This window comes from uncultured Desulfovibrio sp. (assembly GCF_949282365.1).
Taxonomy (GTDB): Bacteria; Desulfobacterota; Desulfovibrionia; order Desulfovibrionales; family Desulfovibrionaceae; genus Desulfovibrio.
Window position 1 is genome coordinate 1 of sequence record NZ_CASDOY010000001.1, and the last position, 230,686, is coordinate 230,686.

Below are 230,686 nucleotides of genomic sequence, written 5' to 3' on the forward strand. Positions count from 1 at the left end.
CAGCGTACTTGATCCTTTCATGGGCGGCGGCAGTGTGGGCGAGGCATGCATCAAAACAGGCCGCAGCTATGTGGGGATGGAGTTGTCACGGGAATATTATGCAATCAGCCGTGACCGGTTGACAGCACGCCTTGCAGAAAAAGCATAGAACGACGAGAGCCGCGTCCAATATGAGGAAGGCGTGGGGGCCGTGTAAAAGCGGTACTCCCACGCCCCTTTGGTTAAGCAATTACCGTGCCAGGTACGAAAAAACGCCGAGCACCGTTCTCAAGTTGCGTGACGGAAATTCTCAAGTTGCGTGACAGCTCACACCCGCGACGCAGAACGCGCGCAGGATGGTCGCAAAATGGTCGCAAAGCCCAAAAAAATGGGACACCGTTTTTGCCGGTATCCCATTGATTTTATTTGGTGCGCCCGGCAGGAATCGAACCTGCGGCCTACTGCTTAGGAGGCAATCGCTCTATCCGACTGAGCTACGAGCGCGCGTCGTATCTTGTACGGTAGTCCGGCAGGCGCTGTCAAGCCGCCTCGGCATGGATGGGAGCTGCGGTATCCGATAGCCGCCGTTGTCTTGTCGGTTGCCGAGGGTGTTCGCTGCAGGCCGGGACGGCACGCCTCCGATGGGCAGGCATCAGGGGCGCAGGCGTCTAGGGGCAGGGCGCATCATCGATGCTATATTTCTGTGGCATATTCTAAGTAATATACTGAAATAAAAAATATTTTCAGAAACAAGGACTCTCGCCCTTATTTATCCATAAAAATTGGGCATGTTTGGGGAAAGATGGGGGGAGTTTGAGGGAGAAGAAACAAAACGAAAGGAATCCTGAGCCTAGGATCCTCCGTGATGGCGCTCTTTCCGTCCGTGCGGCAGGTGGAGCATGGGACCGAGGGCAATGCCCATGGCGCCCATGACAACGATGAAGGCCCCGCAGATGCTCAGCAGCCCCAATCGTTCCATAGGGAAGATCTGCGGCAGCAGCAGGTGTCCCGCCCATTCCAGGCCCAAGGTGAAGAGGGGCGTCGTCGTGACCACGGCGCTGACCTTTGCGGCATGCCAGTTGCTCATGGCCCGGGAAAAGGCCCCATAGGCCACGATGGTATTGATGCAGGTGAACAGCAGGCAGCCCGTTTGCAGGGCGTCGAGCTGCAGGAAGGAGGCCGGAGAGGACAGGGGCGTGAGGATGATGGCGCAGCAAAGATAAATGGCCCGCATGATGCGCCCGGGTGAGACCGTGCGCAGCAGGATCTTCTGGGCAAGACCGTAACAGGCCCAGACCACGGCTGCCATGCCCCCCAGGCTCATGCCGATGAGTAGGTCACCACTGACCAGTCCCAGCAGACGGGTATTGAAAAACAGCAGCAGGCCCACCAGCAGGATGATGACGCTGCCGCCCTGGATGGGCAGGAAGGGTTCACGCAGGAGGAAAACACTGCCCAGCAGCAACAGCACAGGACCAGCCTGGGCCAGGATCTGGCAGGCAGAGGCGCTGAGATAGGCGACCGACGAATTGAAGAACACGAAATTGCAGCCCAGCCCGGCAATGGCCAGAAGGAGCAGCCATTTTTCGCGCCGCCCCAGGGGCGTGCTGTTGCCGGGATGGCGGCAGGACAGGCCCCAGGTCCAGGCGGCGGCGATCCAGAAGCGCAGGCAGACGATGGAAATGGCGTCCACGGTCGAGAGCAGGTGCTTGAGCGCCAGGGGCAGAGCCCCCCAGAACAGGGCTGTCAGCAGGGCCAGCAGCAGCCCGGCAGTATTGGAACCCGGCATCATGATCCTCCGTTCATCGTTACGGGAGGCACCGTACAGCTTTGGCAAGCATCTGTCATGTGGAAAGAAGGGACATGGCGTGGCGAAGGAGCAGAAGCGGTGGGCCGCAAACGGCCGCAGGCAATCATGGGCGGCTGGAGTGCCTCTGCGGCCTTGTGCAGCCTCCCATCCTGTCTGTCGAAGTGCGTCCGACAAGTGCGGGCGGCGGTTTTTCGCTCCGTCCGTGCCGGCGCCGCGTCGGCGGGCCGGGAGGAGGGCGCAGGCATGAGGGCAAGAAAGAGGTCAGACAGGCAAGGCGGCTTGGGGAGATCCTTTTGCAGCCTGTGCGGACAGGGCAATGGAGTGGAATGCCGGTACATGGGGCCCGTGCTCTTATTGGTGGTGTTTCGGTCAAGAATATGGAGTTTGCTGGATGCCTGACAGGCGCAAACCAGTGGGCCCCGTCAGCGTTGCCAGATATTGCCGCTGGGCCTCTCTGTACGGATCGCAGCATCCGGCAGCGTGCCGGCTCCCCCAGAGGCGCAGCTGCTGACGGCAGATCCGTGGCGCGGACGGCCGAAGGCAGGGCCGTCATGGCATATCGGGGCAGATTTCATGCGGAAAACAGGTCGGACGTTTCCAGCAGATCCTTGAAAAGCCGCATGGCAGGCGTGCATTCCCGGTTTTTGTGGCAGACGCAGATGGCCTGCACCGTGCAGTCCGGCATGGCAGCCGGCAGTTCCACCAGCATGCCCGCGGCCAGTTCCTGTTCCACGGCGAAGGTCGGCAAGAAGGAGATCCCCAGGTTGGCCGCAACGGTCTTTTTGATGGATTCTATGCTCCAGAGCTCGATGGTATTGCGCAGCAGGATGTCACGGGCGCGCAGATAGGTCTCTATGCGCTCCCGGTAGATGCTGCGGGGCTCATTGATGACGAGGCTGACGGCCTTTTCCTGATGGGGCGTATCGAAGTCCCGCAGATCGGGCGACAGCGCGGGCGAGGCGACGATGATCCCCCTGGCCCTACCCAGCGGCGTCACATCCAGCGTATGTGGATGGCCGCCGACATCATAGTAGACGCCCAGGTCATATTGCCCGGAAAGGATACCCTGCCTGATGTCATGACAGTTCAGACTGTGCAGTTCGATGCGCACGTCAGGGGCCTGCGCCACAAATTTCCCCAGGAGCGCATGGATCTTGTAGGAGAGGAGGGATTCCGCGACAGCGACCCTCAGTTCGCCGCTAAGGCCCGGGCGGCCGTTGCATGCCGTGATGGACTGCATGGACTGCAGGATGGCATCCATGTGCGGCAGGATCTTTTTCCCGGCCCGGGTAAAGACCATGCGTCGTCCGACACGCTCAAAAAGGCGTACGGAAAGCTCATTTTCCAGCTGGCGGACCTGGAAGGTCACGGTGGACTGGGAGCAGTTGAGACGCTGTGCGGCTTTCTGGAAACTGCCTTCGGCAAGGATGGTCTTGATGACGACGATGCTGCGTGTGTCCATGCCTTCTTTCCTGATATATCGAAATAATAAAATTTATGGTTTTAATATATTTGCTTTTTCGGATTTATTCTTGGGCTTACCCTCTGTTCGTGTCAAGAGGACAGGAGCAGCGCACCCGTAATGCAGGCTGCTGCCAGACAGGACGGCAAGGAGGGAAGAGATGCCAGTCTCGGTTTTTTCGGCTTTTTTCGTGTTCACGTTCATCACCGCCATCACACCCGGCCCCAACAATATCCTGTCCCTGAGCACGGGCAGCCGCAAAGGCTTTCGCGGCAGCCTGCCGGTGCTTGCGGGAATCTGCGCCGGTTTTTTCTGTGTCATGTTCATCTGCGGTCTTCTTTCCTTCTCCTTTTCCGCGCTCTCGCCCCTGTTCATCCGGGTGATGCGCTACGCGGGCTGTCTCTATATCCTCTGGCTGGCCTGGAAGATCGCGACGGCCAAGCCGGATGCCGATGACGCCGCGGAAGCCGGAGCGGGATTCATGACTGGGTTCGTACTCCAGTTCGTCAACGTCAAGATCATGATCTACGGCATGACAGCATATTCGGCGTTCATCCTGCCGTACTATGATTCCTTTGCGGCGCTGCTGGTCGGGATGTGCTTCCTGGCCCTGATGGGCAGTGCAGGCACCGTGGTCTGGGCCGTTGCCGGGGCCGTGCTGCAGCGTCTTTTCCGGCAGCACGCCAGGCTGATGAACATACTGATGGCGCTGATGCTGCTTGCCTGTGCCTGGTCCCTGCTGGACTCCTGAGATGCCGGGCGGCAGGCTGCGGCGAGGGCAGGGACGGTGACCGGCCATGCATATATCCTGTGCTACCCATTTGATATGGGTATTTTACATGATATGGCTCCCTTGATACGGTCGGCAACCAAGGGAACAGCCTACCGTCATCCCCGCGCATGCGTCCTGCGCTTGGGGGATACGGGTGGACGCGGTCCCATGCTCTTTGCCAGGAGGATGCGCCATGATGTCACTGGATGAATTGTTACGTTATCTCGAAGCCGGACAGCCCCTGATCGCCGGTACGGAAGCTTTCGCCTGCATGCATGCCTACGCCTACGAGGCCATGCGTCTCACTGCGGAATTGAACAGCGGTTTCCACGCCCCGGAGGAGATGCGGGCGATCATGGGCCGCATAACCGGGCGGGAGATCGATGAGAGCTTTCGCCTGTTCCCGCCGTTCTATACGGATTTCGGCAAGAACATCCGCATCGGACGCCATGTGTTCATCAATGCCTGCTGCTGCTTTCAGGACCAGGGCGGGATCAGTATCGGGGACGGCACCCTCATCGGGCACCGGGTGACACTGGCCACCATCAATCACGGTCTGCAGCCGGAGCAGCGCCATATCCATCACATCGCTCCCATCGTTATCGGCAAGGACGTCTGGATCGGTTCCGGTGCCATCATCCTGCCGGGAGTGCATGTGGGCGACGGCGCCGTCGTGGCGGCAGGGGCAGTGGTCCGCGAGGATGTGCCTTCCCGTACTGTCGTGGCGGGAGTGCCGGCCCGGATCGTCAGAACGCTGGAGCATGAAGAAGGGCAGGGCGCGTCCGCGTCCCTGTCCCCGGAGAGCGGGCGCAGCTGAGGCTCCTGCCGCGCATCACGTCGCTGATGCGAGGATCGCGCCATACAGGCGGCCGCTGCGGGCAGAGCCGCATGACCGCGACCGGCCGGCCCGACAGCTTCCCTTCCGTCGCTGTGCGGATAGCAGCGCAGGCTGCCGGCTGCGCTCCAGGGCCGGGAGCTGCGCCGGACAGTCCGGCAGGGGCCGCTCGCGCAGATGCGCGCAGTGACAGCGATCAGGGCGGGCAGAAAGGGGCGGCCATGTTCGGCCGGTCGGGGAAAAAGGGTTTGACAGGGGCCGGGGGGCGTGGAATGGAATCAGAGCCATGAACGCCGTCGTGCTATCGTTGTTCCTGGGCGGTCTGGCCTTGTGCATCACCTGCGGACGTTCCCTGCTGTGGGCGCTGGCTTTCGGCCTGCTGTGTTTCATGGGCCAGGCCCTCTGGCGGGGCGTCCCCGTCCACCGGATCATGGTCCTGTGTGTCCAGGGCCTGCGCCGGCTCGGCAATATCCTGACCATATTCGTCCTGATCGGCATGCTGACGGCGGTCTGGCGCGCGGCGGGCACCATCCCGTATATCATCCATCATTGTCTGCCGCTGGTGGATCCGGCCCATTTCCCGCTTGGGGTCTTCCTGTTGTGCAGTCTGCTGAGCCTGTTGCTCGGGACGTCCTTCGGAACGGCCAGCACGCTGGGGGTCGTGTTCATGCTGCTGGCCCGTACGGCCGGTCTGGATCCGCTGGTGACGGCGGGGGCCGTCATGAGCGGTATCTATGTGGGGGACCGCTGTTCACCCATGTCGTCCAGTGCCGCGCTGGTCTGCGCACTGACGGGGACATCCATCCACGACAATGTGCGCCTTATGTGGCGCGCGTCTTTCCTGCCTTTTCTGCTGGCCTGTCTGGCCTACGCGTTGCTGCCGGCCGCCCCGGCAGGCGGTGGGCTCCCGGCGGTGGGCCTGTTCTTCGCTGACGGCCTGGTACCGGATGCCTGGTCGCTGCTGCCGGCCGCCTTCATGCTCGTCCCGCTGTTTTTCAGGCTGGAGGTCAAAAAGATCATGCTGGGCAGCATCCTGGCGGGTTGCGCCGTGTCGCTGGCTGTCCAGCAGATGCCGTTCCCGGCCTTGCTGCATTGTTTGGTCTGCGGCTATGAGCCTCCGGCAGGGCTGGAGATCCTGTCGGGCGGAGGTCTGCTTTCCATGGTACCGGTTGCCGGTATCGTGGTGCTGACGTCGGCCTATGCCGGCCTGATGGAAGCGACCGGCCTGATGGCCGGCGTGACGGCCATCGGCAGGAAGCTGGCCCGCCGTCTGGGCGCCTTTCGTACGACGGTGCTGGCAGCCATACCGGTGGCCGCCGTCAGCTGCAACCAGACCCTGGGCATCATCCTGACACGGCAGCTGTGCGGGCCGCTCTGGACGGATCCGCGGCGGATGATGCTGCCGCTGGAAGACGGTATCGTCCTGCTGGCAGCCCTGATCCCGTGGAGCATTGCCGGGAGCGTTCCCTGCGCCATCTTGGGCGTGGGGGCGTCATGCCTGCCCTATGCTTTTTACCTGTATTTCGTCCCCTTGGCAGATCTGCTGCTGCGCCGGGACTAGGATGTGCTAAACAAATTTTACAATTTATTTTAAATAAATAGAGATATCGATTACGCGTGCTCGGTGTAAGGATGCTTGCCGCATGCTCCCGCGCTCGTCTGAAAGAGCGCGCTGGGGAAAGGAAGGGGGACTTGTGGGAAGGGAAAGTCCTCTCCCGCGGGCAGCGACCTGATGACGGCCGCAGGCCGTGCCCGTTGCGACAAAAGAAGCCACAGGCATCGACAGCAGAGATGAGGGCCTTCCCTTCCCCCCAAACAGACTGCGGACGGTGTCGACACGCCCCAAGGCGGTACATTTGCGAAGGTCCGTCGCAATACGGCGGAGCTCAGGCCAGATAGAGTTCCGTCCCGGCCTCGCGCAGGACAGCCTGCCAGTGTTCTTCCAGCGGCGCGTTGGAAAAGACGGCCTCGATGTCGCAGACATTGGCCACCCTGACCATGGCCGAACGGCCGAATTTGGAGTTGTCCGTCACCAGGAAGACCCTGCGGGAACATTCGATGATGGTGCGGGCCACAGAGACTTCCCTGTAGTCGAAATCCAGCATGTTGCCTTCCTGGTCGATGCCGGAAATGCCGATGATGCCGAAATCCACCCGAAATTCCCGGATGAAATTTTCCGCGCTGGGCCCGATGATGCCATGATCATGGTGCCGCACGGTGCCGCCGGCAATCACCACATCGAAGTTGTGGTTGCGGGCCATGATGGCCGCCACATTGAGGTTGTTGGTCAGCACGCGCAGATTGTTGTGCCCCAGCAGGGCGTGGGCCACCTCCTCCGTGGTGGTGCCCAGGTTGATGCAGATGGAGGCGCCGTCGGGGATGTGGCCGGCGACCATCTGGGCAATGGCCTTTTTTTCGGGCAGGAACAACTTTTTACGCTGCTCGTAGAGGATGTTTTCCGTACTCAGAGGCATGCCGACCCCGCCGTGGAAGCGCTGGACTTTGCCCTGCTTCGCCAGCGTATTGATATCCTTGCGGATGGTCTGGGGCGTGACGGAAAAGCACTTGGTGAGCTCGTCAATGGTCGCATAGCCGCGTGCATTGAGCATGTGCAAAAGGGCCTGATGACGTTCCGCTGTTTTGGTCATGGGGATTCCTGATGGCTGTGGAAATGGCGTCTAACATACTGGAATGGCAGGGGGGGCGCAAGCGCGGCAACGATTCCGGCCAGGATGCTTTCGTTTTCGAACTTCTATTATCAAAAAACGAAAATAGATTGACGCGGAGCCTGCATAGGGCTTATGACAAAAACAAGTATATACGCCTGGTTTCCCGGCATCCGTCCAGATCTGCCGCCGGATTTTCCCATCCCGTCCAGGAAGATGGTTTGTTTTGTGAAACAGGTGGCCTGACAGGCCGGTGGCCGTCAGGGCGAGGAAACGGTCCTTTGTCTCAATCCCAAATCTGCAGAGGTGGATGATGAAACGTATCGTTGCACTGCTTTTGGCCTGCGCTTTTGTGCTGGGCGCGCTTGCTGCGCCTGCTATGGCCGCCAAGACCGTGGTCATCAAGATCGCCGGCATGAAGCCCGAAGGCGAACCGGAAACCATCGGTATGCACAAATTCGGCCAGTACCTGAAGGAACTTTCCGGCGGCAAATACGAAGTGCAGGTCTTCCCCAACAGTACGCTGGGCAAGGAAGATGCCTACATTGCCAGCACTCGCAAGGGCATCATCCAGATGTGCGCCACGGGCACCCAGACCTCGGCCCTGCATCCCGCCATGGCCATGCTGGAAACCCCCATGCTGTACGACAGCTACGCGCATGCCCGCCGTGCCATGGAAGGCAAGACCTTCGACCTGATCAATGAAGGCTTCACCGAAAAGTCCGGCCTGCGTACTCTCAACGCCTTCCCTCTGGGCTTCCGCCATTTCTACACCAAGAAGCCCCTGAACAGCGTGGACGATGTCAAGGGCCTGCGCATGCGCGTGCCCAACATCCCCCTGTACACCAACTTTGCCAAGGAATGCGGCATCAGCGGCCAGCCCATGCCCTTCGCCGAAGTGCCCAGCGCTCTTGACCAGGGCGTCATCGACGGCGGCGACAGCCCCCTGTCCGATATCGTGGCCCTGAAGATGTACGAGATCACCCCCCAGATCACCCTGACCGGGCATATCTTGGTGATCCATTCCCTGTACATCAACGAAAAGTTCTACCAGAAGCTGCCCGAACAGGACAAGGCATGGTTCAACGAAGCCGCCAAGCGCGCTGCTGACGACATCTGGCAGATGGTGGAAGAAGGCGACGCCAAGGCCATTGAGACCATCAAGGCCGCCAAGGGTTCCGTGAACACGCCTTCCAAGGAATTCCACGATTACATGGTGGACGCGGGCAAGCGCAGCTGGAAGCTGTTCTATGACACCGTTCCCAATGCCAAGGAGATCCTGGAAAGCGCCGCCAGCTACCGCGACGCGAAGTAATGTCCGATACTGGGGGGATGCCGCACGGGCGGCGCCCCCCTTTTTTTGTGACCTTGAACCACGCATCAGACACCGCGAGCTACCGCGGCCTGTTTCGACATGCAGGGGGATATGATGAGCAGCGAAACCAAAACGACGCCCGCGACGGCTTCCGGGCAGCCGGCTGCCGAGACCAGGCACGGTTTGTCTGGCGAACTGCTTTTTGAGATTTTTTGCGCGGTCATCTTTCTGGGGATGATCGGCCTGGTCTTTTATAATGCCTTTTTGCGCTATGTGTTCGGCGGAAGTTATCCCCCCAGCGAGGAATGGGCGCGCTTTCTTTTCATTTACATCACCTTCTTCGGCGCCATCGAGGCTTTTTACTGGAAGAAACATATCGCGGTGGACATGTTTGTGGACATGTTCTCGGGCATGCCGCGCAAATGCATCGAGATCCTGGCCATCCTGCTGACCATGGGCGCTCTGGGCCTGCTGCTTGACGGCGGCATCACCTATGTGCTGCAGACCATCGACACCAACTCGGTGGCCACCAACGTCAATATGGCCTTCATCAACAGCACGCTGCCCATCATGGCTTTCACGGCCATCCTCATCTGTCTGCGGGACTTGATCAAGCTCATCCGCCGTCCCGCCAGCAGTTTCGTCAAGGCGACGGAAGAGGAAAAGATCGAGCAGGAAATCAGCAAGGAGTTGTAGGATATGGAGCTTTTTCTCTTCCTTGGCAGCCTCTTTGCCTTCCTGTTCATAGGCATCCCCATTTCCATGGTCCTTGTGCTGTGTTCCATCGTGCTCATGTGGCATTCCGGCATGTGGGACAGCATGATCATCCCCTCCACCATGCTGGACGGGGCCAACAACTATCCCCTCATGGCCATCCCCTTCTTCGTCTTCGCCGGCGAGATCATGGCCGAGGGCGGCCTTTCCAAACGTGTGGTGCAGCTGGCCCAGCTCATGATCGGTCGCGTACGCGGCGGTCTGGGCTATGCCGCCATCATCTCCAGCGTGATTTTTGCCGGTCTGATGGGCAGCTCCGTGGGTGAAGCTGCGGCCCTGGGGGGCCTGCTGCTGCCCATGATGGCCCAGGTGGGCTACAAGCCCGGCCGCGCCGGCGGTGTCATCGCCTCGGGCGCCATCCTGGGGCCCATCATCCCGCCCAGCACCAACTTCATCCTGCTGGGCGCCACCATCAGCGGCCTTTCCATCACCAAGCTGTTCATGATCGGTCTGTTCCCCGGTATCTTCATCGGTCTGGCGCTGATGGTGGTCTGGTATTTCATCGTGCGCATCGACGGCTACAATGAGACCATCACCTTCACCCGCGAGGAGAAGTGGAAGATCATCCGTGACGCCACGCCGGCCTTCATGATGCCCGTGCTGCTCCTGGGCGGTATCCGTTTTGGTGTCTTCACCCCCACGGAAGGCGGCGCGTTCGCGGCCATCTACGCCATCGTGGTCTGTGTGGGCTATTACAGAGAACTGAGTTTCCGCGGGCTGCTGCACGTCAGCGCCCGTGCGGCGCGCACCACCGCCGTGGTCATGCTCATCGTGGCCACGGCTACGGCTGTTGGCTGGTTCATCACCATCGCCCAGATCCCCAACCAGGTGACGGATCTTTTCCGGCCGCTTATCGACAGCCCGGTGCTCCTGCTGCTGGCCATCAACGTCTTCCTCTTCCTGGTGGGCATGGTCATGGACCTGACCCCCAATATCCTGATTTTCGCTCCTGTGTTCTATCCCCTGATCACCCAGGCCGGTATCGACCCCTATTTCTTCGGTCTGCTGTTCATCCTGAACCTCGGTATCGGCGTCATCACACCACCTGTGGGCACGGTGCTCTATGTGGTCTGCGGTGTGGGCAATATCAAGATCACCAAGCTGGTGCAGGGAATGCTTCCCTTCCTGGTGACGGAGATCATCATGCTCTTCCTGCTCCTGCTCTTCCCCTCGCTCTCGCTGACGCCTCTCAAGTGGCTGATGGGGGGCTAAGGCAATCCCTTTCCGGCCTTTGCCGTGTCTTGCGGGCCCCTTCGGGGGCCCTTCTTCATGGCCTGCTGTACGGGAAGGGCTGCGGACGGTCCACCGCAGGGGGAGGTAGAGGCCGCCAGCCTGTACCATGCCGGCTCCAGAGGGCGAAGGCCGGCGGCGAAGGGAAGTCGGTCTGTGTCGTGTCCAGTTCGGCATCACCGGCTGGGCATCCCGGACCGGCAAAGAGCTGGCGGAGGGCGTGGCGGATATCCGGGAACAGGCCTGGCTGTATGCTGCCGGACGGACAGGGATGCCCAGCTCCTGCTTCATAGCGGGCGTTCAGACCGTGAGGCCGTGTCCCAGGCTCCAGGACCGGAGCAGCGCGGCAGCCGATGGGCAGATCGCATCGGCCTGTGGACCAGCATCCCAGATTGAACAGGGGGCAAGGCAGACGGAGCGGAAAGGGGACAGGGGGTCGGCCGGGCGTTGGTTCTGTCTTCCCGGCTGCTCAGGACTTCGGGCCCGGCTGCGGACGGGGCTTGTCCAGCAGATTGCCCAGCAGGAAGGCCAGCAGGGCCGCGAGGGCCGTGGGCACGATGGCGTGGATGCCGTGCATGGCAGGCTTCAACAGGCTCAGGGCAAAAAAACAGCCCAGACCGGTGATGATGGAGAACAGGGCCCCGGCGGCATTGGCACGGCGCCAGTAAAGGCCCAGCAGAAGGGGCCAGAGGAAGGTGGCTTCCAGACCGCCGAAGGCGAAGAGGTTGATCCAGACCAGCAGGTCCGGCGGTTCCAGGGCGGCGACGAAGACGATGGCGCCGATGGCGGCCGTACAGCCCAGACTGAAGCGTTTGATATGTTGCAGGGGCAGTTGGCTGCTGTCGCCTTTCAGCACATACTGGACATAAAGATCCTTGATGATGGCCGCGGATGCCAGCAGCAGCATGGAATCCACGGTGGACATGATGGCCGCCAGAGGTCCGGCGATGAAGACGCCGGCCCAGAAAGGAGGCAGCAGGTGCAGGATCAGGCTGGGCATGGCCAGGTCGCCCACGGCCAGGTCCGGGATGACGGCCCGGCCCAGCGCTCCGGCCAGATGGATGCTCAGGAGCAGGAAACCGATGATGACCGTGCCCATGATCATGGCCCCGTGCATGGCTCGGGAATCCTTGTAGCCCATGCAGCGCTGGCTTGTCTGGGGCAGGCCCAGCACACCCAGGCCCACCAGCACCCAGAAGGAAAGGATCATGGGCTGGGGGACGGCATCCCGGGGGCCTGTGGGCGTGATCAGGCCGGGATCGATGGCCTGAAGACGCGCCATGCAGGCTTCCATGCCGCCGCCGGCCTGGACCACAGCCAGCAGCACGACGACGGAGGCCACAGTCATGACGATGCCCTGCATGGCATCGGTCAGGACAACGGCGCGAAAGCCCCCCAGAGCCGTATAGGCGATGACTGTGAGGCCGAAGAGGGCCAGCCCCGCTTCATAGGGATAGCCGGTAATGGCCTGGAACAGGCGCGCTCCGCCGATGAACTGGGCCACCATGGCCGCCACGAAAAAGACCAGCAGGGCCAGGGAACAGAGGATGGCCACGGCATCACTGCCGTAGCGCGCACGCAGATAGTCCGTGATGGTCACGGCATGCATGGCCCGGGCTTCCATGGCAAAGCGTTTGCCCAGCACACCGATGGTCAGGAAAACAGTGGGCATCTGGATCATGGCCAGCAGGACCCAGCTGAGCCCTACGGTATAGGCGACGCCCGGACCACCGATGAAACTGCTGGCGCTGGTATAACTGGCCACGACCGTCATGGCCAGGACGAAGCCGCCCATGGAGCGGCTACCGAGGAAATATTCTTCCAGGAAGCCCGAGGCATCCCCCTGCTTGCGGGAACGCTTCCCGGCCCACAGGGCCACGGCAAAAGACAGGACCAGATAGAGGAGGATAGGCAGCAAGGTGGCAGGGGAGGCCGTCACGGGCGGTTCTCCTCAGCCTGCCCTCCGGTCACGCGTCCAACTCCTTCCTCCGTCTGCGCATCACCGGCGTCCAGCGGCATGTCCTTGAAGCAGAGGCGCACCAGTCCCCAGACCAGCAGACAGGCCACGGGATAGCCCAGTACGCAACTGTAGAAAAACCAGTCCGGCATACCCAGGGTATAGCCATAGCCGGAGGGATCCCCATCGCCTAGGCCGTAGGCTGTCAGATACCACCAGAGAAAATACAGTGCATAGGCGGCCAGGGCCCACAGGGCTTCCCTGTCTGCCTGGACAAAACGGTGGTCGTTCTTGCGGGCCATGAGCGCTCCGGGGCTGAAATCTGCGGGGAGGATCTGCCGTATCCCAGTATGACAAAGAGAGCCTCCTTAGTCGAGCGGGTACCGGTGGTAAGGAGAGTGGTAGGAGGAGACTGTTTTTTTGACGGTCTCAGGTCACGGGCGTATGCTGGAGTGACTGTTGCCCGGGAGAAGAATGATGAACGTATTTGCCGCCATAGATCTGGGAGGGACCCATTGCCGGTTTGCCCGCTTCCGTGAGACGCCGCAAGGACTGGAACTGGAGGCCGTTGAGCAATGCGCCACGGCTGAGCTGCAGGACGGCGATGCCGTGCTGGAGGGCTGGGAGCAGGCCATGCAGATACCGCTGGCAGCCGTGTCTGCCCTGGTCATGGGCGTTGCCGGTCCTGTGCAGGATCCGCAGCAGGCCCGCCTGAGCAACGCGCCCCTGCGCATCGACCTGCGTGGAGCGGCGGACCGTTTCGGCCTGCGATGCTGCCGCGTGGTCAATGACTTCGTTTGCGAGGCCTGCGCCTGTCTGACGGCCGTGGGGACGCACTCGCGGCATCTGCTGGGGCCGGGGACCGCTCCGCCCGCGAGCCATCAGCAAGCTGTGCCCGCGCCCGTGGCGGTCCTGGGGGCAGGTACGGGACTGGGGACAGGCTGGCTGGTGCCGTATCCGGAAGCCGGGGGCTTCCGCTGGCAGGCCCTGCCCGCGGAAGCCGGGCATACGGCTTTTGCCTTTGTGGGCCGCGAGGAGGAAGAATTTGCCTCCTTTGCCTGCGCCCGGCTGGGCGTGCCCCTGTTGCGCGGCGATGACGTCGTGACGGGCAGAGGGCTGGCTGTGCTGCACCATTTTTTGACAGGGCGTGCCCTGTCTCCGGCGGCCGCCGCAGCTGAAGGTCTGGGCGAGGACTGCGCCACGCTGCGCTGGTATGCCCGTTTCCTGGGCAGGGCCTGCGCGCACTGGAGCCTGTCCACGTTGTGTTACAGTGGCCTGTTCCTGACTGGTGGCATGGTCTTGCGCAATCCTGCGGTCACAAGTCATCCGGCTTTTGCCGAGGGCTTCTATATGGCGCCAGGGCTGGGGGTGCTGGAGCATATCCCCGTCCGCCGCTATACGGAAGCCAGCAGCGGCTTGTGGGGAGCTGCCTGGCTGGCGGCACAGCGGCATGACCGGTCGGAGCAGACAACGGCATAGGGGACATGCGGGCTGCGGCATGCGCACTGCGGACAGGGGCTGCCTGTGGCATGGCAAAAAGGTTCCGTTCCCGGATGCCGTGTCCGGCCGGGCGGCCCCAGAAAAGGAAATCCGGCAGGGAGCCCTGCCGGATCAAGGAGAGGAGACGCCAGGAGCTTGCGGGGATCTCCTGTCGTATAGAGGAGGGGATCTGAAGGTTGTGGAAGGGGCGCCTCCAGATCTCTGGTAGGATGAGTATTTTTTACTTAACAAATGTTCGGTTGTCAATATATAAAAAAGAAATGCAAAATAGTAGCTCATTATAATCAATTGGAAATATTTTTTGTAAAATTAATCAATCAATTGATTAATTTTTGCAACAGCCCATTTGAATCCTGACAGGAGGCAAGGTGGCATGGAACATCTGCCGATAGACAAACGGCGCAGCAGGGGGGAGCTCACGCGCATGGCCCTGCTGGAAGCGGCCTTGTTCTTTTTTGGAGAACGCGGCTACGAAGGCGCCGGTACTCGCGACATCGCGGCGAAGGCCGGGTGCAATCAGGGGCTCATCGCTTTCCACTTCGGCGGGAAAGAGGGTCTCTACAATGCGGCGTTGAGCATTGCTTTTGAGAATCTCGGCACCATCATCCAGCCCATGACCAGGCGTCTGCGCGAAGCACTTGCCGCAGGGGGAGGGACCGCATCCTTGCGCGCTGTCCTTGAAAAAGAGATCACGGCCACACTTCTGGCCCTGATGCGGAAAAAAACGCATCAGTCCTGGTTCCTCCTGCTGCGCCGTTCGTTGCAGAGCGGGGACGAAAAAACAAAAGCGCTGTACAATGATCTCTTTGCGCCCCTACATGGGGTCGTCTGCGGCATCATGAAAAAAAATGCTGACACATGTCAGGAAGATAGCTCGTTGCGGGCGTTTCTGCTCGTGGATATGATGTTCAGCTTTTTGCGCGACTATCCTGTCTTCCTCTCCATGACGGCCCCGCGTGATATGGAGGCCGACGCGCGGACCATGACCGTCCTTCTGTGCCGGAGCCTCCTGGCCGCCAGCTGAAAGGATGACGGTAGTCGCCGCAGCACGTTGCGGCGTCCTTCAACAATGCGATGGCAGAGCGGACGGATACCGGGAAGGGAAGGGCGTCATCACGCTGGGGCCGGCCCGTCTGGGGAGACGGCACCGCCTGTGACCGTTGCCGCGGCACTGGCGCGGGGAAAATGGACCGCCGTACCGGCGCAGGGCAGAATGCGGGCCGTTCTCAACTGTATATGGAGGTTGCCGGGCGCACATGCGGCCGGTAACGGCGCGCGCCTGCTTTCAGGATGTCAGCCGCTGGCGGACAACGCTGAATATTTGTCCAGTGATGGATTCGATGTTCAGCGGGCGTTTTTGATGGTCCTCGAAAAAACGCGAGATCCTGTAAAGCTGCAGATATCCCAGAAGGGAACTTTCGATGCATTCCGCGATATCGTTGGCATCCTGTATGCCGTATGAGGACAGGATCTCCCGCGTCTTGCCGCGCAATGCGGCGAAGACATTGTCGGCAAGGAAGCGGAGGCGTTCTTCCTGCCCTTCATTGAGTTCCCTGAGCAGGAGGCGGGAAAAAATGGGGTTCGTGAAGCAATAGATGACGATATTCCTGATCAGGGATTCTATCTTCTGGACTTCCGTTTCGCCGGCAATATGCTGGAATGCCGTTTTTCCACCCATGAAGACCATGAGGAGCGTCTGCCGGTACAGGTTTTCCTTGTCGGAAAAATAATAATAGAGGGATGCTGGCGTCATGTCCATCACGGACGCGATATCGCGCACTGTGACGGCATCATAGCCTCTGGCTGCGAAGAGCTTGGCTGCAGCCTGCATGATGGCGATCTTTTTGGCTGAAGGGTGCATGAGGTATCCTTGAAGACTGTTGTACACGTCGAACCGCCGACTCACGGACAGGCCGCGCTGCGGGGGGGCTCCTGCCGTGTAGGTCGTCCCTTCCATGCAGGCGACGGGGAGGACCGTCTGCCTGCCGCCGCAAGGCGGCCAGGCCGGACCGTCAGCCCAGCCTGATCAGCATGGCCCCGCCCACGACGATGAGGATGGCGAGAATGCGCAGGCGCGAAAGTCGCTCGTGCAGGAAGATGACCGCCAGCAGCATGCCGAAGATCACGGACGTCTCGCGCAGGGCCGCCACCAAGGCGATGGGGGCCAGGGTCATGGCCCAGAGGGCGATGCCGTAGGACCCCAGGCCGCACAGGCCGCCGGAGAGGCCCGTCACTGCCCGTCCGCGCAGATAGGAGAGGTAGTCGCGGCCGTGTCGCCACATCACATAGGCATGGAGGGGGAAGATATTGAGGAAAAAGATCCAGCAGGTATAGCTGACGCCGTTCCCGCTGGCTCTGGCTCCATAGCCGTCGGCCAGGGTATAGCCGGCGATGATCAGCGAGGTGCGCAGGCAGATGAGGATATCGCCGGCCCGGGCCCCCTTGTGGACGTGCTCCAGCGTCAGCGTCAAGATGCCCAGGCACAGCAGCAGGACGCCGCCCCAGCCTGTGAGGCTGATGTGATTGCCCAGCAGCAACAGGGCCAGGGCCGTGATCATGGGCGCACAGCCGCGCATGATGGTGTAGCCCATGGACAGATCGACGATGTCATAGGCCCGGGCGATGCAGATATAGTAGGCCAGATGGAAGCAGCAGGAGAGTGCCAGCAGCCCCCATGACCCAGGCGCGGGCGTCGGCAGGAAAGGCAGGAGGACAAGCGCTCCCAGGCCGCCCCCCAGAGCGTTCATGGAAGACTCGAAAAGCTTGTTGGCACCGCCTTTGACGATGCTGTTCCAGGTAGCGTGCAGCAAGGCCGCAGCCAGCACAAGCAGCAGGACATGCCCATCCATTGTTACGACCTCATATCCGTGATGCAGCGATCACCTTACATGAAGCCGCAGAGAAGGCAAGCGTGGGCGTACATGTTTTTTTTGTTGCCCGGAGGGAAGGATCTGCCATCCTTTATCTGGAAACAAAAATCGTTACCATCCGTGGCAGCGCCCAAGGCGGCGGCTGACCTGTCCTGCCTGGAGGACCTCGTAGCTGTCGAAGCAGGAGGCTGTGGCGCAGGCGTGGACGGGCAGGATGCGCAGGTGGCTGCCCACGGGCAGGGCGGGACAGACGGGCCCGCTGACGATACCGTGCTCCTGGTTCGTTTCGCTCACGCGCAGCCCGGGGAGCAGGTTGCCGTCCTCGTCGCAGACAAGGCCGTAACCGAAGTCGTCCCGCCGCCAGGGCAGCCCTGCATCCCGCGAGAGGGCCGTCCAGCCGGCGTCGATGATCAGCGCCCTGCCGTCAGACTGGCGTCCGATAACGGTCGTCAGGACAGACAGCGCGATATCTTCAGGGCGGCAGACACCCAGACCGGCCATGACGAGATCCTGGAATACATAGACGCCCGCCCGCACTTCCGTGATGCCGGAAAAATCCTCGCCAAAGAAGGCCGTGGGCGTAGACCCCACACTGACCACAGGGCAGGGGAAGCCGGCTTCACGCAGCAGCCCCGCCGCGGCAGTGGCGGCGGCACATTCCTGCGCGGCCAGGGCGGTGATGGCCTCCGTGGCCGGGAGGTCGTAGGCGGAGCCCGCATGGGTCAAGACACCACGGACTTCCTGGCCGCCCTCTTGCAACAGCCCGGCAATGGCCGTCAGGCGGGGATCATCGGGGCGCAGGCCGGCCCGGTGTCCGTCGCAATCTATCTCCAGCAGCACCGCCATGCGGCAGCCGCGGCACCGGGCGAAATCGACCACCAGCCGGGCGCTCTCCTCATTGTCCAGCACGATGCTCAGATCGATGCCGCGCTGGCGCAGGCTTGCCACGCGCTCCAGCTTGTTGGGGGCGATGCCCACGGCGTAGCAGATGTCGCGCACGCCGCCTGCGGCAAAATATTCCGCCTCGGCCAGAGTGGAGACCGTGGCCGGGCCGTGGGGGCTTTCCATGCAGCGGCGGGCGATCTCAAGGTTCTTGCAGGTCTTGAGATGGGGCCGCAGGGAGACGCCGCGCTCATGCAGGCGCCGGGCAAGGCGGTCCGTATTGGTCTGCAGTTTTTCTTCTTCCAGCAGCAGGCAGGGCGTGGGCAGCGCAGCAAGGGACGTCATGCGTTCTTCCTCCTCGAAGGGCGTTACAGTGAGGGGACGGCGAAAGTCTCCGGTGACAGGCCCTGTTCCCATTCATGGAGCAGCCGGGCCGCCAGGGCCGGATCATCCGTGGTGCAGACCAGCTCCTTGAGCACAGGTCCCTGGCGCTGCCCTATCTGGTGCGCATAACAACGGTCATAGTAATGCAGCACGGCGCGGACGGCATCGGCATAGCTGCCTGCATCTATCCATTGGCGGCAGCGCTGCGTCAGTTCACTGCCCAGACGGCGCTGCAGGCGTTCCAGTGCCGCCAGAAGCCCGTCCCGCATCTCCGGCGCCGCGTAATCGCGGACAAGATGGGCAACGCGTTCCTCCTCCGGCAGGGTGACGCGGACCAGAGGGCTGCGCCCCAGCTGGGCGAAGAATTCGTCGCACATGGTCACATGTCCGATGTGGCGGCTTTCGTCCTCCAGCCAGACGGGCCGGTGCGGATCACAGCGCCGCCACTGCTCGTGGAGCTGGTTTTCAAACCACTCATTGCCGGGCTGGGCTTCGGCCTGTCCCAGCGCGCCGAAAGCGGACCCCTTGTGCCGGGCCAGTCCTTCCAGATCAATGACCTGGGAGCCCAGGCGTTGCAATTCGTTCAGGATATCTGTCTTGCCGCAGCCGGTATAACCGCCCAGCACGAGGATGGGGCGGGGACGGGCCAGGCTGGCGCGGACGAAGGCGCGGTAGCTCTTGTAGCCTCCCTCCAGCCTGTGGACGGTGAAACCACCGGTCTCCAGCAGCCAGCGCATGCTGTCGCTGCGCATGCCGCCCCGCCAGCAGTGGAGCAGGATTTCGCGCGTGCCGCCGCACAGGTGCCTGGCGCGTGCCAGCATGGCGGCCAAATGCCCTCCCACGAGCTCCAGGGCCAGATGGACAGCCCCTTCGCGTCCGCTACGGGCATGGGCGGTCCCGACTTTGGCACGCTCCTCATCGCTGAACAGGGGCAGGTTGAGGGCACCGGGGATATGGGCGAGCGCGAACTCGCCGGGGGAGCGGACATCCAGCAGCGGCAAGCCGCGATCCCGCATGGCCAGAAATGCGGCAACATCCTGAACTTGGGGCATGACGATCCTCGAAAAAAGCATGAAAAAAGTCTGCTATGGGTACGCCAAAGCCGGGACGCTGTAAACAGCATCCTCCTTCCTGTCATGGCGCCGGAGCCTTGACAGTGTACAGGAGGGCAGCATAGCGTGAATCGTTCCAAAAATTTTCATTCACAGCAAGGAGTTGGCCATGGCAGTCCATGTAGTGGATCATCCTCTGGTGCGTCACAAACTCGGCATTTTGCGCAAGGACAGCACGTCCACCAGCGAATTCCGCAGTGTTTCCAATGAAATCGCCCGCCTGCTCATCTATGAAGCCACCAAGGGCTTTGCGACCGAAAAATACACGGTGCAGGGCTGGGCCGGACCGGTGGAAGTGGAAGCCATCTCCGGCAAGATGGCGACCATCGTCCCCATCCTGCGCGCGGGCCTGGGCCTCATGGACGGCGTGCTGGACATGATCCCCGGCGCCAAGATCAGCGTCGTGGGCCTGTACCGCAATGAGGAGACCCTGGAGCCGGTGGAATATTACGCCAAGCTGGCACGCAACATCGAGAACCGCCTGGCCATCATCCTCGATCCCATGCTGGCCACGGGCGGATCGCTCATCGCCACCATCGACATCCTCAAAAAACGCGGCTGCCGGCATATCTGCAGCCTCAACCTGGTCTGCGCTCCCGAAGGTATCGCCAAGGTCCTGGAAAAGCACCCTGACGTGGAGATCTATACCGCGGCCATCGATTCGCATCTGAACGAAAACGGCTACATCATCCCCGGTCTGGGCGACGCCGGCGACCGTATCTTCGGCACCAAGTAGGAGGCTGCATGGCGGAACAGCTCATCTCCGGGGGCGGGGATTTTGACCCCTGCCGGTACCGCCTGCGTTTGCGCGATTGCCTGCTGGGCGCGCAGATGCTCTTCGTGGCCTTCGGCGCGCTGGTACTCGTTCCCCTGCTGACAGGACTCAACAGCAATGTGGCCCTGTTCACCGCCGGTGTGGGCACCTTGCTGTTCCAGCTCATCACCCGGGGCAAGGTCCCCATTTTTCTGGCATCCTCTTTTGCCTTCATCGCGCCCATCATCTACGGTGTGGAGACCTGGGGCCTGCCCCGTACCATGGGCGCCCTGGTCTTTTCCGGCCTGCTCTATGTCCTCATCAGTCTGCTCATCCGCTGGCGGGGCATGGGGCTCATCCTGCGCCTGCTGCCGCCCATCGTGACCGGGCCGGTCATCATGGTCATCGGCCTGGTGCTGGCCCCCACCGCCGTCAAGATGGCTCTGGGCCAAAGCGGTCCGGCCATGCCCCAGGCCACGGCCATGACCATCTCCATGGTCTCGCTGGCCGTGACGGTGGCCGTCTCCCTGCTGGGGCGCGGCATGCTGCGTCTGATCCCCATCCTGTGCGGCATCGCCGCCGGGCTGGTGATCTCGGAGATATTGGGTGTGACCAGCTGGGACGCCGTACACAACAGCCCCTGGCTGGCCCTGCCGGCCTTCAGCCTGCCGGAGTTTTCCTGGGAGCCCCTGCTGTTCATCATCCCGGTGACGCTGGCGCCGGCCATCGAGCATTTCGGCGACATCATCGCCATCAGCTCCGTGACGGGCAGGGACTACCTGCGCGATCCCGGCGTGAAGAACACCCTGCTGGGAGACGGCGTCGCCACCATGGCGGCCTGCCTGCTGGGCGGCCCGCCCAATACCACCTATTCCGAAGTGACCGGCGCCGTGACCCTGACCCGTGCCTTCAATCCCGCGGTCATGACCTGGGCGGCCCTGTGTGCCATCCTGCTTTCCATGGTCGCCAAGGTCGGGGCCTTCCTTAGTTGTATCCCCGCGCCTGTCATGGGCGGGATCATGATACTGCTGTTCGGGGCCATCATGGTGGTGGGGCTCAACACCCTGGTGCGGGCAGGGCAGGATTTGCTGCGTCCACGCAATATGGTGATCGTGGCCCTGATCATCATTTTCGGTGTGGGCGGGATGCAGGTCAGCATCGGTGGTTTCAAGCTGGCGGGCATCGGACTGGCGGCCATCACCGGGGTCATCCTCAATCTGCTCCTGCCCCAGGACGAGCCACAGGGCTAGGGTCTGTTCCTTTTCCTAGTGTGATTTATATCCCCAGAGCGCGCAGGACGGCGGCAAGACCGTCCTGCGCACTTTGGGCTATGGCGTTAGCTAGTCGAGCGCCCGACAGGCGCGAAACAAAGGAACTCACCGGCTTTGCCAGTGGGTTCCTTTGTTCCATTTAGCGGAATAATCATCTGATAGGAGAGATGCCCAAGAGCAAGAAGACCTAACTTCACCGATCCAGGAGGGCATCGTGACTCAGCAACAGAAGCTTGTCGATATTCTGGCACTGTGCGCCGTCAACCTTGCCGTTATTGCAGCTCAGGGACAGAAAGGTGGTCCGCTGACGCTGCGGGAATACATTCAGGTCAGACTGGAGGCGTTGCAGGCTGTTGCGGCCGCTGGCAGCTGCGGGGCGCTGAGGGCGGCTGGCGACGCATCGTGTCGAAATCAGGGGAAAACTGCCGGGGATCCCGCACGGCCCGTGACGGCCAGATACAGGAAGCAGCATTCCCGCAGATAGCGCCGCAACCCGTCGCCCGCTATACCGTCGGCCATGGCGCAGACCAAAAACGGACGGGATTTGCGCGATTCCCGCATGGCTGCAGGCTGACGAAGCGAAAGAAAAAAGCTATGCTCGCTTAACAGGTACGGAAAAATGCGACCGCCACCGCTGCTCTGTCCCGATGGAAAGCGTTTTCGGAGCGTTCCTTTCCGTGCCTCGCATAAAACTTTTGAGCAAGGTTGGAAAGTATGTTTGAATCCGCAGCCCTTGGCAGAGCCTGCAGTGATAAAGAATTTGAGGAAAAAGCCCCCCAGCTGCGCATGCGCCTTTTCAATGCACAGCTGCAATGCATCCAGCGCAAGATCCCCGTCCTGATCACGGTAGCCGGTCTGGTCGGTTCTGGACGCGGGGCCGTCGTGAATCTGCTGTCGGAATGGATGGACAGCAAGCATGTGCAAAACCATGTCTTCTGGCTGGTCACCGATGAAGAACGGGCACGTCCCTGGCCCTGGCGCTTCTGGCGGCAGCTCCCGGCGGCCGGGCAGACTGCCGTCTTTTATGACGGCTGGTATGGGGAAGCCATACGCCGGCGTTGCTGCAAGGATGTGAGCGAAGACGAGTTCACCGCCAGCATGCATCACTGGCAGGCGCTGGAGTCCGGTCTGGCCAACTCCGGCATGGCCATCATCAAGCTCTGGCTCCATCTCAACAGAAAAGGACATGCCCGTGCCATCAAGGAGCGCCAGGAAAATCGCGCCCTGGTCCATTTCTCCCCGTCGGACAAAAAGACGAGCGGGGATTATGACGGCATGGTAAGCGCCGCCTCAAAAGCCATCACCCTTACGGATCGGGACAACGCCCCCTGGAGCATCATCGACGCCGCAGACCCCAACTTTCGTGCCCTGGCTGTGGTCAAGGCCATCATTGCCGGCATCGAGCGCACCATCGCGGCCCATGATGCCCGCGCCGCACGACTCAGCGTTCTGGAGGCACAACCGGAAGTCAGCGAGGATACGCGCGAGGCGCTGATCTCTACCCTGGATGCCATCGATCTGGCCTCGTCCTCTGCGCCGGACCACTACCAGAAGGAGCTGAAGCGGCTGCAAAAGGAGATCTATCAGCTCTCGTACAGAGCGTACAAAAAGGGCATCTCCTCCACCCTCATATTTGAAGGCTGGGACGCCGCCGGCAAGGGGGGAGCCATTCGCCGGCTCACCGCAGGGATCGACGCCCGTATCACGCGCGTCATCCCCATCAGCGCACCTACGGATGAAGAGCTGGCGCATCATTATTTGTGGCGCTTCTGGCGTCATATTCCCCGTGCGGGCTTCATCACCATTTATGACCGCTCCTGGTACGGCCGCGTGCTGGTGGAGCGCGTAGAGAAACTGACTCCCAAGGAAGACTGGTCCCGTGCGTACGCTGAAATCAACTATTTTGAACATCAGCTGACCAACAACGGCAATATCCTGCTCAAATTCTGGATGCATATCTCATCGGACGAGCAGCTGCGGCGCTTCCGCGAGCGTGAGGCCATCCCGTGGAAAAAATACAAGATCACGGACGAAGACTGGCGCAATCGCGATAAAGGCGAAGAATACGCCCGCGCCGCTGATGAGATGTTCCTGCGCACCAGCACGGAGAATGCCCCGTGGCATATCGTTCCGGCAGAAAACAAAAAGTATGCCCGCCTGATGGTGTTGCGTACTTACAGGAACGCTTTGAAGAGGGCGCTGCATTAAGCCTTTTCCAGTCGTAACTTTGCTGTAGATACAAAACGAGCCGGGGATCCCCTCCCGGCTCTTTTTGTATCTGCGCTCTTCACCAGTCAGGTCCGCCTAGCCTCCTGCGCCACATGGTGTCCTCCGACATGAAGGCAGGCCCTGTCCAGGATAAGTCGTGGGTGGCTGACGGCAGGGCAGCCAATAGCATCAAATCGTCACCAGGAACTCACGGCATCGACGAAAGAGCAGGGCAGTATGGAATCGAGCAGGAGGGGCGGGCCCCTGGCAAACAGGCACCCATCTTTTGTCCAGGCGCGATCGCGTCCTGCTGACAGGATATGCGTGAGCTCCGTGTCACATATCCGCACATGCACCTGGAGGCTTTCCGGCTGCCCTGCGGCGAGCGCACCGTATGTTTGTTGTATCCCGGTATCCAGGCGTTCCGCAACACCTGAAAGGTCCAAGTGGCGCCGTGTACCTCACCCTGTGGGAGACTGTTATGCAGTACCAGGAATTTACCCGTGTCTCTGTGGAAAAGCTGATGACCGGAACCAGCGACATCCCCCCGCTATGCAAAGCCCGCCCGGATTATGAACGCCAGTGCAGCATTTGCGGTCATGGTCCCGTGGTGGATCTTTACACGATGGATGGGCAGTTCGTGGACAGTTCCGACATGTGTGGCGTCTGCGCCTTCGGGCGGCAGGATTGTCGTGAGCCCAGTCACTGGCCGGCCTGACCTACCCTTTTGCCTGCACCTCTCCCGAAGACTCCAGGGATACGGAGATATGCTTTTCTCCATTGGAGCGGTCGGCGGGAGGAGCGCCAAACAGGGCAACGGCTATCGCAGCAAACTCCCGCCCATACGGCTATTTGCCATGCAAATCATTATTAAAGTATTACTTTAAATTAAACTCAGAACATCTTCAACTGATAGGCATGTCCTTCCAAGCTGGCGGCCAAGGCCTCCCCCTGCTGGCCGCCGCCTGCCATACGGACCAGCTCTGCATGGCGCTGTCTGGCACTGAGGGGCATACAGGTCGTGAACGTGACATTGTCCCGGATGGTCTTGCTGATCTGAAAATGCCTCTGGGCCCGGGCCGCCAGCTGAGGCCAGTGCGTAATGAGCAGCATCTGTCGCTGCGTTGCAAGAAATTCAAGCTTTTCCGAAAGTTTGTTCAATGTCAGGCCCCCGACGCCCGCATCGACTTCATCAAATATGTAGGTCGCACTTTCCGCCTTGGGCCGCACGCACATGAGCGCCAGCAAAAAGCGTGACAGCTCGCCGCCCGAAGCGATCCTGTCCAGAGGCTGGGCCGCCTGTCCGGGGTTGGGTGCCCAGAGGATGCGTACTTTCTCATCCTGCAGGCCGGGCCAGATCTCCTGAGTCACGAAATCGGGAATGACCCGAACCTTTTCGGAAAAGCCCAGTTGACGCAGTTCGTCTTCCAGCTGCGCGGCAAAGTCCGCCGCAGCTTCCCGCCTCTGGGGGATCAGGGCGGAGAGGACCTGCCGCAGCTGTTCCGCCAGCTGCTTTTCCTCTTTGTCCAGCAGGGTGATGTCCAGGGCACAGGCATCCAGAAAGGAGATATTTTCCCTGATCTCCTCGCGCAGTTCCAGGATCTCGTCGAGGCTACGGTGCAGTTTGCGCTTCAGCTGGGCCAGTGCGTACAGTCGTTCTTCCAGCTGTTCCACATCGGGCATGTCGTCAGGCAGGGGAGGGCGACGCAGACGGCCGCTCAGATGGGAAAGCTGCTGACGCAACGCCGTGACGGCATCGGCATCGGCGCTGACGCTCTCGTCTGTGCGGGCCATCTGGTGCAGACAGCGTTCCAGCCGTCCCAACATATCCAGCAGACCGGGCTCTTCCTCGCCGTGCAGCAGGGCCAGCGCCAGTTCATAGTGTTCACGGGTCTGCTCGGCCGAGCGGACAAGAGCCCTCTGTTCTTCCAGGCGTTCCTCCTCGCCGGCTTCGGGGGCTACTTTGTCGATCTCCTGCTGCTGCATCTCAAGGATATCGCGCCGCTCCAGCAGGTGCGCTTCTTTGGCACGCAGTTCCTCCCGGCGTGCAGCCAGGGCCCGCAATTTTTCCAGAAGCTCGTCCCGCTGTCGCAGTAGGCCGGGATCACGCAAGGTGCTTTCCATAAGGCGAGCCTGAAAGGCGGGCTGCAGCAGTTGCTGCTGCCCGTGCTGGCTGGCGTGGACCAGCAGCTGTTCCCGCAAGGAACGTACGCATTCCTGCGAGCGCAGGGCATCGTCCACATACAACCGGCTGCGACCGCTTTCCGCCAGCAGGCTGCGCCGGATGACGATCTCCTGTCCGTCCAGCTGGAATTGTGCTTCGACCTGGGCTTTCTCCGCCCCTTGCCGGACCATGTCGGCACCCAGCCTGTCACCCAGCAGGAAGCCCAGGGCCTTGAGGATAAAGCTTTTGCCTGCGCCGGTCTCCCCGGTGAGGACGTTCATGCCCGGTGCAAACTCCAGTTCTGCATCCTCGATGAGGGCAAGGTTGCGGATACGCAAATATTCCAGCATGGATAGACCCTATTTTTTGAGGCGGGGGTCAAGGATGTCGCGCAGGCTTTCCCCCAGCAGATTATAGCCCAGCACCGTGATCAGGATGGCGACCCCGGGATAAAAAGACAGCCAGGGAGCGTCTTCCAGCACGGTCTTGCCTTCCATGAGCATATTGCCCCAACTGGGCACAGGCGGCTGGACGCCGAGCCCGAGGAAGCTGAGTCCAGACTCCACCAGGATGGCGCCGGCGACCCCCAGCGTGGCCGAGATGAGCACAGGGGCCAGGGTATTGGGCAGGATGTGTCGCAGCAGGATCCGGCTGGTGGAACAGCCGGACAGACGCGCCGCGGAGATGAAGTCCCGCTGCCGCAAGCTCAGGGTCTCGGCCCGTACCAGTCTGGCAACGCCCATCCATGAGGTCAGGCCGATGACGATCATGATATTGGTAAGACTTGGTTCCAGAAAAGCAATGACGGAAAGTATCAGGAAAAAAGACGGAAAACAGAGCATAATGTCCACACCGCGCATGATGCCTTCATCGACCAGGCCGCCGAAATAGCCGCTGGCCAGCCCCAGTCCCGTACCGATACTGACGGAAATGCCCACAGCCACGAAACCGACCCAAAGCGAGATCTGGCCACCGTAAAGCAGGCGGGAAAAGACATCGCGCCCCAAGCGGTCCGTCCCCAGCCAGAAGGACGGGGAGGGCGGCTCCAGGATATGATCCAGATGCAGGGCCGTCGGATCATAGGGGGCGAGCAGGGGAGCGCAGAGGGCTGCCAGCGACATGGTCAGGACGATGCCCAGCCCCAGGCAGAGCATGAGATTCCGTCCCAGGAAACGACGCAGCAGGGAACCGCACATATCAATGTGCCTCCCGGCTGCTGCGGATACGCGGGTCGGCCAGACCGTAACAGACATCGGCCAGCAGGTTGCCCAGCAGGGTCAATACGGCTCCCAGCACCAGATTGCCCATGATCATGGTATAGTCGCGGGCCATGACCGCTGCATAAAACAACTGTCCCAGTCCTGGCAGGGCAAAGATGGATTCGATGATGACACTGCCCCCGATAAGTCCCGGCACGGAAAGCCCCAGAAGGGTGATGACCGGCAGCAGGGCATTACGCAAGGCATGCCGCCAGATGACGGTGCGAGGGGGCAGGCCCTTGGCCTGGGCCGTCAGCATATAATCCTGGCGCAGTACCTCAAGCATGCAGGCCCGCATATAGCGCGACATGCCTGCCAGGCTGCCGATGGTGTACACAAGGATGGGAAGCGCCAGGTGGCACGCCAGATCCAGCACTTTGTCCACAGGGCCGAGGCTGTCGAAATTCATGGATGTCAGCCCTGAGATAGGCAACCATTGCAGGTGGATACCGAAAAAAAGCATCAAGAGTAGGGCCAGCCAGAACGAAGGCATGGCAAAGCCGAGGTAGACAAAGACCGTCACCCCGCGATCCAGCAGGGAATTCTGGCGGCATGCCGAAAGGATACCGATGGGGATGGCGATGATGAGCGTCAGCAACAGGGAGATGACGTTCATGCCCACGGTCAGGGGCAGGCGCTCCATGATCTTGTCCAGCACGGGCCTGCCATCGGCGGACATGGACAGGCCGAAGTCCAGCCGGACAAGCCGGGAAAGCCAGTCGAGATACTGGAGATGCAGGGGCTTGTCCAGGCCGTACAGCGCTTCCAGCCGCTGGCGGGCGGCCTCCCCGGCCAGAGGATTGAGGGTCGTCTCCATGTCGGTAGGGGAGCCGGGGGCCAGATGGATGACCCAGAAACTGATGAGGGTTATCCCCCACAGCACCAGCAGCATCCACAGCAGCTTGCGCAGGACGCGCACGGCCAGCTGCAGCAGGGCTGCATTGCGGGATGAAGATGCCTCTACCTGCACGAATATCCTCCGTTATTATTCCGTCCGGGTCATCCACTGCCGCATGTCGTTCACTTCCTGCTGCCACTGCGGGGAAAGCCGCAGGCCGAGAAAACGGGCGTACAGACTGTCCAGCAAGCCCAGACAGACTTCCATCAGGTAAATCTTCTCCAGCAGCATGGCGTCAGGATCGTCGTCATCTTCCGTCTTTTCCACCTTGGGGGTTTTCAGGCTGCCCAGGGTGAAATCCTCGGCCTTGAGGGTGAACTGGAAGGCCAGCTCTTCTTTTTCAAGCCGGATCAAAGCGCGTGTGACCTTTTTCCCGGTCCCCAAACCAAAACGGGCTTCCCGAAGAGGGGAGAGCGTCCCCATGACGGATGCCGTTTCTTTGGCATCGCCTTCGCCACCCTGGACGACGATGCGCTGCTCCATGGAGACGGAGAAGGGCTGCCCCTCCTTGTCCACAAAGGCGCCGGGAGCTACGTCGCTTTGGAACCACAGCCAGGTGAGGAATTCCTGGCCGAGGATGTTGTCGGTAGAATCAAGACAGGGCGTTTCACTCATGGGGACCTCGCAAAGTAAATCAGGACAGAGTGGCGAACTGCGTCGCCTCGATGCGGTCGAGACGGCTCATGGCCGCTTCGTCGAGCATGGTTTCGGCCAGACTATAAGGGGTTATCTGCTCCAGATGCAGCTCGAACGAATTGAGGAAGGCCTCCATGAAGAGGTCGATCATCTTCCCCTGGGTCGACGCAAACCAGACCTCGTTGCGATCTGTCGCCCAGATGACATTGAACTCCGCAGGGACAGGCAGAAAGCGCTGACGCAGATGGAGCAGGACCTGCTCCTTGAGTTCTTTTTTGCGCTCCCGGGAAATGAATTTTTTTCCTTGCTCCTGCATTTTTCCCTTTTCCGCTTTCAGAGCCAGCGTCAGATGCTTTTTGATGACGGCCGCGGGGATACGCCGGGTATCCAGCCGCAAGGAAAAGAGCAGGTAGGCCCCTTTATGAGGCGGCGCCGTCTTCCATTCCGAATCCAGCATGTCTTCAAAACATACCCAGCCGTGGGCCTGCATCTCGGGCAGCTCGTCAATATCCCTGAAGGCAAACTGACGAAGCCGGTCAGGGATCTGCGTCCAGAGTTCCGAGGGGATGGGATCGATGATCCGAAAGCGGGTAAAGCTGCACGAGGCACTACAAAAACCCATACTGGCTCCTTTGCGTGGTATGCGCCCTCAGAGGCGTGTCACTCTTGTACGCAGTGCGGCAGAATCTTGCAAGTCCGAAGCCGGAATTTCCTGCCCGGCACCTCCATGTAACATTATATAATATACGCGCTGCCGGTACCCTTGGCAGCGCGGTCAAGGAAAGAGCGAAACAGGGCTGCGGAGCCGGCGTGTGCTGTCATCGGGAATGCGCGCCGTGAAAGGCTGCCGGCAGTGCTGGCAGACGCAGACTGTTGATAATTCCTTAAAGAATAACTTTAGCTTTATTCCCAGACAGACGCTGGCTTGACTGGATCGGTGATGCTTCAAGAAGAACTTTAGCGATTGCCGGACAGAATCAATCGGCAACGCACCATAGGCGATAACACGGCCGACAGTCCACAAGCCCCAAATGTGGTGGGATGCTGCCAGGCGGCATTCCCGCAGAGACCTGCCAAGGGGCGGTCCTTTTGGTATGGCTGGCGGCAATTAGCTGTTTCTCATTGGGAATATTGATTATTTTACTTGTCCCATAATGTCCAGTTATGTCACCTAAAAAAATTCAAATGGCACAAAAAAAGCCCCTCCGAAGAGGGGCAAGGGGTTACTTGACACCTTGGAATCTACGCAATTTGTCAGGCAACCAAGAAGGACGGTTGCGAAGAATGTCACCTACCTTGACAGGATACCATTCACCAAGGACACCATCCCAAAACCAAAAATAATTGCCGCGACCACCGTCAGGCAAGAAGGCTCTAGGTGGCGCATTGTCCTGATTATTTGCCATATTAGCAAGGCCGTTACGCATATCATAACGAAAACTTCCAACAATGTCATCCTCCAAAGCATTCTGGGCAGCTTCCGAACGGACAGGTTGATAACCACCAGTAGAGGTGCGTAACCAACGCTTATCAGGATGTGAGCCAGCCTCAGCAGTACGGGTTTGAGGGTCATTGACAACAATCTCAGCGGGCTTTGTTTCGATGCCCGCAGGGGATGTAGCGTCACCCTGTCCAGCTATTACACTACCATCACGTCTAAGGGAAGGCATAGCCGGCACCTGTTGCTGTGTCCTGACAGCCTGCTCAGAGGCCTTAGCCTGTCTCAGCGCCATATCCTGCTGGATGGATGCTGTCTGGGCGCGGATCAAATCATTCTCGGCCTTTTGATTTTCGGCCTTAAGCCGAAAAGCAGCATCCTGCTTCGCCTGCTGCTCTACACGCTCCTGTTGAGTACGCTTAGCGTCAACGGCTCTACCAATGTTCTGTCCCATATCAGAAAGGAAAGACCAGTCAGGACTATCTCCAAGGGCCGTAGCAGGGGTATACTGAGCCGTAGAGGCTCCGAGAGCAGCCAAGGGGTGGAGACCAGCAGCCTTAGCGTCCGCGACCTTCCAGCGTATGCCATTCTGGGCGAATTCCTTTTGATGCTCATAGTTCAACTGGTTCAGACGCTCAGCGCTAGCAGCGCTCTGACCACCAGAAATAATACCAGCCACACCACCGGCAATACCACCGATAGCACCACCAATAGCAGAACCCCATCCCATACCGTCTTCCTCACTCACCGGACGCCTCTACATTGGATAAAAGACTTAGCTGTCCATCTTGCGCGTCTCGGTTTCTTCGCCCCTCTTCCTCGGCCAAGCGCCTGCAGGGCGAAGAGAACGCGCCTACGAGCTTGGCGGCGAACGCAAACGACAGTTTTCTTGGGTACATGAAATGAAAGTCGCAAGCGTGCTGGCAGTTCCGGCATTCGAGGCCGTACAGGTACATATCCGTATCCGGCATGCGTTCCATCGTCACGCTTATATCCTTGCGGTTGAACTTTCCGTGTTCGGGCAGGTGCATATCTCAAATCCTCGACTTCCCGCAGGATGGGCCTGCGGATCATATTATCTAATACAGAATCCAGAACGCCGCGCCTCCTCGGCGCGAGCGACCGCAGCAAATGGCGGTCGCGCATCTGGGGCTGAAAAGCTTCAGTCTCACGTCGAGGAGCAGGGGAAGTTTGAGACGCTGATCTCTTGTGTGCCTGACGACTTTTCTTTGCCATGTCATTTTCTCCGAAAATAATTAACCACCTGATTTCTCAGGTGGTGTCACTCCGCACAGTCCATAACAAGTAGGAGGACTGTGCGGAGGCCCTCGGCTACGCCTCGGGAGCCGCCTGCGGCGGTTCCGAACCATCACCCGCAGACGTGGTCTGCTGGTTCGGTTCGGCGTATTTCTTCTTCAACGCTTCGTAATGCTCGCGCTCTTTCTGTTCAGCTTCCTGCCGAGCCTGCTCCAGAGCTTCTTCCATGGGCACCTTACCGGTAAGCTCATCTTCTTCATAAAGGGAACGACTATCATCATAATAAGAATCAGGTTCGCCTTCAATCCGAAAATCATTGAAGTCCTCAACGGTTTCATGCTCACCGTCACGCTCGGCAGCGACCATAGCGTCTATAATCTGACGCCGCAGCCGAAGATGGATGGGCTCAGGGCGTTCAAACTTAAAGGGGACAGAGACAGGGGTCTGGTCAAGAACTTCTCGACCGTATTCGTCAAGAGTTGCCATATATCGAACCTCCTTAAATGGGGTTGCCAAACTTGGACATAAGACGACGGGCCTGCAAGCTATGATTAATCATGCAGTACAATTGGTCGTTTTCCTGAGCAGCAAAGATGCGCTCAGACGGGGTAGCAGAAATGAAGTCAGCATTAAGGACAGGCTCATTGCTGAAAGAGCGGGCCAAATGCCAATAGTCCAGAATGTCGCGAAACTCACCGCAAACATAGGATTCATGGCCTCGATATTCGTCATAGCGATTCTGGTAGCCGAAAACTTTCAAATCGCCATCTTCACCATCAGAGGCGGCGCCATAGAGTTCCTTAGTATAGACCTCCTGCTGACCGATATGTTGGAGTTCAGTCTGAAAGAAATCCTCACGAACGCGGCGCAGCCACGAGCGGGGAATGCCCTGCATGTAGATTGCCTTAGGGCGCACCAACATGATGCTCAGGACAAATCCATGCTCTTCAAAAAACCGCCGATAACGATTCGAGCGCATGGCGGCGATACCATGACCTCGTAACGTACCAACGGGGTCCGTCCCTTCAGCAGTCTGCAGTACTTCAGAGAACTGAATAGTTTGCTTTCCGCCTCCGAGATATTCCGGCCGTTGTAAACGTGCATCGGAAGCCTTGATTCCGAGATAACGTAGATACTCAACATATCGACTTCCGTACATTGCGCGATGCTCCGCAAAGCGCTGCAGAGCAAAGGCTTCACGTAAGCTATTGATGTTGACACTGCCTAACTCCGGATTGCCAGACTGAAAGTTGATATTAGCTTGCAGCTTAGGATCATCCCAACTCAAGTTAATGAGCGAAGAAGAAGAAGAACCAGGAGAACCTATAACAGTTGTCTGCACGCTACCACCGATACTACCAATACTGGTACCACTAGTAAAATAAGGAACTTTCAGAGGAGAGCTGATAGACTGACCACCCGAAGAGGCCTTAAACGTAGGCGCACCATTGGGAGTAATAGTAGCGGTAACCGACGGTTCACCGGCAGCCGTCAGATTAACCGGCACAGACACGTCCGGACCCTTCTGTGGCCACGGGCGGGCCGTAGTGAAGTAGTCGCGCTCCCAATCGCACCGGAGAAGATCAGTAGCGGTAGTAGTGTCGGGGCCAGATTCCAAAGACAGAGCTTTTTCCGTCTCAAGATCTTGGTCTCGGTACCATTCGTTATAGACCAGGTTGTAGGCACGGAAGGGGAGAGCGCTTACCTCAATTCCATCAATGCCTGGAGGCAGCCCAAGATGGTCAGCGAGAGAGCCAACAGTAAAGCCACCAGACGGAGCCGTAATTGTCGGAAACTCCGAGACATCCGTATTAGTAGGACCACCAGTGATAAAATCCTCGAAATCATCCCAAAGCAACCTCGTCGGGATAAACCAGTGATGAATGCGCACCGTCACAGGATGCATAACAGGGGCGAGCATCGGGGCCAAACGCATGAAGACCGAAGTAGCATGGCGGAAACTGTCACCAGGAAGAACTTCCACAAGTCCAACCGGAAGGACGTAACCCATCTTGCACGTCTTTAAAACGTAGTGCGAGAGCGAGAACTTAGATCTTTTTCTCATATCTTGTTTCTCTGTGAAAAGATTTTAAAACGCTTTCGAATCTGTTCATTCTTGACTTTAGATTCATCCAAGAGACCTTGAACAAGACCTTTGCCAGAATGTTCAAACTCAACAGTTTTTTGATAGAGTTCGTCAAGATACCTGTTGAAAGTAACGTCAGAACTCAAATCCAAACCATCACGCAGTTTCTCGGTTAAGAAACGACCGAAGGGGAGCAGCCGTTGACCATGACGAAGACCGACGGGAAGCTCTCCAGAGAGTTCAATCTGTTTTGCTAGGGCAGGGTTATTGCACAGAAGATCCAGCAGCTCAGGAACCACAAGAGCACCAAGACCAGGCTTACGAGACATAAGAGCAAATTCTTTCTGTCTTCCATCTTCTTTCGAGGGCCTCACTATTTTTTTGGTCACATAGCCCGCGACGTACTGCATTGTTTCTGTAGTAGCGGGATATATTTCTGTTTTTCCCATTCCCCATTCTTCATCTATGATGTCTTCCCATGCGGCAGAAACACCAAAAAGAATGCCGTGATAATGTGGCCGACCAGTTGTAGGGCCATATTCTCCACATATGTAATAACGAAACTTACCCAAATCAGAACCAAGCTCCTTAGCCAAACGTTTACGCAACCTCTTAACAAAGAGTTGTACGTCTCTTTTGGACAGCTCAAGGGAACCGCAATTAGGTAAATTTTCGTCCGTATATGTGAGAGTAATAAAGCAAGAAGCGTCGTGCTTGTAACTCTCCAGCAGCATGCGGTGGGTCCAAACACGACGCTTATTGATTTGACAGGCCAAACATTGACCACAGGGGAAAGGAATACCTTTGAGAGCAAGGGCTTTGCGCTCCTCGCCGAACGCAACCTTGGCAAGCTTGAGAATCTTACCAGAAGGGTCACGGATAAACGGGTTAGTACATAACACGCATCCTATCTACCTCACATGCGAATGCCAGCCCGGCGAACAAAGACAGAACGGACACGACGACGACGACCACGACGACGACGATTACGACCACGACGACGATAAGCCATAGGAAAACCTCCTTAAAAATTGAAAGCTTTTTTCCGAAAAATCTCTATGAAATTGTCAAAGAGCTCGTAAAAAACACTTAGCACCAAATGTCCCATAATGATAATTATGTAAACTTTTATATCCGTGACGCCTCTGCTCCACACCCAGGCGATATAAGGCATCGCCATCAGGAGCTCTGCTTTCCTGCAGTCAATGCCACAGATGGGAATGCCTAGGCGGTCATGACCCTGCGCATGCTTGACATGCCTGTCGTTTTGCCACACCTCTAAGGCATGCATGACCGCAGCACCAAACATCCCGGTTCCAGTCGTCAAAAACCATCCTCGCGGAGATTCCGGCACACGGCGTCCGCAGCCCCTGTCATGAAAAAAAATCTCTCCTGCTCTGCCCGCACGTCCATGCCCTACGACGTTCCATCAGGCGAAGGTGCCGAAGGTTCCCGACTGAACAAATTTATCGCCGCATCCGGCTATTGTTCCCGAAGAAAAGCAGATGAACTCATTTTTGCGGGAGAGGTCACGGTCAACGGACAGACGGAACTGTCTCCTGGACGGCGTATCCTGCCCACGGACGAGATCATGGTGGGCGGGCAATGCTTGGCAGCCCTGCCGATGTCCTTTTCCTATATCATGCTGCACAAGCCGGTCCAGGTCATGTGTACCCTGCATGATCCGCAGGGACGACCTACCGTGCTGGACTGCCTGACGCGCAGCATGCGTCAAACTCGTATCTATCCTGTTGGCAGACTTGATTATTTTTCAGAAGGGCTCCTGTTGCTGACTAACGATGGGGCCCTGGCCCAGCGATTGATGCATCCGCGCCACCACCAGCCCAAGACCTATGATGTCCTGATACGCGGCCAGGTCCCCCCGACGGCTCTGGAGGAAATGCGGCGCGGCATGACCCTGGCCGAAGGAGAAAAGCTGCGCCCCGTGGAGATTGAAAGCAGGATGCAGGCCAACGGACATACCCGTCTGCGCATGATTCTGCATCAAGGGGTCAACCGTCAGATCCGGCGCATGTGCCGGGATCTGGGCTTGACGATACTGCGGCTGAAGCGCATCCGTCTGGGACCGCTGGAGCTTGGCGATCTGCCGGTCGGGGAAAGCCGTTTTTTGTCCAGGCAGGAGATCGCCGCCCTGCTTCGCGCCGTGGATATCAGACGCCAGGAAGACTGAGCATGGTCATGCTCTCGAAACGCGCTGTTTTCTCTCGCAGCACCTGAATAGATTTCAACCGAACGAACGCATAAAAAAGGACGCCAAGTGGCGTCCTTTTTTCATATCATACTGCTGAACCGGATCAGGCCAGCAGACGTTGCAACAGGGCTTGGGCTTCGGCATGCAGCGCCTGCAGATGCTGCTCACCCTGGAAGCTTTCCGCATAGACCTTGCAAATAGCTTCGGTTCCAGAAGGACGGATGGCAAACCAGCCGGCCTCACTGCAGATCTTGACCCCGCCGATGGATGCGCCATTGCCGGGGGCCGTCGTCAGTATGCCGGTCACAGGCGACCCGGCCAGGCTTTGCAGCTGGATATCTTCCGGCTTCAAGGCTTTGAGGCAGGTGCGCACCTTATCATCGGCAGGGGCGTCCTGACGCTGATACAGCGGCGCACCGAACTGCTCTGTCAGGCTCCGATAGATCTCATCAGGCGCCCTCTCTTCCCGGGCCGTCATTTCCGCCGCCAGCAGACAGAGCAAGGGACCGTCCTTGTCCGTGCTCCAGGGGCTGCCGTCGAAGCACAGGAACGACGCCCCCGCGCTTTCCTCACAGCCCATGCCGCAGCTGCCGTCGGACAGATAAGGGACAAACCATTTGAAGCCCACAGGGACTTCAATGACCTTGCGTCCCAACTCCTGGCCTACCCTGTCCAGCATGGCGCTCGTCACCAGAGTCTTGCCGATCGCGGCATCAGCACGCCACTGGAAGCGGCTGCGGAACAGATGCCAGGCAGCTGCCGCCAAATAATGGTTGGGATTCATCAGGCCGCTTTTTGCCACGATACCGTGCCGGTCGGAATCCGGGTCGCAGGCAAAGGAAAGATCGAAGGAATCCCGCATATTGAGCAGACCGCTCATGACATAGGGAGACGAACAGTCCATGCGGATCTTGCCGTCCTTGTCGCAGGGCACAAAGCGGAAGGTAGGATCGATGGCCGTGTTGACGACGGTCAGATCCAGTTTGTAACGCTCGGCGATGGGATCCCAGAGGGAGAGGCTGGCTCCGCCCAGAGGATCGACTCCCAATTTGACGCCCGAAGCGGCAATGGCGTCCATATCCAGGATCCGGGGCAAATCTTCCACATAGCGGGCCGTGAAATCGTAACCCTGCACCAGTGAGGAACGACGGGCCCGGTTGTAAGGCAGGCGCAATACATCGCAGTTGAGATGATCCAGATAGTGATTGGCCCTTCCCTCGATCCAGGACGTGACCGTGGTCTCCGCCGGTCCGCCATGCGGCGGATTGTATTTGAAGCCGCCATCGCACGGGGGATTGTGGGAAGGCGTGATGATGATGCCGTCTGCCCTGGCCTGGCCGGCATGTTCGGCATTCCAGCAGAGGATGGCATGGGAGACGGCGGGCGTGGCCGTGCAGGAGCCGTCATGGGAGATGCGTACCTGCACATCATTGGCGGCCAGCACTTCAAGGGCGCTGCGGAAGGCCGGTTCCGACAGGGCATGGCTGTCGGCGCCCATGAACAAGGGGCCGGCAATACCGTGCTGTTTCCGGTAATCGCAGACAGCCTGGGTTATGGCGTGGATGTGCCGCTCGGTAAAAGTCTGGGACAACGAGGATCCCCGGTGCCCGGATGTACCAAAAGCAACACGTTGCGAGGCCTGTTGCGGATCGGGAGATTCCGTATAGTAGGCGCTGACGAGAGCGGGAATATTTTCCAGCGTCTCAGGCGCGGGGAGTCGGCCAGCTTGGGGATGTATCGCCATGGGTGTATCCTCCTGTCCATTTCTACCTTTTCCCCTGCCTGCCCGCAAGTCCCGCACAAAAAGAAAGGGGGGCCGAAGCCCCCCTGAGACGGATAACACGCCGTCTTATTATTTGCTCTTACCCACAGGGACCGCGCGGAAAATATTTTCTCCACGGCGGTTGATCTGCAGCATGACGGCACCGCGCTTGCTGCCTTCCCCTGTGACGATCTTGGACAGTTCCTCAGGCGAAGACACGGGCTGACGATTGGCCTTGACGATCACATCTCCGGGGCGCACGCCGGCTTCGGCAGCAGGCTTGCCGGGATCCACATCCAGGATCAGCAGACCGCCCTTGCCTTCCAGCTTCAGGTCACGGCGTTCTTCTTCCTTGATCGGGCGAACGGTCAGGCCGAGCTGCCCCTGATCCTGCTGCTTCTGGCCGGCTCCGGCGGACGTGCCGCTGTTCACGCCGGTCTGGCGGTCGCCCAGCGTCACATCCATATCGACGACCTTGCCATTGCGCCATACGCCCAGGGTCACCGAGGTGCCCGGCTTGAGGGCAGCGATGGCTCGCAGCAGGGCGGAAGCGTCATCCACATTCTTGCCCTTGACCCTGACGATGACGTCCCCGGCCTCGATACCGGCCTTGGCCGCCGGTTCGCCCGCCAGAACGCTGGCGACCAGCGCTCCAGAGGGATGCTCCATGCCCAGGGCCTTGGCCGTGTTTTCATCCACATCCTGGATGGTCACACCGATCCAGCCGCGGCTGACCTTTTTGCCGCTCTTGATCTGCTCCACGATACTGGCCGCCATATTGCTGGGGATGGCGAAGCCGATCCCCTGGCCGCTGGCAATGATGGCCGTATTGATGCCGATGACCTCGCCCTTCATGTTCAGCAGCGGACCGCCGCTGTTGCCGGGGTTGATGGAGGCATCCGTCTGCAGGAAGTTGTCAAACGGACCGGCGTGGATGTTGCGGTTCTTGGCGGACAGGATGCCCGCCGTGACCGTGTGATCCAGGGCAAAGGGATTGCCGATGGTCAGCAGCCACTCCCCTACCATCAGGGCATCGGAATCACCAAACTTGAGGTAAGGCAGTTCCTTCTTGGCATCCACCTTGAGCAGGGCTAGATCGGTATCTTCATCCGTCCCCACGACAGTGGCCGTCAGCGGGGCGGACTTACCGTTGCTTTCGTCCAGCGTCACCTGGATGCTGTCGCCATCGGCCACCACATGATAGTTGGTCACGATATAACCGTCAGGCGAAATAATGAAACCGGAACCACGCGACATCTGTTTTTGCGGAGGACGCTTCCCGCGCACATTGGGACCGCCAAAGAATTCGAAGAAGCGGTCCGCTCCCGGCGGCATGCTGCGGAACATCTCGCCGAAGAATTCCTCGGGACCGGCCACCGCCGGTGAGGTCCGCTCCGCGCTGATATTGACCACAGCCGGGCCGCACTTGGCAGCCAGCTCGCTGAACTCGGGGAAGCTGGCAGCCTGGGCGAATTGTGCTGCCGTGAACAGCATCAGTGTCAGCACGGCAGGGAGAAAGTGTTTAATCCTCATACAGGGCACACTCCTTAGCGTTTGTTTTGCAGAGCCTTTTGCAAAGCCTGTGCCATGATGCTCATTCCGGCATCCTTGGGCGCGGAGCTGGTGTGCTGTTTCCAGGATCTGTCTTCAGCCGCGGAGACGTCCTCCATCCCTTCGGGGGCCAGGCTGATGCGGCGGGCGGTCGTATCCACAGACTGTACCACCAGGGTCACAGTATCGCCCTTGTCCAGCTTGGAGAATTCACCGCTGTTCTTGGCATTCTTGATGACGCCGGCGGGCAGCAGGCCAGTGATACCGGGGGCCAGGCTCACGAACAGGCCGAACGGGCTGCGGCTTTCCACCGTGCCGCTCACCACACTGCCGGCGGCAAAACGCTGGGCGGCATCCTGCCAGGGATCACCTTCGGCATCACGCAGGCTCAGGGAGATGCGGCGGCTTTCCACGTTGATCTCCTTGATCTTGACGGAGATCACATCCCCCACGTTGAGCACGTCTTCGGCCTTGCTGACACGCTTGGTCCAGGACATTTCAGAAAGATGCACCAAGCCTTCCACGCCGGGCAGCAGTTCCACAAAGGCGCCGAAGGGGGCAAGACGCACGACCTTGCCTTCCACCACGGTACCGGCGGCCAGGCGGTCGGTGGCCTGCAGCCAGGGATCACCTTCAGCCTTCTTGCGGGACAGGGAGATACGGGTACGACCCTTGTCGTCCTTGCTGACGGACAGGACCTTGGCGCGCACCATGTCGCCCACGGCCACAGCTTCATCGGCGCTGCTCACGCGGGACCAGGACAGCTCGGAAAGATGGATCATGCCTTCCACGGCAGGGGCCAGTTCCATGAAGGCACCAAAGGAGGCCAGACGGGTGATGCGGCCTTCCACGGTATCGCCCACGTTGAGGGCAGCCAGGACTTTTTCCAGATTTTCCTGACGTTCACGATCCAGAAGGGCACGACGGGAAACCACGATATTGCGGCCGCGGTTTTCCACACGGATGATGAGGAACTGCATGGTACGGCCCACCAGCGCTTCGGCGTCCGCCACGCTGGCGCTGTCCATCTGGCTGCCGGGACAGAAGGCATTTTTGCCCATGACGCTGACGGTGTAGCCGCCCTTGCAGGTGCCGGTCACACGGCCATCCACGGGAATGCCGGCATCACGGGCGTCTTCCAGGGCAGCCATGCCGGCGCCGCTCATGGATCGGGACAGGCGGATCTCGCCGGCGGAAATACCCACAACATAGACTTCGATGCTGTCGCCGGGGGCGACGCTTTCATTGCCTTCGGCGTCAAGGATGTCCTTGCGATCCATGATACCGTCCAGCTTGATGCCCACATCCACAAAGACGGCGTCGCCAGTGATGGCAATGATGGTGCCCGTCACTTTCTGGCCAGGCTGCAAGCGGCCGGTCCCGGCTTCCTGGGCCGCAAACATGGCGGCAAAATCTTCACTGCCTTCTTCAATGGTGGACAGATTTTTTTCGTCGGTCATGGTATATTTGCTCCTTAAACAAATAATTTCCTGTGAAGTTCCCTTCTATAGCGCATTCATCGCCAGAAAACAACAAAGATACTGCCGTCCTCCCCGGTGGCGGCTCTGGCTAAAATTTGGACAGGTGGCAAAATTTTGGACGTCCGGCCTTGTTTGCCCGCCGGCACGGCAGGATAAAATTAAAGTATTACATGAAATATTTTTTACTGCTGTGCGGGTTCGGAAGGAGTAGGGTCTCCTCTATCCTGTGCTGTTACAATATATAAAAATAACCGTTCTTGAATTACATGCTTCATATTTCGATTTTGAGCCTCGAAAAAATTTTTTCTGACCCACAGATCGAAAAAAAGCAAAAATGGCTTACAGAGGATCCTGGGCCATTTTTGCTTTTTTCGTTCCTCGTCCGCTGAGAGGAAACAGGGGCATCATGCCTGCAAGGAAGAAGTCTCCACCTTTTGGCATCCCGGACCGGAGATACGGCTTTTGCCCCCGCCTAGGGGGACAACTTCGATTTGGGTCGGCACGCGCTCCTTCAGGCTTGGGACGTGGGAAATGATCCCGATCAGCTTGCCGCGCTGCTGCAGGCTGGCTAAGGTCCCCAGCGCGGTATCCAGGGCGTCCTCATCCAGCGTGCCGAAACCTTCGTCGAGGAAAAGTGAGTCCACCCGGGTCGTGCGACTGGCCATTTGCGACAGCCCCAGCGCCAGCGCAAGGCTGACAAGAAAACTTTCTCCTCCGGAAAGATTTTTGGTACTGCGCCGTTCCCCTGCCTGATAGTTGTCGCGGATAAGCAGCTCAAGTGGCCCGGTGCCGACCTCCAGCAGATAGCGGTCGCTCATCCTGACCAGCTGCCGGTTGGCGTGGGCCACCATCAATTCCAGATTCATCTGCTGGACCATATTGCGGAATTTCTTGCCGTCAGCGGAGCCGATCAGCTCCTGCAGGACGGACCATTGGTCAAACACCGCTTGCTGCTGTTCGATCCGTGCCACAAGGACCTGCTGTTCCCCGCGCAAGCGATCATTGTCGGCCAGCCGCTGCATGCAGGAACCCAGCTGCTGCTGACGCCCGGCCTGTGTTTTTTCCACATCCTGCAGGTCAGCGGTCAGCGCCTCCCGGCTTCGGGTCGTGAGGGCCTTGACAGTTTCCTCCTGCAGTTGCTGCCGGGCGGCACCGCCCTGCCCCGCAAGGGACGAACGGGCTTCCTGCAGTTCCCTGGCCTGCTGTTCCAGCTGCTCCCGCTGTTCCGCTGGCAAACAGGCCTGCAAAAAGGCGCGCTCATCAGAAAAGCCTTCCTGGACCAAGCCTTGACTGAATTCCTGCCCAGCACGCTCCATCTGGAGCGCCGTCTCAGCCAGCAAACTGTCCTTCTCCCGGATGGCGGCTTCCGTCATGGTAACGAGGCCGGACATCCTGCTGAGCACAGCATTTTGCTCGTTCAGACGCTGTTCGCTCTGCTGCACAGCCTGGGCAAGATTGTCTTCCGTCTCCTGCACATCATTTTCCGCAAACAGGGCCACGCGCTGTTCATGCAGGCCGCGCCACTGATCCTCGCGCTCCCTGACATCCCGCCGCAGGGCCTCCAGCTGCTTCTGTTGCAGGGACAGTTCCTGTTCGTGCTCCCGGACCGCCTGTTCCAGCTCCTGCCGGGATGCGAACATGCTGTCGAGCTTTGCTGTCTGCTTTTCCCATCCTGCGCGGCGTTGCTGCAAAAGTTGTAACGATACCGAAAGGTTCCCTTCCTGGTAGGCAAGATCGTACGCGGCGAGGATCGCATTGAGCGCCGCGCTGCCCTGGTGCCATTCCTGGATAAGCTGCTCCAGCTCGGTCTGCAGGCGTTGCCGCTCGGTCTCGCAGGTCTCCAGCAGATGCTTGCAGCGCTCCACCGTCTGATCCAGAGCGATCTTCTGCTCCTGCAGACGGGGCAAATTCTCCTCCAGCAGCAAGCGCGCATCTTCCAGTTTGCCGACGGAGGCAAGTCGCTGGAGCAGTTCCTCACGCGTGGCAGCCAGCCGGACACGGCGATTCCGCACCATATAGAGCGCCTGTTCGGGATCATCCTGCAGCCGGGGAGGCAAGTCCGTTTCCGCTGCAAGTTGTACCAGGTCCCGCTGCAATTCTTCAAGTTTTACTTTAAGCGATTCTATGCTCTCCGCGTGGATGTCCAGCCCCCGGACCAAACCGGCCAGGCGCTCCCGCAAGGCGGCACAGCGCTGCTCCACGAGCGCGGACTGCCGCCGCACATCGTCCACCTGCTGCCAATTGCGGGACGAGGGCAGCCCCTGCAAGAGGAAGGGATGCTCCAGAGAACCGCACAGAGGGCAGGCATGCCCTTCTTCCAGCTGGGCGCGGTGCTGCTCCAGGCTGGCGATACGCAAGGCAAGCATGCGCTCGCGCTCCAGGCTTTCCCGGGAGATCTCCAGTGCATCGCGCAGGGTCTGCTGCTGTTCCAGTTCTTTCCGTCCTTCCTGCAGCTGCGCCTCCCAAAGCTGTGCCTCCTGCTGCAGGCTGTGCAGCTCGGTGGAGGCACGGAACATCTCGCTCAACAGTGTGTCGGCGTGCTGCAAGAGCAGGAGTTTTTTCTGGACGTCACTATAGGCCTCCTGCCACTGGAGCGGGCTTTTCCCCTCCAGCAGGCGCTGCTGCTCCTGCAGCAGCTGTTGCCTTTTTGCCTGCAGGCGGGCCAGTTCGGTCGCGGTATTTTCCTGCTGGCGGCGTCGCTCGCCCAAGGCTGCCGCTGTTTTTTCCAGCTGGCGTTGCCCGGCTTCCAGCTCGGCACGGCGTTGTTTTTTCTTTTGTTCCAGCGCGTGGATCCGGCGCATATCGGCTTCGATACCGCTCAACTGCCCCAGCAGACCGGCATCAACAGCATGGGCATCACGCCAGCTTTCCAGGGCCTGCTGCTCCCGCAGCACAACTTCCAGGGCCTGCTGCCGGTTACTGAGCCTCTCCTGCACGCCGGACAGGGCCTGTTCCTTGCTCCGAACTTCCAGCAGCGCCCGCTGTACTTCTTTTTCCGAGCCTTCCAGCTGCACGTCCAGCGCCCGTACCTGGTGCAGCAAAGGTGTCTGCCGGGCCTGCTCCGCCCTGGACTGTTCCAGTTCACGACCGTACACGCCCAGCTTTTCCTGGGCGGCACGCAGCTTTTCCTGCAGCCGCGGCAATTCGGCGGCATGGTTTTCACGCTGTTCACGCCATTGGCCTTGCTGATGACGCAACTGCAGCAGCGCGGCATAGCGTGTTTCAAGCCGGGCAGCACGCTGTGCCTGTTCGAGCTGTGCGGCCCGGGGCAAAAATGCCTGCTCCCGTGCAGCCAGTTTTTGTTCCTCGGCTTCAAGACGGGCCAGCCGGGCGCGCAGACCGTCGAGATCCTGCAGCCATTGCAGTGCCTGCCGCAGCTGTAGTGCCTGTTCTCTGGCCTGATGGTCCTGCTCCTTCAGCCGGACCATTTGCTGGCGCAGGGCTTCTTCCTCTTCCTGCGGCAGCAGCGGCTTGCCGGCCAGTTCTTTTTGCAGCTCTTCCAGGAGCAGTTTTTCTCGCCGATGCCGTTCATGCACCAGTATGGAGATACGGCTGTATTTTTCCGTGCCGGTGATGCTTTCGAGGATGGGAGCGCGGCTGTCCGCCGAAGCATCGAGAAAGGCGGAAAAACCTCCCTGCGCCAGCATCATGGACCGGGTGAAGCGCTCGAAATCGAGACCGGTTATCTCGGCCACCACGCGGGCCATGTCCCGCTTCTGGGAACAAATGATCTGCTGGCTGTCGGCGTCTGCGATCTCGTGCCGTGCCGGCTGCAATTTGCCGTCCGGAGACTTGCGGGCCCGGCGCTGGCTCCAGTGGCAGCGGTAACGCCGGCCCGATGCCACCTGAAAAACGACTTCGGCCAGGCATTCCCCGGTCTGGCGGGACATGATCTCGTTTTCGCTGTCGCTCAAGGTCTTGAGACGCGGCGTGCGTCCGTACAGGGCCAGGCAGATGGCGTCCAGGAGAGTGGTCTTGCCTGCACCGGTGGGTCCGGTGATGGCGAAAATGCCGGCGGAAACAAAATCAGGCCTGGTCAGGTCTATCTCCCACAGGCCGTTCAGGGAGTTGAGATTCTGAAAACGTATTTTCTGGATGCGCATGTGGGGCCCCTAGTCGGCATTGCTGTCCGTTTCGTGCATGGTCGTCAGGATCTCCCCGTACAGACGCATGAGCCGCTCAGCCTGCTCCCCTTCGATCTGCCGGGCGGCAAGACAGCGTGCAAAGACTTCCGTCTCGCTCAGCTCTTCAAGATTTTTGCCGGTATCGTCCAGACTGGGCTGGCAGTCCTGGAGCCGGGCGTTGCGTATTTTCAACACCCTGATGTCGCTGCCGGCAACGGCATCCTCCACTTTCTGGCGCAGACTGCCTTCCAGATCGTCCCCCGTATAGATGACCTCCAGCCAGGCGGAGCCGCCATTGTCGCGCAAGTCGGCCAGGCGCTGCCCTATCTCCCGCATGGAGCCGCTCACCCGCTCCAGATGCTGGAATTCCGGCACAGGCAACAGTTCCACCCGGGGCCGCCTTCCCTCGAAATCGACCAGGCAGACGCTCTTGGGCTGACCGGCTTCACCAAAGCCCATGGGCAGGGGCGAACCGCTGTAGCGCATGTGCTCCCTGGAATCCACCCGTTGCGGCACATGCAGATGCCCCAGGGCAAGATAGTCGATGGCCGGAGGAAAGATGGTCACAGGCACATGGGCCAGCGAGCCCACATAGAGCTCGCGCACGCCATCTCCTTCCACCGTACGGCCTCCGGCGGTGAAGAGGTGGCCCATGCACAGCAGCGGGATATCATTGCCGGCCTCCATGCGGATCTGATCCGCCTGGGCCACGAGCTGGCCGTAGTGCCTGCGGATGGCCTCCTGCATCTTGGCTTCCTTGTCGGCTACGCTCTCCCCTTCTTCCACGAGGCGCATATCGGCGTCACGCAGAAAGGGGACAGCGCAGACCACAAGGCAGACCCTGTTCTGGGCGTCGCGCAGGACCTTGATCTCGTCGGCCGGATCGTCGGGCAGACTGCCCACCACATGGACATCCAGGACCTGCAGGATATGGCGTGAAGCACCCAGCATGGACGGTGAATCATGATTGCCGGCGGTGATGACCACATGGCGGCAGGGGGAAAGATAGACCTGGCGCAAAAAATCATAGTACAGACGCTGCGCCCTGTTGCTGGGCGTCCCCGTATCGAAGACATCACCGGAAACGACAAGGACATCCACCTGTTTTTCCTGCAGGGTACGGGCAAGCCAGCCCAAAAAGGCCGCGAATTCCTCATAGCGTTTCTGGCCGAAAAGCGACCGTCCGAGGTGCCAGTCCGAGGTATGGAGTACGCGCATGATACAAAAGCCGTGTTGTGCCGGAGCCCGGCGATGAGGGGACTGAAAGCCGCTACCGGAGCGACCATTCCAGTTATAAGACCGAAAAAAAGGCCTGTGAAGGCCCGGGCTGCAGGAAAAGTCCTGACGAAAAAGCCCTGCTTGCGCAGGGCATTCCGTCAATAGGCGTTAATATATTCGTCCAGACTGCCGGCGGAACAGTTGCGGCTGACCCAGAACGCGGATGCCCAGACCATGAGCGCCGTGGCCTGCGTATCGTCCAGGCTTTTGAGCTTGCTCTCCAGACTGGAGCGGCTGGCGCCGTGCCTGAGATGCAGGTTGTTGAGATCGCACGCATCATTGACCCGCAACAACAGATAGGACAGGCGCGTATGGTCAGGCAGCAGGCGCGTATCCTTGTGGGCTTCCACGATGGTCTTCAGCTCGGCCGCGGTGAACATCTGCTTGATGGCTGTCATGGCCCGGAAAAACGTATCCACAGCCCAGGGTAGGATGAACTCTGCCCCGGCGCTCTTGGTACGGAAATAATCCTTGAGCCAGCGTTCCTGCTCGTCATTGATGCGTGCTGCTACCTGTGGCATGGGTCCCCCGTAGACGTCTGCAGGACATCAGCGTCCCGCGAACATTGGCAGCAGCCTAGCGCAGGGGCCGCCGGAACTCAAGATATTTTCTAGAAAATATCTTGCATTCCGTACAGGCGGCCGGGCTGCTGACCGGCAAGCCAGCGGGCGGCACGCAGGGCGCCCTGGGCAAAGGTTTCGCGCGAATGGGCCTGATGCGTCACTTCGATACGCTCGCCCGGCCCCATGAAATAGACCGTGTGCACCCCCACCACATCACCGCCGCGGATGGCCTGGATGCCGATCTGCACCTTGGGACGTTCGCCGATGATACCGTCACGGGCGGAGCAGCGCACCTCGTCCAGCTCCCAGCCGCGGGCTTCGGCCAGGCATTCGCCCAGACGCAGGGCCGTACCGCTGGGCGAATCCTTCTTGCGATTGTGGTGCAGCTCCACCATCTCGATATCATACTTGTCGCCGAGGGCGCGGGTCAGTTCAGGCAGGACCTTGAGCAGCACATTGACGCCAATGCTCATATTGGGGGCCCAGAAGATGCGGCAGGTCCCGGCCAGCTGCGCCAGCTCCTGCTTTTGCTCATTGCTGAGACCCGTCGTACCGATGACGTGGGCCGCACCGAATTTCGCCACGCTGCGGGCCGTGGCCAGGCTGACCTCGGGTGCCGAAAAGTCGATGACGACCGCCTTGCTGCCCACGCTCTGCAACAGGTCTTCCACATCCTGGGTCACCGGACACGGCAGGGAGGCCAGAGCCGCGGCAAACTCGCTGCGTTCCACCACGCCCGCCAGCGTGTAGGCGGGATCTTCCTGCACCAGAGTGCAGATGGTACGTCCCATGCGCCCGTTGGCGCCCATGACGATGATCGGCATGCTCATGTTTCACCTATCCTGTTAGATTGAGGGTTAGACGGCCGTCCTGTCCGCCAGCAGCTCCAGAAAAGCTGCCTCATCCAGAACGTCGATGCCCAGACTGCGGGCCTTTTCCAGCTTGCTGCCGGGATTTTCACCCACGATGAGGATATCCAGTTTTTTGCTGACGCTGCCCAGTACCGTCGCACCGGCCTCTTCAGCCAGCTGTTTGGCCTTGCTGCGGGGCATGGAGAGCGTCCCGGTAAAGAGGACCTTCTTTCCCCGCAGGGGGCCGTCGTCCGTGGGCGACTGCGCTTCCCTGACGGCCGCGGGCCACAGGCCCGCTTCACGCAGGCCTGACAGCATATGCTGGTTGGACGGGCTCGCGAAAAAGCTGCGGATGGAGCTGGCGACTTCCGGCCCTACGTCCGGCAGCTCCAGCAGACGCTGCGTACCGGCGGCCGCCAGAGCGTCCATATCAGCAAAGTTTTCTGCCAGCAGGCGGGCGGTCTGCTCGCCCACATGGCGGATGCCAAGGGCGCTGACGAGGCGGGCCAGCGTGGCATTGTGGCGGGCATCATCAAAGGCATCCACGATTTTTTGGGCCAGCACCTCGCCCATGCGTTCAAAGGGGAGCAGGTCCTGCACGGTGAGCCGGAACAACTGTTCCGGGCTGCTGACGCGGCCGCTGCTGACCAGCTGCTCTATCCACTTCTGCCCCACCCCCTGCACATCCAGCCCGGCCTTGGAAACAAAATGACAGATGGAGCGCAGCCGCACGGCCGGACAGGAGATATTGCCGCAACGCCAGGCCGCCTCACCGGGCTCGCGGTGGGCCGCCTCCCCGCAGACCGGGCAAACATGCGGAAAGGCAAAGGGCCGCGCTCCTGCGGGGCGTTCCTCCAGCACCGGGCCCACCACTTCGGGGATGACGTCGCCCGCCCGCTGGACGATGACCGTATCACCGACGCGCACATCCTTGGCCTGGATCTCGTCTTCATTATGCAGTGTCGCGCGGGTGACCATGACCCCGCCCACGGCCACCGGCTCCAGCAGGGCCACCGGCGTCAGCACGCCCGTACGCCCCACCTGGATCTCGATACCGGTCAGGCGGGTATGCACCTGCATGGCCGGGAACTTGAAGGCAATGGCAAAGCGCGGCGCCCGTGCGGTGAAGCCGAGGGCCTCCTGGGCTTCCAGATCGTCCTGCTTGGCCACAGCGCCGTCGATCTCCATGGGGAAATCCGCCCTGCCCTGCCGGACCTGTTCCACATAGGTTTCCACTGCGCCCGGGTCGGCACAGAGCCTGCCGTCAGGGGGCGTAAGGAAACCATAGTCCTGCAGACGGGCCGCCAGCTCATGCTGATAGCGGCAAGGCAGCGCCCGCCCCCAGCGGACTTCGCCCAGACTGTAGGCCAGGAAACGCAGCGGCATGGTCTGGGTATGGGAGACATCCAGCTGCCGCAAGGCACCGGCCGCCGCATTGCGCGGATTGGCCAGCAGCTTCTGGCCCAGGGACTCCCGGCGTTCATTGATGGCGGCAAAGTCTTTTTTGTAGATGACCACCTCGCCGCGCACTTCCAGACGCTCGGGGAACGGTCCCGTACCCCGCAAGCGCAGCGGGACCGTGCGGATGGTGCGCACGGCCTCGGTGACGACTTCGCCCTCCTCGCCGTCGCCGCGCGTCAGGGCTTCCTGCAGCACACCGTTTTCGTAAATGATCTCCAGGGCGAGACCGTCCAGCTTGGGATCGCACCAGAAGCTCAGGGGCGCTTCGGGCAGTGTCCTGCCCATCCGGGCCACGAATTCCTGCCATTCCTCAGCGGAAAAAACGTTGTCCAGCCCATACATGCGCTGCCGGTGGCGCTGCTTGGGCAGCCCTCCCAGCAAACCTCCCCCCACGCGCAGGGTGGGAGAATGCGGGCTGCGCCACTGGGGATAGCCATCTTCCAGAGCCTGCAGTTCCCGGAACAAGGCGTCGTATTGGTCGTCGCTGATGACCGGCTTGTCCAGGGTATGGTACAGATAATTATGATGCTCCAGTATGGTGACAAGCCATTCCATCCGCTCCCGGGGTTTGTCTGCAGGCGGTTCGGGCAGGCTCAAAGGATCCGCCGCTGGCGCGGCGGGCTGCGTCTGTGCGAGGGACGTCCCGGGATGCGCGCCAGTTCCAGGCTTTGCGGACGGATCGAAAAGAAAAAGCTGTTTGGGGCTCATGGCTACTCCGGCAAGGCGATAAGGCGTTCCCGCAACGCCCTGATGCGGTCACGCAAGGCGGCGGCGCGTTCAAACTCCAGCTCCCGGGCCGCGGCGCGCATCTCTTTTTCCAGCCGCTGGACCAGGACCGCGGTATCCTCGGCAGTCAGAGGCATGGGATCCTCCTGACGGCGTGCAGTCCGCCCCTTGCCTCTGCCCCGGGGAGCAGGATTATCCACATACAGAGCATCCAGCGGAGATTCAAGGGATTTTTGCGTGCTGCGCGGCGTAATGCCATGTTCCTGATTGTAGGCGGTCTGTTTGCCGCGGCGCCGTTCGGTCTCGTCCATGGCTGCCCGCATGGAAGCTGTCACGGTATCGGCATAGAGGATGACATGGCCATGTACATTGCGCGCGGCGCGACCAAAGGTCTGGATGAGCGAACCGGTGGAACGCAGGAAACCCTCCTTGTCGGCATCCAGGATGCAGACGAGCGAGACTTCGGGGATATCCAGGCCTTCGCGCAGCAGGTTGATGCCCACCAGGACGTCGAACTCTCCCTGCCGCAGGGCGCGGATGATCTGCAGGCGCTCCAGGGTATCGATATCCGAGTGCAGGTAGCGGGCCTTGACGCCCATATTGCAGCAATATTCGGTCAGATCCTCGGCCATGCGCTTGGTCAGGGTCGTCACCAGGACCCGTTCGCCACGCCGGACCCGCTGCCGGCATTCGCCCAGCAAATCCTCCATCTGCCCTCTGGTGGGGCGCACCTCGACTTCGGGATCCACCAGCCCCGTCGGCCGGATGATCTGCTCGGAGATGATGCCCTGGGACTGATCCCGCTCGTATTTGCCCGGCGTGGCCGATACATAGACCACCTGATGCAGCAGGGAGCGGAATTCATCGAATTGCAGAGGCCGGTTATCCAGCGCCGACGGCAGGCGGAAGCCGTAATCCACCAGGGTCTGCTTGCGCGACCTGTCCCCTTTGAACATCCCGCCCACCTGCGGCACCGTGATGTGGGATTCATCCACGAACAGGATGAAATCCTCGGGGAAATAGTTGAGCAGGCAGGAAGGCGGCTCCCCGGCCTTGCGTCCGTCCAGATGGCGGGAATAATTTTCGATGCCGTTGCAGTAGCCCAGTTCCTCGATCATTTCCAGATCGAGCTGGGTGCGCTGCTCAAGACGCTGCGCTTCCACAAGACGGCCTTTTTCCTTGAATTCCGTCAGCCGCTCCAGCAGTTCCTGCCGGATGTCGGCCGTGGTCCGTTTGAGGTTGTCCTGCGCGGACACGAAGTGGCTGGCCGGGTAGATCACGGTCTTGCCCACATCCGCCAGCACCTCGCCGGTCAGGGGATCCACCTCGCGCATGGAGTCGATATCGTCCCCGAAGAATTCGATGCGCAGTGCCCGTTCGTGATGATAGGCCGGGATGATCTCCAGCACGTCGCCGCGCACCCGAAAGGTGCCGCGGTGGAAGTCGTAGTCGTTACGCTCGTACTGGACTTCCACCAGCCGGGTGATGAGAGCATCCATGGAGAGCCGCTGCCCAACCTCCACCGGGATGATCATCCGGGCATAGAATTCGGGCGAGCCCAGGCCATAGATGCAGGATACGGAAGCGACGATGACCACATCCCGTCTGGTCAGCAGGGCATGGGTCGCCGCATGGCGCAGCTTGTCGATATTGTCATTGATGGACGAATCTTTCTCGATGTAGGTATCCGAGGCAGGAACGTAGGCTTCCGGCTGGTAGTAGTCGTAATAACTGACGAAATACTCCACCGCATTGTGCGGGAAAAATTCGCGGAATTCATTGTAGAGCTGGGCGGCCAGGGTTTTGTTGGGGGCCAGCACCAGCGCAGGACGGCCGCAGCGGGCGATGACATTGGCCATGGTGAAGGTCTTGCCGGAGCCGGTCACGCCCAGCAGGATCTGCTCCGGGACACCGGCCTCCAGATTGCTCACCAGCGAGTCGATGGCCGTCGGCTGGTCGCCCGTCGGAGCATAGGGACTGTACAGCTGAAAAGGAGAATCGTTCATACAGACTCACTGGGGATCCAGCCCCGGGCTGGATCATGACGGAACGGAGTACGCCACGGCTGCCAGGGCAGACCGGGCAGGCGGTCGCCTTTGTCTCCGGGTTCGTCACCGGAGAGCGGCACAGTCTGCCGCAGCCGGGCCAAAAATTCTTCGCGGGGGATATCCCGGGCCCCCATGGCCAGCATGTGCGGGGTCGCCTGCTGGCAGTCCAGCAAGCGGAAGCCACGGCAGCGCAGAAAGGCCACCAGACCGGCCAGGGCCGCCCGCGAGGCCTCGGGACGACAATGGAACATGGATTCCCCGAAAAAAGCACGGCCCAGCGCCACGCCGTACAGTCCGCCGACCAGCACCCCGTCCTGCCAGGCTTCCACGGAATGCGCATAGCCCAAAGCATGCAGGCGCTCGTAGGCAACGATCATCTCCGGGACGATCCATGTCCCGTCCTGGCCCCGGCGCGGGGCGGCACAGGCCCGGATGACACGCGCGAATGCCGTATCCATGGTCAGGTGGAACGGATGCTTGCGCAAGGTCCGTTCACTGCGCCGCGGCAGGGAGAATGCTTCCAGCGGCAGGATGCAGCGGGGATCGGGACACCACCACAGCAGGGGCATGTCCTCGCCGTACCAGGGAAAGATCCCCCGGCTGTAGGCTGCCAGCAGACGGGCCGGGTGCAGATCGCCGCCGGCGCACAGTATGCCTTCTCCAGTGCAGCGGCGCAGGGGAGGGAACTGCGCCGCATACAGGGCTATCAGCCTACGCATCCTTCCGTCCGTCATCCCCCTCCTCCGCCTCGTGCGCCGAAGCCGCATCGGGGTACTGGAGGACGAGCTCGTTCTCCCTGACTCCCAGACGGACAGGCCCGCCGTGGCGCAATCGGCCGAACAGTAGTTCTCCGGCCAGGGCATCCTCCACCCGGCTGCGCAGCAGCCGTCGCAACGGACGCGCGCCCATGGCGGGATCATAGCCCTTTTCCGCCAGCCAGGCACGGGCGCGGGGCGTGGTGCTCAAGCTGACCTGCCGCTCCGCCAGGCTGGCTTCGATCTCACGCAGGAATTTGTCCACGATGCGTTGCATCATGGCGGGCGTGAGGGCCCGGAACGGGATCATAGCATCGAGGCGGTTGCGGAATTCCGGGGTGAACAGGCGTTCCACAGCGCCCAGCGCCTTGCGGGCCGCATCTTCGGGCGCGGCCTTGCCAAAACCGATGCTGGCCCTGGACATCTCGAAGGTCCCGGCATTGGACGTCATGATGAGGACGGTATGGGAAAAATCCGTCTTGCGGCCGGAATTGTCCGTCAGCGTCCCGTAGTCCATGACTTGCAGCAGGATATTGAAGATATCCGGATGCGCCTTTTCGATCTCATCCAGCAGGACCACGGAATACGGCGACTTGCGCACGGCCTCGGTCAGCAGCCCGCCCTGGTCGAAACCCACATAGCCTGGAGGCGCCCCGATGAGCCGGGAAACCGTATGCGGTTCCATGTATTCGCTCATGTCGTAGCGCAGGAACTCCACCCCCATGGTCTGCGCCAGCCCACGGGCCAGCTCCGTCTTGCCCACGCCGGTGGGACCGTAGAACAGGAAGGCACCGGTCGGCCGCTGGCGCTGCCCCAGCCCCGCCCGCGAGCGCAGGATGGCGCGCACGGTCTGCTCCACGGCCTCATCCTGACCAAAGACGATATGCTTGAGGTTCTTTTCCAGACCGGCCAGCCGGGCGCGTTCCTGTCCCGAGACCGTCCTGATGGGCACTCCGGCCATGCGGGCCACGATGCGCTCCACATCGGCCACCGTGACGGCGGGCGTCCGGCGTTCGTCCTTGCGTCGCAGATCGACGGCAGCCCCCACCTCGTCCATCACGTCGATGGCTTTGTCCGGCTGCAGGCGGTCCCGTACATAGCGGCTGGAAAGATCGACGATGCTGCGCAGCACGGTCTCGCTGTAGCGTACGCGATGATGCCCCGCGTAATGGCTCTGCAAGCCGTTCAGGATGGCGAGGCAGTCCTCGGCATCGGGTTCGCCCACATCGATGCGCTGGAAACGGCGGGCCAGGGCCCGGTCCTTTTCCAGATGGTTGCGGAACTCCTCATGGGTCGTCGAACCGATACAGCGCAGCTCGCCGCTGGCCAGTACGGGCTTGAGCAGGTTGGAGGCATCCATGGAGCCGCCGGAAGTGGCTCCGGCGCCTACGATGGTGTGGATCTCGTCGATGAAGACCACTGCATCGGGGACATGTCTCAATTCTTCAACTATAGCTTTAAGCCTACTCTCGAATTCTCCCCGATAGCGGGTCCCGGCCAGGATCAGGCCCATATCGAGGGCGTAGATTTTGACATCCTTGAACTTCGCGGGCACCTTGCCCTGGGCGATGCGCAGGGCAAGCCCTTCGGCCAGAGCCGTCTTGCCCACGCCGGGATCGCCCACGAACAGGGGATTGTTCTTGCGCCGCCGGCACAGGACCTCGATGGCCCGGTCAAGCTCCTCCTGACGGCCCACGAGGGGATCGATCTTGCCTTCCCGCGCTCGGGCTGTCAGTTCGGTAGCGTATTTTTCCAGAGCATTCTCCCCGGCTTCGCCATCTTCCCTAGCCGCTTCAGGAGACACGCCGCGGGACCCGCCCCCTTCCGGCATGCCGTGGGAAATGAAGGTCAGCGCGTCCAGCCGGTCCACACCCTGCCGGGTCAGAAAATAATGGGCGTAACTGTCTTCCTCGTCCAGGATGGCCACGAAAAGGTCCCCCAGCTCCACCTGGCTCCTGCCGGAAGCGTGGATATGGCCCAGAGCGCGTTCCAGCACCCGCTGCACGCCGGCCGTCTGGTGGATCTCGTGTTCGCCTTCACCGGGCAGTACCTGCATCTCGTTACGAAAAAAACCTTCCAGCTGTTCGCGCAACACGGCCACGCTGGCCCCGCTGCCTTCCAGCAGCAAGCGCCCCGGAGCAACCGTCGTCAATGAGAACAGGAGGTGTTCCACCGTCAGCAGTTCATGTCGGCGACGCTGCACTTCCTGTGCGGCAACTTTCAAAACTTCCTGAACAGCAGCACTGAGCATAAGATCCTCAACGGTATTTTTCCATGGTGCAACGCAGGGGAAAGCCCGCCGCGCGAGCCCGCCGCCTGACGAGCGCCACCTTGGTTTCCGCTATTTCATGAGTGTACACGCCGCACTGGCCAATGCCTTTCTGATGCACCGCCAGCATGATGGCCGTGGCCTCTTCCGGTGTCTTGCGGAAGATGTCGCACAGGATACCGACCACAAAATCCATACTGGTATAGTCGTCATTATGGAGCAGCACCACATAGCGGTCGGGCTCCTTGATCTTCTTCTTGACGACGGTCGCGGTATCCGTTCCCTGTTCGTTCCAGGTTTCATCGGCCATGGGACGTATCCTCCACTGTAGGCAGGCCCAGACTCCGCCGCCAGCGGGCCAGCTCACCGGGCGGGAAGACGAAGGACAGGTCGGGCGGCAGATGGTTGCGCTGCCGCCATTCCTGGTGCAGATAATGATAACTTTGTGTACTGACGGGCTGTCCGTCAAGTCCCAGCAGGCGTTCCAGACGCAGGATCGCGTCTTCCGGCCCCTCCAGCTCGACCACCTGTGCAAAGGGGACGGTATCCATATCGATGCTGGTCTGTTCCAGCGTCCACGTCTCCCGGATCTTTTCGTAGCAGGCACGGACCTCGTAGCCCAGCCCTGTCAGGATGGCGTGCATCTGCCCGGCATCCGGCACGAGGCTCTCCTTTTCTTCGCGCACCTTGAAGGCCGCGTCCGGCGCCGAAAGGGGCGGTAATTTGAGCGTCAGCACGTTCTGTGTATGGTCGCGCCATTCCTGTGTCCGCAGGCGCAGCAGACGATGGCCGGCACGCAGGGAGCCGTCCGGCAGGTCATAGAGGCGGTTCCGCTCCAGATGGGCCTGTCCGCCGTGCGCGCCGCACTGGCGCAGGCGCTGCCGCAGGACGTCGAAATCCACATCGAGATATTTGCGTTCCACTTCAAGAGGCATGGTCTGCTCACTATTTGCGATGAAAAAGTTTCTGCTGCAGGGCCGCGATGGTGGCGATCCCGCCCTTGCCGGGATGGACAAGAGGCTCGAAGCCCAGACGGCGCGCCTGCGCCAGGCGGAGGTCATGGCCAGCCACAGGGCGCACTTGACCGTTGAGGTCCACTTCGCCCCAGAGGACGCATTTTTCCGGCAAGGGCACATCGTAGTAGGACGACAGCACCGCCGCCACCAGGGCCAGATCCAGCCCCGGTTCCTGCAGCTTCATGCCGCCGCCGACCTTGGCATAGATATCCACCTGACCGAAATTGAGCTTGAGGCGCTTTTCCAGCACAGCCAGCAGCAGGTGCAGCCTGTTGGCATCAAAGCCCAGGGCCGCGCGGCGAGGGATGCTGAGGAAGGTCCGGGCCACCAGGGCCTGGACCTCGACGGCCAGCGGGCGCTGCCCGTCCACGGCCATGACCACGGCCGTGCCGGACAGGGAGGCATCGCGATCCCCCAGAAAAAACGTGGAAGGATCGTCCACCACTTCCATGCCCTTGCCGCCCATGCGGAACACCAGCAGCTCTTCATTGGGGCCAAAACGGTTCTTGAACACGCGCAGCAGGCGGAACATCTGGCGACGGTCGCCTTCCAGGGAGATGACCGTATCCACCATGTGTTCCAGCAGACGGGGCCCGGCCAGGACGCCGTCCTTGGTCACATGTCCCACCAGGACCAGCGTGACGCCCAGACGGCGGCAGGTTTCCAGCAGGGCCATGCTCACGGCGCGCACCTGGGTGACGTTGCCGGGCAGGCCTTCGGCATCGACACTACTCAGGGTCTGCACCGAATCCACCACCAGCAGCCGGGGCGGCGCGAGCTCCAGCGCCGCGAGGACCTCCTCCACCGAGGAAGTGGACAGGGCCAGCAGCCTGTCATGCAGGACGCCCAGGCGCTGGCCGCGGGCTTTGATCTGCGGCAGGGATTCCTCGCCGCTGGCATAGATGACCCTGCCTCCCTGGGCAGCCACCTGCCCGGCCACCTGCAGCAGGAGCGTGGATTTGCCGATGCCCGGCTCTCCGCCGATGAGGATGGCGGCCCCGGGGACCAGCCCTTTGCCCAGCACCCTGTCCAGCGAGGCTATGCCGCTGGGATAGGGATGATGGCCGCTCTCCGCCACCTCCTGCAAAGGGACGGGCCGGTTGCCCTGCGACAGAGGCGCGCGGTGGCCGACGCGCGCAAGCGCTTTGGGCTGCGCCGCGGCCTGCAGGGTATTCCACTCATGGCAACCGGGGCATTGACCGCGCCATTGCAATGTTTGCGCACCACAGGCAGAGCAGATGAAAACTTCTCTCGTTTTAGCCATGGCACAAACGTAAAAAAAAAGTGCAAGCCATGCAAGCGAATTACGATGACAGTTTTTGCGATCTGCGACGTTGCAGTCTTGCGTCCTGCATGATGCGCTTTTGCGTCGCCACGATGCTGATTGTGCATTCTGTCACACAGCGGCATCCCTCGCGAAATGGCTCTCCTCCCCTGCGCAGCCCAGGAAAAGCTCGTGAACCACGGCACGGCAGGCAGCAGCACGGCTCGCGTCCGGAGTGGCAGCCGGGACGGAAAGCCGAAAAAAAGCCCCTTCGAAAAGGGGCCGTAAAACAGGGGGAAGGGATTGGGAGGACTGCTAGCGGGGCAGCGGGACCCCCTTTTGGGCATCCACTATGGCAACATAGAATTCGCTGACCTCACTAGGCGGCTCCGTGAACACCACCATGAAGGGCGCGCTGGCTCCAGGCAGCAGAGTCACATTGGCGCCCTGCTCCTTCTCAGGATCCGCCAGACGATCCGTCATGGCTTCCTTGTCCAGGACGGTCAGCTGCAGGGGCGTGAGCTGGCTCCCCGCGATCTGCCGGCGCGAGGCCAGCACGTTCTGGCTCTGGCCGTACAGGATAGCCTCCACAGTGATCATACTCACCGGCTGGGGGAATTCATTGACCACCCTGCCGTCGATGATGAGGATCTTGCCCATTTTTTCGTTATTCACATAGTACTGGCGCACATCCTTCATGGTCAGCAGGGAGATGTTCTCCGACGTGGCGGCGCTGCCCTGCACCGGCGTCAGGGGATGTTCGCGCCAGCAGTACCAGTAGACAGCGGCCCCGACGCTGACCAGCAGCAAGAGGAGCATCAGCCAGAACAGACGACGGCCTTTGGGGCGGGGCCGTTCCACCGCATCGGGGAGCAGATCCGGGATGGGATCGGCTGCGGGTTCGGGCAGCTGCAGGGCAAAAACCGTCTTGCAGACGGAACAACGCAATTTCGCGCCGGGACGGGCAAGGTCTTCCGGCAGATTGAAGCGGCTGGCACAATGAGGGCACTGAATTTCCATCTCTGGCTCCACAAGAACGGCAGGTCTAGTCCCCGGAAGGCTCGAAAACAAGCTCTTCCACATCGGGAAGTGCCCGATATTTTTCTGCATAATCAAGGCCATAGCCGACAAGGAAACCCTGCTTCAGCTCAAAGCCGGCAAAATCCACACGCACGTCGACTTCACGGCGCTCCTTCTTGTCCACCAGAGCCGCCAGACGCAGGCTGCGCGCACCGCGGGCTTGGAACTGGTGCAGCAGGAACTGCATGGACAGGCCGCTGTCCACGATATCCTCGACGATCAGCACATGTTTGTCGGCGATATTGCAGTCCACGTCCTTGCTGAACACCACATGGCGGGAGCTGCTAGTACCCTTGCCGTAGCTGGCCAGCCTGACGAAATCCAGTTCCAGATTCTCCGAACGCATGGCCCGGACAAGATCGGTGAAAAAGAACGCCGCACCCTTCAGGACACATACGGCCACCAGGGGCTCGTCGCCGTAACAGGCGTCGATCTCGGCCGCCATGGCGCGCACCCGCTCTGCGATCTGTTCAGCGGTATAGACCGTCTTGCGCTGCACGATCTGGTTCATGCTATTCAAACTCCAGGAACATGGCCGTTTCATCACAGTCCGGATACTTGGCGCAATGCACGCAGTCCGCCCAGATCTTCTGGGGCAGGACCCCCTTGTCCACTTCATGGAAGCCGATATGTTCAAAGAAAGCCGCCTGGTAGGTCAGGGAAAAAACTTTTTTGATGTGCAGGATGCGGCAGTCTTCCACACAGGCCATGACGATCTTGCGGCCCAGCCCCTGCTTGCGCAGATCCTCGCGCACGGCCAGGGAACAGATCTCGGCCAGATCTTCCCAGACGGGCGCCAGCGCGCAGCAGGCCGACAGGCCTCCCCGGGGATCGTCGATGACCAGGAAATTGCGGATATGCCCGTACAGGTAGATCAGGGCACGGGGCAGCAACAGGCCCTTGCGCGCATTTTCCATCAAAAGGGCATGGATGTCCTTCACATCGTCCATGGTCGCCCGGCGTACCGTGTAGGTGTCACTCATTATTTCTGCTCTCCGAGAGAATCAAATATTTCTGCAAGTTCTTTTTTGGAGACCATGCCCGATCCCATCAGGGCCAGCCGGCCATCCTTGCCGTAAAAAACATTGTGCGGAATGGTGCGCACATTGAAGGCACGGACCACGTCATCACTGGCCCGGTACACGGCATAATCAACTTTCAGCCGCTTGAGGAAGCCCGGCAGCGGTGTCACGTCCTCATCCACCGAAAGCCCCACGATGACGACCTTTCCGTCATATTGGGACGCCAGGCTGACGAGGGCCGGGATCTCCTCCCGGCAGGGGGGGCACCAGGTGGCAAAAAAATTGAGCATGACGACCTTGCCCTTGTTCTGGGCCACGATGGCCGTCAGGTCTTTGAGCCCCACGGTCTTGAACTCCTGGGCCTGAGCCACGCAGGGCAGCAGCAGGGCCAGAAGCAGCAGCGGCAGCACGAGTCTCTTCATGAAAAATCCTGTATGAACTGTTTGGCGGCCCGCACTGCGCTGACCGCGTCCTGACAATAGGCATCCGCCCCGATGGCGTCGGCAAAGGCCTGGGTCACGGCAGCGCCGCCCACCAGGACCTTGATGGGGAGCCCGCGCTCCCGTACCAGACGGATGGTATCTTCCATGCGTACCATGGTCGTGGTCATCAGGGCCGACAGGCCGATGATACGCGCCTTATGTTCCAAAGCGCAAGCGACAATCTGCTCCGCTGGGACATCCTTGCCGGCGTCGATGACGTCGAAGCCGTGGTTCCCCAGCAGCAGGCAGACGATATTTTTGCCGATATCGTGGATATCGCCTTCCACAGTGGCCATGACGACCACAGGACGGTCCTCGGGCCCGCGGCTTTTTTCCAGCAGGGGCCTGAGATGGGCAAAGGCTTTCTGCATGGTCTCCGCCGCGCGGATCAGCTGGGGCAGGAAGTATTCCCGGCGCTCATAGCGTGCGCCCACTTCGGTGATGGCGGGAATCAGGACATCCTGCACCAGGGCGAAGGGCTCGGTGCCGGCCGCCAGCTCCTTTTCCAGCAGGGGCAGCACATTTTCCAGATCGCCCAGCAGGACGGCATCTCCCAGGGTCTCGGCGGCTGTCCCGGCGCGAGCGCCAGTCTTGATCACAGCGCCGCTCGCCTTCCAGTCCGCATAGGAAGCGATGAACGCCCCGGCATCGGTATCGCTGGCCTGCAGGACGGCCACGGCGTCACAGGCTTCATGCAGGCGGGGCGCCGAGGGATTGGCGATGCACGACGAGAGTCCCGCCCCCACGCACATGGCCATGAAGGTGGCGTTCAGCAGGTCGCGGGCAGGCAGGCCGAAAGATACGTTGGAAAGCCCCAGGGTCATGGCCAGGCCCTGGCTCTGGCACCAGCGGGCCATGTCGAGGCAATGCCGGGCGGCCTCCGGTTTGGAGGAGACCGACAGGGCCAGGATGTCAACCATCACCAGACGACGGGGGATGCCCAGGGCCGCGGCCTGTTCCAGCAGCTTTTCCACGATGGCGATACGCGCCGAGGCCGTGACGGGGAGCTTCGTCCCCTGCAGGGGCAGCAGGATGAAGGGCGCGCCGAAATCGCGGCAGACGGGCCCCAGCAGCTCCATGCGTCCCGCCTCGCCGCTGATGGAGTTGACGAGGAAGGAACCAGGGCAATACGGCAGGGCACGGGCAATGGCCTGGGCGTTGGAGGAATCCAGCGACAGGGGCACATCCACGCGGGCCACCAGGCGCTGCACCAGATCGGACAGCAGGACGGTCTCGTCCACCAGCGAAGCACCGACGTTCACGTCAAGGATACGCGCTCCGGCCTGCAGCTGTTCGTCAGCCAGGCGGAAGGCCTCGTCAAACTGCCCGGCCTGCAGCTGGCGGGTCAGCTCTTTCTTGCCCGTGGGATTGATGCGCTCGCCGATGACGGCAAAGGGCTGGCCTGCCCCCAGGCGCAGCAGGCGGGAGCGGCTGGTCAGGCAGATGCCCGTCGTGTCTGGCGCAGGCCGTTCTTCATAGCTGACGCTCTCCAGGGCCTGGCGCAGGGCTGCCAGATGCTGCGGCGTGGTGCCGCAGCATCCCCCCAGCACCTTGGCCCCCCGGTCGGCAAAAAGGGCGGTCTTCTGGGCGAAACCTTCCGGGCCCAGGGGGAAAACGGTCTCCGAACCGCGCAGCTCCGGCAAGCCGGCATTGGGTTCTGCGACGACGGGACAGGAACAGACCGAAAGCAGTTCCTCCACCACGGGCAGCATCTGGTCCGGTCCCAGGCTGCAGTTGGTGCCCAGGGCCGCCACGCCCATGTTCTGCATGGTCTCGGCAAAAATGGTGGGGGAGGAACCGGTCAGGCTGACCCCCTGCTCAAAGGTCATGGAAACCATAATCGGCAGATCGCAGACCTGGCGGGCGGCCGTCACGGCAGCCCGGGCTTCGGCCAGGTCGAACTGTGTCTCGATGAAGATCAGATCCGCGCCGCCGGCCACGAGGCCCCGGATCTGGGCCGCGAAGGCCCCGATGAGTTCGTCGGGTTCCATATCGCCCAGCGGACGGGCGAAATGGCCGCTGGGGCCCACATTGCCCGCCACGAACACAGGCCGTCCGGCCCGGGCGGCTGCGGCGCGGGCCGTCTCTACCATCCGTTTGTTGAAGGCGAAGACATCCAGAGAGGCCGGGAGCTTGCAGGGATTGCCCCCAAAGGTGCACGAGGTGATGATATCCACCCCGGCGTCGAGGTAGGCCTTGTGGATACCCTGAAGGATATCCGGACGTTCCATGCAGAATTCTTCAGGACTGACCCCGGCCGGCAGGCCGGAAGCCTGCAACATGGTCCCCATGGCGCCATCGAGCAATAAGGGGCGCCTTTCCGCAAGGCGTTGAACAAATTTCATTCCTGTACCCAGCCTTTGTAAAAAATATGGCAGCTGTCCCCAGCCGGTCCGGCCTTGATGCGGCCGCAAGGCTTTTACTACTGAAAATCATTGAAAAGGACAAATCAAAACTATAGCATGAGGCTGCACTGACATCAGGGATGTCATCACCCCCCTGAGGAAAATAATGAAAAAAAACAACAAGAACGTCCCCGATCACCCGTCTTCCGCACCCGTGGCGGATGTGGAAGTCCTGGATGCCGCCGACGAAGACAGTTCCCTGGACACGCTGGAAGACCTCGATGAGGACAGCCTCGACCAGGGCGAGATCCTGGATGTGGGCGATGACGGCCCCATGCTGCTCACCGAGGGCAGCCATGACGAATCCAGTCTGCCCGCACCTTCCATGCCCCGCCTGCCCTCCACTGGGGGGCGGGACAGCTTGCAGCTCTATTTGCGTGAAGTGAGTCGTTTCCCCATGCTCAAGCCCGAAGAAGAGCACGAGCTGGCCGTACGCGTACGCGACCATAACGATCCCGACGCGGCCTTCCGCCTGGTCTCCTCACATCTGCGCCTTGTGGTGCGCATCGCCATGGACTTCCAGCGCCGCTGGATGCAGAACGTCCTGGACCTTGTGCAGGAAGGCAACGTGGGGCTCATGCGGGCTGTCAACAAATTCGACCCCGACAAGGGCATCAAGTTTTCCTATTACGCTTCTTTCTGGATCAAGGCCTACATCCTCAAGTTCATCATGGACAACTGGCGCATGGTCAAGATCGGTACCACCCAGGTACAGCGCAAGCTGTTCTACAACCTCAATCGCGAACGGCAAAAACTGGTGGCCCAGGGCTTTGACCCGGATGCCGCCATGCTGTCCGAACGACTGGGCGTCAGCGAGGAGCAGATCACCGAGATGGACCAGCGCCTGGCCGCCAATGATCTTTCACTCAACGCCCAGGTGGGGGAAGATTCCGGCGGTGCTACCCGCATGGATTTCCTCCCGGCCCTGGGGCCGGCCATCGAGGACAGCCTGGGCGATTCGGAAGTGGCCGAGCTGCTGCGCGAAAAGATCAAGACCATCCTGCCCAAGCTGAACGAGAAGGAGCTCTATATCCTGCAACACCGCCTGCTGACGGACGATCCCGTTACCTTGCGCGAGATCGGCGAACGATATAACGTGACCCGCGAGCGTGTCCGCCAGCTGGAAGCCCGCCTGCTGGAGAAGATCCGCCAGCATCTGGCGCTGGACATCAAGGATTTTTCCGACGCCTGGATTCAGTAGTCTATGAAAAACAAGACCATCCTTCTGCTCTGCTCTGTCCTGCTGAGCGGCTCGCTGTCCCTTTCCCTTCTGGGCTGCGGCGGCTGTGCCTCCACCCAGCTCACGGGCGGCGCATCCGCGCATCCTTTCCAGGGAATCGAAGTCCTGCCCGAGGAAAAGGATCTCTCCCCCGCTGCCCGGGATACCTATGCCTATCTCCTCTATATGCAGGCCCTCTCCGACGGCAATGAGGAACTCCTCTTGCAGGCGGCACGGCAGATGACAGGGGGCACCCTGCCGGCCAAGGCCTGGCTGGAAGGGGCCCTATGGCTGGACAGCCGCCATTCGGACAAGGTGCTGCCCCTGCTGGAGCTGGGTTTGCAGGTCTGGCCCGATGATCTGGCCCTCAATCTTTTCAATGCCGAGACCCTGGCTGCCCACGATCAGGCCGGGCAGGCCCTGGAGCGGATACAGGCCTATGTGACACGGCATCCCGACTCCCTCGATGCCCGTCTGGAGCTCATCCTGCTTCTGGTCAAGACCAAGAAGTTCGCCGAAGCGGAAAAGCATGTCGGCCGCATCACCTCCGGCCAGCGCACGCCCATGGTGGATTATTACCATGCCCGGGCCCTGATCGGGATGCAGCGCCGTGCGGAAGCCATCCCCCTGCTCCAGAAAGCCGTCCAGGCCATGCCCGACTTTGTGGAGGCCCTGGTGGAACTGGCCTATGCCTATGAGCAGCAAAAGCAATGGCACGAGGCGCGCGCTGTCTACGAAAAGCTGCTCAAGCTCCACGTTTCCGAGCAGGACATCAACCTGCGGCTGGTCTATCTTTCCCTGCGCCTCAACCAGCCGGAAAAAGCCCTGAAGTATCTGCGCAACGGCCCGGATTCGGCCGCCTTCAAGCTCACGGCCGTCAGCATGTTCATGGAGAGCCGCCATTACCTGCAGGCGGAACGGATCCTGAAAGCCATGCTGGACGAACCCGGCATCCCGCCCGATGTCTATCTCATGCTCGCCAGTATCGCCCAGGACCAGCGCCGGGACACGGACATGGCCCTGGAGTGGTTGTCCCGCGTTCCCGCCCCCAGTCAGGCGGCCGTGCGGGCGGAGGGGCTGAAAGCCCAGATACTGGCCGATGCGGGCAAGGAGCAGGAAGCCCTGGCTTCCGTACGCAGCCTGCAGCAGCGTCATGCCAACAACGAGACCCTGCTCCTGCTGGAGATCCGCCTGCTGGCCCGCCTGCACAAGCAGGACGAAGCCCTTGCCAGGGCCCGTCAGGCCGTGGAGGCCGTGCCGGCCAGCACGGAGCTGGCCTTCACGCTCGGCAGTCTCCTGGACAGTCTGGGCAGGCGTGATGAAGCCATGAAGGTCATGCGAAAGCTGATCGACGAGCATCCCGACCACTATCAGGCCCTGAATTATGTGGGCTATACGCTGGCGGTCCAGGGCAAGGATCTGGATCACGCCCTGGAGCTGTTGCAACGGGCAGACCGTCTGGCGCCCGACCAGTTCTTCATCGTGGATTCCCTGGCCTGGGCCCTATTCCGCCTGGGTCGTACGGACGAGGCCCTGCAGACCATCCGGCGCGCCGTGGCCCTTGCCGCGACGCCGGAGGCCGAGATCCTGGAACACTACGGGGACATCGCGGCCGCCGCGGGCCAGAAGGACGAAGCCCGCAAGGCCTACGAACAGGCCCTGAAACTCAAACCCGCCAACGCAGATTCCCTGCGGCAGCGTCTGGGTGACTTATGAAAAAACTCCTTTGTCTCATCATCCTGCTGTTCATGGCTTCGGCCTGTGCCCGCCAGCCCTCGACCGTGGCTCCGCCCGCCGACAGCGCCGCCCGCTGGCAGGCTTTCCTGGCCCGCAGCGAAGCCGTGAAGGAGGCCCCGTACCTGCTGAACGCCAGTCTGCGCTTCGGCACGGAAGGCGATACCCGGCGCGTCACGGCCCTGCTCTGGGGCAATGGCAGCCAGAGCCTGCGCATGGATGTCATGGCCGGGATCGGCGCCGTCATCGCCAAGATCTGGGAATCCGGCGATGAATTCCTCGTCTACAGCCCCACGGAAAATCGCGCGTTCTTCCATCAGGGCAGCAACAAGCCCCTGTTGCGCGTCGGTGTGCCGGTGCCTTTTGCACTCGACGAATTGGCCGCCCTGCTCAATGGCCGCCTGACCGCGGTCTTCGGTCGCCAGTATGCTGGCAGCCAGGCCCTTGCCAGCGGCAATGTCGGTTTTACTCTTACTTCTGCTGCAGGAGGTCTTCTGGAAATCGACGCACAGGGACAGGCTGTCGCCTGGCAGGAGAACGGCAGCCGGGGCTGGAACATGACCATAGCCTATGACGAGGCCGGCCTGCCCCGCCGGGTGAGCCTGCGCCATCCCGATGGACAGACGGCCGTGCTGCTGGTCAAGGATCGCCAGTCGCCGGCTCCCTTCAGTCAAGAACAGCTGAGTCTGCTTCTGCCGGACAGCACGCCCGTGCTGCCCCTGGAACGCTATACGGCTCCCCAGCAATAACCCAAGGAGAGATCATGAAATCCATCCACATGGCCTGTGACCACGCCGGTATCGAACTCAAGGAGACCCTGCGCGCCCATCTGGAAAAGATGGGCTATACGGTCACCGACCACGGCACCTGCAGCAAGGAAAGCTGCGATTACCCCGTGTTCGCCCATGCCCTGTGCAATGCTGTCGAAGCCGAAGCTGTGCCCGGCATCCTGATCTGCGGTACGGGCATCGGCATGTCCATGGCGGCCAACCGGCACCAGGGCATCCGCGCGGCCCTGTGCACCACGGAGCTGCACGCCCGTCTGACCCGGCAGCACAACAACGCCAATGTGCTCTGCCTGGGCGCCCGCATCACGGGGGTGGAGCTTGCTCTTGCCATCGTCGATGCGTTCCTGTCCACCGAATTCGAGGGCGGCCGCCATCAGCGCCGCATCGACCTCCTCAACGTCTAGTCTGTGGGACCCGTCATGCAGCTGTACAATACCCTGACCCGTAAAAAAGAAGAATTCATCCCTGTCCGTCCCGGCAAGGTCAACATGTATGTCTGCGGCATCACTGCTTATGACTACTGCCATATCGGCCATGCCCGCTCCGCCCTGGTCTTTGACGTGCTGGTGCGCCATCTGCGCGCCCTGGGGCTAGATGTGACCTTCGTGCGCAACTTCACGGACGTGGACGACAAGATCATCCGTCGCGCCAATGAAGAAAAACGCGACTGGCGCGAAGTGGGCCAGACCTATATGGAAGCCTTCCATGAAGACATGGACCGCCTGAACGTGGTGCGCGCCGATCATGAGCCCCGCGCCACCGAGTACATCCGGCAGATGCAGGATCTCTGCTCCGAACTCATCGCCCAGGGCAAAGCCTATGCCGTGCCTTCCGGCGACGTCTATTTTCGGGTGCGCGCCTATCCTCCGTACGGCAAGCTTTCCGGCCGCAGTCTGGACGAACTGCAGGCCGGGGCGCGCGTGGCTCCCGGCGAGGAAAAGGAAGACCCCCTGGACTTCGCCCTCTGGAAGGCCGCCAAGCCCGGCGAGCCTTTCTGGGAAAGCCCCTGGGGCAAGGGGCGTCCCGGCTGGCACATCGAATGTTCGGCCATGAGCAGGGACTATCTGCCCCTGGATATCCACGGCGGCGGTCAGGACCTCATCTTCCCCCACCACGAAAACGAGATCGCCCAGACCGAGGCCGCCTGCAGCTGCCAGCTGGCGCGCTTCTGGGTGCATAACGGCTTTGTGCAGGTCAACGCCGAAAAGATGTCCAAGTCGCTGGGCAACTTCAAGACCATCCGCGATATCCTGGACAGCTATTTGCCCGAGACCCTGCGCTTCTTCCTGCTGGGCAAGCACTACCGCAGCCCCATCGACTTCACGGCCGACATCATGGACGAATCCGAGAAGGCCCTGCAGCGCATCTATGAATGTCAGCTGGAAGCAGGCAAGGCTCTGGAGCGCGCCAAATGGAAAAAAGTGGATCTGCCTGCCGACATCCTCAAGGAATGGGATGAACACGGACAGGGTTTCGGAGCGGCCCTGGATGACGATGTGAACACGGCCCAGGCGCTGGGGCATATCTTCTCCCAAGTGCGCCTGGTCAACCGTGTGCTGGAAGACAAGGGCCTGCGTGCCGGAGAGGGCGCCCGCCGCCTGCTGGAGGAATTCTTCGAGCGCCGCAACGACTGGTCGGCCCAGCTGGGTCTGTTCGGCCAGGACCCGGCCACCTTCCTGCTGGCCCTGCGCGACCAGCGGGCCGCGCGCCTGAACATCGACGTGCCGCGTGTTCAGGCCCTGCTGGACGAGCGGACCCAGGCCCGCGCCGCCAAGGACTTCGCACGTTCCGACGAACTGCGCGCCGCTCTGGCCGATCTGGGCGTGGCCGTGCGCGATACGGTGGAAGGCCAAGTCTGGGATATAGCCTAACGAGGTGACGATGCTGCATTTCTTCGGGAAAATCCTCCGCCCTGCGGCGCTGCCGCTCCTCTGTCTCTTTCTGGCCGCCCAGCTGCTGTCGCCGCTGATGGCCCAGGCCTTCTTCTTTGGCGGGGTCTCCCTCAAGGACGAAAAGGAGATGGGCCGCAAATTCAACGTGGCCATCCGCTCCAGCCTGCCCATGGTCGAGGATCCCGAAGTCAGCAATTATGTGGATGGCCTTGTCCGCCGTCTGGTCAAGGCCATCCCTCCCCAGCCCTTCACGTTCACTTCCGGCGTCATCCTGCACAATGCCATGAACGCCTTTGCCGTCCCCGGCGGCTATGTCTATGTGTTCACCGGACTGATGATGAATTTTGAGGACGAGAGCCAGCTGGCCGGCGTCCTTGCGCACGAGCTGGCCCATGTGACCCAGCGCCATGTGGCCTCGCGCCTGGAGCGGGCGCAATACCTGTCCGTGGGCAGCCTGCTGCTGGCCATCGCCGGGGTGGCTGTCGGCGGTCCCGCTGGCGGCGCCGTGGCGGTCAGCGCCCTGGGGGCCGGCCAGTCCGCCATGCTCAATTACAGCCGCCTGGACGAGAACGAGGCGGACCAGATCGGCCTGCAGTATCTGACCAAAGCCGGTTATCCGCCGTCAGGTCTGGTGGGCGGCTTCAAGATCATGCGCCAGAAAAGCTGGATGGCCGGGGCCAGCGTCCCTGCCTATCTCTCCACCCACCCCGACATCGGCGACCGCATCAACGGCATCCAGGCCAGGCTGACCTCCTTCCCGGCCGCCATCCGCAACCGGAGCTTTGACAACCGCCGCTTCAAGCGGGTGCAGACCATCCTCTGGGGACGCTATGGCGACGCCCAGGCGGCCCTGCAACGTTTCTCCGGCCGGGACGCCCTCTCCTGTATGGGGCGGGGCATGGTGCTGGCCCGGCAAAACAATATCCGTGAGGCTTCGGCGGCCTTTGACGCGGCGCTGCAACGGGCGCCGCTGGACGCCCTGGTGCTGCGCGAGGCCGGTACCTTCCATTATCGCAAGGGCGATATGGGCCGGGCCGAAGGCCTGCTGCAGCGTGCCATGCAACTGGACAAAACGGATTTCATGGCCAGATTCTTTTTTGCGCGCATGCTGGATGAAACAGGACGCAGCCGGCAGGCCCAGCCCTACTATATGGATGTGCTGCGCTCTGTGCCGGAAGCCGCCGACGTCCATGAAGCGTATGCCCGCTCACTGGGCTCCATAGGCAAGACTGGCCTTGCCTATATCCACATGGCGTACAGTGCCATTTACTCCAACAACCGCAAACAGGCGGAGCGCTACTTCAAGCAGGCCAAGGCAAAGACGGAAAAGTCAGCCGACCAGGCGGCGTTCCGCAAGCTGGATGCGGTATATAAAGAACGCAAGGAAATCTGGGAAGACCGATGATAGAGACCCATGCGACCACGATCCTCGCAGTCAAGAAGGATGGACAGGTAGCCATGGCCGGGGACGGCCAGGTCACCCTGGGCCAGTCCATGATCATGAAGCATACGGCCCGCAAGGTGCGCCGCCTGTATGACGGCAAGATCGTCGCCGGCTTTGCCGGCGCCACGGCCGACGCCTTCACGCTTTTCGAACTCTTTGAAGCAAAACTCAAGGAATTTCGCGGCAACCTGCAGCGTTCCGCCGTGGAGCTGACCAAGGAATGGCGCAAGGACAAATATCTTCGTCGCCTGGAGGCCATGCTCCTGGTCTCGGACGGGGAACACATCCTGCTGCTTTCCGGCAACGGGGATGTCTTCGAACCCGACGACGATGTGGCGGCCATCGGCAGTGGTGGTCCTTATGCCCTTTCCGCGGCCCGGGCCCTGCTGCGTCACAGCGACCTGCCGGCCCGGGAACTGGCACTGGAATCCATGAAGATCGCTTCGGAGATCTGCGTCTACACCAATGACCACTTTGTGGTCGAGACCCTGTAGCAGGTATCCGCCGTGGAGATCCGTACCGGCTGCAAGATCAACCTGGGGCTTAAGATAACCGGCGTCCTGCCCAACGGCTACCATACTCTCGACTCCGTCTTCTATCCTCTGGCAGCGCCCTTTGACGTCCTGATCCCGGAACGGGAAGAAGGCACGGGGATATGTGTCCGCTGCGATGCGCCGGGCATCGATCCGGAACACAATACCCTGACCAAGGCCTATGCGGCCTTCGCCGCCCTGCTGCCGGAGCCTGCCGCCTGTCCGGCCGTGCGGCTCACCCTGCGCAAGGGCATCCCCCATGGCGCAGGACTGGGAGGGGGCAGCAGCGACGCTGCGGCCCTGCTGCTTTGGCTCAACAGCTGCCTGGAGCAGCCCTTGCCGCAGGCGGAGCTGGAGCAGGCGGCCCTCAGGGTGGGGGCGGACGTGCCCTTTTTTCTCCACAACCGGCCCCGTCGCGTGACGGGTATCGGCGAGGTGCTCTCCCCTGTGGAAGTCGATCTGCCCGGCTGGTGGCTGGTGCTGGTCTGCCCCCCTGTCACGGTCGCCACGCCGTGGGCCTACCGGGCCTATGACGATTTCATGGCGGCGGCTGAAAAAGCCGGGGACAAAGGCTTGACAAATCCGAAAAGCAAGGATAATGAAACGCTTCTCGTGATGGGTGAGCATATCGGGACGGGAACAGCGTTCCGCATCACCACAGACAGTGTGCTCCATATCCGCAATGATCTGGAGCCCGTCGTTGTGCGTGAATACCCGCAGCTGGAGACAATCCGACAACATCTGCTTCTTTCAGGAGCCGCATGTGCCCGCATGAGCGGCAGCGGTTCGAGTATGTTCGGCCTGTTCTCTGCCCGTCATGCAGCTGAGGCGGCGGTGCAAAATCTGGCATCCCTGTATGGGAAAGTCTTTGTACTGCCCATGAATGCTGGGATGTAGCCAAGCGGTAAGGCAACGGGTTTTGGCTCCGTCATTCGAAGGTTCGAGCCCTTCCATCCCAGCCAAAACGAACCCTAACTGCTGCCGCTATCGGCAAGGTGAACGGACCATGTTCAGCGATCTCAAGATTGTCACGGGTTCTTCCAATCCCGAGCTGGCCAAAGCCATTTGCGACCATCTCGGCTGTCAGCTTACTCCTACTCTGACAACCACCTTCAGCGATGGCGAGCTGCGTATTGAAATCGGCGACAACGTACGCGGTGACGACGTTTTTGTGGTGCAGCCCACCTGTCCCCCGCTGGTCAACCGCAGCCTGATCCAGCTCTGCCTCATGCTTGACGCCCTCAAGCGTGCCAGTGCCGGCCGCATCACTGCGGTGATCCCCTATTACGGCTATGCCCGTCAGGACCGCAAGGTGAGCCCCCGCGCTCCCATCAGCGCCAAGATGGTGGCGGACTTCATCAGTGTGGCCGGTGCTGGTCGTGTGGTGACCATCGACCTGCATGCCGGTCAGATCCAGGGCTTTTTCAACTGCCCCGTGGACAATCTGTACGCTGCTCCCGTCATGCTGGAGCCCCTGCGCCAGATCGAAGGCGACATCGTCATCGTCTCTCCCGATGCCGGCGGCGTGGAACGCGCCCGCTCCTATGCCAAGCGCCTGGATGCGCCCCTGGCCATTGTGGACAAACGCCGTGACAAGCCCAACCAGGCCCAGGCCATGCACGTCATCGGTGACGTGGAAGGCAAGACGGCCATCATCGTTGACGACATCATCGACACCGCCGGCACCCTGTGCGCCGGTGCGGACGTGCTGCTCAAGTACGGTGCCAAAAAGATCGTCGCCTGCGCGGCCCACGGGGTGCTGTCCGGTCCCGCCATCGACCGCATCAACGCCACCGAGGCGCTGGATCAGGTCATCGTGACCGATACCATCCCCATGGGCGACAAGCTGGCGCAGTGTCCCAAGCTGCATGTGGTGTCTGTGGCTGCCCTGCTCGGCAAGACCATCCACAATATCCACACCGGTTCTTCCGTCAGCGTTCTCTTTGTATAATGCCGGGTTCTCCCGACTCCATAACAAGAAAACTTCCCGCACTTTCATGCGGCACTAGGTAAGGAGTTAAACATGACCATTGAAAAGACGTTGAGCGTGCAAAAGCGTGAAGGTAGCGGCAAAGGTCCTGCGGGCCGTGCGCGCACGCAGGAAATGATTCCCGGCGTGTTCTACACCGCCAAGGGCGACAATATCGCCGTGCAGGCTCCTGCCCTGCCCCTGGAAAAGATGTACAGCGAAATGGGCCGTACCGCCGTGTTCAATCTGGAAATTGACGACAACGGCACCAAGACCGTGCATCCCGTCATGTTCTGGGACGTGCAGAAGCATCCCTACAAGAAAGCCTTCACCCATGTGGATTTCTACGGCGTGGATCTGGACAAGGAAGTCAAGGTCGACGTGCCGCTGGAATTCGTGGGCGTTTCCCGTGGCGTCAAGCTGGGCGGCGTGATGGAAACCTATCGCGAAAGCGTGCGTCTGTGCTGCAAGCCCCTGGATATGCCCAAGAAGGTCACCATCGATGTGACCGATATGGGTATCAATGACACCGTGACCGTGGAGACCCTGACCCTCCCCGAGAACGTCAAGGCCGTGTTCGACAAGAACTTCGCCATCGTGAGCGTGTTCTCCAAGAGCAAGGACGCTGCCGAAGCCGCCGAATAAGGCGTCTGTTCCGCAGTTTTTTCAGGCCGGTCTCCTCTGGGGCCGGCCTGATTTTTATACTATGTCCAGCTGCCCTGCCCTGCAGTATCATACGCTGCGCTCTGCCGGCCGTCAGGTCTGCATCGAACTCTGGCCCAGACCAGGCGCGGCCTGCCTGCTTTTCTATCCGGGGACCATGTTCTGTCCGGTACAGTACCGGCCCTTCCTGCACAGTCTCTGGAAAAGCGGCCTTGCCGTCGCGGCCCTGCACCTCACAGGTCATGGCCGCAATCCGCACCATTGCCTGTTTTCCTTTGCCGATCTTTTGCAGGATGGTCTTGATGCGGAAGAGTGGCTGCTGCAAAAAGGGCTGGGGCCCGTGCTGCTCTGCGGGCACAGTCAGGGCGGGATACTGGCTCTGGCGCATGCCTCCCGCAGCCATCGGGCGCGGGCCTGTTTTGCGTTCAGCGCCATTTTTCCGCAACATCGGCATGCCATAGAGCTGACGCGCTTCGCCGCCCTGGCAGGACAGCGAGAGCGTCTGCTTGCCGGGACAGCATGGCTTGCCCGCTGGCTGCCCTGGCTCCCCTTGCCCGTGTTCAGTTACCTTTCGGTGAAAAAGATCCTAGCCGGCCGCCTGCGGCTGCCTCTGGATCGACGCCAGACCAGGACGAGCTATCCCCTGCGCTATCTGCATTCCCTGTTCAGTGCCGATATAGCCACCACGCTGCATTGTCCGTTCCACCTCTTCAACGCCCGTGATGATGCCCTGTTCACGCAAGCGCTCATCGAAGATACCCTTGCCGCGGTAAGGGCTCCTGAAAAGCATGTTGTCTGGCTGCCGCATGGCGGCCATCTGGCCATCCTTTCCCCTGCCGTGGCCTCCCCCGCAGCCGCCCGTGTGGCTGCGCTCGCCAGCGGACACGGCTTGCCCCTTTTTCTCCAACCATAAGGAATGCATCATGGATTTTGGCGGTGTTGTCATCGGCCTGGGCAATCCCGGCAGCCAGTATGCCGGAACGCGGCACAACTGCGGCTTTGCCTTTGTGGAACACCTGCTGGAGCATGCCCGTCAGGAAGGCGGGCAAGTACAAAGCCAGAACGGCGGCAAGTTCTCCTGTGAACTGTGGCGACTGCGCTGCCCCGGCCTGCCTGGGGACTGGCTTGCCGCCATGCCGCAGACCTTTATGAACCTGAGCGGACAGTGCGTCCAGCCCCTGCTGGCCTGGCACAAGATCCGCCCGGACCAGCTGGTCGTCGTCCACGATGAACTGGATATCCCCGCCGGGGAACTGCGCTTCAAGAAAGGTGGCGGCAATGCGGGCCATAACGGCCTTAAATCCATCACCCAGCTTCTGGGGACGCCGGACTTCCATCGTCTGCGCATCGGTATCGGCCGCCCTCCCCAGAAAGGCGACGTCATCAACTGGGTACTGGGGCGCCCCTGCGCCGAAGATGCTGACCGTATTCGGGAGGCGACGCAAAAGGCCCTGGAAGTCTTGCAGATCTTTGCCGCCAGGGGACTGGAAGCCGCTGTGCGGGCCACACGTTCCTGATCTGGTGCTGCCGGGCCACATGTGCTTCCCGGAGCGTCCTACTGGATAAAAAAATTTTTTTGCTGGACTACTGGCAGGTTGTGAGCTATCTTCTTTTATCAGTAGAAAAAATTACCTGACGCTTTTTCACATTCGATATGTTTTCGCGTTTGGCGCGGGCACTTCAACCCTTGGACGGAAATGTTTACATCCGAACAGCTTGTAGTGTACCCAGCTCAAGGTGTGGGCCAGATAGAGCGCATTGACAGCCAGAATATTGGCGGTTCGGCGTGCGACTTTTATATTGTGCGCATCCGGGCCAACAGTATCACCCTCATGGTTCCGGTCAAGAATGCCTCCAATGTCGGCTTGCGCACCCTGGTCAGCGCCAAGGAAGCGGAACATATCTGGAATGCCCTGCGCAACAATCCCCAGCAGACGATCCACACAGGCCAGAACTGGAACCGGCGGTTCCGCGAATATTCCGAACGGCTCAAGAGCCCGGACCTGTCCATCGTCGCCAATGTGCTGCGCGAGCTCCTGCTGATCGGTCGCACCAAAGATCTCTCTTTTGGTGAGCGGCGTCTTCTGGAGCAGGCCATGAGTCTGGTCACCGGAGAGCTTGGGGAAGTCCTCCATGCGGAACAGCGTGACCTGCAGTCCGAGCTGATTTCCCTCTATTCCCCGCCTGCCAAGCAACCCGCAACCACAGCGCACTAACCATTTTTCGCTTGCTTCCGGCCCCAAGATAGGCTACACGCTTTTCTTACACGTCTTTTTTATTCCAATCCATAACACTTTTTTTGCATCGCATTACCTGTGCCGGTGATGTCGTGCGTCCTACTCCCATGGAAAAAGCACCCCGTAAATACGTCCGCAAAAAAAAGGCTGTCCCTGCTTTGCTGTCAGACAGCGGCCTGAGTCTGACAGAACTGAAAACCCGCAGTATGCAGGCTCTGATGGAGCTGGCCGAACAATACGAGATCGAAAATGCCAGTTCCATGCGCAAGCAGGAGTTGATTTTCGCCTTGCTGCAGGCCTGTGCCTCCCAGAACGGGGCCATCTACGGGGACGGCGTTCTGGAGATACTCCCCGATGGTTTTGGCTTCCTGCGTTCTCCCTTGTGCAGCTATATGCCGGGGCCGGATGACATCTATGTTTCCCCCTCCCAGATCCGTCGTTTTGCCCTGCGCAAGGGAGATATCGTTTCCGGGCAGATCCGGCCTCCAAAAGAAGGGGAACGCTACTTTGCCCTGCTCAAAGTGACCGAGATCGGCTTTGAACCGCCGGAAAATGCCAAGAACCTCGTCCTGTTCGACAACCTGACGCCCATCTATCCCGATCACCAGCTGATCATGGAAAATGGCGAGAAAAACCTCTCCAACCGCGTCATCGACATCATGGCGCCCATCGGCTGCGGACAGCGCGGCCTCATCGTCGCCCCTCCCCGCACCGGCAAGACGGTCCTGCTCCAGTCCCTGGCCAATGCCATCAATGCCAACAATCCCGACGTCTATCTAATCGTCCTGCTCATCGACGAACGCCCTGAAGAAGTCACCGATATGGAACGCACGGTGAAAAAGGCGGAAGTCATCAGCTCCACGTTCGACGAGCCGCCGCAGCGCCATGTGCAGGTCTGCGAGATGGTGCTGGAAAAAGCCAAGCGTTTGGTAGAGCGCAAGCGGGACGTGGTCATCCTCATGGACTCCATCACCCGTCTGGGCCGCGCCTACAACGCGGTGACCCCCTCCTCGGGCCGCGTCCTTTCCGGTGGTCTGGATGCCAATGCCCTGCAGCGCCCCAAGCGTATTTTTGGTGCGGCGCGCAATATCGAAGAAGGCGGCAGCCTGACCATCATCGCCACAGCGCTCATCGACACCGGTTCCCGCATGGATGAAGTCATCTTTGAAGAATTCAAGGGCACCGGCAATATGGAAATCTATCTGGACCGCCATCTGGCGGAAAAGCGCATCTTCCCCGCCATCGACATCAACCGCACCGGCACCCGCAAGGAAGACCTGCTGCTGTCCGATGATATCCTCAACCGCGTCTGGATACTGCGCAAGATCCTGGCGCCCATGTCCCCCATCGACAGCATGGAATTCCTGCTGGACAAGATGCGCGGCACCAAATCCAACAAGGATTTCATGGACGCCATGGGCAAGTAGCCCTTTCGTTCCATCCGCGCAAGTTTTTGCCCAAGGGCGCCCTTCTCCGGGCGCCTTTTTTCTTGTCCTGCGCCGTGTTCGCCGCATCATGCACGGTACGGTATGGCAGCCTTACTGCCGGACACAGGCCATAAAAAAGGGCCCCAACAAGGGAGCCCGGAAGCATCTGAGCAGGAAGTCGGAACTAGGCCAGCTTTTTCACCGCGTCCAGTACCGCGTCATAATCGGGTTCATGGGTCACTTCGGGCACCAGCTGGCTGTAGGCCAGGGTCCCGTCGGGAGCCACCACGAAAATGGCACGGGCCAGCAGGCGCAGTTCCTGGATCAGCACGCCGTAATTCTTGCCAAAGTCCACATCCTTGTAGTCGGACAGGCTTTCCACGGCCTGCACACCGGCAGCGCCGCACCAGCGGGCTTGGGCAAATGGCAGGTCGCAGCTCAGAGCCAGAATCTGTACTTTGTCGGAGAGGGCGGCGGCTTCCTTGTTGAAGCGGCGTACTTCCATGTCGCACACAGGGGTATCCAGAGACGGCACGCTCACCAAGACCACGATCTTGCCTGCGTAATCTTTCAGGCTGCGGGGTTCGAGACCGTTGTTGCAAACAGTGAATTCTGGGGCTTTCTGCCCCACAACGGGCATGCTGCCTTCGAGATGGAGGGGATTGCCCATGAAGGTGACGGTATTCATAAAAAGCTCCTTGCAGCTTTTGCGTTCAAGATGTCTTTCCCTAGCAGGTGAGCTGCCAGCTGTCAAGAATATTTCCTAATTAACAGTATCCCATACCAGCGCGGCCCACTCGCCGTCCACGATACAAAGAGGCTTGGGCAATCCCTGGGCCATGTAGGCGGCGGTCACGCCTTCGGCCTGGATCTCCAGCAGACCGGACAGGACCAGGCAGCCGCCGGGGCGGCAGGCACGCACGATATCAGCTGCCATTTCCGTCAACGGCCGGGCCAGAATATTGGCCAGCACCAAATCGAAGGTCTTGCCGGCCACGGCGCCGATGCTGCCTTCCGCCACGCTGAAAGCCTCAGGAGCGATCCCGTTGAGCGCGCGGTTTTCCAGGGCATTGTCAACGGCCAGAGGGTCGATATCCAGCCCTTCGCCAGTAAGGCCGAACTTGCAGCAGCCGATGCCCAGCACCCCCGAGCCGGTACCGAGATCCAGAAAGTGCTGCCCTTTTTGCAGGCGGCCGGCTTCCAGCAGATCGCTGACCACGCGCAGGCAAAGGGCCGTCGTGGCATGGTGGCCGGTACCGAAAGCGCTCTTGGGTTCGATGAGGATGGCCGTCCTGCCTGGGAAATCGGGCGTATCCGCCAGCCAGGGCGGCAGGACCACAAAACGGTCGCCGCAGCATACAGGCGTGAAGAACTGCCGCCAGGCCGCCAGCCAGTCGGTTTTTTCCAGCTCGGAAAGTTCCGTTGCCGTCGCCTGGACCGACTGTTTCAGGATCTGCTGCAGCCGTTCCAGAAAATCTTTTTGCTCGCAGTGGATCCGGAAACGTGTCTCGCCGGTAGGCAGGCTCTGCTCTTCCCAGCCAAAGGGCACTTCCAGTGCCAGCAGACCGGTGATGCAATCATACTCGCTTTCCGCAGCAATACATTCAAGGCGATGGATGGTTTTCATGCCTTCTGCCTAGCCCGCGCACAGGCCCCTGTCAAGGCGGCATATTGCCTTGCGGCGCAAATGCCTGTATGACTTTCCGGCACCGGCCGGGCATCCGGCCTTTTTCACGAGCGCGTCCCGAAAGGGCGCCTCCTTTTTTCAGTTTTTCGGCTTTTCTTGGCGTTGCCCGGCAAAGAGATTGCCGGCCTTACAGGCCCTGCCCGGAGGACGCGCGGGAAGCCGGACGGGAGACGACGATGCTGGACAAGATCCTTGCGGACATCCGCAAGACCTTTGATGTGGATTTTGTGCCCCTGCAGCTGGATGGCGCCGAACTGCAAGTGCTGAACATCACGAACATGCAAAGCCATTTGGACAACCTGCTGGCCCGGCATGCCATCCACGATCCGCTGAAGGACCTGCCCCTGTGGGCCAAGGTCTGGCCCGGCTCCTTTGTCCTGGGACGCTTTTTGCGCAAGCTGGAGCCCGAAGGCAAGACCATGCTGGAACTGGGCGGCGGCTGTGGCATCCTCAGCCTGGTGGCCTCCCGTTACGGCTTCCGGCGCATCGTGACCAGCGACATCGTCAATGACGCCCTGCAGTTCACCCGTGCCAACGTGCTGCGCAACGGCCTGCAGGACCTGATCGACGTCTGTTATCTCGATGTCTCCCGCCCCGGCAAGGACGAGCGTTTTCCCGAGGGCTTCGACCTGATCGTGGCCTCGGAGCTCCTCTATCTTGATGATCTGCACCGGCCGCTGCTGAAATTCGTGGACCGTCATCTGGCTCCAGGCGGCAAGGCCGTGTTCTGCACGGACATGGCCCGGGCCAAGCCGCATTTTGCCAAACTGGCCGCCAAGACCTTTCAGGTGCAGGAGGGGCATATCGGTGTCAAGAGCCAGGATGCCGACGGACAGGAACAACGCCGCATCTACGCCCTGCATATCCTGGAGCGCAAGCAGTAACCATGAGCACCCTTCCCGTCATCCATCTGCGATCCTGCCCCAAGGGCTATACCCTGGATCTGGACAAGGCCATCTCTCCTGAAGAAACCTACGCCCGGGTACAGGCCCGCATGAAGGCCGCCGGTCTGGATATCCTCTCCGAAGTACGCCGCGTGGACGTGGGCCGTCTGGGCATCCCGGTCTATCTCAGCGTTTGCGGCAAGGACGCCCGCGGCATCATGCCCACCCGCAAGCAGATGGGCAAGGGATCTTCGCCGGAGCAGGCCCGGGCCTCCGCCCTGATGGAGCTGATGGAGCGCTTTGCCTTTTTCAGCTTCTGGCAGCGCCTGCCGCACATGGTCTGCGCCACCTGGGCCGAAGCCGAGGCGCGCTTCGGCACGGATCTGCTGCCCATCGAGGAGATCTGCCGCTCTGTGGACGACAGCCTGTCCCCGCAGCAGGCCCGCGAAGTCATGAGCACCTTGCGCTGGCACTTTTTCCCGGCCACCCATCTGGTCGACGGACGCACGGTCTGGCTGCCGCTGGACTGGTTCAAGCTGCTGGGGGAATTCAACGGCACCTCCGCAGGCAACAGCCCGGAGGAATCCCTGCTGCAGGGCCTTTCCGAACTGGTGGAGCGCCACGTGTGCTGCCATATCGACCGGGAACGCCTGACCACGCCCACCATCGATCCGCGCGACGTGGACGATCCCACTCTGCGCGACCTGCTGACGGCCTTTGAGCGGGAAGGCATCCGCATCGTGCTCAAGGACTTTTCGCTGGGCATGCCCCTGCCCACGGTGGGCGCGGTGGCCTGGGACCCTGCCTCGTTCCCGGCCCATTCCGAGATCGTCTTCACGGCGGGCACGGCGGCCTCTCCCGCCAAGGCGGCCATACGCGCCGTCACGGAAGTGGCCCAGCTGGGCGGCGATTTCTGCACGCAGGCTTGCTATGAGGCCTCCGGCCTGTCCAAATTCGAGCAACTGGATGATATCCGATGGCTGCTGGAGGGCTCCCTGTGCCGTCTGGACGCATTGCCCAGCGTGGAGGCGCCCGACATCCGCGACGAATTGCTCTGCGCCCTGCGCCGTCTGGAGCCGGTGCAGGTCTACGCCGTGGAGACCACCCACCCCGCCCTGCAGGTGCCTGCCCATTACTGCATCGCGCCGGGCCTTTCCTTCCGGGAGCGCGACCGCAACCAGAGCATCGGCCTGTTCGTGGGCCGCAAGCTGTCCGAAGAAGCCGATGAAGAGACCGCCCTGAACGGTTTTGCCGTGCTGGAGCGCTGCTATCCCGGTGCCCACTTCCTGCCGTTCTTCCGGGCCATGCTGGCCCTGCGTGCCGACCGTCTGGACGAAGCGCGCGCTCTTTTTGCCCAGGCCCGTCCCCTGCAGCCGGGAAATGATGCCCGGGGGCTGGCAGCCTTCTATGAGGGCTATGCGGCCACACTGACCCATGATTGGGAAGCGGCCCTGCCCCCCCTGCGCGACGCCGTGGCTCTGTGCCCGGAAATGAAGGAATACGGCAACCTGCTGGGCGTCTGCCTGTTCCGGCTTAAGCGCTATGAGGACGCGGCGGCAGCCTTCCGGGCCGTGCTCAAGGTGGACAAGGGATCGGTGATGGATCTGGCCAATCTGGGCCTGTGCGAGAAGTTCCTGGGCCAGAAAGATGCCGCCATGGAGCATCTGGCCGCCGCGCTGGAAGTGGATCCTACGCTGGACTTTGCCCGTACCCACCTGGAAGAACTTAAAGTATCTCTTTAATACTATCCCTGCAGCAAGGGAGCGGATCGCGCGTCTGCTCCCTTGTATTTTGTCCGGCGCAGCCCAGGATGCTTTCCCCTCCCCGGCGCAGCGGCCCGCTGCGTATCAGCGAGAAGCGCCTTTACAAGCCCGGCGACGGCGCGTACACCTGCTGTTCCGATATGATCTTTACCGAGGTAGCCATGACCCGATTCCTTTTGCTGCTCTGCGCGGCGTTCCTTCTGGCCGGTTGCGGTGCCAAAGGCGTGACCGTGGTGGACGAGGCCGGCTTTGTGACCATGAGCCAGCGTATGACCAAGGAAATGCAGGCGCGCGGTCTGCTCACGGACAATGCCAGCTATATTTCCCTGCCCGGCGGCGGGGGCGAGCAATACGGCGAGATCCTGTTCCGCCAGCTCGCCCCGGACTTCCTCTTCAACGACAAGGGGCATGTCTACCTGGGCAGCACCTTTGCCGCCACGCGCACACCATCCAGCCATGCCACGGTGCGCAAGACCGGCTTCACCATCGTCCACCCCACCCAGACCGTGAACCTGTCCATGCTGGGCATCGTGGACTGGAACGGCGACGACAAGGACGAATGGGTGATCGCCTGCGAAGTACGCCCGCATCTGGGCTCCGAAAGCCGCACCTACTATGTGCTGGTACCGCCGCCGCTGCGCAAGGGCGAGCCCCTGCAGGGCACCATCGCCGCGGTCTACGAATGCTACGGCCTGGCCTGCAGTCTTTCGGTACGGGACAGCCGCGTCATTCCCCGCGTGGGCGAAGACGCTCTGCCGCCCACCGATGTGCACGACGCCCTGCCCGGTACGGAGACCGTGACCGAACCGCCCAAAGCGGGCAACGCCTCCGGCTCCGGCCTGCAGGAACGCTCGCTGTAGCCAAGCCTCAGTATAAGCCAGTAAGAGACGCGGAAAGGGAGGCTTTTGAGCCTCCCTTTCCGTGTCAAGTGTGTGCCGCCTTGCAATGGCCGTCCGACAGCCGTATCAAGGCTTATCCCGCGCGTTCTTCCGCAATCAGCCTATACCATTCTCAACGGATGCAGCAGTGATTTCGGTGCGTTCACTGCCTTACCGCAAAAACAGAATATTCCTTTTTTCGCTTGCTGGCGGCATGTCGGGCAGGACGAGCCGTGTGCCATCCCATGCGCAATCTTGAGGAAATCCCACCCCGGCATTTCCTTCACTCAATATCCGGGCCAGCGGCCTGAATGATCCGCCTTTCAGCAGGAACGGATGACCATGCTCCGGCGCTGCTGCCATTCGGGTAGCTTCCACGGCCTCACGTCTTTCGGACACAAAACAGTTGTGCCACGCCGAAGGCTGGTCTACCATGCGGCAAATCTTTTCAGGAGGGCCAGATGAGCCATCAGCACAGCCATCCGCAAAGCATGGCGGGAAAGAATTTTGCCAATGCCCAGCTTGCCGGCAAGGACTTTCGGGGCGTCGATCTGCGGGGCGCCAATTTTGCCGGGGCCGACCTGCGGAACGCCAACCTGGAGCTGGCCGACCTGGCCGGAGCCAATCTCGTCAATGCCGAACTGGCAAAGGCGAACCTGGCCTGGGCCACGCTGGCGGGGGCCAGCCTCAATGATGCTGACCTGAGCGGTGCCTGCCTGCGCGAAGCCAGACTGAACGGGGCCATACTGGAAAACGCCATTCTGGATGATGCCGACCTGGGCAGTGCCAGCCTGCGGGGCGCGGATCTGAGCGGCGCAAGCTTGAAGGATGCCTGTCTGGATGGAGCATGGCTGGAAGGCGTGACGGGCCTGAACAGCTGACAGATGGCCATCCCTTGGCACATGCAAGCGGGCTGCGCTGTCTTGCCGCTACAGCCCGCTCCAGTGCGCGTTGATACAACCTCTATAGTTTATGTCAAATAAATAGAGAGGATCGGCTATGCATACCCAGTGAAGAATGCTTGCCGATGCTCCCACGCTCATGTGAAAAAGCGCGCGGGGAAAAGGATGGGGCCTTGGGGGAGGGGAACCGCTCTCGTGCGCGAGGCGTTCCCCTTCCCCCAAGCAAGCTGGGGAACCGCTCTCGTGCGCGAGGCGTTCCCCTTCCCCCAAGCAAGCTGCGGATAGTGGCAACACATCCTGAGAGGATGCAGGGACTCCTTTCTTCTGCCGGAAAGGGGGCGCACATGGAGGCCGCTCATTTATAGCGGTCCCTTCCGCTGACCTGCAGGAAAGGGGCCGGAACTGCCACGGCTGTATTCAGATGTTCCTGCCCAGTTCGCGGGCAGCGTCCAGAGCCGCAGGCGTCCGCCGCACATCTCCGGCTTCCGTGACGCCCAGCGCCCGCACGCTGCCGCGCAGCCGCACCTTCTCAAAACAGGAGACCCAGCCTTCCAGCGCCGTTATGGAGCCGTCCACAGCGCTTTCGGCCGTATCAGCGGCACTGGCCAGCAGGTAGATGTCGCGCATGGCATATTCGCTTGCGAACAGGGGATTGGTGCGGTCCAGCAGTGTTTTCAACTGGCCGCACAGTGAATAAAAATACACTGGCCCGGCAAAGGCGATCACCTCCGTCCGCTGCATGCGCGGCAGGATTGCATCCATATCATCCCGAAGGACGCACTGCTGCGTTTTCTGGCAGCCCAGACAACCTTTGCAAAAACCTATCTTCTTCTCGCGCAGACTGATCTTGGCCACATCGTGCCCGGCCTCCTGCGCGCCCTGCATGAAGGCGTCCGCCAGCAGATCGGAATTGCCGCCCCTGCGGGGGCTGGCGGAAATGACAAGGACATTCTTCGAGTTCATAAACCATTCTCCTTTGGCCCCTCTTCCCTTTTGTGGAAGGCTGACAGCCGTAATGCGTGTTACGGCCGCGTACAGACAAATCGTCCGCCTGATCTGGACAGACATCAATGCTTTTTCCGTCCGGCAGCAGCAATGCCAGCAGGCGGAAAGCGGAACACTGCGCCGGGACTCGCCAGAACCCGCAGCCTTTGATGAGAAAAAAGCCCCGTTGCAGGGGCTTGTGTTTTTTCGGGGGCAGACCAGCAAGGATGACGGCCCCTTATGCCTTGTCCAGCTTGTTGCGTACCTGACGGCACAGGCCCATGAGGGCATCATATTCATGACGACGCACCTGCGCCCGGGCCAGCAGACGACGCCACGGCATCAGGAAGTAGTCGGGATTGTCGCCGTGCAAACAGTCCAGCCGCAACAGCATGTCCTTGAGATTGTCCAGCAGGCGCTCGTATTCGGCGGAGGAGATGACGCGGCCGGAACCGCCCTCCCCTGCCATCGTTTCTTCCTTGCGCGGCGCATGCTGCCGGGCCCGCACGGCCTTAGCGCACTCATAGAGCAGGAGCAGGACAGACTGCGCCAGATTGAGCGAACTGGCCTCGGGACTGGTGGGGATGGTCACCAGCCGCTGGCAGTGCTGGATGGCGTCATTGTCCAGACCGCGATCTTCGGGGCCGAACACGATGGCCACCCTCTCTCCCCGCTCCAGAGTCCGGGCCACCTCGGACGCCGCCTGCTCAGGAGACAGCAGGGAACGCCGCCAGCCGCCGGTCCGGGCCGTCGTCCCGATCACCAGGGAGCAGTCGGCCACGGCGGACGGGATGTCCGGCATGACCTGCACGGCATCCAGCACGCCCTGCCCCTTGGGCGTCGCCAGCGGGCGGGCCTTTTCCCTGTCCCAGCGCTCCGGTTCCACCAGGCGAATGCTGCGGCTGCCCATGTTGACGCAGGCACGGGCCGCCATACCGATATTTTCGGGAAAGCGCGTCTGGACCAGAATCACCTGTAACAAATCCAATGTCATGCTCACCTCAGCACAGCCAGTTGCCTAGCAGGAGCACCATCTGGCCCGGTTCCGCCGGCACGGTGTGCGGCGGAGGGACCGGGGGCAGCGACGGCGGCATGGGCAGGGTATCCGGCCAGATGCGGCGGGCAGTCAGCACCACCATGGCGCTGCCCGTCCCCAGCTTGCACACGGTGCCCAGGAATCGCCCCATCATGGTGCCGAACGCCGCATCGAAGGCTTCTTTGCTCGGACGGCCGCGCAGCAGTTCCATGACCAGACAGCCCAGCCAGGCGCCGACCAGGGCGCCGATCAGGGCCCCCAGACCGAAGAACAGCGGCGCCAGGAAAATGGCTCCGGCAATGGCTCCCACCATACCGGCCACCGTACCGGAGGTGCTGGAGCCATGACGTTTGGCGTTCAGGATCTGCACGCCCATTTCCAGCACCTCACCCAAGACGGCCAGGCCCAGGAACATGATCCAGAACCAGACATCCAGAGCACCGGCGGCCGGATGCAGGAAGGCCCACAGGGCGACCAGCACCACCACCAGCCAGTTGGCCGGCAGCCCCAGGATATTGAGCAGCAGGATCAGCCCCAGCAGGACGATGAAGACATAAGCCAAGCTGAATGATGCCAGCGCGATCAGACCTTCCATGGATCACTTCTTGACGCGATTGTCGTACACACGCACGGCCTTGCCTTCGCTGCTGGGCAGGCTGTTGCTCTGCACCAGCTCCACGCGCGGCGTCACCAGGATCTCGTCACGCAGCCGCTGGGCAATGGTCTTCTGCAGGCCCTGCAGGCAGCGCATGTCTTCCACAAAGTATTCGTCGCGGATCTCCACCTGGACGCGCATGACGTCGCCGACGCCGTCGTTCTCCAGCAGGATGCAGTAGTTCTGCCCCACTTCGGGGAAGGTCATGATGACCTGCTCGATCTGCATGGGATAGACGTTGACGCCCTTGATGATGAACATGTCGTCCGCGCGTCCCAGGATGCGGTCGATGCGGCGGTGCCGGCGACCGCACGAGCATTCGCCGGGGATGAAACGGGTCAGGTCGCGGGTGCGGTAACGCAGGATGGGCATGCCCTGGCGGCAAAGACAGGTCATGACCAGTTCGCCTATCTCGCCATCCGGCACAGGCTCGCCGGTCTTGGGATCGACGATCTCCGGCAGGTAGGCGTCTTCCCAGACATGCAGACCGCTCTGGGCCTGACATTCAAAAGCTACGCCCGGGCCGTTCATTTCAGAAAGGCCGTAGGAGTTGTAGGCCTTCATATCGAACAGCTCCTCGATACGGCGGCGGAATTCCACCGTGTACGGTTCAGCGCCCACCACGGCGATCCGCAGGGGGAACTGGCGCGGATCCTCGCCCATATTGCGCAGATGCTCCCCAAGGATGAGCGCATAGGACGGCAGGATATGGGCGACCGTGGTCCCGAAGTCCCTGGCCAGCTTGATTTGGCGCCGGGAATTGCCCGGACCGGCGGGGATGGTCATGCAGCCCAGGCGTTCGGCGCCAAAATGGATGCCCAGACCGCCGGTGAACAGGCCGTAACCGGACATGTTCTGAAAGACGTCCTCACGCCGCACACCCACCATGTACAAGCAGCGGGCCATCAGGTCAGCCCAGCAGTTGATATCGTTCTGCGTGTGGCAGATGGCCACAGGGCTGCCCGTGGTGCCGCTGGAACAATGCATGCGCACGATCTCGCTGCGCGGTACGCACAGCAGGCCCGTAGGATACTGATCCCGCAGATCCTGTTTGGTCGTAAAGGGGATGCGCCGGATGTCGTCCAGCGAGGTAATGCTCTCGGGGCCGACTCCGGCCTCGTCCAGACGGCGACGGTAAAACGCATTCTTGCGCACATGGGCCACCGTCGCCTTGAGGCGCGTCAGCTGGGTATGTTCGATCTGGTCCCTGCTCCACAATTCCGCTGCATCGAAAACTTCCATGTTACAACCTTGTTTCTGCTTGTATGTCTTACAAACGCCCGTCGGCTTCGTCCCTGTGCGCCCATCCCCAAAGCAGGCCAAAACAGCCCGCCAGCATCATATCGCCATACGGTGCCAGGAACTGGCCCTGCCCCTGCAGGAATTCCCGCTTGGGCCCGAGGATATAGGTAGGCATGTATCCGCCCGCTTCTTCGCAGTACGGACCGAACGCCGTTCCGTGGCCTCCGTGGGCCAGCACTTCCTCGCACGGCAGCCAGGAACGCCGGAACTGCTCCAGATCCTCCAGGTATTCCTGCAGGGTGCGCATCCCTGTATGGTGCTCATAAATGCCCCTCACCCTGCCCTGATAGACCAGGGCGGCGACGGTATGGCTGTTCCCCACATTGATGATGGTGATCCCTTCACGCCAGCTGCGCCGCATCACTTCCGGGACGCACAGGGCCCCCAGCAGGGCGCAGGTGCCGGTATCCGCCACCGGCCCGCCCGTTCTCCGCTGCAAGGCAGCCAGACGGGTACACGCCGCCGGAGGTTGTGCGTATATCCAGCGCGCCGGCAAGGAAGAAGACTGCAACAGGGCCGTCCAGGCCTGCATGCGTCCCAGACGGTTGCCGTGGACGTGAAAGCCGTGATCCTGGCAGCCGGCCAGGACAAGATGCGGTAACGGCAGCCCCGCCTGGCGCAACAAGCCAGCAAAAAATTCGGGCGCATAATCCGACAGGGGCACAGGTACGGCCCCGGCAGGACACTGTTCCGCGGTCTGCACGCCCATGCTGCGGACGACGTCGGGATTGTCATGCAAGGCTGCGGCAGCACTGGCCGTACTGTACACAGCCAGACCGGCCTTGATGTGGTCGCGCACGGCAAGGCCGAAACCGCCGCCGATATTCTCGCCGTACAGCCAGACCGCCTGCTTGAGCAGGGTCAGCTCGCGTATGCGCTGCGCGACCAGCCGGGCCGGCGAAGGCAGGACGAAACGCGGCCAGTTGTGGACTTCGAGCCCGGGGCGGGCCAGCAGCACATCCTGCGTACCACTGCCGATATCGACACAAAGAACAGGGCCTGTTTTTTGCAAAAAAGAACGAACATCGTCATCCATGGGGATTCTCCGGACAAAGCGATGGCAGTGCTTGCCGTTTCTTGGTGTACCGGTTAGCTCTGCCCAACGCAAGCCCCATCGACTAAGCAGCAGGATGCAAAAATTTTCCTGAATTGTAAAAAAGTTCTTGCCAAGCCAGGCGCTTTTCTGTATCACTCCCCTTGTGCCGAGGTGGTGGAATTGGTAGACACGCTATCTTGAGGTGGTAGTGGCAACCGCCGTGCGGGTTCGATTCCCGCCCTCGGCACCAGCAAGACATCAAGGGTTGTGGCAAGTAGCCGCAACCCTTTCTTTTTTTTGTTGTTTCGAGCAGCGCAGCAAGCCCAGCCTGTTCCCTGTTTTTCCTGCTTTCACGAATTTGGGTCAAACAGGTGGTACAAAGGTGCCTCAAATGCCATCCGCTGCCACGTCTTCTCCTCCCCCGCACAGCGCTTGCCACTCCCGCCCAACAACTCGCCGTTCCGGCCAGCATCTTCTTTGCGTGTCGTGTTTCCTGTTCCATGGATTTGGTTCCAGGGAGCATGCCGTAAAATATAAAGTGGTACTTTAAAAATCATCATTATGTGTTCACCAACCATGCCCGAGCAAAGGTGATCCCCACCCGCAACCTTGACAGGTTCTTGCCCCCCTGCTCATTATACAAATTCGATGGGAGGTATGCGTATGAAAAGATGCCGTTGCTCCGACCGGTACTGTTTTCTCACTGTTGTCCTGCCCGTATCGCTCCTCCTCTTTTTCTCTTTTCCCGATATGTCACACGCCGACGATTCCCCCACACCCACCCAGGGCTTTATCATGGACTTGGTGCCGCTCCTTGGCAACAACGGGCGAATCAAGGCCATTGCGCCGGGATGCCGGGCTGTTACCGGTTTTCTGGATGGTGGCCCCTTTGTCTGGAGCCGTGACTTCGGCCTGATCCGCCTCGCCCCCCCGAAAGAACATTTCGGCATGGGGGATTTCCTCAGCGATGACGGACGCGCCATGCTGGGGTTCGTGTCCATCAATGATGCCATCCATCCTGCTCCGTACAGCCAGACCTGGGCACGCCCCGGGTTCATCTGGCGCTATGGTGAGCCCCTGCAGTACATGTCCAGGCATGGCATCATAGATGTCGAATGGTACGGCATGTCGGCGGACGGCAAGGTCGCCCTGGGCTACGGAAGACCCCGCTCTACCCCACAGGGCACAAAAGGCAAGGATGCTGAAAACCTGGAATTGACGCCTCACTACAACCACTGGTTCTCCATCAGGAATAAAAAACAGTTCCGCATGCTGGACAAAATCGTCAGACCTATCGCCAGCCCGTACTACAGGCTTCTGAGCCGCGACGGCAAAAAGCTGCTGCAAAAGCGGCACGACAACAGCGTCCAGATCGTAGATCTGATGACCGGAGTACAGCGCCCGCTGACATTTGGCGGTGTGCTGCCCCACGCCTACGCGGATCGGACCAAGGAGGGAAAAAACATACTGCGGGCGGGCGATCCGCAAAATCCCCTGTTCCGTTGGGGAAGATGGCCTGGCTTCAGTCGCAGCCGCCTCCTCACGGATGCCGAACTGAAAGATGTTGCACGGAACAGCCCCATGTTTGCGGACTGGATTCTTGATGATTTCTTTTGTTCCATCCCCAGCTTTGACGGGCGCTTCATCCTGTGTGCGCTCTATCTGAAGCAAGTGCCCAAGAATCCCGCCCGTCTCTTCCTCCTGGAGTCCAAGACCCTGACCGTTCTTGCCCGGCTGGATGCCCAGGGGAACGATATCCCCATCGACGATGGCCCTGCGCTGATGGGGATGGATATCAGCGATGACGGCAAGACCATCCTCTATGAAAGGGAGGCTGAGATCTGGATCTGGAATGAGGATTTCGTCCTGCCCCATGACACGCTTCCCCGCTCCATGCCGCTCGCGCGCTATCTGGAACACTTCGGCCTGTACCTGCCCCCGGAACGCACCATCAAGGCGGCGGTCATGAGCCCGGACGGGCAATGTTTTTTCGGCGAGCTCGCCCTGTTTGGCGACGAGCAATTCCCCTACAGGCAGTTCCTTGCCTGCACCAACGGGAACGCCTCCCGGCCCCACTGGAAGCGGAACAAAAAGGAAAGGACAAATCATGGAGACCCGTCTGCGCGATAGGATGAAGGACTCCCTGCACAAAGGTGACCATTTCCATCTTGTTTCCGAAGCGGATGCTTCCCTGTAGAGGCATCCCCCAAAATCATGCAGACAGTATTCTTTGAAAATATTTTGCCCGAGGCAGACCCGTCTCAACAGCGAGGACATTGACATGTACCGACGGCCCGTGCAGCAGGTTGCAACTTCGTCTTCGTCATTCGGCTTGCTGCCAAATCCGGTGACTGATTTTTGAAAGCCCGTTGCTGCGTTGACCGTTGAGCATCCTTGCAATGGCTGCTCCAGATGGCCGTAACAGGATACCGTCAAAGCGTGTCAGCATGTTCGTATGGAATCCGACAACAGTTCCTCAGCAAGCTGATTTTCCCGAGTTATTTGCTCCACTATACAACAGGCTGTCTCCCGGATGGCTTCCTCATGCCCTGTCAGGGCAGCAAAAGGAGCGAACTGGGCAGCCCTGTTGGCTCTGGGCATGCGAGGATACCTGGATTCAGGACGTGGCAGATCGATGATATCATCGTATTTGTTACTCATGCCTTGTGCCCTCCTATCTGCTGGTTGCGCTCCCTGGTCGTCGCACCTTCTTCCAGATCCATACCCTTCAGCAGGGCATTCTTCCCATAGCGTTCACGGATCTTCAGGATGGCCTCCTGCCTCTGACGCTCTTTCTGGAGCTGCCCTTCTTCCTGCTCTGACAGCGTCTGCTTTGCCGCATAATCGGTGAACAAATCGAGTTGCCTGGGCTTTTTGTCTTTGTCTGTCTGGCTCTCGTGCAAGACATGGGCAGCTACCAGATTGATGCGCCTGACCAGCAACTTTTGATCCACGATGCGATCAAAAAGCCCCAGTACAGCATGTGTCATCCGCCTGCCGGAAGATGTGAATTGGCCCAGATTGACCGTACCATGCGCATGCCGGGGACGCTGCCGCCCATAACTGTCCGTGACCACCTGGCCGGTATAACCACGCGCAGGGGCCAGGCTCTCGACATCATAGCCCACCGTCAGTACCAGCTGATCCGTCACCAGATGTTTACCCACCAAGTCCAGGGCGAGCGAATCCACCATCTCCTTGACCACCAGACGCGCCGTGTCCACCTCATACGGCGAATGCAGCACCTGCCCTGACCCCAGGCTCCTGGAGGATGGCCGGTAGGCCTTGATATCCGCCATCGTACACGGCTCACAGCCCCAGGCATGGTCGATCAGCAGCTCCGCATTCACCCCAAACAGGCGAAAGAGCAGATCCTCGCTGTGGATGGAATAGCGGGCGATATCTCCCATTGTTTTGATGCCGTACTTTTCCAGCTTCTGGACATATCCCCTGCCTACTCTCCAGAAATCCCTCAAGGGAGTGTGGTGCCACAGCTGTCGGCGATACGACATTTCATCCAGATGAGCTATGCGTACACCATCTTCATCCGCTGCCACTTTCTTTGCCATGATGTCCATAGCGACTTTTGCCAGATAGAGGTTGGTGCCGATACCTGCTGTGGCTGTGATACCAGTGCTGCGCAGCACATCCAGGATGACGGTCTTGGTGAGCTCATGTACGGATGTCCGGTAATTTTTCAGATAGGAAGTGGCATCGATGAAGACCTCATCGATGGAATAGACGTGGATATCGTCGGGGGAGAAATACTTCAGGTACACGCTGTAGACCCTGGTGCTATACTCGATATAGAGCGCCATACGAGGTACAGCTGTCAGATAACTTATGGCCAGGGAAGGATCAGCAGCCAGCTTAAGCGCATCCGCGGATTCTCCCGTGAATCTCCTCCGTGGAGCTTTCTGTCTGCGCAAGGCATTGGCTGCATGTACCTTCTGGATGACCTCAAAATAGCGTGCTCTCCCCGGGATGCCATGAGCTTTCAATGAAGGAGAAACTGCCAGGCAGATGGTCTTCTCTGTCCTGCTGGGATCAGCGACTACCAGGTGGGTAGTCAACGGATCAAGACCACGCTCCCTGCATTCCACAGAGGCGTAAAAAGACTTGAGATCGATGGCAATGTAACTGCGTGCTGGCATGGCAAAAGCGGGCAATCTCCTTTTTCAGCCGGGGACTGGAGCATTATGATGACGACTCTTCGCAGGATACAAAGGATGAGATCCCTGCGGCATGTTATAAAATTAGCGTGAATCTTTCAGGAATGGCAAGTAGTTCTCCTCAGGAAATGCTCCGCTCTATCATGATGGCGTACCGTCACTGAAAAATGGCAACAGGATAAACATGGTATGCAAGATACGCCTACGGCGCCATGCAAAACTGCCATCTCTGTCATTCGCAAAAGAATAGGCGTCAGGACAGGAACACGTCTACCCGGCGCCTGTTTTCCGCTTTCATGACAACAGTCGGGATGCACAACGCGGCATGTTGCGCTCTCCGTCTTTCATGAGGAACTACGGTATGTTGCTACAGGCGCTTGCCCAGCTGATAGGCCTGTTCAGGGAAGGACGTGTTTTTGATGGCGCCGGCAGGCCACACGCCAGACGCGACGACCCGCCCCGCATCCTGCCAGCCGAGGTAGTCAAGCAGGACTTCATAATGCGTGAGCATCGGGCTCGCATCTCGCGGAGAAGTGTTGGCGTATGTCATCAGCAGGACGGCTTTCTTGCTCACATGGATCTTGCTGTTGATGGCATAAAAACGGTCGATAACGGCCTTGAGCTGCGATGACATGCCGAAATAATACATGGGCGTCGCAAACACTACCATATCAGCCGGGATGATATGTTCGCGGACGGTCTCGAAATCATCCGCAAAGACGCAGGGGCCGTCCATGCCGCATGAATTGCAGGCGACACAGGCGTGGACATTGCCGGCCGCGGCATCAAAACGGACTACCTCGTGCCCAGCCTCCCGGGCTCCTTTGATGAAAGCCCCGGCAAGCGTACCGGAGTTGCTGTTTTTTCTGGGACTGCCGGTCAATACAAGAATCTTCATCTTTTTCCTTTCTCCTTCGCTACGCGCCTGCGCCGATGTCACGGGCAGCGGCAAGCCGTCTGCAAGGATGCTCCCTGCTACAGCGGCTGTCGCCGCCAGTGATGCGCTGATGAACGTGCGCCGATCCATGATCTTTACTTCCTGAACGGCTCCGCATCAGTGGATCTGCTGCCACCATGCGGCCGTGTGTTTTTCTCCTTCACCAGTATCCTGCGCCATTTCCAGCACAAGGACTTCGCCGATCATGGGGGTGACCAGACGCCATGTCCGACCCCGGCTCGCGGCGGTGATCCTTTTGTACGGTTCATCCCAGGCATGACAGGCAATGGAAAATTTGCCGGAATGCGCCGGAAGGAGCCTCCGGGCACGGAGATCGTCGGCGGCCCTGGCCGTTTCTTCGGGCATCATGTGAATAAGATCCCAGCGCCTGTCGTACTGGCCGCACTCCAGAAGCACAAGATCCAATGGCCCAAAGCGCTCCCCAAGTTCCGCAAAATGAGGACCATAACCGCTGTCGCCGCTGTAAAAAATACGTCGTTGCGGCGTTTCCAGCATAAAACCGACCCACAATGTTTTATCGCGCACGAGCGAGCGGCCGGAAAAATGCCGCGATGATGTGATGTGGACGGTCAGATCCTCCAAAGTTATCCGGTCTCCCCAGTCCCCTTCATGGATGATGCTTCTGGAAAAGCCCCAGCGTTGCAGATGCGCTCCCACGCCAAGCCCACAGCAAATCTGCCTGATTTTGGGGCGCAAAGCCACCAGTGTGGGGTGATCCAGATGATCCCAGTGATCATGCGAGATGAGCAGGAGGTCGATCTCCGGGATATCATCCGTCGTGTATGGGCTGCTTCCCGGAAAGGCACGGGTACTGAAGGGAACAGGGGACGCATAGTCGCTCAGCACGGGGTCGATCAGGATGCGCTGTCCGCCAAGCTGCACGAAAAAGGAGGAATGTCCGAGCCAGATGACCATATCCAGATTCCGGTCCAATGACTCCAGCGGTGTTTTGACTGTCGGCACAGGTCCATCAGGAAATGGATGCTCTTTTTTCATGAAGAAAGACTGCACCAACGTACTCATGAAGCCTCGGCCATCCCTCAACACTTCTGTGGGCAGGTCGTTATGGAACACCCCGCCGGCATAGTGGGGAGAACGCTGGATCCGTGCCAGATGCTCATTTTCGGGCAATGCACCAAAGCGGGCCGATCTCAGGAAAATGAAAATACTGCTGGCCACACAGCCCAGAATCAGCAATACGACGAGCACCTTCCCTCTCCATCCTGTTCGCATTATCGTCGCCTTTGTCAGGAGTTCTGTCAGAAACGGTCTATGGGCACATGATAGCCGCCAGCATGTCCTGCTTCCAGACACGATCGCTTCTTTTTCTTGCCTGATCCGCTCATAACACATCGAACACGGCGACCAAGGCATCTGCCATCCAGGACAAAAAACGTAGACTGGCAGTCTCTGGCAAGCTCCGGTCATTCCACTATCGCCTGGCTTCCCTGCCGTCTGATGCGCGGGCATGTCAAAAGGAGCGCTGCCCAAAGCATCATGGGGGAGACCGCACGCTTGCGCTGCTCCAGCGGTCATTCCACGCCTGCCCTGCTTAGAGTGGCACCTGCATTCAGAGTGCACGGGGGCGCAGGCTACGGGGACGCAGGAGCCAAGTCTGGATGGGCCTTTCCTGTTCCGCCCAGTGGACTTTATAAGCCATGGCTTCCCCGGAGGCCGAGCCCATATCGTAGCGCGTGGCGCCCTCTTCGCACAGCCAGCGGATCTGCTCCACCTGCAGCAGATTGCCGATGGAAAAAGCTCTCCACCCGGCATCATAACTGAATTGCTGGCCCCGATAGATGGCGCCGAACATCCCGCCGAAAATAAAGCCGATATCTTGCTCTTCATGCCGGGCGAACATCAGCCGGGCCGTTCCCCGTACGGCAAGACGCCGCAGCATATCGCCGTAAAACTCACGCGCCGGGGATTCCGCCATGCCGCAATGCCCCAGCCCCTTCCAGCTGCGCTGCTCCACAGCCAGCATCCGGGCGTAAAGAGCATCGGCCTCCGCCCCGTCCACCGGACAACACCGCTCAAAGCTGACGCCCTGCCCTGCGGCCTTGCGGAACGCCTTGCGCATCTTGCTGCGCAGATTGGCGGAACGCCGCCCCAGAAAGCCGTCCAGCCCGCCTTCCAGCGAGGCCGCCCCAACAACGGATTCTCCCGCCAGGTAGATGTCGAACGCAGACTCGAAACGGACCAGCACCTCGCGGGCCGTCCTGCTCTGCGGCAGCATCCCGCCCAGCAGCAAAGCCGGCAGACGGCCGCCGCATCTCCCGGCAAGGATGGGCATGGCATCGGCCAGCAGCTCCACAGCATCCGGCCCCAGCACGGGGCAGCCGAAAAACCAGTGCGCTTCCAGCGGCGTCAAGAGCTGCTGCCCTGAAGGCAACTGCGCTGCTGCCAGCACCAGGACGCTTTGCCCATCATGCCTTGCCAGAACACACCGCCCAGGGGAAAAGGCCGCATGGGCCGACAGCTGCCAGACAGAAGAACAGCAAAAAGGATCCGCCTGATCTTCCAGCGCGACGCTCCGGTCCCAGGCCCGGCAAAAGTCGGGCCTCTCATGGAGCGCATTGCCACTGATGCGTTCCAGCTCCATCCTTTCTCCCTTCCGTTGTTCTCGGTGAGTATTGCGCCGCAGCGCACAGCATACCGTGTTCGATCAGAAACAGGCAGGGGAAAGCCCCGCCCAGACCAGTGGAAAACGGCCGATCCCGACAGGACCGGCCGTTTTCCACCAACAGCAAGGACAAGAAAGGATTCAACGGCGGCAGGCTGCCTCAAAAAGCGAGGTCAGCCGCGCCTCCGTGGCTTCTTCGTCCAGGACTTCCCGAATACGCTTCCAGGCTTCGCCTCCCAGCTGGCGGCGACGTTCGGGACTGCCGGCAAGGTCCAGCAGGGCCTGGGCCAGCGCCGCCACATCATTTTGCGGTACCACGATGCCGCTGCGCCCGTGCTGCACGACCTCCAGCTGACCGGGAAGATCGCTCACCACCACAGACACACCAAAGGCCATGGCTTCCGTCAGGGCTGAGGGCAGGCCGTCCATATCGCCTCCCCGTGTCAGGTGTCCGGGGGCCACAAAGATGTCCGCCCGGCGGTAAAGATCCGTCATGGCCTCATGGGGCAGCTGCCCGGGGAAGGCGACCTTCTTGCGCAGGCCGAGACGCCATGAACGCAGGCGCAGACGCAGACGCCAGGGACCGTTCCCCACCATGGTCAGACGGAAATCCACACCGGCTTTCTGGAGCTCGGCGCAGGCGCTCAGCAACACGTCATAGCCCTTGCGGCTGGTCATGGAGCCTACGGCCAGCATCTGCAGCGGTTCCGGCACATTGGAAGGCGGCATGGAAATGTCTTCATCAGGCGGCGTCAGGGTCAGGGCATCCCGCAGCAGCACGATGCGCCCGGGATCGACGCTCGGCAGGAGCTCGCAGACCGCCTTGCGCGTGGCCGCCGTATCACAGCGCACGAAGGCCGCTTGTTCCGCCTTGACCAGCCAGTCCTTGGCCGGAGAGGCCAAATCCGCCGTCCGTACGGCAAAAGCAAAGGGGATCTGGAGCATGCGGGCAGCCACCCAGGCGGCGGAAGCCGGAGCGTGTGCGCCGGAGGCGTACAGGAATTCGATCTTTTCTTCCAGGCACCAGCGGGCCAGCAAAGCGCCGCAGCCCATGGTCCACAAGTTATGGAAGATCCCCCCCTTCCCCGAAGGGATGGTTTTCCACAATTCCCAGGCCGTGGCGGAGGTCCCGCGCAGGTGGGCGAACAACATGCGCAGCACGGAAGCTATATGCCAGGCGCCGATATGACGCACCGGCAGTGGCAGCGCATAGCCCTGGGAATCGCTGTTCAGAAAGCTGGAACCTTCGATGGCGTAAATGCGCGACAGCAATCCGGCAGCATGCATGCGGTGCGCCTCTTCCATCAGGCAGCGCCCCGAGGCTTCAGGGAATTTTTCCGCCACCAGAGCGCCCCTGAGGATGGGCGTTGGCGCTGCCAGCAGGTTCTGCTGCTGGTCCGGGCTGACCGGCACCGGCTCATGCTTCTTGCAGACCAGGATACCGTCTTCCAGCGTGTAGACGCTGTCGCAGAATTCGGCCATCTTGGGGTCATGGGTCACCATGATCATGGCGACCCCGCCCTTGTGGCAGAGCGTGCGGAAGTTGTCCATGACCACCCGACTGGTACGGGCGTCCAGAGCGCCGGTAGGCTCGTCTGCCAGCAGGATGCGGGGATTGTTCACCATGGCGCGGGCAATGGCCACACGCTGCTGTTCCCCGCCGGAAAGGCGGTTGCTGCGGTAATGCACACGTGCGGACAGGCGAACCAGCTCCAGCGCCCGTATGACGCGCTCCCAGCGTTCCGCAGGAGGAACATTCTCGTAGATGAGCGGGAATTCGACGTTCTCAAAGACCGTGGAATGGTCGAACAGGTTGCTCGACTGCATCACGAAGCCCATATTGCCCCGGCGGAAGGCGGCTGTCTGTTCCCGGTTGAACTCCAGCACATTGGTCCCCAGGATCTCCAGGGTACCGGAGTCCGGCGCGTGCAGCATGCCCAGCACATGCAGCATGGTGGACTTGCCGCAGCCGGACGGCCCCATGATGGCGACGAGTTCCCCCGCCTCCACCTCGATATTGACGCCACGCAGCACGGGCGAAAAGCCCGCGTAGCACTTGTACAGATCTTTGGCAATGATAACCGGCGCCATAGTTCACCTACTCGAAGCGCAAGGCGGAAACGACATCCATGCGGCTGGCCTGAATGGCGGGATACAGGCCGCCGGCCACCCCAATGATGGCAGAGAAGACAATGCTGCCGGCACTGCTGGCCACAAGCAGCGGATAGGAAATGGCCGTCCCCAGCGCCCAGGCGCCCAACTCCACACTGAGGGTGCCGACCAGGATGCCCAGCAGGCCGCCAGCCACGGACTTGCACAGGGCTTCGGCCAGGAACTGGGCCAGGATATCCTTATCCGAACCGCCCATGGCCTTTTTCAGGCCCACTTCGCGGGTACGGGCACGGACCGCGGCGAACGTACCATACCAGATACCAAAACCGCCCAGCATGAGCGAGGCCACGATACCCAGCCAGAGCAGGGCCTCCACCCACATGAAGGTCGTCTTGATACGGTCGAGCTGGTCATCCTGGGTGGCGATGACCAGGTACGGCGCCTCCTGATTCGCCCGGACCACTGCCGGGATCTGCCGGACCACCGGAGCCACGTCTTCCCAGCCGATGGCGCGGACGAAGAGACGGGTGATCCTGCCGGAACCCCAATTCCTGTCTTCCATGACAGTCGTGGGCAAAAAACCGCCCTGGTTCCAATCCCCCAGCATGACGCCGGTCACCACGCCTACGACCTCGATCACATCCTTGCCCAAGAACAGCAGCTTGCCGACAGCCAGGGAAGGATCGCCGTACAGATTCGCGGCCGCCTCGCGCCCCAGCATGCAGACACGCCGGTGTCCTTGCACATCATCGGCCGTCAGCACCCGCCCGGCCACCAATTCCAGGGAATAGGCCTCCGTGAAAAACTGGTCCACGCCGATAAAATGGACCCCCAGCGTGCGTTCTCCACTAGCCCGCAGCTGGAATGAAATACCGTTGCGGATATTCTCGCTGATCATGCCCACACCGGGGATCTTGCGCAGGGCCTCCACGGTGCGGGGGGAAAATTCGCGCTGCGGCTGGCCGGGATACTGGGCATCATCCATATAGACGCGGATGATGTTGACCCCGCCCATGAGCACCATATCCTGGCCTACCTTATAGCGTATCTCCTGGCCCAGAACGGACAGGGCGATAAAGGCCATGATGCCCAGAGCAATGGACAGGATCACGCCAAAACCGCGCTGGCGGACGACCTGTCGCAAGCTCACGCGAAAAAGGTCCGACATTGCTATCATGCTGACACCATACGGACATTACATCCTGATTGTAAGATCGCTGACGCCATCAATCCCTGCTACCGCTTCTGACGGCGCATCCTGATGACACGGCCATTGCGGCCCACCTCATACCAGATGCCCTGCCACAGCACGCCTTCGGCGAGGATGGAACGCAAATAGACGCAGACAAACATGCAGGCGCTGGCCGCAAAGGCGAGCACCCAGCGCCAGACAGGATAGACGGCTTCCTGGAAGCGGGCCCAGCCACGCAGGACAAGCGCCAGGACGGCAGCATAGGCCAGCGCACCCACAAGCCAGCCGAAGGAGAGCTTGCCCAGCAGGGCGCCCAGTACGGCGCACGCGGCCCACAGGAAGGGCAGGAACATCAGACAGGCCAGCACTCCCAGCAGGACCCACTGATAGGGGATACAGAACTTGAGGAAGAGGATCTGCCTGTCCATCCAGTGCCGCCAGACGTCCAGCTCATGCGCCTGGGCCTCGGTCGTGAGCACGGCATCCCCGCTCAGACGGATACGCGCGCCGCGGCGGATCAGACGCTCGGCAAGGGAGCAGTCATCCACCACGTTGGTCTGCCAGAAGTCGCGCACGCCATAACGCCGGAAGGCCGACAAACGAAAGCACATGGCCCCGCCCCACAACTGGGTGAAGGAGGAAATGCCCTGCAGATAGCGCATCAGCTGGACGCACAGGGCATAGGCCATGGTGACGATACCCGCATCACGGGCCACGACCTTGTGATACCCGGTGCTGAAATCCTCGCCGTCCACCACAGGGGCCACCAGACGGCGGATAAAATCATGGGGGGCGATGTGCGTGCTGTCGCAAAAGGCCAGCAGTTCCACATCATCCTCCACAGCGGCCACGCCCTTGAGGCTGTTGTGGTTCTTCTGGCCGCAGCCCTTGGCCGGACCGGCCACCACATGCCGCAACTGCGGATAGCGGCCCTGCAGTTCCCGGGCGATGTCGGCTGCCGGTTCGTCAGCGGTAGCCGTGACGATCACGGGATAAAGGTTGGGATAATCCTGCCGGAGCAGGCTCTCCAGCGCCTCGCGCATACGCGGGTGGGTGCCCCCGGCGGGCACGATCAGGCCTGTACGCGGCCAGTGAGCACGCTGGGGGGCCTGTTTGCGTTCCTCCCTATCAAGTCTGCTGCCCACCCGGTACAGAAACAACAGCAAGGCACACTGCAGCGCAGCCAGGACAAAAAATATGGTCCCCATAGCAACCTCAATTTTTGTGATTTGTTGACGTTTCAGGCAAGGGCGCGCAATCGTCCGTCAAAGGAACATCCTGGGAGCGTCGGGCAACGGTCGTAAAGCGCATGCCGTTGCCCAGACGGATCTTGACCTCGACGCTGTCCCTGGACAGGAAACGCCCGCTGATCTTGTGCCCGGATCCGTGCGTGGCCGAAAAGGCATTGTTCTGCACGGAACCATAAACATGATACACATCTATCTGCCCGTTCGCCGACCGGAGCAGGACCACGCCGCGCAGCTTGCCGCTGGCAGAAAAGCACATGCCCATACGGAAACTGGCGCTGAGGACATCCCCTGTCCAGAGTTCCGTCACCTCGGCGGTACCGCCGGTGTTCTCTCCTCCGGCAGCCGGACACTGTGCCGGAATGAGCCACAGGCAGCACGCCAGACAAAGACAAGACAGCCCACGACACGTCATAGCCGCTCCCGTGCCGCTGCCAGGCGCGAAAAAATGGCTTCATGCGCCGCCACCATGGCAGCAAAAGAAAAACTGCGTTCCACCCGACGCCGTCCGTCCTGGCCAAAGCGGTCCCCACGCGCAGGGTCATCCAGCAGCGCGGCACAGTTGGCGGCAAAGGCGGCGCTGTCCCCCACAGGCGAAAGCAGACCGCTCTCTCCGTGCGCCACCAGCCGGGGGATGCCTCCGGCGTCCGTGGCACAGACAGGGACCCCGGCCGCCATGGCCTCCAGGATCACATTGGGCTGGCCTTCCCGCACAGACGTCAGGGCAAAGATGCGTGCCGCCGCATAGTGGGCGCGAACATCCGGCGAACCGGGGCAAAATTCCACGCCCCCTTCCGGCAGATGTTCCCCCACCCAGGCTTTGAGTTCCTTTTCACGCGGCCCGTCACCCACGAGACGCAAACGCAGATCAGGGTGACGCTGACGCAGCGGGGCAAATGCGCGCAACAGGGTCAGATGATCCTTGTCCTCAGCCAGGCGAGCCACACAGACGATGAGCGGGGAACGCTCCGAAGGAACAGGACGCGCGGGGGCAAAGCGCTCCGTATCCACGCCGTTGGGCACATAGGTCAGGTGCCCGGCAGGCACCCCCAGCCCGGCAAGCACCTCGGCGAGCGCTTCCGAATTGCAGACCATATGGTCCGTCAGACGCCACAGGAACCTTTCGTGCTGCCTGCGGGGCGCACCGCCGCCGCGCACGGTCCCCACCACCGGGATGCCCAGCGTGCGCCCCCAGATGCGGGCCCAGATGTTGGGCAGGGCCGTGCAGGGGACGAGGATGTCAGGCGCCAGCCTCTTGAGAGCACGCGACATGCGCAAAAAAAAGAACGGATGCACCGCACGACTGTGTCCCAGATATGTCACGGGGATGCCGGCGTGCTCCACTTGTCCGTCAAGGTCCGTCCTGCCGGTAAGGACCAGCATGGAAACGCGAAAACGCTCTCTGTCCAGACGACTGGCCAACTCGACCATCTGCCGCTGGGTCCCGCCGAAACAGAGATCTTCCATGACAAAGAGGATATGCATTTTCTCGGACATGGATGCATCCTCATGTATTCCGGGCAAATTTGCAAGCCTGCAGGCGCATTGCCTTGCGGGGGGCTTGGGCGTATTGTCCGCTCATGAAGAACCAGCACTCCCCTGCAGCTGACACTCCCCTGCGGGTCGTCGTCAGCCTTGATGTCGAAGAAGAGGGCCTGTTTTCCGGCCAGTATGCCGCCAGCAACTGCGGTGTGAGCAATGTTTCCCTCCTGCCCCGGCTCGCACCGCTGAGCAGGGATCTGGGCTTTCCGTTGACACTTTTCTGCGCCCATACCGTCTTTGCCGACCGCGATGCCTGCGCTGTGCTGGAGCGTATGCGTGACCAGTATGGCGCAGAGATCGGGGCGCATCTCCATCACTGGAGCACGCCACCAGCCTCGCCGCTGGATCCGCCCCATGCCGGACAGCCCACCCGCACGGACAAGCTGCCCCGTGAGCTGCTGCGCCGGCGCCTGGCCACCCTGCTGGATGCCGGCCGGAATTTCCAGGGGGCGCCCCTGACCAGCTTCCGCATGGGTCGCTGGGATCTCAAATCCTGCGTGCGCCCGCTGCTTGCCGAAGCCGGTATCCGCGTCGACAGCTCCGTCTGCCCCTTGCGCCACTTCACGGGAGGCCCGGACCATTTCCTGGCACCTGCCGATCCGTACTGGGTGGAAGGCTGGCAGGGAACTCCCCTGCTGGAAGCCCCCATCACCCAGATCCCGTTGCACCCTGCCCTGCCCCGCCTCTGGTACCGGGCCTGCCCCGCAGCCTCGCGGGACAAATTCCATTTCTGGGGCGTCCTCAGCCCCAACCCCTTCTGGCATGCGCCCCGGATCATGCGCTGGGCCGCACGCCTGCACCGGCAACGGGGCGGCCAGGTCCTGAGTCTGTTCTGGCATTCTTCCGAGATGCTGCCCGGCGGCTCGCCCCATGTGCCTGACCAGCAGGCTGCCGATGCCGTACTGAAACGCATCCAGACCTTCCTTGCCTGGCTCAGGGACAGCTTCCCCGTCCAGGGCTGCACGGCCAGCCAGCTTTACGACCTGCCCGCAGGCACCTTCACTGCACGGCCTGACGGCCCTGGTGACTGGTAGCCCGCCTCCGCAACGGGCCTGACGTGTCCCGGCCCGTTTTCCGTTGACGCCGTCGCCCGTTGCCTTAGTCCTTCTTCTACGTCGCATAAGGAAAACCATGGCCGCCCCGCTCTCCCTTCCTGATCCCCGCTCCGCCCGCCACGGTCTGGCCTTGATCCTGCTGACGGTCTTTGCCTGGTCCGTCATCGGCCTGATCTCCAAAAACTGCCTTGCCGCAGGCGTCAGCCCGCTGGAAACAGCCTTCTGGCGCGCCGCCATCGGCGCGGCCTGTTTCATCAGCCATGCTGGGCTGAAAGGGCAGCTCCGCATCCCGCTACGCCATGGCCTTTTGTTCACGGTGTTTGGATTCTGGGCGGTAGGGGTGTTCTATGCGGCCACATTGTATGCCATCAAGCTCAGCGGCGCGGCCATGGCCGTGGTCCTGCTCTACACGGCGCCGGTCTGGGTAGCCATGTTCTCCCGCTTCCTGTTCAGGGAAGCCATCACGCCCCGCCAGTGCGGGATCATCGCTCTGGCACTGCTCGGGACAGGCATGGTCTGCTTTTCGGGCGGCAGCCTGCCCGGACAGACATCCTGGACAGGCATCGCCTGCGGCCTGCTGATCAGCTTCTGCTACGCCTCCCACTACCCGTTCTGCCGCTGGTGGCAGGATCGCTATCCACCGGCCACCCTGTATGCCTTCATGCAGCTGGGGGGGGCTGCCGTCATCTTCTGCCTGACTCCCGTCCACTTGCACCACAGCCTTGCCACCTGGGGCTGGCTGCTCACCCTCGGGGCTTTCACAGGCTACTTTGCCTTCTTCTGCTATGCCCAGGCCCTCAAGCGGCTGGGGCTGGTACGCACCGCTGTCCTCTGCTATCTCGAACCCATCCTCAGCACCATCTGGGTCTGGCTGTTCTGGGATGAATTCTTCAGTCCGCTGGGCTGGACCGGCAGCGCCCTTGTCCTGGCCGCCGTTTTCTGGCTGAACATGGACAAAAGCCGGAACGCCTGAGGCCGCATACGGCAGCCCGTCATCGACTGATGCAGGGCTGATGCCGGCCCCGCGCTTGCTTGACAGCCGGCTGTGCACGGGCGGCTGTCAACGTCAATTCCTGCAACATCACACCCAGCCTCTGTCCGCCCCACCCTGTGCGGACATGAACGACTCGCATCGGAAGGTCCTTGCTTCAGCTGTAGCGTGCTGCCTCCGGGCAAAAGTGTTTTGTTCCACGCCGCTCGGACGCTCAACAGGCTGCAGGACATGGCAGAACCAGATTCTCTGACAGGCCAGCCATCACCTTGACGCCGGAGGCCCGGCCTCCGCGCGGCTACCGCCCTGGAGATGCCCGGACAGCGGCGGGCCTTTCCCCACCTGCGGCCCGCATGCATTCCCCCATGTACTGCCGCGCCACGGCGGCCAAAGGCGGCCTGCGCTGTCTGGCATTTTCCTGTCCATCCTGCTCCGTTCCTGCTTGGTAGTTCCCGAAGGCCGCCGTATGTCCTGCCGCCGCCTGTACCATCATGGCAGGGACCAGGATCGGCAGGCATGGCCTGCGGAACGATGCCCTACATCTCCCGGCAGCAGTGTTCATCCGTGCATCGGGCACGGGCATCTGCCGTTCCCCTCCTTAACGGATCTGCCGGCGGTAGCGGAGATACACGTTTTTCCGCATGGCCGCAGCGAAAGCCACCCGTCTGGCAGCACGTTTTTCGACCCAAAAAAAGGCCGGGGATTCCGGCCTTTTTTTCACTGCAAGGGATGGAGCGCCTTATTCGGCTGCCTTGGGAGCAGGTCCCGAGGCCAGAATCTTCTGGCTGACATAGATCACGACCAGCAGACCAAAACCGATGGCGTCCGTGATCAGGCCGGGGGTGATGAGGGTGATGGCGCCCGCCAGCAGGATCAGGCGTTCCCACCAGTACAAATCGCGCAGCCAGTAACCCACACTAGCAAAGGAGAGGCTGGCGATGCCCAGCGCCGCCGTGGAGGCATAGAACAGCACTTCCCAGCCGGTGGCACCGATCATCAACAGACCGGGATTGTAACAGAAAATGTACGGGATCAAAAAGCCTGCCAAGGCCAGCTTGACCGCCATGAAGCCCGTCGCGTTCGGTTCTGATCGCGCGATACCTGCCGCCGCGTAGGCCGCCAGGGCCACGGGCGGCGTCAGGTCGGCCAGGATGCCGAAGTAAAGGATGAAAAGATGCGCCGCCATGGCGGGCACGCCGAAGTGCATGATGGCCGGAGCCGCGATGGTGGCCAGCACGATGTACTTGGCCGTGGTGGGCAGCCCCATGCCCAGCACGATGGAGGCCATCATGGTCAGCAGCAGGGTCAGAGCGAAACTGTCGGCAGAGATGGTCAGGATGGCATTGGCCAGCTTGAGGCCGAGACCGGTCAACGTCACCACGCCGATGACGAAGCCGGTGCAGGCACAGGCCGCGGCCACGCCCAGAGCCAGGCGGCCGCCGTTTTCCATGGCCTGCAGCACGCCCTTGAGCGACAGAGCGTTCGTCTGCACCAGGGCGGAGACCACGTTTTCATTGCTGTAGCGGGCGCCGTGCCAGGTCTTCCAGTTCTCCGCCACCAGGGAAATGACCACGGTGGTCACGATGCAGTAGTAGGCGGCCTTGAGCGGGGTATAGCCCTGCATGAGCATGTAGATCAGGACAAAGATGGGGATCAGCAGATAACCGCCCTGCCGCAGCACGACCCAGGTGCGGGGCAGACGTTCCTTGGGGATGCCCCGCAGGCCCAGACGCTTGGCTTCCATATGCACCATGAAGCCCACGGCCAGGTAGTACAGCAGGGCGGGGATCAGGGCCGCCTTGGCGATCTCCACATAGCCCACCCCCAGGAACTGGGCCATGATGAAGGCCGCAGCCCCCATGATGGGCGGCATGATCTGGCCACCGGTGGAGGAGGCGGCTTCCACAGCACCGGCAAAGGAACCGCGATAGCCCACGCTCTTCATCAGCGGGATGGTGAAGGTACCCGTGGACACGGTATTGGCCACGGAAGAGCCGGAGATGGTCCCGAAAAAGCCGCTGGCCAACACGGCCACCTTGGCGGGGCCACCCACATAGCGGCCGGCAGCCGCCAGGGCCAAGTCGATGAAGAACTTGCCCAGACCGGTGCTGTGCAGGAAAGCACCGAACAAGATGAACAGGAAGACGAAGGAAGCGGACACGCCCAGCGGCATGCCGAACAGGCCTTCCGTGGTCAGATACATATGGGAAACGATGCGTTGCACCGAGAAACCGGGATGGCCCAGCATGCCGGGGATCAGATTGCCGAACTTGGCATACAGCAAAAAGACCACCGCCACCAGGGTGATGGGGATGCCCACGATACGGCGGGTGGCTTCCAGCACCAGCAGGATGGAGGCGCAGCCCATGATGAAGTCCAGCTCGGTGGCCGGACCGGCATCCAGCACGATGATATCGTATTGCCAGACGATGTAACCGCAGACGACAGCCCCGGCAACGGCCAGAATGGCATCATACCAGGCCAGTTTGTGCATGTTGCCCGTGGCGCGGGCGGGATACAGCAGGTAGATCAGCGTCAGCACAAAACCCAGATGCACGGCGCGCTGGATCTGGGGAGCGAAGGGCGTGGTGGCTGCCGTGTACAGGTGGAATGCGGAAAAGGCGATACACAGGATCTTGATGAAGGTATCGAGCCACCCTTTGAAAGAGCGATAGACAGATTCCTTGTCGTACTTGGCCACGATCTCGGAGACGTCCACGGTCTCCTGGATCTTCTCCACAGCGTCGGCGTCAAGCTTGTGTCCTTCTTCCAGGGCAAATCCCCCTGCCCCTTGCTCGTCAATCACATGCATTCTTTTTTCGTGGCTCATCCTCTCATATCCTGTAGGTATGCTCGGCGCGAAGCGGTCGCGCCATGTCAATGGCAAAAATTATCAGGGTAAAGCAATGGTGAGGGTAATCGCTTGCCCCGGTTCCAGCAGCGTATTCAGGGGTATCTCCTCGGGCATCCCTTCCCCTTCGGGCAGCAGCAGGGTGTGGTTGGCCACACGTCCCACGCGCACATCGAAGGAAGGCAGGGCCATATGGTACCCGCTGATGACGACCTTGCCGTTTTCCGTATACATCCGCTGTCCGGGCCCCGGCTGATGCGGCAGGCCGGCCCCAAAATCCTGATAAACCGTCTTTTCCAGATAAATGCAGCCCCCGCTGACACTGAACCAGTCCTCCACCGGACTCAAGGCCACGGAATGCCTGTAGCGAATGGCAAACCGGCTGCCGTCCGGTGCGGGACGACTGAAAAGCTCCCTGCCGCCGCTGTCGCGCAGCACCAGACGTTGCCCGTCCTGTGCCTGCGCGCTGGAAAACTGATGCGGCGCAATGCCCGGCAGCCCCGCTGAAAAAAACAGCAGCATCATGCAAAAAACAAGAACATTGCGCCGCATCGTCAATATATCCTGAGTCAGAAGTCTGTCCGTTCAGGCAAGTTACTTGATGTCCAGACCCTTTTCCTTGAAGTACTTGAGAGCACCGGGATGGAAGGGGATGGTCACGCCGTCGGCGGCATGCTGCAGGGAGATCTCCGCACCCTTGTTATGCGCCTTGGCCACGTCGGGCAGGTTTTCATACAGGGTCTTGGTCAGCGTGTAGGCCACGTCGTCAGGCATGCTCTTGTTGGCCACCAGGATGCACTGCACGGACAGGGTGGGCACGGCGTCCTTCTGGCCCAGATAAGTGCCGGCAGGGATGGAATCCTTCACGAGGAAGGGGAACTTCTTGACGATCTCGTCGACCTTGCTGCCGGCCAGGGGCACAAAGACCACTTCCTGGGCAGTGGTGATGTCCTGGATAGCGGGGTTGGGCGTACCGATGGTGAACACAAAGCCGTCCACCTGACGGTCCTTGAACTGGTCGGCGGTTTCACCGTAAGGCAGGAAGATGGGTTCGATATTCTTGTAATCCAGACCATAGAAGCCGAAGATCTGGCGGCAGTTCACTTCGTTGCCGCTCCCGCGGGCGCCCACGGAAACTTTCTTGCCCTTGAAGTCGGCCAGGGACTTCACGCCACTTTCCTTGCTGGCCACGACGTGCAGGTACTCAGGATACAGACGGCCGATGACGCGCACGTTGTCCAGCTTGGTGCGGAAGGGGGCCAGACCGTTGAAGGCGGAGTCGGCCACGTCGTTCTGCACCATGGCGAAGTCCACATCGCCGGCCTGCACCAGACGCATGTTCTCACCGGAGGCGCCAGTAGCCTGGGCGGTCACGGAGATGGCACCGCCGCTCTTGTTGGAGATCACCTGGGCAATGGCACCGCCCAGGGGGAAGTACACACCGGAGGTACCGCCCGTGGCCAGAGTCAGGCGTTTGGCGTCGGCATGGGCCAGCGAAGCGGCCAGCAGCAGACCTGCCGCCAGGACAAGACTGAGAACTTTCTTCATAGGACTTCTCCCGAAAATGAGGTTACGGAGCACCAGCACCAGCAGTGCCCTCACTACCATTCTTGAATATACACCAAACAGCCCAAAAGGGCAAATAGCGCTTCTCCCACGCCGTCTGGCGGGATCCGCCATTTGACTTGCCCCCCTGCAAAGGCATATATGGAAATGGTACAACACCATGCATCCAGCCAAGGAGTTCTCCATGGTCAAGCGTCACTTCAGCCTTCTGCTTGCCCTGCTGGCCTGCATCGCCATGCTGGGTGGCTGCGCCAGCAAGTACGGCTCCCAGACAACGCAGGTCAATTACTATCCCCAGTGCTACAAACCGGTGGCCCAGTTACGCGCTGATGAGGACCGCGTCAACAACTCCACTGCCGGCGGGGCAGTGGGGGGCGCCCTGCTCGGCGCGCTGATCGGCGGCCTGGCCACGGGCAAAGTGGAAGGCGCACTGGCCGGCGCGGTGGCTGGCGGCGCTGCCGGTGCCGTGGGCGGCAATATCTACGGCAAGTCACAGCAGCGCGAAAACGATCGCCGCCTGCTGGCCAGCTACGCGGCCCAGCTGGGCGAGGACAGTGCCGGCATGGACCGCGCCACAGCTGCCGCCCGTCTTTCCTCACGCTGTTATGACGACCAGTTCAAGCTGGCCGCGGCCCAGTACAAGGCCGGCGCCATCAGCAAGAGCGAATTCCAGGAGCGCTATACGGAGATCCGCAGCGGCCTTGAGGAAACGTCCCGTATCCTGAAGCTCACCTACGACCATGTGCTCGAACGCGATGCCGACTTCCAGAAGGCCGTGGCCGAAGCCCAGGCCAAGGGGCAAGTCTCCCCGGCCCAGCCGGCCCCCCGCCAACAAAAGAAGGCCTGGAACAATTCCCGCAAGGAGCTGGAAACCACGCGCCAGGACGTGGACACACGCCTGGCCACCTATGAACAGACCGTCAACAACCTCATGATGTAACCGCAGGGCGCGCTTTTCCCGCAAGAAAGGTGCGCCTTTTTTTCGGAGCATACCCCTATGGCTGACGATCCCAGGAATATCCCCGATCCCCAGGACACTCCCGGCGCGACTCCCGAGGCTGCTTCCCGGACGGCCCGGACCGGGGACCCCACTCCCTCCGAGGAAATTTCCGCGCAGGCTTCCCCAGCGCCACTCCCGGTGCCGTGGTACCGGCGTCCGCTGTTCTGGGGCATCCTGCTGCTCCTGCTGGCCCTGGGCGTCTTCGGCTGGCTGCTCTGGAAACAGTGGCAGGCCGCGGGAGCGGAAAAGAAAGCCCAGGAAGACGCCCTGGCGGCCCAGCTGGCCCGGAATGCCGAGATGGATGCCTATTTGGCCCAGCTGAGGGCCCTGCTCAAGGAAGATCCCTGTGTCATCAAGGAAAAGCTGGCCCAGCTGCCTCCTCCCCCCGGAGGGGCCCTTGACATCGTCCCCCAGAGCCAGCCTGGCGAACCGCTGCGGATCCCTTCCGATGCAGCATCGCAGGCCCCGGCCGTCACCCCCCAAAAAACTCCGGCCCGGCCCGGCAGCATGGCCCAGCTGCTGGAGCAGGCGACCGTCTTCGTGCTGGCGCGCCAGCCTCAGGGACTGTCCATGGGATCCGGCTTTTTCATCAGCCGCCGCCATATCCTGAGCAATGCCCATGTGGTGGGCAATGCCAGTCAGGCTTTCGTCATCAGCAAGGCCACGGGCGGGGTCCTGCAGGCCACGGTCCGCCACCGTACCCAAAGCGACGGCCGCGATTTCGCCCTGCTGGAGCTGCCCGCCGACGCCGCCATCTCGCCGCTCGCCTTCGCCCCCGGCGTGGAACGCACCCAGCGGGTCAGCGCCTGGGGCTTCCCCGGCGCCGTCACCAATGATGATCCCAAGTTCATGGCCTTGCTGCAGGGACATGAGGCGTCGGTCCCCGAAGTGGTCTACACGGAAGGCGTCGTCAGCGTCATCCTCGAACGCACGCCCCCGCTGGTCGTGCATACGGCCACGGTCTCCCAGGGCAACAGCGGCGGTCCGCTGGTCAATGAACAGGGGCAGGTCGTCGGCATCAATACCTTCATCAAACTCGACGACGCGTCCTACCGCCAGTCCAGCATCGCCATCGCCGTCAGCAGCATCACCGCCTATCTGCAGGAGACCGGCGTCCGCTTTGAACAGTCGCCGGCGGCACCGGCCCCACAACAGGCCCCTGGACACGCCGGCCAGAAAGGGGTGAAACCATGAGCGTCTTCCTGCTTACCAGCCAGCGCAACGCCATGCGCGCCCTGGCCAGTCAGGGCATCTTCGTCACTGACTGTCATGCCCAGGTCAGCAGCATCATCGCCCAGCACCTGAGCCCTGCCCACGCGGCCCTCATCGCCGAGCCCCAGCACGATCCCGGTCAGCAGCGCATCGACTGGTACGCCGCAGTCAACGGCACGGCCACGCCCGTGGCCGATCTGCCCGCGGAGGAGGCGGAACAGCTGAAAGCCCGCGCCGGGGAACTGGCACGCGACATCCTGCATCTGTCCGAGCAGTGGGGCAAAGACGCGCAAAGCCGCGAAGCTCTTGCCGGGCAGATGCTGACCCTGGTCCTGCAGCATCCCAACGAAGGCGACCTCTGGTCCGTGGACGGCCAACCCGTCCTGGTGAACTGGGGTTTTGCCCCGGGGGCCGTAGGTGCCATGCCGCAAGACCTCAGCCGCCTTGGTGGTGCCATCCCGCCCCCCCCACCGCCTCCTGTGGCGCCTGTGGCCGTGGCCGCACCGGCTGCGGCGGGCAGCGGCTGCCTGGGCTGGCTGCTGCCGCTCCTGCTGGCCCTGCTCCTGCTCTGGCTGCTGCTGGCGGCCCTGGGCCTGCTGCCCTCGCCCCTGCCCTCCTCCTGCCTCAAGCCTGCGGCCGATCCACGTCTGGATCAGGCCACGCAGGCGGCTGAAAAACAGCGCAGCGAGCTGGAAGAACTGCTGCGCCAGCTGCGGGAAAAGGCCCTGCTCTGCAAACCGCCGCAGCCCAAACCGGACCCCAGGCCGGAGCCCGAACCGGAGGTGGTCACGCCCCAGCTCGTGCCCGACAAGCCCATCGAGCCGGCTCCTGAGCCCAAGCCCGCACCCAAACCCAAGCCGGAGCCCAAACCGGAACCCAAGCCAAAGCCGCAGGACGATCTGAACATCCCCGCCGATGCGGCCAAGAAAAACGATCTGAGCTTCCTTGAGGGCTGCTGGCAAAGCAATACGGGGCTGTTCTCGCATCCGAGCAATACTCCCATCATCGCCGAATACTGCTTTGACAAGAAGGGCCAGGGCCGTCGTTTCGTGCGTGAGAAGAACGGACAGGTCTGCAGCGGTCCGGCTACAGCGCGCTTTGAAGGCGACCGCCTTGTCTGGCGGGCCGGATCGGCCCCCTGCCCCAAGGGCAACCAGTATGTGCCCCAGCAGATCCAATGCACCGGCAATGATACCAGTACCCGCTGCCAGGGTGTGGAACAGAGCAAGAACCGGCTGCGCTGGAAAGCCGATTTCAAAAGGAAGTAAGCATGGATGCCATTCCTCATTACCTTTCGCCTGTCAGCATCATCCCCGGCGGCTGCCCCCAGTTCCTTGATTTCGCCCTGCCGCTGGATGCCCTGAGCAAGCATATCCGCTACTTTTATGAAGAGCTGAAAGGGGAAGGCAGCGACGGGCGCTATACGCATTACCTCCACTGTCTGGACAACAAGGACGACAGTTTCACGGACCAGCTGACCGGCAAGGAGTACAACGGCGAAACCTACTCCATGCAGGCGGCCAAGGAGCTGAAGACCTGGGACGGCCAGTGGCTGCCCGTCCCCTTCCTGCGCAGCCTGGAGCAATGCTGGCCCGACGGCGGCAAGTGTTTCGAATGCGGTCCCTCCAACTGGGCCCGGGCCCGGGTCATGCCGTCCAGCAGGGATCCGCGCATGCTGCGGGTGGTGATCCTGTTCGATACCACCGTCGAGGAACGCCCCGGCAGCGGCGAGCATTATCACGCACTTTCCCCGCAGGATGTCAGCGCCCACGGGCATTTCATGCTGGCCCACCATGTGCGCGACAACTCATGGTTCCTCAATGAAGCCTGGGTGGACCAGTGGCTGCTGGAGATCTACACCGCCCGCAGCCAGGGCAAAAGGCGCGGCCAGGCCTGGGGCGAGGAAGATCCCTATGTCCTCAAGCATCTGGCCAGCTATCTCACCTGGCTGGATATCGTGCGCCTGGCCGTCAAGGACGTGGCCGTGCAGGTCATCAATCCCGCCCGGGATACACCGGTGGATGTGGACCTGATCCTGGACATCGGCAATTCGCGCACCACGGGGATCCTGGTGGAGACCCCGCCCCAGTGCAGCACGGACCTCAACCAGAGCTATGTGCTGCGCCTGCGGGACCTGAGCCAGCCGGATCTGGAATACGCCGACCCCTTCGAGACCCGCGTGGAATTCGTGGATGCAACCTTCGGCAACGATACCCTGAGCCGTCGTTCCGGGCGACAGACCCCGGCCTTCGCCTGGCCGTCGGCCGTGCGCATCGGGCCTGAGGCGGCCCGTCTGGCCACGCAGGCCGTCTGCGCCGAAGGGACCACCGGCATGTCCAGTCCCAAGCGTTATCTTTGGGATGAGCGACCCTGGCAACAGACCTGGCGTTACAATACCTGCGGCAATACCGAACCCATGGTCAACCGCGGCCTGTTTGCCCGTCAGCTCAATCCCCAGGGCACGCCCCTTTCCTGCTTTGAGGATCCCCTGTTCCGGCGCAGTCCCTCCCTGAAGAAACAGCAGCCGGAACCTGTATTCGAGTCCCTGTTCACCCGCTCCTCCCTGATGATGTTCATGGTGGGCGAGATCCTGACCCAGACCCTGATCACCATCAATTCGCCCGCCACCCGGGCCCGGGGGCGTCTGCCCAACCTGCCCCGCCGTCTGCGGCGCCTGATCTTTACGGTGCCCACGGCCATGCCCGTAGCGGAAAAACGCATCTTCCGGCGCTGGGTGCTCTGGGCCGTCAGGGTCATCTGGGAAGGCCTCGGCTGGTCGGAGTGGTATGTGCCGCCGCAGCAACAGAACAAGGGCCGCAGCGGAGACTACCGCACCAGCCCGCTGGTACGCTGCGATTGGGACGAGGCCAGCTGCTCCCAGCTGGTGCTGCTCTACAATGAATTGACCGTCAAGCAGCACGGTGACGCCCACCACCTTTTCCGCCTGATGGGCAAAAAACGCAGCCGCTATAACGACCACCCCTGCGTGCGCATCGCCTCCATCGACATCGGCGGCGGCACCACGGACCTGTCCATCACTACCTATGAGCTGGCCAGCGGCGAGGGGGACACGGCCCGCATCGTACCGCATACGGAATTTCGTGACGGCTTCAATATCGCCGGTGATGAAGTGGCCCGCGAAGTCGTGCTACAGCACGTCATCCCCGCCATCTCCGAAGCCCTGCAGGCAGGCGGTGTCCAGGAACCGCGCCTGCTGCTGGCCCAGCTCTTCGGGCGCGATACCATCGGCATGTCGCAGGAGCAGCGCAATACCCGCATCCGTCTGGTGCGCCAGGTGGCCCTGCCCGTGGCGCTCGGCCTGTTGCGCACCTGCGAGCAGGGCAACGGGATGCACATCGACCAGGCCTGCACGCTGGGGGATTTCTTTGAGCCCGCTGTGGAGGAAGATCCCCGTAACAAACAGGCCGGCGGGGACGCGGAGGCCCAGGCAGACGATGGCCGCTTCCATCCCGACATCCTGGCGCCGCGCCCCCAGCAGCCCGTGCTGGATGCCGTAACGGCGCTGGTACGCGATGCTGTCCCCGGGCTCAACGACTTCTCCATTATGGATGTGCCCATCACGGTCAGCCCGCAAAAGCTCCATGCCACCATCCAGCGTACGCTGGCCTCCACGCTCTCCGCCCTGTGCGAACTGGTACACCTCTATGATACCGACATGCTGCTGCTGACGGGCCGTCCCAGCGCCTGGGCGGTGGTCGCCTCTACGGTCATGGCCAAACTGCCCGTGCCGCCGGACCGCATCATCCCCATGCGCCAGTATCATGTGGGCAGCTGGTACCCCTTCCCCGATACCCTGGGCCGCATCCAGGATCCCAAGACCACCGTGGTCGTGGGGGCCATCCTCTGCGCCCTGGCTGAAGGCCACATCGAAGGTTTTTCCTTCGATTCCAATGCGCTGCGGCTGACATCCACCGCCCGCTATATCGGCGAACTGGACATCAACACCCAGCTGCGCACGCCCAAAGTCTGGTTCAAGGTGGACGTGGACGCCAAAAACGGCGTGGAACAGAGCAGGACCGTGGCCTTCAACGGCCAGCTCGGTATCGGCTATCGCCAGCTGGGGGCCGAACGCTGGCCCGCCACCCGCTATCATCTGCTGACCTTTGCCGGTGAGGATGCCCGTGCCCGTGCTTCCGGTCGTCTGCCATATCAGGTGGAAGTGACCCTGAACGTGGCCGAGATACTGGACGACGACCTGCCCCCTGCCGGCAGCGAGCGGGAAGAGCGCAGCGAAGGGGAATTCAGCATCACGAATATCACCGACAATGCCGGGGGCTTTGTCCCGCCCAGGGATCTGGAGATACGCCTGCAGACCCTGCCCACGGATGAGGGCTACTGGCTGGATACCGGCGTCGTGAACGCTGCCAACTAGCGACGGACAGACAGGAGCATCATATGCAGGAACAAGACATCCAGCTGGCAGCGCGCTGTGCCCGCCTGACGGAACAATCGCGCCAAGCCGCCGCCTGGCTGGCCGACAATCGCGAGACCGTGGGCAGCGAATGCACCACGCTGCAAAAAGAGATGCGCCGGGCCGCCCGCTTTTTCGGCAAGTGCGAGCAGGCCGCCCGCCGCAAGATGTGCGTGGGCGTCTTCGGGCCCAGCCAGTCCGGCAAGTCCTACCTCATCTCGGCCCTGGCCCGCGACAGCCGCGGCGATCTGCTGGCGGATTTCTGTGGCCGCACTTCGGATTTCATCACCGAGATCAATCCCGAGGGCGGCAAGGAATCCACCGGACTGGTGACCCGCTTCACCACCACGCCGCCCCAGGGCCTGACGCCGGAATTCCCCATCCGCTTGCGCCTGCTGTCCGAAATGGATGTGGTCCGGGTGCTGGCCAATACCTATTACGCCGACTGCGAACACAAGCAGATGCCCGACGCAGAGGCCATGCGCTCCGCCCTGGAGCGTCTGACCCAGACGGCGCGCCAGTCCGCGCCCGGTGTCAGCCATATCACGGCTGACGATATGGAAGACCTGCGCGAGTACGTCAACCGCAATTTCATCTCCAAACCCCGTGTCCAGATGCTGCAACAGGGCTACTGGACGCAGGCCGTCGGCCTGGCACCGCTGCTGCCGCTCTCCTACCGGGCGGAGCTCTTCGGCATCATCTGGAACAGCCAGCCGAGATTCCAGCAGCTTTTCCTTGAATTGTGCCAGGCGCTGGAAGCCCTTGGCAATCCGGCCGAAGCCGATTGTCCGCTGGAGGCCCTGTTGCCGCGCCAGACCAGCATCATCGACGTGGCCCTGCTGGCCGGTCTGGGCTCCAATGACACGGCAGATCGTCTGACCCTGCTGGGCAAGGACGGACGCAAGGCCGCCCTGCCCCGGGCCGTGGTCACGGCCCTGACCGCAGAGATCACCATCTTCATGAAGGAACAGCCGGACGATTTCTTTTCCTACACGGACCTGCTGGACTTCCCGGGCTATCGTTCGCGCCTCAAGCTCCTGGATCTGGACAAGGAGCTGGAACGAGAGGGCGCGTTGCAGAACCTGTTCCTGCGCGGCAAGGTGGCCTATCTTTTCGAGCGCTACTGCGAGGAACATGAGCTGACCAGCATGCTGCTCTGCATCGGCCCCGGCAATCAGGAGGTGCAGGATCTGCCCCGCGCCGTGTACGAATGGATCTGCTCCACCCACGGCGAAAATCCGGCCCACCGTGCGGGCAAGGCCCCCTCCCTGTTCTTCGTGCTGACCAAGATGGACATGGAGTTCGAAAAAAAGGCCGGGGTCCTGTCCGTGGAGCAGCGCTGGAACACGCGCCTGCAATCCTCCCTGCTGGACTTTTTCGGCAAGCAGCACGACTGGCCCACCAACTGGGACGGCGCGCATCCTTTCCGCAACATCTTCCTGCTGCGCAATCCCAATTTCCGCTGCGAAGCCATCTTCACCTTCGACGCCCAGGGCAACGAAAGCGGCATCCGACCCGATCAGGTCGCCTATGTGGAGGAAGTGCACCGGGCCTTTGTGGATTCCCCCCTGGTGCGCCGCCATGTGGACGATCCCGAATCCGTCTGGCAGGCGGCCATGACACTCAACGATGGCGGCATCAGCCTGTTGCGGCAGAAGCTGCGCCCCCTCTGCAACCCCGAGCTCAAGCGCCACCAGATCAGCGTGGGTCTCGACGAGCAGGCCGAACGGGTACTGAACAGCCTGAGCGTCTACTATCAGAGTGACGACAGCGAAGAGCTGCGCAGGCAGAAGGAAGCCCTGGCCCGCAATCTGGCCGTGCTGCTGGCCCGGGTGGCCCAGAACCAGGCCTTCGGCGAGATGCTCCGCCGTCTGCAGGTCAACGATCACGACCTCTACACCCTCTGCGCGCAGGTCACGTCCGGCCTGAACGAAGCGGAGAGCAGCGCGACAGCCTCCTCCATCGGCGTACGCGTCTCCCAGCAGGACATCCTGGACGATCTGTTCGGCGACGAGGCGCCGGTGGCCACCGAGCTGCCCGGCTCTGCGCCCGCCGCAGGCAAGGACAGCGCCGCCGAACTGGCGGAAGCCGTTTTCGACGCATGGGTCGAGCAGGTGCGCCAGTTCGCCGCCAGTGCGGAGAGCCGTACCTTTTTTGCCCTGCCTGCCCGGGAGCTGGACCAGTTCTGTCACGAGCTGCTGCTTTCCGCCCAGCGTTGCCGCGTCCGGCAGCAGATGGAAGAGGACCTGCGCGCCTGCTCCGCCTATGCCAACCTTGAGCGGGAACGTCTGCTCTGGAAGCAGGCCAGTCTGGCGGCCGACGCCATCAATGCCTTTGTGGACTGGCTGGGCTTCGACCCGCGCCACCGCAACGAACAGGAGCGGACCATCCTCTTCCGTGAAAAACCGGTGGTCCTCTTCCCTGCGGTCAGCGATCCGGTGGGGGAACCGCTCATCGGCGACGTGGAAGCCCCCTATGACCGCCAATGGTACACCGACTGGCTGCGCGCCCTGATGCACGGCATCACCGCCAACGTGGACTTCGGCGGCCAGCAGATCCGCAACCCCCAACAGAACAAACGCCTGTATGACATCTTGCAGGCTTTCAAAGGCTGATGCCCATGATCAAAGCTTTCATTGCCCCTGATGCCGCACGCACGCCCGGCGTGGCCATCATCTCCGTCTATGGTGCTCCCGGTACAGGTCCGGCCGATGTGGCCATCTATTCCGGGGAGGGCAAATATCTTTCCGCCTCCGGCTGGCAGGAAAGCCGCACGCCCCTGCCCGTGGAGGCCCATGACGACGACAGCGGCTGCCTGCGCCTGCAGGTGGGGCCTGCGGTGGTGGACAATCTGGACAAGCTGGAGCGCTATCTTTTCATAGCCGGCGAACAGAAATGCGGCCTGCAGATCCAGGATCTCGTCTATTCGCGCATGGAAGGGGGCCACGGCATGGGGCAGCCCGTACCGGCGGCTCCGGTACAACCCGCCCCCCAGCCTGCCCCCGCTCCCGAACCGGAGCCGGACCCCGTTCCCGCGCCGGAACCAGAAACAGAGGCCCCGCCGCCGCTGCTGGCGGAACCGCCTCTGGAGATGGACCGGCAAGCCGCCGCCACAGAAAAAAAATCCTCAGGCAGTCTGCTCTGGATCATCCTGGGACTGGTGCTGCTGGCCCTGGCTGCGGCAGCGATCTGGTGGTTTTTCCTGCGGGCCACGCCCCCGCCTCCGCCCATGACGCCCCAGACGCCTGAAACGCAGCAGGGGACCCAGGACAAAAGCGCGCCTGCGGCAACGGAACCTGCGCCTGCCGCTTTGCCGCCGCTGCAACAGGCCCGCGAACATCTGCGCGGTACGGCCGATCCCGAGACCAGCCTGAAACTGGCCCTGCCCCTGCGTACACAGCAGGCCGGGGTGGAAGAGAGCGATGCGGCCTTCCTGCTGCTGGAGGATGCCGCCCAGAAAGGCAACGTCGAAGCCATGTTCCTGGTGGGCCAGTTCTATGATCCGCAGGCGAGCCTGCCGCGAGGCAGCCTCCCCGCCGACATGAGCCAGGCAAAGCACTGGTACGAAAGCGCCAAAGCCAAGGGCCATGCGGGAGCCGACAAAGCCCTGGCAGACCTGCACCGTCGTGTGGAAGCCGAGGCCGCCAAGGGCAATGCGGAAGCCGCGTTCCTGCTGCGCGACTGGAAATAGGAGGATACCATGCCACGAATCTGCCGACAGCTCCTTGGCGTCCTGTTGCTCCTGCTGATCGCCGCACCGACCCTGCAAGCCGCGCCACTCCTGCAGGAAGGCAAAAAGACCCTCTACCAGCGCGTTGTCTCCCATCCCGGGGCCCGGCCCCTGAAAGAAGCCCGGGACGGCGCGCCCGCCGCCCGTGATGCCCTGGTCCCCTTTACCGTGCTCTATGTCTACGCCCGCCAGGGGGACTGGCTGCAGGTGGGTCTTGATGCCCAGACCGCTCTCGGCTGGCTGAAAAAAGACCAGGCCACTGACTGGAACCAGTCCCTGACCCTGCTCTTCACACCGCGCACGGGGCGCGATCCTGTGCTCTTTTTCAAGACGGAAAACGACCTGAAGACACTGTGCGAAGCCACCGACATGGAACAGCGGCTGGACAGCCTCACCGCTGCCGCCGCCGGCGGCAAGGATACCGCCTCCCTGCCCATCCTGGCGGCGGAGCCCGCAGAAAAGCAGGGGGCCGTGGCCCAGAAGCGTTTTTATCTCATGCCCATCCTGGGTATGGACCGCGCCTTTGAGGGCGTCAACCTGCTGCAGGTGGCCTCCATCGACCCCGGCAGCAGCCAGTCCGGCGCTGTAGCCGGCCCGCCCAAGACCGGTATCGCCCTGGTCATGGATACGTCCATATCCATGAAGCCCTATATCGACCAGAGCCGCGACATCATTCGCCAGCTCTATGACCGTCTGGAAAAAGACAAGATGACCGACAACGTGGGCTTTGCCGTGGTGGCCTTTCGCAGCAGCACGGAAAAGACCCCGAAACTGAACTATACCGCACAGGTGGTCAGCGACTTTGCCACGGCCAAGGATCGCAAGGCGCTGGAAGCCCGCCTGGCCGCTGTGGAACAGGCCACTGTCTCCAGCCATGATTTCAATGAAGATTCGCTGGCCGGCATCTACACGGCCATCGACTCCCTCAACTGGGGCCCCTACTCCACGCGCCTGATCCTGCTGGTTAGCGATGCCGGTCCGTTGCGCAACGATGATCCCTATGCCTCGCAACGCCTCGGCGCTGCGGAAATGAACGACCTTGCCCGCCAGAAGGGCATCTGGATCACCGCCATGCACATCAAAACGCCCGGCGGCGCCAAAAACCACGCCTACGCCGAGCAGGCCTACCGCGCCCTGAGCCGCATCGCCGGTGACCAGTCCAACTATCAGGCCGTCAATGCCTCCAGCCACAAGGAAGCGGCCCGCCAGTTCGGTATCGTGACCAAGATCCTGACCACATCCATGGTGGATCTGGTCAAGAACACCACGGAGGGCAAGATCATGACCCGGCCCAAGGACGAGGCCGTGCCCGCCACACCTGAAGACCAGGCCCGCCAGCTGGCGGAACGCCTGGGTTACGCCATGCAACTGGACTACCTGGGCCGCAAGAACGACAACCGTGCGCCGTCCGTGGTGGATTCCTGGATCGCGGACATGGATCTCAAGCGTCTGGCCCAGGGCCGTCAGGTGCCCAGCGTGGAGGTGGCCGTCCTGCTGACCAAGAACCAGCTCAGCGACCTCAGCACCCAGCTGAAAACCATCATCGACAACGCCGAACGGACCAAAAAGACCGATTCCCGCGACTTCTTCCAGGGCATCCTCTCCGCCTCGGCCCGCATGGCCCGCGATCCCAACATGCCCACACAGGGCAAGAGCCTGGCGGAGCTGGGCGTGCTGGCGGAATTTTTGGATGGCCTGCCCTACAAGAGCGACATCATGCTGCTGCGCGAGGACGACTGGTACCGCATGAGCATCGGTGAACAGACGGCGTTCATCAACCGCCTCAAGTCCCGTCTGGCCCGTTATGAAGAATACGACCGGGACCGTGCCAACTGGGAAAGTTTCGGCCAGAGCAATGCCGGGGACTGGGTCTATCGCGTGCCCCTGTCCATGCTGCCGTGATGTGGGGAGCTCCATGGAAAATATGGTCTTTTCCCTGTACGGGCTGCAGGTCGCACGGCCGGGACGGGGCGCGTTCCGCCTGCAGATCCGCCGTCTGGAGGCACAGCGGGGCCAGCTGCTGGCCCTGGTGGGCCCCAGCGGTTGCGGCAAAAGCACGGCCCTCGACGTGCTGGCAGGCATCCTGAGACCCGAATGCCGGGATGACGCCCGTTTCCTGCTGCATACCGCCGACGGCGAGACGGATATCCTGGCCCTGTGGCAGGGCAACAGACTAGACAGGCTGGCCCGCCTGCGCGGCAGGCATCTGGGTTATGTCCTCCAGACAGGCGGCCTGCTGCCCTTTCTTTCGGCCCGGGACAACATCCTCTTGCCCTGCCGCTGTCTGGGCAGGCTGGGCCACCGTCTGGAAGCGGTCTGGAACATGGCGACAGCCCTGGGACTGGACAGGCTGCTGCAACAGATGCCGTCCAGTCTGTCCGTAGGTGAACGCCAGCGGGTGGCCATTGCCCGGGCCCTGGCCCACGGACCGGACATCGTGCTGGCTGACGAGCCTACCGCCGCGCTGGATCCGCAACAATCCCGCAATGTCCTGGGCATCTTCGCCGATCTGGCCCGACAGCAGGAGACCACGGTGGTCATGGTCACCCATGATCCCCGCATGGCCGAAGACGCCGGTTTCACCCTGGTGCCCATGACCTGCAGCAGCACGGATGACGGTCCCCTGTCCGTCATCGACCATCCCGGGTGGTGACGCCATGCATACGCTCGTACAGATCTGCGCTCTTTCCCTGCGGGACTATCTGCATGAACGGCTGCTCTCCGCCTGTGCCGTCCTGGGTCTGGCAGCCATCCTGGCCCCGCTGCTGATCCTTTTTGGGGTCAAATTCGGCGTGGTGGAGACCCTGACGGACCGCTTGCGCAACGATCCGGCCACGCTTGAAGTCTCCCCTGTGGGCAGCGGGCATTTTTCCGCCGCCCGTATCGGCCAGTGGCGCGACGATCCCCGGGTAGCCTTTGCCATCCCCCGGACCCGCGTCCTCGCGGCCACTGTGGAGCTGTTGCCCGCCAAGGGAGCCCCCCTGCATGTCTCCATGGAACCTACCGGCCACGATGACCCCCTGCTGCAGCGCCACGGCCTGCCCGTACCGGCCCTGCTGCTGGACAGCGAGGACGATCCCGACCAGCCGGGACGCGTGCGGACGCGCGCCGGAGCCAGCGGCATCGTGCTTTCCGCGCCCGTGGCCCAGCGCTTGGGGCTGCATACGGGGGATCAGCTGACAGGCCGTCTGGAACGCAGCCGTAACGGCAGGCTCCAGGCCGTGCGTCTGCCACTGAAAGTCGTGGGGATCCTGCCGCTGGCTGCCCAGCAAAAAAACGTGGCCTATGTGCCGCTGCCCTTCCTGGAAGCAGCGGAAGACTATCGCGATGGCCGTGCCGTACCCCTGTTCGGGCCGGAAAACGGCTGGGATGGTGATACGCCGCCGGCAGAACGCCTGTACGCCGGCTTCCGCCTCTATGCCCGCAGCCTGGATGATGTGGCCTCCCTGCGTGACTTTTTCCAGGAGCAGGATATCACCGTCCATACGGAAGCCGAGGCCATCGAACAGGTCCGGCGACTTTCCTCGGCCCTGGACATCATCTTTGCGCTCATCGGCGGCGCTGCGGCGGCCGGTTTCGCATCTTCCACGGCCAGCAGTACGCTGGCGGCCATCCGGCGCAAGCAGCGTCTGCTCGGCCTGCTCCGTCTGGGCGGTTTCTCCACGCTGGAACTGCTGCTGTTTTCCCTTTTGCAGGCCCTGCTCACCGCCCTGCTGGGCACGACGCTGGCTCTGGGCCTCTACGCGGCCGCACAGGGAGCGGTCAACCGCATTTTCGCTGCCGGTCTGGACAATATGGAGCATATCTGCCGCCTGCTGCCGCAGCATGCCCTTGCGACCCTGCTGCTGGTCTGCCTGCTGTCACTGGCGGCCGCCCTGCTACCCGCACTGCGCGGCGCCCGCACCGAACCTTCGGAGGTCATCCGTGAAATCTAGGCCGCTTGCCCTGTTTTTCTTCCTGCTGCTGGCTGCCAGCCTGCTGCCGGCGCCCGCCGACGCGGCTCTGGCCAAACGGGCGGGGACTTCCAGCGCCGATGCCTGCAATCCCCACCCGGACGACAAGGACATCATCCTGCCCATGCCCGACGGCCTGAGCATGGCCTTCCGTCTTGTGGCCGTCCCCAGCAAAGGCCTGCTCTGGGACATGGCCGCCCGTCCCGGACGCGACGACGCCGCCAACAGCGACCGGGCCTTCTACGACAGGCGCTACCGGGCCTTCCTTTCCGCCCCTTTCTCCCGGGCCGATCTGCCCGCCAGCTGGCGCGCCCAGGCCCCGGCGGGCGATTACTTTTTCTATCTGGTCGCCAAGTATGAAGTGAGCCGCCTGCAGTGGCAGAGCATCATGGGCCGGGACAGCGCAGGCTCCGATGCCAATATGGCACGGCCCGTGACGGACATCAGCTGGTATGAGGCCGTGGAATTCACCCGGCGCTATACGGAATGGCTGCTGCAGCATGCCGCGGATGCCCTGCCCCGTTTTGCCGGGGACAGCCGCAATGTGGGCTTCGTACGCCTGCCCACGGAAACGGAATGGGAATACGCGGCCCGCGGCGGGCAGACGGCCGGTCCCGAACAGCTGACGGAAAAGGACTTCTTCGCCCTGCCTGCGGGGGCGCCCCTGACGGATTATGCCGTCTATCGCCCCGAGGGCACTGCCCGCATTGCCGAAGACTGCGCCCCCATCGGTTCGCGCAAGCCCAACCCGCTGGGACTTTACGATACGGCCGGCAATGCGGCGGAAATGGCTCTGGACATGTTCCGCTTTTCTGTGGGGGGCCGCCTGCATGGTTCCGCCGGCGGATTTGTGCGCAAGGGCGGTTCCTTCCGCTCCGGCGAGGCGGAGATCATGCCCGGTCGCCGCGAAGAAAGCGCCTTTTTCCTGGCGGACGGCCCGGCCCATGCCCGCGATCTGGGCTTCCGTCCTGTCATCTCCGGTATCAACACACCGGGCGGAGACCGGCCTTCCGCATTACAGCAGGCCTGGAACGCCGCGGGCCAGAGCAACCCGCTGGCCCGTGATGCCAGCCGCAACCCCCTGGAAGAGCTGGACCGGCTCATTGCCGCCGCGCCGGATGACAACAGCCGCAAAAACCTGTTGACCCTGCGCGAAGCCATCAAGGAAAACAATATCCTGCAGGAACAGCAACAGCAGCTGGAAATGCAGTCCACCCTGCGTACGGCCGTCTATATGCTGGAGACCATCCGCAATTACGCCAGCCGCCGCAATTCCCTGCAAAGCCAGTATGACAGCATGAAGCGGGACAGCCGGACCGCCAAGGGCGAGACGCTCGCCACGCTGCGCCGCATCATGAAAACGGCCGAGCAAGGGCTGGAGCAGTTCCAGACCGGCATCGACCGTTCCCTGTCCTTCTACCGGACCCGTGTGGAAGAAGCCGCCCGCTTGGACAAGGAGGACTTCGACCGGGCCCTGGCTGCCTTGCTCAAGGATTACGCCGGAGACGACCTTTTCAATGAAAACATGCGCCGCAATGCGGACTTGCTGCGCAAACATGTGCAGACCGCCCGGACAGGCAAATTGCCCCCGGACACTGCCCTGCTGCAAGAGATTCTGAAAGCACGGACAAAATAGTCCGCCGCCGGGCGCTTGCGCCTGTTCCTACTCACGCCGCAGGGAAGCGGCAAGCCAAAGGAGATGGTCCAATGAACAACAAACCGCGTTTGGGCTGGATCGGCACGGGGGTCATGGGGCATTCCATGGCCGGGCATCTGCTGGCTGCGGGCTATCCGCTGACCGTCTACAGCCGTACCAAAGCCAAGGCGGAAGGTCTGCTGGCCTGCGGTGCCCGCTGGGCTGAGACGCCGCGCGAAGTGGCCCGCCAGGCCGATATCGTTTTCTCCATCGTGGGCTATCCCCGCGATGTGGAAGAAGTGATGCTGGGGGACCAGGGAGCCTTGGCCGGTCTGGAAAAGGGCGGTATCCTCTGCGACATGACCACGTCCAGTCCGGTACTGGCCCGTCGTATCGCCGAAGCGGCTGCCGCCAGGGGCTGCGGCGCTCTGGATGCTCCTGTCACCGGCGGCGATATCGGCGCGCGTGAGGCGCGGCTGTCCATTTTTGTGGGAGGCGACAGGGAGGTCTTTGAAAAGGTGCGACCCTGCTTTGACGTCATGGGCAAAAACATCCTGCACTGCGGTGCCGCCGGCAGCGGCCAGCAGGCCAAGCTGGCCAATCAGGTCGCCATTGCCGGCGTCATGTTCAGCGTATGCGAATCCATGCTCTTTGCCCAGGAAGCCGGTCTGGATGTGAAGCAGTGGCTGGAGCTGGTGGTCCCCGGGGCCGCGGGCAGCACGGCCATGGGCACGCTGGGCCGCCGCCTGCTGGGCTGCGATTACGCTCCCGGCTTTTTTGTGGAGCACTTCATCAAGGATCTCGGGCTCTGCCTGGAAGAGTGCAAACGCATGGGACTGGTCCTGCCCGGCGTCGCCCTGGCGGAACAGATCTACCGCATGGCCCAGGCCCAGGGGCACGGCAAGGACGGGACGCAGGTCCTGCTCCAGGTGCTGGCCACGCTGTCCGGCAAACAATGGCGCGCCCACGCATAACGCCTTCCCGCTCTGCGCGGGGATAGGCGGCCTGCCCCGCGTGCCGCATGCTCCCGAAGGCGAGGGGCGTACGCGTCCCGTTCCGGGATCTTTCCTCCAGTGCATGGACCTGCCTGACGGCACTCCAGGCATGATATGTAACGCTTGGCCGAAGGACACGAGGGCAGATCCCCTGCATGCCGTCCATGCTGCCGTGCGCCGTGTTTCGACAGCGCAGGCAGGCCCAACGACCGAGCGGCCGGGAGGCTGACCAACTTTCAGGCTCACCTGAAGTCCGCCTGCCATCCGCCGCTGCTTTCCTGATTATTTTGTTGACAGACAAGATGGCTGCGCGTAGAAGTCTTTTCCTGTGTCGGGATGTAGCGCAGTCTGGGAGCGCACTTGAATGGGGTTCAAGGGGTCGAAGGTTCAAATCCTTTCATCCCGACCAAGCAGCGGAATACCAGGGGATCCACGAGCAATCGTGGATCCCCTTTTCTGTTTCCGGGAGCAATCCCGGCAAGTGGCGCTGCCGTAGACGTTCCGTCGCCCTCCCCGGCGGCCGGGATTCCCTGCAGGCCCTTTTCCTGCCCGCGGCGGGATGCTAAGTTCATCCGTCAGGGCCTCACAGCCATCATGCAACCATCCCCGCACAGGAGGGACCATGAAGATTCTGTTGCTCATTGTGGCGGTCATCGCCGTTGCTGTCTTTGTCCTGTTCATGGGGGGCCAGCAGCCCCTCAGAGGCATCGGCCACATCCCCGCGTGCGGACAGCCTGTCATCATCTCGCGTGCCCGGCCGCCTCTGACCTTCGTCCCCGCCGCCGACATGCAGCTGCGCCATGCGGAAAACCGGACCTTGCGGCCCAAGACCCGCCGCAGCATCGACGGAGACGCCCGCGTCTGGCTTGCCGTTTACGGTAATGAACGCGGGACGCTGGTCACGGCGGTGGCGGACGCGGAAGGCAGATGGGAATGGGAGGCCGCCCACCATGCGTCCTTTCCCGCCATCCGCCAGCAGCAATATGCCTACCAGAACGAGACCCTGCATGAGCAGCTGATGCGCCTGGACGGCAGCAGCGATCCGTTCTGCCCCGATGCCGCTCCCTGCCTGGTCTACCGGGCAAAGCTCCTGCTGAATTTCCGCAAGACCCAGGTGCTGATGGAATATCACGAAGCCATCCCGGAACATCTTGTCCGCGATATCGCCTTTGATACCAGTTACCTCAATGCCTTCCAGCAGCGGGCCCGCGCATCCTGCCAGATCAGCCTGACGGATAAGGCATGGCTGGAAACCCATGTGCAAGACTTCAAAAAGCTGGACGCTGCGGGAGAGCGCACCTCCCGTGCCCTCCTCTCCCGCTGGGTAGGCGAGATGGAGCAGGAAGGCCGCATGTGATCGCGACAGCGCATACCAAACGCCACGGGGAGACCTGTGGCGTTTTTGCTGCAAGCTGCGGCCGGACTGGGGATGGGGTCCGCATGGCCCTGCGGACCGGGACAGAAAAAGCGGGAAAGCGCGACAGTCGCACAAGATCCCAACGGTCTCCGCTGCACAGGCTGCGCCAGCCGTTATTCGTCTCGATCGGCCAATGGGCCTGTTCCCCGTGATTGTGCATCCCAATGTCAAAAAACAGAAAAGGGACCTACGAGTTTTCGTAGATCCCTTGGGGTTTCTGTTTTCTGGTCGGGATGAAAGGATTTGAACCTTCGACCCCTTGAACCCCATTTGGGGTTTCTGTTTTCTGGTCGGGATGAAAGGATTTGAACCTTCGACCCCTTGAACCCCATTCAAGTGCGCTCCCAGACTGCGCTACATCCCGACGCGAAGAGATAGATAGATGAAGACGCCTTCCTTGTCAACATAAGCGTGCGGATTTTTCATTTTTCCGCTGTTCCCGCGTGCCAGGAGCATCAAGAGGTCTTGCCGGCCTCTTCCCATACGGCATACCACTCTATCCCCAATGGCGGATATCCCCGCCTGGCTGCAGTGGGCTCCGCGCGCCTTTTGCGGGCCACGCTCTTCACAATCCCCTGTGTGCGCAGGTTCACATTCCGTGCCGTGGGCCTTGTTCCGTACCGGAACATGCGCCCTGTCGGCCAGAGCGCCCCGAAATCCGCATCGGGCCTGGAAAACGGCCGGGAAGGGCTGGCTCGGGGCGGCGACTGCACTGCTCTCGCACCGCCAGCGGACGATCCCTCCAGGGAGGATACGGCACCGTGCTGCCATGCGAAAAAGGTCCCTGCAGCCTCATCCGGCAAGGCACCATGTCCCGGAGTACGCCTATCACACCGAAGGACGGGCCGCGCTCCGGCGGGAAGGAGGCCTGGCCCCAAAACAGAAAAGGGACCTACGAGTTTTCGTAGATCCCTTGGGGTTTCTGTTTTCTGGTCGGGATGAAAGGATTTGAACCTTCGACCCCTTGAACCCCATACCCCATTCAAGTGCGCTCCCAGACTGCGCTACATCCCGACGCAAGAAAAGTGTTTACGCCTCCCAGTCCTCAGTGTCAACAAAAAATCCTTTTGAGAAAAAAAATTCTTGTCGCGAAAAATCGTAGAAATTTTTTGCCGGCCCTGATATAATGTGAATCAATTTACAGTGTTGCCTCAAAGCTAATAATAGTTCATAATACTTTGATATCAAACGTTTTTTATATCGCTGGATCCGGGCAGCTCTTTTCGGGCCGTTCTCCTGCCGCTAGCGGCAGGGCATTTTTCATAAAAAACCTACCAACAACCTGCATTGACAAAAAAATTTTCCCGTGTAGAAGACAAAAAGTCGTGCGGCCTGGGGGGTCAGGCGCGCCGGCTGGGTATTCCGGTTCCCCTACTTGTGCCACATACTGTTTCATAGTATATCACGAGAAAGGGGTCTTTTTCACCAGGTTGATAAACCTGTAATCAGGAGGTTGGATATGGCATCCAAATCAGCCTTTAATGAAGACAAAGTTGCCCTGCTTCTCGGCTGCTTTATCTTCGTCCTGGGCCTTGGCAAGTTCGTCGGACTCGATCCGCTGGGTTGGGTCCTCAAAATGGGGATGTGGGTGGATAGCCCCCTCGATTCCTGGAGATCCGCCACTAAGGGCCTGCTGCCCGGCTGGGGCGCTCTGCTGGTGACCTATGCGTTCATCACGGCCGTCCTTTCTGTGGGCGTGAAACTGATGAAAGGCAACGTGGGCCGTTTCATCGCTTCCTTCACGGTGATCTTCTTCATCGCTATCGCCTGCTACACCGCCGGCGCCAATGCGTACATCGCCGCCAACCCCACCCAGCTGGCCAAGCAGGGCATCCCGTGGGCTCTGGGCCTGAGCACGGAAGCCGGCCTGATCGCCGCCCTGGTCATGGGTATCCTGATCAGTAACTTTGCTCCCGGCTTCGCCGACTCTCTGCGCGACGCCTGCCGCCCCGAGCTGTTCGTTAAAATCGCCATCGTTATCCTTGGTGCCGAACTGGGCGTGAAGGCCGCCGACGCCGCCGGTTTTGCCGGTCACGTCATCTTCCGAGGCCTGTGCGCCATTGTTGAAGCTTACCTGCTGTACTGGGCCGTGGTGTACTACGTTGCCCGTAAGTACTTCAAGTTCAACAAAGAATGGGCCGCGCCTCTGGCTTCCGGCATCTCCATCTGCGGTGTGTCCGCCGCTATCGCCACCGGTGGTGCCATCCGCGCCCGGCCGGTGGTCCCGATCATGGTTTCTTCCCTGGTCGTTGTGTTCACCTGCATTGAAATGCTGATCCTGCCCTTCATCGCCCAGTACTTCCTGTACACCGAACCCATGGTGGCCGGTGGCTGGATGGGCCTGGCCGTGAAGTCCGACGGTGGCGCCATCGCTTCCGGCGCCATCACCGAATCCCTGATCCTGGCCAAGATGGCCGGTCTGGGCACCGAATGGGAACCCGGCTGGATCGTGATGGTGACCACCACCGTCAAGATCTTCATCGACATGTTCATCGGCGTGTGGGCCCTGCTTCTGGCCTACATCTGGACTGCCAAGTTCGACAAGAGCCGTGGCGAACGCACCATGACCTGGGGCGACGTCATGGACCGCTTCCCCCGCTTCGTGCTGGGTTACCTGGGCACCTTCCTGATCCTGCTCATCGTCTGCCTGAGCTCGCCTGAACTGCACAAGCTCGGCAAGGCCATGTCCGGCGCCATCAACGGCTTCCGCGTACTCTTCTTCCTGCTGACCTTCTTCAGCATCGGTATGGTCTCCAACTTCCGCAAGCTGAAGGAAGAAGGTATCGGTCGCCTGGCCATCGTGTATGTTGTCTGCCTGTTCGGCTTCATCATCTGGGTGGGCCTGTTCATTTCCTACGCCTTCTTCCATGGCATGACCCCGCCGGTGGTTGGCGCCTAGTTTAAAGGAGAACAATGATGGAAGACAAAGAAGTCAAATTCCACGAAGAAGTCCAGAAGATGGAGTACGAGCCCCTGGATGAGACTGAAATGAAGCTCGTCCACTGGAGCTGGGGCCTGGGCGTCGCGCTGCTGGTGGTGCTGTTCCTCATCAGCAAGTTCGTGATGACCACCCACTAGACCGGGCTGCTGAACACGTAATAAGGATGCCGGGAAGGGCCTGCGCCCTTCCCGGCTCTTGCGTACAAAGGACATTATCATGCCGCGTTATCATCTGCGTTACCTCAAGGGCCCCAACTACACCCTGAACCTGGAGTATGACGGCATTGTGGAAGCTCCTTCCTTTGAAGAAGCCCTGCGTCCCCATACTGACTGGCCCATCACTGAAAGCTACGACCATGCCACGGCGACGGCCTGGAATCCCGGCACCTGCATGTATTATCAGGAGATGTGGGAAGCCGCCCTGCTTCCCGACGCCACCCAGGAACAGAAGGGCTAGCACCGCGCGGGGCTGACGCTCCGGCAAGAGGAGAAGTACCGCCCTTCTCCTCTTGCGGTGCTGACATACGATCCTGCAGCTTTCGCTGCGCAACCTTCCCCGGGCTGCCGGACAGCCTCCATGAACTTCTCTGCCGCCTCCCCCCTCGTTTCCGTCCTGCTGTTGCTGGTCTCCATGTCCTCCATCCAGGCCAGCGCCTCACTCGCCAAGACCATCTTCCCCGTGATAGGGCCGGCGGGTACCACTGCCTTGCGTCTGCTCGTGGCCGCCGCCATCCTTCTGGCCGTGATGCGCCCCTGGACAAAGAACATCCCCCGCAGCGCCTGGAAACTCATAGCCGTCTTCGGCCTTGCCACGGCAAGCATGAACCTTTGCTTTTACGAAGCCCTGAGCCGTATCCCTCTGGGCGTCGCCGTGGCTCTGGAGTTCACCGGTCCCCTGACCGTGGCCATGCTTTCCTCCCGCCGCCTGGTGGATATGGTTTGGGTCATCCTGGCCGCAGCCGGGCTCGTCATCCTCCTGCCCCTGCGTCAGAGCGCAGACAGTATCGACCCCCTGGGGGCCCTGCTGGCGCTGGCTTCCGGCGTCTGCTGGGCCCTGTACATCGTTTTCGGTAAAAAAGCGGGCAGCAGCTTGGACAAATCCTGCGTGGCCCTGGCCATGCTGGTTGGCAGCTGCGCCATCTTTCCCGTGGGCCTGGCGGCCTCGGGCACGGCCCTGTTCACGCCGGAGATCCTTCCTCTGGCCCTGCTCCTCGGTATCTTCTCCTCTGCCCTGCCCTATGGTGTGGAAATCATCGCCCTGAAGAACCTGCCCTCGCGCACTTTCAGCATCCTCATGAGTCTGGAACCTGCCCTGGCGGCGCTCTCCGGTTTTCTTTTTCTGGGCGAGCAGCTCAATCTGGCCCAGTGGACAGCGCTGGCGGCCATCATGACCGCTTCCGTAGGCTCGACCCTGACCATACAGCGGCGCTAAACCGGGACGCAGCCACGGCTTCTCGGACGGTCTGATCGCTGGACAGAGGAGTTTGGAAACAGGGCGCGGAAGCTGCGGACAGACACAGGACCTTTCCCCGTCGATATGGCTGCCGCACGCTCAACATGGTCTGAATCTCCGTCGCTTGCCCCGCCCTGACTGTCGCCATCGCGGACAGTCGTCCCTGTCAGTGCCGGTCTTGCCATCTTCTGCAGCCCGCCGCCCAGCGCAGCGTCGCCGGCCCCGAAGATGGGGCAACATGCCGAAACGTCCTGATGAAAGAAAACAGGGGCTGCCGGCCGCAAGGAGCCTCAGCCGGTGATGGGGAACGACGGCAAGGAAACGACGGCAGAAGAAATGCCGGACGCTGTCCCAAGCAGCGTCCCAAGCATCCCTCAGCCCTGCGGACAGGACACGACGGACGCCCTTTATGCTTCCATGGAAGGATGAGGGCAACGACATCCCCGGACACAAAAAAAGCGGGGACACCTGCGCATCCCCGCTCGTTCCACAGTCCGGCCCGTCAGAATTCTTCGGGCAGCTGCAGCATCTCCTCATAGGTGAACACGGGCCCGTCCAGACACATGTAATGGGCCCCCACCTTACAGTGACCACACTTGCCCACACCGCAGCGCATATGGGTCTCCAGCGAGGTGAAGATGTCCTTGCCGTCCATGCCGAGCCCCAGCAGATCCCTGGCGACCAGTTTGATGCGGCGGGGGGAGGCACAGAGGATGGCCCGGGCATTGGGCCAGTCGAAAGCCAGCTCTGGCAGCAGGTCGTTGATATAGCCCACATGAGCCTGAACGGCGTCGGTCGGCCTAGCCAGCGCGTACTGCACGCTCACGCCGGGGATCTTGCTCCAGTCCCGCAGATCCTGCTTGTAGACCAGGCCCTCGTAGCGCGTGGCGCTGGCGATGATGGCGATGCGGCCATAGCGTTCCCGTTCCTGCAACAGACGCACGACGATGGTCCGCACCGGCGTGAGCCCCACACCGGAGCCCACCACCAGCACATCGCGCCCTGCGAAGGAGCGGTAGGGAAAGCCCTTGCCGTAGGGGCCGCGCAGACCGATGACGTCGCCCTCATGCAATCCGGCCAGGGCGGAAGTCACCTTGCCCACCTTTTTGACGCAGAACTCGAACTGGCCGTCATGCTGATCCCCGAAAGGGATGGACAGGGCCACTTCACCGACGCCGAAGACCGTGACCATGAAGAACTGGCCCGTCAGGCGAAAGGTCTCGGCAAGGCGTTCGTCCATGTAGCGGACCACATAGCGCCGGATATCAGGTGTCTCGTCGTGGATGGCCACGATCCTGGCCGGATAGGGCGTGAACAGCTGCGGGTCGATGCGCGTGGGCGCGCGCTCCGGTATGCTGACCGGCATGGGGGCGCGCCGGTCCTCAGGCGGGCAGTCCCGCACCAGGGTGTCGGCGATCTTGCGGATATCGATGCCCGCCGGGCAGGCATCGATACAGCGCCCGCAGCCCACGCAGCCTTTTTTGCCGAAACGGTCCTGGATGTAGACCAGCTTGTCCATGATGCGATGGCGCACGGCCGCGGCCTTGCTGCGGGGATTGTGCCAGCCGGCGTTGCGGGTGAACCCGGCTGTCTGGCAGGAATCCTTCACACGCACACGGCGGCCGGAACGGGCATCCAGGCGTTCCTCGTTGAACTGGAAGCAGGTGCAGGTGGGGCAAACCGCCGTGCAGCCCGTACAGCGGATGCAGGTAGGCGTGATCTCTTCCCATACCGGATGCTCAAAGCCCTGCAGCAGCGCCGTACGGATATCCGAGAGGTCGGGGAGCTGCTGGAAGGCCTTTCGGCATGCATCTTCCAGACGGCCAAGACGGTCGCGCAGCACAGCCTCTGTCACGGGCCGGAAAAAGACCCGCGCCTGGGCCACAAGGCTTTCGCCCTTGTCCGTGGCGCATTCCACCCAGCAGAGCTCGCCGTCCAGTGTCAGCATCAGGTCGAAACCGCTGCGGGCAAAGGGCCCGGTATCCGTGGCTGCGCAAAAACAGCGCTTCCCGGGCGTCCGGCAATTCAGTCCCACCACCGTGACAGCCTCACGACGCAGGGAATAATTGATGTCCCGGTACTCACCCAGATAGAACTCGTCCAGATATTCCAGTGCCGCCACATCACAGGGGCGCATGCCGAAGATGACCATCGGCGCCATGACTTCCGCGCCGGGTTCAGCCACATAGCTGCGCTCGTTGCCTTCCCAGCGGAAGAGCACATCCTGATAGCCGTTCAGTACATCCAGGGGCGGCATGGCCAGATTGACATAGTCCAGACACAGACCACCTTCGGGAGCAAAGCTGCCAAGGCGCGTACTCCCGTCCTGCTCCCTGCGCGGGCACACCACAGAGGCCTGCTGCCGCCAGGCAGTCAGGAGGGCGGGCAGATCCGCCGGATTCATGGTATAATATGCGGACATGGCTTAGACCTTCTCCAGCCTGACGGCGCTGATCTTGTATTCGGGGGTCTTGCTGACCGGGTCCAGAGCGGTGCAGGTCAGCAGGTTGACCATGGCTTCGGCGAAATGCAGGGGCGCGAAGATCAGCCCTTCGGGCACATCATCCGTGATGTGCATGCGCGAGATCACCGCACCGCGGCGGCTCACCAGGCGCATGCGGGCACCTTCGCGCAGCTCGAGCCTGCGCGCATCGGCAGGATTGATGTCCGCCACCAGTTCGGGCAGTTCCCGTTCCAGCATGGCGCAGCGCCGCGTCATGGTCCCGGTCAGATAATGGGCATGCCGCATCCCCGTGCTGAGCAAGAAGGGATATTCCTCATCCGGCAGTTCGGCCGGCGGCACATGCGGGATGGCGGAGAACAGGCCCTTGCCCCGGGTAAAACGTCCCTGATGCAGGATGGGCGTGCCCGGATGATCGGGCGCAGGACAGGGCCAGCACAGCCCTTTCCCTTCCAGGCGGGCGTATCTCATCCCGGCCATATGGGGCGACAGGGAGCAGATCTCGTCAAAGACGGCCTCAGCGGAGGCATAACGCATGGCATAGCCCAAACGGCGGGACAGAGCCTGGATGATCTGGCCGTTGCTGCGGCCCGCCAGCGGCGGGATGGCCTGCCGCACACGCTGCACACGACGTTCGGAATTGGTGAACGTCCCGTCTGTCTCCGCAAAGGATGCCCCCGGCAGAATCATGTGCGCCAGTTCCGTCGTAGGCGTGGGAAAGATGTCGATACACAGCAAAAACTCCGCCGCCGAAAGGGCCCTGACCACATGCCCGGAGTCGGGATCGCTGACCACGGGATTTTCCCCCATGATGATCATGGCCTTGAGCCTGCCTTCCTGCAGGCCGTGCATCATCTCCATGGCGGTCAGGCCGCGCGCAGGAGACAGGGGACGTCCCCAGGCCGCCTCGAACTTCAGGCGCACGGCCTCGTCCTCCACCTTCTGGTAGCCGGGATAATAATTGGGCAGCCCGCCCATATCGCAGGCCCCCTGCACGTTGTTCTGGCCGCGCAGCGGATTCACGCCTGTACAGGGACGACCGATCTGGCCGCACAGCATGGCCAGATTGGCCAGGGAACGGACATTGTTCACCCCGCAACGATGCTGGGTGATGCCCAGGCAGTAAACGATGGCGCTGGTCTCCGAGCGGGCGTAGAGCTCCGCGGCACGGAACAGGAGCTCCTGCGGCACGCCCGTGACGTCTTCCGTGCGCCCGGGCGTCCACTGGCGCAGGCTTTCGCGGAGTTCTTCAAAATTTTCCGTGCGCTCCGCGATAAAGGCCGCATCATGCCAGCCGCGCTCATAAATGATGTGCATCAGGCCGTTGATCAGGGGCACGTCCGTCCCTGGACGCAGGCGCAGATGGATGTCCGCCAGCCGGGCCAGATCAGTACGGCGGGGATCGGCGACGATGAGAGCGCCCCCTGCGCGACGGCAGCGCATGAGCCGCATGCCCACCATGGGATGCGCCACAGTGGTGTTGGAACCGATGACAAACAGACAGCGGGTCTGCGCCAGCTCGTCGAAAGAGTTGGTCATGGCGCCGCTGCCGAAGGATGTGGCAAGACCTGCCACAGTGGGGCCGTGTCAGAGGCGGGCGCAGTGGTCGATATTGTTGGTGCCCAGGGCGCAACGGGCGAACTTCTGCAGCAGATAGTTCTCCTCGTTGGTACAGCGGGCGGAGGTCAGCACGCCGATACTGTCGGGGCCGCACTGATCACGGATCCGGGCCAGTTCCCCGGCAGCATGATCGAGGGCGCTTTCCCAGTCCAGCGCCTGCCAGCCCCCGTCGGTCCGCAGCAGGGGTTGCCGCAGCCGGTCGGGATGCTGTACGAATTCATGCACGTTCCAGCCTTTGACGCACAGCTTGCCACGGTTGACCGGGCTGTCAGGCGTAGGCACGGACCGCTGGATGCGGCCTTCAGCGGTCTCCAGGGTCAGGCCACAACCGCAGCCGCAATAGGGGCAGGTCGTTGCCGTATGACGAATATCCATAGTGTTCTCCGCAAAACGCAGCAGGTAGCGGTCAGATGCGGACTTGCAACGGTCCCCGATCTTCCCGGCACTGCATCTTTCCAGCTTGGAAGTGGAAATTTTTGTTGCTTTTTTCCATAAGAAAAGGGACCCGACATGTCAAAGACAAAGCGGCAGGGGAAGATCCCCCTGCCGGCAGCCGGCATATGGCCCGGAACACGGAGACGGACATGGAGCATGACAGCCCCTGGCAGGTGATGGCACGCGAGGCCCGGGCCCAGGCCCGGCGCATAGTGGAAGAGCTGGATATCGAAGGGCACTGGCGCCGGGCAGGCGGCGTGGTCCAGGCCGTAGGCTCCTTCAGGACAGGCCTGCTGGTCAGGCACAGGGATATCGACTTCCACGTCTACACGCCCGAACTCGATGTGAGGTGCAGCTTCCGCGTCATGGCGGGACTGGCCTGCTCCCCCCATCTGCACAGCCTGCATTTCATCAACGGCAGCCGGACGGCAGAGCGCTGTCTGGAATGGCACGCCGTCTGGCGGTGCCCGGACGAAGCCCCGTGGCAAATCGATATCATCCACATGGCGATGGGCTCGCCCTTTGACGGTTATTTCGAACGCTTCGCGGACAGGCTTTGCCAGCGTCTAGATGCGGAAACGCGGGATATCATCCTGCGCCTCAAGTACGAAACGCCGGCGTCGGAAGACATCCACGGTGTGGAGTATTATCAGGCTGTCCTTGAGGGCGGCGTGCGCACGCTGGCGGAATTGCGCCGCTGGCGGACCCGCCACCCTCTGGAGGGAGTAAACCTCTGGATGCCCTGACGCGGGCCCCAGCCGCCATGCCTGACCGCCGGGACCAAGCCATGCCCGGGGCAGCAGCGTCGCCTGCGAGCCCACGGATGGACCGCGCCTTACTGCTGCAGATCCCTGACGAAGTCCTTGCCCTGCGCGCTGTGCAAAAACGCTTCCAGGGCGTCCACCACCTGCTGGTCGTACTTGAACGGCCGCTCGCGCAGGATGGCCAGGGCCCCCGGCTCGTCATGGCGGCGACGGTAGGAACGCGGACGCATCAGGGCGCAAAAGGTATTGGCCACAGCCAGGATGCGGGCCTGCAGGCAGATGGCCTCTCCCTGCAGCTTGCGGGGATAGCCCGAGCCATCCATACGCTCGTACATCTGCTCGATGGTCTGGAGCACGGGCAGGCCAAAATCTATACCACGCAGGGCATCCACCGCATATTCCACATGCCGTTCCATCTGGCTGCGTTCTGCCGCCGTCAGCGGGCTGCTCTTGGTCAGCAGCGCATGCGGCAGCCGGATCATGCCCACCTGGGAGAGATTGGCCGCCGTGCGCAGCGTGGCCTCCATGGCCGGGTCATCCTTGCCCAGCCAGGCCGCCAGGTGATAGGCCAGTTCGCCCGCAAAGCCCGACTGCCCTTTCAGATACGGGTCCACAGCTTCCACGGCATGGGTAAAGGCCTTCACGGTCTGGCGCAGCATGGTCGCCAGACGCCGCTCCGCTTCCACACGGGCCGTGATGTCCCGGTAGATGACAACGACATTGCCCGCCAGCTCTCCCTCACCGGAAAACGGCAGACACTGGACGCTGAAATGGATCAGCCTGCCCTCGACCAGCATATCCTCGCTGTCGGAAAATTCCGTGCCTGTCCGCAGCACGAATTCCACATGGCGCTCCAGGCTCCGGGCCAGATAATCCGGCAGATGCCGTACCTGCATCAGATGCCTCACGTCTCCCTGGCAACGGGCAAGGCGGGCAAATTCCGTATTGGCGTAGGTGATCCGCCCCTCCTTGTCCACCAGGGCCAGCGCCGAGCGCAGGGCCCGGATGACCGTATCCAGCAAGACGCGCTGCCGGACCACGGCGGCATACAATTCCTTCTGCTCCCGGGCCTCGCTCCGTTCCCGTCGGACGCCGAGCCACCAGTAGAACCAGACCAAAAAGCCGCCCAGACAGAGGAAGAGCAGGCCCGCGATGGCCCAGACACGCCAACTCCTCTCCCGCTGCTCCTGCAGCACGCTGTCCGCCCGGCAGGCCACCGTCGCATACCACGACGTGCCGGGGACGGCCTGGCCGACCACAAGACAATCCGCCGTACCGGAAGCCGCCGGCAGCACCATGCTGCGCGGCGTCATGTCCTGGCCGAAGCCTTCCGGCAGGGGGATCTGATCGATGGACGGCCGCTTTCCTATGGCGATGGCCTGGGCCAGCCCCCCTCCCTTCTCCAGCAGCAGGCTCAGATAGCCTGCCTTGGCCGACTGCCCGATCCCCTGCAGCAGTCTTCCGATATCGCAGGTCACCAGCAGGAGCCCCTGGAGCCCGCCATCCGTCGAAACATAGTCCGGTGCCGTGACCGGGCAGACGAGATCCACCAGCAAACGCTCATTCTGCAGCCGCACGGGCAGCATGACGGTGGCGGACGGGGGTTCTTTGGCAAAGCGCTGCCGCAATGCGCCCAGGACCTCCCTCTGTCCGCCCTGTCCGAGCAGAAGGGCCGGCTCGAAGGTGCGGGTCAGCAAGGCCACGCCTGCGAGGTCATGCCGGACCATGAACTCGGCAAGTTTGCGGTAGATGAGCGCCACATGGGGCGCCATGTCGTGCAAGGCCTGGCGCTGCCGCTGGTCAAGGTCGCTGTAGCGGCCATGGTCCTGCTCTGTCCAGGGCGTCTCGCCCAGCTCGCGCAGCAGGGCCACAGGCAGCGTGGTATCCATGATCTCCGAGGCGAGCAGGCGGAGCATGTCATAACGGGCCATGTCTTCCGCCGCATCGCGCTGGACTCCGCTCCATACCGTCATCATGGCGGCCACAGTGGACGAGTAAGCCGAAAGCTGGCTGCCCGTCCTGTCAAGGATCTCGCGCTGCGCCTCCCTGTCGAACCGCATCGTCACGGTGACCGTCAGGACGAGCAGCAGGCACAGACCTGCGAACAGGGGCAGCAGCGACAAACGTTCAGGGTTCCGCATAGGGGCTCCGCGCACAGGGATCAACGCTCGGTGAGCGCGTTCTGCTTGGCTTTCATCACAGGTTTGAGGATATAATCGAGTACCGTTTTCTTGCCGATGATGATGTCCGCCACCACGATCATGCCCGGGATGATGGGCAGGACTTCGTTATTGTGGCGGATGGCCGTCTCGGTGGTACGGACTTTGACGAGATAATAAAAATCGCCCTTCTTGTCTTCGATGGTATCCGCGCTGATGGACTCCAGCTTGCCCGGCAGACCGCCGTAGATGGAAAAGTCATAGGCCGATACCTTGATCATCACGTCCTGCCCGGGCCGCAGGAAGGCGACGTCCTGCGGGCGGACGCGCACCTCCACCAGCAGGGTCTCATCCATGGGGACGATATCCATGATGGCCTCGCCCGGCTTGACCACACCGCCCACCGTATTGACCAGGATCTGCTTGACACTGCCTCGCACGGGGCTGCGGACCTCGGTCCGGGTCACGCGGTCGCCACCGGCCGTCAGGGACTCCCGCACGGAGCCCAGCTCCGTACGGCGTTTATTGATCTCCTGACTGATGGTCAGCTGCTCCTCGGCCACGCGGCTGCCGATACGTTGCCTGGCTTCATCCATCATGGCCTGGGTCTTGGGGATGGCGGCGGCCAGCATGTCGATCTCGCCCTGGGTCTGGATGACCTTCTGTTCCAGCCCCAGATAATCCATGCGGGAATAGTTGTTGCGCTGTACCAGGCGCTTGGCCGTATCCCTCTGTTCGGTCTCCAGCACCAGGCTGCCGTCCAGCTGTTTCTTGCGTGCCAGCTGCTCCGCCACTTCGCTCTGGCGCTGGGCATACTGGGCCTCCAGCATGGAAAGTTCCGCCCGCAGCTTTGAACTTTGCGCCTTCCAGGTATTCAGCTGGTCATCGACGATCTGACGGCTGCGTTCCACCAGGACGGCGTCCGGCTCTTCCCCCAGGATCTCCGTCAAAAAGGCAGGCAGGTCCGTGGGGAATTCCGGCGTCTCGTCCCGCAACATGGCCTCCAGGCGCATGATGGCCAGATGATGTTCCACCAGCTTGTAGCGCGCATCCCGGTAGGAACTTTCCGCCATGACGTTTTCCAGCTGAGCCACGGTCTGCCCTTTTTCCACGATCTCGCCTTCCCGGACGAGGATGGCCTGCAGGATGCCGCCTTCCAGATTGGAGACGGACTGGGTACGCCGGGAGCCCACCACGGAGCCATCGGCATGGGTCACTTCGTCGATGGGGGCCCAGGCCGCCCAGATGATCAGCACCATCAGCAGCAGGGCCACGGAAACGGACAGCGCGCGGGCCGTGAAGGAAGGACGGCGCGAAAGGGCCGCGTCCACTTCGCTGGCATAATTGATGTCATCCAGCATCAGGCCGTTCAGGGGCGCATCCAGAGCGGCGAACAGTTCCTTGCGCGTCATGGGCTGCTGTTTGCCCGCGGCAGCCGAAGCCTGGCTGAAATGCTCGCGCAAACACTCCGCCACACCGGTCCGTGGCTGCTGCTCCCGCTCGGCATCGCCCACGAAGATCAGGCGCAACAGCCACCAGAGCCTGGCGAGCAGGGATGCTTTCCGCGGGGATGGCGGCGTCTCCGGCGGCAGTGCGGCAAAAATGTCGCCCAGCGGAGCGGCTTGCGGCCGCTTTTCATCCTGCGGCACGGAATCAGGCTTACGCTCGTCCATCTTTTCCCTCCTCTGCGGCTGCGGGCCGGGAAGCGTCCTTGCCTCTGGCGGCGCCGGAGGTCCTGGCCGCCGCGGCGCTGGCACTGTCGCGTAAACGCTTCAGGATGGCATCGCGCGGGCCGAACATGCGCAACCTGCCGTTGTCCATGACGGCCAGCTTGTCCACCATGCGCAGCATGCTCAGGCGGTGGGTCACGAGGATCAGGGTCCTGCCCTGGGAAACAGCCGCCAGACGCTGCTGCAAGCGCTGCTCGGAATCCGTGTCCATATTGCTGGTCGGTTCGTCCAGGATCAGCACCTCCGGATCACGCACCAGAGCGCGGGCCAGGGCCACCGCCTGTCGTTGGCCGCCGGAAAGGGCCTTGCCCTGCTCGCCGACCTGGGCGGCAAAGCCCGCGGGATTGTTGCGGACGAAGTCCGTCACCCCGGCAAGGGCCGCCGCACGGAACACCAGATGGTCGTTGATGGTGGGATCGCCCAGGACGATGTTCTCGCGGATACTGCCGTAAAACAGGATCACATCCTGCGGCAGGACCCCGATACGACCGCGCAGCTCCGTCGTCGGCAGCTGCCGCAGATCCACATCCCCGAATTTGACGCTGCCTTTCTGCGGCTGATAAAAACCCGTCAGCAGCTTGGCCAAGGTACTTTTCCCCGAGCCCATGGCCCCGATGATGCCGATGCGGTCCCCGGGATTGATGCGCAGGCTCACGTCCTCCAGGGCGAGGCTCATGGAATTGGGATAGGCAAAGGAGACGTTCTCCACAGTGAAGGAAGGCTGCAGCTCGCCGAAATCCATGCAGGAGCGCTCCGACTGGTTCTCAGACGGCAGCTCCATGAGCAGGTCCAAGGCCTGCAGGGCGACGCGCGAATTCTGCAGGCGGGTCAGCAGGGCCGCCAGCTGCATCAGGGGAGCCATGGTCCGTCCCACCAGGATGTTGCAGCCGATGAGGGCCCCCATGGTCATCAGACCTTCCGAAATCCGGTAGACGCCCCAGATGACCATGCTCACGGTGACCAGATGGGTCACCAGCGTGGAGGCCGTCACCGCCAGGCTGCTGTAGCGGCGCGCCTCTGCCGTGGATTTGGCGGAAAGCCCCACTACGGCTTCCCACAGGCGCTGCATCCGGCTCTCGGCCTGGCATGCCTTGATGGTCTCCAGCCCGTTGACCATCTCCACCAGCAGGGCGTTCTTCTGCATGTTCTGCTTGTAGCTCTGCTCGGCGCAGCGCCGCGCCGCCGTCTGCAAGAACAGCCCCAGTCCGATGAGGATGGGCATGGCCGCCAGAGGCAGGAAGACCAGCGGCCCCGCGATGAAGGAGATCAGCAGCAGGAAGATGACCAGGAAGGGGACATCGATGCAGGCCAGCAGGGACGAGGAACTGAAAAATTCTCGTAACTGCTCGAATTCACGCAAATTATTGACAAGAGACCCGGTGGACTCCGGCTTGCTCTCCAGCCGCATGGTCAGGACTTTGTCCACCAGATTGCTGGAAAGCACGATATCCGCATTGCGGCCTGCCACGTCCACGAAATGCGTCCGCAAGGCGCGCAGCAGAAAATCGAACAGATAGATGATGACGATACCGGAGGCGAGGACCCACAATGTTTCGATGGCATTGTTGGGCACGACCCGGTCATAGACGTTCATGACGAACAGGGGACTGGCCAGGGCGATAAGGTTGATGATGACGCTGGCCAGCGCCACATGCCGGTAAATGGGCGCGTAATAGCGCAGCACGTCCCAGAACCAGCGTTTGCCCCTGACCAGACGCAATTTTTCCACATGCTCCTGCGGACGGCCGGGAACCGCCACATACAGAGCATAGCCGCTGTACTCCTCCTGCAACTCCTCCAGAGGCACCAGCTGGCTGGTACTCTCCGTTTCCGGGAAAATGACCTCGGCCCGGGCCTGTTCCCCACTCTCGTCCGCGTCAGTCTGCTCCGCGGTGCTCTGCCCTCCCCGCTCCAGGCGTGTCAGCACGCAGCTGCGATTCCCGGACAGGAGCAGGATGCAGGGCAATGTCAGGTTGGAGAGATCGGCCAGACGGGGCCGATACAGGACGCTGCCCGTCAGGCCCGCCTTACGGGCCACGCGCAGGCAGGCCTGCGCCGAGACCGTGCTGCCCGAAAGGCCGGCAAGCAGGAATTGCGGTGAAAGCGCCTTGCCACGCAGGCGGCATAGTGTCGACAGGCTGCACAACAGCGGCGGCATGAAATCGACATCAGAGGGACGCAAGCCTCCGGCCGCCATTTCCGGACCTCTCTGGGCCCCAGATCCGTTTTCCGACATACAGTATCCTTGATAAGCGCGCTGCAGGGGACGATGGAACGGCAAGACACGATCGCCATCGACGCCCTCTCCCGCGAGGCTGTCCGCCTGCGGGCAAGGAACGATGTCCCGCCGATGTCTTCCACCCTATGAAGCGGCACGATCCAAGCCCACCACCTGAGGGGGCGGCTTCCCGGGGACCGGCCCCGACCGCTTCTGCCGGCACGGCCATGCGCGGCCGCAGATCAACTCAATCGTCGAAGCGCGCTGTGCGACATGATTCATGGAGGACTCCATATAAGCATCTTTTGCCGGGCTCGGCAACTTCTTCGTCCAAAGAAGGAGCTGTCTCCAGCGGGGCTGTCGCGACACTTTCGGCAACCAGAGAACGCCAGCCTCCGCTCAAGGTCCACAGGGCGGGGACCACCGGGCCACTTCCCGCCCCGTTGAGAACAACATCATTCCGCTCTTTCCCCATCGTCTTTTCATCAGGGCGACGCTGCCGGGCAGCCCTCCAGGCAGGCTCCGCGCAAAAGCTGCGCACCTGCGTAGACGTCCGCCCGGCGTCTGGAACCTCGACAATGCACGAGGACCGGGGTATGCTGTTGGCTCCGATCATCACTTTCCCGGCGGTCGTCATGTCTCCTGCATGTCCCAGCCCTGCCCCCCCTACGGGGCGCCAGCCTCGCGGGCTCCCGGTCAAAAGCCCGCATCCGTACCTGCGAGCGGCAGTCTGCGCGCTTGCCCTGTGCCTGGCTGTGCTCCTCTGCCCGTTGCCGGCCCTGGCGGACGGCCCAGCCCTGTTCGGCACAGTGGAGTTCCGCCGGCCGCTCGACAGCCTGCCCGCCTGGGCGGAAGTCCGCCGCATGAACGAACTGGAACCCATCTTTCGCGAAGGCAAGGTGTTCACCCGCACGGCCACCTGGGATACTTTCAGGCAGGGCGCCAAAGGCAAGCAGGGCATGGAACTCTTGCGCTATGTCAATTCCTTCTGGAACCGCTTTCCCTATCGCGAGGACATGGCCAACTGGGGCAAGGCCGACTACTGGGTCTGGCCGAATCTCTTTCTTAAAAAATCAGGCGATTGCGAAGACTACGCCATCACCAAATATTTCACGCTCAAGGAGCTGGGCATGGAGACGGACAAATTGCGCATCGTCGTCCTGCGGGACACCCTGCGCCGTCTTTCCCATGCCGTACTGGCTGTCTATCTGGACAACGACATCGTCATTCTGGACAACATCAGTAACGCCATCCTGCCCCAGGGACGCCTGCGACACTACGTCCCGCAGTTTTCCTTCAACGAGAACGCACGCTGGGCCCACATGAAAGGCAAAAAAACAAACGAGTAGCCCATGTCCATCCCATCTCCTGCCCTTCCTGCCGAGCCGCATCCCGTCATAAGCAAGCGTCTGGGCATCAGTCTCAGCTTTGTCCTCTTCGTGCTGGTCCTGCTGCTTTCCTGTGCCCTGTGTTCCCTGCAGGCCGACAGGGCGACCCAGGAGATCCTGGCGGACAAAAACCGTTTCCTGCTCTCCAGGATCGACACCATGCAGATACGACTGCAGAACTGGCGACGGCAGATGCTGGAACAGACCAATACGCTGGCCCACTCCGAAAGCATCCGTCTGTTCGCCGCCGATATGGCCCGATTGCCGCCCGCCCTGCTGGGCAGCTCTCCCGCGCCGGACGGCCCGGAACCGGACCCCGACCAGCAGTCCCTGCTGGATCAGCGGGAGTACATGCAGCGGCTGCTGGCCGACATCACCGCGCACAATGATGTCGAGCGCATCCGCATCTTCCTGCCTGACGGGCGCAAGATCGTGGACAGCACCACCCATGCCGGCGACGGCCATGAAGATGCCCGTCTGGCCGCTCAGGCCATGACATCCCGGACGCTTTCCTTTGGCGCCATCCACTCGCATGACGGTCACTTTGCCCTGCAGGCGGGCGCTCCCCTGTTCGAGATCAGCGGCAGTGACAAGCCCCGCGTCGTCGGCTGCCTGCTGCTGTGCTTCACCATGGACAAGGCCCTGCGGAGCGTCCTGCAGGATGAGGCATGCCAGCTTGAGCTAGTGGACCTCTCCCCCGGCCGGAGCAGCGTCCTCCTGCTGCAGGACGACGGGCTGCTCCAGCTGCCCCTCCGCACGGACATGGACGACGCCCATTCCCTGGATTTCAAGAAGCGCCCCGCCATGGACGGCGACACAGCCGTCTATTCGCTGGGCCACATCTCGCCCCTGCCCAGCACGCTCATGCTGGTGGCGGCCCTGCCCGCCGCCCCCATCGATCAGGAACTCCGGCAAAAATCATTACAGATTTATGGCATCGGCCTGTCGGTCAGCCTGGGTGTGGGCCTGCTGCTGGCCTTCGGCCTCTCCTGCCTCGTCGGCCGTGCCCACCGGGCTTCGGCCGCCTATTTCAAGACATTGTACACCATCATCCGCGGCCAGAAGCAGGTCCTGGACAGCATCAATGACTCCATGCGGTTGGGCCTCGTCCTCTTCAGCGCTGCCGAGGGGGTACGCATCTTCAATCCCGAATTTTCCCGCATCTGCGGCGCCACGCCGCAGTCGGAACTGACCGGCAGGACGCCGCAAGAACTCTTTCCCGAAGAGGCCGCCCGCAAACTGCAGGAAGGGATCGAATGCAAGATCAAGGATCCTTCCTTTGACGGCGTGGAGCTGGCCCTGCCCGGCACAGACGGCAAGGAACACCTCTACCGCGTCTCGCTCTACGTTTTTCTGGACACTCAGGAGCAGAGTGCGGCAAAGGATACGGCTGTCGTTGCCATATTCAAGGATATCACCCGCTTCCGCCGGCAGGCGCGCCAGGCACAGGAACGCCAGCGCAACCTCATGGAGGCCCTGGTGCGCGCCGTGGAAAATGTGGACCCCAATCTGGTGGGCCATACCCGGAAAATGCGCCATGTGGCTGAACTGCTGGCCCGGCACATGGCGCTGGACAACACTGCCGTCACCAGCCTGCGCATGGCTTCCCAGCTCTCGCAGATCGGCAAGATCTTTGTGCCGCATCATCTGCTGCGCAAAAGCGGCAAGCTCACCGCCGAGGAACAGCAGGCCGTGCTGCGCTCCTCGGAATATGCCTTCCGCGTGCTGGAAGGGATCAACTTCGGTCTGCCTGTCCCCGAGATCCTGCATGACATGAACGAAAAATTCGACGGCAGCGGTCCCCGTGCCCTGAGGGGGGAACAGATCAATCCCCATGCGCGGCTGCTGTCCATCGTCAACGCCTTCTGCTCCATGGTCAGCGACAGGGCGTACCGGCCGGGCATGCCCATTGCCAGGGCGCTGGATATCCTGACGGCCAGCAGTGCCTTCGATCCCGATATCGTCCGCAGCTTGCGCTCGATCCCCGAAACCGACCTGGAGGCGGCGCTGTCCGGTGACGATGACACGCCCCGTCCGAATAGGTCGTGTGCCACAAGATGACATATCGTACCCCCCTGTGGCAGCAGCGCATGTGCCCCGGTATTTCTCGCCAGGGGAGGTTCGCTTTTTGACATCCCCGCCACAACTGGCGTATATTTACCTCAAACCCGGATCGGCCGTCAGCGCAAAAAAGACGCCGGTTCTGCCTTGCCCGCCCTGCAGCTTTCGCGGATGCAGCGGCCCTCATCCTCTACGGTCTCCGCGGATATGTTCATCTTTCCCGATCGAGGAGAATATATGAAGTTCCAGTTTGACCGTCCTTCCTGCCAGAACCTGCGCAAGGCCCTCCGCAAGGAGTGGCTGGAAACGAACGGCCTGGGGGACTATGCCTCCAGTTCGCTGGTGTGCTGCAATACGCGCAAATATCACGGCCTGTTCGTTGCAGAGCTGGACAAGCCCGCAGGACGCCATGTACTGCTCTCCACGCTTGAAGAATCCCTGCTCATGGCGGGAAGGGAGTTCTATTTCTCCTGCCGCAAGCATCCGGGCCTCTATTTCCCGCGCGGACATGAATACATGCAGGCGGCGTCCGTGGGCCTCTGGCCCACCTTCCGCTATCGCTTCGGCGACGTCACCCTGACGCGCGAGCTCATGCTGCTGCCGGGGCGCCATGTGCTGCTGATACGCTACAAGGCCAGCATCGCCAGCCCCGAGACACCGCCCCTGCGTCTGCGCATCAAGCCCTTGCTGGCCTGCCGCAACATGCATTCCGTCGTCCGGGCCCATGAGGATATGGACAAGACCGCATCGCCGACCCTGTTCGGTATCTCCGTCCGGCCGGATGCACAGCTCCCCGCGCTCTTCCTGCAGCTGGACAGTCCCTTCACCTGGCAGGCAGCGCCTGACTGGTATTATAATGTCGAGTACCTCGTGGAACAGGAGCGCGGCTTTGCTTTCCAGGAAGACCTGTTCATGCCCGGCGTTTTCGAGGTGGATCTTGCCCCCGGACATGCCGTCTATCTCACCGTGTCCACGGAAAGCCTGCAAAAAGAACACAACCGTCACGAATTTGACAGCCTGTGGCAGGCGGAGAGCCGGCGGCGTCTGGAGGAAGAAGCCGCGGCCGATACCCTGCAAAAGCATCTGGCCCGCGAAGGCCAGCGTTTTTTGACGAGCACGCCCGGCAGCGGCAGCACCACCGCCGACAGCATCGTGGCCGGCTATCACTGGTTCGGCTCCTGGGGGCGCGATACCATGATCGCCCTGCCCGGCCTGACCTTCTTCGCCGGTCGCCAGACCCTGGGGGAAGAGATCCTTGGCCGGACCAGCGCCGCCATGCGCGACGGACTCATCCCCAATGTCTTTTCCGCTGACGGGAAGCATGCCTACAATTCCGTGGATGCGTCCCTCTGGTATGTCTGGGCCGTGCAGATGCTGCTCCAGGCGGCTCCCGACCGGCTGGCTTTCGTGAAGGAACACTGCTGGCCTGCCATCCGGGAGATCATCCGCGCCTATGGCAGCGGAGAGGTGCCCTTCGTGCGCCCGGATGTGGAAGGCTTCCTCAATGTGGGGGACGAACACACCCAGCTCACCTGGATGGATGCCGTCGTCAACGGCCAGCCCGTCACGCCGCGCCACGGCCAGCCGGTGGAAATCAGTGCCCTGTGGTACAATGCCCTGGCCTTTGCGGACCAGCTTGCCAAATCTTTCGACGAGCCCCAGTGGCAGAACAGTGTCGACCAGCGGGACCGCATGCGCACCGTCTTTGTCCACCGGCACTGGGTCACAGAGTACCGGGGCGACTATCTGGCGGATGTCTGGCGCGATGGCGAGCGGGACATACGCGTGCGCCCCAACCAGCTTTTTGCCGTCTCCCTGCCCTTCCCCATCCTGGAGGAAGACAACTTTGCCGCCGTGGTCTCGCGTGTGCGCCAGTGCCTGCTGACCTCATGCGGGCTACGTACCCTGGCCCCCAGCGCCAGCGATTACTGCTCCCTGTACGAAGGCGGCCCCGAAGCACGCGACCGGGCCTATCATCAGGGCACCGTCTGGCCTTGGTTGCTGGGCGCCTACGGGGACGCCCTGCTGCGGGCGGCCTGGGATGAACAGGGGGCGGCATATGGCCTGCTGCAGACCCTGACGCCCCTGTTCGGCAGCCATCTGGGCGGCGCCGGCATCGGCTCCATCTCCGAGATCTTCGACGGTGATCCGCCCCATCTGCCCAATGGTTGCATCGCCCAGGCCTGGAGTGTGGCGGAATGCCTGCGGCTACTGAAAAAACTGGAAAAAGTTGCCCCCCAGGTCTATGTGCAGTGGGAAGCTGCCCTGCTGCAAGGAGGCAGGTAATGCGCGTCCTCATGTTCGGCTGGGAATTTCCTCCCTTCAAAAGCGGCGGGCTGGGAACAGCTTGCCAGGGCATGGCTACAGCACTGGCCAAGAAAGGCACCGAGATCTTCTTTGTCCTGCCGCGGGCCGAGAGCGAACGGCCTGTCCATCTGCAGGACGGCCTGACCATGCTTTCCGCGTCGGGGACCAGGGTGCGCACCAGCACGTCCCGTATCCACTATGAGGATGACGTGCGCGAACACTGGCACCAGCGGCAGTACACGGAAACGGTCTCCGGATTTCGCAAGGAGATCGATGAGATCTGGCGCGAGAAGCTGCATCTGGAATATGTCGACTCGCCCTTGCGTCCCTATCTGAACAGCGAAAGCTATCTTCGCGAACACCGGGAGCTGCAGCGGCTGCTCTCCAGCAAACGCCTGGCCGATCCGACCCTGCGCACAGTGCTGCAGCAGGAAGGGCCGGAATATGAGCACTGCCTGCGCGAGCTCACGGAAGATCAGGAACAGTGCGAGACGCTGACCCTGCACGGCGGCTACGGGGAAGACCTGATGAGCGAGGTCTACCGCTATGCCTGCGCGGCGGCCATCATCGCGCGGCAGCGGGATTTCGACGTGATCCACGTCCACGACTGGATGACGTATCCCGCCGGCATGCTGGTGAAGAAGCTGACGAGCAAACCGCTGGTGGCCCATATCCACGCCCTGGAGCATGACCGCAGCGGCGACAATCCCAACCGCACCGTGGCCGGTATCGAAAAAGCGGGCATGGAAGCCGCGGACCGTGTCGTGGCCGTGAGCCATTACACCAAGCAACAGGTCATGGAACAATACGGCATCCCCGACGAAAAGATCTCCGTGGTGCACAATGCCGTTTCGCGCAGCGATATCCACAAGGACGTCGCCATCCCCGAGCGCTGTCTGCATGAAAAACGGGTCCTGTTCATGGGCCGCGTCACCTATCAGAAGGGACCGGACTACTTCGTGGAAGCCGCCAAGCTGGTGCTGGACCGTCTGCCCCATACGCGTTTCATCATGGCGGGCAGCGGCGACATGCTGCCCAATATGGTGCGCCGCGTGGCCAACCTACGCATCGGTGACCGCTTCCATTTCACGGGCTTCCTGCGCAATGGCGAAGTGGACCGCATGTACGCCATGAGCGATCTCTACGTCATGCCCAGCGTGTCCGAACCCTTTGGCATCGCCCCCCTGGAAGCCATGGCCTACGACGTGCCCGTGCTCATCTCGCGGCAGTCCGGCGTGGCGGAAGTGGTGCGCAATGCCATCAAGGTGGACTTCTGGGACGTGAAGGAAATGGCCAACAAGATCTGCGCGCTGCTCGCCTACCCTCTGCTGGCCGCCGAGGAAGTACGCAACTGCCGTGAAGAACTGAAGAACATCCGCTGGGAAAACGCCGCCACGAAGCTGCGCATCATCTATGACCAGCTTGCTGCGGGGAGGATATGACATGTCCGCTATCTGCTTTTATTTTCAGGTACATCAGCCCTACAGGCTGCGTCACTATACGTTTTTCGACATTGGGGCCAACTCCTGGTACGAGGACGAAAACGCCAACTGCGGCATCATGCTCAAAGTGGCACGCAAGTGCTACCTGCCCATGAACGATCTGCTGCTCAAACTCATCCGGCGCCATGAGGGCCTGTTCAAAGTCAGCTTTTCCATCTCCGGGACGGCGCTGGATCAGTTCGAGACCTATGCGCCGGAGGTCATCCAGAGCTATCGGGAACTGGTGTCCACCGGCTGCGTGGAACTTTTGTCGGAGACCTACAACCACTCGCTGTCGTTCCTCTATTCTCCCGATGAATTCAAGGAGCAGGTCCGGCTGCACGATGACCGTATCGAGGAGCTGTTCGGCGTACGGCCTACATCCTTCCGCAATACCGAGCTCATCTACAACAACGCCCTGGCCCGCACCATCGAGGAAATGGGCTACAAGGCCATCCTGGCGGAAGGCGCCGACCATGTGCTGGGCTGGCGCAGCCCCAATTTCGTCTACAGGCCTGCCGGCTGCGAACGCCTTTGCCTGCTGCTCAAGAATTACCGCCTCTCGGACGATATCGCCTTCCGCTTCTCCAATCACGAGTGGCCCGAATTTCCCCTGACGGCCGACAAATTCGCCCAATGGGCCCAGGCCTCCGGCGCTGCCGGGGACATCATCAACCTGTTCATGGACTATGAGACCTTCGGTGAGCATCAGTGGGAGTCCACAGGCATCTTCCAGTTTATGGAAGCCCTGCCGCAAGTCCTGCTCTCCCTGCCTGACTTCAGCTTCGTGACCCCCACCGAAGCGGCGGAACGCTTCCACCCGGTGGCCAAACTGGATGTGCACAACTTCATGTCCTGGGCGGATGCCGAACGCGATCTGACCGCCTGGCTGGGCAACGACATGCAGCAGGATGCCATCACTGCGGTCTACCGCCTGGAGGAACAGGTACGGGCCAGCGGCAGCGCCGACCTGCTGCGTACCTGGCGTCGTCTGCAGACGTCCGACCATTTTTACTATATGTGCACCAAATGGTTTGCCGACGGTGACGTCCACAGCTATTTCAATCCCTACGGCACGCCCTATGATGCCTATATCAACTACATGAACGTGCTGGCCGACTTTGGCCTGACGCTGGAGTCCGCACACCGCGCGTGACCGGCACGGCAACAAACGAATCAGTTATTCTGGAGAATCAAGGAGTCCACTCCCCATGCCACATGATCTGTCCAATGCGACCCTCTTCGAAGTCAGCTGGGAGGTCTGCAACAAGGTCGGCGGCATTTATGCCGTCGTCAGCAGCAAGATTCTGGAAGCCCTGGCCGCCTTTGGCGAAAATTATTTTCTCCTGGGCCCCGACCTGGGCAACAACGCTGCCTTTGAAGAAACCGATGAACCCTGCTGGCTGGAACTGCGGCAGGAGACCGAACGTCGCAATTTGAGCTGCCGTTTCGGCCGCTGGAACATTCCCGGTCGACCCAAAGTCATCCTGGTCGGCTACCGTGACCGCTATGACCAGAGCCAGCTGCTGTTCTCGCTGTGGAACAGTTACGGCGTGGATTCCATCTCCGGCGGCTGGGACTATGTGGAACCGGTCATGTTCAGCACGGCCTGCGGCGAAGTCATCGAAGCGGCCTGCAAAGCGCTGAAGCTCCCCGAAAACGGCCCGGCCCTGGCCCACTTCCATGAATGGATGTGCGGCGGCGGCCTGCTCTACCTCAAGAACAATGCGCCCCATGTGGGCACGGTCTTCACCACCCATGCCACCATGCTGGGCCGTTCCATGGCCGGATCCGGCTTCGACATCTACAAGCAGATGCACCAGATCAATCCCAAGCATGAAGCCGGTGCCTACAACATCACGGCCAAATGCTCCATGGAGACCGCCTCCGCCCGTGAGGCCGACTGTTTCACCACAGTCAGCCGCATCACTGCGGATGAAGCGACGGTCTTCCTGGGCCGCACCCCGGACGTGCTGACCCTCAACGGTCTGGATATGCGTGTCATCCCGGATTTCAGCATCGACCGCGCTCCGGTCGAGGATGCACGAAAAAAAGTGCTGGAAGCCGCGGCACGCCTGCTGCGTCGCGATCTGCCCAAGGATACCCGGATTTTCATCATCTCGGGCCGTTACGAATTCCACAACAAGGGCATCGACATCTTTCTTGAAGCCCTGTCCAAGGTCAATGATGCCCTGAGCCAGTCCCAGTCCCATGTCCTGGCCCTATGTGCCGTCATGGGCGGGCACAGCGGCGTCAATGCCGATGCCGTGAGCGGCGATCCGGCCAAGCATCCCGGTCAGGGAGATTTCTGGATCAGCAGTCACCATGTCTATAACCAGCCCAACGACTCCATCCTCACCGCCTGCCAGCGCCTTGGCCTGGATAACAGACCGGAAAACCATGTGCAGGTCATCTTCGATCCGGCGCAGCTCGATGGCAATGACGGCTTCCTGAACATGCCGTATGCCGAAGTGCTGGCTGCCTGCGACCTGGGCGTCTTTCCTTCCTGGTATGAACCCTGGGGCTATACGCCGCAGGAAAGCGCCGCGCATGCCGTTCCGACAGTGACCTCGGACCTGGCCGGTTTCGGCATGTGGGTACGCGCCAGCCGGCAGGAAAAGAAGGGCGTCAGCATCATCTGCCGTCGCCAGACTTCCTATGAGGAAAGTTCCGCCAGCCTGCGTGACGTGCTGCTGCAGTATGCGACCCTGCCTGAAGCGGGCATGCAGGAATGCCGCACGATGGTGCGCAGTGTGGCCGAAAGCTGCTCCTGGGAGCAGTTCTTCCCCTATTATGAACAGGCCTACACCCTGGCCCTGGACAAGGCCCGGCAGCGCAGCGAACAGCACGGTGTCAGCAGCGCGACCCTGACCCGCATCCTGGCGGCCACCATGTCCACCACGCCCAACCTGCACAGTTTCACGGCTCTGACCTCCTTGCCGCCGGCCATAGGACGCCTGCGCGAACTGGCCCATAATCTGTGGTGGAGCTGGCATCCCGAATGCCACCATCTGTTCTCGGCCCTCAATGAGGAGGAGTGGGAGCGCAGCAACCACAACCCCATCGCCACGCTGGAAAAAGCCACCCGGGCCCGCCTGATCATCGTGGCCCATGAGCAGGCCTACCTGCGTTTGTACAAAAAGACCATGGAGGCCTTTGATGCCTACATGTCCGTAGAGCCCCAGAGCTTCGGTCCGCTGACTCCCCAGCACCCCCTGGCCTATTTTTCCACGGAATACGGTCTGAGCGAATGCCTGCCCATCTACTCGGGCGGTCTGGGCGTCCTTTCCGGCGATCACTTGAAATCGGCCAGCGACCTCAATCTGCCCCTGGTGGCTGCGGGCCTGCTGTACAAAAACGGCTACTTCCGGCAGGTCATCGACAAGACCGGCGGCCAGACCGCCATCTATCCTGAAAATGATTTTTCCGTACTGCCTGTGGAGCAGGTCAAGGATGAAGACGGGAAACCGCGGGAAATCTTCCTTCAGCTGCCGGGACGCCGTCTGCATGCCCAGATCTGGCTGGTGCGCGTAGGCCGCATCAAGCTCTTTCTGCTGGATACGGATATCCCGTCCAATACGGCTGAAGACCGCAAGATCACGGCCCGTCTGTACGAGGCGGATCGTGACATCCGTTTGCGGCAGGAGATCCTGCTGGGCATGGGCGGCGTGAGCATGCTGCGGGCCTTGGGCATCCGGCCGGCCGCCTACCACATGAACGAAGGGCATTCCGCCTTCCTGATCTTTGAACGCATCCGCCTGTTGATGCAGGAACGGGGGCTCTCCTTTGCCGAAGCCGCGGAAGTGGTACGCAGCAGCAACCTTTTCACTACCCACACGCCTGTGGATGCGGGCAATGAACGCTTCTCCCTGGCCAGCATGGAGGCCTATTTCAAGCCCTATATCCAGACCGTGGGCATCAGCTGGCAGACCCTGGTCAATATGGGACGATTTGAAGGGAGCGAGCGCAATATCTTCGAGATGACCGTGCTGGCCCTCAAATACTCCATGAAGGCCAATGGCGTCAGCGCCCTGCACGGCATCGTCTCCCGCCACATGTGGCAGGAAGGCTGGAAAGGGGTCCCCATGACGGAGATACCCATCTTCCATGTGACCAACGGTATCCATGTCTCGTCCTATGCCGGCCCGGCCATGCGCCCCCTGCTGGAAAAGAGCCTGGGACAGAACTGGCAGGAACTGAAGCCCGATGCCCAGCAGTGGACATGCATTGCCGACATCCCTGATGCGGACCTTTGGGCGGCGCGTCAGGCGCAGAAGAAGCATCTTTTGGACTTCATCCGCGCCAAGCTGCCCGCCTTTTTCCAGAAATTCGCCATTTCCTATGAGCAGCAGCAGGAGATGACGGCCCGCCTGACGCCCGACACCCTGGTGATCGGCTTCGCCCGCCGCTTTGCGCCCTACAAGCGCGCCACCCTGCTGTTTGCCGACGTAGACCGGCTTGCCCGCATCCTGGAGAAAGCGGGGCAGCCTGTCATCTTCGTCTTTGCCGGCAAGGCCCACCCTGCGGATACGCAGGGCATCGGCCTGATCCGCGAGGTCTTCCAGCATATCCTGTCACCCCGCTTCTTCGGCAAGATCTTCTTCATCGAAGACTACAGCCTGGCTGTTTCCCGTTTGATGGTGCAGGGCTGCGATGTCTGGCTCAACAACCCGCGCCGCCCCTATGAGGCCTGCGGTACGAGCGGCCAGAAGATCAGCGTCAACGGCGGCCTTAACCTCAGCGTGGCCGACGGCTGGTGGTGCGAGGGCTACAACGGCACCAACGGCTGGACCATCGGCCCTGTCGTGAGCCGGGATACCCTGGGTCCCGAACAGAGCGACTATGATGATGCGGCCTCCCTGTACTCCCTGCTGGAAGACAAGGTGATCCCGCTCTACTTTGAACGTGATTCGGAAAAGCTGCCCCATAACTGGCTGCTGCGGGTACGCAAGGCCATGCAAACGCTGATCGCCCAGTACAGTTCCCACCGCATGCTGCTTGACTACCTCTTGGACTACTACATCCCGGCGGCGACCAGTCACCAGGAGATGCGCAGCAACCACTACACGCTGGCTCGCCACCTCACACGCTGGAAGCGGGATGTCAGTGCCCGCTTCAGTTCCGTGCAGATGGATACCATCCGCATCGAAGGCATCAAGGAAGACAGCCTGCTGGACGGACAATCCCTGCATGTGGAAGTGATCGTCCATCCCGGCAATATGAAGACCGAAGAACTGCTGGTGCAGCTGGTGGCCGGTCCCGGCGACGGTACAAACTTTACGGAAACGCCTGACGTGGTGGAAATGCAGGTGGAAAAAGAAGCCGACAACGGCGCTCTGACCTTTGTTTGCGAATATGCCCCCACCCGCAGCGGCGTTCATGTCTACGGCGTACGTGTCATGCCGTACACCGAAGGGCTTTCTTCGCCGCTGGAGACCCGGCTCGTCCTTTGGGGATGATCCGGCCCTGATTCGAGCCTTGCCAAAAGGGGATGCCGTTCCGCGGCATCCCCTTCTTTATGCCCTGTAAAAAAGGTACCTGGCCGACATGAACTGCTGGCATCAAGACAGGCTTTTGGGATCACTGCCCTTCCTATCGTGCAGCAGCCGTCCGCCGCCCGTCTGGCAAGCTATGGTGTTGCGGACTGGCCTGTACAGACGGTGAAAATCGCCGGCATGACCTCGGCATGCTTGCCCCGGCGCCCGCGGGAGTGCCCCACAACACAGAACCAGGCTTTTTCAAGCGTGGAGAGAGGCCAGTCTCCCCCTGCTCCAGAGGGGACCTTATCCCGCAGGATACGTTCGTGCTGCGCTCACCAGACATCTTGGTGGATCCTGTCCTCCACACGGATGACTTTCTGCGTGCAACGATGTGCATTTTCCGCTGCATAACCGATGGCCAGGAAGCAGATGAATTCATATCCCGCAGGCGCGTTGACGAGCCGTTTCACATGTTCCGCTTCATTGCCGATGGGGATACGAAAGGCGCAGGCCAGCCCTTCCGCTGTCGCCGCAAGCAAGATGTTCTCCAGTGCAGCCCAGGCAGAGGCAAAGTAGTTCAATGAACTCTGGTCTGCAGGCTGGCACAGGGGATAGTCCTTCTGCCGGAAAAAAGGCAGTACAAGACAATTGCTCTGAAGAAGCATGCGCTGCTGCTTGGGCAGGGCATCCACGAACATGGCGTACTCATCCATGTCCATACCGTCTGCCGACGCCTCCAGGCTCGCCTGCTGCAGGCGTTGCGTATTGTGTGCCACCGGAGCGATCAGACGGGCGATCTGCTCGCGGCCGCGTACCACCACGAACTCGAACTGGCGCAAATGATCATTGCTGGGAGCCTTGAACGCGGCATTCAAAACTTTTTTCAGCACTTCCCCGCTGACTTCCCGGTCGGAAAAATCACGGATCGTGCGCCTCTTTTCCAGAACTTCGTAAAATTCCATGGGAACGTACCTCACTGATGGCTGCCTGCCATTTTTTCCAGTAAGGATACCCTATTTTTTGTCGAATTCTTGCATTATTGTCACAAAAACTTGTTTCAGATTCATAATCTGTGCGAAAAATACAGGGACAGATTGCCATGGACGAAACGATCACTCCCTACGAACTGCCCGATACGACGAATCATTCCTTCTTTTTTTTAGAGGTCCGCATTCCCCCTGCCGTAGAGGCAAAACTGCACCGGCACGATGCCTGGGAACTGCTGTGCGTCATACGCGGCTACGGCAAGAGGACGGCAGGCGATACGGTCCAGACCTTCACAGCGGGCGATGTGGCCCTGATACCGCCCGGCATGATCCATCGCTGGGCATTCGCCCCTGATTCCATTGATGCGGACGGGCATGTGCATTACCTGATGGTGGCCTTCAGCCATGGTTTTGTTGAACGCTGCCTAGAGATGTTCCCCGAAGTACGCAATCGGCTGCGGGACGTTTCCTTCCCTCCTCATGCCCTGCACTTTATGGCGAAAAGTGCTGCGACGCTGCGCAACAGACTGCTGCGCATGCGCGTGCCGGACGAACTGGAACGCCTGTGCGAGATGCTGCGTCTGCTGCCGGAATTGTTCACCGCCGCGGATCATAGCCTTGCCGGCAAGCCGATGCGTATCGAACGTGACGTGCAGCGCATGCAGCAGATCTGCACCTATGTGATGCTGCACTACACGCACCCCATTTCCTTGAACGATATCGCCGCCGAGGCCGGCATGAACCGCAGTGCATTCTGCTCTTGGTTCAAGCGCTGCAAGGGCATGACCTTTTCACAGTTTGTGCGCCAATACCGCCTACATACCGCATGTGAACTTTTGAAAAGTTCAGACAAGCACATCTCCGAGATCTGCTACCTGGTCGGCTTCAACGACCTGCCGCACTTCGTGCGTGCATTCAAACAGCATATGGGGGTATCGCCATCGCGCTATAGGGAACAGCTGACTCACGGATAATCATATCCCTTGTCCAGACAGAGAGGACGAACATCAGCTCCCAGGAATCAGCTGCCTATTTCCCGGGAGTTTCTCAGGCGCATAGGCACATCACGAAAGTCCGTTTGTTTCATCAGGAAAACTTACCGCTTTTTTGGAAAATCAAAAAGTATGCCGGATATCCTCTAACGCCCGGAACGCAAAGGACCGGCCAGAGCTTCTGGCCGGTCCTTGTGCTCAATGCTGCCGGAATTCCTTGTAACTGATACCGTGTTTTTTCATGCGCAGGGCCATGACGCGCTCGGTGAGCCCCAACGCCTGCGCCGCATGGCCCATGTGCCCCTTGTGGCGGGCAAGGGCTTCCGTGATGCAGGCCCGCTCCAGTTCATCCAGGCGATCCTGCAGGGTGCCGGTGGTGGCGCAAATCTCGCCCTGCCTGCCGGGCCCCGACAGCCCGAACGGACAGTGCGTGCTATGCAGTTCCCGGGGCAGATGCTGGGGCAGGATCAGTCCCTCCTGCCCCACCAACAGTACGGCCCGTTCCATGACGTTCTCCAGCTCGCGGATATTGCCGGGCCAGTCATAACGCTGCAGCATGTCCATGACGGCCAGCGAGATGCGGATGCCGGAACGGCCGTTGGCCGCGGCATACTTGTCCGCAAAATAGGCCGCCAGCGGCTGGATGTCGTTCTGGCGCTCACGCAGGGGCGGCATGTGAATGGGAAAAACGTTCAGGCGGTAGTAGAGATCGCGGCGGAATGTGCCTTCCTCCACCATGCGGGAGAGGTCCCGGTTGGTGGCCGTGATGATGCGCACGTCCACGGCCAGGGTCTCCGTACCGCCGAGGCGCTCGAAGCAACGCTCCTGCAGCACGCGGAGCAGCTTGGCCTGGATCATGAGGGAAAGCTCGCCCACCTCGTCGAGAAAGAGCGTGCCGCCGTCCGCCAGCTCAAAACGGCCCTTCCGCATGCCCGAGGCTCCGGTGAACGCCCCCTTCTCATGGCCGAACAGTTCGCTCTCGATGAGGTTCTCCGGCAGGGCCGCGCAGTTCAGGGAAATGAACGGCCCGGTGTTGCGTTTGCCGGCGGCGTGGATGGCGTGGGCGGCCAGCTCCTTGCCGGTGCCGCTCTCGCCACAGAGCAGTACGGTGGTGGTGGACGGCGCCACCTGGGAGATCTGTTCGTAGACAAGGCGCATGGCATCGGAATTGCCTACGAAACCATGTGGACGCAGCGGTGCGGACAGGGCGTTGCGCAGGCGCATGTTCTCTTCGATGGCCGCGATGCGCTCATCCATGACGTGCTGCCGCGCCCTGGCCGCATGGGCGATCATGGACGCGATGATGGTCAGGACGCGCTCGTCTTCCTCAAGTGTCACGGCATCCGCGAAGACACGGTCCACCGACAGGGCGCCCAGGACGTCATCCTCGAACTTGATGGGCACACAGATGAAGGCGATGGCGTCTTTTTGCAGATCGCGGGACCGGGTCCGGTTCAGGAAGATGGGGCTGTCCGAGACGTTGGACACCACCATGGGCTGGCCGCTCTGGATGACGCGCCCCGTGACGCCCTCCCCGAGCGCGTAGTGTCCACGCCTCTGCTCGGCAGGATTCAGGCCGTGCGCCACCTCGATGCGGATTTCGCCGGTATGGGGCGAAACAAGGGTGATCATGCCCCGCATCATATGCAGGTGCCGGGCCATGAGCTTGAGCGTGGCTTCCAGGCTGTGGCTGATGTCCTTGGAATGGTCGATGACCTGGGAAATATCGAACAGCAGCCGCAGCTCGTCCACCGTTTCGCGCACCTGCCCGCGATGCCGGGGCAACAGCGGAGAAGGACAGGAGGCGGCGTCCTCCTGCCCGGACGTTGCAGACGTCATGGGCGGGGTCGTGTCGTGCTTCATGCCAAAAACCTCTTTCCTGCCGACGGCACCGCTCCCGCGGCAGGTCCCGGGCAGGCTCATACGCCCTTGCACCGTCTGCCGGGCGGACGGCGATTCCGGGGCACGGCAGAAGCGGCCAGGACGGCCGATGGGGCAGCAGGCCCCGGCTTCCCGAAACAGACAAAAAAAGCGGCCGGCTTTGACAGCCAACCGCTTATTTTTGCTATGGTGCGCCCGAAGAGATTCGAACTCCTGGCCTACAGGTTCGTAGCCTGTTGCTCTATCCAGCTGAGCTACGAGCGCATGTTTGAAACATTACGTTACCCGGCTTTGGCAGTCAAGCAAAAACTGACCTGACCGGTATCCGCTCTACTGGGCGTCGATGCCGTTGACAGCTCGGGACAGACGGGACAGCTTGCGGGCGGCCTTCTTCCAGTGCATGGCGCCCTTGCCGGCAGCCTTGGCCAGCACGGAAGCGGCAACGGTCAGAGCGCTGCTGGCCTGTTCCTTGTCATTGCCCTGGATGGCGGCGCGCACGGCCTTGACGGCGTTCTTCACGCGGGTACGGGCAGCGCGGTTGCGGGCGGCGTGTTTCAGGCTCTGCTTATGACGCTTGATGGCAGACTTATGGTTAGCCACGGTATTCCTCCGATATTTTGGCCTGCTATGCAGGTATAGTGCCTTCGTGTGAAGACGGATTTTTAGCAGAGCATGGCATATCTGTCAAGCTCTGTGGCCAGATTGGCGCATTTTCATGGAAGGGCACCGCCCTTCCACAGCCTAGATCTGCAGGGCGGCGAAATCCGCCAGCCGCGCGAAGCGGGTACCCAGGGCATTGAGCATGGCCAGACGATTGGCGCGCAGGGCCGCATCGTCGCACATGACCATGACGCCGTCGAAGAAGGCATCCACCACGGGACGGACTTCCAGAAGCGTCTTGAGGGCGGCGGTGTGGTCACCGCTCTGCCACAGGCTGTCCAGACGCGGCAACAGATCGGTCAGGGTAGCGGCCAGGGACTTTTCGGCCTCTTCGTGCAACAAGTCAGCCTGCCAGACGGCGGCAAGCTGTTCAGCCGCGCCCTGCTTGCGCACGATGTTGGCCACACGCTTGAAGGTCTGCACGGCCTCGGCATAACCGGCTTCCCTGCTGAAACGGGCAAGGGCGGCCAGCCGGGCCCCGCACTGGCAGACATCGGCCACGCCGGCCCCCAGGGCGGCATCCACCAGCAGGCTGTCCTCGCCGCGATTCTGCCAGTAATTGCGCACACGTCCGGCAAAGAAGTCCAGCAGCTTGTCCAGGGCTTCCTGCGGCGCCAGCTTCCAGGGGCGGTCGCCGTAGAGCTCGTGGGCGCGGGCGAACAGCTGGCGGATATCGAAACGCAGATCGAATTCCAGGGCGATGCGGATAATGCCCAAGGCACAGCGGCGCAGGGCGTTGGGGTCGGCGGCGCCGGTGGGGATCATGCCCAGACCGAAGCAGCCCACCAGGGTGTCGGCTTTGTCGGCCATGGACAGCAGCGCGCCGCACAGGCTGGCGGGCACGGGACTGTCGGGACCGGCGGGCAGGTACTGCTCGCGCAGGGCCTGGGCCACCACCGGGCTCTCGCCCTTGCGCCCGGCGTAGATGCCGCCCATGATGCCCTGCAGGGTATCGAACTCGCCCACCATGCCGGTCACCAGATCGGCCTTGGACAGACGCCCGGCACGGGCGGCGTCCTCGGCAGCCACCTTGCCCTGGCTGACGTTCTCGGCCAGCCAGCGGCAGAGTTCTTCCAAGCGGCGGGTCTTTTCGCCCATGGTGCCCAGACGGCCGATGAAGATGACATGATCCAGCTTTTCCAGCCAGTGATCGAAATCATCGCGCAGATCGGAATGCCAGAAGAAGCGGGCGTCCTCCAGGCGGGCGCGCAGCACGCGCTCCCAGCCGTGCTTGACCAGGCTCATGTCCTCGGGGGAGATGTTGAGCACGGTCAGGAAATGCGGCATGAGGCTGCCGTCGGCGGCTTCGATGCCAAAACTCTTCTGGTGGCTCTCCATGCTGGTGAGCAGCACTTCGCGGGGCACTTCCAGATAGGAAGGATCGAAATCGGCCAACAGGGGCACGGGATGTTCGGTCAGGCCCTGCACTTCGTCCAGCAGGCCGTCGCGCCACAGCACCTTGCCGCCCATGGCGGCCGCCTGGGCGTTGCCGCCCTCCACGATGATCTTGCGGCGTTCGGCGGCGTCGGACGTCAGGCCGCCCTTTTCCGCCAGCACGGCCAGCAGCTCATCGGCATGGGCCACGCTGAAGGGGCCATGCCCGTGGATGCGGTGGCCCATGGTCTCACGGCCGGAAGCCACGGGGCCCACGGTGAAGGGCACCACGGCATCGTCCAGCAGGGCTACGATCCAGCGCAGGGGACGGGCATAGGCCAGGCTGTTGCTGCCCCAGCGCATGCGCTTGCCGAAAGGCAGGGACGTAATGACGGCGGGGCAGATCTCCGCCAGCAGATCGGCCACGGCAGCGCCGCCGATGCGTTTGCGCACGGCCACATACTCGCCCTTTTCGGTGGTGATGCGGTAGACATCCTCCACGCTCACGCCATTGGTGCGCGCAAAGCCTTCCAGGGCCTTGCTGGGTTTGCCGTCAGCGGCATAGGCCACCCGCACAGGCGGGCCGGCGATCTCTTCTTCACGCTCCCGCTGCACGGGGTTGACGTCTTCAATGATGACAAGGGCGCGGCGCGGCGTGCTCATGGTGCGCAGGGCACCGTGCTCCACGCTGGCTTCCTGCAGGGCCGCCGTGAAACGGGCGGCCAGTTCGGCTTCTTCGCCGGCCAAAAAACGGGCAGGCAGTTCTTCGCTGCCAATTTCAAGCACAAAGGTAGCCATGCCTTACCTCGCCTCGGTGTTGAGCATCGGATAACCCAGTTCTTCACGCTGGGCCACATACAGTTTGGCCACACCGGCCGCCAGAGCGCGCACCCGGCCGATATAGCCGGCGCGTTCCGTGATGGAGATGGCGCCGCGTGCATCCAGCAGGTTGAAGGCGTGGGAACACTTGAGGCAGTAGTCATAGGCGGGCCAGGGCAGGTTCTGCTCCAGCATGGCCTTGCACTGGCCTTCAAAATCATTGAAATGACGCAGCAGCATCTCGGGATCGCTGGCCTCAAAGTTGTGTTTGGACTGCTCCACTTCGTTCTGGTGGTAGATGTGGCCATAGGTCACATTTTTGTTCCATTTCAGATCGTAGACGGATTCCACGCCCTGCAGGTACATGGTCAGGCGTTCCAGACCATAGGTCAGTTCCACACTGACGGGGTGCAGGTCGATGCCGCCCACCTGCTGGAAATAGGTGAACTGGCTCACTTCCATGCCGTTGAGCCACACTTCCCAGCCCAGGCCCCAGGCGCCCAGGGTGGGCGATTCCCAGTCGTCCTCCACAAAGCGGATATCATGCTGGGCGGGATTGATGCCCAGGGCGTGCAGGCTTTCCAGATACAGCTCCTGCACGTTGGCGGGCGAAGGCTTCATGATGACCTGGAACTGGAAATAGCGCTGCAGGCGGTTGGGGTTCTCCCCGTAACGGCCGTCCGTGGGGCGGCGGCTGGGTTCCACATAGGCCACGCTCCAGGGTTCCGGCCCCAGCACGCGCAGAAAGGTGTTGGGGTTGAACGTCCCCGCCCCGCATTCCACGCCTGAAGGCTGTTCCACGACACAGCCCTGCTCCGCCCAGTAGCGTTGCAGGGTAAGGATGACATCCTGAAAATACATGTGCAGTCCTTTTTTAACACATTTCGGCACGACGCGACGCTCGCGTCAGCTACGGCGCCGCCAGTCCGACGCGTCCCCTTCGTCGTCTTTTGCCCCGCTCTCCGGGACGGGCAGACTCAGACCCGACGAAAATAGCTGCCCTCCCAGGCCAGCCCCAGATGATACTGGACAAAGCCGTCGATGGCCCGGGCACAGGCCCGCCGCACCGGTGGCGAGAGCTCGCCGCCGGGCCAGGCGGACGGAAAACTTTGCTGCACGCGGCGCAGAAGGTCAAGTCCTTCCGCCGGGACCTCGACGCCGTAGCGCTCCGGCTCGAAACGGCCGCTGCGGCAGGAGGGACAGCGCAGCTGGCCTTCATCCACCACGAACAGGGCCTGGCCGTCGATGGCCCTGCCGCAGCGCCCGCACTGTCCAAGGTTGGGAGCAAAGCCCAGGGCACCGGCCAGACGCAGGCGAAAATACAGAGGCAGCAGGACAGGCGGGGCCTGTTCCGCTTCCAGGGCCTCGCGCAGGTCCTCCATCAGAAGGAAGGATTCCTCCGCGGCGTCCTCGCTGACGCCCATGGCCTCCACGAAACGCAGGCAGTTGGCCGCCAGGCCCATGCGCTGCCAGTTGCGGCGCAAAAGGCGCGGCCCGCGCGTCAGGGTGGCTTCTTCAAGATTAAGGAAACGGCCGTCCCGCGAAGACCTGACCCGGCCCCGCAGAGTGTTCAGCACGTCCAGACAACCGCAGAAACGCCGCCGGCTCCGGCTGCCGCCGAAGGCGAACACCGTCAGCAGACCGTGTTTGCGGCAGAGCAGCCTGAGCCAGAGATCAGACTCGCGAAAGGCGCCCATGCGCAGCACGAGCGCCTGATCCGTCCATTCCATCAGTTGGCGGCAGGGGGGAAGACCAGGGTCTTCACCTGACCGGTCTGGCCGGGGGCCGGCAGCTCCGCGCCGTCATATGTCAGCTGGACACCGCCGGCATTGCCCAGCTTGACTTCCAGGCCCGTGCCGAATTCCAGCGTGATGATATCTCCCTTGCGTACCGAGAACTGGCGGACTTCACCGTCCACCGTGGCCCGCATCCAGCAGTCGCCGATGCCGGTCACCACCAGCCGATGCCGGCCCGCAGGCAGCGTGGAATCCGCGGCGGCCGCATCCTGGACCGTGGCCGCATTGGCCGTCTGGCCCCAGGTCAGTTCCGCAGGCCGCGTATCCATCATGCCCGTATATGCGGGAGCCGCACTGCGGTCAGGCAGCGCGCCGGCGGCAGGGGGCGTCGTGCCCGTCGCAGGAGCGGCGGGAGCGCCACTGCTGCCGGTCTGCGGCGCGGGGGCCGTCTGCGCACCCGCAGCAGGAGCGGCGGGCGGCGTCGCGGGCTGGTCCGGGCTCACGGGCACAGGGGCGGGAGCCACTGCGGCGGGTTCGGCGGTGGGTAGGCTCTGTTCCTTGCCGCCGGTCAGATCCCTGAACACGCCCTGCTGCCACAGCATCCAGCCGCCGCCGGCCAGAGCGGCCAGCACCAGGGCCAGGAGGAAGATGCGCACCCAGCCCGCCAGACCATGACGGGCGCCATGATGCAGGATGGCATGACCGCTGCGCAGGCCGTCATCGCCCGCCATGACGACGCATTCCGTGGTCGTGACGGGTTGCAGGGCATGCAGCACCTCCGCCACTCCGGCAGGCTCCAGCGCCATGTAGGACGCATAGGCGCGCAGGAAACCCTTGGTATAGGCGGGATGGGGAAGCGCCGAGAGATCCCCGGCCTCCAGGGCCTGGATGAGCCGCGTGCTGATCTTCAGATGACCGGCCACATCAGCAAGGCTCAGGCCGCGGCGCTCGCGTTCCGCGCACAGTGCCGCACCCAGTTCTTCAAAAGTCATGCAAACCTCGATACGGGGAAAACTGGTATCTGCCGGCCGGGTCTCCCCGCCATGGTTCCGGCCGGAAGCTGTTACAGACGGATGTCGATGACGGCCCTGCTGCGCAGCTGCTGGGAATACTCGTCAAAGCGTTCCATGGCCTTGGGCTGGCGCAGGATGTTGTCGATGAGGGGGCGGGCCTCGTCGAAGGTCATGGGGCGGCCGGGGCCGCTCTGGCCCGGGCGGAAGAGATGCACCTGGGCCTTGTGCCCCTGCACGTTGAAGATCTCGGTCACATCACCGGGCTTCATCTTGTTCAGGCGGGCTTCCCATTCGGGATTGAGACGCCCCCATTCCACCGGGCCCATGTCCCCGCCTTTTTCGCGGTTGGGAGCGATGGAATACTTGCGGGCGGCCTCGGCGAAGGAAAGAGAGCCGGAAGCGATCTGGGCGGCGATGCTCTTGGCGTTGACGTTGGGATTGTAGACGATCAGCCCCATATGCAGACCGTCACGGTCATAGAGGGTATCCTTGTGCTTTTCGTAATAGGCCCGGATCTCGTCGTCGGTCACGACCACGCGGCGGCCCACTTCCGCGCCCATCACACGCTGGCGCAGCATATTGGTCTTGAGGTTCTTGCGCAGCTCATCCACGCTCATGCCCTGCTTTTTCAGCTCGGCTTCGAACTGGGCGCGGCTCAGGCGGCGCATCTTCATCATCTTGGTCAGTTCCTGATCGATCTCGCTGTCGGAGACGGTGATGCTCAAGCGCTTGGCTTCCTGCTCCAGCAGGATGTCCATGATCATGGAGTCCAGCACCTTGCGGAAAACGATGTTGACCTTGTCCGCCTGTTTGGGGTCGTTGGGATTGAGGCGGGCACGTCCCAGCTCGGGCAGGGCGGTCTTCTGCAGGTCAAACATGGTGATGACCTGCCCGTTGACTACGGCGGCAATCTTGTTGACCTGGGCAGCCTGGGCCGTGCAGGCCAGGCAAAGCCATGCCAGCAGGAAAAGAAGGGCAGATTTTTTCAAGGCGAATTCTCCCGTTAGACGCATATGCTGTAGTGGCTGCCGAAAATAGCCAATATTTCCCTCTTTGGCAATCGCCGGCGCCTAGGCCTGGTCCCCCGGGCCTTCCGGCGCGCGGAGGCCTTCCAGGGCCTGCCGCAGCTCCCGCAGGCCCACGGCGAAATCCCTGTCCGCGGGCAGGGGCAGCACCAGAGCCGCGGGCGGCTGCATCCGGGCCCCTTCCATGGAGGCCACCAGCCGCAGGATGCGTTCCGGCTGTACGGCGGTCTGTCCGTCGGCCCAGACCAGGCGCACATGATCCAGATAGATGTCGGCGCGCTGGACCTGCATGCGGCCCAGGAACTGCTTGAAGTCGAGGACAGCGATAAAATTGACCAGTTCCGGCGGGAAAGCACCGAAACGGTCGCGCATGGAAAGGGCCGCCTCCTCCCGGGCCGCGCCGCTGGCAGCCGCGGTCAGGGCCTTGTAGCAGCGCAGGCGCTCGCGGCCGTCTTCGATATAGGACTGGGGGATGTGGGCCGGCAGGCCGAGATTGAGCTCCGTCTCCACGTCCTGGGTCATGGGCGTGCCCTTGAGACGGGCCACAGCTTCTTCCAGCATCTCAAGGTAGAGGTCGAGCCCCACCCGCCCCATATGGCCGGACTGCACTTCGCCCAGGATATTGCCCGCCCCGCGCAGGCGCAGATCCTCCATGGCCACCTGGAAACCGGCCCCCAGATAATCCATGTCCATGATGATGCGCAGGCGCTCCTCGGCCACCTCGCTCAGATGTTCGGTATCCGGCACCACAAAGAAGGCATAGGCCTGACGGTCGCTGCGGCCCACCCGGCCCCTCAGCTGGTAGAGCTGTCCCAGTCCGAAAAGCTGGGCCTGGTCCACCACCAGGGTATTGGCACGGGGGAAATCCAGACCGGATTCGACAATAGCCGTACAGACCAGCACATCCAGCTCGCCGTGCCAGAATTTGTGCATGTTGCTTTCCAGCTCGTGTTCCGACATCTGGCCGTGTGCCATGCCTATCCGCGCATGGGGCACCAGCTTGCGGACATATTCGGCCACACGCTCCAGGCCCTGCACCCGGTTGTAGACCCAGAAGACCTGCCCCTCGCGGGCCAGCTCCCGCTCCAGCACCGTGCGCAGGGTGGCCTCGTCCCGGCGCAGCACGGCCGTGGCCACGGGCTTGCGGTCCTGCGGCGCGGTCTCGATGACCGAAAGGTCCCGGATGCCGGACATGGACAGCTGCAGGGTCCGGGGGATGGGCGTGGCCGTCAGGGTCAGCACGTCCACGTTCTTCTTCAGGGCCTTGAGCTTTTCCTTGTGCCGCACGCCGAAACGCTGCTCCTCGTCCAGGATGAGCAGCGAGAGGTTGGGCAGGGACACGTCGGCCGAAAGCAGGCGGTGCGTGCCCAGAAGGATGTCGATCTGGCCTTCGGCGGCGGCCTTGAGGATCTCTTTCTGTTTGGCCCGGGGCACGAAACGGCTCAGCAGGCCCACCGTGACGGGAAAACCGGCCAGACGGGTCCGGAAAGTCTGGTAATGCTGCTCGGCCAGCACCGTGGTGGGACAGAGCAAGGCCACCTGCCGTCCTTCGCTGGCGGCGCGGAAGGCGGCCCGCAGGGCCACCTCGGTCTTGCCGAAGCCCACATCACCGCAGACCAGGCGGTCCATGGGTTCGGACTTGTCCATGTCGGACAGCACGTCTTCGATGGCGCGGGCCTGATCCGGCGTCTCTTCAAAACCGAAGGTCGCCTCGAACTCGTGGTAGAGCTCGCCCGGCGGGTCGTAGCGGAAGCCTTTGGCCACCTTGCGGTAGGCGTACATCTCCACCAGGTCGGCCGCTATCTTCTCGATGGCCTTGCGGACCTTCTCCTTGCCGGAGGTCCAGCCGGCCCCGCCCAGGCGGTCCAGGGCCGGTTCCGCGCCCTCGCCGCCCTTGAAGCGCTGAATCAGGCCCAGACGGTCCACCGGCACATAGAGCCTGTCCTGCCCGGAGTATTCCACCAGCAGGAAATCGTTGCCCTGCCCGCCCTGCACCAGATGATGCAGCCCGGCGAAGCGCCCGATGCCGTAGTCCCGGTGGACGAGCAGATCCCCGGCCTTGAGGTCGTCAAAGCTGTCCAGGCCCTTGAAGACGCGCGAAGAGGAACGCGCTTTCTTTTCCGCGCGCGGATAGAGGATATCCTCGCCCAGCACGAGGCTGTCGTCCCAGACCAGTTCCGCGCCGGAACGCCAGGGAGAGACCAGGGCGAACAGGCCGTGCTGCCCGGGAGCATAGCGCAGGGAGGGGACGATGCCCTCCTGTTCGGCCAACTTGAGGAACTTGGCCCGGCTGCGTTGCGAGGAGAAGCTCAGCACGACCTGATGGCGCCTGTTCTGCCATTCCTTCAGGCCCGCGGCCAGATGCTGCCATGGCCTGTCGGACGCCCCGGGAACGGGGAAAAGATCCGTGAAGACATGCAGCGGCCGCTCCTGCACGTCATCCCCGGCACAGTCCACCCCCATGACCAGGGGCTCCAGATGGAAGTGGCGCGCCTCTTTCCAGGGGACTTCCTGCAGGCTGCCATTCAGGCACAGGGCCGCAGGCTGCGGCAGGGGGGCGTCGTCTTCTTCCAGCTGGTCGCGCAGCTGCATGGCCGTGCCGTGCAGGGCCTCTTCGCAGTCGGCCTGCCCGGGCAGGAACCAGAGCGGCTCCTCCGGCAACCAGTCCGCTATCCTGCTGGAGGCTTCGTGCACGAGCCCGGGCAGCAGGCCCAGGCCGCCGGCATCCAGGGTCTTCTTGAAGGTATAGCAGTCGTTCTCGCTGATGCGGGCACCGGCGAACAGCCTGTCCATGCGCTCGCGGGCCGCGGCCAGGCCCCGGGGATCCAGCACGAACGGCAGGGCGGGCAGCAGGGTGATCTCGTCCAGGCCCTGCAGGGAGCGCTGGCTCTCTCCGTCGAACAGGCGCAGCTCCTCCAGGGTATCGCCGAAAAACTCCATGCGCACCGGGCGCAGATAGCCGGAAGGAAAAATATCGAGGATATCGCCGCGCCGGGCCATCTGCCCCGGCCGGGTGACCAGCGGGACCCGCTCATAACCCCATTCCACGGCCTGTTCCAGGATCAGTTCAGGGGAAAAGTCGCTGCCCCGGGCAAGGTCCAGCGTATGCCTGGCGAAAAAGTCGCGCGGTACATGGCGCAGCAGGAGCGCTTCCACGCTCAGGATCAGGCAGCGGGGCTCCCCCTGGGCAAGGCTGTATAGTGCCGCCAGTCGTCCCGCCCAGGAATCCCGGTCGCGCCGCAGCAGCAGACCGGCCGGGAGCCCGGCAAAGGGCAGCTTCCAGACCGGAACGTCCAGCGCCGCGTCGGCAAGGGAGAGGGAGGGGGAAAAAAGGGTCAGCAGGGCGCGGGCCGCGCTGTATTCCTCGCGCTGGCGCACCAGGATGACGCTGCTGCGTCCCTGGTCCAGAGCGGCACACGCCAGGCGGCAACAGGAGACGAGGCCGCTGCGCTGCCAGTGCCGGGCCTCGGCCGGGCCCGAAAGCAGGGAAAGGATATCTGCCATGACTGTCCGCCGGAAAAGGCAAAAACGACGTGCGACGCCGAAAAGGCCGGATTTGAAAAAAGGCGGCCCGAAGGCCGCCTTGCGGGATCTCTATCTATGCTGTCGGGGGCCATGCTTCAAGCGACCCGGGAAATGCGCCATGCGCATCCGGGCGGTGCGGGAACATTTCCCTGCACGGACAGCGTGACGGATCATGATCCGCCTAGTGACTGCTGCAACTGCTGCTGCAACTGCCGCAGCTGCTGCCGGAGGAGGCCAGCGGGATATCGGGGTCCACCGTGAATCCCATGTAGGTCATATCGATGGAGACGCCCCCGATCTGCGCCACCAGATCGGTGGCCATGCAGAAAGTGAAACCGTCGACTTCCTCGGTGCTGTCCTGTGCGTTCGGCTCATCCAGAGCCAGGGCAAGACGCGGGCCGCTTCAGCCGCCGGGGGCAAGAAACACGCGGATGGACTGGCGTTCCTTGTCCGCGAAGTAGGCTTCCAGCTCTTTACGAGCATTTTCAGACAGATTGATCATTCCTTTTCCTCTCTGGGCCGTATCCGCGGAGCGTCCTGCCCGTCAGGAGCCGGACCGGATGCCCTCGAGGCATCAGGCCCTCCCCGCCGGTCACGGCAGTTGGTGGGGGCGGAAGTCGGGAACTTCCGTTATGACAAAAACCGGCAGGAAGCGTAGCCGCCGCCCCGGCCGGATGGGATCACTGCTGGCTGCCGCAACTGCCGCAACAACCGCCGCAAGAGCTCTCGCCCGACGAGGGCAGGGGCACTTCGGGGGTCACGGTGAAGCCCATGTAGCTCAGGTCGATGCTGAGGCTTTTCACCTGCCGGAGCAGCTCGGTATTGATGCAGAAGGCAAAGCCGTCCTGCTCGATTTTGGTATCCCCGTCCCCGGGCTCGTCCAGCGCCAGGGCAAGACGGGGACCGGAGCAGCCGCCGGGGGCAAGGAACACACGGATGGTCTGACGTTCCTTACCCGAAAAATAGGCTTCTAGTTCCTTGCGGACAGCTTCAGACAAAGTAATCATTCCTTCTCCTGTGATGCCGCGCCGCGGTGCCTTGCGTATCCCGCAACAGCAGAGGCGCGTTCCTGTCAACGACGCACGGCGCTCCGCCGGCAGCGGCAGGTATTGATGCAGAAGGTGGTCTTGGTCTCGTTCGAAGCATCAGGGCCGCGGGGCAAAATGCCCTGCGGTACCGGGCTACTGCTGGCTGCCGCAGGCGCCGCAGCAACCGCCGCAGGCGCTGCCGCCCGACGAGGGCAGCGGGACTTCGGGCGTCACCATGAAGCCCATGTAATTGGCATCGATGCCGACACTTTTCACCTGCTGCAAGAGTTCGTTATTGATGCAGAAGGCAAAACCGCCCTGCTCGATCCTGGTGTCGCTCTCACCGGCTTCGTCCAGCGCCAGGGCAAGGCGCGGGCCGGAACAGCCGCCGGGGGCAAGGTAGATGCGGATGGTGGCTTTTTCCCTGTTGGCAAAAAAGCCTTCCAGTTCCTTCCGGGCGGCATCGGTCAACGTTAGCATGGCACTACCTCCAGTGTTGCCCGTAACATGTAAGGTCAGCCCCCGGGATTGTCAATCGCCCCGGGTCTTTTCTCCGCCGGCAAAAAGGAGTATGGAAAGAAATCATTTCTGGAGGGATTATGCCCACGACATTGCTGCTGGACAAAGAGGAACTGAACCTGATTCTGGAACGTCTTGCCTGCGAGCTGCTGGAACGGCACGGCCAGTGCGAGCGCGTCATGCTGGTGGGCATCGAACGCCGCGGCGCGGACCTTGCCCGCCGTCTGGCCGCCCTGATGCAGCAGAAGCTGCAGCGCTCCCTGCCGCTGGGCACGCTGGACATCAACCTGTACCGTGACGACTGGACGAGCCTGGAGGGCAAGCCCCACATCGGACAGTCGCGCATCACCGCCCCCGTGGACAATGCGGAGATCATCCTTATAGATGACGTGCTGTTCAGCGGCCGCACCATCCGCGCCGCCCTGGAGGCCCTGCTGGATTACGGCCGCCCCAGCAGGGTGGAACTTTTGGTGCTTGTGGATCGCGGCCATCGCGAGCTGCCCATACAGGCCGACTATGTGGGCCGCAGCGTGGAGACACGCCCGCAGGAGCAGGTGGATGTCCTGCTGAAGGAACGGGACGGACGCGACGAAGTCCTGCTGACGTCGAAAAACTGAACCGCTCAGGGGCCCCTTCGGGAGGCCCCTTTTTTATGGCCGCCACCGGCATGTCCTGGAGGTGTCGCCGCCGCCGTCACCCGGTGTCCGGTCATATCCCGCCGCAGGCGATGCTGCCGCCTTTTTTCCCAAAAGGACTTGACCGGGCCCTGCTCTTTTCCTAGGCTGACTTCTGTCTTCCCTGTCCCAAGGAGTGAAGGATATGCCCATGCACCATACCTGACGCAGTTCCACCGGCTTCACGGTGTGGAGCGCAGGGGGGTGGGTGTGTGCCGGCCGCATGTCCTGATTCCGTATCGCATCAGAATCCGCTCCCCATCCCCATGGTCCGCAACGGACCCGCGCGCAGTGTTCAAACTTTTGCCGCATCCCGTATGGGGGGTCGCATGAAAAACAGTCTCAATCTTTTCTCGTCCACCACAGGCATCGTGGTCACGGGCCTTGTCCTGGGCCTCGTGGCCGTCTATCTGCAGTTCGCGGGCAACCCCGGTAACATGGGTATCTGCGTGGTCTGCTTCAACCGCGACATCGCCGGCGCCGTGGGCCTGCATCGCGCGGCCATCGTCCAGTACCTGCGTCCCGAGATCCTGGGTATGGTGCTGGGCTCCCTGGCCGCCGCCCTCTGCTTCGGCGAATACCGCGCCCGCGGCGGCTCGTCCCCCGCTGTCCGCTTCCTGCTGGGCGTCATCGCGGCCATCGGCGCCCTGGTCTTCCTAGGCTGCCCCTGGCGCGTCATCATGCGTCTGGCCGGCGGCGACGCCAACGCCCTCTTCGGTCTGGCCGGCCTGGTGGTCGGCATCGGCGTGGGCACGGTCTTCTTCCGCATGGGCTTCTCCCTGGGCCGCAGCCAGAGCCAGAGCAAGGCATCCGGCCTAATCCTGCCGGGCATCATGCTGGCCCTGGTGGCCGTCTACCTGTTCAATCCCCCGGTGGCCGGCCAGGCCCAGAGCGGCGTTCTGTTCTACTCCCTCAAGGGTCCCGGCTCCATGCACGCCCCCTTCCTGCTCTCGCTGGGCGCCGGTCTGCTGGTAGGCTTCCTGGCCCAGCGCAGCCGCTTCTGCACCATGGGTGCCGTGCGTGACGTTCTGCTGTTCAACCAGTGGCATCTGGCCCTGGGCTTCCTGGCCATGCTGGTTGCCGCCCTGGTGGCCAACCTGGCCATCGGCGGCTTCCATCCCGGTTTTGAAGGCCAGCCCGTGGCCCATACCGACGCCCTGTGGAACTTCCTGGGCATGGTGACGGCCGGTCTGGCCTTTGCCCTGGCCGGCGGCTGCCCCGGTCGTCAGCTCTTCATGGCCGGTGAAGGCGACAACGATGCCGCCATCTTCGTGGTCGGCCTCATCGTGGGCGCCGCCTGCGCCCACAACTTCGGCATGGCTTCCAGCACGGCGGGCATCGGCCCCAACGGCATGCTGGGCGCTCTGGGCGGCCTGGCCGTCTGCCTGCTCATCGGTTTCTTCAACTGCAAGCGAGGTGCGTAATGGCGACCCTGATCGATACCTGCGGGCTCTCCTGCCCCCAGCCTGTGCTGATGTTTTTGACTGCTGTCAAAAAAGAGCCCGACGGGCCTTTCTCCGTCCTGGTGGACAATGACGCCAGCCGCGAGAACGTGAGCCGCGCCGCGCGCAACAGCGGTTTCGATGTCACGGTGAACGAAGAAAACGGCATCTGGCGGCTGGAAGTCAGCCGTCAGGCCTGAGACGCAACCTGCAAGGGCGGCCTTCGGGCCGCCCTTTTCTGGAAAAGCATGACAGCAGCCAAGCATTTTTTCACCACACTCGGCAAAAGCCTCGGCAAATTCCTGCCCAAGGCCCGCCAGGCCGAAGAAGCCCCGCGCGCCCTTTCCGACCGGGGCCTGCTGGCCTTTGCCCATACCGGGGACGTCATCCGCGCCGAACGCCTGCTGCGGGAACAGGGCCTCGACATCGACGTCAAGGGTCCGCCACCACAGATGCGCACCGGTTGCGACATGGTGGTGGTCTTTCCGCTCATCAGCCAGGCGGCCGTCTTGGCCAGCCTGAAGATGGCCGGGCTGGAACCGGAACAGGTGGTCAGTGCCCACGATGTGCTGCTGGAACCGGTATCGCTGTTCCAGAGCAGCCGTCTGGATCACTGGCTCATGGTCCGCGCGGCCAACATGAAGATCACGGTGGACTGCCGCGACAAACGCATCGTCAACATCTCCGGGGGCGGCTGCCCCGATGTGCCCTGGCTGGCCCACTGCCTGTGCGGCCAGACGCTGGACACGGCCCCCGAGCCCCTGAGCCTGGGACAGACCCTGTGCTGCTACAGCCTGCAGAAAGCCTTTGAGGAGATACGGAGGCAGCTCGCATGTGGATCATAGCCGGCACTGTTCCCGATCCTGATTTTTCCCTGCTGACACCGGCGCTGACTGCGTCTCCCGATGTCCTGCCCCGCCTGTCCGGCCCGGAACTGCTGCTGCCCGACGGCCGCAACGTCCCCGTGGAACGCGGTACGGCGGCCCTAGCCGCCACGGCCCTGCAGACCTGCGCCGCGCTCTCCTGCCCGCCGCCCGCCCTGCTGCTGGCGGGCGATACGGGCTCCGGCAGCGGCAGCCGCAGCCTGTACGCCTGGCTGGAACAGGCCCTGCCGGACCTGGCCCCGCACGGCCTGACCTTCCATTATCTTTTCCCCGATGTGGACTGGCACAACCGCCTGCTGCTGGCCGTGCAGGCCCTGCCCCAAACGCCCCTGATGGTGGCGGACGCGGGCTTCATGTATGTGGCCAAGATGAGCGGCTATGCCGACGCCTACGCCCTCTTCACCCCGGATGTGGGCGAGCTGGCCTTCCTGGCTGATGAAAAGGCCCCCCATCCTTTCTACACCCGCGGCTTCCTGCTGGCCGAGGAACAGAACATCCCCGCGCTGCTGGCCCGGGCGCAGGCCCACGGCAACTGCCCTGCCGACCTGCTCATCAAGGGCAGGGCCGATCATGTCATCCACCAGGGCCAGACTTACGCGGTCGTGGACAGCCCGTCCGTACCGGCCATGGAATGTATCGGCGGCACCGGCGATATCGTGACCGGTCTGGTCACGGGCCTGCTGTGCACCGGTCTGCCTGTGGCCCCGGCCGCTCTGGCCGCCGCCCGCCTGGCCCGTCGTCTGGCGGCCCACTGCCGCCCGGACCCGGCCACTCCCGTCAGCCACCTCATCGCCGCCCTGCCGGAAGTCCTGCCCCGCAGCGCCGGGGAAGCCGCCCTGCTGGGACAGCCCTGATCCCGCTCCCGGCAGATACCGCCGGACCGGGACTACTGGGGGGCGCCGCCCGGCTGAAGGGATCTTCGGTCAGCGGACTTTTCACCAGCCTTCTCCGCTCCCTGCGAAAAGACGGACAAAGCCAGCGCCTTGTCCGTCTTCACACATCGCAGCCAGGGCATTCATACGGTCTGCTGTCAGGAAGGCCGGGGGACGCTCTCCAAGTGCCTGCCGGCACCCGCCCGGCGACGCCAGCTATCCGTCACCACATCAGGTCCCGCCGGGCCCGCAACCCCGATGACGTGAAGGCCTCCCGTCCGTGGGCCTTCCTAGACCACACGGTGCATGCAGTGGCGCAACTTCTCTCCGCCGGTGTGTTCCGGGCCGTGGAGATCCATGATGGTGCCGCGCGCGCCCAACAGTCCGACAGCATCGGCCCGGCATCTGACGCAATGGCTCATCTGCGGCAGGAAGCGTCCGGCGGCTTCGCGCAGGCGCTTCATCCGCTCGGGATCCGGTTCGGGCAACCCGCCGAACAGCGTGCCGGGAACGGGGATCATGGGGATGCAGTTCATCAGGTCGGCGCCCCAGGCCCGCACGCGCTCCGCCACTTCAGGGACGTGCGCCTCGTTGACCTGCGGGATGACGACCGTATTGACCTTCACGGTCGCACCCAGAGACTTGAGCCTGCGCACGCCCTGCTCCTGTCTCTCAAGCAGCAGCTGCGCCCCTTCCTCACTGCTCAGCCCTGCCGCCTCCCTGTCGTCCACGATATGGCAGATACGCGCGCCGATGGCGGGATCCACGGCATTCACCGTCACCGTCACATGCCGCACGCCCAGCCTGACGAGTTCTTCGGCGCAGGCAGGCAGGGCCAGTCCGTTGCACGACAGGCAGAGCAGCAACTGCGGGAAATCCCTGCGGACCAGACGCAGCGTCTCCAGGGTCTCCGCCGGATTTGCCAGCGGATCCCCCGGTCCGGCGATACCGATGACGGAAAGTTCAGGCAGGCGGGATACGGCGATACGCACTTCATGCAATGCCTGTTCCGGTGACAGCAGCGCGGCACTCACGCCAGGGCGCGATTCGTTGATGCAGGAATATTCCCTGCTGCAATAGGCACAGGAGATATTGCAGCGCGGCGCCACAGGAAGATGCATGCGGGCGTGGGTCCCGCGCAGGGAACGATTGAAACAGGGATGCACCGACGCTGCGTTCATGCCTGCTTCCTGCCCATGTGGATGCACTTCCGGGGACAGGCGCCGAGGCAGTCGCCGCAGTTCGTGCAGTTCGCCTCTTCCGGCCTCGTGCGCATGTAACAGGACCGGCGACAGGCATCGCAGTCATTGCAGTCCGACGTCTTGTAGACCTTGAAGACGGAGAAGCGCTTGAACAGTTCAAGCGCGCCCCCGAAAGGACAGACGAAACGGCACCATGCCGCTGAGATCGCGATCCCCGCGGCCAGGAAGAACAGCACCAGGGACGTGCGGAACAGCCACAGGTCCGAAGCGTGCTCAAAGGTAAGGCCGATGGAGGCCCAGAATTCCCCCACACGGATGGGGACATTGGTCCTGGGCTGGCCCACGACGAACCAGACCCATAAGGCCACTATGAGCAGCAGATACTTGCCGTACGGGAGCATCTGCCGCGTCTCGACGGACAGTTTGAAAGAGGCGAAGCTCCCGACGATCCGGTTGGCCAGCCCTCCCGGGCAGAGCCAGCCGCAGAACGCGCGGCCGAAAAAGACGGCCACCGCCAGCCACGCTCCCCAGAAGCCCCAGAACATGGAGGCAAGGCGGCCGGGGCAGGTGATGACGGGACAATTCTGGCAGCTCACGAAGGGGACCACGAAGGGACAGCGGAACAGGCCGTACAGGCCCCACTCGCCCAGAAAGAGCAAGGAAGCCCAGAGGACGACCCTGTTCACGATCCGCAGGATGCCGACGCGACTTTTTTCGATCATTTTTTCAGGCGACATCTTTCACCCCCAGCTTTTCCACCAGCTCCTGTCCCTTTGCCGAGGAGGCCGGGATGAAACCCGCCCTGTCGAAATACGCGCCGCCTTCAGGACCTGATATCCAGCGGATATAGTCTTCAGCCGCGGGGATATCCTCCGCCTCCTCCATCAGGCCCACCGTGAAGGTCAGCGGACCTGCCGGATAGAATTTTTCCGGTATTTCCACAAGATCGAGATGGGGGCCGAAGGCGGGCATGCGCGTGATGCGCCGTTCGACGATCATGGCATCCGCCTTGCCGGTACAGACGTCCATCACGCTGCGCTGTACGCAGCTGCCGGGGTTGACGACGTTGCGCTTCACTGCCTCGAGCACGCCTGCCGCCTTGAGCAGGCCGTTGGCCGCATCACCGCCTGGAGGCGACGCCTTGGGCGCCATGGCCACCCTCACCCCCTGGCGGGCCATATCGTCCACGCTTTTGATATTGGCAGGATTTCCCTTGGGGACCACGATGACATAACTGGTAAAGCAGAGCGGTACAAAGAACTTCATGCGGCCTGCCTTGCGCAGCTTCCGTGCCAGAGCCAGCACGCGTCCGGCGAACACGTCGGTACGACCGCTGGCAAGGAGAGATTTGCCGAGGACCGCGGCAAAGGCCCCGGTATAGGCGACCTCAACGGATGTGGCCTGACGGTATGCGGCATGGGCGGGGATCATGGCTTCCGCCAGACCGCCGCACGACCAGACATGGAGCGTCCTGGGAGCTGCCTGCGCCTGTGCCGGCAGGACACCGGCCACGGCGCTGCCCAAAACTCCGGCGAGCCCGGCGCGCAAAAAAGCGCGACGTCCGCCCTGCTGTTCTTCATGATCTGAAGACATCGTTCCTCCTCGGTTGAAAACAGATGGCTGCCGATGCGCCACCCAAACAGCCGGCAAGCATCAGATGAGCCTGACGACGGTTTGACCGAGGAAGAAAAATCATCTGACACACTACCGGGACTTCCAGCCCCCTGAAAGGCGTTGTCAGACATAACCGGAAGGGAAAAAGAGGAAAGAGTGACGGGCCGCTGCTCCATGCAGATCCCGCATGGTACAGGTCAGGAAGGCGGATACATGGTTTTGACGGGCGCAGCGCAGCATATTTCATTCGTTGTTTATAAAAAATTACTGAGAGCACAGCAGTCTGTCAATGACGGGCGGGCCTTTTTCGACATGGCAAAAAAGCCTTCCGCCAAAGCCGGTGCAACGCCCTCCGCGCCTGCCAGGCATGTTCCCGGCCGTGTCCGGCACTGCTGCCGTGTCCGGCCTGCCCCGGTCACGGACGGGCCCGGATGCGTTTTCCTTTCCATACCAAGGGCGGCAGCTGCGGCATCTGCCGCAACTGCCGCCCGGGCACGCATGCTCCATGCATGACGCTTGTCCTCCAGGAAAGCCCGCCGCCGCTTCCCGGACTTCCTTCGGGGACAGGGCCGCTGCCTGTGCGCGACCTAACTTTCAGCGCTCTCCCGCATCCGCCGTTCCATGCGCTCCATGAGCAGGGGCGAGAGCACGCCCAGCACGCAGAGGGCGATCAGCACCCAGCACAGGGACGTGGAAAAGAGGATGGACGGGTCCCCGTCGCTGAGGAGCAGGGAGCGGCGCAGGCCGCGCTCGCCGATGGGGCCCAGGATCAGGCCCAGCACGATGGCCGCGGCATTGAAGTCGAACTTGCGCGCCAGATAGCCGATGACGCCGAAGATCAGCATGATGACCACTTCCACCACATTGTTGTGGATGGCGTAGGAGCCCACTACGCAGAGCAGGAAGATGGACGGGATGAGGATGGCGTCCGACAGGCGCGAGATCTGGGCGAAGCCCTTGCAACCCAGCATGCCCACGCCCAGCATGAAGAACTGCACCAGCACGAAGCCGGCGAAGAAGGTATAGGTCATGCCGGCATAGGTGGTGAACAGTTCCGGCCCGGGCTGCAGGCCGTGGATGATGAGGCCGCCCATGAGCACGGCGGTCACGGATTCGCCGGGGATGCCCAGGGTCAGGGTGGGGATGAGGGAACCGCCGGTCACGGCGTTGTTGGCAGCCTCGGAGCCCGCCACGCCTTCAATGGAGCCTTTGCCGAATTCGTCCTTGTGCTTGGAGAAGCGCCGGGCCTCGTTGTAGCCCATGAAGCAGGCGATGGACGCCCCCGCGCCGGGCAGGATGCCCACGATGTTGCCGATGAGCCACGACCGGATGATGGTGGGCGAGATGCGCCGGTATTCCGCTTTGCTCAGGCCGAAACGGTCGGTCATGGCCGAGGCCTTGGGCCGCTGCACAATACGCTTTTCAGCCAGGATGAGCACCTGCGACATGGAGAACAGGCCGATAAGGGCGCAGGTGGTGTTCACGCCGTTATAGAGGGTCGCCTGCCCGAACATGAAGCGCGGTACCCCTTCCATGGGATCCATGCCGATGGTGGAGATGAGCAGGCCGATACCGCCGGAGATGAGCCCCTTGAGGATGGACTTGGACGACACCCCAGCGATGATGGTCAGGCCGAAGAGCGAGAGCCAGAAGTATTCCGGGCTCTTGAACTTCATGGCCAGCTGGGCCAGCAGGGGGGAGAAGAAATAGAGCGAGATGCAGCTCAGCAGACCGCCGCAGAACGAGGCGAAGCAGGCGGTGAACAGGGCCTTGGCCGCCTTGCCGCGCAGGGTGAGCTGGTAGCCTTCGATGGCCGTGGCCGCCGAGGCGGGCGTGCCGGGGGTGTGGATGAGGATGGCGCTGATGGAACCGCCAAAGATGGCGCCGCAATAGATGCCGCCCAGCACGATCAGGCCTGTGGCCGGGTCCATGCCGAAGGTGACGGGCAAAAGCAGGGCCACGCCCATGGCCGCGGAAAGACCGGGCAGGCAGCCGATGGTGATGCCCACGATGGTGGACGCCAGCATGGCCAGCAGATTGATGGGCGCGATGGCCTGCAAAAAGCCCGCCCCCATGAGAGCCAAAGTATCCGTCATGACGATCCCCTTACGAGAACAACAGGCCCACCGGCAGCGGGACCTTGAGGAAAAGCGTGAACACCGCGTAGATGAGCGCGGCCATGACCGCCACCGTCAGCACGATATGCCAGCGGGGCACGCGCAAAAAAGCCAGCGTACCCACCAGGTAGCAAATGCTGGCGATATAGAAGCCCGCCACCTCCATGAGCAGCATATACAACACGCAGCCCAGGCAGATGAAGCCGAACTGTTTCCACTGGAAACCGGCGAACAGCTCGGGCAGGTCATTGATGACGCCCCACTGGCGGCGCACCCGCCACAGGCAGCGCCCCAGATAGCAGGTATTGAGGACCAGCAGACCGGTGATGAGGCAGAGCGGATAGGTCTGCGCGTCCGGCGGCAGCTCCAGGGTCATGTAAAGAAAAAAGAGCGTGAAGGCATACACCAGTGCCGTCACGCCGATATCGGATCGTTTCATACGGACCGCCTGAATGAAAAACGGCGGGAAAGGTCGCCCTTCCCCGCCGGGACATGACAGAAACTACTTCTTGTACAGCTTGGAGACCACGTCGCGGCAGAAGGCTTCCTGCGCGGCGATGAGCTCGGCCAGCTGCTTGTTGTCCTTGAAATCAAGGCTCATGCCGGCCTTGTTGTGAGCTTCGACGCAGGCGGGGTCCTGCATGGTCTTGCGGAAGGCGTCCACATAGAAGTCCACGATCTCCTGCGGGGTGCCTTTGGGCAGCACCAGGGCGCGGGCGGAACCGTACCATTCCTTGTAATAGCCCAGCTCGCCCAGGGTGGGCACGTCAGGATAGTGAGGCAGACGGGCGGTGTTGAACACGCCCAAGATGCGCAGTTCAGGCTTGTCGCCGCTGCACAGGGGGGCCACATCGGCTTCCTTGGCGCAGGAGAAGTGCACTTCGCCCTGGCGCAGGGCCAGCAGCTGGTCGGCGGTACCGCCGTAAGGGATGGCCTTGTACTTGAAGCCGGCGGACGTGGCCAGCAGCTGGGCGGCGGTGTGGTTGGAGGCTTCCACGCCGTTGGTGGAGCAACGCAGATTGCCCTTGGCTTTGCAGGCGTCCACCAGTTCCTTGAGACTCTTCCAGGGGCTGTCGGCACGCACGACCACCACGCCGGTCTCACTCAGCTGGTTGCAGACGGGCACCACGTCGCTGACGGCAAAGGTCGAACCGGGCTGCACGGCCAGGGTGGTGAAGGTGGGCAGGTTGATGAAGCCGATGGTCCGGCCGTCGGGCTTGGAATTGACCAGCTCGGTCTAGCCGATCTTGCCGTCGCCGCCGGGCAGGTTGTTGATGATGAGGGTCTTGCCCACATATTTTTCAGCCTGCGAGGCCAGCAGGCGGGCGCCGGTATCCGTACCGGAACCGGCCTTGTAGGCGACGATGACGGTCACGTCGCCGTCCGGGCTCCACGCGGAAGCCGCCAGGGGCATGGCCAGCAGGGCCACAACAAGGAAAGCGAGTATCTTTTTCATGTTCCCTCCTCCAGGAACAGGTGGTTACGGCAATCCCGCGCAATTTTTCATGTATCGGGAAGTGCCGTTTTTCCTTACCGCCTCCTCGTCATGGCGTCAAGGAAGGCGCGTCATCTGCGCGTACGCTCCGGGCCGCCCTGTACGGCAGACGGCGTTCCGGTCCTGTCCTTTCCCGGGCCGCAGGCCGCGCCCGCGACGGGCAAAGGACAGGAAGCCCCTCCCGGCAAGGCCACCCGCCAAAACAAAAAAGCGGCCCGGAAAACTCCGGCCCGCCGTCGGTTCGCTGGTAGCAAGGGAGGGATTTGAACCCCCGACACTGCGGGTATGAACCGCATGCTCTGACCAACTGAGCTACCTTGCCGTATTGTGTACCGCCTGCCACGCGGTGCACGCATCCATCTACAGAAGACACTGTCGTTTGGCAAGCACTTTTTGCCGCCTGGCTCGGGCATGACGACGACGCCCTTCCCCATGCGTGCGGACATCGGGTGTCGCTCCACGTCTCCAAGGGCTTGTTGCCCGACTTACCCTTGCGTTCGGACATCGCGCCCAGGCGCCCACGCGGGCAAGGTGTGTCGCCGTGCCTGACCGGCCCGCTCTGGCCTGCCGGAGCGTTGCGCAACCGGAAAGCGCCGGCACGCTGGGGAAGCACGTCCCGGTCACTACGCACTTTCGCTACGGCCGGGAGCGTCGGCACTTCCGCCAGTTTTCGCTCCTCGCCGCGGCACGACCGCTGACGCCCGCGCGCCGTTTGCCCATGCGCGGACATCATCCGCCGCGAGAGCCTGCCGCTACCGTGCGTCCTGCCGTGTTCACGCGGCGTGCCCTGCCGCAAAAGCGAAGAAGCCCGGGAACTTCCCGGGCTTCCATTATCTTCTGGTAGCAAGGGAGGGATTTGAACCCCCGACACTGCGGGTATGAACCGCATGCTCTGACCAACTGAGCTACCTTGCCGTGACAGCGTTGTGCGCAAACTCAACGCAGGGATGTTTCTACAGAAGTCGTCCCTGTTTGGCAAGCATTTTTTCACATTTTGGCGATTTTTTTTAATGCACCATGAAATACCAGATGAAGGGCGCCAGCAACAGGCGGTAGACGGCAAAGGGCACCAGGGTCATGCGCCCCACCAGGCTCACGAAAGCCTTGACCGCGATCAGGGCGGAAATGAAGGAACCGATCATGCCCACGGCGAAGAAGGGGATGTCCGCCACCGTGAACAAATGCAGGTTCTTGAGCAGGTCAAAGCCCGTGGCCGCCACCATGATGGGCACCGCGGCGATGAAGGAATATTCCGCCGCCAGCGGACGGCGGGCCCCCAGGATCATGCCGCCCATGATGGTGGCCGCCGAGCGCGAAAAGCCGGGGAACAGCGCCAGGCACTGGAAGCAGCCGATACCGAAGGCCAGGCCGGGCGTCATGTCGTCCAGGGTCTCGTAGCGGGTGCGGAACTGGCGACGCTCCACAAAAATCATCAGCAGCGCGCCGATGACGAAGGGTATCAGCACCATGCCGGGCGTGAACAGGCTCTTGATCTGCGCATGCAGCAGCAGGCCCAGCACACAGGCAGGGATGCAGGTCAGCACCAGCATCCAGATGCCGCGCAGGCCCGCGAAGGCCACGCCCGGCTGCGGACGCAGCAGCCCCCAGAAGCGCCCCCAATACAGCACCACCACCGCCATGATGGCCCCCAGCTGGATGACCACCTGGAAGGTCGAGGCTTTTTCGCCGCTGAAGTTGAGCAGATCGCCCACCAGCACCAGATGGCCCGAGGACGAGACCGGCAGATATTCCGTCAGCCCTTCCACGATGCTGAGGATGAACGCAACCCACAAATTATCCATACCTGTTTGTCCTTTGGGTCCGGGGACCCGTTGTTTCCCGGCGCGGACTCGGCTACACTGGCGCTCAACAAGGAGGAGCCCATGGCAACCATCATGCCCGCCTCGGAACTGGTACGGCGTGCCGCCGCCTGGCTGGCGGAACAGCGCGCCCTGTATCCTGAAAAATCCCTGGCCGTCCTTCTGGACGAAGCCGGGATGCGCTTCAATCTCAACCCGCTGGATGCGGCGGCACTGGGACGCCTGTTCGAGCAGGGAAAGGCGCAGGGAGAAAAAAGCGCCTAGCCGTCTCGCCGCGATCACCTGTCCTGCGGCGCAAGAGCGCCCCCTATCATCCACCGGCCGCCTTCCCGGGCTGGCCTGCCCTGTGGCGCCGGCCCCGGGAGGTTCGCCCGCCGTCGTCCGTCCCCACCGGCCTCTGCATACGGGACGCCGCGATATACCGGGGTAGACGGCATCAGGGTCCGCGGCAGCCCTATAGATGGAAATGCGCCGCATTGCAATCCCCGCTGCCCGGTCCTCTGCCGCAGCACCGCTTTTTCAAAAAAGGGGAAGGCCACGGCCAAGGAAGCCGTTTCCCTCCCTTCTCTGCTACAGCTCCCCTGCCCCGAAAAAGGACAGGGGAGCTTTTTTCATGCCCGGAAGGCCGGAACAGCCCTAGGCGATCTGGCTGCCGTTGGGCACGGGCGCGGCAGGCGTCAGCACGGAGAGTTTGCCGTCCTTTTCCGCGGTCAGCACCATCCCGTTGGACATCAGGCCGCGGATCTTGCGCGGCGGCAGATTGAGTACGGCGATGACCTGCTTGCCCACCAGTTCCTCGGGCTTGTAGTGGTCCGCCAGACCGGACAGGATCTGACGCGGCTGGCCTTCGTCAAAATCGATCTCCAGGCGCAGGATACGGTCGGCATTGGGATGCTTTTCCGCCGCGACCACGGTCCCGGCGCACATCTGCACGGCCTTGAACTGGTCAAAGCTGATCTCGCCGCCCTGCCCGGCTTCGGCCGGAGCGGCCTTGGCGGCTTCCTGCTTTTTTTCCTTCCTGGCCTTGGGGGCCGCCTGGGCTTCCTGCTGCAGGGCCTTGACGTCGATGCGCGGGAAAAGGTTGGAGCTGGCCGCCACCTCGGTACCGGGCAGCAGACCGTCGAACGTGGCGGCTTCCGCCTCCAGGGCGGTGGTCACAGGGCCGTCGCCGGGCTGCTGGCCCAGCTGTTCCAGCAGGGTGCGGGAGGCGTCGGGCATGACGGCCCACAGGCACAGGGCCACCTTGCGCATGGCCGACAGCAGCACGTACATGACCGTACCTAGGCGCACGCTGTCGCCCTGCTTGAACAGGGTCCACGGCGCCTGCGAATCCACATACTTGTTCAGCGCACGCACCAGATCCCACAGGGAATCCAGGCCCTGGGCGAACTGGGTATTGCCGAACAGCTGGATATAGTTGGTCATGGCCGTGGCACACAGCTCGATGATGGCCTTGTCGTCCTCGCTGAAATCGCCGGGCTGGGGCACCTTGCTGTCGAAATACTTGGCCGTCATGGACAGCACGCGGCTGAAGAGGTTGCCCAGGTCATTGGCCAGGTCGGCATTGATGCGGGTCACCATGCCTTCCTCGCTGAAGGAGGCGTCGGAACCGAAGTGCATCTCGCGCAGCAGGAAATAGCGGAAGGCATCCAGGCCGTATTTCTGGCGCATTTCCAGCGGTTCAACGACATTACCCAAGGATTTCGACATCTTGGTATCACGAACCAGCCAGTAGCCGTGCACGTTCAGATGCTGGTACACGGGCAGGCCCGCGGCTTTGAGCATGGTGGGCCAGAACACGGCGTGGGGCTTGAGGATATCCTTGGCCACCAGATGCTCGCCGGGCCAGAAGGTCGTGTACTTTTCGCCGTCAGGCCAGCCCAGGGCGCTGATATAGTTCAGCAGGGCGTCGAACCAGACATAACAGACGTAGTCCTTGTCGAAGGGCAGCTCGATGCCCCAGGTCAGACGGGACTTGGGCCGGGAGATGCACAAGTCTTCCAGCGCGCCCGATTCCAGCATGGACAGCACTTCGTTGCGGTAGCGCTCTGGCCGGATGAAATCGGGATGGCTCTCGATGTATTCGCGCAGCCAGGGCAGATACTTGGACATGCGGAAAAAGTAGTTCTTCTCGCTGATGAATTCCGGCTTGGTCAGATGCTGGGGGCAAAGACCGTTCTCCAGCTCCTTTTCCGTGTAGAAACGCTCGCAGCCATAGCAATAATGACCGCCAAACTCACCAAAGTAGATGTCCCCGGCATCATAGACCTGCTGCAAGAAGCGCTGCACGCGGGCCTTGTGGTCCTCGTCCGTGGTACGCACGAAACCGTCGTTCTCGATGCCCAGCTGCGGCCACAGCTTCTGGAAAAGCGCGCTGATGCCGTCCACGAATTCCTTGGGGGAAACGCCCTGCTTTTCGGCGGCCTTGACGATCTTGTCGCCGTGCTCGTCCGTACCGGTCAGGAACATGGTGTTCTCGCCCAGGGTCTTGTGGAAACGCGACAGGGAGTCGGCCACGATGGTGGTATAGGCATGCCCGAGGTGCGGCTTGGCATTCACATAGTAGATGGGGGTGGTGATATAAAAGTTTTTCACGTCTGACTCCGTTTATTCGGCAACGCCGTCCTGCCGTTGCTGCGACTTGCGGCGACGGCGGCGGCGACTTTTGCTGTTTTCTGCGGGGGCGGCTTCGGTCTGTGCCTGCGGCCGGGCCGCCGTTTCGGCGGTCAGGGGCGCGTCGGGCGGCAGCACGTCGGCGAACAGGTCGGGATCGTCCACATTCTCCGGCGTGACGGAGACCACCAGCAGGCCGTCCCCCTGGGCCGGCTTCTGCGCCTGCTGGGGCTGCTGGCGCGGCTGGGCGTTGCCGGGATGGGGATCGGGGCGATGGGGATCCAGGGCCTGCCATTCGTCCAGGGTCAGTTCCTGTTCCTCATTGTTCTCGTTGAGCACGGACAGGGAATTGCGGAACATATTGGCCCGCAGCACCTTCATGGTGCCCTGGGTGGTCTGGTATTTCTTGCCCAGGCGCGGGCAGTTATGGTGGAAGCGGTCGTAATTTTCCTGCTCGTAGGAGAGGCAGCACAACAGCCTTCCGCAAATACCCGATATCTTTGCCGGATTGAGAAACAGATTCTGTTCCTTGGCCATGCGGATGGTCACGGGCGCGAACTTGCGCAGGTAGCGGCGACAGCAGCAGACCATGCCGCAGTTGCCCACCGCGCCCACCATCTGGGTCTCATGGCGCACGCCTATCTGGCGCAACTCGATACGGGCGCGGTACTCGCGCACCAGGTCCTTGACCAGCTCGCGAAAGTCGATGCGTGCCGGGGCCGTAAAGTAGAAAATAAGCTTGCTGCGGTCAAAAAAAACTTCCACATCCACCAGTTTCATGTCCAGGCGGCGGTCACGGATGCACTGGCGGCAGAATTCCGTGGCCTCGCGGGCCAGCTCCTCATTGCTGCGGCCTTCCGCCATATCCGCTTCCGTGGCCCGGCGTTCGATGGGCGTCAGGCTCTCCTGCTCCACACCGGCCACATGATCGTAAGGACCGGAGACCACCTGAGCCAGAGCCTGGCCCTGATCGGCCGCGATCAGCACATGATCGCCCACGGCCAGATCAGCGGGGCCCGTATGGTACAGGGTCTGTCCCAAAGCGCGAAAGCGCAAACCGTATATTGGCATAGTCTTCAATCTTTGTTGCGGGAATGATCTGAATTCCCATTCATCGGGCATATCCGTGCCGCTGTCAACACATGCCGCCCGGCCCCCTGTCTGCCCCGGCGAACGGCTGCCGGACCGGCACCAGAATGCACAGGGCTTTTTCTTGCTATGCCCTTCTCCATGTTCTAGACTTGTGACAAGGAGAACATCACCATGATTTCACGAGACGAAGCGCTGGCCCTGCTGGCGGAAAACCATGTCCAGGCGGGCCTGCTGCAGCATTCCCTTGCTTCCGAGGCCGTGATGCGGGCGCTGGCCCGCCAGTTCGGCGAAGATGAAGAATTGTGGGGCCTGACCGGACTGCTCCATGATGTGGACTATCCCGCCACGGAAGCCACGCCGGGAAAGCACGGTCTGGAAGGCGCCCGCCTGCTGGAAGGCAAGCTGCCGGAAGAAGCCCTGACCGCCATCCGGGCCCACAACGGCGAAATGACCGGCTGCGCGCCCCAGAGCCGTTTCGACTACGCCCTGCGCTGCGGCGAGACCATCACCGGCCTCATCAGCGCCGCGGCCCTGATGCGTCCCACGGGCTACGAAGGCATGGAGGTCAAGAGCATCAAGAAGAAGATGAAGGACAAGGCCTTTGCCGCCAGCGTCTGCCGGGACAACATCCGCCAGTGCGAACAGGCGGGCCTGCCCCTGGACGCATTCCTGGCCCTTTCCATCGCCGCCATGCGCGACTGCTTTTCCCAACCTGCCTGAACCGCGTACGCATGAGGTAGCAGCATGACCGACACCGGCTCCATCGATACCACTATCCGCACCCTCGGCACGCCCAAAATCATCTCCCGGCTGCCCTACCTCACCTGGGTGGACGACGTGCGTCTGCCTGTCCAGGTGGACAAGGAACTCTGCGAGGAATTCACCGAACCCGTGCGCCTGGACTTCGAGGCCGCCGGGCCCCGGAAGAAACTCTATTTCGATCCCAGCAGGGCCAAATGCGCCATCGTCACCTGCGGCGGCCTCTGCCCCGGGCTCAACGACGTCATCCGGGCCATCGTCATGGAGGCATATCACGCCTACCATGTGCCCTCCATCATGGGCATCCGCTATGGTCTGGAAGGCTTCATCCCGTCCTACGGACACCAGCCCATAGACCTGACGCCCGAACGCGTGGCCGACATCCACCGTTTTGGCGGCACCATCCTCGGCTCCTCGCGCGGGCCCCAGTCCTCCGAGGAGATCGTGGACAGTCTGGAACGCTCCAATGTCAGCGTCCTGTTCGTCATCGGCGGCGACGGCAGCATGAAGGCCGCCCTGAGCATCAGCCGCGCGGTACAGGCGCGCAATCTCAGGATCGCCGTCATCGGCATCCCCAAGACCATCGACAACGACATCAACTTCATCCCCCAGTCCTTCGGTTTTGAAACGGCGGTCTTCAAGGCCACCGAAGCCATCGAATGCGCCCATAACGAAGCCAAGGGCATGCCCAACGGCATCGGCCTGGTCAAGCTCATGGGCCGTGAATCGGGCTTCATCGCCGCCCAGGCCACACTGGCCATGAAGGAAGTGAACTTCGTCCTGGTCCCCGAAGCGCCTTTCAGCCTGGAAGGCGAAGGCGGCCTGCTGCCCGCCCTGGAAGAACGCCTGAAAAGCCGTCATCATGCCGTCATCGTGGCGGCGGAAGGCGCGGGGCAGCATCTGCTGGACCGATCCGGCGCCACCGATGCCTCGGGCAACCTGATGCTGGGCGACGTGGCCGACCTGCTGCGCTCGGAGATCAAGCGCTACATGGACGCGCGCGGCATCTCCCACGGCATCAAGTACATCGACCCCAGCTACATCATCCGTTCCGTGCCCGCCACGGCCAACGACAAGGTCTATTGCGGCTTCCTGGGCCAGTACGCCGTGCATGCGGCCATGGCCGGGCGCACCGACATGGTGGTGGGCAAGATCCAGGACCGTTATGTGCATCTGCCGCTGGAACTGGTGACGCGCCGCCGCCGCAAGCTCAATATCTACTCCGACCTCTGGCGTGCCGCGCTGGAATCCACCGGTCAGGGCATGCTGGCCGGCATGCTGCCGCAGCAGGAACCCCGTGGCTAGCCTGAATCAGGTCAAAGCCTCCGCCGGGTCAGGCAAGACCTATGACCTGACCCGGCGTTTCCTGTGCCTGCTGGCCGCCTGCGGGACCCCGGCGCCAGCGGCTTCGTCCGCCTGCGGGCTGGGCAACGGCCCCTCCGGCTGGGACGAGATCCTGGCCATCACCTTCACCAATGCCGCTGCCGGCGAGATGCGCGACCGCGTCATCGGCCGTCTCAAGCGCATCGCCCTGGGCACGCCGGAACAAGGCATCCCCCTGACGCCCGCCGCGGCCGCCCGCTGGCTGGACGTCATTCTGCACGATCTGGGCAGCCTCAACATCCGCACCATCGACAGCCTGCTCCACGCCATCGTGCGCGCGGCCGCCCTGCAGCTGGGGCTGCCGCCGGACTTCCAGCCCGCCTTCGTGAGCATGGATGCCGTGACGCCCTATCTCGACACCTTGCTGAACCAGGCCGCCCAAGGCAACGAGGCCATGGAAAAACTGCTGCGCGACCTGTACTGGGCCATCGTCCATGTGCAGCAGAGCAAGGGCTTCAGCGCCGGGGACAAGCTGGGCGATATCGTCCGCCCCCTGCTGGACGGCATCCTGCGCGGGGAGTTCACGGATATCGCGGGGCCGGACGAGCTGGAGGAACGCTCCCGGCAGCAATGGCAGCGTGCCAGCCAGCTGGCCACCGTTGTCCTGCGCGAAGCGGTCAGCTGCAAGGCCGCTGTCAACGCCAATGCCCGCAAGGCGCTGGAAAACCTGCGGGACCGGCAGGAGGCGGCCTTAAGGTCCAAATTCGTCACGGACAGCGCCGTCGCCAAGTTCCTCAATGCCAAGTCTGCCTGCAGCCCGGAACTGGACACGGCCCTGGAGCAGCTGCGGGGCTGGCTGCCCGGCTTCGTGCGCCGCCACGCCCTGCTCCGTTCGGCACGCAACTTCGCCCCGGCCGTCCGGCTGGCCACCCTGCTCGTCCAGGCCCTGCGTGCCAACCAGCAGCAGGAAGGCACCCTGCCCGCCGTGCGTGTGCCGGAGCTGGCCAAACAGGTGCTCGACGGCCGTTTTGGCGTTTCCGAGGCCCTGTGCCGCCTGGGCAGCCGTTTGCAGTATTTTTTGCTGGACGAGTTCCAGGACACCAGCCGCGAGCAGTGGCAGGCCCTGAGCCCGCTGGTGGAGGAGGCCCTGGCCCGGGGCGGCTCCCTGACCTGGGTTGGCGATGTGAAACAGGCCATCTACGGCTGGCGCGGCGGGGATGCCGCGCTGTTCGACGGTATCGAGGCCCCGCTGCTGCGACTGGCCCCGGATCCCCGTCACGAGACGCTGCCCGCCAACTGGCGCAGCTGCCGCCAGATCATCGCCCACAACAACGCCCTGTTCTCGCCGCTGGCCGATGCCACCGTGGCCCGTCAGGCCCTTGGCGCCCTGATGCCGCAGGATACGCCCCCGGACCTGCTGGACGGCTTTGCCGGGCGTGTGGCTGCGGGCTATGCGGGTACGGCCCAAGAGTTTTCCCCCCAGTCCGCGGCCGGGGGGCTGGTGTGCGTGGGAGAGATCGAGGGCGACACCAGCGATGAACTGAACGAACGGGTCCTGCGCCACCTCTGCACCGTGATCTTGCAACGGCTGGCGCCGCACCATGCCTGGCAGGAGATGCTGGTCCTGGTGCGCAGCAACGCCCAGGCCTCCCTGGTGGCCGAAGCCCTGGCCGCCGCCGGTATCCCCATGGTCACGGAAAACAGCCTGCTGCTGGCCAGTCATCCTCTGGTGGTGCAGAGCGTGGCCCTGTTGCAGTTCCTGTGCAATGCGGAAGACGAGCTGGCCCTCTGGACCGTGGTCACGGGCAGTCTGGTGCAGGAGGGCCCCCTGCCCGTGCCCGACCTGCAGCAACTGCACGACAGCTGCGCGGGACGCGGCGGCACGCCCCTGCTCCAGCATCTGCAACAGGGATTCCCCATTTTCTGGGACACGGTCCTGGCGCCCTTCCATAATCAGGCCGGTCTCATGACGCCGTACGACACCGTCATGGAATGGTACGGCCGCCTGCGGGTCTTTGAGCGCCATCCCGGGGCCGACGTCTTCCTGCGCTGTTTTCTTGAAGTGCTGCGCAATGCCGAGGACCAGGGGCTGGGGACCCTGCCCGACTTCCTGGCCCACTGGCAGGAAAAGGGGGCGGAAGAGAAAGTCCCCATGCCCGAGAGCATCAATGCCGTGCGCATCATGACCATCCACAAATCCAAGGGGCTCGAGGCCCCCGTGGTCATCCTGCCCTGGACCAATGCCCTGCTCAAGGCGGACGGCCCCGTGCTGATGGAAGAGGACGGCCTGCGCATGGTCTGCAAGAACGGCCCGCATTGCGGCAGGATCTATTACGAGGCCCTGCTGCATCAGGCCGTGGAGCTGCTCAACCAGTTCTATGTGGCCTTCACCCGTGCCCGGAACGAGCTCCATGTGTTCCGCACCAGGGCCGCCAGCGTGCGCAAGGGCTGTGGCAGCGACGCCCTGGACGTGCTGTGGCGGCAGGCGGATCTGGAGGTGCCTTATCTGCTGGAGGGCCGGGACGACATCCGGCATCCCCGACGCCCCGCGCCGCAGGACGACGAGGCGGACGCCCCCGCGCAGGACGTGGGCCCGCAGGGGCAGGAGACGCAGGACCGCCCGCGGACCGCATGCGACCCGCCCGAGGACTGGCGGCCCATGCAATGGCTCCCGCGGCTCAAGATCTACCGCAACCCTCTGGAACGGATGAGCTTTTCCGCGCGTGATCGCGGGACCCTGCTGCATGCCTGCCTGGAGCAACTGCCTCTGGGTGGCCTGGATGCGGACAACATCAGGGCCGCCGTGCGTGACGTCCTGTCCACCATCCCCCTGTCGGACAACGGGGACGGCCCCGGCCGGGACAGCCTTGCCGCGGACATGGAAAACTGTCTGGCCTGGCTGCTGCGCCTGCCCCAGTTCGCCCTCTGGCAGCGGCGCGGCGTGCCGGAGCAGTCCATGCTGGCGGCCGACGGGCCCCGTCGCGAGCTGTTGCGAGCGGACCTCATCGTGCCCCTCGCGTGGGGCACGCTGGTGGTGGACTACAAGAGCGGCACGGTCGTGGACGAGCACGTCCGGCAGGTCCGGCGCTATCTGCACTGCCTGGAACAGAGCGGGGCAGGTCCCGCCCGTGGCCTGCTGATCTATCTGGACAGGCAGGCATTCCGTCTGGTGGAGCCGGACAAGGCCTCGGAACTGTTCACGGACCTTGGAGCCTTTCCCCGTTATTTCAGTGAGGTCCACGCATGAGCGCCAGCCCCTTCCACATCTTTTCCTGGCGACGTCCTTTCCTGCCGGCCCTGAAACAGGCCGTCGACCTGTGGAGCGGGGGACATCCGGGATCCGCAGTCATCATCGTCCCCCACAACCGCCCCTGGCGCTATCTGGTGGACCTCTATGCCGCCGACGGCGCCACCGGTCTGCTGCCCAAGGTCCTTTCCCTGCCGGACATGGTCTGCCTGTGGCGCATGCACGGCAGCGCCGCGTCCCTGCGCACGGCCTGCCTGCTGGACCGGGTCGCCCTGCTGCGGGACTGCGTGCGGGAACTGGCCGCTGAAGACCATGAACTAGAAAAGCGTTTCGGCGATCTGCCCCCGGGGGCTTTCCTGCCCTGGGGCATCCGTCTGGCCGGACTGCTGGAGGAATTGCTGGGCCAAAACATGGTCACGGACGACCTGCCCTTCATCGACGATGTCAGCCCCCCGGCGGCGGCCCTGCTGGGCGCGTTGGGGCGCATCCGCGACGCCTATGTGGCCGCTCTGGCCCGGCGGGGCTGGACCACACCGGGCCATGATTTCTGGCTGGCGGCCCGGCACGCCGCAGCCATCCCCGACCTCCTGCGGCCCGCGGCGGACCGTCCCGTGCTGCTGGCCGGTTTTTCCCTGCTGACCGAGACCGAGGACCTCCTGCTGCGCAGTCTCTGGCAGGCCGGGGCCCGGGTCTGCCTGCATGGCGATCCGGCACTGGCCGCGGCCGGCGACCGGCAGGCTCCCGTCCACTGGGCCTGCCGCGAGCAGGCGGCCTGGATACAGCGCTGGCAGGCCGCGACCGACCTCTGGGCAGACGACGGCCCCGCCTGCGCGGACGATCCGCAAAAATGGCACTATTTCAGCGGCTATGACCTCCATTCCCAGCTCAGGTCCCTGCGGCAGGATCTGGAAGCTCCTTCCACAGCCTCCACGGCCATCCTGCTGACCCACGGCGATCTGCTCCTGCCCGTGCTGCATCACTTGCCCGACAAGGACGTCAACATCTCCATGGGCTATCCCCTGGAGCGCTCGCCCCTCTACCACCTGCTGGACAGCCTGTTCCAGCTGCACGAGGGCAGGGACAGGGAGGGCCTGTTCTACTGGCGGCAGTTGCTGGCCTGCCTGCGCCATCCCTATCTGGGCATGCTGCGGGCCGGGGAGACTGACGACAAGGCCGCGCGCCCCCTGCGCCCCCTGCTGCGCCTGCTGGAAAAACATGTCCGCACCGGCAGGCGTCTGGTGGCCGCCGAAGACCTGCAGGCCGTGCTGGAGGCCGAAGCGGCCAGCCCGGAACGCGACCTGCTGCTGGCCCTGCTGGCCCTGCTGCTGAAGGATTTTGGCAGCGTCGACAGCCTGTCCGCGCTGGCCGGCGCGCTGCTGCGCCTGAGCGACCTTTTGACCCGCTACGGGCAGGGCGTCTGGCAACGCTTCCCGCTGGATGCCGAGGCCCTGTACCGTCTTGTGCGCCACTGCGTTCCGGAATTGCAGCACAATGCCCTGGCCGGCGAGGAACTGCCCCCCCGTCTGCTGCACGCTCTGGCCCGGCAGCTGCTGCAACAGCAGCGCATCCCCTTCGAAGCCGATCCGTTGGGCGGCATACAGGTACTGGGCATGCTGGAAAGCCGCCTGCTCCAGTTCGACAGGGTCTTCATCGTGGACGCCACGGACGACGTCCTGCCCGGAACGCCGGCCCAGGACCCTCTGCTGCCGGACAGCCTGCGCCGCATCCTCGGCCTGCCCGATGCCCGACGCCGGGAGCGCGCGGCCTCCCACACCCTCTACCGCCTGTGCGCCTGTGCCCGGGAAGTCCGTTTTTACTGGCAGGAGAGCCAGGGGCGTTCCGGCCTCATGGACAGCAAGAAGATCCGCAGCCGCTTCGTGGAGCAGCTGATCTGGGAACATGAACGGCGCAATGGCAAGCTCCTCAAGGCAGGCACGCCACCGCTGGCCGTGGCCGCCTGCGATATCTCTCCCCTGCCGGCACAAGGCCTTGTCCTGCAGCGTACCCCGGCCTTGCAGGATGCCATGCGGGCCTTCCTGGCCACACCCATTTCGCCCACGGCGCTGGACACCTACCTGCGCTGCCCGCTGGCCTTTGTCTGGAAACACCTCTGCCGCTTCCGCCCCGTGGAGGAGGTCAATGAAAAAGATGATCCTGCGGAAGTGGGCTCCGTGCTGCACGATGTCCTGCAACAGCTGTACAGCCCGTTCCGCAACAAAGAGGTGGACGGCTCCAGCATCAGCATGGAAAGCGTGCAGGCCGCCTTGCGGCAGCAGATGGAACGGCACAAGCTGCAAAACCTGCTGCCGCCCGACAGCCTGATGATGTTCGCCATGGCCGCGCCCCGCCGCCTGGAGGACTATCTGCGCGGGCAGCCCAGGGCCACCATCCTGGAGCTGGAATTCCCGCTGACCCAGTCCATCCGCTGCAACGGGCGGGATTATTGCCTGCGGGGACGTCTGGACAGACTGGACCGTCGCGAGGACGGGCTCTGCATCGTGGACTACAAAACGGGCATCATCAACAGCCCCTCCGGGGATCTCTGGGAGGACAAGGAGCTGTTCGCGCGCATCGCCCGGGTACAGACGGCGGACAGCCCGCCGGACGAACGTCTGCGGCTGGCCGACGAGGCCTTCGCCACGCTGGCCGAAAAACTGCATATCGTGCAGCTGCCGGCCTATCTGTGCATGCTCGAGGCCGCCGGATACACGGACCTGCACGATGCCGCCCTGGTGGAACTGCGCGACACGGGACGGGAGCACTGGCTGTTCGGCCCCCGGCTGGAGCCGGACAACCGCAAACGTCTGCGGCAGTGCGCCGCCGTCCTTTCCCTGCTGCTCTGGCATATGGAGCACGGCCCAGACTTCAGCGGGCGGCCGGATGACGGCTGCCGCTGGTGCGATTACCAGGCCCTTTGTCAGGCCTGACAAGCCGCTCCCCTTGTGAAGATTTGCTTTTTTTGTTAGTCATTATTTGAAAAATGCTTTCATACGGTCCGCCGAGGGCCTTACCTTATAGCGCCATGTTGGAGGTTGCATCATGGCTTTCCCTTCCTTGTCCATTGGAGACCTGACCGCTAAGATGCCCATCGTCCAGGGAGGCATGGGTGTTGGCATTTCCCTTTCCGGCCTTGCCTCCGCCGTTGCCAATCAGGGCGGCATCGGCGTCATCGCCGGAGCCATGATCGGGATGAAAGAACCCGATGTGGCCAAGAATCCCATCGAAGCCAATCTGCGCGCCCTGCGCCAGGAACTGGCCAAAGCCCGGGAAAAGACCCAGGGCATCATCGGCGTCAACATCATGGTGGCGCTGACCACGTTCAGCCAGATGGTGCGCACGGCCATCGAGAACCGTGCCGACATCATCTTCTCCGGCGCAGGCCTGCCTCTGGACATGCCCCGGCATCTGCTGCAGGCCTGCGAAGAAAAGAAGGAAGAGTTCAAGACCAAGCTGGTCCCCATCGTCTCTTCCGCCCGCGCGGCGACCCTGATCGCCCGCAAGTGGCTCTCCCGTTTCGACTACCTGCCTGACGCCTTCGTGGTGGAAGGCCCCAAGGCCGGCGGCCATCTGGGCTTCAAGCGCGAAGAGATCAACGACCCGAACTTTGCCCTGGAAGTCCTGGTCCCCCAGGTGGTGGAAGCAGCCAAACGTCTTGAAGACCAGAAGGGCCGTCCCGTGCCCGTCATCGCCGCCGGCGGCGTCTATACCGGCGAGGACATCAAGAAATTCCTCGATCTGGGCGCTTCCGGCGTCCAGATGGGCACCCGCTTCGTGGCCACCAAGGAATGCGATGCCGATGAACGCTTCAAACAAAGCTATATCTCGGCCCGCGAGGAAGACATCACCATCATCAAGAGCCCGGTGGGCATGCCCGGCCGCGCCCTGCAGAACGCCTTTATCGAGTCCGCCCGCAAGGGGGACAAAAAACCCTTCAAGTGCGTCTTCCATTGCGTGCATACCTGCGACCAGGAAAAGACGCCCTATTGCATCGCCCAGGCGCTCATCAGCGCCATGAAGGGCAACCTGGAACGGGGCTTTGCTTTCTGCGGCGCCAATGTGGCCCGCGTCAACAGCATCGTCTCGGTCAAGGAATTGATGGATTCCCTGCAGCAGGAATTCGATCAGGCACTCGCCAGGGGCAAGCAGACCCTGCAAGGGCTGCTGAAATAGCTCCAAGCACTTCATCAGGGGCCGGTATCCCGGCCCCTTTTTTTGAGCCTGACCGCCATGGATGATTCCTTTCCCCCTGTGGACAGCGCCACCCTGCCCCCCAGCGAAGACAAGCGCCTGCGCAACAGCCATCCCCTGTACAGCCGCATGAACGGCGAAGTCATCTGGATGGCCTATGAGGAGCTGGGCTTCGAGGCCGACGCCTGCGCTGCGGCCATGGATGCGGAGCTGGACCTGCGCCGCCGCATGACGGATGTCATGGCGACCCTGGAACAGCGGCCCGATGCCTGCTGCCTGCTGGAACTGCCGCCGGAGCCTTGTGCCGACTGCTCCGGCTGCCGCGGACTGGCGTTGCTGGCCGTGGATGCGGCCACGCCGCACTGGCAGGGCTGGCTGCCGCCCTATGCCATCGGCTGCCGGGCACGCTGCCGTCTGGTGACGCGCGCGGAGGCGGAACAGGCGAATTGCCGCTTCCCCGCGGGCCTGCGTCCGCCGCGACGCCAGATGGTCTGCCCCTGTCTTGCCCCCGCAAAGGGATGAGGGCCGGGAAGCCCCGCGTGACGACGCGGCCTGCCGCGCGGCGGCAAACGGGAATGCGGCTCCGGGAGGGCGACGCATCCCCGCCGTCACGTTCGACACCTCTGCCGCCTCTCTCCATTGTTCCAGCGCCGCGATACCACCTGCGCGCCGCTCCGCTGCGATCCGGGCCCGGCCTGGATGCCGTACCTTGCCGTGCGGGACTTCCCTGAAGCCGGCCCTGAGCAGGACAAAGAAATTTCGGCCGTTCCCGGAAAAAGGCTTGCCTTTTTCGCAAAGCTTGGGTAAAGGAACTGCTTGCGCGGCCATGCTGGATGCATGGCTCATTGCCTGCGCAATGCGCGGCCGCTGTTACCCGGCTTTGCCGCATCAACGATATACACAGTTTTCTGCATATACGGAGGACATCATGAGCAAAGAATGCGATTTCTGCGGCAAAAAGCCCCAGGTCGGCAATCTTGTCAGCCATTCCAACATCAAGACCAAGCGCCGTTTCAACCCCAACCTGCAGCGCGTGCGCCATCAGTTCGCTGACGGCACCGTGCGCACCCTGACCGTGTGCACCCGTTGCCTGCGCTCCGGTGCGGTGACCAAGCCCGCCGCCCGCGCCAAGCAGGACTAAGTCCGCTTTTTGCCAGTACGGCCCCGGTTGCGCCTGCAATCGGGGCTTTTTTACTATGAAGCCCCGTCTGTTGCGCCTGCCAGCCCCGCTTGCGGGATACTGGCACGTCCAGCGCCGTCCGCGTCCTCTCCCGCCCGGATGGCGCTCCCTCACCGGTCCGGCCGGGATCGTCTCCTACAGCCAGCGGCAGGAGATGATCCTTGTCCTCAGTGCCTGCGGCATCCCACACCAGCTCTGGCGCTTCCGGCAAAAAGAATACATCTATATACCGGCCCTGCTGGAGCGTATCGCCCGGCGGGAACTGCACCTTTTTCATGAGGAAAAGCAGCGCCCCCCGGCTCCCCGTGGCCTGCCGCCCGCCCTCCATGACCGCTGCTGGCTGGCCGCCCTGCCCCTGCTGCTGCTCGTGCTCTGGCACGGCCTGCGTGCCGGCTGGTGGGCAGCACCGGAGGCCCTGCCCCTGCCCGGGCTCTGGGAGGCGGCGGGCGTGCTGGACAACGTGCGCCTGCGCATCTACGGCGAATACCAGCGCCTGTTCACGGCCCTGACCCTGCATGCCGACGCGGCGCACCTGGCCGGCAATGTGATGCTGGGCGGCCTCATGCTGCCTCTGCTGGCCCGGCTGACAGGTCCTGGCCGGGCTCTGCTGCTGGCCGTTGCCGGAGGCGGCTTCGGCAATGCGCTCACGGTCCTGCTGCGGCGCGAATTCGTCCTGAGCCTGGGCTTTTCCACAGCCGTTTTCGCGGCCATCGGCGCTCTGGCCGGATTCATGATCCTGCACCATGAGAACAAGCGCTATCTGCCGCTGGCCGCCGGTATCGGCATCCTGGCCATGTGGGGCATGGGTGAAGGGAACGTGGATTATCTGGCCCACGTCTGCGGTCTGGCCGCCGGTACGGTCCTGGGCTTCGGCGAAGCACTGTGCGAGCGCCGCCGCTGGCCGGGCCTGTCGCAATGGGCGGCCGCCCTGCTGGCCCTGGCCCTGCCTGTCCTGGCCTGGCTGCGGGCCTTTGCCGGGGTGTAAGCCGGTTATAAAAAAGCTGCGCCGCCCGACCGGGAACATACCGGATGCGCAGCCAGTCGCCCTCAAGGGCACCGATGCTGGTGGGGATATGCCTGCCCTGCGGGAGAAAGTCCCCCGGCATCCTCCCAAACAGACCGCTAGAAAAGTTGCAGTCGGGTCACGGCCAAAACAGCCCAGACCGTCACGAAGGTCCCCATGAGGCAGGCATAGGCCCGCCGGGTGCGCAACGAAAGGATACCGCCCACCATGCTGGCGCCGAAGAGCATGGGCCAGGTCATCTGGCCCTTGAACAGGGAAAGGCCGTCGCCCAGCAGACGACAGAGCAGCCACAAGGCCGTGAAGCAGAGCATATAGAGCGCGAACTGCCAGACAGCGCGTACCACCGCGCCCAGGAGCACCGCCCGGCCGGGGCTCCAGCCGTGCTCGGAACGGGCCGGGGCCGCCACCAGATCCACCAGCGGATTGAGCGCTATCCGCTGGTAGCGCTCCGCATAGCTGGCCCCGTAGGCCGCGAAGACCGCGAGCATCAGCGGCGCGAGAAACTGATGGGCCTCTGTCCAGCCCGGATCGATGGAGAGGGGGAAAAGCAGCAGGAAGGCCAGTGTCCCGAAGGGCGGGACGACGCTCCCCAGGGCGATGACGTCGAGCCACAAGAGCTCGACCACGATCCCCAGGGAGAGCGCAGGTTGCCAGTGGCCGGAGATCACCCCCAGCAGCAGGGCCCAGAACAGCGGCCTGTCAACCAGCCTGACGATGCAGGAAGAACGGGCTATCCCCGCGAGGACAAAAAAAAAGCGTACTGCAGGCCCAGCACGAGGGCATCAGAGAAGCTGCTCATAGGCATCCCGGATTTTGTCGGACGGTACACAGCGGAAATCCAGTTCCACAGCCTGCTGCAGCATGGCCCGCAGGTCCGTCCTGTCCTGCTCGGAAAGGGCCACATGGGGGAAGACCTGGATCTTGCCCGGTGCATAGTGCAAATTGCCGATATTGAGCGCGCGGATGCCCACCCCGCTCTCCAGGGCCTTGCGGGCATCCTGGCAGTCGGCAAAGAGCACGAGACTGCTCTCGCCGCAGCGGGACAGCGTTTCGCCCAGGTCTTCCACCGGCACGAAATGCATGGCCACCTGCTCAGGCACGGCCAGGGACACGATCTGCTGCTGCAGAAGATCCGCAGCCATGGCATCATTGGCCACTATCAGGTGCCGGGCGGCCACATACGGCAGCCAGCCTTCGATGACCTGCCCGTGCACCAGGCGGTTGTCCACCCTGAACCAGAGCATGGATCAATCGCCTGTTTTTTCTTTGTTCCGTGAGCGCAGCATGCTGCCGGCCACGACGATGCCCTTGGTACCCGCCTCACCGGCCAACTTGGCCAGCTCGGCAAGCGGCTTTTCGCGGCAGGTGAAGACTTTGAGCAGCATGGGCAGGTTGACGCCGGTAACGACTTCCACATTGTGGCTCCCCAGCAGGGAAAGCGCCAGATTGGTAGGGGTGCCGCCGAACATGTCGGTCAGGATGATGACCCCGGCGCCCTTGTCCAGGCGCTGAGCGGCGTCGTCCAGACGGCGTACGGTCTCGGGCACTTCCTGGGCGATGTCCACGCTGATGGAGGTACAGTCGCTCAGGGTGCCAAGGATGAATTCCGCCGTACGCAACATGGCAGAACCATAGTCGGCATGGGCGACGACGATGATGCCGACCTGGGTGGAAGATTGCTGTTCCGACATGACATACCTCGCGCTGGAACTGAAATTGCTGCGAAGCGCAGCCGCTGGCGGCAAGAGTGCCAGCTTTCCTAGCCAAGTTCAAGATGCCTGTGTTCGACACTGGCCGGGTAATCCGCCTGGCGCAACATTTGGAACAGGGCCTCGGCAGTGGCCACCGAACGGTGGCGTCCCCCGGTACAGCCCACGGCGATGGTCACCCTGTAGCGTCCTTCCGCCTCCATCTGGGGCAGCATGAAACGCACCAGGTCGAAGAGCCTGCGTTCGAATTCCCGCGCACTCTCGGAAGCGAAGACATAATCCCGCACGGCCTTGTCCCTGCCGCTGAGCGGGCGCAGTTTTTCCACAAAATAGGGATTGGGCAGGAAACGCAGGTCGAAAACGAAATCCGCCTCGCGCGGGACACCGTACTTGAAGCCGAAAGAGATGACATTGACCCGGATGGCCCGGAGCCTGCCCGGCGTCCTGCTCCAGCGCTTCTGGATGGCGCGACGCAAGTCATGGATGGAAAAGTGGCTGGTGTCTATGACCAGATCAGCCATCTCGCGCACCGGCGTCAGACGGCTGCGCTCTTCGCGCAGGGCGTCTTCCAGCCCCATGCCCTCGCACTCCAGGGGGTGCGGGCGGCGGGTCGTGGCATAGCGCCGCATGAGCTCCTGCTGCCCGGCCTCCAGGAACAGCAGCAGGGGGCGGATGCCATGCTCGGCCAGCCGGGCCAGCGCACCGTTGAGTTCCTCCAGGAAATCCTGCTGCCGCATGTCCATGCCAAGGGCCATACCCCGGAAGCGCTCCATGGACTCGCGCCGCATCATGTCCGCCATTTCAGCCGCCAGACTGGCGGGCAGACCGTCCACGGTGAAATAGCGCAGATCCTCAAAAACCTGCAGGGCCGTGCTTTTCCCGGCCCCGGAAAGACCGGTGACGATACAGATCTGGACGGGCGTCGCCGCTTCATCGGATGTCTGGCTCATGGCATTCTCGAAAGGGCCCCCTTGCGGGGGCCCGGGATATGTTTACAAAACGGGGTCGATGACGGCATAGCCGCCGATGCGGCGCCGGTAGACCACGTTGACGCGCTCGGTCTCGGCGTTGATGAAGACAAGGAACTCACTGCCGATGGATTCCAGCTGCATCAGGGCCTCGTCCAGATGCAGGGGCTTGGGCGCGAAGCGCTCGGTACCCACCACGGCGGGCTCTTCGTCGGGCTCGGCCTCCAGATTGTAGGTGAAGACATCCACGGCGGCGTTGCGGGCCTGACGGCGCTGCTCCTTGACGCGCGAGACATGCTTCTTGATCTGGGCCTCGACCTTGTCCACCACGAGGTCGATGGCGGCGTACATGTCGGAGGACTGCTCGGTAGCGCTGAGATGCAGCCCCTCGCCGGCGATGGTCACTTCACAGCGATGCCGGAACTTGTCCACGATAAGCACAACACCGACTTCCAGCCCGGCAGCCTTGCCGAAAAAACGCCCCATCTTTTCCATACGGCGACGGGCGTACTTCTTCAGATGATCGGAGGCCTCGAAGTTCTTGAAAGTAAAAGCAATGTTCATAGAACCTCCCGTGGTGCAGGAATCAGAAATGTTCCTTGCGCTTAGAGGATGAGGGGATGTTCAGCGCCGTGCGGTACTTGGCCACCGTGCGCCGGGCTATATTGACCTTCAACTGTTCCTTGAGCAATTCGCCGAGGCGTTCGTCGCTCAGGGGAGCTTTGGGATCTTCATCGGCAATGAACTTCTTGATGAGGGCCTTGACGCTCTCCGAGCCTACCTGACTTCCGTCATCCAGTTCAAGCCCGCTGTTGAAGAAAAATTTGAGTTCAAAGATGCCGTGCGGCGTGGCCACATATTTATTGGTGGTGATGCGGCTGACCGTGGACTCGTGCATGCCGATGTCGTCGGCGATATCCTTGAGGATGAGCGGTGCGAGCCTAGTGACACCGTCACGGAAAAAGGGCTGCTGGTGTTTGACGATGCTCTCCACCACCTTGTACAGCGTCCGCTGGCGCTGGTACAGGCTGCGGATGAGCCAGGAGGCGGAACGCATCTTTTCCGCGACGTAGTCCTTCTCCTTTTCATTACAGGAGGGGACGCCGTCACGCAACATGCTGGAAAGCTGCAGATGCGGCAGGCCGTCCTCGTTGAGCAGGATGACGAACTCGTCGCCCACGCTGTACACGAAGACGTCCGGGCTGACGTAAGTGGGCTCGCTGCCGTCGAAACTGGCCCCGGGCAGGGGTTCCAGAGACTGGATGATGTCCAGGTATTCGCGCAGGCCTTCCATATCCAGCTTGAACTTGCGCAGCAGGGGCTTGTAGCGGTGGGCCTCCAGATCCTCCAGATGCGACTGCACCAGTTCCAGCAGGATGGGATCGCGGTCGTAGCGCAGGTTCTTCAGCTGCACCAGCAGGCATTCACGGGCATCGCGGGCCGCCACGCCCACGGGATCGAAGAGCTGCACACGCTCCAGCACCGTCTGCACGGCCTCGGGCGTGGTGGACGCCATCTCGGCGATCTCCTCGATGCTGGCGTGCAGATAGCCCGAAGACCCCAGATTGCCGATGATGATCTCGCCGATCTCCTTCTGCTCGTCCGTCAGGGTCGAAAGATGCAGCTGCCACAGCAGGTGGCCTTCCAGGGTGGGCTTGGCCGAATAGCGGGCCTCCAGGGGCGAGATCTCTTCCGCTATCTCCAGCTCGCGGCCCTGGGAGCTGCGCGGCGTACTGGCGAACTCCCCGAGATATTCCTCCCAGTCGGCATTGCGGGACAGGTCCTCGTCGTAGACTTCGTCCTGCGGCTTTTCGTGGCGTGCGTCCTCCGCCTCCTGCTGGGGGGCGGGCTCGCCGGCCGGGGCTTCCTCCAGGAAGGGATTTTCCAGCAGCTCCTGCTGGACGGTCTCCAGAAGCTCGACACGAGAAAGCTGCAACAGCTTGATGGCCTGCTGCAGCTGGGGGGTCATCACCAGCTGCTGCGACAATTTGAGTTGTTGACGAAGTTCCAATGCCATAACATGTGATCCTGTCTGTAAAAATTTCCTGCGTTTCAAATAGCATGCCACATGCGGCAGCAATAGGCAAGACAGACTGCGGCCGGAAGGAGGACCGCCCTTCACGGCGCGCATAAAAAAGGGCGCCCCGTTGCTCACGGAACGCCCTGCACAGTGCTTTGCGCAACGGCCTAGTCCTTGTGATTGGTCTTGGCCGCCTTGATGAATTCACGGAACAGAGGATGGGCCGCCATGGGACGGGACTTGAATTCGGGGTGGAACTGGCAGCCCAGGAACCAGGGATGGTCGGGCAGTTCCACGATCTCCATCAGGGAGCCGTCAGGGGCGGTGCCGCTGAAGACCATGCCCTTTTCTTCCAGCAGGTCCTTGAAGGCATTGTTGAATTCGTAGCGGTGGCGGTGGCGTTCCTCCACCAGTTCCTTGCCGTAGGCCTCGAAGGCACGGGTGCCGGGAACGATCTTGCAGGGATAGGCGCCCAGACGCATGGTGCCGCCCTTGTCGCTTTCGGCGTCGCGCTTTTCCAGGTTCTTGGTACGGAAATCGAACCATTCGGTCATCAGGTAGATGACCTTGTGGGCGCTCAGGGGATCGAACTCCTCTGAGTTGGCGTCTTCCAGACCGGCCACATGGCGCGCGAACTCGATGACCGCGCACTGCATGCCCAGGCAGATGCCGAAGAAGGGGATGCGGTTCTCGCGGGCATAGCGGATGGCGGCGATCTTGCCTTCCACACCGCGGTAGCCGAAGCCGCCGGGCACCAGGATGCCGTCGCAGCCGGCAAAGGTCTCGGCCACGTTGCCGTCGTCCACGTTCTCGGAGTTCACATAGCGCAGGTTCACGGAAACGCGGTTGGCCACGCCGCCGTGCATCAGGGCTTCATGCAGGCTCTTGTAAGCTTCCTTCAGGTCCACATACTTGCCCACGATGGCGATGGTCACGCTGCCCTGGGGGTTGGCGCAGTCGTAGACCAGCTTTTTCCACTCTTCCAGATGGGCGTTGCGCGCCGGCAGGCGCAGCATGATGGCCACTTTCTGGTCAAAGCCTTCCTCATAGAAGCGCAGCGGCACCTCGTAGATATTGCCCACGTCCACGGAGGAGAAGACCGCATCCTGGTCCACGTTACAGAACAGGGCGATCTTGCGGCGCATCTCTTCGGGGATGCTGTGCTCGCAGCGGCAGAGGATGATGTCGGGCTGGATGCCGATGGAAAGCAGTTCCTTGACGCTGTGCTGGGTGGGTTTGGTCTTGTGCTCGCCGGCGGCCTTGAGATAGGGCACCAGGGTCAGGTGGATGTTCAGGCAGTTGTCGCGGCCCAGGTCGGACTTGAGCTGGCGGATGGCCTCCAGGAAGGGCAGGCCCTCGATATCGCCCACGGTGCCGCCGATCTCGATGATGGCCACGTCAGGGGCGTTGTCGCCTTCGGCCAGGGACAGCACTGTACGTTTGATCTCGTCGGTGATGTGGGGGATCACCTGCACGGTGCCGCCCAGATAGTCGCCCCGGCGTTCCTTGGCGATGACGTGGTTGTAAATGGCGCCGGAGGTGGTGTTGTTTTTGCGCGACATGGGCACGTTGAGGTAACGCTCGTAGTGGCCCAGGTCCAAGTCGGTCTCGGCCCCGTCATCGGTCACGAACACCTCACCGTGCTGGAAGGGGTTCATGGTGCCGGGGTCAACATTGATATACGGATCCAGTTTTTGGATGGTGACGGAAAGTCCCCGGGTCTGCAGCAGGGCCCCCAGCGAAGCCGCGGCAAGCCCCTTGCCCAGGGAAGACAACACACCGCCCGTAACAAAAATGAACTTGGTTTTCATGAACTCCTACCTTTTGGTGACATACAGCGGACCGTGGTCCGGACCGCATGTGCTGCGCAGGGACAGGCCGCTTTCGCGCAATCGGGTAGTTTTACATCAAGTTGAAGAAATTTGCCAGCATTGACTATTAGAAACTTTGCAGGTAGTCTCTTTTTCCATTTCCACAGTGGCCCTTTGTGGCTACCGCTTGCAAGGAGGCTTCTGCCGCATGGGCACAGTCAATACTCTCGTCATCACCGGCTATGGCACCAATTCCCACCTCGAAACCGCCCACGCTGCCCGCCTGGCGGGTGCCGACCGCGCTGACGTCGTCCATTTTTCCGACATCGTGGCCGCCAAAGTCCGCCTGAGCGACTATCATTTCCTCGTTTTTCCCGGCGGCTTCCTGGATGGCGACGATCTGGGCGCCGCCCAGGCCGCCAGCATGCGCTGGCGCTATCTCAAGGACAGCACGGGCACGCCCCTGCTCCAGTCCCTGACCGACTTCATCAATGACGGCAAGCTGATCCTGGGCATCTGCAACGGTTTCCAGCTGCTGGTCAAGCTGGGCGTGCTGCCCGCCCTGGACAACAACCGCTTCGAGCGCCAGGTCTCGCTGAGCCACAACGACTCCGCCCGCTATGAAGACCGCTGGGTCCATCTGCTGCCCAATCCCAAGAGCCCCTGCGTCTTCACCAAGGACCTGCCCATGATGGCCATGCCCGTACGCCACGGCGAAGGCAAGCTCATCGCCCGCGACGACGCCACCCTGCAGCGCCTGGCCGACGAGAACCTCATTGCCCTGCAGTATGCTGATCCCGAGACCGGCAAGGCCACCATGGAATATCCGCTCAATCCCAACGGCTCCAGCCTGGCCATCGCCGGCCTGACGGATCCCAGCGGACGCGTGCTGGGCCTCATGCCCCATCCCGAGGCCTTCCATCATGTGACCAATTACCCCACCTGGACCCGCGGCGCCATCGACGTGCCCCCGGCCACCCAGCTGTTCTCCAACGCCGTGCGCTATCTGCGCGCCCTGTAGGAAAACGGTCCAGGACTTCCCGCTTGACAGCGGACGCGCAGCCAGCTAGATTCTCCCAACCATTTTGCTGGTTACGGCCTAGGTGGTCGCAGACACAGGTGTCGATCATTTGCAGCGAGCCTGCCGCCCTTTGCTTTTGAAAGCACTTTTCTGGTTTCAGGGAAGTGCTTTTTTACTGTGAGGGATTGTCATGCATATAGCAGAGATTATTGCCCGGATAGAACAGATGGCCCCCCTGCAGGGAGCCGCGTCATGGGATGCCTCCGGCCTTCAGGTGGCGGCCCGCAGGACCGATGCCGAACGCCTGGCCGTCTGCCTGGACCCGAGCCCGGCTTCCATCGCAGCCGCGCTCAAGCTCGGTGCCCAGTGCATCCTGAGCCATCATCCGCTGGCCCTCAAGCCGTCGCTGCCCAAGCGCCTCGACCATTATCACGAGGTCCTGCGCCTGCTGCTGACCAGCGACGTGCCGCTCTATGCGGCCCATACCTCGCTGGACGTCAATAGCGAAGGCCCGGCGGCCTGGCTGGCCCGCGAGCTGCACCTGGACGGTCTGGCCGTGCTGGAACCCACCGCCCCCGGTACGGGCGACCTGCCCCACGGGTTCGGCCTGGCCGGCGATCTGGCCGAACCTGTGAGCCTGCAGCAGCTGACGGACATGCTGGCCGCGCACATCGACCTGTCCACGGCCACGGTCAGCGGTCCCTGCCCGGCTGCCATCCGGCGCGTGGCCTACTGCACCGGTTCCGGCTCCTCCCTGCTGGACGAGGCCCGGGCCGCGAACGCCGATATTTTCATCACCGGCGACGTCAAATACCATACGGCGCTGGATACGCAACTTTGTCTTTTCGACGTGGGACACCACAGCCTGGAAGAAGAAATGATGCGGCGTGCCGCCATCGAGCTGCAGCATGCCTGCCCGGGGCTCGAAGTCGTCTTCGTGCCTTCGGCCTCTCCATTCCAGCCCGTCCGGCCCCGCGTTTTTTAGGAGGGAACTCATGAGCAACGCTGTCTACCTTGACCAGATCCGCCAGCTTGTCGAGCTGCAGAAAGTGGATGACGCCATCTTTGCCGTGCGTCAGGAACTGGAATCCGCGCCCCGCCAGCTGGACGAGCTGCAGGCCAAATTCGACGCCAGCAACGCCCAGCGCGAACGCATCCTGGAAAAGCTGGCCCACCTGCAGGAACAGCAGAAGCGTCTGGCCATGGAGATCGACGACGATTCCGCCCGCATCAAGAAGAGCAAGAACAAGCTCATGCAGGTGGAAAACACGCGTGAATACCATGCCATGATGCGCGAAATGGACAGCATGGAAAAGATCAACCGCTCCCGTGAGGAAGAAAAAATGGCCCTCATGGAAGAAGTGCAGCGCCAGAACGACGCTCTGGCCGAACTGGACCTGACCCACGGCGCCCTGCAGGCCGAGCTGGAAGTGCGCCGCGACGGCATGGAAGAAAAGATCCAGATGGCCCAGGCCAAACTGGCCGAACTGGAGGAAAAGCGCCACCATGCCGCCGTCGTCATCCCCCAGCCGGTCTTCGTGCGTTACGAATTCATCCGCGAACGTCTTGAGCATCCCGTCATCGTGGGCGTGCGCGAGGGCATCTGCTCCGGTTGCCATATCGCCATCCCGCCGCAGTCCTTCATCGAGCTGCAGCGCGGCCAGCAGATCCTGAGCTGCCCCAACTGCCAGCGCCTGATCTTCTGGAACGAGCATTTCCCCGACATGGAGCTGCAGGCCATCCCGCCCAAGCCCAAGACGCTGGTGGACTAAAAAATCAACAGGCAGGAGCCGGCCAGATCGCCGCTGCGGGCATCGTCCCGGAGAGGAAAGTCCGGGCTCCACAGGGCAGGACGCTGGATAACGTCCAGGAAGGGCGACCTTCGGACAGCGCCACAGAAAGCAAACCGCCCGGCCGGTCCCGTACCGGCCGGGTAAGGGTGAAACGGTGGAGCAAGAGACCACCAGATGCCATGGTGACATGGCATGCTCGGCATACCCCGTCTGGAGCAAGGCCAAATAGGGAAGGAGGCTGGCCCGGCCATACCTTCCGGGTAGGCTGCTTGAGGGAGCGGGCAACCGCTCTCCTAGAGGAATGGCGATCGCGCGCCCCGGCGCGAACAGAACCCGGCTTATCGTCCGACTCCTGCCTGTTTTTTTGCGAGTACAGCATGACACGACTTCCCGTCCGTCCCTGGGCCCTGGTGCTGGCCGCAGGACAGGGCAAACGCCTGTCCGCCGCCACAGGCGGCCGCTCAAAACAGTTCCTGCCCTGGCAAGGGGCTCCCCTCTACTGGCATTCAGCCCGCACGCTGGCCCGCTCCGGGGCCGTTGCGGGCCTTGTTTTTGTCTTTCCTCCGTCCTGCCTGGAGGAAGAAGGCCGGCATCTGGAGCAGCTCTTCCGGGACGAGGACCTGGGCCTGCGCTGGACCGCCGTGGCCGGCGGCGCGGAACGCCAGGACTCCGTGCGCCACGGGCTGGCCGCCCTGCCGCGGGAGGCCACGCACGTCCTGGTGCATGACAGCGCCCGCCCCTTTATGACCGCGGCCCTGGTCCACCGCGTCTGCAACGCCCTTGCTGCGGGCGCCGCGGCCGTCATCCCCGGTCTGGCCGTCACCGATACCATCAAGGTCGTGGAAAACGACCTGGTGACGGCCACTCCGCCCAGGGCCAGTCTGCGCGCCGTGCAGACGCCCCAGGGCTTTGCCCTGGCCCCCCTGCTGGCGGCCCACCAGGCGGCCCGGCAGGAAAGCGCCGCCGGACGGCCAGCCACGGACGATGCCGCCCTGATGGAAACCTGCGGCCATCCCGTGCTGGTGGTGCCGGGCGACGCCGCCAATATCAAGATCACCCATCCCGAGGACCTTGCCTTGCTGGAAGAACGCTCCCCCGTCATGCCGCTGCCACGCGTGGGCATGGGTTATGACGTCCACCGTTACGGCAGCGGTCGCCCCATGAAGCTGGGCGGCATCGCCATCGCCAACGCGCCCGAAGTCATCGCCCATTCCGACGGCGATGTCCTGCTCCACGCCCTGATGGACGCCCTGCTGGGCTGTGCCGCCCTGGGCGACATCGGCCGTCTTTTCCCCGATGCTGACGCACGTTTCGACAATATTTCCTCCGCCGTCCTCCTCGACGACGTGCTGGAGCGTTTCCACGATGCCGGTCTGACCCTCTGCCATGTGGACCTGACCGTGGTGGCCCAGAAGCCCAGGCTGGCTCCCCAGCGTGAAGAGATCCGCAAGAACGTGGCCCGCCTGCTGGGCCTGCCCCTGGATGCGGTCAACATCAAGGCCACCACGGAAGAAAAACTGGGCTTTACCGGCGCCTGTGAAGGCATCAAGGCCTATGCCGTGGCCACGGCGTTCCAGCTGCCCCCTCACCCGAGCAACACCAAGGAGATGGCATGACCCCCGAGCTGCACCGTCCCTGGTTCTCCCATTACGAACCCTCCGTCCCCCGTACCGTCCCCGTGTTCGACCAGCCCCTGTACAGCCTGCTGGACGAGGCCGCCGCGCAGTATCCCCAGCGTCTGGCGCTGATCTTCCAGAACACCCGGCTGACCTACAGGGCCCTGCATGATGCCGCGGAGCTCTTTGCCGGGGCCCTGCGCCGCGCAGGCATCCGCCCTGGGCAGCGCGTGGCCGTCATGCTGCCCAACCTGCCCCAGACCATGATCGCCTTCTGGGGCGTGGTCAAATGCGGCGCCGTGGCCGTGATGGTCAATCCGCTCTACATGGAGCGGGAACTGCTCCAGAACCTCAATGACGCCGGCGCGGAATGCCTCGTACTGCTGGACATGCTCTGGCCCCGCGTGGAGCCCCTGCGCGACCGCCTGCCCGTCAGGACCTATGTCATCACCGGTATCGCCGATGCCCTTTCCTTCCCGCTCAATCTCCTCTACCGCTTCACCAAGGGACGGCAAAAGCCCGTCTCCGTGCCCTATGGCGAGCACGTCATCGCCTGGAAGGATTTCACCAGGGGCGTGCAGCCCCTCTCCGAAGCCATCGCCGACCCGATGAACACGCCCGCCCTGCTGCAGTACACCGGCGGCACCACCGGCATCCCCAAGGGCGTGGCCCTGACCCACAGCAACCTGGGCACCAACTGCCGCCAGATCCTGAGCATCATCCAGGAGACCGCCGCCGCGGAGCACCGTTTCGTGGGCCTGCTGCCCTTCTTCCACGTCTACGGCCTGACCACGGGCCTGACCATCCCGGCCGCGCTGGCGGCCACGGTCCTGCCCCTGCCCCGCTATGTGCCCCAGGACGTGCTGCACCTCATCGGCAAACATCGCCCCACGGTCTTCCCCGGCGCACCCGCCGTCTACAGCTCGCTCCTGCAGCAGAAGAGCCTGAACCAGTACGACCTGACCTGTATCAAGCTCTGCATCTCCGGCTCAGCGCCCCTGCCCCGCGATACCTTCCGCCGCTTCCAGGAGCTGACCGGCGCCATCATCCTCGAAGGCTACGGCCTGACCGAAGCCTCGCCCATCACTCACATCAATCCGCGCGAGGACAGCAAACAGAAGGAAGGCTCCATCGGCATGCCCCTGCCCGGCACCGACGCCCGCATCGTGGACAGCGAGAGCGGTACCGCCCCCCTGCCCGTGGGCAAACTGGGGGAACTCGTCATCCGCGGCCCGCAGGTCATGCAGGGCTACTGGCACTTGCCCGACGAGACCGCCAGCGCCCTGCGCAACGGCTGGCTCTATACCGGCGACCTGGCCGTCATGGACGAGGAAGGCTACTTCTTCATCATGGACCGCAAGAAGGATATGGTCATCGTGGGCGGCTACAATGTCTATCCGCGCGAAGTGGACGAGGTCCTGCTGGAACATCCCGATGTGCTGGAGGGCGTCAGTGTCGGCATCCCTGACGGCGTGCGTGGCGAGACCCTCAAGGCCTATATCGTGCCCCGTCCCGGCACTACCCTGACCAAGGCCGATATCGTGGGCTGGTGCCGCCAGCGCCTGGCCTCCTACAAGGTGCCCCGTCTGGTGGAATTCCGCGAGGAGCTGCCCAAGACCATCGTGGGCAAGGTCCTGCGCCGCGCCCTGCGTGAAGAAGAAATGGCCAAACAGGAAAAAAGGGCCGCCCGCCATGCCGCCCCTGCCCCGCAGGACGGCGCGCCCGCCGGCGCGGGACAGGACGAGGCGCCCGCCGCCAGGGAGGACTGATGCGCCTGCTGATCCAACGTGTCCTCGAGGCCTCCGTCAGCGTGGACGAACGCTGCAGCGGCGCCATCGGCAAGGGCTTGCTGGTCATGACCGGCTTCGGCGAGGAGGACGGCCCGGACCTCCACCACAGCCCGGTCTTTGCCGGCATGGCCCGCAAGCTCCTCGACCTGCGCATCTTCCCCGGCGAGGGCGACCGCCGCGACAAATTCGACCTTTCCGCCCGGGACTGCGGAGCCGATGTCCTGCTGGTTCCCCAGTTCACCCTCTACGCCGACTGCCGCAAGGGCCGCCGGCCCTCCTTCTCCCATGCCGGCGATCCTGCCTGGTCCTGCGCCATGTTCGAGCGTTTCGCCCAAAAGGTCAGCGAGGAGAACGGCCGCCCCGCAGCCACCGGCGTATTCGGCGCGGACATGCGCGTGCGGCTCGTCAACTGGGGCCCGGTCACCATCTGGCTGGATTCCCGTGAGGTGCTGCCGCATTTGTACAGTTGACGACGAGACGGACCCGGGGAGAAGCAGCCCCCTGCCCGCGCGGGCGGGCCTTCCCCGCCCTTCAGGCAGTGTTGCTGTTGATGCCCGTAATGCCTGCGGCGCACGAACACTGCCCGGCCGACCGCCATCCGGCCGCCCTCCTTCCCGATGCGCTCTTTCAAAAGCCATAAAAAAGGACAGCCCTGCGGCTGTCCTTTTTTATGGCTTCCCGCCCACCGGATGCTGCCAAAAGAAGAAGAAAAAAGAAAAGCATCCGTCCTGCTCTTTCTCGCGGCCCATCAAAATGCGTTTCCCTTAAAACATACAGCCCGACGCCCTTTAGCCTCTCCCAAAGATAAAAACCTGACCCGCACAGGCCAGGCTCAGCATTTTTCCAGGGGACCATCAGTACTGGCCGCCTTGCCGCGAGCAGCCAGCCGACATCCTCCAAAGCGCATTTGGGAAGGATGGGGGGAGTTTGAGGGGGAAGGGGACCTTTTATGCGCCGGGCACAGGTCCCCTTCCCCCCTCAAACATATCCATCCCGCAGACTATCCCCGTGCGTCCAGCGCGCACAGGGCCAGGCGGGCGGCCTCCTGCTCGGCCTTCTTGCAGCTGCTGCCGCTGGCCGTGAACTGCTGCCCCGAGGGCAGGGAGACCTGTACAGTGAAATGCCGGGCATGTTCCGGGCCTTCGCAGGCCAGGGTGGTGTAGGTGGGACGGTCGTGAAAGAGCGCCACGGAGCGCTCCTGCAGACTGGTCTTGAAATCCTTGGTCTTGGGAGTGCCCACACTGACGGAATCCAGCAGGGGCCCGAAGATGCGGGCCACAACCTTCCGGGCCGCATCATAGCCGCCGTCCTCGTAGACGGAGGCCAGCACGGCCTCGAACACGTCGCTGAGCACGGCGTCCCGGCTGCGGCCGCCCTGCTGCTCCTCGCCGCGTCCAAGACGCAGCAGCCGGTCGATGCCCGTTTCCCGGGCCAGGCGAGCCAGGCTGGTGGTGCCCACCAGCTGGGAGCGCACGCGGGTCATGTCGCCTTCGCGGGCCTGCGGGAAGCGCGTGAACAGCTCCCACGAGATGCACAGCTCAAGGACGGCATCGCCCAAAAATTCCAGACGTTCGTTGTGCGCCTGGCCCAGACCGTGTTCATTGGCCCAGGAGCTGTGCGTCAGGGCCAGGGCCACCCGTTCCGGCTGTGAAAAATGATAGTCCAGGATCCGTTCGATCCGTTCCCGTTCCGTGGCAGAGATGCTGAGGTCGTGTTTTTTGCTCTGTTCCATGCCCCGTACTCTAGCCACTTCAGGGAGCATGGCAACAGAAATTTTCTTGACACCCGGCCTTTCAGCGCCTACCTATTTGGAGCAAAATTCAGAGACTTCCGCATGTCCGGCCGCAAGCGCGGCCCCATGCTGGCGAGGAGAGATTATGGCTTACGATATCCGCCTCATGAAGCTGGTGACCGGCGAGATGGTCATCGGCAAGTACGACGCCGAAAAGGACTGCCTCAACGAAGTGGCCAGCCTGCAGAGCATCCCCACCCAGCAGGGCATGCAGATGATGCTCCTGCCCTACGGCTATCCTTTCGAGCCCAACTTCACCGGCACCCTGGAAGGTTGCCATTTCCTGTACCGCTACGCCGATACCCCCAAGGAGCTGCAGGACAAGTACATCGAGGCCTGCACCAACCTCACCGTGGCCGGCGGTCTGGGCAAGCTGACGTTCGGCCCCTCTGTCCAGAGCGGCAGCGGCCTCATCAAATAGCCCTTTTCCCATCAGGTTTTCGGGGCGGCATCAGCCGCCCTTTTTTGTATCCAGACAACAGGGATATCTATGCGCGCACTGCTCCCCATCCTGCCCCGTCCCAGCCGCTACGCCGGCATCGAAGAAGGCGCCTGCCACAAGGACCCGGCCCGGGTCCGCCTGCGTGTGGGACTGGCCTTTCCCGATACCTACGAAGTCGGCATGTCCTATCTGGGGCAGAAGATCCTCTACGGCATCGTCAACAGCCACGAACACTGGTGGGCCGAACGGGTCATGGCCCCGGAACGCGAAGCCGGCGACATCCTGCGCCGGCATGGCTGCCCGCTGGGGACCCTGGAATCCGGCACGCCGCTGCGCGAACTGCACTGCCTGTCCTTCTCCATCACCCATGAGCTGTGCTACACCAATGTGCTGTATATGCTGGAGCTGGGCAACATCCCGCTGCACACGGCCGACAGGCCTCAGGACCTGCGCCAGTGCCCGCTGGTCATCGCCGGCGGAGGGGCCTTGCTGAGCGCCGAACCGCTGGCCCCCTTCATCGACCTGATGGTGCTGGGCGACGGCGAGGAATCCCTGCCCGACGTGCTGCGCCTGCTGGAACAGGCCCTGGACGAAGGCTGGACCCGTGAGCGCTGTCTGGAGGAAGCCCGGCACATCCCCGGCGTCTACATCCCGTCTTTCTTCACGCCTGATGCGGAAGGCCGCCTGCAGCCCCGCTTCGCCGATCACGCCCGGCCCGCACGCCGCATCGTGGCCGATTTCGACAAGGTGGCCTATCCCGCCAGCCAGGTGGTGCCCATCGGCGCGGTACACAACCGCCTGTCCCTGGAGATCGCCCGCGGCTGTACGCGCGGTTGCCGCTTCTGCCATGCGGGCATGGTCTACCGCCCTGTGCGCGAGCGTTCGCTGGATACTATCACCGGCCTGCTGGACGACTGCCTGAAAAAGACGGGCTTCGACGAGATCTCCTTCCTTTCCCTGAGCACGGGCGACTTTTCCGCGCTCAAGACCCTGAGCCACGGCGTGCTGGGCCGCTGCGCCCAGGAGCAGATCAGCCTTTCCCTGCCATCGCTGCGCGTGGGTTCCATCGACGACGAGATCATGCAGCGCATGTCCGACCTGCGCCGCACCGGCTGTACCCTGGCCCCCGAGGCGGGCAGCCAGCGCCTGCGCGACGTCATCAACAAGGGCGTCACCGAGGAACAGCTGCTGCTGCATGTGCAGAAGCTGCTGGAATACGGTTGGCGGCAGGTCAAGCTCTATTTCATGATCGGCCTGCCCACCGAGACCGACGAGGACCTGAAGGCCATCGCCGAGCTCTGTCGCAAGGTGCGCGATGCCGCAGGCAAGGGCAATCCCCGCCTGCAGGTCACGGCCGCGCTCTCGCCCTTCGTGCCCAAACCCTTCACGCCCTTCCAGTGGGTGGAACAGATCAGCCAGGAAGAGATCCGGCGCCGCGTGCAGCTGGTGCGCAATGAATTCAAGGGCCAGAAGTTCCTCAAACTGCGCTGGCACGAGCCGGCCATGAGCCATCTGGAAGGCATCCTCTCCCGCGCCGACCGCCGTCTGGCCCAGGTGGTGGAAAAGGTCTACCGCAAGGGCGGCATCTTCACCAGCTGGATCGAAGGCTTCGACCTGGCCCCCTGGCTGGAGGCACTGGAGGAATGCGGCCTGAGCGCTGACGAATTCACCCGGGCCCGGAGCATGGACGAATATCTGCCCTGGGAGCATCTGGAAGCCGGGATCTCTCCGGAGTTCCTGCGCCGGGAATACGCACGCGCGCTGGAAGGCAAGGTCACCGAGGATTGCCGCTACCATGCCTGCCGCCAGTGCGGCGCCTGCGACACCAAGGCCGGGCCCTCGCGTATGCCCCATGCCAGCCTGGATGAAACAGGGCGGCCACTGGAACACCGCAACCGCCTTGTCTTCTCCCAGCGGGACCAGCAGGCCCACCAGCCTGCCCGTGACGAGGAAGGACGCATCATCTGCCGCGCCCACGAGAACAAACCGCCGCAGATCGCGCCGGCGCTGGCCGTCAAGGCCGTCCAGTACCGTATCTGGCATACCAAGACCGGCGGCAGCTCCTACCTCAGCCAGCTGGAACTGCAGGCCATCCTCGACCGCGCCCTGCGCCGTGCCGACCTGCCCATGGCCTTTTCGCAGGGCTTCCATCCCATGCCGCTGATGTCCTTTGGCCGGGCCCTGCCGGTGGGCATGGAAAGCCGCGCCGAATGGTTCGCCATCACCCTGCGCACGCTCATGTCCGCTGCCGAGGTCCACGCCCGCCTGGCCGCGGCCCTGCCCACGGGCATGGCTGTCATCCGCGTGGAGGAGGTGGACAAGAGCCACCGCACGGAACAGTCCGTGGCCGAGACCTTCCGCCTGCGCACCGGCAACATCGACGGCGAGGGTCTCCCGCTGGAGGCCGTGCATGACTGCTTCGCGGCCTTTGCCGCACAGGAAAGCGTCATGCTGACCCGCGAGACCAAGAAAGGCCCGCGCACCAGCGACATCCGCCGCCATCTGCTGCGCTGGCAGACGCTGGAAGACGGCAGTCTGGAATTCAGCCTGGACTGGAGCGACGGCTACCTCTCGCCCCTGCTGCTTTGCACCAGCATCTGCGCCGCCCTGGGCGACGAGGCCCGCCTGCGCGCCCTGCTGCGCCTGTGCAAGACGGCCCAGCACTTCGCGGACGGACAGGTCTGTCCCTAAGGACATCTCCAGGGCCTGCCCCGGCCGGACGCGCATCCGGCTGCGGCAGGCCCTTTTGGCGGCCGTGTCCCGGCCCGGAGCGTCGTACCGGGAGCCGCCCAACATTTGCCGGCACTTTCAGGAGGCAGTATGGTTCCCCGCTCCACCACGGAAACTTTTTTCTTCTTCGGTGATTCCCTGACCCTGGGCGTCAACGACAACGCCGTGCCCGGCGGCTGGGTCAGCCGTCTCGTGCTGCTGGGCGCGCAGGCCGGCTGGTACGCCATGCCGCCCGCCACTTTCTACAATCTGGGCGCACGGCGGCATACCTCCGCGGATATCGCCGCCCGCTGGCAGGCTGAAGTGGCCGCCCGCCAGATACCCGGCACCATCAACCACCTGGCCTTCTGCCCGGGCGTCGTGGACATGTCCCCCGCCCAGATGCGGCCGGCGGACGAGGTCTGTCGCACGGTCATGGACATGCTGGATCAGGCCGCCACCCTGGGACGGGTCTTGCTTATCTGCCCGCCTCCTGTTAAAGACCCCGCCATGCGTCAGCGCATAGCCGGGCTTTGTCAGGCCTATGCGCGGGAATGCGCCCGCAAGGGCCACCCCTGTGCCGACGTGCATGCCGCGCTGGCGGCATTGCCCCAGTATATGGATGATCTTGAGGACGGTCTGCATCCCGGCCCGCAGGGTTCCGCCCTGATGGCCCGCCTGCTGGCCGAAGACCCGGCCGTGCGCCGCTTTTTTCTGACTGCAAAACAGGACTGATTGCCATGGGCTCCTGCCAGCCGTTCACCGACGATGAACCCTTTGACAAGCGCGTGAAGACGCTTGCCGACAACGAACTTCTGGAGATCTGGGAAGAGACCCAGCAGCTGGAGGATCTGCTGCGTACGCAGATGCAGACCGAACTCGACATGGCGCCCGAATACGAACGCCTGATCGTGGGCGAGCTGCAGCTGCGCCGCAACCGCGCCCTGCTCCATACCCGCTAGTGCGCTGGGGAAAGGATGGGGCTTCCCTTCCCCCAAAACAAACTGCGGGCAGAGTCAGCACGCCCCAGCGCGACCGTGACCTGCAAGTATCGCAGGAGCGGTCCCGACCACCGCCATCGCGGGACGGGACGTCACCTTCCCGCAGCGCGCCGCAACAATGCCAGCACGCCCCCTTCTCCACGTCATCCCGCCTCATGCCTGAAAAGGGCCTGCCGATCCGGCAGGCCCTTTATCTTTTCCACTCTTTCCGCAGATGCCCCGCGCCTCCGGCAGCGCGGGCGTCAGTCACCGAAGGCCAGCTCCAGCGCGTCCTTCAGGGTGCCGGTCGTATAGACATCGCGCAGCACCAAGGGGGAGGAGGCCTGCTCCCCGGCCGGGAACAGGGCCGTCAGGGGAATGCTCTTGCTGCCCAGGGCTTCCAGCAGGCGGATACCGTAGGCATTGGCGCCCGTCAGATCGACCCGAATCAGCTCCATGCCGTAGCGGGCACGCAGGGCGCGCATCCGTTCGTCCGTCAGCACGGTCACTTCCAGCACCTTGCAGTTGGGGCAGGAATCCGCCGTGAATTCCAGCAGCATGGGCTTCTGCCCCAGATCCGCCTGGAAGCGCTCGGGATCGAAGTCCTGCCACTGCACCAGGGGCGCGGCCGGACGCAGGACCCAGACGAAGGCCCCCGCCAGGACCAGCACCGTCAGAACGCCGATGATGCGGCAGCGCAAACGGGGGGCGGCAGGGCCGCAGAACTGGCCCCAGATCCAGGCCACCAGCGAAAGCACCAGCAGCACGCACAGCACCTGCATGTGCTTTTCCGCCGGCAGGATGGAAAGCAGATACAGGGCCGTGCCCAGCAGACAGAAGCCCAAGATGCGCTCAAAGATCTTCATCCAGTTGCCCGGACGGGGCAGGATGCGGGCCAGCTGGGGCCAGATGCTGAACAGGATGTACGGCAGGGCCATACCCAGGCCCACGGCCCAGAAGACCACCATCAGCACCAGCAGCGGCTGGGTGAAGGCCCAGCCCAGCACTCCGCCCATCAAGGGCCCGCTGCAGGGAGTGGCCAGAAAAGTGGAGACCAGGCCCGTCAGATAGGGTTGCAGGCGGGGATTCTTGCTGTTGGCCCCGGCCTTGAGGTCGATGACCGGCAGGGTGAAGACGCCCAGCATGGAAAGGCCCATGAGGAAGACCAGCATCAGCATGCCCAGCAGCAGGCTCTGCTGCTGGTAGAGCTGCCCCCAGATCATGTCCGCCGCCCCCAGCACCAGGGCCAGGATGGTGAACAGGGTCATGATGCCGGCGGAGAAAAAGAAGTTGTGTTCGCGGAAGCTGCGCAGGCTTTCCTTGTCCCGCCCGCCGCCCATGAGCAGCAGGCCGCTGATCTTGAAGGTCAGCACGGGCAGGACGCAGGGCATGACATTGAGCAGCAGGCCCGCGATGATGCCCACGGCAAGGGCCATACCGAAGCCCGAGATCTCCACGGAACCGTCGGCATAGCGGGGCGTCAGCTCCAGGGCGAAGCCGTCGGGCGGCGGCAGGGGCTTTTCACTCTCGTCGTCCCGCAGAGCGGCCAGCGGGTCCTGCAGGGGAGCCGTGAGCGCACGCAGCCCCTCCGCGCCACCGTCCGCCGCCAGGGACGGTATGCCGCCCCCGCCGCTGCCTCTGGACAGCACCGGCGGCAATTGCCGCAATTCGTTCCACTGTCCCTGCCAGGACATGCTTTCGATCTCCGGCAGGGTGTCCGGCACCTGTCCCCTGACGTTCTGTGACACCGGCAGGCAGTTGCGCGAGGAACACAGCAACATGCTCAGGACGCCTGCGAAGGAGCCGTGCCGGGCCTCGGGCGGCAAAAGGACAAAGAGCATGGTGGGGCTCTCGTAGACCAGGACAGTGGCATCCGGGTCAAAGAAGTCCCGCTGCATGAAGCCCTGCGGGTACCAGACCGGCAGCCCCTGCATATCGTCCAGGCGGATATCCAGATGCGTCGGACGACCGGCGGCCCCGGGCTCATGGGCATAGGCGTGATAGCCCTGCGGAAAGCCCAGCTCCAGCGCCATGACGATACCGTCAGCGCTTTCGGCAAAATGCGGCTCCACGGATACGATGTCCGCAGCGGCCGCCTTCCGCATATCCAGGTGCAATATAAGGAAAAATAATAAAAATGCCCCCAGGAGGGCCATAACTGTCCGTGTTTGTTTCATCAACTACCTCTGGAGGCGCATTATAAAATCTTTTTTTTCCTTTTGAAAGTATTGACAGGGGATTGAGAAAAGGGTAGGTCTGTTTTTCGCGGATGGGTCATTAGCTCAATTGGTAGAGCAGCTGACTCTTAATCAGTTGGTTCGGGGTTCGAGTCCCTGATGGCCCACCATCATGAAAATCGCATATATTTTCCACGCTTGTGGGTCATTAGCTCAATTGGTAGAGCAGCTGACTCTTAATCAGTTGGTTCGGGGTTCGAGTCCCTGATGGCCCACCACCTTGCTACAGACCGCGTGCGGTCAGTGTGGGTCATTAGCTCAATTGGTAGAGCAGCTGACTCTTAATCAGTTGGTTCGGGGTTCGAGTCCCTGATGGCCCACCACCATGATCCAGACCGTATGCGTCAGTCATGGGTCATTAGCTCAATTGGTAGAGCAGCTGACTCTTAATCAGTTGGTTCGGGGTTCGAGTCCCTGATGGCCCACCATATTTCGCCCTTGCCGGAAACGGCGAGGGCTTTTTTATGGCCGATCGCGCCCTTGCCGCCGCCCGTGCTGCCTGCGCCCTGTACTCTACGTCTCAGGCAAGACGCCCGAGAGTACCCCTGGGGCGGGCCCCGGCAGCCCACGCAAAAAGGGGAAGAAAGGCCCCGGGCCCTCCTTCCCCTGTATCGGCAGACTGCCGCCTTTTCCGGCCAGCGTCCCTAGTCTTCCACGTCGATCCACTGCAAGGCGCGCGTCACGGCCTTTTTCCAGCCCTTGTAGCGCTGCACCTGCTTTTCCTTGTCCGCGGAAGGCTCAAAGACCTGGGCGATGTGCAGGCGGTTGCGCACGTCGTCCAGCCCGTTCCAGCAGCCCACAGCCAGACCGGCCAGGAAAGCCGCTCCCAGGGCCGTCACTTCCAGGGTGGCCGGGCGTTCCACATTGACGCCCAGGATGTCGGACTGGAACTGCATCAGGAAATTGTTGGCGCTGGCGCCGCCGTCCACGCGCAGGGACTGCAGCGGGATGCCCGAATCGGCCTGCATGGCCTCGATGACGTCCTTGCTCTGGTAGGCGATGGATTCCAGCGTGGCGCGGATGATCTGGCTGGCATTGGTGCCGCGCGTCAGGCCCACGATGGCACCGCGGGCATAGGGATCCCAGTAGGGAGCGCCCAGCCCGGTGAAGGCCGGGATCACATAGACGTCGTTGGAGGTCTCCGCCTTGTTGGCGAAATATTCCGTATCACGGGCGTCGTTGACGATCTTCAGCTCGTCGCGCAGCCACTGGATGGCCGAGCCGCCCACGAAGATGGAGCCTTCCAGGGCATAGCAGGCCTCGCCCCTGGGACCGCAGGCCAGCGTCGTGATCAGGCCGTTTTTGGAGCTCACGGCCGTCTTGCCCGTATTCATGAGCATGAAGCAGCCCGTGCCGTAGGTATTCTTGGCCATGCCGTTTTCCACACACAGATGCCCGAACAGGGCCGCCTGCTGGTCGCCGGCGATACCGGCGATGGGGATGCGCGTCCCGCCCTTGCCGCCGATATTGGTCTGGCCGTAGACGGTGGAGGACGGTTTGACTTCGGGCAGCATGGAGCGCGGGATGCCCAGCGTCTCCAGGATATAGTCGTCCCACTCCAGTTTGTGGATGTTGAAGAGCATGGTGCGCGAGGCATTGGTATAGTCGGTCACATGCACGCGGCCCTGGGTCATGTTCCAGATCAGCCAGGTGTCGATGGTGCCGAACAGCAGCTGGCCCTGCTCCGCCTTTTCACGCGCGCCGGGCACATTGTCCAGGATCCACTTGATCTTGGTGCCGGAAAAATACGGATCCAGCAGCAGACCCGTGTTTGCCCGCACATAGGCCTCAAAACCTTCATTCTTGCGCAGCTCGTCGCAGATCTGCGCCGTGCGGCGGCACTGCCAGACGATGGCATTGTAGACGGGCTTGCCCGTATCCTTTTCCCAGACCACGGTTGTCTCGCGCTGGTTGGTGATGCCGATGGCCGCCACTTCGTCCGAAGAAATGCCCATACTGGCCAGGGCCTCTGTCAGCGTGGAGCTCTGCGTGGCCCAGATCTGGCGGGGGTCATGTTCCACCCAGCCCGGACGGGGATAGATCTGGGGGAACTCACGCTGCACCACGGTCACGATATTGACATCCTGATCCAGCACGACGGTACGGGAGCTGGTAGTCCCCTGATCCAGAGCGACGATATATTTGCCTTTCATGTCTTTTCTCCAACGATGTTCAGGAGTGAGAGGGCGGATGGCCAGTTTCCTGCCCGCAGGATAACCGCAGGCCGAGCTTCCTGTCCATGGTCCGTTCGCTTCCCCGGCCGGAACGGCCACACGGTCTGCTGCCCGCAAGAGGCTGATTTTTCGGGCAACAGGCGGGCAGTCGCGCACCTGATGCGCGGCCGCTGGCATCCGGCGCGGAAAGATTTTTTGCCAGGGCCGCCGTACGGGCCAAGGACGCCGCGCGGCGGGCAGGATCAGGAATCCTGCTCCCCGGTAGTGCCGCCGGCCGCGTTACGCTCCAGGGCCACCACGATGATACGCTTGTAGACCCAGCCGCCGATACAGGCCCCGATGATGGGTGCGATCAGGGGCACAAGGAAATACGGCAGCGTCAGGTTGGCATTGAGCGGATAGCCGGTCATGACGTCCGTCCCCCAGCCGGCCAGGGCGGCGAACAGGCGCGGCCCGAAGTCGCGCGCGGCGTTCATGGCAAAGCCGGTCAGCGGGCCGAAACTGGCGCCGATGAGCGCCACCAGCAGGCCGATGAGCAGACCGCCCAGATTGGCCCCGGGCGCGCTATTGCGCCTGTCCACCAGGGCATAGATCAGGCACATGAGCACGGCCGTGATGACCAGTTCCACCAGGAATGCCTGGAAAAAGGTGATCTTGGGATGCGGGAAGGTGCAGAAGACCCCGGCCAGCGCCGTCAGTTTGGCAGGATCGCCCGCCGTGGCGGCCACCGCGTCGGCAAAAAGGTTGTAATACAGGGCATAGGCCAGCGCCGCAGCGCAAAAACCGGCCAGCATCTGCACCACGATGTACGGCAGGACCTTGCGCTTGTCGAAATCGCCGAACAGGGCCAGCGCGATGGTCACGGAAGGATTGAGGTGCGCGCCGCACACGCCCCCGCAGACATAGACGCCCATGGCGACGGCAAGGCCCCAGACGATGCTGATCTCCCACTGGCCGAAACTGGCCCCTGCCAGCTTGAGTGCCCCCACGCAGCCGATGCCGCAGAGCAAAAAGATGAACGTCCCCAGGAACTCTGAAAGATAAATATGCGTATTGCCTGTTTTTTCCATAACTCCCCACCGTTGTTTGCCTATAGCTGATCCTGCGGAAAGATGTTCTCCACTGATGGTCGCATATCCAATCCGTTCAGGGCCATCCGGCGCCATGCCACAGGGCATCTATCATGCTTTTGTAACGATTCTGCAACGAATAAGGAGACCTGTCCCAGAGTTGCCGCAGTGTCCCACACTCCCATGGCGTCACAATTCTGACAAAAACTACACAAAAAAATGGACCTGCGCAATATGGCTTGCCTCTCGTCGCGGCAGCATCTAGCATGTGGCAAACAGGAGGCGCGTCATGCCCAGCAAACTGGATCCCGATGCCCGTACCGGCGACAAGCTGCTGCGGCTCTTCCGCAAGCTGCTTTTCGACAACCGGCGCCACTTCCTGCAGGATCTGGCCCGTGAACTCAACTGCTCGCCCCAGACCGTCATCCGGCTCATGGAACAGATCGAAAGCGCGGTGGGCATAGCGCTGGAAATGGGGATAGACCAGCGGCGACGCTGGTATCGCCTGGACCCCGGCGAGAAAGGTCACCTTGGCCTGGACTTTGAGGAACTGCGTTTCCTGACCATGTGCCGTCAGATGGCCGTGGGCATCCTGCCGGAGCAGACCCTGCTGCGCGTGGATGCCACCATCCGTCGTCTGGCCATGCACATGGCGGATCCCCATTTCCAGGATCAGGACGATTTCGCCTTCTATATCAAGGGACGCATCAATTACACGCCCTTTGCCGAAGATATCGAACGCCTGGTGCGGGCCGCCCGTACGGCCACGGTCTGCCGCATAACCTACAAGGCCGTGGGCAGGGCCGAAGCCCGAATCCACCGCTTCATCCCCGTGCGCATGGCGGCCATGAACAACGCCCTGTATGTGCTGGGGGGCCTGCTGGGCGAAAGCGGGCTCGATGTCGAATATCCCGGCACCCTGGCGGTGCACCGCATCCTCCATGTGGAACTGACTGCGGACCATGTGCGCTACAGCCGGGAAGATGACGAACACGGCGGCTTCGGCCTGCCCTGGCACGAGCCGCGCACCTTCCGCATCCGCGTGGCCCCCTCGGCCGCCGACTATGTGCGGGAGCGGATCTGGGCCGCCAACCAGACACTGGAAGACTGCGGGGACGGCGGCCTGATCCTGACCCTGACCACGCGCAGCGAACCGGAACTGCGTGCCTGGGTGCGCAGCTTCGGTGAGGCGGCCGAGCTGCTGGAGGACGGCGAAAGCGCGGCCCGCGCCCCCGAAGACTGCCCGGAAAAAGCCTGACAGGACACGCCCTGCCCGTCACCACGCGCAGGACAGCGGACGCAAAAAAGGACGCCCGAAGGCGTCCTCCACATGACATATCCTGCCGGCCTGACAGCGTGCTGCATATCGCCCCGGACACTCCCTGCGCAAACGCTCCGCACGGCATCAGGCCGTCAACGGGCGCGCTCTGCTCCCCCTGTCCCGGCGCAGGCGGACGCGTGCCGTTTGACGCTGGCCCCTGTCCGAACACAGGCGGCCCCATCCTGCCGGCTGGCTGCAAAGGGGTATCCCGGCGCGGTGCAGGGGCCGTGCCGTCATCACGCCCAGGGCCGGGCGTCACGGGGTAGTCCGACGCGGGGAGCGTCGCTCCCTTCCTGCGCGGACAGGAAGGCCGGCGTCCTCCTGTTGTGGCGGACAAGGCCGCCCTGCCCTATTCGTACAGATCCGCGTCCGCGGGGATGCGTTCCCAGTAGACGCGGCCCTTCTTCTTGTATTTGCGCAACAGCACATAGATGCTGCCCGGGCCGCCATCATGGGGCTGCGCCGTGCAAAAGGCCAGCACTACCCGCTTGAAGGGATCCTGGGTCAGCCAGGACTGCAATTTGCCGCGCAGCACGCCCACGCCGTCCGGCGAGTTCTTGCCGCGGCCGGGCACCACCAGAATGGTCCGCAGGCCCTTGTACCAGCTGCCGCGCATGAAGCCGCGCAGGGTCTCGAAGGCCTGCTGGGCGTTGAGGCCGTGCAGGTCGAGGTGCGCCTCGGGGCTCAGGCCGCCGGCGCGCAGCTTGTTCATGATCATCTGATCCAGGCCCACCACATGGCCTTCCATGTATTCATCGGTCATGGACAGGGCGAACTCCAGCTTGCCGTCCAGGAAGTCCTGCAGGCTGGTATCTGCCGAGGGCGGGGGCGTCGACCGGGACACGGCCGGGGGCACGTCCCGCCCCCTGCCCTGCAAGGGGGTCACCTGCTTCATGGCCAGCAGGAAATCATCCTCATCCGATGCCGCCACCACGGCTTCCAGACCGGCAACGGCCTGTTTTGCCGCTGTCTCCGCCGTCATTGCGGGCGCTGCCGGAGCTTCTCCGGCGCCATCCTTGCCTGCGCGCCCCCGTCCTTTCTTTTCCTTGAGCTTTTTCACCTGCGGCATGGCGCACTGGTCTTCCATGGCAAAACCGCCCTGCCCGGCTCCCTGGCCGCGCGCCGCGCTGCCCTGACCGCCCTGACGTTCCACATTGCTCATGGCGGAGAGGAAAAGGGAGGCGTCTTCCTCATCCACAGGCATGACCGTCTGCCGGGAGATCCGCTTGCCGCGCTTTTCCTGTGCCGCGGCCGGAGCGCCCGTTTTTTTCTGCTGCGGGAAGCGTCCCTTTTCCAGCCCCTTGAAGGGATTGTTCTTGAAACTGTTGTCGTCTGTCATGGCGGGCCCCCTGTTGCTGAAAAAAAAGCCGCGGCAAGACCGCGGCTTTCCTGATCGGCTGTGAAAATGTTTAGTTCTGTGCGGGCTTGTCCGCCGATCCGGCGGCAGGCGCAGCGGCTTCGGGAGCGGCAGGGGCCTCGGCAGGAGCGACGTCGGAAGGCGCAGGGGCCACGCTGGCAGCGGGCTGCTGGGCAGGCGCGGCCGCTTCGGGAGCAGCGACAGGCTGCTGGACAGGTGCGGCGGGCTTGACGGGCGCGTCTTCGATGGTCAGGGGCTCCACCTGAAGCACGGCGGATTCATCGCTGGGGTGCGAGCTGGTCACATAGGTGTAGCTCAGCGACGTCACCACGAACACCACCGCCATGAAAGCGGTCATCTTGGCCAGCATGCCGCCGGCGCCGCTGCTGCCGAACACGGAAGTATTGCCGCCGCCGAAAATGACGCCCATACCTTCCTTGCCGGCCTGCAGGAGAATGAGAATGACGAGCACCACACAAACAATGATATGAAGCGTCAGAATAAGGGTCTGCACAAGAGCCTCCCAGGGGCACGACGTAAATAAAGGACTTCAGGCCTAGGCCCGGATGATCTGCACAAAACTTTGCGCGTCCAAAGAAGCGCCACCTATCAGAAGACCGTCCACATTGTCAAGTCCGATAAGGGTCCCGGCATTGGCCGGTTTGACGCTCCCACCATACAGGATCGGGATCCTGTGGCCGCTGTCGCCCAGACGCCCGCACAGCAGGCGGCGCACCGCGGCATGGGCTTCCAGGACCTCGCCGGGCCCGGCCACCTTGCCGGTACCGATGGCCCATACCGGCTCGTAAGCCACGGCAAAGCGGCCTTCCAGCGGACCGTCCCCGACGGGCAGACCCGTTTCCAGCTGGCGCTGCAGCACGGCTTCCAGACGGCCGGCCTCGCGTTCTTCCAGGGTCTCCCCGATGCAGAGCATGGCCTTGAGGCCCTGTTCCAGGGCAAAGGCCGTCTTGCGGCCTACCAGTTCATCGGATTCGTCCAGCACATGACGGCGCTCGGAATGTCCGGTCAGGACCCAGGCAGCGCCGGCATCCTGCAACATGCGCGGCGAGATCTCGCCGGTGAAGGCCCCTTCCACGGCAGGCCAGACATCCTGCGCGCCGGTCAGTGCCTGCGACCCGGCAAAGGCGGCGGCCACATCGGCGATGGCCGTGAAGGGAGCGAAAACGATGACTTCATGCGGGGAAGGCTGCCCGGACAGGGCAGCGGCCACGGCGGCGGCCGTCTCACGGGCTTCCTGCCGGGTCTTGTACATTTTCCAGTTGGCAGCAATGATCTTCTGCATGGAAATATCCTCTCTGTCAGTCCTGCGGCGTCAGGTCGCACTGATAGATCAGGGCATCCTCGCCGGTATCGGCATAATAACGGGGACGTCGGCCCGCCCGGACAAAGCCGCACTTCTCATACAGTGCGATGGCCGGAGCGTTCCCCGTGCGAACTTCAAGCAAAGCCTTGTTACTACCTGTTTTCCGGGCCTCTTGCAAGGCGGCGCGCAGCAGCCGCTCGCCCATCCCCTGCCGCCGGGCCGCCGGCAGGACGGCCAGATTGAGGACTTCCAGCTCGTCCGCGGCCCGATAGAGCGCGATGTAGCCCAGCAGCGCCTCATCCCGGAACAGGCCGTACGCCAGAAACGCCCGCTGCCCCAGCGCGGCCCGGCACTGTTCCTCGCTCCAGGGCAAGGGGAAACAGGCGGCCTCCAGGCGCTGCATGGCAACGGCATCCGCTTCGTCCAGGCGACGGAGCGACGCGGCCCCGGACGGCCCGCTCATGCGGGGCGTCCCTGCGCACGCACGGGCTCGATCCTGGTGAACAGGCGCTCGAGCCCGCCATGCAGATGGCCGTTGCTGGCCAGGATCTCGTTGCCGAAGGCATAGGGGCCGCCGTCCAGCGAGCTGACCCGGCCTCCGGCCTCTTCCACCAGCAGCCAGCCGGCGGCCACGTCCCACGGCTTGAGCAGCATCTCGTAAAAGGCGTCCTGCCGTCCCGAAGCCACATAGGCCAGGTCCACCGAGGCCGCGCCCAGACGGCGCACTCCCTGCGCCCTGGGCAGCACCAGGGCCAGCCGGGCGAGCACTTCGTCCAGGCGCTCGGCGATGGCGTAGGGGAAGCCCGTGGCCACCACCGCGTCCTCAAGGGTAGCGGCAGCGCTCACATGGATGGGCGCGCCGTTGCAAAAGGCTCCCAGCCCCAGCCCCGCCCAGTAGCATTCGTCCATCATGGGCACGTTGACCACGCCAAGGCGCACCTGCCCGTCTTCCCAGAGCGCCACGGAGGTCCCCACCTGGGGGATGCGGTGTACGAAATTGGTTGTCCCGTCCACAGGGTCGATGATCCAGCACAGGGGCGAGGGTCCCGCCCCTGCGGCGCAGCTTTCCTCAGCCAGGAAATCCGCCTCGGGCAGCAGCGCGCCCAGGCGTTCCTTGAGGAAGGCCTCCACAGCCACGTCCGTTTCCGTCACAAGGTCGATACTGCCCTTGTGCCTGACGGCATGCGTTTTTTCCCACTGGCGGCGGATGATGGCGCCGCTTTCACGCACGACGTCCACCACATCCTGCATAAGCCGGGCTGTCAGCATGAACGTATGTCCCCAAGCCGGCTCCCTGCGCACAGGGCGCACGGCGGTTGCAAGGAGAGGACGCCCGAAGTCCGCCCGTCGGGGCGCGAACGCCCTGCAGGCCGCGCCACGCGGCACTGTGAACGGTCACAGCCTGTGGGCCCGTCCTGTCCTAGTTGATGAAAATCCCGTCGTATTCCCGCCGCTGCAGCATGGCCTGCGCCGTGCCGCGCAGGACCGTGGTCAGCGGGTCCTGCTCCACCGTGACCCTGAGCCGTGTGGCCCGGGCGATGCACTGATCCAGTCCGCGCAGCAGCGCGCCGCCACCGGCCATGAGCAGGCCGTGGTCATACACGTCCACGGCCAGTTCCGGCGGCGCCTGTTCCAGCGTACGCAGCACCGCTTCCACTACGGCCTGAACAGGATCGTGCAGGGCGGCGCAAATGTCCCCTTCCGTCACGGTCACCACCTTGGGGCCGCCGTGGACCAGATCCTTGCCGGATACTTCCAGGCGCAGGGTATTGTTCTGCGGAACGGCCGCACCAAGGATCTTTTTGACGTTCTCCGCGGTATTCTCGCCCACCTCCAGCCGGAAGACCTCGCGCAGATAGTGCTGTACGGCCAGATTCATGGCGTCACCGGCCACCCGGACCGATTGCGAGACCGCGATCCCCATCATGCTGATGAGCGCCACCTCGCTGGTGCCGCCCCCGATATCCAGGACCAGATTGCCTACGGGCTCCCGCACGGGCATACCGGCGCCGATGGCCGCCGCCATGGGTTCTTCCACCAGGGAGACCGCGCGGGCGCCGGAAAGCAGGGCCGCGTCGATGACGGCTTTTTTCTCCACCTGGGTGATGCCTGTGGGGATGCAGATGACCATGGAGGGCTTGACCAGACGCAGGCCGTGGATGCATTTGCCCACGAAGTGGGCGATCATCTCGCGGGTGATGTCGAAGTCGGCGATGACGCCGTCCTTCATGGGGCGCACGGCCCGGATGGCCTTGGGCGTCCGGCCCAGATATTCCTTGGCGGCGGCCCCCACGGCCAGGACCTTGCCTCCGGCCGCGTCCACGGCCACCACTGAAGGCTCATTGATGAAAATGCCATGCTTCCTGGTGTACAGCAGCGTATTGGCTGTACCAAGATCCATGGCAATGTCCTGGGCCAGGAACCTGCTGAAAAATCGTGTCAGCATGACGGGGCCTGTTCATGCAAGATAGAGGAGGGTCCAAATCTTCCGGTGCGCTGCCGGCCATCGCGGGCGATGCGGTACAGCGCTCCGGCATCCTGCCGTTACGGAAAAAGCTCCTGCGCCATGAAGGGCCTCTAGGGATTCTTGACGGGCGGCACCGGCGCGGTATCAGGATCATAGCGCCGCGGGCCCTCGCTGTGCACCTTTCCCTGGGGCAGCAGCGAGCGCAGACGTACCCTGAGATAGAGATTTTCAAGGAACAGGGCCAGGTGATCCACGGCCTGCCGCACGAAGGAGCGCAGGGATTCGTCGATGGCGCGCGTGGACGTATGGGCCAGGCACAACACGCCGCGCGTGCTCTTGTTGATCTGCACCGGCAGGCAGATGATGGCCTGGAAATCGGGCATGCCCGGCAGCTTGCCGAAAAGCATGGTGGACGGGGCGCCCTCCAGCCCCTCGTTGATGACGGGCTGGTCATTGCTGAAGACCCAGCCGGCGATGCCGCTGCCCACGGGCAGGATCATGGGCTCGCCGTTTTCCAGCACCAGGCGGGCGGATTCGCATTCCACGCAATAGCTCTCGCCTGGCACGTCCACCGAGGCGAAAGCGCAGTAGTCGAAGCCCGTGGCATCCACCATGGTGCGCACATAATTCTGGATGAACTGGGACCAGCGGCGGTAACGGAAGCGCAGTTCCTGGATCACGGCCAGCTCGGCGAAGTAGCGGGGGATGTCGCCGGCCATTTCCTGCCGCCCCTTGCTGGCCTGCTGGCGGGATACCAGCTCGGCGAAAAGCTGCAGCAGTTTGTAGTCCCTGTCGGTGAAAGAATACTGCCGTTTGCTGTCCACGCACAGCGCGCCGCCCGTGGGCACGGGACAGCCCATGAATGCCTTGATGCCGGCTTCTTCACCTTCCTTGTAATAGCCGAGCCGGTGCTGATGCTGGTCGAAATTGGGCACCAGCATCTGCTGCCGGTTGCGGATGATCCAGTCCACCAGGCTTCCCGAAGCAAGCATGGCGCCGTCCTCTACCCCTTCCCCCAGACTGAAGGAGGCGGCAAGGGAATGCTCCTCGCCGTTTTCGGAGGGCAGGAAAAGCACGGCCGAATAGGCATCGAAAACACTGCAGACGATGCTGAGGATATGTTTTTCAAGAGTATTGGCAGTCATGTCGGTACGCGTTTGATGGTGGGCCCGGGCCTTTCGAGCTCGGGATTGACGGCCAACATTATACCAAAGCCGCATAGCGCCCGCAACAGCTTTTCAGCGGCGCGGCGCACAGGCTGGACAAAAACGACAAATGGCGGGAGCGCCTCTGGAAATTCCTGATAAAAGACGTTAGTCTTTACAGAGGATCAGGTAAGGTTGCGTTATGATCACATGGCAGGAAATCTTCAGCAAGGACGGCTTTCACTGGCAGGATGCCTATACGGTATCCGAGCCTGTGGTCATCGCGCGCCTTGATGAACTCAAACGCTTCCTGGATGCCGTGCATATCCGCTTCTGCCTGGTCAAGCCCTATCAGGAGCACAAAAACTACCCGCTGGTGGAAAGCCGCGAGCTGCTGCCTTCGTTCGACAACGACATGTTCGAATACAAGGATCTGCCCGGCTTTTCCATGGTGGCCTTTGCCCGCCAGCTGGACTATTTTTCCGAGACCTTCCAGTTCGACAAACTGCACCCCATCGTCATAGAGGCCGACGGCGCCTGCTGTCCGCTGGAGAACCAGGTCATCGCCCGCAACGTCCAGACCCTGGCCTCGCGTCTGCCGCGCATGCATCAGGACATCTTCCGCCAGCAGTTCGCCAAGGCCGATACGGTGATCCTGGACAACTACCCGTCCCTCATGCCCTACCTGCTGGCCATGGACAGGGCCCAGGTGCTGGCGCTCGACGCCGGCCGCCAGTTCCATCTGGCCGGGGTCTTCGCCTCCTTCCCTTCGGACATCGACAGCGAGCTCAAACGCTTCGGCATGCGCATCGGCAAATTCGTCTTCGGCGACAGCGAGATCTACGAACGCAACCGCATGTTCGTCTACCAGTACCTGATGGAGCTCTACGGTTTCCCCATCGTCTCCGAACGCCGCACCTCCAGCGCGCTCTTTGCACGCAAGCTGCACAAGCTGGGCGAGCATTTCATGCTGCGCGTCCTGGGCCAGACGGACCGTACCCTCACCACCTACACGTCCACCGGACAGAGCACGCGCTACCCTCTGCTGGAAAAGATCGCCCTCATCGCCGTGGACGAGGATCAGGAAGAGATCATCGAACTGCTGGAAAAAGGCGGCTACTTCGTGGACCGCGACCGCCGGGTGGCCATCATCCGCGTCACCTACCGGCAACACCGCTTCGATGCCAGCAACGTGCAGCAGGACCGCGCCCTTTCCGTGGCCGGGCAGGAGATATTGCACCCGCTCACGGGCCGCCCCCTGGCCGGGCTCAACATCATCAAGGACACCTCCAACATGTTCCTGCGCCTCAACGACATCGTGCGCGGCGAATATACCGGGCGCATCATCTTCAAGCGCACCGAGATCGTGGAGAACACCGATACGGATGAGAAGCGCCTGAAATTCCTCTATTCCTGGCTCACCAAACACCAGCGGCGCATGATCGCCTACAGCGACGAGTTCTTCTCCAAGGTCAGCCGGGTACTCAACGGCTACCTGTACTCGCCCGACAATGACGAGACCTTCAGCAACATGCGCGAGCTGCACCGCGAGGTCTGCGTCCGTTTCAGCTACATCCAGCAGGCCCGGCGGGTCCGCATCCTGGAAGACCTGGCCCAGCGCAAGGGCAAGGTGGGGCGCCTCGGCTATCGCCAGATGATGCGCGAGGCCCTCGAACTGCTGACGGAACTGAAATTTGAGATCGTCAATTTTTTCCCGGCCCTGGTGGACGGCATCGTGGACAGTGTGGAGCGC

General features: G+C 62.4%; 190 protein-coding genes, 13 tRNA genes and 1 other RNA gene (1 of these 204 cut by a window edge). 94 read left to right on the plus strand and 110 right to left on the minus strand.

Annotated features, from left to right (window positions below):
* Positions 1-148 (plus strand): DNA methyltransferase (locus tag Q1X76_RS00005; protein WP_300717514.1); only part of this gene is annotated, 148 nt, incomplete at its 5' end.
* A 258-nt stretch (positions 149-406) separates the two neighbouring features.
* Here Q1X76_RS00005 and Q1X76_RS00010 read toward each other — a convergent pair.
* The 3 genes from Q1X76_RS00010 to Q1X76_RS00020 all read right to left on the minus strand — a co-directional run bounded on the left by Q1X76_RS00010 (position 407) and on the right by Q1X76_RS00020 (position 3,251).
* Positions 407-483, minus strand: a tRNA-Arg gene (locus Q1X76_RS00010).
* A 346-nt stretch (positions 484-829) separates the two neighbouring features.
* On the minus strand, positions 830-1,771 hold the full coding sequence (locus Q1X76_RS00015; RefSeq protein WP_300717326.1) for a DMT family transporter: 942 nt from the start codon (positions 1,769-1,771) through the stop codon (positions 830-832).
* A gap of 589 nt (positions 1,772-2,360) precedes the next feature.
* Entirely contained in the window at positions 2,361-3,251 is an 891-nt protein-coding gene (locus tag Q1X76_RS00020; protein WP_300717327.1) for a LysR family transcriptional regulator, read from the minus strand.
* Positions 3,252-3,411: 160 nt separating this feature from the next.
* On the opposite strand from Q1X76_RS00020, the gene eamB reads away from it, so the two are divergent.
* The 3 genes from eamB to Q1X76_RS00035 all read left to right on the plus strand — a co-directional run bounded on the left by eamB (position 3,412) and on the right by Q1X76_RS00035 (position 6,419).
* Positions 3,412-4,002, plus strand: coding sequence for a cysteine/O-acetylserine transporter (gene eamB / locus Q1X76_RS00025; protein ID WP_300717328.1), 591 nt, complete (start codon positions 3,412-3,414; stop codon positions 4,000-4,002).
* Positions 4,003-4,216: 214 nt separating this feature from the next.
* A complete protein-coding gene (locus tag Q1X76_RS00030; RefSeq protein WP_300717329.1) occupies positions 4,217-4,840 on the plus strand; it encodes a DapH/DapD/GlmU-related protein in 624 nt (207 codons plus the stop codon).
* Positions 4,841-5,144: 304 nt separating this feature from the next.
* A complete protein-coding gene (locus Q1X76_RS00035; RefSeq protein WP_300717330.1) occupies positions 5,145-6,419 on the plus strand; it encodes a Na+/H+ antiporter NhaC family protein in 1,275 nt (424 codons plus the stop codon).
* A gap of 325 nt (positions 6,420-6,744) precedes the next feature.
* On the opposite strand, the gene Q1X76_RS00040 is transcribed toward Q1X76_RS00035, so the two are convergent.
* Positions 6,745-7,506 carry a DeoR/GlpR family DNA-binding transcription regulator gene (locus tag Q1X76_RS00040; RefSeq protein WP_300717331.1) on the minus strand — a complete coding sequence of 254 codons (762 nt, stop codon included), beginning with the start codon at positions 7,504-7,506 and terminating at the stop codon, positions 6,745-6,747.
* Positions 7,507-7,834: 328 nt separating this feature from the next.
* Between Q1X76_RS00040 and Q1X76_RS00045 the strand changes: the two genes are divergently transcribed.
* The 3 genes from Q1X76_RS00045 to Q1X76_RS00055 all read left to right on the plus strand — a co-directional run bounded on the left by Q1X76_RS00045 (position 7,835) and on the right by Q1X76_RS00055 (position 10,825).
* Positions 7,835-8,839, plus strand: a complete 1,005-nt coding sequence (locus Q1X76_RS00045; protein WP_300717332.1) for a TRAP transporter substrate-binding protein — start codon at positions 7,835-7,837, stop codon at positions 8,837-8,839.
* Between the two features lie 111 nt (positions 8,840-8,950).
* On the plus strand, positions 8,951-9,535 hold the full coding sequence (locus tag Q1X76_RS00050) for a TRAP transporter small permease (protein ID WP_300717333.1): 585 nt from the start codon (positions 8,951-8,953) through the stop codon (positions 9,533-9,535).
* 3 nt (positions 9,536-9,538) lie between these two features.
* On the plus strand, positions 9,539-10,825 hold the full coding sequence (locus Q1X76_RS00055) for a TRAP transporter large permease (RefSeq protein WP_300717334.1): 1,287 nt from the start codon (positions 9,539-9,541) through the stop codon (positions 10,823-10,825).
* A 487-nt stretch (positions 10,826-11,312) separates the two neighbouring features.
* Here the strand turns inward: Q1X76_RS00055 and panF are convergent, their stop codons facing one another.
* Complete coding sequence (gene panF / locus Q1X76_RS00060; protein WP_300717335.1) at positions 11,313-12,782, minus strand: sodium/pantothenate symporter; 1,470 nt, start codon at positions 12,780-12,782, stop codon at positions 11,313-11,315.
* A complete protein-coding gene (locus Q1X76_RS00065; RefSeq protein ID WP_300717336.1) occupies positions 12,779-13,102 on the minus strand; it encodes a YhdT family protein in 324 nt (107 codons plus the stop codon). Before Q1X76_RS00065 ends, panF begins: the two co-directional genes overlap by 4 nt.
* A 172-nt stretch (positions 13,103-13,274) precedes the next feature.
* On the opposite strand from Q1X76_RS00065, the gene Q1X76_RS00070 reads away from it, so the two are divergent.
* Positions 13,275-14,279 (plus strand): glucokinase, encoded by a 1,005-nt coding sequence (locus Q1X76_RS00070; protein WP_300717337.1) that lies wholly within the window; start codon positions 13,275-13,277, stop codon positions 14,277-14,279.
* A 394-nt stretch (positions 14,280-14,673) separates the two neighbouring features.
* Positions 14,674-15,324, plus strand: coding sequence for a TetR/AcrR family transcriptional regulator (locus tag Q1X76_RS00075; RefSeq protein WP_300717338.1), 651 nt, complete (start codon positions 14,674-14,676; stop codon positions 15,322-15,324).
* A 261-nt stretch (positions 15,325-15,585) separates the two neighbouring features.
* On the opposite strand, the gene Q1X76_RS00080 is transcribed toward Q1X76_RS00075, so the two are convergent.
* From Q1X76_RS00080 to mnmH, 4 genes are all read right to left on the minus strand, one after another.
* The gene (locus Q1X76_RS00080) at positions 15,586-16,161 is read right to left on the minus strand and encodes a TetR family transcriptional regulator (protein WP_300717339.1); all 576 of its coding nucleotides are present in this window, start codon (positions 16,159-16,161) and stop codon (positions 15,586-15,588) included.
* A 151-nt stretch (positions 16,162-16,312) separates the two neighbouring features.
* A complete protein-coding gene (locus tag Q1X76_RS00085) occupies positions 16,313-17,149 on the minus strand; it encodes a DMT family transporter (RefSeq protein ID WP_300717340.1) in 837 nt (278 codons plus the stop codon).
* Positions 17,150-17,281: 132 nt separating this feature from the next.
* Entirely contained in the window at positions 17,282-18,397 is a 1,116-nt protein-coding gene (locus Q1X76_RS00090; protein ID WP_300717341.1) for an alanine racemase, read from the minus strand.
* Between the two features lie 23 nt (positions 18,398-18,420).
* The gene (gene mnmH, locus Q1X76_RS00095) at positions 18,421-19,488 is read right to left on the minus strand and encodes a tRNA 2-selenouridine(34) synthase MnmH (protein ID WP_300717342.1); all 1,068 of its coding nucleotides are present in this window, start codon (positions 19,486-19,488) and stop codon (positions 18,421-18,423) included.
* A 169-nt stretch (positions 19,489-19,657) separates the two neighbouring features.
* On the opposite strand from mnmH, the gene upp reads away from it, so the two are divergent.
* The 5 genes from upp (at position 19,658) to Q1X76_RS00120 (ending at position 24,499) form a co-directional block, all read left to right on the plus strand.
* Positions 19,658-20,284 carry a uracil phosphoribosyltransferase gene (gene upp, locus Q1X76_RS00100; RefSeq protein WP_300717343.1) on the plus strand — a complete coding sequence of 209 codons (627 nt, stop codon included), beginning with the start codon at positions 19,658-19,660 and terminating at the stop codon, positions 20,282-20,284.
* Between the two features lie 8 nt (positions 20,285-20,292).
* Positions 20,293-21,552 carry a uracil-xanthine permease family protein gene (locus Q1X76_RS00105; protein WP_300717344.1) on the plus strand — a complete coding sequence of 420 codons (1,260 nt, stop codon included), beginning with the start codon at positions 20,293-20,295 and terminating at the stop codon, positions 21,550-21,552.
* A 235-nt stretch (positions 21,553-21,787) separates the two neighbouring features.
* Positions 21,788-22,057, plus strand: a complete 270-nt coding sequence (locus tag Q1X76_RS00110; RefSeq protein WP_300717345.1) for a hypothetical protein — start codon at positions 21,788-21,790, stop codon at positions 22,055-22,057.
* 230 nt (positions 22,058-22,287) lie between these two features.
* Positions 22,288-23,781, plus strand: coding sequence for a polyphosphate:AMP phosphotransferase (gene pap, locus Q1X76_RS00115; RefSeq protein ID WP_300717346.1), 1,494 nt, complete (start codon positions 22,288-22,290; stop codon positions 23,779-23,781).
* Positions 23,782-24,262: 481 nt separating this feature from the next.
* On the plus strand, positions 24,263-24,499 hold the full coding sequence (locus Q1X76_RS00120; RefSeq protein ID WP_300717347.1) for a hypothetical protein: 237 nt from the start codon (positions 24,263-24,265) through the stop codon (positions 24,497-24,499).
* A gap of 176 nt (positions 24,500-24,675) precedes the next feature.
* On the opposite strand, the gene Q1X76_RS00125 is transcribed toward Q1X76_RS00120, so the two are convergent.
* From Q1X76_RS00125 to Q1X76_RS00175, 11 genes are all read right to left on the minus strand, one after another.
* The gene (locus Q1X76_RS00125) at positions 24,676-26,295 is read right to left on the minus strand and encodes an AAA family ATPase (RefSeq protein ID WP_300717348.1); all 1,620 of its coding nucleotides are present in this window, start codon (positions 26,293-26,295) and stop codon (positions 24,676-24,678) included.
* A gap of 9 nt (positions 26,296-26,304) precedes the next feature.
* Entirely contained in the window at positions 26,305-27,141 is an 837-nt protein-coding gene (locus tag Q1X76_RS00130) for an ABC transporter permease (protein ID WP_300717349.1), read from the minus strand.
* Between the two features lies 1 nt (position 27,142).
* Positions 27,143-28,096, minus strand: a complete 954-nt coding sequence (locus Q1X76_RS00135; RefSeq protein ID WP_300717515.1) for an ABC transporter permease — start codon at positions 28,094-28,096, stop codon at positions 27,143-27,145.
* A gap of 93 nt (positions 28,097-28,189) precedes the next feature.
* Positions 28,190-28,717 carry a hypothetical protein gene (locus Q1X76_RS00140; protein ID WP_300717350.1) on the minus strand — a complete coding sequence of 176 codons (528 nt, stop codon included), beginning with the start codon at positions 28,715-28,717 and terminating at the stop codon, positions 28,190-28,192.
* Positions 28,718-28,736: 19 nt separating this feature from the next.
* The gene (rdgC, locus tag Q1X76_RS00145) at positions 28,737-29,360 is read right to left on the minus strand and encodes a recombination-associated protein RdgC (protein ID WP_300717351.1); all 624 of its coding nucleotides are present in this window, start codon (positions 29,358-29,360) and stop codon (positions 28,737-28,739) included.
* Positions 29,361-29,961: 601 nt separating this feature from the next.
* Positions 29,962-30,906, minus strand: coding sequence for a hypothetical protein (locus Q1X76_RS00150; protein ID WP_300717352.1), 945 nt, complete (start codon positions 30,904-30,906; stop codon positions 29,962-29,964).
* 10 nt (positions 30,907-30,916) lie between these two features.
* Positions 30,917-31,207 carry a hypothetical protein gene (locus tag Q1X76_RS00155; RefSeq protein ID WP_300717353.1) on the minus strand — a complete coding sequence of 97 codons (291 nt, stop codon included), beginning with the start codon at positions 31,205-31,207 and terminating at the stop codon, positions 30,917-30,919.
* A 301-nt stretch (positions 31,208-31,508) separates the two neighbouring features.
* On the minus strand, positions 31,509-31,919 hold the full coding sequence (locus Q1X76_RS00160; RefSeq protein ID WP_300717354.1) for a hypothetical protein: 411 nt from the start codon (positions 31,917-31,919) through the stop codon (positions 31,509-31,511).
* Positions 31,920-31,932: 13 nt separating this feature from the next.
* Positions 31,933-33,498: a major capsid protein gene (locus tag Q1X76_RS00165; RefSeq protein ID WP_300717355.1), complete on the minus strand. Its 1,566-nt coding sequence runs from the start codon at positions 33,496-33,498 to the stop codon at positions 31,933-31,935.
* Positions 33,495-34,421 (minus strand): hypothetical protein, encoded by a 927-nt coding sequence (locus Q1X76_RS00170; protein WP_300717356.1) that lies wholly within the window; start codon positions 34,419-34,421, stop codon positions 33,495-33,497. Before Q1X76_RS00170 ends, Q1X76_RS00165 begins: the two co-directional genes overlap by 4 nt.
* 122 nt (positions 34,422-34,543) lie before the next feature.
* Positions 34,544-34,846 carry a hypothetical protein gene (locus Q1X76_RS00175; protein ID WP_300717357.1) on the minus strand — a complete coding sequence of 101 codons (303 nt, stop codon included), beginning with the start codon at positions 34,844-34,846 and terminating at the stop codon, positions 34,544-34,546.
* A gap of 48 nt (positions 34,847-34,894) precedes the next feature.
* Here Q1X76_RS00175 and Q1X76_RS00180 point away from each other — a divergent pair, with 48 nt between their 5' ends.
* Positions 34,895-35,710 (plus strand): pseudouridine synthase, encoded by an 816-nt coding sequence (locus Q1X76_RS00180; protein ID WP_300717358.1) that lies wholly within the window; start codon positions 34,895-34,897, stop codon positions 35,708-35,710.
* 124 nt (positions 35,711-35,834) lie between these two features.
* Here the strand turns inward: Q1X76_RS00180 and pgm are convergent, their stop codons facing one another.
* The 19 genes from pgm to Q1X76_RS00275 form a co-directional block, all read right to left on the minus strand.
* Positions 35,835-37,475, minus strand: coding sequence for a phosphoglucomutase (alpha-D-glucose-1,6-bisphosphate-dependent) (gene pgm / locus Q1X76_RS00185; RefSeq protein ID WP_300717359.1), 1,641 nt, complete (start codon positions 37,473-37,475; stop codon positions 35,835-35,837).
* A 108-nt stretch (positions 37,476-37,583) separates the two neighbouring features.
* Complete coding sequence (locus Q1X76_RS00190) at positions 37,584-39,026, minus strand: DegQ family serine endoprotease (RefSeq protein WP_300717360.1); 1,443 nt, start codon at positions 39,024-39,026, stop codon at positions 37,584-37,586.
* A 14-nt stretch (positions 39,027-39,040) separates the two neighbouring features.
* Positions 39,041-40,504, minus strand: coding sequence for a 30S ribosomal protein S1 (locus Q1X76_RS00195; protein ID WP_300717361.1), 1,464 nt, complete (start codon positions 40,502-40,504; stop codon positions 39,041-39,043).
* A gap of 425 nt (positions 40,505-40,929) precedes the next feature.
* Positions 40,930-44,628 carry an AAA family ATPase gene (locus tag Q1X76_RS00200; protein ID WP_300717362.1) on the minus strand — a complete coding sequence of 1,233 codons (3,699 nt, stop codon included), beginning with the start codon at positions 44,626-44,628 and terminating at the stop codon, positions 40,930-40,932.
* 9 nt (positions 44,629-44,637) lie between these two features.
* Positions 44,638-45,867, minus strand: a complete 1,230-nt coding sequence (locus tag Q1X76_RS00205) for an exonuclease SbcCD subunit D C-terminal domain-containing protein (protein ID WP_300717363.1) — start codon at positions 45,865-45,867, stop codon at positions 44,638-44,640.
* Between the two features lie 158 nt (positions 45,868-46,025).
* Positions 46,026-46,448: a hypothetical protein gene (locus Q1X76_RS00210; protein WP_300717364.1), complete on the minus strand. Its 423-nt coding sequence runs from the start codon at positions 46,446-46,448 to the stop codon at positions 46,026-46,028.
* A gap of 89 nt (positions 46,449-46,537) precedes the next feature.
* Complete coding sequence (dapB, locus tag Q1X76_RS00215) at positions 46,538-47,320, minus strand: 4-hydroxy-tetrahydrodipicolinate reductase (protein WP_300717365.1); 783 nt, start codon at positions 47,318-47,320, stop codon at positions 46,538-46,540.
* Positions 47,321-47,347: 27 nt separating this feature from the next.
* Complete coding sequence (ligA, locus tag Q1X76_RS00220; protein ID WP_300717366.1) at positions 47,348-49,357, minus strand: NAD-dependent DNA ligase LigA; 2,010 nt, start codon at positions 49,355-49,357, stop codon at positions 47,348-47,350.
* Between the two features lie 155 nt (positions 49,358-49,512).
* Positions 49,513-51,534 (minus strand): excinuclease ABC subunit UvrB, encoded by a 2,022-nt coding sequence (uvrB, locus tag Q1X76_RS00225; protein ID WP_300717367.1) that lies wholly within the window; start codon positions 51,532-51,534, stop codon positions 49,513-49,515.
* On the minus strand, positions 51,531-52,295 hold the full coding sequence (aat, locus tag Q1X76_RS00230; protein ID WP_300717368.1) for a leucyl/phenylalanyl-tRNA--protein transferase: 765 nt from the start codon (positions 52,293-52,295) through the stop codon (positions 51,531-51,533). The genes uvrB and aat overlap by 4 nt, the downstream gene beginning before the upstream one ends.
* On the minus strand, positions 52,288-54,582 hold the full coding sequence (clpA, locus tag Q1X76_RS00235; protein WP_300717369.1) for an ATP-dependent Clp protease ATP-binding subunit ClpA: 2,295 nt from the start codon (positions 54,580-54,582) through the stop codon (positions 52,288-52,290). Before clpA ends, aat begins: the two co-directional genes overlap by 8 nt.
* Positions 54,583-54,589: 7 nt before the next feature.
* Positions 54,590-54,910: an ATP-dependent Clp protease adapter ClpS gene (gene clpS / locus Q1X76_RS00240; protein WP_300717370.1), complete on the minus strand. Its 321-nt coding sequence runs from the start codon at positions 54,908-54,910 to the stop codon at positions 54,590-54,592.
* Positions 54,900-55,535: a class IV adenylate cyclase gene (locus Q1X76_RS00245; protein WP_300717371.1), complete on the minus strand. Its 636-nt coding sequence runs from the start codon at positions 55,533-55,535 to the stop codon at positions 54,900-54,902. Before Q1X76_RS00245 ends, clpS begins: the two co-directional genes overlap by 11 nt.
* A 10-nt stretch (positions 55,536-55,545) precedes the next feature.
* Positions 55,546-56,880, minus strand: coding sequence for a DNA repair protein RadA (gene radA, locus Q1X76_RS00250; protein ID WP_300717372.1), 1,335 nt, complete (start codon positions 56,878-56,880; stop codon positions 55,546-55,548).
* A 315-nt stretch (positions 56,881-57,195) separates the two neighbouring features.
* Entirely contained in the window at positions 57,196-57,900 is a 705-nt protein-coding gene (locus tag Q1X76_RS00255) for a DUF3426 domain-containing protein (RefSeq protein WP_300717373.1), read from the minus strand.
* A gap of 25 nt (positions 57,901-57,925) precedes the next feature.
* Positions 57,926-58,471, minus strand: a complete 546-nt coding sequence (gene hpt, locus Q1X76_RS00260) for a hypoxanthine phosphoribosyltransferase (protein ID WP_300717374.1) — start codon at positions 58,469-58,471, stop codon at positions 57,926-57,928.
* Position 58,472: 1 nt separating this feature from the next.
* On the minus strand, positions 58,473-58,943 hold the full coding sequence (locus Q1X76_RS00265; protein WP_300717375.1) for an N-acetyltransferase: 471 nt from the start codon (positions 58,941-58,943) through the stop codon (positions 58,473-58,475).
* The gene (locus tag Q1X76_RS00270; protein ID WP_300717376.1) at positions 58,943-59,404 is read right to left on the minus strand and encodes a TlpA disulfide reductase family protein; all 462 of its coding nucleotides are present in this window, start codon (positions 59,402-59,404) and stop codon (positions 58,943-58,945) included. The genes Q1X76_RS00265 and Q1X76_RS00270 overlap by 1 nt, the downstream gene beginning before the upstream one ends.
* Positions 59,401-61,809 (minus strand): homocysteine S-methyltransferase family protein, encoded by a 2,409-nt coding sequence (locus tag Q1X76_RS00275; RefSeq protein WP_300717377.1) that lies wholly within the window; start codon positions 61,807-61,809, stop codon positions 59,401-59,403. Before Q1X76_RS00275 ends, Q1X76_RS00270 begins: the two co-directional genes overlap by 4 nt.
* Before the next feature lie 166 nt (positions 61,810-61,975).
* Here Q1X76_RS00275 and Q1X76_RS00280 point away from each other — a divergent pair, with 166 nt between their 5' ends.
* From Q1X76_RS00280 to rho, 15 genes are all read left to right on the plus strand, one after another.
* Positions 61,976-63,070 carry an RNA polymerase factor sigma-32 gene (locus tag Q1X76_RS00280; protein WP_300717378.1) on the plus strand — a complete coding sequence of 365 codons (1,095 nt, stop codon included), beginning with the start codon at positions 61,976-61,978 and terminating at the stop codon, positions 63,068-63,070.
* A gap of 3 nt (positions 63,071-63,073) precedes the next feature.
* Complete coding sequence (locus tag Q1X76_RS00285) at positions 63,074-64,804, plus strand: tetratricopeptide repeat protein (protein ID WP_300717379.1); 1,731 nt, start codon at positions 63,074-63,076, stop codon at positions 64,802-64,804.
* Positions 64,801-65,571, plus strand: coding sequence for a hypothetical protein (locus Q1X76_RS00290; RefSeq protein ID WP_300717380.1), 771 nt, complete (start codon positions 64,801-64,803; stop codon positions 65,569-65,571). The genes Q1X76_RS00285 and Q1X76_RS00290 overlap by 4 nt, the downstream gene beginning before the upstream one ends.
* A gap of 14 nt (positions 65,572-65,585) precedes the next feature.
* Positions 65,586-66,014: a ribose 5-phosphate isomerase B gene (gene rpiB, locus Q1X76_RS00295; RefSeq protein WP_300717381.1), complete on the plus strand. Its 429-nt coding sequence runs from the start codon at positions 65,586-65,588 to the stop codon at positions 66,012-66,014.
* 15 nt (positions 66,015-66,029) lie between these two features.
* Positions 66,030-67,481 (plus strand): cysteine--tRNA ligase, encoded by a 1,452-nt coding sequence (gene cysS, locus Q1X76_RS00300; protein ID WP_300717382.1) that lies wholly within the window; start codon positions 66,030-66,032, stop codon positions 67,479-67,481.
* A gap of 10 nt (positions 67,482-67,491) precedes the next feature.
* A complete protein-coding gene (locus tag Q1X76_RS00305) occupies positions 67,492-68,907 on the plus strand; it encodes a M48 family metallopeptidase (RefSeq protein WP_300717383.1) in 1,416 nt (471 codons plus the stop codon).
* Positions 68,907-69,440: an ATP-dependent protease subunit HslV gene (gene hslV / locus Q1X76_RS00310; RefSeq protein WP_300717516.1), complete on the plus strand. Its 534-nt coding sequence runs from the start codon at positions 68,907-68,909 to the stop codon at positions 69,438-69,440. Before Q1X76_RS00305 ends, hslV begins: the two co-directional genes overlap by 1 nt.
* A gap of 12 nt (positions 69,441-69,452) precedes the next feature.
* Complete coding sequence (gene ispE / locus Q1X76_RS00315) at positions 69,453-70,376, plus strand: 4-(cytidine 5'-diphospho)-2-C-methyl-D-erythritol kinase (RefSeq protein ID WP_300717384.1); 924 nt, start codon at positions 69,453-69,455, stop codon at positions 70,374-70,376.
* Positions 70,367-70,441: transfer RNA gene (locus Q1X76_RS00320), tRNA-Gln, on the plus strand. Before ispE ends, Q1X76_RS00320 begins: the two co-directional genes overlap by 10 nt.
* A gap of 44 nt (positions 70,442-70,485) precedes the next feature.
* Complete coding sequence (locus tag Q1X76_RS00325; RefSeq protein ID WP_300717385.1) at positions 70,486-71,430, plus strand: ribose-phosphate pyrophosphokinase; 945 nt, start codon at positions 70,486-70,488, stop codon at positions 71,428-71,430.
* A 72-nt stretch (positions 71,431-71,502) separates the two neighbouring features.
* Positions 71,503-72,093, plus strand: a complete 591-nt coding sequence (locus Q1X76_RS00330; RefSeq protein ID WP_300717386.1) for a 50S ribosomal protein L25/general stress protein Ctc — start codon at positions 71,503-71,505, stop codon at positions 72,091-72,093.
* Positions 72,094-72,154: 61 nt separating this feature from the next.
* Positions 72,155-73,024: an alpha/beta fold hydrolase gene (locus tag Q1X76_RS00335; protein WP_300717387.1), complete on the plus strand. Its 870-nt coding sequence runs from the start codon at positions 72,155-72,157 to the stop codon at positions 73,022-73,024.
* 10 nt (positions 73,025-73,034) lie between these two features.
* The gene (gene pth, locus Q1X76_RS00340; protein WP_300717388.1) at positions 73,035-73,628 is read left to right on the plus strand and encodes an aminoacyl-tRNA hydrolase; all 594 of its coding nucleotides are present in this window, start codon (positions 73,035-73,037) and stop codon (positions 73,626-73,628) included.
* A 180-nt stretch (positions 73,629-73,808) separates the two neighbouring features.
* Positions 73,809-74,327: a CarD family transcriptional regulator gene (locus Q1X76_RS00345; protein WP_300717389.1), complete on the plus strand. Its 519-nt coding sequence runs from the start codon at positions 73,809-73,811 to the stop codon at positions 74,325-74,327.
* Positions 74,328-74,524: 197 nt separating this feature from the next.
* Positions 74,525-75,775, plus strand: coding sequence for a transcription termination factor Rho (gene rho, locus Q1X76_RS00350; RefSeq protein WP_300717517.1), 1,251 nt, complete (start codon positions 74,525-74,527; stop codon positions 75,773-75,775).
* A 184-nt stretch (positions 75,776-75,959) separates the two neighbouring features.
* Here the strand turns inward: rho and tpx are convergent, their stop codons facing one another.
* Positions 75,960-76,463 carry a thiol peroxidase gene (gene tpx / locus Q1X76_RS00355; RefSeq protein WP_300717390.1) on the minus strand — a complete coding sequence of 168 codons (504 nt, stop codon included), beginning with the start codon at positions 76,461-76,463 and terminating at the stop codon, positions 75,960-75,962.
* A gap of 75 nt (positions 76,464-76,538) precedes the next feature.
* Positions 76,539-77,402: a 50S ribosomal protein L11 methyltransferase gene (locus Q1X76_RS00360; RefSeq protein WP_300717391.1), complete on the minus strand. Its 864-nt coding sequence runs from the start codon at positions 77,400-77,402 to the stop codon at positions 76,539-76,541.
* A gap of 236 nt (positions 77,403-77,638) precedes the next feature.
* On the opposite strand from Q1X76_RS00360, the gene Q1X76_RS00365 reads away from it, so the two are divergent.
* The 3 genes from Q1X76_RS00365 (at position 77,639) to Q1X76_RS00375 (ending at position 80,969) form a co-directional block, all read left to right on the plus strand.
* Positions 77,639-78,346 carry a 50S ribosomal protein L11 methyltransferase gene (locus Q1X76_RS00365; RefSeq protein WP_300717392.1) on the plus strand — a complete coding sequence of 236 codons (708 nt, stop codon included), beginning with the start codon at positions 77,639-77,641 and terminating at the stop codon, positions 78,344-78,346.
* Positions 78,347-78,348: 2 nt separating this feature from the next.
* Positions 78,349-80,088 (plus strand): YcaO-like family protein, encoded by a 1,740-nt coding sequence (locus tag Q1X76_RS00370; RefSeq protein ID WP_300717393.1) that lies wholly within the window; start codon positions 78,349-78,351, stop codon positions 80,086-80,088.
* Between the two features lie 182 nt (positions 80,089-80,270).
* The gene (locus tag Q1X76_RS00375; protein ID WP_300717394.1) at positions 80,271-80,969 is read left to right on the plus strand and encodes a hypothetical protein; all 699 of its coding nucleotides are present in this window, start codon (positions 80,271-80,273) and stop codon (positions 80,967-80,969) included.
* Between the two features lie 189 nt (positions 80,970-81,158).
* On the opposite strand, the gene Q1X76_RS00380 is transcribed toward Q1X76_RS00375, so the two are convergent.
* Positions 81,159-81,422 (minus strand): hypothetical protein, encoded by a 264-nt coding sequence (locus Q1X76_RS00380; RefSeq protein WP_300717395.1) that lies wholly within the window; start codon positions 81,420-81,422, stop codon positions 81,159-81,161.
* Between the two features lie 26 nt (positions 81,423-81,448).
* On the opposite strand from Q1X76_RS00380, the gene Q1X76_RS00385 reads away from it, so the two are divergent.
* Entirely contained in the window at positions 81,449-81,868 is a 420-nt protein-coding gene (locus tag Q1X76_RS00385; RefSeq protein WP_300717396.1) for a pentapeptide repeat-containing protein, read from the plus strand.
* Positions 81,869-82,306: 438 nt separating this feature from the next.
* On the opposite strand, the gene Q1X76_RS00390 is transcribed toward Q1X76_RS00385, so the two are convergent.
* From Q1X76_RS00390 to Q1X76_RS00410, 5 genes are all read right to left on the minus strand, one after another.
* Positions 82,307-82,852, minus strand: coding sequence for a flavodoxin family protein (locus Q1X76_RS00390; RefSeq protein ID WP_300717397.1), 546 nt, complete (start codon positions 82,850-82,852; stop codon positions 82,307-82,309).
* 259 nt (positions 82,853-83,111) lie between these two features.
* Entirely contained in the window at positions 83,112-83,867 is a 756-nt protein-coding gene (locus Q1X76_RS00395) for an RNA methyltransferase (RefSeq protein WP_300717398.1), read from the minus strand.
* A 7-nt stretch (positions 83,868-83,874) separates the two neighbouring features.
* Positions 83,875-84,504: a DUF456 domain-containing protein gene (locus Q1X76_RS00400; RefSeq protein ID WP_300717399.1), complete on the minus strand. Its 630-nt coding sequence runs from the start codon at positions 84,502-84,504 to the stop codon at positions 83,875-83,877.
* A gap of 3 nt (positions 84,505-84,507) precedes the next feature.
* On the minus strand, positions 84,508-85,806 hold the full coding sequence (locus tag Q1X76_RS00405) for a phenylacetate--CoA ligase (protein WP_300717400.1): 1,299 nt from the start codon (positions 85,804-85,806) through the stop codon (positions 84,508-84,510).
* A 28-nt stretch (positions 85,807-85,834) separates the two neighbouring features.
* Positions 85,835-86,902 (minus strand): DUF1786 domain-containing protein, encoded by a 1,068-nt coding sequence (locus Q1X76_RS00410; RefSeq protein ID WP_300717401.1) that lies wholly within the window; start codon positions 86,900-86,902, stop codon positions 85,835-85,837.
* A gap of 165 nt (positions 86,903-87,067) precedes the next feature.
* Between Q1X76_RS00410 and Q1X76_RS00415 the strand changes: the two genes are divergently transcribed.
* Both Q1X76_RS00415 and Q1X76_RS00420 read left to right on the plus strand, forming a co-directional pair.
* Positions 87,068-87,152 (plus strand) — tRNA-Leu (locus Q1X76_RS00415).
* A 413-nt stretch (positions 87,153-87,565) separates the two neighbouring features.
* Positions 87,566-89,032 (plus strand): hypothetical protein, encoded by a 1,467-nt coding sequence (locus Q1X76_RS00420; RefSeq protein WP_300717402.1) that lies wholly within the window; start codon positions 87,566-87,568, stop codon positions 89,030-89,032.
* A gap of 527 nt (positions 89,033-89,559) precedes the next feature.
* Here the strand turns inward: Q1X76_RS00420 and Q1X76_RS00425 are convergent.
* From Q1X76_RS00425 to Q1X76_RS00465, 9 genes are all read right to left on the minus strand, one after another.
* On the minus strand, positions 89,560-91,071 hold the full coding sequence (locus Q1X76_RS00425; protein ID WP_300717403.1) for a nucleotidyltransferase: 1,512 nt from the start codon (positions 91,069-91,071) through the stop codon (positions 89,560-89,562).
* A 370-nt stretch (positions 91,072-91,441) separates the two neighbouring features.
* Positions 91,442-92,101, minus strand: a complete 660-nt coding sequence (locus Q1X76_RS00430) for a flavodoxin family protein (RefSeq protein ID WP_300717404.1) — start codon at positions 92,099-92,101, stop codon at positions 91,442-91,444.
* A gap of 27 nt (positions 92,102-92,128) precedes the next feature.
* On the minus strand, positions 92,129-93,241 hold the full coding sequence (locus tag Q1X76_RS00435; RefSeq protein WP_300717405.1) for an MBL fold metallo-hydrolase: 1,113 nt from the start codon (positions 93,239-93,241) through the stop codon (positions 92,129-92,131).
* 361 nt (positions 93,242-93,602) lie between these two features.
* A complete protein-coding gene (locus tag Q1X76_RS00440; RefSeq protein ID WP_300717406.1) occupies positions 93,603-94,424 on the minus strand; it encodes a GNAT family N-acetyltransferase in 822 nt (273 codons plus the stop codon).
* Between the two features lie 372 nt (positions 94,425-94,796).
* Complete coding sequence (locus tag Q1X76_RS00445; RefSeq protein WP_300717407.1) at positions 94,797-96,746, minus strand: glycosyltransferase; 1,950 nt, start codon at positions 96,744-96,746, stop codon at positions 94,797-94,799.
* A gap of 7 nt (positions 96,747-96,753) precedes the next feature.
* On the minus strand, positions 96,754-97,944 hold the full coding sequence (locus Q1X76_RS00450) for an ABC transporter permease (RefSeq protein ID WP_300717408.1): 1,191 nt from the start codon (positions 97,942-97,944) through the stop codon (positions 96,754-96,756).
* A gap of 59 nt (positions 97,945-98,003) precedes the next feature.
* On the minus strand, positions 98,004-99,125 hold the full coding sequence (locus Q1X76_RS00455; protein ID WP_300717409.1) for a glycosyltransferase family 2 protein: 1,122 nt from the start codon (positions 99,123-99,125) through the stop codon (positions 98,004-98,006).
* Between the two features lie 49 nt (positions 99,126-99,174).
* Positions 99,175-99,516 (minus strand): hypothetical protein, encoded by a 342-nt coding sequence (locus Q1X76_RS00460; RefSeq protein WP_300717410.1) that lies wholly within the window; start codon positions 99,514-99,516, stop codon positions 99,175-99,177.
* 101 nt (positions 99,517-99,617) lie between these two features.
* Entirely contained in the window at positions 99,618-100,703 is a 1,086-nt protein-coding gene (locus Q1X76_RS00465) for a glycosyltransferase (protein WP_300717411.1), read from the minus strand.
* An 83-nt stretch (positions 100,704-100,786) separates the two neighbouring features.
* Here Q1X76_RS00465 and Q1X76_RS00470 point away from each other — a divergent pair, with 83 nt between their 5' ends.
* Together Q1X76_RS00470 and Q1X76_RS00475 are read left to right on the plus strand one after the other, a co-directional pair.
* Complete coding sequence (locus Q1X76_RS00470) at positions 100,787-101,782, plus strand: hypothetical protein (RefSeq protein ID WP_300717412.1); 996 nt, start codon at positions 100,787-100,789, stop codon at positions 101,780-101,782.
* A 97-nt stretch (positions 101,783-101,879) separates the two neighbouring features.
* Entirely contained in the window at positions 101,880-102,776 is an 897-nt protein-coding gene (locus Q1X76_RS00475) for a DMT family transporter (protein ID WP_300717413.1), read from the plus strand.
* A 757-nt stretch (positions 102,777-103,533) separates the two neighbouring features.
* Here Q1X76_RS00475 and Q1X76_RS00480 read toward each other — a convergent pair.
* From Q1X76_RS00480 to Q1X76_RS00490, 3 genes are all read right to left on the minus strand, one after another.
* Complete coding sequence (locus tag Q1X76_RS00480) at positions 103,534-105,624, minus strand: TRAP transporter permease (protein WP_300717414.1); 2,091 nt, start codon at positions 105,622-105,624, stop codon at positions 103,534-103,536.
* Between the two features lie 63 nt (positions 105,625-105,687).
* Positions 105,688-106,197 carry a DUF1850 domain-containing protein gene (locus tag Q1X76_RS00485; RefSeq protein ID WP_300717415.1) on the minus strand — a complete coding sequence of 170 codons (510 nt, stop codon included), beginning with the start codon at positions 106,195-106,197 and terminating at the stop codon, positions 105,688-105,690.
* A gap of 42 nt (positions 106,198-106,239) precedes the next feature.
* Positions 106,240-107,193 carry a TAXI family TRAP transporter solute-binding subunit gene (locus Q1X76_RS00490; protein WP_300717416.1) on the minus strand — a complete coding sequence of 318 codons (954 nt, stop codon included), beginning with the start codon at positions 107,191-107,193 and terminating at the stop codon, positions 106,240-106,242.
* A gap of 178 nt (positions 107,194-107,371) precedes the next feature.
* Here Q1X76_RS00490 and Q1X76_RS00495 point away from each other — a divergent pair, with 178 nt between their 5' ends.
* From Q1X76_RS00495 to Q1X76_RS00555, 13 genes are all read left to right on the plus strand, one after another.
* Positions 107,372-108,151, plus strand: coding sequence for a glycine zipper domain-containing protein (locus tag Q1X76_RS00495; RefSeq protein WP_300717417.1), 780 nt, complete (start codon positions 107,372-107,374; stop codon positions 108,149-108,151).
* Between the two features lie 57 nt (positions 108,152-108,208).
* Positions 108,209-109,405 (plus strand): serine protease, encoded by a 1,197-nt coding sequence (locus tag Q1X76_RS00500; RefSeq protein WP_300717418.1) that lies wholly within the window; start codon positions 108,209-108,211, stop codon positions 109,403-109,405.
* Entirely contained in the window at positions 109,402-110,691 is a 1,290-nt protein-coding gene (locus tag Q1X76_RS00505) for an SrfA family protein (protein ID WP_300717419.1), read from the plus strand. The genes Q1X76_RS00500 and Q1X76_RS00505 overlap by 4 nt, the downstream gene beginning before the upstream one ends.
* Positions 110,692-110,693: 2 nt before the next feature.
* The gene (locus tag Q1X76_RS00510) at positions 110,694-113,816 is read left to right on the plus strand and encodes a virulence factor SrfB (RefSeq protein ID WP_300717420.1); all 3,123 of its coding nucleotides are present in this window, start codon (positions 110,694-110,696) and stop codon (positions 113,814-113,816) included.
* A 23-nt stretch (positions 113,817-113,839) separates the two neighbouring features.
* Positions 113,840-116,470: a virulence factor SrfC family protein gene (locus Q1X76_RS00515; protein WP_300717421.1), complete on the plus strand. Its 2,631-nt coding sequence runs from the start codon at positions 113,840-113,842 to the stop codon at positions 116,468-116,470.
* Between the two features lie 5 nt (positions 116,471-116,475).
* Positions 116,476-117,546 (plus strand): sel1 repeat family protein, encoded by a 1,071-nt coding sequence (locus Q1X76_RS00520; protein ID WP_300717422.1) that lies wholly within the window; start codon positions 116,476-116,478, stop codon positions 117,544-117,546.
* A gap of 9 nt (positions 117,547-117,555) precedes the next feature.
* Positions 117,556-119,487, plus strand: a complete 1,932-nt coding sequence (locus Q1X76_RS00525; RefSeq protein WP_300717423.1) for a vWA domain-containing protein — start codon at positions 117,556-117,558, stop codon at positions 119,485-119,487.
* A gap of 13 nt (positions 119,488-119,500) precedes the next feature.
* The gene (locus Q1X76_RS00530; RefSeq protein WP_300717424.1) at positions 119,501-120,238 is read left to right on the plus strand and encodes an ATP-binding cassette domain-containing protein; all 738 of its coding nucleotides are present in this window, start codon (positions 119,501-119,503) and stop codon (positions 120,236-120,238) included.
* Positions 120,239-120,242: 4 nt separating this feature from the next.
* Entirely contained in the window at positions 120,243-121,520 is a 1,278-nt protein-coding gene (locus Q1X76_RS00535; RefSeq protein WP_300717425.1) for an ABC transporter permease, read from the plus strand.
* Positions 121,510-123,174: an SUMF1/EgtB/PvdO family nonheme iron enzyme gene (locus Q1X76_RS00540; protein WP_300717426.1), complete on the plus strand. Its 1,665-nt coding sequence runs from the start codon at positions 121,510-121,512 to the stop codon at positions 123,172-123,174. Before Q1X76_RS00535 ends, Q1X76_RS00540 begins: the two co-directional genes overlap by 11 nt.
* A gap of 71 nt (positions 123,175-123,245) precedes the next feature.
* Positions 123,246-124,148, plus strand: coding sequence for an NAD(P)-dependent oxidoreductase (locus Q1X76_RS00545; protein WP_300717427.1), 903 nt, complete (start codon positions 123,246-123,248; stop codon positions 124,146-124,148).
* Positions 124,149-124,501: 353 nt separating this feature from the next.
* A tRNA-Pro gene (locus Q1X76_RS00550) sits at positions 124,502-124,578 on the plus strand.
* 213 nt (positions 124,579-124,791) lie between these two features.
* Positions 124,792-125,526 (plus strand): DUF4851 domain-containing protein, encoded by a 735-nt coding sequence (locus tag Q1X76_RS00555; RefSeq protein WP_300717428.1) that lies wholly within the window; start codon positions 124,792-124,794, stop codon positions 125,524-125,526.
* A 347-nt stretch (positions 125,527-125,873) separates the two neighbouring features.
* Here the strand turns inward: Q1X76_RS00555 and Q1X76_RS00560 are convergent.
* Positions 125,874-125,950, minus strand: a tRNA-Pro gene (locus tag Q1X76_RS00560).
* A gap of 566 nt (positions 125,951-126,516) precedes the next feature.
* A tRNA-OTHER gene (locus Q1X76_RS00565) sits at positions 126,517-126,600 on the minus strand.
* 445 nt (positions 126,601-127,045) lie between these two features.
* Between Q1X76_RS00565 and Q1X76_RS00570 the strand changes: the two genes are divergently transcribed.
* The 4 genes from Q1X76_RS00570 (at position 127,046) to Q1X76_RS00585 (ending at position 129,958) form a co-directional block, all read left to right on the plus strand.
* Positions 127,046-128,485 (plus strand): putative sulfate exporter family transporter, encoded by a 1,440-nt coding sequence (locus Q1X76_RS00570; RefSeq protein WP_300717429.1) that lies wholly within the window; start codon positions 127,046-127,048, stop codon positions 128,483-128,485.
* Between the two features lie 14 nt (positions 128,486-128,499).
* On the plus strand, positions 128,500-128,664 hold the full coding sequence (locus tag Q1X76_RS00575) for a bacteriocin-type signal sequence (protein WP_300717430.1): 165 nt from the start codon (positions 128,500-128,502) through the stop codon (positions 128,662-128,664).
* Positions 128,665-128,743: 79 nt separating this feature from the next.
* Complete coding sequence (locus tag Q1X76_RS00580; protein ID WP_300717431.1) at positions 128,744-128,983, plus strand: hypothetical protein; 240 nt, start codon at positions 128,744-128,746, stop codon at positions 128,981-128,983.
* A 120-nt stretch (positions 128,984-129,103) separates the two neighbouring features.
* Entirely contained in the window at positions 129,104-129,958 is an 855-nt protein-coding gene (locus Q1X76_RS00585) for an EamA family transporter (protein ID WP_300717432.1), read from the plus strand.
* A gap of 523 nt (positions 129,959-130,481) precedes the next feature.
* On the opposite strand, the gene Q1X76_RS00590 is transcribed toward Q1X76_RS00585, so the two are convergent.
* Positions 130,482-132,401, minus strand: coding sequence for a 4Fe-4S dicluster domain-containing protein (locus Q1X76_RS00590; RefSeq protein WP_300717433.1), 1,920 nt, complete (start codon positions 132,399-132,401; stop codon positions 130,482-130,484).
* Between the two features lie 3 nt (positions 132,402-132,404).
* Positions 132,405-134,435, minus strand: a complete 2,031-nt coding sequence (fdhF, locus tag Q1X76_RS00595; RefSeq protein WP_300717434.1) for a formate dehydrogenase subunit alpha — start codon at positions 134,433-134,435, stop codon at positions 132,405-132,407.
* 209 nt (positions 134,436-134,644) lie between these two features.
* Between fdhF and Q1X76_RS00600 the strand changes: the two genes are divergently transcribed.
* Complete coding sequence (locus Q1X76_RS00600; RefSeq protein ID WP_300717435.1) at positions 134,645-135,241, plus strand: hypothetical protein; 597 nt, start codon at positions 134,645-134,647, stop codon at positions 135,239-135,241.
* Between the two features lie 89 nt (positions 135,242-135,330).
* Here Q1X76_RS00600 and Q1X76_RS00605 read toward each other — a convergent pair whose 3' ends face one another.
* Genes Q1X76_RS00605 through Q1X76_RS00615 form a run of 3 tightly spaced genes read right to left on the minus strand, consistent with a single transcriptional unit; the run spans position 135,331 to position 141,330 of the window.
* A complete protein-coding gene (locus tag Q1X76_RS00605) occupies positions 135,331-137,400 on the minus strand; it encodes an HD domain-containing phosphohydrolase (RefSeq protein ID WP_300717436.1) in 2,070 nt (689 codons plus the stop codon).
* Positions 137,401-137,420: 20 nt separating this feature from the next.
* On the minus strand, positions 137,421-139,091 hold the full coding sequence (locus Q1X76_RS00610; RefSeq protein WP_300717437.1) for an HlyD family type I secretion periplasmic adaptor subunit: 1,671 nt from the start codon (positions 139,089-139,091) through the stop codon (positions 137,421-137,423).
* Positions 139,078-141,330, minus strand: coding sequence for a type I secretion system permease/ATPase (locus Q1X76_RS00615; protein WP_300717438.1), 2,253 nt, complete (start codon positions 141,328-141,330; stop codon positions 139,078-139,080). The genes Q1X76_RS00610 and Q1X76_RS00615 overlap by 14 nt, the downstream gene beginning before the upstream one ends.
* A gap of 899 nt (positions 141,331-142,229) precedes the next feature.
* Here Q1X76_RS00615 and Q1X76_RS00620 point away from each other — a divergent pair.
* The 6 genes from Q1X76_RS00620 to glgP all read left to right on the plus strand — a co-directional run bounded on the left by Q1X76_RS00620 (position 142,230) and on the right by glgP (position 154,062).
* The gene (locus Q1X76_RS00620) at positions 142,230-142,715 is read left to right on the plus strand and encodes a transglutaminase-like cysteine peptidase (RefSeq protein WP_300717439.1); all 486 of its coding nucleotides are present in this window, start codon (positions 142,230-142,232) and stop codon (positions 142,713-142,715) included.
* Positions 142,716-142,718: 3 nt separating this feature from the next.
* A complete protein-coding gene (locus tag Q1X76_RS00625) occupies positions 142,719-144,815 on the plus strand; it encodes an HD domain-containing phosphohydrolase (RefSeq protein WP_300717440.1) in 2,097 nt (698 codons plus the stop codon).
* Between the two features lie 237 nt (positions 144,816-145,052).
* A complete protein-coding gene (locus Q1X76_RS00630) occupies positions 145,053-147,101 on the plus strand; it encodes an amylo-alpha-1,6-glucosidase (RefSeq protein ID WP_300717441.1) in 2,049 nt (682 codons plus the stop codon).
* The gene (locus Q1X76_RS00635) at positions 147,101-148,564 is read left to right on the plus strand and encodes a glycosyltransferase (RefSeq protein ID WP_300717442.1); all 1,464 of its coding nucleotides are present in this window, start codon (positions 147,101-147,103) and stop codon (positions 148,562-148,564) included. Before Q1X76_RS00630 ends, Q1X76_RS00635 begins: the two co-directional genes overlap by 1 nt.
* A 1-nt stretch (position 148,565) precedes the next feature.
* Positions 148,566-149,759 (plus strand): glycoside hydrolase family 57 protein, encoded by a 1,194-nt coding sequence (locus tag Q1X76_RS00640; protein ID WP_300717443.1) that lies wholly within the window; start codon positions 148,566-148,568, stop codon positions 149,757-149,759.
* Between the two features lie 55 nt (positions 149,760-149,814).
* Positions 149,815-154,062 (plus strand): alpha-glucan family phosphorylase, encoded by a 4,248-nt coding sequence (glgP, locus tag Q1X76_RS00645; RefSeq protein WP_300717444.1) that lies wholly within the window; start codon positions 149,815-149,817, stop codon positions 154,060-154,062.
* 353 nt (positions 154,063-154,415) lie between these two features.
* On the opposite strand, the gene Q1X76_RS00650 is transcribed toward glgP, so the two are convergent.
* The gene (locus Q1X76_RS00650; protein ID WP_300717445.1) at positions 154,416-155,045 is read right to left on the minus strand and encodes a nitroreductase family protein; all 630 of its coding nucleotides are present in this window, start codon (positions 155,043-155,045) and stop codon (positions 154,416-154,418) included.
* 137 nt (positions 155,046-155,182) lie between these two features.
* On the opposite strand from Q1X76_RS00650, the gene Q1X76_RS00655 reads away from it, so the two are divergent.
* Positions 155,183-156,043, plus strand: a complete 861-nt coding sequence (locus Q1X76_RS00655; RefSeq protein WP_300717446.1) for an AraC family transcriptional regulator — start codon at positions 155,183-155,185, stop codon at positions 156,041-156,043.
* 216 nt (positions 156,044-156,259) lie between these two features.
* On the opposite strand, the gene Q1X76_RS00660 is transcribed toward Q1X76_RS00655, so the two are convergent.
* The 12 genes from Q1X76_RS00660 to Q1X76_RS00715 form a co-directional block, all read right to left on the minus strand.
* Positions 156,260-157,924, minus strand: a complete 1,665-nt coding sequence (locus Q1X76_RS00660; RefSeq protein ID WP_300717447.1) for a sigma 54-interacting transcriptional regulator — start codon at positions 157,922-157,924, stop codon at positions 156,260-156,262.
* A gap of 205 nt (positions 157,925-158,129) precedes the next feature.
* Positions 158,130-158,206, minus strand: a tRNA-Arg gene (locus Q1X76_RS00665).
* Between the two features lie 66 nt (positions 158,207-158,272).
* The gene (gene rpsT / locus Q1X76_RS00670; protein WP_300717448.1) at positions 158,273-158,542 is read right to left on the minus strand and encodes a 30S ribosomal protein S20; all 270 of its coding nucleotides are present in this window, start codon (positions 158,540-158,542) and stop codon (positions 158,273-158,275) included.
* A gap of 141 nt (positions 158,543-158,683) precedes the next feature.
* Positions 158,684-160,774, minus strand: coding sequence for a glycine--tRNA ligase subunit beta (gene glyS / locus Q1X76_RS00675; RefSeq protein WP_300717449.1), 2,091 nt, complete (start codon positions 160,772-160,774; stop codon positions 158,684-158,686).
* A gap of 3 nt (positions 160,775-160,777) precedes the next feature.
* A complete protein-coding gene (glyQ, locus tag Q1X76_RS00680) occupies positions 160,778-161,656 on the minus strand; it encodes a glycine--tRNA ligase subunit alpha (protein ID WP_300717450.1) in 879 nt (292 codons plus the stop codon).
* 116 nt (positions 161,657-161,772) lie between these two features.
* The gene (locus tag Q1X76_RS00685) at positions 161,773-162,525 is read right to left on the minus strand and encodes a DNA repair protein RecO C-terminal domain-containing protein (protein WP_300717451.1); all 753 of its coding nucleotides are present in this window, start codon (positions 162,523-162,525) and stop codon (positions 161,773-161,775) included.
* Entirely contained in the window at positions 162,525-163,523 is a 999-nt protein-coding gene (locus tag Q1X76_RS00690; RefSeq protein WP_300717452.1) for a helix-turn-helix domain-containing protein, read from the minus strand. Before Q1X76_RS00690 ends, Q1X76_RS00685 begins: the two co-directional genes overlap by 1 nt.
* A 71-nt stretch (positions 163,524-163,594) precedes the next feature.
* Positions 163,595-164,533 carry a SurA N-terminal domain-containing protein gene (locus tag Q1X76_RS00695; protein WP_300717453.1) on the minus strand — a complete coding sequence of 313 codons (939 nt, stop codon included), beginning with the start codon at positions 164,531-164,533 and terminating at the stop codon, positions 163,595-163,597.
* A gap of 81 nt (positions 164,534-164,614) precedes the next feature.
* Positions 164,615-168,073 carry a transcription-repair coupling factor gene (gene mfd, locus Q1X76_RS00700; protein WP_300717454.1) on the minus strand — a complete coding sequence of 1,153 codons (3,459 nt, stop codon included), beginning with the start codon at positions 168,071-168,073 and terminating at the stop codon, positions 164,615-164,617.
* A 202-nt stretch (positions 168,074-168,275) separates the two neighbouring features.
* Entirely contained in the window at positions 168,276-168,596 is a 321-nt protein-coding gene (locus Q1X76_RS00705) for an IscA/HesB family protein (protein ID WP_300717455.1), read from the minus strand.
* A gap of 178 nt (positions 168,597-168,774) precedes the next feature.
* A complete protein-coding gene (locus Q1X76_RS00710) occupies positions 168,775-169,101 on the minus strand; it encodes an IscA/HesB family protein (protein ID WP_300717456.1) in 327 nt (108 codons plus the stop codon).
* Between the two features lie 174 nt (positions 169,102-169,275).
* The gene (locus tag Q1X76_RS00715; RefSeq protein WP_300717457.1) at positions 169,276-169,602 is read right to left on the minus strand and encodes an IscA/HesB family protein; all 327 of its coding nucleotides are present in this window, start codon (positions 169,600-169,602) and stop codon (positions 169,276-169,278) included.
* A gap of 119 nt (positions 169,603-169,721) precedes the next feature.
* Between Q1X76_RS00715 and pyrR the strand changes: the two genes are divergently transcribed.
* From pyrR to Q1X76_RS00740, 5 genes are all read left to right on the plus strand, one after another.
* Entirely contained in the window at positions 169,722-170,258 is a 537-nt protein-coding gene (pyrR, locus tag Q1X76_RS00720) for a bifunctional pyr operon transcriptional regulator/uracil phosphoribosyltransferase PyrR (protein WP_300717458.1), read from the plus strand.
* A gap of 386 nt (positions 170,259-170,644) precedes the next feature.
* On the plus strand, positions 170,645-171,739 hold the full coding sequence (gene yedE, locus Q1X76_RS00725) for a YedE family putative selenium transporter (protein ID WP_300717459.1): 1,095 nt from the start codon (positions 170,645-170,647) through the stop codon (positions 171,737-171,739).
* The gene (locus Q1X76_RS00730; RefSeq protein ID WP_300717460.1) at positions 171,739-171,957 is read left to right on the plus strand and encodes a sulfurtransferase TusA family protein; all 219 of its coding nucleotides are present in this window, start codon (positions 171,739-171,741) and stop codon (positions 171,955-171,957) included. Before yedE ends, Q1X76_RS00730 begins: the two co-directional genes overlap by 1 nt.
* Before the next feature lie 48 nt (positions 171,958-172,005).
* Positions 172,006-172,602: a DUF3343 domain-containing protein gene (locus Q1X76_RS00735; RefSeq protein WP_300717461.1), complete on the plus strand. Its 597-nt coding sequence runs from the start codon at positions 172,006-172,008 to the stop codon at positions 172,600-172,602.
* Positions 172,590-173,495 carry an NAD(P)H-hydrate dehydratase gene (locus Q1X76_RS00740; protein WP_300717462.1) on the plus strand — a complete coding sequence of 302 codons (906 nt, stop codon included), beginning with the start codon at positions 172,590-172,592 and terminating at the stop codon, positions 173,493-173,495. Before Q1X76_RS00735 ends, Q1X76_RS00740 begins: the two co-directional genes overlap by 13 nt.
* Positions 173,496-173,803: 308 nt before the next feature.
* Here Q1X76_RS00740 and Q1X76_RS00745 read toward each other — a convergent pair whose 3' ends face one another.
* The 10 genes from Q1X76_RS00745 to Q1X76_RS00790 form a co-directional block, all read right to left on the minus strand.
* On the minus strand, positions 173,804-174,694 hold the full coding sequence (locus Q1X76_RS00745) for a radical SAM protein (protein WP_300717463.1): 891 nt from the start codon (positions 174,692-174,694) through the stop codon (positions 173,804-173,806).
* On the minus strand, positions 174,691-175,452 hold the full coding sequence (locus Q1X76_RS00750) for a 4Fe-4S binding protein (protein ID WP_300717464.1): 762 nt from the start codon (positions 175,450-175,452) through the stop codon (positions 174,691-174,693). Before Q1X76_RS00750 ends, Q1X76_RS00745 begins: the two co-directional genes overlap by 4 nt.
* Positions 175,442-176,308, minus strand: coding sequence for a substrate-binding domain-containing protein (locus Q1X76_RS00755; protein ID WP_300717465.1), 867 nt, complete (start codon positions 176,306-176,308; stop codon positions 175,442-175,444). The genes Q1X76_RS00750 and Q1X76_RS00755 overlap by 11 nt, the downstream gene beginning before the upstream one ends.
* A 608-nt stretch (positions 176,309-176,916) precedes the next feature.
* Positions 176,917-178,425: a tripartite tricarboxylate transporter permease gene (locus Q1X76_RS00760; protein ID WP_300717466.1), complete on the minus strand. Its 1,509-nt coding sequence runs from the start codon at positions 178,423-178,425 to the stop codon at positions 176,917-176,919.
* A gap of 10 nt (positions 178,426-178,435) precedes the next feature.
* Positions 178,436-178,885 carry a tripartite tricarboxylate transporter TctB family protein gene (locus Q1X76_RS00765; RefSeq protein ID WP_300717467.1) on the minus strand — a complete coding sequence of 150 codons (450 nt, stop codon included), beginning with the start codon at positions 178,883-178,885 and terminating at the stop codon, positions 178,436-178,438.
* A 63-nt stretch (positions 178,886-178,948) separates the two neighbouring features.
* Positions 178,949-179,677: a tripartite tricarboxylate transporter substrate binding protein gene (locus Q1X76_RS00770; protein ID WP_300717518.1), complete on the minus strand. Its 729-nt coding sequence runs from the start codon at positions 179,675-179,677 to the stop codon at positions 178,949-178,951.
* 6 nt (positions 179,678-179,683) lie between these two features.
* Positions 179,684-179,902, minus strand: coding sequence for a hypothetical protein (locus Q1X76_RS00775; RefSeq protein WP_300717468.1), 219 nt, complete (start codon positions 179,900-179,902; stop codon positions 179,684-179,686).
* A 284-nt stretch (positions 179,903-180,186) separates the two neighbouring features.
* Positions 180,187-180,263: transfer RNA gene (locus Q1X76_RS00780), tRNA-Met, on the minus strand.
* Positions 180,264-180,779: 516 nt separating this feature from the next.
* A tRNA-Met gene (locus tag Q1X76_RS00785) sits at positions 180,780-180,856 on the minus strand.
* A gap of 92 nt (positions 180,857-180,948) precedes the next feature.
* A complete protein-coding gene (locus Q1X76_RS00790) occupies positions 180,949-181,743 on the minus strand; it encodes an undecaprenyl-diphosphate phosphatase (RefSeq protein ID WP_300717469.1) in 795 nt (264 codons plus the stop codon).
* A gap of 81 nt (positions 181,744-181,824) precedes the next feature.
* On the opposite strand from Q1X76_RS00790, the gene Q1X76_RS00795 reads away from it, so the two are divergent.
* Positions 181,825-182,025: a hypothetical protein gene (locus Q1X76_RS00795; RefSeq protein ID WP_300717470.1), complete on the plus strand. Its 201-nt coding sequence runs from the start codon at positions 181,825-181,827 to the stop codon at positions 182,023-182,025.
* Positions 182,026-182,397: 372 nt separating this feature from the next.
* Here the strand turns inward: Q1X76_RS00795 and metG are convergent, their stop codons facing one another.
* Together metG and ricT are read right to left on the minus strand one after the other, a co-directional pair.
* Positions 182,398-184,356, minus strand: coding sequence for a methionine--tRNA ligase (metG, locus tag Q1X76_RS00800; RefSeq protein WP_300717471.1), 1,959 nt, complete (start codon positions 184,354-184,356; stop codon positions 182,398-182,400).
* Between the two features lie 12 nt (positions 184,357-184,368).
* Positions 184,369-185,445 carry a regulatory iron-sulfur-containing complex subunit RicT gene (gene ricT, locus Q1X76_RS00805; RefSeq protein ID WP_300717472.1) on the minus strand — a complete coding sequence of 359 codons (1,077 nt, stop codon included), beginning with the start codon at positions 185,443-185,445 and terminating at the stop codon, positions 184,369-184,371.
* Between the two features lie 192 nt (positions 185,446-185,637).
* Between ricT and Q1X76_RS00810 the strand changes: the two genes are divergently transcribed.
* From Q1X76_RS00810 to Q1X76_RS00845, 8 genes are all read left to right on the plus strand, one after another.
* A complete protein-coding gene (locus Q1X76_RS00810) occupies positions 185,638-186,186 on the plus strand; it encodes an HDIG domain-containing metalloprotein (protein WP_300717473.1) in 549 nt (182 codons plus the stop codon).
* A 24-nt stretch (positions 186,187-186,210) separates the two neighbouring features.
* Entirely contained in the window at positions 186,211-187,530 is a 1,320-nt protein-coding gene (locus Q1X76_RS00815; protein ID WP_300717474.1) for an ATP-dependent 6-phosphofructokinase, read from the plus strand.
* Positions 187,523-190,795, plus strand: a complete 3,273-nt coding sequence (locus Q1X76_RS00820) for a UvrD-helicase domain-containing protein (protein WP_300717475.1) — start codon at positions 187,523-187,525, stop codon at positions 190,793-190,795. The genes Q1X76_RS00815 and Q1X76_RS00820 overlap by 8 nt, the downstream gene beginning before the upstream one ends.
* Positions 190,792-193,722 carry a PD-(D/E)XK nuclease family protein gene (locus Q1X76_RS00825; protein ID WP_300717476.1) on the plus strand — a complete coding sequence of 977 codons (2,931 nt, stop codon included), beginning with the start codon at positions 190,792-190,794 and terminating at the stop codon, positions 193,720-193,722. Before Q1X76_RS00820 ends, Q1X76_RS00825 begins: the two co-directional genes overlap by 4 nt.
* 112 nt (positions 193,723-193,834) lie before the next feature.
* On the plus strand, positions 193,835-194,965 hold the full coding sequence (locus Q1X76_RS00830) for a nitronate monooxygenase (RefSeq protein ID WP_300717477.1): 1,131 nt from the start codon (positions 193,835-193,837) through the stop codon (positions 194,963-194,965).
* Positions 194,966-195,022: 57 nt separating this feature from the next.
* Positions 195,023-195,505 carry a hypothetical protein gene (locus Q1X76_RS00835; protein WP_300717478.1) on the plus strand — a complete coding sequence of 161 codons (483 nt, stop codon included), beginning with the start codon at positions 195,023-195,025 and terminating at the stop codon, positions 195,503-195,505.
* A gap of 406 nt (positions 195,506-195,911) precedes the next feature.
* Positions 195,912-196,124: a 50S ribosomal protein L28 gene (gene rpmB, locus Q1X76_RS00840; protein WP_300717479.1), complete on the plus strand. Its 213-nt coding sequence runs from the start codon at positions 195,912-195,914 to the stop codon at positions 196,122-196,124.
* A gap of 193 nt (positions 196,125-196,317) precedes the next feature.
* Entirely contained in the window at positions 196,318-197,148 is an 831-nt protein-coding gene (locus tag Q1X76_RS00845; RefSeq protein WP_300717480.1) for a rhomboid family intramembrane serine protease, read from the plus strand.
* Positions 197,149-197,285: 137 nt separating this feature from the next.
* Here the strand turns inward: Q1X76_RS00845 and Q1X76_RS00850 are convergent, their stop codons facing one another.
* The 7 genes from Q1X76_RS00850 to Q1X76_RS00880 all read right to left on the minus strand — a co-directional run bounded on the left by Q1X76_RS00850 (position 197,286) and on the right by Q1X76_RS00880 (position 203,695).
* A complete protein-coding gene (locus Q1X76_RS00850) occupies positions 197,286-197,921 on the minus strand; it encodes a hypothetical protein (RefSeq protein ID WP_366140956.1) in 636 nt (211 codons plus the stop codon).
* A gap of 48 nt (positions 197,922-197,969) precedes the next feature.
* Complete coding sequence (locus Q1X76_RS00855) at positions 197,970-198,431, minus strand: PTS sugar transporter subunit IIB (RefSeq protein WP_300717482.1); 462 nt, start codon at positions 198,429-198,431, stop codon at positions 197,970-197,972.
* A gap of 3 nt (positions 198,432-198,434) precedes the next feature.
* A complete protein-coding gene (locus Q1X76_RS00860; protein WP_006004575.1) occupies positions 198,435-198,878 on the minus strand; it encodes a PTS sugar transporter subunit IIA in 444 nt (147 codons plus the stop codon).
* 68 nt (positions 198,879-198,946) lie between these two features.
* Complete coding sequence (rapZ, locus tag Q1X76_RS00865) at positions 198,947-199,846, minus strand: RNase adapter RapZ (protein ID WP_300717483.1); 900 nt, start codon at positions 199,844-199,846, stop codon at positions 198,947-198,949.
* A gap of 42 nt (positions 199,847-199,888) precedes the next feature.
* Positions 199,889-200,428, minus strand: a complete 540-nt coding sequence (gene raiA / locus Q1X76_RS00870) for a ribosome-associated translation inhibitor RaiA (RefSeq protein WP_300717484.1) — start codon at positions 200,426-200,428, stop codon at positions 199,889-199,891.
* A 22-nt stretch (positions 200,429-200,450) separates the two neighbouring features.
* Positions 200,451-201,881 carry an RNA polymerase factor sigma-54 gene (gene rpoN / locus Q1X76_RS00875; protein WP_300717485.1) on the minus strand — a complete coding sequence of 477 codons (1,431 nt, stop codon included), beginning with the start codon at positions 201,879-201,881 and terminating at the stop codon, positions 200,451-200,453.
* 170 nt (positions 201,882-202,051) lie between these two features.
* A complete protein-coding gene (locus tag Q1X76_RS00880; protein WP_300717486.1) occupies positions 202,052-203,695 on the minus strand; it encodes a CTP synthase in 1,644 nt (547 codons plus the stop codon).
* A 208-nt stretch (positions 203,696-203,903) separates the two neighbouring features.
* Between Q1X76_RS00880 and Q1X76_RS00885 the strand changes: the two genes are divergently transcribed.
* The 7 genes from Q1X76_RS00885 (at position 203,904) to dtd (ending at position 210,385) form a co-directional block, all read left to right on the plus strand.
* The gene (locus Q1X76_RS00885) at positions 203,904-204,716 is read left to right on the plus strand and encodes a phosphoribosylformylglycinamidine synthase subunit PurQ (RefSeq protein ID WP_300717487.1); all 813 of its coding nucleotides are present in this window, start codon (positions 203,904-203,906) and stop codon (positions 204,714-204,716) included.
* Between the two features lie 190 nt (positions 204,717-204,906).
* On the plus strand, positions 204,907-205,701 hold the full coding sequence (locus tag Q1X76_RS00890) for a Nif3-like dinuclear metal center hexameric protein (protein ID WP_300717488.1): 795 nt from the start codon (positions 204,907-204,909) through the stop codon (positions 205,699-205,701).
* A gap of 10 nt (positions 205,702-205,711) precedes the next feature.
* Complete coding sequence (locus Q1X76_RS00895; protein ID WP_300717489.1) at positions 205,712-206,488, plus strand: C4-type zinc ribbon domain-containing protein; 777 nt, start codon at positions 205,712-205,714, stop codon at positions 206,486-206,488.
* Between the two features lie 14 nt (positions 206,489-206,502).
* Positions 206,503-206,866: RNase P RNA component class A (rnpB, locus tag Q1X76_RS00900), an RNA gene on the plus strand.
* A gap of 20 nt (positions 206,867-206,886) precedes the next feature.
* Complete coding sequence (gene ispD / locus Q1X76_RS00905; RefSeq protein WP_300717490.1) at positions 206,887-208,125, plus strand: 2-C-methyl-D-erythritol 4-phosphate cytidylyltransferase; 1,239 nt, start codon at positions 206,887-206,889, stop codon at positions 208,123-208,125.
* Positions 208,122-209,894, plus strand: a complete 1,773-nt coding sequence (locus Q1X76_RS00910; RefSeq protein WP_300717491.1) for a long-chain fatty acid--CoA ligase — start codon at positions 208,122-208,124, stop codon at positions 209,892-209,894. The genes ispD and Q1X76_RS00910 overlap by 4 nt, the downstream gene beginning before the upstream one ends.
* A complete protein-coding gene (dtd, locus tag Q1X76_RS00915) occupies positions 209,894-210,385 on the plus strand; it encodes a D-aminoacyl-tRNA deacylase (RefSeq protein ID WP_300717492.1) in 492 nt (163 codons plus the stop codon). The genes Q1X76_RS00910 and dtd overlap by 1 nt, the downstream gene beginning before the upstream one ends.
* Before the next feature lie 530 nt (positions 210,386-210,915).
* Here dtd and rnc read toward each other — a convergent pair.
* Positions 210,916-211,647 carry a ribonuclease III gene (rnc, locus tag Q1X76_RS00920; RefSeq protein WP_300717493.1) on the minus strand — a complete coding sequence of 244 codons (732 nt, stop codon included), beginning with the start codon at positions 211,645-211,647 and terminating at the stop codon, positions 210,916-210,918.
* Between the two features lie 145 nt (positions 211,648-211,792).
* Here rnc and Q1X76_RS00925 point away from each other — a divergent pair, with 145 nt between their 5' ends.
* The 4 genes from Q1X76_RS00925 to Q1X76_RS00940 all read left to right on the plus strand — a co-directional run bounded on the left by Q1X76_RS00925 (position 211,793) and on the right by Q1X76_RS00940 (position 215,820).
* Positions 211,793-212,128, plus strand: coding sequence for a hypothetical protein (locus Q1X76_RS00925; RefSeq protein WP_300717494.1), 336 nt, complete (start codon positions 211,793-211,795; stop codon positions 212,126-212,128).
* A gap of 69 nt (positions 212,129-212,197) precedes the next feature.
* Positions 212,198-214,840, plus strand: coding sequence for a TIGR03960 family B12-binding radical SAM protein (locus Q1X76_RS00930; protein ID WP_300717495.1), 2,643 nt, complete (start codon positions 212,198-212,200; stop codon positions 214,838-214,840).
* A gap of 129 nt (positions 214,841-214,969) precedes the next feature.
* Positions 214,970-215,593: a GDSL-type esterase/lipase family protein gene (locus Q1X76_RS00935; RefSeq protein WP_300717496.1), complete on the plus strand. Its 624-nt coding sequence runs from the start codon at positions 214,970-214,972 to the stop codon at positions 215,591-215,593.
* Positions 215,594-215,598: 5 nt separating this feature from the next.
* Positions 215,599-215,820 (plus strand): hypothetical protein, encoded by a 222-nt coding sequence (locus Q1X76_RS00940; RefSeq protein WP_300717497.1) that lies wholly within the window; start codon positions 215,599-215,601, stop codon positions 215,818-215,820.
* Positions 215,821-216,101: 281 nt separating this feature from the next.
* Here Q1X76_RS00940 and Q1X76_RS00945 read toward each other — a convergent pair whose 3' ends face one another.
* On the minus strand, positions 216,102-217,910 hold the full coding sequence (locus tag Q1X76_RS00945) for a cytochrome c biogenesis protein CcdA (protein WP_300717498.1): 1,809 nt from the start codon (positions 217,908-217,910) through the stop codon (positions 216,102-216,104).
* 199 nt (positions 217,911-218,109) lie between these two features.
* On the opposite strand from Q1X76_RS00945, the gene Q1X76_RS00950 reads away from it, so the two are divergent.
* From Q1X76_RS00950 to Q1X76_RS00965, 4 genes are all read left to right on the plus strand, one after another.
* Positions 218,110-218,185: transfer RNA gene (locus Q1X76_RS00950), tRNA-Lys, on the plus strand.
* Between the two features lie 32 nt (positions 218,186-218,217).
* Positions 218,218-218,293 (plus strand) — tRNA-Lys (locus Q1X76_RS00955).
* A 29-nt stretch (positions 218,294-218,322) separates the two neighbouring features.
* Positions 218,323-218,398: transfer RNA gene (locus tag Q1X76_RS00960), tRNA-Lys, on the plus strand.
* A 29-nt stretch (positions 218,399-218,427) separates the two neighbouring features.
* A tRNA-Lys gene (locus Q1X76_RS00965) sits at positions 218,428-218,503 on the plus strand.
* A gap of 216 nt (positions 218,504-218,719) precedes the next feature.
* Here Q1X76_RS00965 and glpK read toward each other — a convergent pair.
* Both glpK and Q1X76_RS00975 read right to left on the minus strand, forming a co-directional pair.
* Positions 218,720-220,228 carry a glycerol kinase GlpK gene (glpK, locus tag Q1X76_RS00970; RefSeq protein WP_300717499.1) on the minus strand — a complete coding sequence of 503 codons (1,509 nt, stop codon included), beginning with the start codon at positions 220,226-220,228 and terminating at the stop codon, positions 218,720-218,722.
* 263 nt (positions 220,229-220,491) lie between these two features.
* Positions 220,492-221,319, minus strand: a complete 828-nt coding sequence (locus Q1X76_RS00975; protein WP_300717500.1) for an MIP/aquaporin family protein — start codon at positions 221,317-221,319, stop codon at positions 220,492-220,494.
* 289 nt (positions 221,320-221,608) lie between these two features.
* Between Q1X76_RS00975 and Q1X76_RS00980 the strand changes: the two genes are divergently transcribed.
* A complete protein-coding gene (locus tag Q1X76_RS00980; RefSeq protein WP_300717501.1) occupies positions 221,609-222,577 on the plus strand; it encodes a WYL domain-containing protein in 969 nt (322 codons plus the stop codon).
* A gap of 412 nt (positions 222,578-222,989) precedes the next feature.
* On the opposite strand, the gene Q1X76_RS00985 is transcribed toward Q1X76_RS00980, so the two are convergent.
* From Q1X76_RS00985 to Q1X76_RS01015, 7 genes are all read right to left on the minus strand, one after another.
* The gene (locus tag Q1X76_RS00985) at positions 222,990-223,979 is read right to left on the minus strand and encodes a Smr/MutS family protein (protein ID WP_300717502.1); all 990 of its coding nucleotides are present in this window, start codon (positions 223,977-223,979) and stop codon (positions 222,990-222,992) included.
* Positions 223,980-224,049: 70 nt separating this feature from the next.
* Positions 224,050-224,511 carry a preprotein translocase subunit SecG gene (secG, locus tag Q1X76_RS00990; protein WP_300717503.1) on the minus strand — a complete coding sequence of 154 codons (462 nt, stop codon included), beginning with the start codon at positions 224,509-224,511 and terminating at the stop codon, positions 224,050-224,052.
* A gap of 42 nt (positions 224,512-224,553) precedes the next feature.
* A complete protein-coding gene (gene tpiA / locus Q1X76_RS00995) occupies positions 224,554-225,300 on the minus strand; it encodes a triose-phosphate isomerase (RefSeq protein ID WP_300717504.1) in 747 nt (248 codons plus the stop codon).
* A gap of 16 nt (positions 225,301-225,316) precedes the next feature.
* A complete protein-coding gene (gene rimI / locus Q1X76_RS01000; RefSeq protein WP_300717505.1) occupies positions 225,317-225,784 on the minus strand; it encodes a ribosomal protein S18-alanine N-acetyltransferase in 468 nt (155 codons plus the stop codon).
* Positions 225,781-226,590 (minus strand): inositol monophosphatase family protein, encoded by an 810-nt coding sequence (locus Q1X76_RS01005; RefSeq protein WP_300717506.1) that lies wholly within the window; start codon positions 226,588-226,590, stop codon positions 225,781-225,783. Before Q1X76_RS01005 ends, rimI begins: the two co-directional genes overlap by 4 nt.
* 151 nt (positions 226,591-226,741) lie before the next feature.
* Positions 226,742-227,767: a rod shape-determining protein gene (locus Q1X76_RS01010; RefSeq protein WP_300717507.1), complete on the minus strand. Its 1,026-nt coding sequence runs from the start codon at positions 227,765-227,767 to the stop codon at positions 226,742-226,744.
* A gap of 131 nt (positions 227,768-227,898) precedes the next feature.
* A complete protein-coding gene (locus Q1X76_RS01015; protein WP_300717508.1) occupies positions 227,899-228,933 on the minus strand; it encodes a GAF domain-containing protein in 1,035 nt (344 codons plus the stop codon).
* A gap of 202 nt (positions 228,934-229,135) precedes the next feature.
* On the opposite strand from Q1X76_RS01015, the gene Q1X76_RS01020 reads away from it, so the two are divergent.
* On the plus strand, positions 229,136-230,686 hold the 5' portion of the coding sequence (locus tag Q1X76_RS01020; RefSeq protein ID WP_300717509.1) for a hypothetical protein. It continues 168 nt past the right edge of the window; only the first 1,551 of its 1,719 coding nucleotides appear in the window; its start codon is at positions 229,136-229,138; its stop codon lies off the right edge, out of view.

Excerpts from the sequence above, each read along its gene's own strand:
- Q1X76_RS00015 (WP_300717326.1), bottom strand. The coding sequence starts at position 1,771 with ATGATGCCGGGTTCCAATACTGCCGGGCTGCTGCTGGCCCTGCTGACA.
- Q1X76_RS00020 (WP_300717327.1), bottom strand. The coding sequence starts at position 3,251 with ATGGACACACGCAGCATCGTCGTCATCAAGACCATCCTTGCCGAAGGC.
- eamB (WP_300717328.1), top strand. The coding sequence starts at position 3,412 with ATGCCAGTCTCGGTTTTTTCGGCTTTTTTCGTGTTCACGTTCATCACC.
- Q1X76_RS00030 (WP_300717329.1), top strand. The coding sequence starts at position 4,217 with ATGATGTCACTGGATGAATTGTTACGTTATCTCGAAGCCGGACAGCCC.
- Q1X76_RS00035 (WP_300717330.1), top strand. The coding sequence starts at position 5,145 with ATGAACGCCGTCGTGCTATCGTTGTTCCTGGGCGGTCTGGCCTTGTGC.
- Q1X76_RS00040 (WP_300717331.1), bottom strand. The coding sequence starts at position 7,506 with ATGACCAAAACAGCGGAACGTCATCAGGCCCTTTTGCACATGCTCAAT.
- Q1X76_RS00045 (WP_300717332.1), top strand. The coding sequence starts at position 7,835 with ATGATGAAACGTATCGTTGCACTGCTTTTGGCCTGCGCTTTTGTGCTG.
- Q1X76_RS00050 (WP_300717333.1), top strand. The coding sequence starts at position 8,951 with ATGATGAGCAGCGAAACCAAAACGACGCCCGCGACGGCTTCCGGGCAG.
- Q1X76_RS00055 (WP_300717334.1), top strand. The coding sequence starts at position 9,539 with ATGGAGCTTTTTCTCTTCCTTGGCAGCCTCTTTGCCTTCCTGTTCATA.
- Q1X76_RS00065 (WP_300717336.1), bottom strand. The coding sequence starts at position 13,102 with ATGGCCCGCAAGAACGACCACCGTTTTGTCCAGGCAGACAGGGAAGCC.
- Q1X76_RS00070 (WP_300717337.1), top strand. The coding sequence starts at position 13,275 with ATGATGAACGTATTTGCCGCCATAGATCTGGGAGGGACCCATTGCCGG.
- Q1X76_RS00075 (WP_300717338.1), top strand. The coding sequence starts at position 14,674 with ATGGAACATCTGCCGATAGACAAACGGCGCAGCAGGGGGGAGCTCACG.
- Q1X76_RS00080 (WP_300717339.1), bottom strand. The coding sequence starts at position 16,161 with ATGCACCCTTCAGCCAAAAAGATCGCCATCATGCAGGCTGCAGCCAAG.
- Q1X76_RS00085 (WP_300717340.1), bottom strand. The coding sequence starts at position 17,149 with ATGGATGGGCATGTCCTGCTGCTTGTGCTGGCTGCGGCCTTGCTGCAC.
- Q1X76_RS00090 (WP_300717341.1), bottom strand. The coding sequence starts at position 18,397 with ATGACGTCCCTTGCTGCGCTGCCCACGCCCTGCCTGCTGCTGGAAGAA.
- mnmH (WP_300717342.1), bottom strand. The coding sequence starts at position 19,488 with ATGCCCCAAGTTCAGGATGTTGCCGCATTTCTGGCCATGCGGGATCGC.
- upp (WP_300717343.1), top strand. The coding sequence starts at position 19,658 with ATGGCAGTCCATGTAGTGGATCATCCTCTGGTGCGTCACAAACTCGGC.
- Q1X76_RS00105 (WP_300717344.1), top strand. The coding sequence starts at position 20,293 with ATGGCGGAACAGCTCATCTCCGGGGGCGGGGATTTTGACCCCTGCCGG.
- pap (WP_300717346.1), top strand. The coding sequence starts at position 22,288 with ATGTTTGAATCCGCAGCCCTTGGCAGAGCCTGCAGTGATAAAGAATTT.
- Q1X76_RS00120 (WP_300717347.1), top strand. The coding sequence starts at position 24,263 with ATGCAGTACCAGGAATTTACCCGTGTCTCTGTGGAAAAGCTGATGACC.
- Q1X76_RS00125 (WP_300717348.1), bottom strand. The coding sequence starts at position 26,295 with ATGCTGGAATATTTGCGTATCCGCAACCTTGCCCTCATCGAGGATGCA.
- Q1X76_RS00130 (WP_300717349.1), bottom strand. The coding sequence starts at position 27,141 with ATGTGCGGTTCCCTGCTGCGTCGTTTCCTGGGACGGAATCTCATGCTC.
- Q1X76_RS00135 (WP_300717515.1), bottom strand. The coding sequence starts at position 28,096 with ATGCTGCTGGTGCTGTGGGGGATAACCCTCATCAGTTTCTGGGTCATC.
- Q1X76_RS00140 (WP_300717350.1), bottom strand. The coding sequence starts at position 28,717 with ATGAGTGAAACGCCCTGTCTTGATTCTACCGACAACATCCTCGGCCAG.
- rdgC (WP_300717351.1), bottom strand. The coding sequence starts at position 29,360 with ATGGGTTTTTGTAGTGCCTCGTGCAGCTTTACCCGCTTTCGGATCATC.
- Q1X76_RS00150 (WP_300717352.1), bottom strand. The coding sequence starts at position 30,906 with ATGGGATGGGGTTCTGCTATTGGTGGTGCTATCGGTGGTATTGCCGGT.
- Q1X76_RS00155 (WP_300717353.1), bottom strand. The coding sequence starts at position 31,207 with ATGCACCTGCCCGAACACGGAAAGTTCAACCGCAAGGATATAAGCGTG.
- Q1X76_RS00160 (WP_300717354.1), bottom strand. The coding sequence starts at position 31,919 with ATGGCAACTCTTGACGAATACGGTCGAGAAGTTCTTGACCAGACCCCT.
- Q1X76_RS00165 (WP_300717355.1), bottom strand. The coding sequence starts at position 33,498 with ATGAGAAAAAGATCTAAGTTCTCGCTCTCGCACTACGTTTTAAAGACG.
- Q1X76_RS00180 (WP_300717358.1), top strand. The coding sequence starts at position 34,895 with ATGAAAAAAAATCTCTCCTGCTCTGCCCGCACGTCCATGCCCTACGAC.
- pgm (WP_300717359.1), bottom strand. The coding sequence starts at position 37,475 with ATGGCGATACATCCCCAAGCTGGCCGACTCCCCGCGCCTGAGACGCTG.
- Q1X76_RS00190 (WP_300717360.1), bottom strand. The coding sequence starts at position 39,026 with ATGAGGATTAAACACTTTCTCCCTGCCGTGCTGACACTGATGCTGTTC.
- Q1X76_RS00195 (WP_300717361.1), bottom strand. The coding sequence starts at position 40,504 with ATGACCGACGAAAAAAATCTGTCCACCATTGAAGAAGGCAGTGAAGAT.
- Q1X76_RS00200 (WP_300717362.1), bottom strand. The coding sequence starts at position 44,628 with ATGCGCATCCAGAAAATACGTTTTCAGAATCTCAACTCCCTGAACGGC.
- Q1X76_RS00205 (WP_300717363.1), bottom strand. The coding sequence starts at position 45,867 with ATGCGCGTACTCCATACCTCGGACTGGCACCTCGGACGGTCGCTTTTC.
- Q1X76_RS00210 (WP_300717364.1), bottom strand. The coding sequence starts at position 46,448 with ATGCCACAGGTAGCAGCACGCATCAATGACGAGCAGGAACGCTGGCTC.
- dapB (WP_300717365.1), bottom strand. The coding sequence starts at position 47,320 with ATGAGCATGCCGATCATCGTCATGGGCGCCAACGGGCGCATGGGACGT.
- ligA (WP_300717366.1), bottom strand. The coding sequence starts at position 49,357 with ATGGAATGGCTTGTCACCATACTGGAGCATCATAATTATCTGTACCAT.
- uvrB (WP_300717367.1), bottom strand. The coding sequence starts at position 51,534 with ATGAACGATTCTCCTTTTCAGCTGTACAGTCCCTATGCTCCGACGGGC.
- aat (WP_300717368.1), bottom strand. The coding sequence starts at position 52,295 with ATGCGTAGGCTGATAGCCCTGTATGCGGCGCAGTTCCCTCCCCTGCGC.
- clpA (WP_300717369.1), bottom strand. The coding sequence starts at position 54,582 with ATGCTCAGTGCTGCTGTTCAGGAAGTTTTGAAAGTTGCCGCACAGGAA.
- clpS (WP_300717370.1), bottom strand. The coding sequence starts at position 54,910 with ATGGCCGATGAAACCTGGAACGAACAGGGAACGGATACCGCGACCGTC.
- Q1X76_RS00245 (WP_300717371.1), bottom strand. The coding sequence starts at position 55,535 with ATGCCTCTTGAAGTGGAACGCAAATATCTCGATGTGGATTTCGACGTC.
- radA (WP_300717372.1), bottom strand. The coding sequence starts at position 56,880 with ATGGCTAAAACGAGAGAAGTTTTCATCTGCTCTGCCTGTGGTGCGCAA.
- Q1X76_RS00255 (WP_300717373.1), bottom strand. The coding sequence starts at position 57,900 with ATGGAAATTCAGTGCCCTCATTGTGCCAGCCGCTTCAATCTGCCGGAA.
- hpt (WP_300717374.1), bottom strand. The coding sequence starts at position 58,471 with ATGAACCAGATCGTGCAGCGCAAGACGGTCTATACCGCTGAACAGATC.
- Q1X76_RS00265 (WP_300717375.1), bottom strand. The coding sequence starts at position 58,943 with ATGAGTGACACCTACACGGTACGCCGGGCGACCATGGACGATGTGAAG.
- Q1X76_RS00270 (WP_300717376.1), bottom strand. The coding sequence starts at position 59,404 with ATGAAGAGACTCGTGCTGCCGCTGCTGCTTCTGGCCCTGCTGCTGCCC.
- Q1X76_RS00275 (WP_300717377.1), bottom strand. The coding sequence starts at position 61,809 with ATGAAATTTGTTCAACGCCTTGCGGAAAGGCGCCCCTTATTGCTCGAT.
- Q1X76_RS00280 (WP_300717378.1), top strand. The coding sequence starts at position 61,976 with ATGAAAAAAAACAACAAGAACGTCCCCGATCACCCGTCTTCCGCACCC.
- Q1X76_RS00285 (WP_300717379.1), top strand. The coding sequence starts at position 63,074 with ATGAAAAACAAGACCATCCTTCTGCTCTGCTCTGTCCTGCTGAGCGGC.
- Q1X76_RS00290 (WP_300717380.1), top strand. The coding sequence starts at position 64,801 with ATGAAAAAACTCCTTTGTCTCATCATCCTGCTGTTCATGGCTTCGGCC.
- rpiB (WP_300717381.1), top strand. The coding sequence starts at position 65,586 with ATGAAATCCATCCACATGGCCTGTGACCACGCCGGTATCGAACTCAAG.
- cysS (WP_300717382.1), top strand. The coding sequence starts at position 66,030 with ATGCAGCTGTACAATACCCTGACCCGTAAAAAAGAAGAATTCATCCCT.
- Q1X76_RS00305 (WP_300717383.1), top strand. The coding sequence starts at position 67,492 with ATGCTGCATTTCTTCGGGAAAATCCTCCGCCCTGCGGCGCTGCCGCTC.
- Q1X76_RS00325 (WP_300717385.1), top strand. The coding sequence starts at position 70,486 with ATGTTCAGCGATCTCAAGATTGTCACGGGTTCTTCCAATCCCGAGCTG.
- Q1X76_RS00330 (WP_300717386.1), top strand. The coding sequence starts at position 71,503 with ATGACCATTGAAAAGACGTTGAGCGTGCAAAAGCGTGAAGGTAGCGGC.
- Q1X76_RS00335 (WP_300717387.1), top strand. The coding sequence starts at position 72,155 with ATGTCCAGCTGCCCTGCCCTGCAGTATCATACGCTGCGCTCTGCCGGC.
- pth (WP_300717388.1), top strand. The coding sequence starts at position 73,035 with ATGGATTTTGGCGGTGTTGTCATCGGCCTGGGCAATCCCGGCAGCCAG.
- Q1X76_RS00345 (WP_300717389.1), top strand. The coding sequence starts at position 73,809 with ATGTTTACATCCGAACAGCTTGTAGTGTACCCAGCTCAAGGTGTGGGC.
- tpx (WP_300717390.1), bottom strand. The coding sequence starts at position 76,463 with ATGAATACCGTCACCTTCATGGGCAATCCCCTCCATCTCGAAGGCAGC.
- Q1X76_RS00360 (WP_300717391.1), bottom strand. The coding sequence starts at position 77,402 with ATGAAAACCATCCATCGCCTTGAATGTATTGCTGCGGAAAGCGAGTAT.
- Q1X76_RS00365 (WP_300717392.1), top strand. The coding sequence starts at position 77,639 with ATGCTGGACAAGATCCTTGCGGACATCCGCAAGACCTTTGATGTGGAT.
- Q1X76_RS00370 (WP_300717393.1), top strand. The coding sequence starts at position 78,349 with ATGAGCACCCTTCCCGTCATCCATCTGCGATCCTGCCCCAAGGGCTAT.
- Q1X76_RS00375 (WP_300717394.1), top strand. The coding sequence starts at position 80,271 with ATGACCCGATTCCTTTTGCTGCTCTGCGCGGCGTTCCTTCTGGCCGGT.
- Q1X76_RS00380 (WP_300717395.1), bottom strand. The coding sequence starts at position 81,422 with ATGGTAGACCAGCCTTCGGCGTGGCACAACTGTTTTGTGTCCGAAAGA.
- Q1X76_RS00385 (WP_300717396.1), top strand. The coding sequence starts at position 81,449 with ATGAGCCATCAGCACAGCCATCCGCAAAGCATGGCGGGAAAGAATTTT.
- Q1X76_RS00390 (WP_300717397.1), bottom strand. The coding sequence starts at position 82,852 with ATGAACTCGAAGAATGTCCTTGTCATTTCCGCCAGCCCCCGCAGGGGC.
- Q1X76_RS00395 (WP_300717398.1), bottom strand. The coding sequence starts at position 83,867 with ATGACATTGGATTTGTTACAGGTGATTCTGGTCCAGACGCGCTTTCCC.
- Q1X76_RS00400 (WP_300717399.1), bottom strand. The coding sequence starts at position 84,504 with ATGGAAGGTCTGATCGCGCTGGCATCATTCAGCTTGGCTTATGTCTTC.
- Q1X76_RS00405 (WP_300717400.1), bottom strand. The coding sequence starts at position 85,806 with ATGGAAGTTTTCGATGCAGCGGAATTGTGGAGCAGGGACCAGATCGAA.
- Q1X76_RS00410 (WP_300717401.1), bottom strand. The coding sequence starts at position 86,902 with ATGGATGACGATGTTCGTTCTTTTTTGCAAAAAACAGGCCCTGTTCTT.
- Q1X76_RS00420 (WP_300717402.1), top strand. The coding sequence starts at position 87,566 with ATGAAAAGATGCCGTTGCTCCGACCGGTACTGTTTTCTCACTGTTGTC.
- Q1X76_RS00430 (WP_300717404.1), bottom strand. The coding sequence starts at position 92,101 with ATGGATCGGCGCACGTTCATCAGCGCATCACTGGCGGCGACAGCCGCT.
- Q1X76_RS00445 (WP_300717407.1), bottom strand. The coding sequence starts at position 96,746 with ATGGCGCCGGTTATCATTGCCAAAGATCTGTACAAGTGCTACGCGGGC.
- Q1X76_RS00450 (WP_300717408.1), bottom strand. The coding sequence starts at position 97,944 with ATGATAGCAATGTCGGACCTTTTTCGCGTGAGCTTGCGACAGGTCGTC.
- Q1X76_RS00465 (WP_300717411.1), bottom strand. The coding sequence starts at position 100,703 with ATGTCCGAGAAAATGCATATCCTCTTTGTCATGGAAGATCTCTGTTTC.
- Q1X76_RS00470 (WP_300717412.1), top strand. The coding sequence starts at position 100,787 with ATGAAGAACCAGCACTCCCCTGCAGCTGACACTCCCCTGCGGGTCGTC.
- Q1X76_RS00475 (WP_300717413.1), top strand. The coding sequence starts at position 101,880 with ATGGCCGCCCCGCTCTCCCTTCCTGATCCCCGCTCCGCCCGCCACGGT.
- Q1X76_RS00480 (WP_300717414.1), bottom strand. The coding sequence starts at position 105,624 with ATGAGCCACGAAAAAAGAATGCATGTGATTGACGAGCAAGGGGCAGGG.
- Q1X76_RS00485 (WP_300717415.1), bottom strand. The coding sequence starts at position 106,197 with ATGCGGCGCAATGTTCTTGTTTTTTGCATGATGCTGCTGTTTTTTTCA.
- Q1X76_RS00490 (WP_300717416.1), bottom strand. The coding sequence starts at position 107,193 with ATGAAGAAAGTTCTCAGTCTTGTCCTGGCGGCAGGTCTGCTGCTGGCC.
- Q1X76_RS00495 (WP_300717417.1), top strand. The coding sequence starts at position 107,372 with ATGCATCCAGCCAAGGAGTTCTCCATGGTCAAGCGTCACTTCAGCCTT.
- Q1X76_RS00500 (WP_300717418.1), top strand. The coding sequence starts at position 108,209 with ATGGCTGACGATCCCAGGAATATCCCCGATCCCCAGGACACTCCCGGC.
- Q1X76_RS00505 (WP_300717419.1), top strand. The coding sequence starts at position 109,402 with ATGAGCGTCTTCCTGCTTACCAGCCAGCGCAACGCCATGCGCGCCCTG.
- Q1X76_RS00510 (WP_300717420.1), top strand. The coding sequence starts at position 110,694 with ATGGATGCCATTCCTCATTACCTTTCGCCTGTCAGCATCATCCCCGGC.
- Q1X76_RS00515 (WP_300717421.1), top strand. The coding sequence starts at position 113,840 with ATGCAGGAACAAGACATCCAGCTGGCAGCGCGCTGTGCCCGCCTGACG.
- Q1X76_RS00520 (WP_300717422.1), top strand. The coding sequence starts at position 116,476 with ATGATCAAAGCTTTCATTGCCCCTGATGCCGCACGCACGCCCGGCGTG.
- Q1X76_RS00525 (WP_300717423.1), top strand. The coding sequence starts at position 117,556 with ATGCCACGAATCTGCCGACAGCTCCTTGGCGTCCTGTTGCTCCTGCTG.
- Q1X76_RS00530 (WP_300717424.1), top strand. The coding sequence starts at position 119,501 with ATGGAAAATATGGTCTTTTCCCTGTACGGGCTGCAGGTCGCACGGCCG.
- Q1X76_RS00535 (WP_300717425.1), top strand. The coding sequence starts at position 120,243 with ATGCATACGCTCGTACAGATCTGCGCTCTTTCCCTGCGGGACTATCTG.
- Q1X76_RS00545 (WP_300717427.1), top strand. The coding sequence starts at position 123,246 with ATGAACAACAAACCGCGTTTGGGCTGGATCGGCACGGGGGTCATGGGG.
- Q1X76_RS00555 (WP_300717428.1), top strand. The coding sequence starts at position 124,792 with ATGAAGATTCTGTTGCTCATTGTGGCGGTCATCGCCGTTGCTGTCTTT.
- Q1X76_RS00570 (WP_300717429.1), top strand. The coding sequence starts at position 127,046 with ATGGCATCCAAATCAGCCTTTAATGAAGACAAAGTTGCCCTGCTTCTC.
- Q1X76_RS00575 (WP_300717430.1), top strand. The coding sequence starts at position 128,500 with ATGATGGAAGACAAAGAAGTCAAATTCCACGAAGAAGTCCAGAAGATG.
- Q1X76_RS00580 (WP_300717431.1), top strand. The coding sequence starts at position 128,744 with ATGCCGCGTTATCATCTGCGTTACCTCAAGGGCCCCAACTACACCCTG.
- Q1X76_RS00585 (WP_300717432.1), top strand. The coding sequence starts at position 129,104 with ATGAACTTCTCTGCCGCCTCCCCCCTCGTTTCCGTCCTGCTGTTGCTG.
- Q1X76_RS00590 (WP_300717433.1), bottom strand. The coding sequence starts at position 132,401 with ATGTCCGCATATTATACCATGAATCCGGCGGATCTGCCCGCCCTCCTG.
- Q1X76_RS00600 (WP_300717435.1), top strand. The coding sequence starts at position 134,645 with ATGGAGCATGACAGCCCCTGGCAGGTGATGGCACGCGAGGCCCGGGCC.
- Q1X76_RS00605 (WP_300717436.1), bottom strand. The coding sequence starts at position 137,400 with ATGCGGAACCCTGAACGTTTGTCGCTGCTGCCCCTGTTCGCAGGTCTG.
- Q1X76_RS00610 (WP_300717437.1), bottom strand. The coding sequence starts at position 139,091 with ATGGACGAGCGTAAGCCTGATTCCGTGCCGCAGGATGAAAAGCGGCCG.
- Q1X76_RS00620 (WP_300717439.1), top strand. The coding sequence starts at position 142,230 with ATGAACGAACTGGAACCCATCTTTCGCGAAGGCAAGGTGTTCACCCGC.
- Q1X76_RS00625 (WP_300717440.1), top strand. The coding sequence starts at position 142,719 with ATGTCCATCCCATCTCCTGCCCTTCCTGCCGAGCCGCATCCCGTCATA.
- Q1X76_RS00630 (WP_300717441.1), top strand. The coding sequence starts at position 145,053 with ATGAAGTTCCAGTTTGACCGTCCTTCCTGCCAGAACCTGCGCAAGGCC.
- Q1X76_RS00635 (WP_300717442.1), top strand. The coding sequence starts at position 147,101 with ATGCGCGTCCTCATGTTCGGCTGGGAATTTCCTCCCTTCAAAAGCGGC.
- Q1X76_RS00640 (WP_300717443.1), top strand. The coding sequence starts at position 148,566 with ATGTCCGCTATCTGCTTTTATTTTCAGGTACATCAGCCCTACAGGCTG.
- glgP (WP_300717444.1), top strand. The coding sequence starts at position 149,815 with ATGCCACATGATCTGTCCAATGCGACCCTCTTCGAAGTCAGCTGGGAG.
- Q1X76_RS00650 (WP_300717445.1), bottom strand. The coding sequence starts at position 155,045 with ATGGAATTTTACGAAGTTCTGGAAAAGAGGCGCACGATCCGTGATTTT.
- Q1X76_RS00655 (WP_300717446.1), top strand. The coding sequence starts at position 155,183 with ATGGACGAAACGATCACTCCCTACGAACTGCCCGATACGACGAATCAT.
- Q1X76_RS00660 (WP_300717447.1), bottom strand. The coding sequence starts at position 157,924 with ATGAAGCACGACACGACCCCGCCCATGACGTCTGCAACGTCCGGGCAG.
- glyS (WP_300717449.1), bottom strand. The coding sequence starts at position 160,774 with ATGGCTACCTTTGTGCTTGAAATTGGCAGCGAAGAACTGCCTGCCCGT.
- glyQ (WP_300717450.1), bottom strand. The coding sequence starts at position 161,656 with ATGTATTTTCAGGATGTCATCCTTACCCTGCAACGCTACTGGGCGGAG.
- Q1X76_RS00685 (WP_300717451.1), bottom strand. The coding sequence starts at position 162,525 with ATGGAATGGACGGATCAGGCGCTCGTGCTGCGCATGGGCGCCTTTCGC.
- Q1X76_RS00690 (WP_300717452.1), bottom strand. The coding sequence starts at position 163,523 with ATGACTTTTGAAGAACTGGGTGCGGCACTGTGCGCGGAACGCGAGCGC.
- mfd (WP_300717454.1), bottom strand. The coding sequence starts at position 168,073 with ATGGCAGATATCCTTTCCCTGCTTTCGGGCCCGGCCGAGGCCCGGCAC.
- Q1X76_RS00710 (WP_300717456.1), bottom strand. The coding sequence starts at position 169,101 with ATGATTACTTTGTCTGAAGCTGTCCGCAAGGAACTAGAAGCCTATTTT.
- Q1X76_RS00715 (WP_300717457.1), bottom strand. The coding sequence starts at position 169,602 with ATGCTAACGTTGACCGATGCCGCCCGGAAGGAACTGGAAGGCTTTTTT.
- pyrR (WP_300717458.1), top strand. The coding sequence starts at position 169,722 with ATGCCCACGACATTGCTGCTGGACAAAGAGGAACTGAACCTGATTCTG.
- yedE (WP_300717459.1), top strand. The coding sequence starts at position 170,645 with ATGAAAAACAGTCTCAATCTTTTCTCGTCCACCACAGGCATCGTGGTC.
- Q1X76_RS00730 (WP_300717460.1), top strand. The coding sequence starts at position 171,739 with ATGGCGACCCTGATCGATACCTGCGGGCTCTCCTGCCCCCAGCCTGTG.
- Q1X76_RS00735 (WP_300717461.1), top strand. The coding sequence starts at position 172,006 with ATGACAGCAGCCAAGCATTTTTTCACCACACTCGGCAAAAGCCTCGGC.
- Q1X76_RS00740 (WP_300717462.1), top strand. The coding sequence starts at position 172,590 with ATGTGGATCATAGCCGGCACTGTTCCCGATCCTGATTTTTCCCTGCTG.
- Q1X76_RS00745 (WP_300717463.1), bottom strand. The coding sequence starts at position 174,694 with ATGAACGCAGCGTCGGTGCATCCCTGTTTCAATCGTTCCCTGCGCGGG.
- Q1X76_RS00750 (WP_300717464.1), bottom strand. The coding sequence starts at position 175,452 with ATGTCGCCTGAAAAAATGATCGAAAAAAGTCGCGTCGGCATCCTGCGG.
- Q1X76_RS00755 (WP_300717465.1), bottom strand. The coding sequence starts at position 176,308 with ATGTCTTCAGATCATGAAGAACAGCAGGGCGGACGTCGCGCTTTTTTG.
- Q1X76_RS00760 (WP_300717466.1), bottom strand. The coding sequence starts at position 178,425 with ATGACGGATACTTTGGCTCTCATGGGGGCGGGCTTTTTGCAGGCCATC.
- Q1X76_RS00765 (WP_300717467.1), bottom strand. The coding sequence starts at position 178,885 with ATGAAACGATCCGATATCGGCGTGACGGCACTGGTGTATGCCTTCACG.
- Q1X76_RS00775 (WP_300717468.1), bottom strand. The coding sequence starts at position 179,902 with ATGAAAAAGATACTCGCTTTCCTTGTTGTGGCCCTGCTGGCCATGCCC.
- Q1X76_RS00790 (WP_300717469.1), bottom strand. The coding sequence starts at position 181,743 with ATGGATAATTTGTGGGTTGCGTTCATCCTCAGCATCGTGGAAGGGCTG.
- Q1X76_RS00795 (WP_300717470.1), top strand. The coding sequence starts at position 181,825 with ATGGCAACCATCATGCCCGCCTCGGAACTGGTACGGCGTGCCGCCGCC.
- ricT (WP_300717472.1), bottom strand. The coding sequence starts at position 185,445 with ATGCCAATATACGGTTTGCGCTTTCGCGCTTTGGGACAGACCCTGTAC.
- Q1X76_RS00810 (WP_300717473.1), top strand. The coding sequence starts at position 185,638 with ATGATTTCACGAGACGAAGCGCTGGCCCTGCTGGCGGAAAACCATGTC.
- Q1X76_RS00815 (WP_300717474.1), top strand. The coding sequence starts at position 186,211 with ATGACCGACACCGGCTCCATCGATACCACTATCCGCACCCTCGGCACG.
- Q1X76_RS00825 (WP_300717476.1), top strand. The coding sequence starts at position 190,792 with ATGAGCGCCAGCCCCTTCCACATCTTTTCCTGGCGACGTCCTTTCCTG.
- Q1X76_RS00830 (WP_300717477.1), top strand. The coding sequence starts at position 193,835 with ATGGCTTTCCCTTCCTTGTCCATTGGAGACCTGACCGCTAAGATGCCC.
- Q1X76_RS00835 (WP_300717478.1), top strand. The coding sequence starts at position 195,023 with ATGGATGATTCCTTTCCCCCTGTGGACAGCGCCACCCTGCCCCCCAGC.
- rpmB (WP_300717479.1), top strand. The coding sequence starts at position 195,912 with ATGAGCAAAGAATGCGATTTCTGCGGCAAAAAGCCCCAGGTCGGCAAT.
- Q1X76_RS00845 (WP_300717480.1), top strand. The coding sequence starts at position 196,318 with ATGATCCTTGTCCTCAGTGCCTGCGGCATCCCACACCAGCTCTGGCGC.
- Q1X76_RS00855 (WP_300717482.1), bottom strand. The coding sequence starts at position 198,431 with ATGCTCTGGTTCAGGGTGGACAACCGCCTGGTGCACGGGCAGGTCATC.
- Q1X76_RS00860 (WP_006004575.1), bottom strand. The coding sequence starts at position 198,878 with ATGTCGGAACAGCAATCTTCCACCCAGGTCGGCATCATCGTCGTCGCC.
- rapZ (WP_300717483.1), bottom strand. The coding sequence starts at position 199,846 with ATGAGCCAGACATCCGATGAAGCGGCGACGCCCGTCCAGATCTGTATC.
- raiA (WP_300717484.1), bottom strand. The coding sequence starts at position 200,428 with ATGAACATTGCTTTTACTTTCAAGAACTTCGAGGCCTCCGATCATCTG.
- rpoN (WP_300717485.1), bottom strand. The coding sequence starts at position 201,881 with ATGGCATTGGAACTTCGTCAACAACTCAAATTGTCGCAGCAGCTGGTG.
- Q1X76_RS00880 (WP_300717486.1), bottom strand. The coding sequence starts at position 203,695 with ATGAAAACCAAGTTCATTTTTGTTACGGGCGGTGTGTTGTCTTCCCTG.
- Q1X76_RS00885 (WP_300717487.1), top strand. The coding sequence starts at position 203,904 with ATGGGCACAGTCAATACTCTCGTCATCACCGGCTATGGCACCAATTCC.
- Q1X76_RS00890 (WP_300717488.1), top strand. The coding sequence starts at position 204,907 with ATGCATATAGCAGAGATTATTGCCCGGATAGAACAGATGGCCCCCCTG.
- Q1X76_RS00895 (WP_300717489.1), top strand. The coding sequence starts at position 205,712 with ATGAGCAACGCTGTCTACCTTGACCAGATCCGCCAGCTTGTCGAGCTG.
- ispD (WP_300717490.1), top strand. The coding sequence starts at position 206,887 with ATGACACGACTTCCCGTCCGTCCCTGGGCCCTGGTGCTGGCCGCAGGA.
- Q1X76_RS00910 (WP_300717491.1), top strand. The coding sequence starts at position 208,122 with ATGACCCCCGAGCTGCACCGTCCCTGGTTCTCCCATTACGAACCCTCC.
- dtd (WP_300717492.1), top strand. The coding sequence starts at position 209,894 with ATGCGCCTGCTGATCCAACGTGTCCTCGAGGCCTCCGTCAGCGTGGAC.
- rnc (WP_300717493.1), bottom strand. The coding sequence starts at position 211,647 with ATGGAACAGAGCAAAAAACACGACCTCAGCATCTCTGCCACGGAACGG.
- Q1X76_RS00925 (WP_300717494.1), top strand. The coding sequence starts at position 211,793 with ATGGCTTACGATATCCGCCTCATGAAGCTGGTGACCGGCGAGATGGTC.
- Q1X76_RS00930 (WP_300717495.1), top strand. The coding sequence starts at position 212,198 with ATGCGCGCACTGCTCCCCATCCTGCCCCGTCCCAGCCGCTACGCCGGC.
- Q1X76_RS00935 (WP_300717496.1), top strand. The coding sequence starts at position 214,970 with ATGGTTCCCCGCTCCACCACGGAAACTTTTTTCTTCTTCGGTGATTCC.
- Q1X76_RS00940 (WP_300717497.1), top strand. The coding sequence starts at position 215,599 with ATGGGCTCCTGCCAGCCGTTCACCGACGATGAACCCTTTGACAAGCGC.
- glpK (WP_300717499.1), bottom strand. The coding sequence starts at position 220,228 with ATGAAAGGCAAATATATCGTCGCTCTGGATCAGGGGACTACCAGCTCC.
- Q1X76_RS00975 (WP_300717500.1), bottom strand. The coding sequence starts at position 221,319 with ATGGAAAAAACAGGCAATACGCATATTTATCTTTCAGAGTTCCTGGGG.
- Q1X76_RS00980 (WP_300717501.1), top strand. The coding sequence starts at position 221,609 with ATGCCCAGCAAACTGGATCCCGATGCCCGTACCGGCGACAAGCTGCTG.
- Q1X76_RS00985 (WP_300717502.1), bottom strand. The coding sequence starts at position 223,979 with ATGACAGACGACAACAGTTTCAAGAACAATCCCTTCAAGGGGCTGGAA.
- tpiA (WP_300717504.1), bottom strand. The coding sequence starts at position 225,300 with ATGCAGAAGATCATTGCTGCCAACTGGAAAATGTACAAGACCCGGCAG.
- rimI (WP_300717505.1), bottom strand. The coding sequence starts at position 225,784 with ATGAGCGGGCCGTCCGGGGCCGCGTCGCTCCGTCGCCTGGACGAAGCG.
- Q1X76_RS01005 (WP_300717506.1), bottom strand. The coding sequence starts at position 226,590 with ATGCTGACAGCCCGGCTTATGCAGGATGTGGTGGACGTCGTGCGTGAA.
- Q1X76_RS01010 (WP_300717507.1), bottom strand. The coding sequence starts at position 227,767 with ATGCTGACACGATTTTTCAGCAGGTTCCTGGCCCAGGACATTGCCATG.
- Q1X76_RS01015 (WP_300717508.1), bottom strand. The coding sequence starts at position 228,933 with ATGACTGCCAATACTCTTGAAAAACATATCCTCAGCATCGTCTGCAGT.